This is a genomic window from Sphingomonas arvum (genome assembly GCF_026013565.1).
Classification (GTDB): domain Bacteria; phylum Pseudomonadota; class Alphaproteobacteria; order Sphingomonadales; family Sphingomonadaceae; genus Sphingomicrobium; species Sphingomicrobium arvum.
The window spans coordinates 216426-442559 of the sequence record NZ_JAPDOB010000002.1; the positions used below are offsets into that span (position 1 = coordinate 216426).

General features: G+C 67.6%; 210 protein-coding genes, 4 tRNA genes and 1 pseudogene (2 of these 215 running past the window's edge). 101 read left to right on the top strand and 114 right to left on the bottom strand.

All coding sequences use genetic code 11. The annotated features are described in order from the left end of the window. From OMW55_RS08590 to OMW55_RS08615, 6 genes are all read left to right on the top strand, one after another. Positions 1-399, top strand: partial view of a hypothetical protein gene (locus OMW55_RS08590; RefSeq protein ID WP_264882421.1) — the 3' end only. 789 nt of this gene lie to the left of the window's left edge; 399 of the gene's 1188 nt are visible here — the last part of the coding sequence; the start codon falls outside the window, past its left edge; the stop codon is at positions 397-399. Positions 400-502: 103 nt separating this feature from the next. Continuing rightward, positions 503-841 (top strand): UrcA family protein, encoded by a 339-nt coding sequence (locus tag OMW55_RS08595; RefSeq protein WP_264882423.1) that lies wholly within the window; start codon positions 503-505, stop codon positions 839-841. Positions 842-887: 46 nt separating this feature from the next. Next, positions 888-1631 carry an alpha/beta fold hydrolase gene (locus OMW55_RS08600; protein WP_264882425.1) on the top strand — a complete coding sequence of 248 codons (744 nt, stop codon included), beginning with the start codon at positions 888-890 and terminating at the stop codon, positions 1629-1631. Between the two features lie 41 nt (positions 1632-1672). After that, entirely contained in the window at positions 1673-2086 is a 414-nt protein-coding gene (locus OMW55_RS08605; protein WP_264882426.1) for a VOC family protein, read from the top strand. After that, positions 2080-2820, top strand: a complete 741-nt coding sequence (gene gloB / locus OMW55_RS08610) for a hydroxyacylglutathione hydrolase (RefSeq protein ID WP_407822131.1) — start codon at positions 2080-2082, stop codon at positions 2818-2820. The genes OMW55_RS08605 and gloB overlap by 7 nt, the downstream gene beginning before the upstream one ends. A 60-nt stretch (positions 2821-2880) precedes the next feature. Beyond that, the gene (locus OMW55_RS08615) at positions 2881-3306 is read left to right on the top strand and encodes a hypothetical protein (protein WP_264882427.1); all 426 of its coding nucleotides are present in this window, start codon (positions 2881-2883) and stop codon (positions 3304-3306) included. Here OMW55_RS08615 and OMW55_RS08620 read toward each other — a convergent pair. Next, positions 3303-5078, bottom strand: coding sequence for an AMP-dependent synthetase/ligase (locus tag OMW55_RS08620; RefSeq protein WP_264882428.1), 1776 nt, complete (start codon positions 5076-5078; stop codon positions 3303-3305). The two genes, OMW55_RS08615 and OMW55_RS08620, sit on opposite strands and share 4 nt — an antisense overlap. Before the next feature lie 131 nt (positions 5079-5209). Here OMW55_RS08620 and OMW55_RS08625 point away from each other — a divergent pair, with 131 nt between their 5' ends. Further along, complete coding sequence (locus tag OMW55_RS08625; protein ID WP_264882430.1) at positions 5210-6943, top strand: gamma-glutamyltransferase family protein; 1734 nt, start codon at positions 5210-5212, stop codon at positions 6941-6943. On the opposite strand, the gene OMW55_RS08630 is transcribed toward OMW55_RS08625, so the two are convergent. Then, on the bottom strand, positions 6933-7967 hold the full coding sequence (locus OMW55_RS08630; protein ID WP_264882431.1) for a quinone-dependent dihydroorotate dehydrogenase: 1035 nt from the start codon (positions 7965-7967) through the stop codon (positions 6933-6935). The genes OMW55_RS08625 and OMW55_RS08630 overlap by 11 nt on opposite strands. Before the next feature lie 72 nt (positions 7968-8039). On the opposite strand from OMW55_RS08630, the gene OMW55_RS08635 reads away from it, so the two are divergent. From OMW55_RS08635 to OMW55_RS08670, 8 genes are read left to right on the top strand one after another with little or no spacing between them, the layout of a single operon-like run. Continuing rightward, positions 8040-8465: an RrF2 family transcriptional regulator gene (locus tag OMW55_RS08635; protein WP_264882432.1), complete on the top strand. Its 426-nt coding sequence runs from the start codon at positions 8040-8042 to the stop codon at positions 8463-8465. Further along, positions 8462-9943: a Fe-S cluster assembly protein SufB gene (gene sufB, locus OMW55_RS08640; RefSeq protein WP_264882434.1), complete on the top strand. Its 1482-nt coding sequence runs from the start codon at positions 8462-8464 to the stop codon at positions 9941-9943. Before OMW55_RS08635 ends, sufB begins: the two co-directional genes overlap by 4 nt. Beyond that, a complete protein-coding gene (gene sufC / locus OMW55_RS08645) occupies positions 9943-10683 on the top strand; it encodes a Fe-S cluster assembly ATPase SufC (RefSeq protein ID WP_264882435.1) in 741 nt (246 codons plus the stop codon). Before sufB ends, sufC begins: the two co-directional genes overlap by 1 nt. Continuing rightward, positions 10680-11429: a SufD family Fe-S cluster assembly protein gene (locus OMW55_RS08650; protein ID WP_264882436.1), complete on the top strand. Its 750-nt coding sequence runs from the start codon at positions 10680-10682 to the stop codon at positions 11427-11429. Before sufC ends, OMW55_RS08650 begins: the two co-directional genes overlap by 4 nt. Then, on the top strand, positions 11426-12616 hold the full coding sequence (locus OMW55_RS08655) for an aminotransferase class V-fold PLP-dependent enzyme (RefSeq protein WP_264882437.1): 1191 nt from the start codon (positions 11426-11428) through the stop codon (positions 12614-12616). The genes OMW55_RS08650 and OMW55_RS08655 overlap by 4 nt, the downstream gene beginning before the upstream one ends. Continuing rightward, positions 12613-13083: an SUF system Fe-S cluster assembly protein gene (locus OMW55_RS08660; RefSeq protein WP_264882438.1), complete on the top strand. Its 471-nt coding sequence runs from the start codon at positions 12613-12615 to the stop codon at positions 13081-13083. Before OMW55_RS08655 ends, OMW55_RS08660 begins: the two co-directional genes overlap by 4 nt. Further along, positions 13083-13445, top strand: coding sequence for a HesB/IscA family protein (locus OMW55_RS08665; RefSeq protein WP_264882440.1), 363 nt, complete (start codon positions 13083-13085; stop codon positions 13443-13445). Before OMW55_RS08660 ends, OMW55_RS08665 begins: the two co-directional genes overlap by 1 nt. Positions 13446-13495: 50 nt before the next feature. Continuing rightward, on the top strand, positions 13496-13744 hold the full coding sequence (locus tag OMW55_RS08670) for a hypothetical protein (RefSeq protein ID WP_264882441.1): 249 nt from the start codon (positions 13496-13498) through the stop codon (positions 13742-13744). Here the strand turns inward: OMW55_RS08670 and OMW55_RS08675 are convergent. The 3 genes from OMW55_RS08675 to OMW55_RS08685 are packed head-to-tail and all read right to left on the bottom strand — an operon-like array spanning position 13741 to position 15263. Beyond that, a complete protein-coding gene (locus tag OMW55_RS08675) occupies positions 13741-14640 on the bottom strand; it encodes an alpha/beta fold hydrolase (protein ID WP_264882442.1) in 900 nt (299 codons plus the stop codon). The genes OMW55_RS08670 and OMW55_RS08675 overlap by 4 nt on opposite strands. Positions 14641-14643: 3 nt before the next feature. Beyond that, positions 14644-14844, bottom strand: coding sequence for a helix-turn-helix transcriptional regulator (locus tag OMW55_RS08680; protein WP_264882443.1), 201 nt, complete (start codon positions 14842-14844; stop codon positions 14644-14646). Further along, positions 14841-15263, bottom strand: coding sequence for a hypothetical protein (locus OMW55_RS08685; protein ID WP_264882444.1), 423 nt, complete (start codon positions 15261-15263; stop codon positions 14841-14843). Before OMW55_RS08685 ends, OMW55_RS08680 begins: the two co-directional genes overlap by 4 nt. Positions 15264-15386: 123 nt before the next feature. Between OMW55_RS08685 and thrS the strand changes: the two genes are divergently transcribed. From thrS to OMW55_RS08705, 4 genes are all read left to right on the top strand, one after another. Beyond that, positions 15387-17408, top strand: a complete 2022-nt coding sequence (thrS, locus tag OMW55_RS08690) for a threonine--tRNA ligase (RefSeq protein WP_264882446.1) — start codon at positions 15387-15389, stop codon at positions 17406-17408. Then, positions 17389-17730: a GCN5-related N-acetyltransferase gene (locus OMW55_RS08695; RefSeq protein ID WP_264882448.1), complete on the top strand. Its 342-nt coding sequence runs from the start codon at positions 17389-17391 to the stop codon at positions 17728-17730. Before thrS ends, OMW55_RS08695 begins: the two co-directional genes overlap by 20 nt. A gap of 98 nt (positions 17731-17828) precedes the next feature. Beyond that, on the top strand, positions 17829-18371 hold the full coding sequence (infC, locus tag OMW55_RS08700) for a translation initiation factor IF-3 (RefSeq protein WP_264883968.1): 543 nt from the start codon (positions 17829-17831) through the stop codon (positions 18369-18371). A gap of 199 nt (positions 18372-18570) precedes the next feature. After that, positions 18571-21507: a TonB-dependent receptor gene (locus tag OMW55_RS08705; RefSeq protein WP_264882449.1), complete on the top strand. Its 2937-nt coding sequence runs from the start codon at positions 18571-18573 to the stop codon at positions 21505-21507. Positions 21508-21572: 65 nt separating this feature from the next. On the opposite strand, the gene OMW55_RS08710 is transcribed toward OMW55_RS08705, so the two are convergent. Continuing rightward, complete coding sequence (locus OMW55_RS08710) at positions 21573-24203, bottom strand: [protein-PII] uridylyltransferase (protein ID WP_264882451.1); 2631 nt, start codon at positions 24201-24203, stop codon at positions 21573-21575. Continuing rightward, positions 24190-26790, bottom strand: coding sequence for a DNA mismatch repair protein MutS (gene mutS / locus OMW55_RS08715; protein WP_264882452.1), 2601 nt, complete (start codon positions 26788-26790; stop codon positions 24190-24192). The genes OMW55_RS08710 and mutS overlap by 14 nt, the downstream gene beginning before the upstream one ends. 41 nt (positions 26791-26831) lie before the next feature. On the opposite strand from mutS, the gene OMW55_RS08720 reads away from it, so the two are divergent. Beyond that, the gene (locus tag OMW55_RS08720) at positions 26832-29102 is read left to right on the top strand and encodes an NADP-dependent malic enzyme (protein WP_264882454.1); all 2271 of its coding nucleotides are present in this window, start codon (positions 26832-26834) and stop codon (positions 29100-29102) included. On the opposite strand, the gene OMW55_RS08725 is transcribed toward OMW55_RS08720, so the two are convergent. Further along, positions 29099-31192: a RelA/SpoT family protein gene (locus OMW55_RS08725; RefSeq protein ID WP_264883969.1), complete on the bottom strand. Its 2094-nt coding sequence runs from the start codon at positions 31190-31192 to the stop codon at positions 29099-29101. The genes OMW55_RS08720 and OMW55_RS08725 overlap by 4 nt on opposite strands. A gap of 166 nt (positions 31193-31358) precedes the next feature. Between OMW55_RS08725 and OMW55_RS08730 the strand changes: the two genes are divergently transcribed. Further along, entirely contained in the window at positions 31359-31859 is a 501-nt protein-coding gene (locus OMW55_RS08730; protein WP_264882456.1) for a winged helix-turn-helix transcriptional regulator, read from the top strand. Positions 31860-31873: 14 nt separating this feature from the next. Here the strand turns inward: OMW55_RS08730 and rpoZ are convergent, their stop codons facing one another. Continuing rightward, positions 31874-32215, bottom strand: a complete 342-nt coding sequence (gene rpoZ / locus OMW55_RS08735) for a DNA-directed RNA polymerase subunit omega (protein ID WP_264882457.1) — start codon at positions 32213-32215, stop codon at positions 31874-31876. A 158-nt stretch (positions 32216-32373) separates the two neighbouring features. Here rpoZ and OMW55_RS08740 point away from each other — a divergent pair, with 158 nt between their 5' ends. Next, on the top strand, positions 32374-33546 hold the full coding sequence (locus OMW55_RS08740) for a phospholipase D-like domain-containing protein (protein ID WP_264882459.1): 1173 nt from the start codon (positions 32374-32376) through the stop codon (positions 33544-33546). On the opposite strand, the gene OMW55_RS08745 is transcribed toward OMW55_RS08740, so the two are convergent. Then, complete coding sequence (locus OMW55_RS08745) at positions 33543-34178, bottom strand: class I SAM-dependent methyltransferase (protein WP_407822132.1); 636 nt, start codon at positions 34176-34178, stop codon at positions 33543-33545. The genes OMW55_RS08740 and OMW55_RS08745 overlap by 4 nt on opposite strands. Before the next feature lie 116 nt (positions 34179-34294). Between OMW55_RS08745 and OMW55_RS08750 the strand changes: the two genes are divergently transcribed. Continuing rightward, entirely contained in the window at positions 34295-35587 is a 1293-nt protein-coding gene (locus OMW55_RS08750) for an MFS transporter (RefSeq protein ID WP_264882461.1), read from the top strand. Here OMW55_RS08750 and OMW55_RS08755 read toward each other — a convergent pair. The 3 genes from OMW55_RS08755 to OMW55_RS08765 all read right to left on the bottom strand — a co-directional run bounded on the left by OMW55_RS08755 (position 35584) and on the right by OMW55_RS08765 (position 39456). Continuing rightward, a complete protein-coding gene (locus OMW55_RS08755; RefSeq protein WP_264882462.1) occupies positions 35584-37887 on the bottom strand; it encodes a CDC48 family AAA ATPase in 2304 nt (767 codons plus the stop codon). The genes OMW55_RS08750 and OMW55_RS08755 overlap by 4 nt on opposite strands. 224 nt (positions 37888-38111) lie before the next feature. Then, a complete protein-coding gene (locus tag OMW55_RS08760; protein WP_264882463.1) occupies positions 38112-38867 on the bottom strand; it encodes an SDR family NAD(P)-dependent oxidoreductase in 756 nt (251 codons plus the stop codon). 130 nt (positions 38868-38997) lie between these two features. Beyond that, the gene (locus OMW55_RS08765) at positions 38998-39456 is read right to left on the bottom strand and encodes a peptidylprolyl isomerase (protein ID WP_264882465.1); all 459 of its coding nucleotides are present in this window, start codon (positions 39454-39456) and stop codon (positions 38998-39000) included. A 113-nt stretch (positions 39457-39569) separates the two neighbouring features. Between OMW55_RS08765 and mgtE the strand changes: the two genes are divergently transcribed. Together mgtE and OMW55_RS08775 are read left to right on the top strand one after the other, a co-directional pair. Further along, complete coding sequence (mgtE, locus tag OMW55_RS08770; RefSeq protein ID WP_407822133.1) at positions 39570-41015, top strand: magnesium transporter; 1446 nt, start codon at positions 39570-39572, stop codon at positions 41013-41015. A 56-nt stretch (positions 41016-41071) separates the two neighbouring features. Continuing rightward, positions 41072-41461: a DUF1489 domain-containing protein gene (locus OMW55_RS08775; RefSeq protein WP_264882466.1), complete on the top strand. Its 390-nt coding sequence runs from the start codon at positions 41072-41074 to the stop codon at positions 41459-41461. Here the strand turns inward: OMW55_RS08775 and OMW55_RS08780 are convergent. The 4 genes from OMW55_RS08780 to dinB all read right to left on the bottom strand — a co-directional run bounded on the left by OMW55_RS08780 (position 41458) and on the right by dinB (position 44874). Beyond that, on the bottom strand, positions 41458-42159 hold the full coding sequence (locus OMW55_RS08780) for a DUF2807 domain-containing protein (RefSeq protein WP_264882467.1): 702 nt from the start codon (positions 42157-42159) through the stop codon (positions 41458-41460). The two genes, OMW55_RS08775 and OMW55_RS08780, sit on opposite strands and share 4 nt — an antisense overlap. 35 nt (positions 42160-42194) lie before the next feature. After that, a complete protein-coding gene (locus tag OMW55_RS08785) occupies positions 42195-42920 on the bottom strand; it encodes a head GIN domain-containing protein (RefSeq protein ID WP_264882468.1) in 726 nt (241 codons plus the stop codon). 160 nt (positions 42921-43080) lie between these two features. Beyond that, positions 43081-43635 carry a CarD family transcriptional regulator gene (locus OMW55_RS08790; protein WP_264882470.1) on the bottom strand — a complete coding sequence of 185 codons (555 nt, stop codon included), beginning with the start codon at positions 43633-43635 and terminating at the stop codon, positions 43081-43083. A 159-nt stretch (positions 43636-43794) separates the two neighbouring features. Beyond that, positions 43795-44874 (bottom strand): DNA polymerase IV, encoded by a 1080-nt coding sequence (gene dinB, locus OMW55_RS08795; RefSeq protein ID WP_264882472.1) that lies wholly within the window; start codon positions 44872-44874, stop codon positions 43795-43797. 116 nt (positions 44875-44990) lie between these two features. Between dinB and sucC the strand changes: the two genes are divergently transcribed. From sucC to OMW55_RS08815, 4 genes are all read left to right on the top strand, one after another. Beyond that, entirely contained in the window at positions 44991-46190 is a 1200-nt protein-coding gene (sucC, locus tag OMW55_RS08800) for an ADP-forming succinate--CoA ligase subunit beta (RefSeq protein ID WP_264882474.1), read from the top strand. A gap of 51 nt (positions 46191-46241) precedes the next feature. After that, a complete protein-coding gene (locus OMW55_RS08805) occupies positions 46242-46991 on the top strand; it encodes an electron transfer flavoprotein subunit beta/FixA family protein (RefSeq protein ID WP_264882475.1) in 750 nt (249 codons plus the stop codon). Next, complete coding sequence (locus OMW55_RS08810) at positions 46988-47920, top strand: electron transfer flavoprotein subunit alpha/FixB family protein (RefSeq protein WP_264882476.1); 933 nt, start codon at positions 46988-46990, stop codon at positions 47918-47920. The genes OMW55_RS08805 and OMW55_RS08810 overlap by 4 nt, the downstream gene beginning before the upstream one ends. An 87-nt stretch (positions 47921-48007) precedes the next feature. Then, positions 48008-48904 carry an energy transducer TonB gene (locus OMW55_RS08815; protein WP_264882477.1) on the top strand — a complete coding sequence of 299 codons (897 nt, stop codon included), beginning with the start codon at positions 48008-48010 and terminating at the stop codon, positions 48902-48904. 157 nt (positions 48905-49061) lie between these two features. On the opposite strand, the gene OMW55_RS08820 is transcribed toward OMW55_RS08815, so the two are convergent. From OMW55_RS08820 to OMW55_RS08840, 5 genes are read right to left on the bottom strand one after another with little or no spacing between them, the layout of a single operon-like run. Then, positions 49062-50036, bottom strand: a complete 975-nt coding sequence (locus OMW55_RS08820) for a histone deacetylase family protein (protein WP_264882478.1) — start codon at positions 50034-50036, stop codon at positions 49062-49064. Then, entirely contained in the window at positions 50036-51313 is a 1278-nt protein-coding gene (locus OMW55_RS08825) for a hypothetical protein (RefSeq protein ID WP_264882480.1), read from the bottom strand. Before OMW55_RS08825 ends, OMW55_RS08820 begins: the two co-directional genes overlap by 1 nt. Further along, the gene (nhaA, locus tag OMW55_RS08830; RefSeq protein ID WP_264882481.1) at positions 51298-52500 is read right to left on the bottom strand and encodes a Na+/H+ antiporter NhaA; all 1203 of its coding nucleotides are present in this window, start codon (positions 52498-52500) and stop codon (positions 51298-51300) included. Before nhaA ends, OMW55_RS08825 begins: the two co-directional genes overlap by 16 nt. 47 nt (positions 52501-52547) lie before the next feature. After that, positions 52548-52988, bottom strand: coding sequence for an OsmC family protein (locus OMW55_RS08835; RefSeq protein ID WP_264883972.1), 441 nt, complete (start codon positions 52986-52988; stop codon positions 52548-52550). A gap of 60 nt (positions 52989-53048) precedes the next feature. Beyond that, positions 53049-55886, bottom strand: a complete 2838-nt coding sequence (locus OMW55_RS08840; protein WP_264882482.1) for a M16 family metallopeptidase — start codon at positions 55884-55886, stop codon at positions 53049-53051. A 131-nt stretch (positions 55887-56017) separates the two neighbouring features. On the opposite strand from OMW55_RS08840, the gene OMW55_RS08845 reads away from it, so the two are divergent. Genes OMW55_RS08845 through OMW55_RS08865 form a run of 5 tightly spaced genes read left to right on the top strand, consistent with a single transcriptional unit; the run spans position 56018 to position 60976 of the window. After that, positions 56018-57037 carry a phosphoesterase gene (locus OMW55_RS08845; RefSeq protein ID WP_264882483.1) on the top strand — a complete coding sequence of 340 codons (1020 nt, stop codon included), beginning with the start codon at positions 56018-56020 and terminating at the stop codon, positions 57035-57037. Further along, positions 57034-58212, top strand: coding sequence for a UV DNA damage repair endonuclease UvsE (gene uvsE / locus OMW55_RS08850; RefSeq protein ID WP_264882485.1), 1179 nt, complete (start codon positions 57034-57036; stop codon positions 58210-58212). Before OMW55_RS08845 ends, uvsE begins: the two co-directional genes overlap by 4 nt. A gap of 51 nt (positions 58213-58263) precedes the next feature. Further along, positions 58264-59157, top strand: coding sequence for an SMP-30/gluconolactonase/LRE family protein (locus tag OMW55_RS08855; protein WP_264882486.1), 894 nt, complete (start codon positions 58264-58266; stop codon positions 59155-59157). Positions 59158-59211: 54 nt separating this feature from the next. After that, entirely contained in the window at positions 59212-60354 is a 1143-nt protein-coding gene (locus OMW55_RS08860) for a sensor histidine kinase (protein ID WP_319950665.1), read from the top strand. After that, positions 60347-60976 (top strand): response regulator transcription factor, encoded by a 630-nt coding sequence (locus tag OMW55_RS08865; RefSeq protein WP_264882487.1) that lies wholly within the window; start codon positions 60347-60349, stop codon positions 60974-60976. Before OMW55_RS08860 ends, OMW55_RS08865 begins: the two co-directional genes overlap by 8 nt. A gap of 4 nt (positions 60977-60980) precedes the next feature. On the opposite strand, the gene OMW55_RS08870 is transcribed toward OMW55_RS08865, so the two are convergent. After that, a complete protein-coding gene (locus tag OMW55_RS08870) occupies positions 60981-61343 on the bottom strand; it encodes a hypothetical protein (protein WP_264882488.1) in 363 nt (120 codons plus the stop codon). A gap of 45 nt (positions 61344-61388) precedes the next feature. Next, positions 61389-62039, bottom strand: a complete 651-nt coding sequence (locus tag OMW55_RS08875; RefSeq protein WP_264882489.1) for an NnrU family protein — start codon at positions 62037-62039, stop codon at positions 61389-61391. Between the two features lie 132 nt (positions 62040-62171). Here OMW55_RS08875 and OMW55_RS08880 point away from each other — a divergent pair, with 132 nt between their 5' ends. Together OMW55_RS08880 and OMW55_RS08885 are read left to right on the top strand one after the other, a co-directional pair. Beyond that, positions 62172-62579, top strand: a complete 408-nt coding sequence (locus OMW55_RS08880) for a DUF2147 domain-containing protein (RefSeq protein ID WP_264882491.1) — start codon at positions 62172-62174, stop codon at positions 62577-62579. 25 nt (positions 62580-62604) lie between these two features. After that, positions 62605-63900 (top strand): OmpP1/FadL family transporter, encoded by a 1296-nt coding sequence (locus OMW55_RS08885; RefSeq protein WP_264882493.1) that lies wholly within the window; start codon positions 62605-62607, stop codon positions 63898-63900. Positions 63901-63946: 46 nt separating this feature from the next. Here OMW55_RS08885 and OMW55_RS08890 read toward each other — a convergent pair whose 3' ends face one another. The 5 genes from OMW55_RS08890 to OMW55_RS08910 are packed head-to-tail and all read right to left on the bottom strand — an operon-like array spanning position 63947 to position 76168. Next, the gene (locus OMW55_RS08890; protein WP_264882495.1) at positions 63947-65980 is read right to left on the bottom strand and encodes a hybrid sensor histidine kinase/response regulator; all 2034 of its coding nucleotides are present in this window, start codon (positions 65978-65980) and stop codon (positions 63947-63949) included. Then, complete coding sequence (locus OMW55_RS08895; RefSeq protein WP_264882496.1) at positions 65977-66441, bottom strand: response regulator; 465 nt, start codon at positions 66439-66441, stop codon at positions 65977-65979. The genes OMW55_RS08890 and OMW55_RS08895 overlap by 4 nt, the downstream gene beginning before the upstream one ends. A gap of 4 nt (positions 66442-66445) precedes the next feature. Beyond that, the gene (locus OMW55_RS08900) at positions 66446-68716 is read right to left on the bottom strand and encodes an ATP-binding protein (RefSeq protein ID WP_264882498.1); all 2271 of its coding nucleotides are present in this window, start codon (positions 68714-68716) and stop codon (positions 66446-66448) included. 28 nt (positions 68717-68744) lie between these two features. After that, entirely contained in the window at positions 68745-70793 is a 2049-nt protein-coding gene (locus OMW55_RS08905) for a response regulator (protein WP_264882500.1), read from the bottom strand. Positions 70794-70795: 2 nt separating this feature from the next. Continuing rightward, entirely contained in the window at positions 70796-76168 is a 5373-nt protein-coding gene (locus OMW55_RS08910; RefSeq protein ID WP_264882501.1) for a HAMP domain-containing protein, read from the bottom strand. Between the two features lie 171 nt (positions 76169-76339). On the opposite strand from OMW55_RS08910, the gene OMW55_RS08915 reads away from it, so the two are divergent. The 4 genes from OMW55_RS08915 to OMW55_RS08930 are packed head-to-tail and all read left to right on the top strand — an operon-like array spanning position 76340 to position 77687. Further along, entirely contained in the window at positions 76340-76708 is a 369-nt protein-coding gene (locus tag OMW55_RS08915; protein WP_264882503.1) for a hypothetical protein, read from the top strand. Positions 76709-76710: 2 nt separating this feature from the next. After that, positions 76711-76986 (top strand): DUF5985 family protein, encoded by a 276-nt coding sequence (locus tag OMW55_RS08920; protein ID WP_264882504.1) that lies wholly within the window; start codon positions 76711-76713, stop codon positions 76984-76986. Further along, positions 76983-77249, top strand: coding sequence for a DUF5985 family protein (locus OMW55_RS08925; protein ID WP_264882505.1), 267 nt, complete (start codon positions 76983-76985; stop codon positions 77247-77249). The genes OMW55_RS08920 and OMW55_RS08925 overlap by 4 nt, the downstream gene beginning before the upstream one ends. Before the next feature lie 12 nt (positions 77250-77261). Further along, positions 77262-77687, top strand: coding sequence for a potassium channel family protein (locus OMW55_RS08930; protein WP_264882507.1), 426 nt, complete (start codon positions 77262-77264; stop codon positions 77685-77687). 7 nt (positions 77688-77694) lie between these two features. Here the strand turns inward: OMW55_RS08930 and OMW55_RS08935 are convergent. From OMW55_RS08935 to OMW55_RS08975, 9 genes are all read right to left on the bottom strand, one after another. Continuing rightward, positions 77695-77770, bottom strand: a tRNA-Phe gene (locus OMW55_RS08935). A 43-nt stretch (positions 77771-77813) separates the two neighbouring features. Then, a complete protein-coding gene (locus OMW55_RS08940; protein ID WP_264882509.1) occupies positions 77814-77990 on the bottom strand; it encodes a DNA gyrase inhibitor YacG in 177 nt (58 codons plus the stop codon). Beyond that, entirely contained in the window at positions 77974-78915 is a 942-nt protein-coding gene (locus OMW55_RS08945) for a ribonuclease (protein ID WP_264882510.1), read from the bottom strand. The genes OMW55_RS08940 and OMW55_RS08945 overlap by 17 nt, the downstream gene beginning before the upstream one ends. Beyond that, on the bottom strand, positions 78908-79480 hold the full coding sequence (locus OMW55_RS08950; RefSeq protein WP_264882511.1) for a Maf family protein: 573 nt from the start codon (positions 79478-79480) through the stop codon (positions 78908-78910). The genes OMW55_RS08945 and OMW55_RS08950 overlap by 8 nt, the downstream gene beginning before the upstream one ends. 9 nt (positions 79481-79489) lie before the next feature. Continuing rightward, the gene (gene infA, locus OMW55_RS08955) at positions 79490-79741 is read right to left on the bottom strand and encodes a translation initiation factor IF-1 (RefSeq protein WP_114227326.1); all 252 of its coding nucleotides are present in this window, start codon (positions 79739-79741) and stop codon (positions 79490-79492) included. 605 nt (positions 79742-80346) lie between these two features. After that, positions 80347-82518, bottom strand: coding sequence for a sodium-translocating pyrophosphatase (locus tag OMW55_RS08960; RefSeq protein ID WP_264882514.1), 2172 nt, complete (start codon positions 82516-82518; stop codon positions 80347-80349). Between the two features lie 160 nt (positions 82519-82678). Beyond that, positions 82679-83614, bottom strand: a complete 936-nt coding sequence (gene thiL / locus OMW55_RS08965) for a thiamine-phosphate kinase (protein ID WP_264882516.1) — start codon at positions 83612-83614, stop codon at positions 82679-82681. A gap of 87 nt (positions 83615-83701) precedes the next feature. Beyond that, positions 83702-84154: a transcription antitermination factor NusB gene (gene nusB, locus OMW55_RS08970; protein ID WP_264882518.1), complete on the bottom strand. Its 453-nt coding sequence runs from the start codon at positions 84152-84154 to the stop codon at positions 83702-83704. A gap of 11 nt (positions 84155-84165) precedes the next feature. Further along, positions 84166-85077 (bottom strand): alpha/beta fold hydrolase, encoded by a 912-nt coding sequence (locus OMW55_RS08975; RefSeq protein ID WP_264882519.1) that lies wholly within the window; start codon positions 85075-85077, stop codon positions 84166-84168. A 677-nt stretch (positions 85078-85754) separates the two neighbouring features. On the opposite strand from OMW55_RS08975, the gene OMW55_RS08980 reads away from it, so the two are divergent. Beyond that, on the top strand, positions 85755-86021 hold the full coding sequence (locus OMW55_RS08980) for a hypothetical protein (RefSeq protein ID WP_264882521.1): 267 nt from the start codon (positions 85755-85757) through the stop codon (positions 86019-86021). 41 nt (positions 86022-86062) lie between these two features. On the opposite strand, the gene OMW55_RS08985 is transcribed toward OMW55_RS08980, so the two are convergent. Both OMW55_RS08985 and OMW55_RS08990 read right to left on the bottom strand, forming a co-directional pair. After that, the gene (locus tag OMW55_RS08985; protein WP_264882523.1) at positions 86063-86962 is read right to left on the bottom strand and encodes a pirin family protein; all 900 of its coding nucleotides are present in this window, start codon (positions 86960-86962) and stop codon (positions 86063-86065) included. A gap of 13 nt (positions 86963-86975) precedes the next feature. Beyond that, on the bottom strand, positions 86976-87266 hold the full coding sequence (locus OMW55_RS08990) for a BolA family protein (RefSeq protein ID WP_264882524.1): 291 nt from the start codon (positions 87264-87266) through the stop codon (positions 86976-86978). 38 nt (positions 87267-87304) lie between these two features. Between OMW55_RS08990 and OMW55_RS08995 the strand changes: the two genes are divergently transcribed. Continuing rightward, the gene (locus tag OMW55_RS08995) at positions 87305-87883 is read left to right on the top strand and encodes a J domain-containing protein (RefSeq protein WP_264882525.1); all 579 of its coding nucleotides are present in this window, start codon (positions 87305-87307) and stop codon (positions 87881-87883) included. On the opposite strand, the gene OMW55_RS09000 is transcribed toward OMW55_RS08995, so the two are convergent. Genes OMW55_RS09000 through OMW55_RS09030 form a run of 7 tightly spaced genes read right to left on the bottom strand, consistent with a single transcriptional unit; the run spans position 87880 to position 92009 of the window. Next, complete coding sequence (locus OMW55_RS09000; RefSeq protein ID WP_264882527.1) at positions 87880-88524, bottom strand: glutathione S-transferase family protein; 645 nt, start codon at positions 88522-88524, stop codon at positions 87880-87882. The two genes, OMW55_RS08995 and OMW55_RS09000, sit on opposite strands and share 4 nt — an antisense overlap. Next, positions 88521-89243 carry a dihydrofolate reductase family protein gene (locus tag OMW55_RS09005; protein ID WP_264882529.1) on the bottom strand — a complete coding sequence of 241 codons (723 nt, stop codon included), beginning with the start codon at positions 89241-89243 and terminating at the stop codon, positions 88521-88523. Before OMW55_RS09005 ends, OMW55_RS09000 begins: the two co-directional genes overlap by 4 nt. Beyond that, a complete protein-coding gene (locus tag OMW55_RS09010) occupies positions 89236-89733 on the bottom strand; it encodes a VOC family protein (RefSeq protein ID WP_264882531.1) in 498 nt (165 codons plus the stop codon). Before OMW55_RS09010 ends, OMW55_RS09005 begins: the two co-directional genes overlap by 8 nt. Beyond that, positions 89730-90536, bottom strand: coding sequence for a VOC family protein (locus tag OMW55_RS09015; RefSeq protein ID WP_264882533.1), 807 nt, complete (start codon positions 90534-90536; stop codon positions 89730-89732). The genes OMW55_RS09010 and OMW55_RS09015 overlap by 4 nt, the downstream gene beginning before the upstream one ends. Continuing rightward, complete coding sequence (locus OMW55_RS09020; protein ID WP_264882535.1) at positions 90529-90891, bottom strand: DUF1428 domain-containing protein; 363 nt, start codon at positions 90889-90891, stop codon at positions 90529-90531. The genes OMW55_RS09015 and OMW55_RS09020 overlap by 8 nt, the downstream gene beginning before the upstream one ends. Then, positions 90888-91562: a glutathione S-transferase family protein gene (locus OMW55_RS09025; RefSeq protein ID WP_264882538.1), complete on the bottom strand. Its 675-nt coding sequence runs from the start codon at positions 91560-91562 to the stop codon at positions 90888-90890. Before OMW55_RS09025 ends, OMW55_RS09020 begins: the two co-directional genes overlap by 4 nt. A 3-nt stretch (positions 91563-91565) precedes the next feature. Continuing rightward, entirely contained in the window at positions 91566-92009 is a 444-nt protein-coding gene (locus OMW55_RS09030) for a VOC family protein (RefSeq protein ID WP_264882539.1), read from the bottom strand. Positions 92010-92079: 70 nt separating this feature from the next. Between OMW55_RS09030 and OMW55_RS09035 the strand changes: the two genes are divergently transcribed. The 4 genes from OMW55_RS09035 to OMW55_RS09050 all read left to right on the top strand — a co-directional run bounded on the left by OMW55_RS09035 (position 92080) and on the right by OMW55_RS09050 (position 96739). Next, entirely contained in the window at positions 92080-92766 is a 687-nt protein-coding gene (locus tag OMW55_RS09035; protein WP_264882540.1) for a winged helix-turn-helix transcriptional regulator, read from the top strand. A gap of 31 nt (positions 92767-92797) precedes the next feature. Next, a complete protein-coding gene (cobS, locus tag OMW55_RS09040; protein WP_264882542.1) occupies positions 92798-93802 on the top strand; it encodes a cobaltochelatase subunit CobS in 1005 nt (334 codons plus the stop codon). Next, entirely contained in the window at positions 93802-95619 is a 1818-nt protein-coding gene (gene cobT / locus OMW55_RS09045) for a cobaltochelatase subunit CobT (RefSeq protein ID WP_264882543.1), read from the top strand. Before cobS ends, cobT begins: the two co-directional genes overlap by 1 nt. 160 nt (positions 95620-95779) lie before the next feature. Further along, positions 95780-96739 (top strand): esterase-like activity of phytase family protein, encoded by a 960-nt coding sequence (locus OMW55_RS09050; RefSeq protein WP_264882544.1) that lies wholly within the window; start codon positions 95780-95782, stop codon positions 96737-96739. On the opposite strand, the gene rpmB is transcribed toward OMW55_RS09050, so the two are convergent. Further along, positions 96736-97023 carry a 50S ribosomal protein L28 gene (gene rpmB / locus OMW55_RS09055; RefSeq protein ID WP_264882546.1) on the bottom strand — a complete coding sequence of 96 codons (288 nt, stop codon included), beginning with the start codon at positions 97021-97023 and terminating at the stop codon, positions 96736-96738. The two genes, OMW55_RS09050 and rpmB, sit on opposite strands and share 4 nt — an antisense overlap. A 155-nt stretch (positions 97024-97178) precedes the next feature. On the opposite strand from rpmB, the gene OMW55_RS09060 reads away from it, so the two are divergent. From OMW55_RS09060 to OMW55_RS09070, 3 genes are read left to right on the top strand one after another with little or no spacing between them, the layout of a single operon-like run. Further along, on the top strand, positions 97179-97532 hold the full coding sequence (locus tag OMW55_RS09060) for a hypothetical protein (protein ID WP_264882548.1): 354 nt from the start codon (positions 97179-97181) through the stop codon (positions 97530-97532). A 31-nt stretch (positions 97533-97563) separates the two neighbouring features. Beyond that, on the top strand, positions 97564-98016 hold the full coding sequence (locus tag OMW55_RS09065; RefSeq protein WP_264882550.1) for a nucleoside deaminase: 453 nt from the start codon (positions 97564-97566) through the stop codon (positions 98014-98016). 43 nt (positions 98017-98059) lie between these two features. Continuing rightward, positions 98060-99388 carry a hemolysin family protein gene (locus tag OMW55_RS09070; protein ID WP_264882551.1) on the top strand — a complete coding sequence of 443 codons (1329 nt, stop codon included), beginning with the start codon at positions 98060-98062 and terminating at the stop codon, positions 99386-99388. On the opposite strand, the gene OMW55_RS09075 is transcribed toward OMW55_RS09070, so the two are convergent. From OMW55_RS09075 to purD, 3 genes are all read right to left on the bottom strand, one after another. Next, positions 99385-99960: a hypothetical protein gene (locus OMW55_RS09075; RefSeq protein ID WP_264882553.1), complete on the bottom strand. Its 576-nt coding sequence runs from the start codon at positions 99958-99960 to the stop codon at positions 99385-99387. The genes OMW55_RS09070 and OMW55_RS09075 overlap by 4 nt on opposite strands. A gap of 108 nt (positions 99961-100068) precedes the next feature. Beyond that, on the bottom strand, positions 100069-100410 hold the full coding sequence (locus tag OMW55_RS09080) for a hypothetical protein (protein ID WP_264882556.1): 342 nt from the start codon (positions 100408-100410) through the stop codon (positions 100069-100071). After that, the gene (gene purD / locus OMW55_RS09085) at positions 100407-101669 is read right to left on the bottom strand and encodes a phosphoribosylamine--glycine ligase (RefSeq protein ID WP_264883973.1); all 1263 of its coding nucleotides are present in this window, start codon (positions 101667-101669) and stop codon (positions 100407-100409) included. The genes OMW55_RS09080 and purD overlap by 4 nt, the downstream gene beginning before the upstream one ends. On the opposite strand from purD, the gene xseA reads away from it, so the two are divergent. The 3 genes from xseA to OMW55_RS09100 all read left to right on the top strand — a co-directional run bounded on the left by xseA (position 101668) and on the right by OMW55_RS09100 (position 106495). Further along, entirely contained in the window at positions 101668-103053 is a 1386-nt protein-coding gene (gene xseA / locus OMW55_RS09090) for an exodeoxyribonuclease VII large subunit (protein ID WP_407822151.1), read from the top strand. The two genes, purD and xseA, sit on opposite strands and share 2 nt — an antisense overlap. A 7-nt stretch (positions 103054-103060) precedes the next feature. Continuing rightward, the gene (locus tag OMW55_RS09095; protein WP_264882560.1) at positions 103061-103273 is read left to right on the top strand and encodes a DUF2093 domain-containing protein; all 213 of its coding nucleotides are present in this window, start codon (positions 103061-103063) and stop codon (positions 103271-103273) included. 180 nt (positions 103274-103453) lie between these two features. Further along, positions 103454-106495, top strand: coding sequence for a TonB-dependent receptor domain-containing protein (locus OMW55_RS09100; protein WP_264882562.1), 3042 nt, complete (start codon positions 103454-103456; stop codon positions 106493-106495). A gap of 103 nt (positions 106496-106598) precedes the next feature. On the opposite strand, the gene OMW55_RS09105 is transcribed toward OMW55_RS09100, so the two are convergent. Beyond that, positions 106599-107609 (bottom strand): hypothetical protein, encoded by a 1011-nt coding sequence (locus OMW55_RS09105; protein ID WP_264882563.1) that lies wholly within the window; start codon positions 107607-107609, stop codon positions 106599-106601. Between the two features lie 81 nt (positions 107610-107690). On the opposite strand from OMW55_RS09105, the gene OMW55_RS09110 reads away from it, so the two are divergent. Continuing rightward, entirely contained in the window at positions 107691-108968 is a 1278-nt protein-coding gene (locus tag OMW55_RS09110; RefSeq protein WP_264882564.1) for an aspartyl/asparaginyl beta-hydroxylase domain-containing protein, read from the top strand. Here OMW55_RS09110 and OMW55_RS09115 read toward each other — a convergent pair. Continuing rightward, a complete protein-coding gene (locus OMW55_RS09115) occupies positions 108965-110413 on the bottom strand; it encodes a tetratricopeptide repeat-containing sulfotransferase family protein (RefSeq protein WP_264882566.1) in 1449 nt (482 codons plus the stop codon). The genes OMW55_RS09110 and OMW55_RS09115 overlap by 4 nt on opposite strands. Positions 110414-110489: 76 nt before the next feature. Here OMW55_RS09115 and OMW55_RS09120 point away from each other — a divergent pair, with 76 nt between their 5' ends. Continuing rightward, positions 110490-110744, top strand: coding sequence for a hypothetical protein (locus OMW55_RS09120; RefSeq protein WP_264882568.1), 255 nt, complete (start codon positions 110490-110492; stop codon positions 110742-110744). 2 nt (positions 110745-110746) lie between these two features. Here the strand turns inward: OMW55_RS09120 and clpB are convergent, their stop codons facing one another. Continuing rightward, the gene (gene clpB / locus OMW55_RS09125; protein ID WP_264882570.1) at positions 110747-113350 is read right to left on the bottom strand and encodes an ATP-dependent chaperone ClpB; all 2604 of its coding nucleotides are present in this window, start codon (positions 113348-113350) and stop codon (positions 110747-110749) included. A 265-nt stretch (positions 113351-113615) separates the two neighbouring features. Here clpB and OMW55_RS09130 point away from each other — a divergent pair, with 265 nt between their 5' ends. Then, positions 113616-116732, top strand: coding sequence for a TonB-dependent receptor domain-containing protein (locus OMW55_RS09130; RefSeq protein WP_264882571.1), 3117 nt, complete (start codon positions 113616-113618; stop codon positions 116730-116732). 98 nt (positions 116733-116830) lie between these two features. Here the strand turns inward: OMW55_RS09130 and OMW55_RS09135 are convergent, their stop codons facing one another. Next, entirely contained in the window at positions 116831-117562 is a 732-nt protein-coding gene (locus tag OMW55_RS09135) for a hypothetical protein (RefSeq protein ID WP_264882573.1), read from the bottom strand. A 62-nt stretch (positions 117563-117624) separates the two neighbouring features. On the opposite strand from OMW55_RS09135, the gene OMW55_RS09140 reads away from it, so the two are divergent. The 3 genes from OMW55_RS09140 to OMW55_RS09150 all read left to right on the top strand — a co-directional run bounded on the left by OMW55_RS09140 (position 117625) and on the right by OMW55_RS09150 (position 119668). After that, on the top strand, positions 117625-117942 hold the full coding sequence (locus OMW55_RS09140; RefSeq protein ID WP_264882574.1) for a polyhydroxyalkanoic acid system family protein: 318 nt from the start codon (positions 117625-117627) through the stop codon (positions 117940-117942). 56 nt (positions 117943-117998) lie between these two features. After that, entirely contained in the window at positions 117999-119312 is a 1314-nt protein-coding gene (locus OMW55_RS09145) for an FAD-dependent oxidoreductase (RefSeq protein WP_264882576.1), read from the top strand. 95 nt (positions 119313-119407) lie between these two features. Beyond that, positions 119408-119668: a hypothetical protein gene (locus OMW55_RS09150; protein ID WP_264882578.1), complete on the top strand. Its 261-nt coding sequence runs from the start codon at positions 119408-119410 to the stop codon at positions 119666-119668. A 53-nt stretch (positions 119669-119721) separates the two neighbouring features. On the opposite strand, the gene OMW55_RS09155 is transcribed toward OMW55_RS09150, so the two are convergent. Next, positions 119722-119798: transfer RNA gene (locus tag OMW55_RS09155), tRNA-Pro, on the bottom strand. A 126-nt stretch (positions 119799-119924) separates the two neighbouring features. On the opposite strand from OMW55_RS09155, the gene OMW55_RS09160 reads away from it, so the two are divergent. Further along, positions 119925-120443 (top strand): hypothetical protein, encoded by a 519-nt coding sequence (locus tag OMW55_RS09160; RefSeq protein WP_264882580.1) that lies wholly within the window; start codon positions 119925-119927, stop codon positions 120441-120443. Here OMW55_RS09160 and OMW55_RS09165 read toward each other — a convergent pair. The 5 genes from OMW55_RS09165 to OMW55_RS09185 all read right to left on the bottom strand — a co-directional run bounded on the left by OMW55_RS09165 (position 120440) and on the right by OMW55_RS09185 (position 125853). Then, positions 120440-121225 (bottom strand): class II aldolase/adducin family protein, encoded by a 786-nt coding sequence (locus tag OMW55_RS09165; protein ID WP_407822152.1) that lies wholly within the window; start codon positions 121223-121225, stop codon positions 120440-120442. The genes OMW55_RS09160 and OMW55_RS09165 overlap by 4 nt on opposite strands. Before the next feature lie 29 nt (positions 121226-121254). After that, a complete protein-coding gene (maiA, locus tag OMW55_RS09170; RefSeq protein ID WP_264882581.1) occupies positions 121255-121893 on the bottom strand; it encodes a maleylacetoacetate isomerase in 639 nt (212 codons plus the stop codon). 143 nt (positions 121894-122036) lie between these two features. Further along, the gene (locus tag OMW55_RS09175; RefSeq protein WP_264882582.1) at positions 122037-122435 is read right to left on the bottom strand and encodes an acyl-CoA thioesterase; all 399 of its coding nucleotides are present in this window, start codon (positions 122433-122435) and stop codon (positions 122037-122039) included. Further along, positions 122432-123796, bottom strand: coding sequence for a hypothetical protein (locus OMW55_RS09180; protein ID WP_264882584.1), 1365 nt, complete (start codon positions 123794-123796; stop codon positions 122432-122434). Before OMW55_RS09180 ends, OMW55_RS09175 begins: the two co-directional genes overlap by 4 nt. After that, positions 123793-125853 carry a S9 family peptidase gene (locus OMW55_RS09185; protein ID WP_264882586.1) on the bottom strand — a complete coding sequence of 687 codons (2061 nt, stop codon included), beginning with the start codon at positions 125851-125853 and terminating at the stop codon, positions 123793-123795. Before OMW55_RS09185 ends, OMW55_RS09180 begins: the two co-directional genes overlap by 4 nt. A 46-nt stretch (positions 125854-125899) precedes the next feature. Here OMW55_RS09185 and OMW55_RS09190 point away from each other — a divergent pair, with 46 nt between their 5' ends. Next, positions 125900-127711, top strand: coding sequence for an aminopeptidase P family protein (locus tag OMW55_RS09190; protein WP_264882588.1), 1812 nt, complete (start codon positions 125900-125902; stop codon positions 127709-127711). Positions 127712-127727: 16 nt separating this feature from the next. Here the strand turns inward: OMW55_RS09190 and OMW55_RS09195 are convergent, their stop codons facing one another. Then, a complete protein-coding gene (locus OMW55_RS09195; protein ID WP_264882590.1) occupies positions 127728-127874 on the bottom strand; it encodes a hypothetical protein in 147 nt (48 codons plus the stop codon). Positions 127875-127933: 59 nt separating this feature from the next. Between OMW55_RS09195 and OMW55_RS09200 the strand changes: the two genes are divergently transcribed. The 4 genes from OMW55_RS09200 to pepN all read left to right on the top strand — a co-directional run bounded on the left by OMW55_RS09200 (position 127934) and on the right by pepN (position 132697). After that, a tRNA-Thr gene (locus tag OMW55_RS09200) sits at positions 127934-128008 on the top strand. 123 nt (positions 128009-128131) lie between these two features. Continuing rightward, the gene (locus tag OMW55_RS09205) at positions 128132-129136 is read left to right on the top strand and encodes a threonine aldolase family protein (protein WP_264882592.1); all 1005 of its coding nucleotides are present in this window, start codon (positions 128132-128134) and stop codon (positions 129134-129136) included. After that, a complete protein-coding gene (locus OMW55_RS09210) occupies positions 129133-130062 on the top strand; it encodes a DMT family transporter (protein WP_264882594.1) in 930 nt (309 codons plus the stop codon). The genes OMW55_RS09205 and OMW55_RS09210 overlap by 4 nt, the downstream gene beginning before the upstream one ends. 46 nt (positions 130063-130108) lie before the next feature. After that, positions 130109-132697 (top strand): aminopeptidase N, encoded by a 2589-nt coding sequence (gene pepN / locus OMW55_RS09215; RefSeq protein ID WP_264882596.1) that lies wholly within the window; start codon positions 130109-130111, stop codon positions 132695-132697. Here pepN and OMW55_RS09220 read toward each other — a convergent pair whose 3' ends face one another. Genes OMW55_RS09220 through OMW55_RS09235 form a run of 4 tightly spaced genes read right to left on the bottom strand, consistent with a single transcriptional unit; the run spans position 132698 to position 136148 of the window. Further along, positions 132698-133279: an ABC-type transport auxiliary lipoprotein family protein gene (locus OMW55_RS09220; protein WP_264882597.1), complete on the bottom strand. Its 582-nt coding sequence runs from the start codon at positions 133277-133279 to the stop codon at positions 132698-132700. It abuts the gene before it with no gap. Then, positions 133279-134232, bottom strand: coding sequence for an MlaD family protein (locus OMW55_RS09225; RefSeq protein ID WP_264882598.1), 954 nt, complete (start codon positions 134230-134232; stop codon positions 133279-133281). Before OMW55_RS09225 ends, OMW55_RS09220 begins: the two co-directional genes overlap by 1 nt. A 21-nt stretch (positions 134233-134253) precedes the next feature. Next, positions 134254-135057: an ABC transporter ATP-binding protein gene (locus OMW55_RS09230; RefSeq protein WP_264882600.1), complete on the bottom strand. Its 804-nt coding sequence runs from the start codon at positions 135055-135057 to the stop codon at positions 134254-134256. Further along, positions 135057-136148 (bottom strand): ABC transporter permease, encoded by a 1092-nt coding sequence (locus OMW55_RS09235; protein WP_264882602.1) that lies wholly within the window; start codon positions 136146-136148, stop codon positions 135057-135059. The genes OMW55_RS09230 and OMW55_RS09235 overlap by 1 nt, the downstream gene beginning before the upstream one ends. 92 nt (positions 136149-136240) lie before the next feature. On the opposite strand from OMW55_RS09235, the gene OMW55_RS09240 reads away from it, so the two are divergent. The 4 genes from OMW55_RS09240 (at position 136241) to OMW55_RS09255 (ending at position 140143) form a co-directional block, all read left to right on the top strand. After that, positions 136241-137359, top strand: coding sequence for a CDP-alcohol phosphatidyltransferase family protein (locus OMW55_RS09240; RefSeq protein WP_264882604.1), 1119 nt, complete (start codon positions 136241-136243; stop codon positions 137357-137359). Next, on the top strand, positions 137359-138126 hold the full coding sequence (locus OMW55_RS09245; RefSeq protein ID WP_264882606.1) for a nucleotidyltransferase family protein: 768 nt from the start codon (positions 137359-137361) through the stop codon (positions 138124-138126). The genes OMW55_RS09240 and OMW55_RS09245 overlap by 1 nt, the downstream gene beginning before the upstream one ends. Beyond that, a complete protein-coding gene (locus OMW55_RS09250) occupies positions 138123-138794 on the top strand; it encodes an HAD family hydrolase (RefSeq protein WP_264882607.1) in 672 nt (223 codons plus the stop codon). The genes OMW55_RS09245 and OMW55_RS09250 overlap by 4 nt, the downstream gene beginning before the upstream one ends. Before the next feature lie 95 nt (positions 138795-138889). Next, positions 138890-140143: a cation:proton antiporter gene (locus tag OMW55_RS09255; protein WP_264882608.1), complete on the top strand. Its 1254-nt coding sequence runs from the start codon at positions 138890-138892 to the stop codon at positions 140141-140143. A gap of 8 nt (positions 140144-140151) precedes the next feature. On the opposite strand, the gene OMW55_RS09260 is transcribed toward OMW55_RS09255, so the two are convergent. After that, positions 140152-141459: a cystathionine gamma-synthase family protein gene (locus tag OMW55_RS09260; protein ID WP_264882610.1), complete on the bottom strand. Its 1308-nt coding sequence runs from the start codon at positions 141457-141459 to the stop codon at positions 140152-140154. A 45-nt stretch (positions 141460-141504) separates the two neighbouring features. On the opposite strand from OMW55_RS09260, the gene OMW55_RS09265 reads away from it, so the two are divergent. Further along, complete coding sequence (locus tag OMW55_RS09265; protein ID WP_264882612.1) at positions 141505-141828, top strand: DUF305 domain-containing protein; 324 nt, start codon at positions 141505-141507, stop codon at positions 141826-141828. Positions 141829-141900: 72 nt separating this feature from the next. On the opposite strand, the gene OMW55_RS09270 is transcribed toward OMW55_RS09265, so the two are convergent. Continuing rightward, positions 141901-142365: an Lrp/AsnC family transcriptional regulator gene (locus OMW55_RS09270; RefSeq protein WP_264882614.1), complete on the bottom strand. Its 465-nt coding sequence runs from the start codon at positions 142363-142365 to the stop codon at positions 141901-141903. 103 nt (positions 142366-142468) lie between these two features. Between OMW55_RS09270 and OMW55_RS09275 the strand changes: the two genes are divergently transcribed. Further along, positions 142469-143842 carry a S41 family peptidase gene (locus OMW55_RS09275; protein WP_264882616.1) on the top strand — a complete coding sequence of 458 codons (1374 nt, stop codon included), beginning with the start codon at positions 142469-142471 and terminating at the stop codon, positions 143840-143842. Positions 143843-143847: 5 nt separating this feature from the next. Here OMW55_RS09275 and OMW55_RS09280 read toward each other — a convergent pair whose 3' ends face one another. Together OMW55_RS09280 and OMW55_RS09285 are read right to left on the bottom strand one after the other, a co-directional pair. After that, positions 143848-144813, bottom strand: coding sequence for a polysaccharide deacetylase family protein (locus OMW55_RS09280; protein ID WP_264882617.1), 966 nt, complete (start codon positions 144811-144813; stop codon positions 143848-143850). Then, positions 144810-146396, bottom strand: coding sequence for a lysine--tRNA ligase (locus tag OMW55_RS09285; protein ID WP_264882618.1), 1587 nt, complete (start codon positions 146394-146396; stop codon positions 144810-144812). The genes OMW55_RS09280 and OMW55_RS09285 overlap by 4 nt, the downstream gene beginning before the upstream one ends. Positions 146397-146553: 157 nt before the next feature. Here OMW55_RS09285 and OMW55_RS09290 point away from each other — a divergent pair, with 157 nt between their 5' ends. Further along, entirely contained in the window at positions 146554-147114 is a 561-nt protein-coding gene (locus OMW55_RS09290) for a cupin domain-containing protein (protein WP_264882620.1), read from the top strand. A 48-nt stretch (positions 147115-147162) separates the two neighbouring features. Beyond that, on the top strand, positions 147163-149883 hold the full coding sequence (locus OMW55_RS09295) for an ATP-dependent DNA helicase (protein ID WP_264882622.1): 2721 nt from the start codon (positions 147163-147165) through the stop codon (positions 149881-149883). Here the strand turns inward: OMW55_RS09295 and OMW55_RS09300 are convergent. The 7 genes from OMW55_RS09300 to OMW55_RS09330 form a co-directional block, all read right to left on the bottom strand. Further along, entirely contained in the window at positions 149818-150174 is a 357-nt protein-coding gene (locus tag OMW55_RS09300; protein WP_264882624.1) for a MerR family transcriptional regulator, read from the bottom strand. The genes OMW55_RS09295 and OMW55_RS09300 overlap by 66 nt on opposite strands. A 14-nt stretch (positions 150175-150188) precedes the next feature. After that, positions 150189-150527, bottom strand: coding sequence for an integration host factor subunit alpha (locus tag OMW55_RS09305; RefSeq protein ID WP_264882626.1), 339 nt, complete (start codon positions 150525-150527; stop codon positions 150189-150191). Between the two features lie 100 nt (positions 150528-150627). Further along, the gene (locus OMW55_RS09310) at positions 150628-151590 is read right to left on the bottom strand and encodes a beta-ketoacyl-ACP synthase III (protein ID WP_264882627.1); all 963 of its coding nucleotides are present in this window, start codon (positions 151588-151590) and stop codon (positions 150628-150630) included. Continuing rightward, a complete protein-coding gene (plsX, locus tag OMW55_RS09315) occupies positions 151587-152636 on the bottom strand; it encodes a phosphate acyltransferase PlsX (protein WP_264882628.1) in 1050 nt (349 codons plus the stop codon). The genes OMW55_RS09310 and plsX overlap by 4 nt, the downstream gene beginning before the upstream one ends. 44 nt (positions 152637-152680) lie before the next feature. Continuing rightward, complete coding sequence (gene rpmF, locus OMW55_RS09320; protein WP_264882630.1) at positions 152681-152860, bottom strand: 50S ribosomal protein L32; 180 nt, start codon at positions 152858-152860, stop codon at positions 152681-152683. Between the two features lie 131 nt (positions 152861-152991). Next, positions 152992-153675: an MBL fold metallo-hydrolase gene (locus OMW55_RS09325; RefSeq protein WP_264882632.1), complete on the bottom strand. Its 684-nt coding sequence runs from the start codon at positions 153673-153675 to the stop codon at positions 152992-152994. Positions 153676-153684: 9 nt separating this feature from the next. Further along, on the bottom strand, positions 153685-154944 hold the full coding sequence (locus OMW55_RS09330; protein WP_264882634.1) for a dipeptidase: 1260 nt from the start codon (positions 154942-154944) through the stop codon (positions 153685-153687). A gap of 45 nt (positions 154945-154989) precedes the next feature. Between OMW55_RS09330 and OMW55_RS09335 the strand changes: the two genes are divergently transcribed. Further along, positions 154990-156708 (top strand): chorismate-binding protein, encoded by a 1719-nt coding sequence (locus tag OMW55_RS09335; RefSeq protein ID WP_264882637.1) that lies wholly within the window; start codon positions 154990-154992, stop codon positions 156706-156708. Here the strand turns inward: OMW55_RS09335 and pdeM are convergent. From pdeM to OMW55_RS09360, 5 genes are read right to left on the bottom strand one after another with little or no spacing between them, the layout of a single operon-like run. Next, the gene (pdeM, locus tag OMW55_RS09340; RefSeq protein ID WP_264882638.1) at positions 156705-157367 is read right to left on the bottom strand and encodes a ligase-associated DNA damage response endonuclease PdeM; all 663 of its coding nucleotides are present in this window, start codon (positions 157365-157367) and stop codon (positions 156705-156707) included. The genes OMW55_RS09335 and pdeM overlap by 4 nt on opposite strands. A gap of 28 nt (positions 157368-157395) precedes the next feature. Next, positions 157396-157851, bottom strand: a complete 456-nt coding sequence (locus OMW55_RS09345) for a hypothetical protein (protein ID WP_264882639.1) — start codon at positions 157849-157851, stop codon at positions 157396-157398. An 8-nt stretch (positions 157852-157859) separates the two neighbouring features. Then, positions 157860-158141: a hypothetical protein gene (locus tag OMW55_RS09350; protein WP_264882641.1), complete on the bottom strand. Its 282-nt coding sequence runs from the start codon at positions 158139-158141 to the stop codon at positions 157860-157862. Positions 158142-158182: 41 nt separating this feature from the next. After that, entirely contained in the window at positions 158183-160600 is a 2418-nt protein-coding gene (locus OMW55_RS09355) for a ligase-associated DNA damage response DEXH box helicase (RefSeq protein ID WP_264883975.1), read from the bottom strand. Beyond that, a complete protein-coding gene (locus tag OMW55_RS09360; RefSeq protein WP_264882643.1) occupies positions 160600-160800 on the bottom strand; it encodes an LPXTG cell wall anchor domain-containing protein in 201 nt (66 codons plus the stop codon). Before OMW55_RS09360 ends, OMW55_RS09355 begins: the two co-directional genes overlap by 1 nt. A gap of 67 nt (positions 160801-160867) precedes the next feature. Between OMW55_RS09360 and OMW55_RS09365 the strand changes: the two genes are divergently transcribed. Further along, positions 160868-161869, top strand: coding sequence for a ligase-associated DNA damage response exonuclease (locus tag OMW55_RS09365; protein ID WP_264882645.1), 1002 nt, complete (start codon positions 160868-160870; stop codon positions 161867-161869). 73 nt (positions 161870-161942) lie between these two features. Continuing rightward, positions 161943-162155 (top strand): hypothetical protein, encoded by a 213-nt coding sequence (locus tag OMW55_RS09370; protein ID WP_264882646.1) that lies wholly within the window; start codon positions 161943-161945, stop codon positions 162153-162155. Here OMW55_RS09370 and OMW55_RS09375 read toward each other — a convergent pair. Both OMW55_RS09375 and uvrB read right to left on the bottom strand, forming a co-directional pair. Next, positions 162131-162802, bottom strand: coding sequence for an alpha/beta hydrolase (locus OMW55_RS09375; protein ID WP_264882648.1), 672 nt, complete (start codon positions 162800-162802; stop codon positions 162131-162133). The two genes, OMW55_RS09370 and OMW55_RS09375, sit on opposite strands and share 25 nt — an antisense overlap. 75 nt (positions 162803-162877) lie before the next feature. Then, entirely contained in the window at positions 162878-165079 is a 2202-nt protein-coding gene (uvrB, locus tag OMW55_RS09380) for an excinuclease ABC subunit UvrB (protein ID WP_264882649.1), read from the bottom strand. Positions 165080-165161: 82 nt separating this feature from the next. Here uvrB and OMW55_RS09385 point away from each other — a divergent pair, with 82 nt between their 5' ends. From OMW55_RS09385 to OMW55_RS09395, 3 genes are all read left to right on the top strand, one after another. After that, complete coding sequence (locus OMW55_RS09385; protein WP_264882651.1) at positions 165162-166352, top strand: acyltransferase family protein; 1191 nt, start codon at positions 165162-165164, stop codon at positions 166350-166352. 155 nt (positions 166353-166507) lie between these two features. Further along, on the top strand, positions 166508-166798 hold the full coding sequence (locus tag OMW55_RS09390; protein WP_264882653.1) for an HNH endonuclease: 291 nt from the start codon (positions 166508-166510) through the stop codon (positions 166796-166798). A 49-nt stretch (positions 166799-166847) separates the two neighbouring features. Then, the gene (locus tag OMW55_RS09395; RefSeq protein ID WP_264882655.1) at positions 166848-167357 is read left to right on the top strand and encodes a DUF3617 domain-containing protein; all 510 of its coding nucleotides are present in this window, start codon (positions 166848-166850) and stop codon (positions 167355-167357) included. A gap of 49 nt (positions 167358-167406) precedes the next feature. Here the strand turns inward: OMW55_RS09395 and OMW55_RS09400 are convergent, their stop codons facing one another. The 6 genes from OMW55_RS09400 to OMW55_RS09425 form a co-directional block, all read right to left on the bottom strand. Continuing rightward, a complete protein-coding gene (locus OMW55_RS09400) occupies positions 167407-167898 on the bottom strand; it encodes an SgcJ/EcaC family oxidoreductase (protein ID WP_264882656.1) in 492 nt (163 codons plus the stop codon). A gap of 99 nt (positions 167899-167997) precedes the next feature. Then, positions 167998-169008: a TerC family protein gene (locus tag OMW55_RS09405; RefSeq protein WP_264882658.1), complete on the bottom strand. Its 1011-nt coding sequence runs from the start codon at positions 169006-169008 to the stop codon at positions 167998-168000. Positions 169009-169035: 27 nt separating this feature from the next. Continuing rightward, positions 169036-169209 (bottom strand): YdcH family protein, encoded by a 174-nt coding sequence (locus tag OMW55_RS09410; protein ID WP_264882659.1) that lies wholly within the window; start codon positions 169207-169209, stop codon positions 169036-169038. A 289-nt stretch (positions 169210-169498) separates the two neighbouring features. Continuing rightward, entirely contained in the window at positions 169499-171436 is a 1938-nt protein-coding gene (locus OMW55_RS09415) for a PAS domain-containing sensor histidine kinase (RefSeq protein ID WP_264882660.1), read from the bottom strand. 360 nt (positions 171437-171796) lie between these two features. Then, positions 171797-174643 (bottom strand): M16 family metallopeptidase, encoded by a 2847-nt coding sequence (locus tag OMW55_RS09420; RefSeq protein ID WP_264882661.1) that lies wholly within the window; start codon positions 174641-174643, stop codon positions 171797-171799. 134 nt (positions 174644-174777) lie between these two features. Then, positions 174778-175587: a CsgG/HfaB family protein gene (locus OMW55_RS09425; protein ID WP_407822134.1), complete on the bottom strand. Its 810-nt coding sequence runs from the start codon at positions 175585-175587 to the stop codon at positions 174778-174780. Between the two features lie 115 nt (positions 175588-175702). Between OMW55_RS09425 and lepA the strand changes: the two genes are divergently transcribed. Continuing rightward, positions 175703-177523 (top strand): translation elongation factor 4, encoded by a 1821-nt coding sequence (lepA, locus tag OMW55_RS09430; RefSeq protein ID WP_264882664.1) that lies wholly within the window; start codon positions 175703-175705, stop codon positions 177521-177523. Positions 177524-177668: 145 nt separating this feature from the next. Here the strand turns inward: lepA and OMW55_RS09435 are convergent, their stop codons facing one another. Together OMW55_RS09435 and OMW55_RS09440 are read right to left on the bottom strand one after the other, a co-directional pair. Then, complete coding sequence (locus OMW55_RS09435; RefSeq protein WP_264882665.1) at positions 177669-177995, bottom strand: UrcA family protein; 327 nt, start codon at positions 177993-177995, stop codon at positions 177669-177671. Positions 177996-178154: 159 nt separating this feature from the next. Then, positions 178155-180668: a TonB-dependent receptor gene (locus OMW55_RS09440; RefSeq protein WP_264882666.1), complete on the bottom strand. Its 2514-nt coding sequence runs from the start codon at positions 180666-180668 to the stop codon at positions 178155-178157. Between the two features lie 215 nt (positions 180669-180883). Here OMW55_RS09440 and OMW55_RS09445 point away from each other — a divergent pair, with 215 nt between their 5' ends. Next, on the top strand, positions 180884-181603 hold the full coding sequence (locus OMW55_RS09445) for a winged helix-turn-helix domain-containing protein (protein ID WP_264882668.1): 720 nt from the start codon (positions 180884-180886) through the stop codon (positions 181601-181603). Positions 181604-181629: 26 nt separating this feature from the next. Here the strand turns inward: OMW55_RS09445 and OMW55_RS09450 are convergent, their stop codons facing one another. Beyond that, entirely contained in the window at positions 181630-181947 is a 318-nt protein-coding gene (locus OMW55_RS09450) for a hypothetical protein (protein WP_264882670.1), read from the bottom strand. 57 nt (positions 181948-182004) lie between these two features. Continuing rightward, positions 182005-184341, bottom strand: coding sequence for a PAS domain-containing protein (locus tag OMW55_RS09455; protein ID WP_264882672.1), 2337 nt, complete (start codon positions 184339-184341; stop codon positions 182005-182007). Between the two features lie 116 nt (positions 184342-184457). Here OMW55_RS09455 and OMW55_RS09460 point away from each other — a divergent pair, with 116 nt between their 5' ends. Continuing rightward, positions 184458-187109, top strand: a complete 2652-nt coding sequence (locus OMW55_RS09460; protein WP_264882674.1) for a M1 family metallopeptidase — start codon at positions 184458-184460, stop codon at positions 187107-187109. An 18-nt stretch (positions 187110-187127) separates the two neighbouring features. Here OMW55_RS09460 and OMW55_RS09465 read toward each other — a convergent pair whose 3' ends face one another. From OMW55_RS09465 to OMW55_RS09475, 3 genes are all read right to left on the bottom strand, one after another. Further along, the gene (locus tag OMW55_RS09465; protein ID WP_264882676.1) at positions 187128-188264 is read right to left on the bottom strand and encodes a hypothetical protein; all 1137 of its coding nucleotides are present in this window, start codon (positions 188262-188264) and stop codon (positions 187128-187130) included. 75 nt (positions 188265-188339) lie between these two features. Further along, the gene (locus tag OMW55_RS09470; protein ID WP_264882677.1) at positions 188340-190676 is read right to left on the bottom strand and encodes a putative bifunctional diguanylate cyclase/phosphodiesterase; all 2337 of its coding nucleotides are present in this window, start codon (positions 190674-190676) and stop codon (positions 188340-188342) included. Positions 190677-190733: 57 nt separating this feature from the next. Further along, complete coding sequence (locus tag OMW55_RS09475) at positions 190734-192641, bottom strand: M1 family metallopeptidase (RefSeq protein WP_264882679.1); 1908 nt, start codon at positions 192639-192641, stop codon at positions 190734-190736. A 327-nt stretch (positions 192642-192968) separates the two neighbouring features. Between OMW55_RS09475 and OMW55_RS09480 the strand changes: the two genes are divergently transcribed. The 5 genes from OMW55_RS09480 (at position 192969) to OMW55_RS09500 (ending at position 196696) form a co-directional block, all read left to right on the top strand. Further along, positions 192969-194006 (top strand): sensor histidine kinase, encoded by a 1038-nt coding sequence (locus OMW55_RS09480; protein ID WP_264883976.1) that lies wholly within the window; start codon positions 192969-192971, stop codon positions 194004-194006. Between the two features lie 18 nt (positions 194007-194024). Continuing rightward, complete coding sequence (locus OMW55_RS09485) at positions 194025-194831, top strand: LytR/AlgR family response regulator transcription factor (RefSeq protein WP_264882681.1); 807 nt, start codon at positions 194025-194027, stop codon at positions 194829-194831. A 95-nt stretch (positions 194832-194926) separates the two neighbouring features. Next, on the top strand, positions 194927-196207 hold the full coding sequence (locus OMW55_RS09490) for a CHASE4 domain-containing protein (RefSeq protein ID WP_264882683.1): 1281 nt from the start codon (positions 194927-194929) through the stop codon (positions 196205-196207). Beyond that, positions 196207-196392 (top strand): hypothetical protein, encoded by a 186-nt coding sequence (locus OMW55_RS09495; protein WP_264882684.1) that lies wholly within the window; start codon positions 196207-196209, stop codon positions 196390-196392. The genes OMW55_RS09490 and OMW55_RS09495 overlap by 1 nt, the downstream gene beginning before the upstream one ends. Positions 196393-196486: 94 nt before the next feature. Then, a complete protein-coding gene (locus OMW55_RS09500) occupies positions 196487-196696 on the top strand; it encodes a hypothetical protein (protein ID WP_264882686.1) in 210 nt (69 codons plus the stop codon). Here OMW55_RS09500 and OMW55_RS09505 read toward each other — a convergent pair. Beyond that, on the bottom strand, positions 196693-197910 hold the full coding sequence (locus OMW55_RS09505; protein ID WP_264882687.1) for an ABC transporter permease: 1218 nt from the start codon (positions 197908-197910) through the stop codon (positions 196693-196695). The genes OMW55_RS09500 and OMW55_RS09505 overlap by 4 nt on opposite strands. Continuing rightward, on the bottom strand, positions 197907-198857 hold the full coding sequence (locus tag OMW55_RS09510) for an ABC transporter ATP-binding protein (protein WP_264882690.1): 951 nt from the start codon (positions 198855-198857) through the stop codon (positions 197907-197909). The genes OMW55_RS09505 and OMW55_RS09510 overlap by 4 nt, the downstream gene beginning before the upstream one ends. A gap of 46 nt (positions 198858-198903) precedes the next feature. Between OMW55_RS09510 and queG the strand changes: the two genes are divergently transcribed. Further along, entirely contained in the window at positions 198904-200016 is a 1113-nt protein-coding gene (queG, locus tag OMW55_RS09515; RefSeq protein WP_264882692.1) for a tRNA epoxyqueuosine(34) reductase QueG, read from the top strand. On the opposite strand, the gene OMW55_RS09520 is transcribed toward queG, so the two are convergent. Next, on the bottom strand, positions 199938-200297 hold the full coding sequence (locus OMW55_RS09520) for a hypothetical protein (protein WP_264882694.1): 360 nt from the start codon (positions 200295-200297) through the stop codon (positions 199938-199940). The two genes, queG and OMW55_RS09520, sit on opposite strands and share 79 nt — an antisense overlap. Positions 200298-200380: 83 nt before the next feature. Between OMW55_RS09520 and OMW55_RS09525 the strand changes: the two genes are divergently transcribed. After that, on the top strand, positions 200381-201376 hold the full coding sequence (locus tag OMW55_RS09525; RefSeq protein ID WP_264882696.1) for an adenosine kinase: 996 nt from the start codon (positions 200381-200383) through the stop codon (positions 201374-201376). A 3-nt stretch (positions 201377-201379) separates the two neighbouring features. Here OMW55_RS09525 and OMW55_RS09530 read toward each other — a convergent pair whose 3' ends face one another. The 3 genes from OMW55_RS09530 to OMW55_RS09540 form a co-directional block, all read right to left on the bottom strand. Beyond that, positions 201380-201721: a hypothetical protein gene (locus OMW55_RS09530; protein ID WP_264882698.1), complete on the bottom strand. Its 342-nt coding sequence runs from the start codon at positions 201719-201721 to the stop codon at positions 201380-201382. A gap of 123 nt (positions 201722-201844) precedes the next feature. Then, positions 201845-203446 (bottom strand): amino acid permease, encoded by a 1602-nt coding sequence (locus OMW55_RS09535; RefSeq protein WP_264882700.1) that lies wholly within the window; start codon positions 203444-203446, stop codon positions 201845-201847. A 61-nt stretch (positions 203447-203507) separates the two neighbouring features. Then, the gene (locus tag OMW55_RS09540) at positions 203508-203885 is read right to left on the bottom strand and encodes an HIT domain-containing protein (RefSeq protein ID WP_264882701.1); all 378 of its coding nucleotides are present in this window, start codon (positions 203883-203885) and stop codon (positions 203508-203510) included. Between the two features lie 52 nt (positions 203886-203937). Between OMW55_RS09540 and OMW55_RS09545 the strand changes: the two genes are divergently transcribed. Continuing rightward, positions 203938-204423: an SspB family protein gene (locus OMW55_RS09545; RefSeq protein ID WP_264882702.1), complete on the top strand. Its 486-nt coding sequence runs from the start codon at positions 203938-203940 to the stop codon at positions 204421-204423. 105 nt (positions 204424-204528) lie between these two features. Continuing rightward, entirely contained in the window at positions 204529-205923 is a 1395-nt protein-coding gene (gene fumC, locus OMW55_RS09550) for a class II fumarate hydratase (protein ID WP_264882704.1), read from the top strand. A gap of 9 nt (positions 205924-205932) precedes the next feature. Here fumC and OMW55_RS09555 read toward each other — a convergent pair whose 3' ends face one another. Genes OMW55_RS09555 through dmeF form a run of 3 tightly spaced genes read right to left on the bottom strand, consistent with a single transcriptional unit; the run spans position 205933 to position 207921 of the window. After that, entirely contained in the window at positions 205933-206445 is a 513-nt protein-coding gene (locus tag OMW55_RS09555; protein ID WP_264882705.1) for an acyloxyacyl hydrolase, read from the bottom strand. 25 nt (positions 206446-206470) lie between these two features. Then, positions 206471-207025, bottom strand: a complete 555-nt coding sequence (locus OMW55_RS09560) for a DUF2585 domain-containing protein (protein ID WP_264882707.1) — start codon at positions 207023-207025, stop codon at positions 206471-206473. Beyond that, positions 207022-207921 (bottom strand): CDF family Co(II)/Ni(II) efflux transporter DmeF, encoded by a 900-nt coding sequence (gene dmeF, locus OMW55_RS09565; RefSeq protein ID WP_264882709.1) that lies wholly within the window; start codon positions 207919-207921, stop codon positions 207022-207024. Before dmeF ends, OMW55_RS09560 begins: the two co-directional genes overlap by 4 nt. Before the next feature lie 68 nt (positions 207922-207989). Between dmeF and OMW55_RS09570 the strand changes: the two genes are divergently transcribed. Continuing rightward, positions 207990-208967 (top strand): magnesium transporter CorA family protein, encoded by a 978-nt coding sequence (locus OMW55_RS09570; RefSeq protein ID WP_264882710.1) that lies wholly within the window; start codon positions 207990-207992, stop codon positions 208965-208967. 48 nt (positions 208968-209015) lie between these two features. Here the strand turns inward: OMW55_RS09570 and OMW55_RS09575 are convergent, their stop codons facing one another. Continuing rightward, complete coding sequence (locus OMW55_RS09575) at positions 209016-209213, bottom strand: hypothetical protein (RefSeq protein WP_264882711.1); 198 nt, start codon at positions 209211-209213, stop codon at positions 209016-209018. Between the two features lie 134 nt (positions 209214-209347). On the opposite strand from OMW55_RS09575, the gene OMW55_RS09580 reads away from it, so the two are divergent. The 3 genes from OMW55_RS09580 to OMW55_RS09590 all read left to right on the top strand — a co-directional run bounded on the left by OMW55_RS09580 (position 209348) and on the right by OMW55_RS09590 (position 212818). Continuing rightward, positions 209348-209797, top strand: a complete 450-nt coding sequence (locus OMW55_RS09580) for a low affinity iron permease family protein (protein ID WP_264882713.1) — start codon at positions 209348-209350, stop codon at positions 209795-209797. A 76-nt stretch (positions 209798-209873) separates the two neighbouring features. Continuing rightward, positions 209874-212552: an aconitate hydratase AcnA gene (acnA, locus tag OMW55_RS09585; protein ID WP_264882715.1), complete on the top strand. Its 2679-nt coding sequence runs from the start codon at positions 209874-209876 to the stop codon at positions 212550-212552. After that, positions 212549-212818 (top strand): CBU_0592 family membrane protein, encoded by a 270-nt coding sequence (locus OMW55_RS09590; RefSeq protein ID WP_264882716.1) that lies wholly within the window; start codon positions 212549-212551, stop codon positions 212816-212818. Before acnA ends, OMW55_RS09590 begins: the two co-directional genes overlap by 4 nt. On the opposite strand, the gene ygfZ is transcribed toward OMW55_RS09590, so the two are convergent. After that, the gene (gene ygfZ, locus OMW55_RS09595) at positions 212815-213552 is read right to left on the bottom strand and encodes a CAF17-like 4Fe-4S cluster assembly/insertion protein YgfZ (protein WP_264882717.1); all 738 of its coding nucleotides are present in this window, start codon (positions 213550-213552) and stop codon (positions 212815-212817) included. The genes OMW55_RS09590 and ygfZ overlap by 4 nt on opposite strands. A 22-nt stretch (positions 213553-213574) precedes the next feature. Here ygfZ and pyrC point away from each other — a divergent pair, with 22 nt between their 5' ends. Further along, a complete protein-coding gene (pyrC, locus tag OMW55_RS09600; protein ID WP_264882718.1) occupies positions 213575-214606 on the top strand; it encodes a dihydroorotase in 1032 nt (343 codons plus the stop codon). Here pyrC and OMW55_RS09605 read toward each other — a convergent pair. Beyond that, positions 214603-215364 (bottom strand): Crp/Fnr family transcriptional regulator, encoded by a 762-nt coding sequence (locus OMW55_RS09605; protein ID WP_264882719.1) that lies wholly within the window; start codon positions 215362-215364, stop codon positions 214603-214605. The genes pyrC and OMW55_RS09605 overlap by 4 nt on opposite strands. A gap of 273 nt (positions 215365-215637) precedes the next feature. On the opposite strand from OMW55_RS09605, the gene OMW55_RS09610 reads away from it, so the two are divergent. Together OMW55_RS09610 and OMW55_RS13970 are read left to right on the top strand one after the other, a co-directional pair. Beyond that, positions 215638-215730 (top strand) — tRNA-Ser (locus tag OMW55_RS09610). 178 nt (positions 215731-215908) lie between these two features. Next, positions 215909-216235: pseudogene (locus OMW55_RS13970) on the top strand (Arm DNA-binding domain-containing protein); the annotation flags it as partial. Positions 216236-216294: 59 nt separating this feature from the next. Here the strand turns inward: OMW55_RS13970 and OMW55_RS09615 are convergent. The 5 genes from OMW55_RS09615 to OMW55_RS09635 form a co-directional block, all read right to left on the bottom strand. Beyond that, on the bottom strand, positions 216295-218403 hold the full coding sequence (locus tag OMW55_RS09615) for an alkaline phosphatase D family protein (protein WP_264882720.1): 2109 nt from the start codon (positions 218401-218403) through the stop codon (positions 216295-216297). Positions 218404-218862: 459 nt separating this feature from the next. Next, positions 218863-219942, bottom strand: coding sequence for a helix-turn-helix transcriptional regulator (locus OMW55_RS09620; RefSeq protein ID WP_264882722.1), 1080 nt, complete (start codon positions 219940-219942; stop codon positions 218863-218865). 396 nt (positions 219943-220338) lie between these two features. Next, entirely contained in the window at positions 220339-220596 is a 258-nt protein-coding gene (locus OMW55_RS09625) for a hypothetical protein (protein WP_264882724.1), read from the bottom strand. A gap of 210 nt (positions 220597-220806) precedes the next feature. After that, positions 220807-222735: a M48 family metalloprotease gene (locus tag OMW55_RS09630; protein WP_264882726.1), complete on the bottom strand. Its 1929-nt coding sequence runs from the start codon at positions 222733-222735 to the stop codon at positions 220807-220809. Positions 222736-222761: 26 nt separating this feature from the next. After that, positions 222762-223319 carry a LemA family protein gene (locus tag OMW55_RS09635; RefSeq protein ID WP_264883977.1) on the bottom strand — a complete coding sequence of 186 codons (558 nt, stop codon included), beginning with the start codon at positions 223317-223319 and terminating at the stop codon, positions 222762-222764. A 145-nt stretch (positions 223320-223464) separates the two neighbouring features. Between OMW55_RS09635 and OMW55_RS09640 the strand changes: the two genes are divergently transcribed. From OMW55_RS09640 to OMW55_RS09655, 4 genes are all read left to right on the top strand, one after another. Beyond that, positions 223465-224136, top strand: a complete 672-nt coding sequence (locus tag OMW55_RS09640) for a PspA/IM30 family protein (RefSeq protein WP_264882729.1) — start codon at positions 223465-223467, stop codon at positions 224134-224136. Continuing rightward, on the top strand, positions 224133-224732 hold the full coding sequence (locus tag OMW55_RS09645; protein WP_264882731.1) for a hypothetical protein: 600 nt from the start codon (positions 224133-224135) through the stop codon (positions 224730-224732). Before OMW55_RS09640 ends, OMW55_RS09645 begins: the two co-directional genes overlap by 4 nt. 47 nt (positions 224733-224779) lie before the next feature. Continuing rightward, positions 224780-225016, top strand: coding sequence for a hypothetical protein (locus OMW55_RS09650; RefSeq protein WP_264882733.1), 237 nt, complete (start codon positions 224780-224782; stop codon positions 225014-225016). Positions 225017-225216: 200 nt separating this feature from the next. Then, a protein-coding gene (locus OMW55_RS09655; RefSeq protein ID WP_264882735.1) for a S41 family peptidase crosses the window boundary here: on the top strand, positions 225217-226134 show its 5' portion. Its footprint extends 135 nt past the window's final position; only the first 918 of its 1053 coding nucleotides appear in the window; it begins with the start codon at positions 225217-225219; its stop codon lies beyond the right edge, outside the window.

The window sequence follows — 226134 nt, forward strand, 5'->3', positions numbered from 1 at the left end:
CCGGTCCGTTTCATGGCCGAGCGCCGTCAGCGCGTTGGCGGGCCGGAGGGCGGGCGCAACGCCTTTGCGCTGCTGGCCGAGGGTGGCGTGTATGGTCGTGCGCTGCCGCTCGGCTTCAAGCTCGACGGCTACGGCCAGAGCGGCATCGTCTCGCTGCGGCAGCGTGACTGGTTCGTCGACGGCGCGGTGACCGCCAGCCGGCCGTTGCTCGGGCGCTACTCGGTCGGGCTGGGTGCCTGGGGCGGGGCGCAGCGCGGCCTCGCCAGGCTCGATGTCGGGCCGCGCGTATCGATGCGGCTGCTGCCCGGCATCAAGGCCCATGTCGACTACCGCTGGCAGGCGCTGGGCAAGGCACGGCCGGGCAGCGGTTATGCGCTGACGGTGGCGGGAGACTTCTAGGCTGCTCTGCAAATCTGCAGAACGGCGCCGCAACATCGTTGCTCCCGCACGCCCGGCATGAGGTTCATATAGCTGCCCTGCTCGCAAGACAGGGAGACCCGCCATGACCATCCGTTCCGCTTTCGCCGCCGCCACCGTCAGCCTCGCTGGAGCCGCCGCCGCACTGGCGATCGCGCTGCCCGCGCCGGCCCATGCTGCCATGCCCGGCGCCGTGGAGATCGCCGCCGTGTCGACGGCCGACATCGACCTGGCGTCCCCCCATGGTCAGGCCATGCTGAAGAGCCGGCTGCAGCGCGCCGCCGCCGAGGTGTGCGGTGAGGCTTCTTCGGTCGATCCGGCCGGACGTCGCTGGATCAAGAACTGCCGCGCCGAGACCTTTGGCAAAGCATGGAACCGGGCGCAGGCCCGCCTCGCCACCCCCGAGCGGCTGGTGTCGCGCTGAGCGCAAAGGTTGCTGCGGACGGCGGCCGGGCCTAACCGCCATCGGCATGACCGAGCCCGACTTCCTCCACCTGGCGGACGGCCGTCGTCTCGCCACCCGGGTGCGCGAGGGCTCCGGCCGCGCCACCCTGCTGTTCCTGCCCGGCTATGCGTCGGACATGGCGGGCGCCAAGGCCCTCGCGCTTGATGGGTGGGCGGCCGAATGCGGTCTCGGGCTAGTCCGCTTCGACTATGGCGGCACGGGCGCCAGCCCCGGCCGCTTTGAGGACGGCACGCTCGACGGCTGGCTCGCGGACGCGCTGGCCGTCGCCGACCGGCTTACCGACGGGCCGTTGATCCCGGTCGGCTCGTCGATGGGCGGGTGGCTGGCGCTGCTGCTGGCATTGCGCCGGCCCAATCGGGTGCGCGGCCTGCTCGGCATCGCCGCCGCGCCTGACTTCACTGACTGGGGCTATGGCGACGCCGATCGGCGTACGCTGGTCGAGACGGGCCGGCTGGAGCGGCCCAACCCCTATGGCGGGGAGGCGGAGCTGACGACGCGCGGCTTCTGGGAGTCGGGGCAGCGCCTACTGCTCGGCACGGACATCCCGCTGCACTGCCCGGTGCGGCTCGTGCACGGCGATGCGGACGGCGAGGTTCCGCTCGAAGTGGCGCTCCGAACCAAGGACGCGCTGGCCTCGGCCGACGTGCAACTGTGGGTGGTAAAGGGTGGCGGGCACCGGCTGTCGAGCCCGCACGAGATCCGCACGATCCTGCGCGCCGCCGCCGACCTGATCGAGCTTGCCGGCTAGCCGGCCTTGTTGGCGGGCGCTGCAGCGCCCAAGTGACGGCAATGCGCTATCTCCATACCATGATCCGGGTGACCGACCCGGACGCCACCGTCCGCTTCTTCAACCTGCTGGGGCTCGAGGAGCGCCGGCGGATGGACAACCAGGCGGGCCGGTTCACCCTGATCTTCCTTGGCGTGCCCGGCGACCAGGGCGAGGTCGAACTGACGCACAATTGGGACCCGGAGAGCTATGGCGGCGGGCGCAATTTCGGCCATCTCGCCTATGAGGTCGACGACGTCTACGCCACCTGCCAACGGCTGATGGACGCTGGTGTGACCATCAACCGCCCACCGCGCGACGGCCGCATGGCGTTCGTCCGCACGCCGGACAACATCTCGATCGAGCTGCTGCAGAAGGGCGCGAGCAAGCCGCCGGCCGAACCGTGGTCGTCGATGCCGAACACCGGCGAATGGTGATGGCAGCGGCGCCGGAGATCGTCGCCGTCCCGGCCTTCAGCGACAATTACATCTGGCTGCTGCACGATTCCGCGACCGGCCACACGGCGGTGGTCGATCCGGGTGACGGTGCGGCCGCGCTGGCCGCGGCGGAGGCACGCGGCTGGCGCATCAGCCAGGTGCTGATCACCCACTGGCACCCCGACCATACGGGCGGCATTGCGGCGGTTGTCGCTGCGACCGGCGCTCCAGTGTGGGGACCGGAGGCGGAGCGGGACAAGTTCGCCGGCCTGGATCACGGGCTCTCGGACGGCGACCGGGTCGAGGTCGGGCCATGGACCGCCGAGGTCTGGCACGTGCCCGGCCATACGCTGGGCCACATCGCCTTTATCCTGCCGGACGCCGGCTTGGCGTTCACCGGCGACACGCTGTTCGCGGGCGGCTGCGGGCGGCTGTTCGAGGGCAGCCCCGAGCAGATGTTCACCTCGCTCGAGCGACTGGCCTCACTTCCCGACGAGACCGTGGTCCATCCGGCGCACGAGTATACGCTGTCCAACTACCGCTTTGCCGCCCATGCTTTTCCTGGCGACGCAGCCATCGCGGGCCGCCTGGCCGAGGTGCAGCGGCTGCGTGCGGCAGGAGCGATGACCCTACCGACCACGATCGCCGTGGAGCGCGCCACCAACCCGTTCCTGCGCGCCCCCGATGCGGCGGAGTTTGCCTCGTTGCGGCAGGGTAAGGACAGCTTCCGTTAAGCGGGGAGCAAGCATGAGGGATCGGCGTTGAGTCAGTTCGACTCGCCTGAGAGGTCCGCCATGCGCAGCTTCGTCGCCCTTGCCCTTACCGCCTCTACCCTTTCCGGCTGCGCCTACAACGCTGCGCCGCAGCCCCGTTCGCCACTCGCCGCGCAGGAACTCGACCGTTATCTCGCCGGGCGCGTCGCCGGTCGGCCGCAGGCCTGCCTGCCGAGCTACCGTTCGCAGGACATGATCGTGGTCGACGAGAACACCGTGTTGTTCCGCGATGGCGCCAACCGGTACTGGCGGACGGAGATGGTCGGCGGCTGCAACGGCCTAGGCACGCCCGGCCGGGCGCTGGTCACCAAATCGTTCGGGACCGCGCAGCTGTGTCGCGGTGACATCGCCCAGGTGATTGACACTGCGGCCGGCGGCTTCTTCGTCGGTGGCTGCAGCTTCGGTGACTTCGTGCCCTACACGGGCCCGGGCATCCGCCGGCGCTAGGAAGCCTTACCGCCGTACAGCGCGTCCAGCCGCTCGCCATAGCTGGCGCGGATGACGTGGCGGCGGATCTTCATGGACGGGGTCAGCATCTCGTTCTCCACGGCGAACGGCTCGTCCGCGACGATGAAGCGGCGCACCTTCTCGATCACGCTCAAGTCCGCGTTGACCCGGTCGACCGCCTTCTGCAGTGCGGCCTTGAGCCCGGCCTCGTCGCCCTTGTACTGGGCGATGATCTCGGGCTCCGGCACCAGCAGCCCGACGAGGTGCGGGCGGCGGTCGCCCGTGACCATCGCCTGCGCAATCTCCGGCTGCAGCGTCAGCATGCCCTCGACCCGCTGGGGCGAGACGTTGTCGCCCTTGTCGTTGATGATCAGGTCCTTCTTGCGGTCAGTGATCACGATCCGGCCGTGATCGTCGAAGTGGCCGATGTCGCCGGTATGCAGCCACCCATCCTGCAGGACTCGCGCCGTTTCCTCCGCGTTATTCCAATAGCCGTGCATCACCAGTTCGCCCCGGACCAGGATCTCGCCATCGTCCGCGATCCGCACCTCCGTGTTGAGCAGCGGCGGCCCAACCGTATCCATGCGGACGCCGGCCTTAGGCCGGTTGCAGCTGATCACCGGCGCCGCTTCGGTCTGGCCATACCCCTGCAGCAGCGTCAGCCCGAGCGAGTGAAAGAAGATGCCGACTTCTGGATTGAGCGGCGCACCGCCCGAGACCATCGCCTTGATCCGGCCGCCGAACCGGGCCGCCACCTTGCGCTTCAGGGTGGCCTTCAGGAACCACTCCATCGGCAGGTCGGCAACTGACAGCTTGCCCCGGTCGTACCGCTCCTGCCCGATTTCCAGCGCACGGCGGAGCAGCAGCTGCGAGAAGCTGCCGCTCTTCTCCACGGTCTTCAGCAGCCGCTGGCGCAGCATCTCGAATAGGCGCGGCACGACCACCATGATGGTCGGGCGCACTTCCTCGATGTTGGCGGCGAGCTTCTCCAGGCTCTCCGCATAATAGATCTGCGCGCCGAGGCTGATCGGGAAGAATTGGCCGCCGCTATGCTCATAGGCGTGGCTGGCGGGGAGGAAGGACAGGAACACCTCCTCGTCCCAGCCGAAGTCGTTTGCGATGACGTCCACGCACGCCGCGCAATTGTGCAGGATGGCGCCATGGTGCTGGCGAACGCCGCGCGGCGCGCCGCCCGTTCCGCTGGTATAGATAAGGCAGGCGAGGTCATCGCGACCGACCCGCGACATCCGCTCGCGCACGGCGTCAAGGTCGCCGCCGTCCGCCACCAGTTCGCTCCATTGATGGACCCGCGCCTCTACGGCCTGGCCAGTGCGGAGGTCCTCCATGCCGATGATGTCGTTGCAGTCGGACGAGAACAGGACGGCCGGGATCAGCGCCTTGGCCAGCTTCTGGGTGGAGACGATCACCGCCCGCGCGCCGCTGTTGCCCAGCACGTGGGTATGATCGCGCGTCGTATTGGTCGTGTACGTCGGAACCGTGACGCAGCCAGCGGCCATGATCGCCAGGTCGGCGATCAGCCATTCGGGCCGGTTCTCGGCGACCAGCATGACCCGGTCGCCCGGCTTCAGCCCGAGCTTAAGCAGGCTGGCCGACAGCGCCGCCACCTGCCGCGCCGCCTCACTGTAGCTGATCGAAGTCCACGTGCCGCCGCGCTTGGCCCACAGGAACGGAGCGTCACCGCGTTCGGCGACGCGGGCGAGGAACATGGCGACCAGATTGGGAAAGGTCTCGAGCTGCGTACGCTTGGCCATCCGGCTGTCCGGCCCCCCGGCTGATGGAAACGAAGGGGCCGCTTTAGGCTTGTTACGGAGATGATGCCAGCGGCGCGGGCGTGGACAGCCGGTCCGGCCGTTCGTAAGCGCAGGGCCATCCGGGAGACACCATGCGCCTGACCTACCTGCCGTTGACCTTCACCTTGCTGCTTGGCGGCTGCGCCACCGTCCCAGCATCGGTCCCAAGGGCGCCCGCGCAGGTCACCGTCACGCAGCCGGGCTTCGTCATCGCCGCCAATCCGCTCGCCGCGGAAGCCGGCATGGCAGTGCTGCGTCGCGGCGGCACGGCCGCTGACGCGGCGGTAGCGGTGCAGGCGATGCTTGGCTTGGTCGAGCCGCAGTCAAGCGGCCTCGGCGGCGGTGCCTTCCTCCATTATTACGACGGCACGACGCGCAAGCTGACGCTGTACGATGGCCGCGAAGTGGCGCCGGCGCAGGCCACGGCGACCATGTTCCTGGGTCTGGACGGCAAGCCGCTCGAGTACCAGCGGGCGATCCAGTCCGGGCGCTCGACCGGCGTGCCCGGCGCGGTGCGAATGCTGGAACTCGTGCAGCGTGAGCATGGAGCCCTGCCGTGGAACAGCTTGTTCGGCGATGCCGAGCGAACGGCGGCGGCCGGCTTCCGCGTCAGCCCACGGCTTGCGCGGCTGATCGCCGCTTATGCGCCGCAGATGCCGTCGGGCGACGTGCAGCGCTACTTCGCCAAGGCTGGCGGCGGCTATCTGGGCCCCGGCGACTTCCTGCGTAACCCGGCCTATGCCGCCTTCGTCGGGAAGCTGGCGGCACAGGGCTCGCGGGCCCTGCTGGAAGGCGAAACAGCGGCGCGGATCGTTGAACGGACCCGCAAGGACGCGCTGCCCGGACATCTCACCATGGCCGATCTTGCCGCGTACCGGCCGATCAAGCGCGAGAGCCTGTGCGCGCCGTGGCGCACCTACGTTGTCTGCACGCCGCCGCCGCCGGCCAGCGGCGTCGGGCTGCTTGAGTTGCTGAAGCTGACGGAGCGGACGGACATCGCCGCGCGCGGCCCCAACGATCCGCAGGCCTGGTACCTGTTCGCGGAGGCGAGCCGGATCATGTACGCCGACCGCGACCGCTATGTCGGTGACCCGGCGTTCGCGGACGTGCCGGTCGCCGGCCTGCTCGCGCCCGACTATATCGCCCGGCGCGCGCAGCTGATTGGCGCGACCGCCGGCCCGCCGCCGGTACCCGGCGTCCCAGCCGGATCGGTAACCCCCGCGCCCGATCGCACGCGCGAGCCGGCGGGAACCTCGCACTTCATCGTCGGCGATGCGAACGGCAACGTGGTGTCGATCACCACCACCGTGGAAAGCATTTTCGGCTCCGGACGGATGGTTGACGGCTTCTTCCTCAACAATCAGCTGACCGACTTCAGCTTCTCCCCCGTCGATCCGCAGGGCCGTCCGGCGGCCAACGCCGTCGCCCCGGGCAAGCGCCCGCGCTCGTCCATGGTGCCGACCATCCTGCTGACACCGGACGGGCGCTTCGCCGGGGCGATTGGCTCGGCCGGCGGCAACGCCATCCTGGCCTATGTCGCCAAATCGCTGATCGCCGCCGTCGACTGGAACCTGCCCATGCAGCAGGCCTTGGCCCAGCCGAACCTGGTCGCGCGCGGTGCCGCCTTCCAGGGCGAAGTGACCAAGTTCGCCCCCTCCGTGCTGGCCGGGCTCCGGGCGCGCGGGATCGACCTCCAGCCCGGGCAGGGCGAGGACAGCGGCGTTCATGGCGTGCTGATCCGGAATGGCCGGGTCGATGGCGGCTTCGACCCGCGCCGCGAAGGCGTGGTGCTGGTCGATCCGTCCGGCGCGCGCCCTAGGCGCTAGCCCCGACCGCCTCCGCGATGCTGGCGTATGAGCTTTGCTCCAGCAGCCGCTCGAGCCCACGCGCGATCCGCCGCGCGATGCCCGGCCCTTCGTAGACCATCGCCGAGTAGAGCTGGACCAGGCTCGCGCCGGCCCGGATCCGCTCCCACGCATCCTCGGCCGAGCCGATGCCGCCGGCACCGATCAACGGCAGCGCGCCACCGGTCTCGCTGCGGAACCGGCGCAGGGCGTCGAGCGCCAGCGCCTTGAGCGGCGCTCCGGACAGGCCGCCAGTCTCGTGCCCATAGCGGGAGCGGAGCGGTGGGCGGCTCACTGTGGTGTTGCTGACGATCAGGCCGTCGATGCCGTGCTCTATCGCCGCCCGCACGATCTGCCGCGGCTCGCTTTCGCCGAGGTCGGGCGCAAGCTTCAGGAACACTGGCGGGCCGTCCGCCGTGCGGGCCTCGCGTACCGCGCTCAGCAGAGCCCGCAGCTCGCCCTCGTCCTGCAGCTGGCGCAGCCCCGGCGTGTTAGGCGAACTGATGTTGATCGTCAGATAGTCGGCGACAGGAGCCATCCGCCGCACGCCCTCGGCATAGTCGGCGATCCGGTCCGCGCTGTGCTTGTTGGCGCCGAGGTTCACGCCGACGATCCCGGCGCCGCGGCCACGCCGCGCGAGCCGCGCCAGCGCCTCATCTTGGCCGTGGCTATTGAAGCCGAAGCGGTTGATCACCGCCCGGTCCTCGGCGAGGCGGAACAGCCGGGGCCTTGGATTGCCCGGCTGCGGCTTCGGCGTGATCGTCCCCACCTCGACGAAGCCGAAACCCAGCCCCAGCATCGCCGCCGTCACCTCGGCATGCTTGTCGAACCCAGCGGCCAAGCCGACGGGCGAGGGAAAACTCAGGCCCGCCACCTCCGTCCGCAGCGTTGGTGACAGGCGTGGCGTCTTGCGCGGAGCCACGTTCAGCGCCGCGATGGTCAGCCCATGCGCCCGCTCCGGGTCGAGCCGGAACACGAGCGGGCGGAGGAGCGGGAAAAGAGCCATCGCCCCCAGCGCCTATCCGGTTGTCAACCGAGGGCCAAGCACCTAAATCAGACCGGAAAGCTCCACATTGCCATGCGCCTGACCCATCTCGCCGATTACGCGGTCGTGATCATGACCGCCGCCGCCCGTGCTCCCGCGGGTGGGCGCCTCAGCGCGTCGGTGCTGGCGGGCGAGACCGGGGTGCCGTTGCCGACCGCGCAGAAGCTAATGGGCAAGCTCGGCTCGGCCGGGCTGCTGGGGAGCGTGCGCGGCGCGGGCGGCGGCTTCACCCTGGCCCGGCCGGCGGATGCGATCAGCCTGGCCGACATCATCGAGGCGGTGGAAGGCCCCATCGCCATGACCCAGTGCAGCGGCTCGGACGAGGCGAGCGACTGCGCGCTCGACGCCCGCTGCCGGGTCAAGCCGCACATGAGCGTCGTCAGCCGGGCCGTACGCGGCGCGCTGGCCGGCGTCACCCTCGAACAACTGGCGCGTGAGCGCGTCCTGGAACCCGCATGACCGACGACGTCACCTTCAAGAACCGCGAAGCGCACGAGGCGGCAGAAAAGCTCGCCACCTACGAGTGGGGCTTCACCAGCGACATCGAGTCCGAGCGCGCCCCCAAGGGGCTGAACGAAGACACGGTGCGCTACATCTCGGCCAAGAAGGGCGAGCCCGAGTGGCTGCTCGAATGGCGGCTGAAAGCCTATCGCGCCTGGCTCACGATGGAGGAGGTCGACTGGGCCAAGCTCGACATCCCGGCGATCGACTATCAGGACGCCTATTACTACGCCGAGCCCAAGCAGAAGCCGACCATCGCGTCGCTTGATGAGCTCGATCCGGAGATCCGCCGCACTTACGAGAAACTCGGCATCCCGATCGAGGAGCAGAAGGTGCTTGCCGGCGTCGAAGGCGCGCGCAAGGTCGCGGTGGACGCCGTGTTCGACAGCGTGTCCGTCGCCACCACCTTCCGCGAGGAGCTCAACAAGGCCGGCGTCATCTTCCGGTCGATCAGCGAGGCGGTGAAGGAATTCCCGGACCTCGTCCGCAAGTACCTTGGCAGCGTCGTGCCGCAGCGCGACAACTACTTCGCCTGCTTGAACTCGGCGGTCTTTTCCGACGGCACCTTCGTCTACATTCCGGAGGGCGTACGCTGCCCGATGGAGTTGTCGACCTACTTCCGCATCAATGCGGAGAACACCGGCCAGTTCGAGCGCACGCTGATCGTCGCCGACAAGGGCAGCTACGTGTCCTACCTTGAAGGCTGCACCGCGCCGATGCGCGACGAGAACCAGCTCCACGCCGCGGTGGTCGAGATTTTCGCCCACGAGGATGCGGAGGTGAAGTACTCCACCGTCCAGAACTGGTATCCGGGCAACGCCGAGGGCGTGGGCGGCATCTACAACTTCGTCACCAAGCGGGCGATGTGCTCGGGCGCGCGCTCCAAGGTCAGCTGGACCCAGGTCGAGACCGGCAGCGCGATCACCTGGAAGTATCCCAGCTGCATCCTCAAGGGCGATGGGTCCGTCGGCGAGTTCTACTCGGTCGCGGTGACCAACAACCGCCAGCAGGCCGACACCGGCACCAAAATGGTGCACATCGGCGCCAACACCCGCTCGACCATCGTGTCCAAGGGCATCAGCGCCGGCCGCAGCGACAACACCTATCGGGGCCTCGTGAAGGTGCTTCCCGGCGCGGAGAACGTCCGCAACTTCACGCAATGCGATAGCCTGCTCTTGGGCGACCAGTGTGGCGCCCACACCGTGCCCTACATCGAGGTCAAGAACCCGACCGCGACCATAGAGCATGAGGCGACCACGTCCAAGATCAGCGAGGACCAGCTGTTCTACGCCATGTCGCGGGGACTCGACCAGGAAGCGGCGGTCGCCCTGATCGTCAACGGCTTCGCCCGCGAGGTGCTGAAGCAGCTGCCGATGGAGTTCGCGGTAGAGGCACAGAAGCTGCTGGGTATCAGTCTGGAAGGAAGTGTCGGCTAGTGCTTGAGATCAACAACCTCCACGCGACTGTCGCGGGCAAGCCGATCCTGAACGGCCTTAGCCTCACCGTTCCCGCCGGCGAGGTGCATGCGATTATGGGGCCGAACGGCGCGGGTAAGTCGACGCTGTCCTACGTGCTTGGGGGGCGACCCGGCTATGAGGTGACCGGCGGCACCGTGACCTTCATCGGCGAGGACCTGCTCGCACAAGAGCCGCACGAGCGCGCCGCCGCGGGCCTGTTCCTCGGCTTCCAGTATCCTGTCGAGATCCCTGGCGTGTCATCGATGCAGTTCATCCGCGAGAGCCTGAACGCGCAGCGCCGCGCGCGTGGCCAAGCCGATCTCTCCGGCGCAGAGTTCATCCGCCTCGCCCGCGCCGAAGCGGCCGAGCTCGGCATGGACGTCGACATGCTCAAGCGCCCGGTCAACGTCGGCTTCTCGGGCGGTGAGAAGAAGCGGGCCGAGATGGTCCAGATGGGCATCATGCGTCCGCGCTTCGCCGTGCTGGACGAAACCGACAGCGGCCTCGACATCGACGCGCTCCGCGTGGTGGGCGCCGAGATCAACCGCATCATGCGCGGCCCCGACCGCGCGGCGCTGCTGATCACCCATTATCAGCGCCTGCTCGATTATGTGCAGCCGGACCGCGTGCACGTCCTCGCCGCCGGCCGTATCGTCCGCAGCGGCGGCCCCGAACTCGCGCTGGAGCTGGAGCGCGAGGGCTACGCGGAGGTCGCATGACCGCGCTCGCTCTCCCGACCCGCAAGGACGAGGCGTACCGCTACGCTGACCTCGACGCGCTCGGGCGCGTGTGGGCCGACCTGGCGCAAGCGCGCGAGATCGTCGTGCCCGCGGGCGAGGCGCACAGCCATGTGCTGCTGGCCGCGAACGAGGCCGTGGAAGTTCACCGCGCCCGCCTGGTGATCCAGCCCGGCGCCAGCCTCGACCTGTTCGCGCTGAACGGCGCCGCCGAATATGGCCGCATCGAGATGGACGTGGAGGTGCGCGAGGGCGCGCGCTTCACCCTCAACGCCGCCAACATCGCCGGCGGGAAGGCGACGCAGGAGATCGTTACTCACGTCCGCCACACCGAGCCGAACGGCACCTCAAACCAGACGGTGCGCAGTGTGCTCGGCGGCACCGCCACCGGCTCCTACCTCGGCAAGGTGGCGGTCGCCCGCCAGGCGCAGAAGGTCGACGGTGAGCAGTCGGTCAAGGCGATGCTGCTCGACCGCGGTGCGACGGCGAACTGCAAGCCTGAGCTGGAGATCTACGCCGACGACGTGAAATGCGCTCACGGCGCGACCGTCGGCGAGCTCGATCCGACCCAGCTGTTCTACGCCATGTCGCGCGGCCTGCCGCCGGCCGAGGCCAAGGCGCTGCTGCTGGAAGGATTCGTGCTGCAGCTGTGGGACGATGCGCCTGAGGATCGCCGCGATGAGCTGGTCGAAGCCAGCCGCGCGCTGCTGCGGAGGGTGGCGGCATGAACGTCCAGGCACCGATCCGCACCGCTCTCGACGTTCGCGACCAGTTTCCCGCGATCGCCGGCTGGCACTATCTCGACTCCGCGGTGTCGGCGCAAAAGCCGCAGCCGGTGATCGACGCGATCACCCGCGCCTATGCGCAGGACTACGCGTCGGTGCACCGCGGCGTCTACCAGCGCTCCGCCGACATGACGCTGGCGTACGAAGCTGCTCGGGCCCGGGCCGGCGCGTTTATCGGCGGCGCGGCGGAGGAAGTGGTCTTCACCCGCGGCGCGACCGAAGCGATCAACCTCGTCGCCCAAGTGCTGCCGAAGGAAGGGCGCGACCGCGTCCTGCTGTCCGCTCTGGAGCATCACAGCAACATCGTGCCGTGGCAGCTCGCCGGCTACACGGTCGACGTCGTGCCGCTGACGGGCGATGGCCGCATCGACCTGGACGCCGCCGAGCGGATGATCTCCGACCAGCACCGGATCGTCAGCTTTGCGCACGTGTCCAACGTGCTCGGCTCCATCCTCGACGCGAGCCGCGCGGCCAGGGTCGCCCACTCGAAAGGCGCGCTGCTGCTGCTCGACGGCTGTCAGGCCGCGCCGCGCCTGCCGGTGGCCGTCGCCGCAATCGGTGCCGATTTCTACGCCTACTCCGGTCATAAGCTCTACGGCCCGACCGGCATCGGCGTGCTGTGGGGCCGCAGCGAGCTGCTTGACGTCATGCCGCCGTGGCAGGGCGGCGGCGCGATGATCGACCAGGTAAGCTTTGAGCGCACCACCTTCATGCCTCCGCCGCAACGGTTCGAGGCCGGCACCCCGCACATTGTCGGCGGGATCGGCCTCGCCGCCGCCATCGACTGGGTCGAGGGGATCGGGGTCGAGCGGTTGCATACGCATGAGGCTGCGCTCGTTGCAGAAACCCGGACGCGGCTGCGCGAGCTCGGCTTTGTCACCCTGTACGGCCCGGAGGAGTCCGCCGGCATCGTCAGCTTCAGCGTGGATGGCGTCCACCCGCATGATGTCGGCACGATCCTGGACGACGCGGGCGTGGCGATCCGCGCGGGCCACCACTGCGCGCAGCCGCTGATGGAGCTGCTCGGCGTGCCGGCCACCTGCCGCGCGAGTTTCGCGGCCCATTCCGACAGCAGCGACATCGACGCCCTCGTCGAGGGCTTGAAGAAAGTGAAGCGGATCTTCGGATGAACGAGGAACGGAAAATCGAAGTGGACGAAGTGGACGCCGTGCCAAAGCCGCCGCGCGCCCGCGTGGAGGTCGAAACCCCGTCCAAAACCTTCGAGCGCAAGCGCGACTATCTCGCGGGCTTTTTAGCCGAGAAGCCAGCGGAGCCCGCCGCGCATGGTGCCGGTGGCGACGTGCAGGCGGCGATCGTCGAGACGCTCAAGACCATCTACGACCCGGAGATCCCGGTCGACATCTACGAACTCGGGTTGATCTACGACGTCGCGGTCAGCGAGGATGGCGACGCGGTGGTCACCATGACGCTGACCACGCCGCACTGCCCGGTGGCGGAGTCGATGCCAGGCGAAGTCGAGCTGCGCGTCCTGTCGGTGCCGGGCGTCCGCGACGCGGAGGTCAAGCTCGTCTGGGATCCGCCCTGGGACCCGTCCAAGATGAGCGACGAGGCCCGGCTCGAACTGGGAATGCTGTGATGGCCGACACCACGACGACCCGCCGCCCACGCCCCGCCGCGATCACCCTTACTCCGGCGGCCGAACAGCGGATCGCCGACCTGATGGCCCGCGCTCCTGACGGTGCAATCGGCGTCAAGCTGTCCACGCCCAAGCGCGGCTGCTCGGGCCTCGCTTATTCGGTCGACTTCGTCACGCAAGAGAACAAGTTCGACGAGAAGATCGAAACATCGGGCGGCACCTTCTACGTCGATGGCGCATCGGTGCTCTACCTGATCGGCTCGGTCATGGACTGGCGCGAGGACGATTTCACCGCCGGCTTCGTGTTCGAGAATCCGAACGCCAAGGGTGCGTGCGGCTGCGGCGAAAGCTTCATGGTCTAGCGGCTCGCGGGCAAGGCGGGCTTCTGTTATCCTGCGCGCGAGGGAGAAACGTGATGATTCTTCTCGCGTTGGCCGTCGCCGCAGCACCGCTGCAGGCCAATCCGGGCCTGCGTGCCCGGAATGGCCTGCTGCTGACCGGATGTCCTCCGGTACTCGCCAAGTCCCAAAGCCAGCGTGCCGAGCTGCACAAGCTTACCGACCTTCCGCCCGCGGATACCTATGCCGCCATGCTGCGGGTCGGTGGGAATTGTCCGGCGCTGCCGTTGCTCCGCTCCCGGTTCGGCGGCGGCCGGCGCTAACGCAGGAAGGCGCTCACCTGCTCGGCGAATTGCCGTGGCTGGTCCTGCATGATGAAGTGCGCGCTTCCCGGAATGCCGACCAGCTTCACCCCGACCTTGCCCGCATAGCTGGCGGTATAGAGCTTGCCATAGTCACCGTCCCGCGGCCCCGCATGGAGCACGGTCAGCGGCACCTGGATCCGTCCGACCTCTCCGCGCATGTCGGTTACCATGTCGTCAAACATGGCCTGGGCGACCACCCGCGGGTCCGACACCCGCCCGCCGTACCCGACTAGGCAGGCGCCCAGCGCGCTGTTGGTCATCGTCGCCTCACCCGAAGGCACCGGCTCCGCCCCGGGGCAGTCCGGCTTGAGGGTGAAGTCCGGCGTCGTCTGACCGGGCCGGGCAAGCATCATCGCCCGCATCGCCCCGGCCCGAGGCGTAACCGCGGCGACGTCGGCCGCGCCGAACAGCGGTCCGATGAACGCCAGGCTGTCCACAACCATGATCCGGCTGGCAACCCCAGGGTGACCGGTGCCAAGCATTAGCGCTGCTAAGCCGCCCATGGAGTGGCCGATGACAGCCGGCTGCTTCAGGCGATTGGCCCGGATGTAGGTGGCGAGATCGTCGACGAACGGCCGCAGCACCGGTCCGCTGGCATTGGCCCCGGCCGGCTCGCCGAAGCCCTTCAGCTGTACCATGTGCACGCGATAACGCCCGCGAAGGTCGGCGGCGGTGGCGGCCCACACATCCCGCGTGCTGGACAGGCCCGGGATCAGGATGACGTCGGGTCCATGACCTTCCACCACCACGCTGAAGCGCGTGGGCAGGTGCACCGGCGCGGCGGCCAGGGCGGGCGCGGAGATGGGGAGGGCCACCGGCGTTATCAGCAGGGCGGCAAGGCTTAGTCGCAACATGGTTCAGTCCTTCTGGTCGGGTGAGAAAATCTGCTCGATCGGCAGCGCGAACACCGCCGCGATCCGGAATGCGAGGGGCAGCGATGGGTCGTACTTGCCCGTCTCGACCGCGTTGACGCTCTGGCGTGACACCTCCAGGCGTTCGGCCAAGTCCTGCTGGCTCCAGTTCCGCTCGGCGCGGAGCACCTTCAGGCGGTTGTTCATGCGCAGTCGGCCGAGGTGCCGGTGGTCAGCTTGTTGTAGAGCGCGCCGACGCCCAGGCCCATGAACCAGAAGAAGGCCGCGCCGAACCCGCCGGTGCCGGATGGCACGAGGTCGAAGTTCTGCAGGAACTCCCATACCGTCATCACCGTCAGGCAGAAGCCGGTGGCGATCAGCGCCTGGCGGACGAACAGCATGCGAATGAACTCGTCGGGCTCCTCCACCAACAGGCGCATCACGGCCCAGAACACCCCGATGATGGGAAGCGCGGGCGCGATCGCAAGCGGCCAGGCGAGCAGCCCGATGTCGGCGCCGCTCCGGAAAGTGCGAACGGCAACTATCAGCAGCAGCAGATAAGCCGCCATCAGCACCGCCAGTCGCTTTAGATAGCGGCGCATCGCAGGGCTCTTGTACTTGGACATGTAAAGGTGGCTCCTCATGATGTGAAGTTACCTTTACACGACGGGCGACAAGCGTGTCAAGTATCCTTGTCTTTGTTGTCGGGGGTGCAAAAAGCGCCGCTCGCCCGCTACATGCGGGGCATCATGTCCAAGATGTTCCGAATCTCGCTTCCCGACGGATCCGTCCGGGAAATGCCCGAAGGCTCGACGCCCGCCGATGTCGCGGCGGCGATTGGGCCGGGCCTCGCCAAGGCGGCAATCGCCGCGCGCGTCGATGGCGAGCTGCGCGACATCACACGCCCGTTCGAGGGCGACGCACAGCTGGCGCTGGTCACGGCCAAGGACGAGAAGGACGCGCTGGAGCTGGTCCGGCACGACTTCGCCCACGTCCTCGCCGAGGCGGTGCAGAACCTTTACCCCGGCACGCAGATCACCTTCGGCCCGGCGACGGACGACGGCTTTTACTACGACTTCGCGCCCACTGCCGAGCGCGGGGCCTTCACCGAGGAGGACCTGCCCGCGATTGAGGAGGAAATGCGCCGCGTCATTGCTCGCGACGAGCCGCTGATCCGCGAGGTGTGGCAACGCGAGGACGTGCGCGATCACTTCCAGCGCACCGGCGAGGCGTTCAAGGCCGAGTGGGTGATGGAACTCCCCCCTGGCGAGACGATCACCATGTACCGCTCCGGCCGTGGCGAGAGCGCCTGGCTAGACCTGTGCCGCGGTCCGCACCTCGCCTCCACCGGCAAGCTCGATCCCCAAGCGTTCAAGCTGACGCGGGTGTCGGGCGCGTACTGGCGCGGCGACCCCAAGAACCCGATGCTGAGCCGCATCTACGGGACGGCCTGGCTCAACAAGAAGCAGCTCTCCGAACACCTCACGCGCCTGGAGGAGGCCGGCAAGCGCGACCACCGCAAGCTCGGCCGGGAGATGGACCTGTTCCACCTCCAGGAGGAAGCGCACGGCTCCATCTTCTGGCACCCGCAGGGCTACCTCGTCTGGCGCCAGCTGGAGAGCTACATGCGCCGCGCGATCGACGCAGCCGGCTACCAGGAGGTCAAGACCCCGCAGATCATGGACGCGCGCCAGTGGGAGCAGAGCGGCCACTGGGGCAAGTATCGCGAGAACATGTTCGTCATCCCCGATGAGGTGCCGAACACGGAAGACGAGGGCCCGGTCATCACCGGCGACGCCGACTGGATGGCGCTTAAGCCGATGAACTGTCCTGCGCACGTGCTGATTTTCCGCCAGGGCATCAAGAGCTACCGCGACCTGCCGCTGCGGCTGTACGAGAACGGCTGCTGCCACCGCAACGAGCCGCACGGCGCGCTGCACGGGCTGATGCGGGTGCGCCAGTTCACTCAGGACGACGCCCACATCTTCTGCCGCGAGGACCAGATCGTCGATGAGGTCCGCGCCTTTTGCGAGCTGGCCGATCGCATCTATCGCGACTTCGGCTTCACCTACTCGATCAAGCTGGCGCTGCGGCCGGACAAGCGGTTCGGCAGCGACGAGGATTGGGACAAGGCCGAGAACGAGCTGCGCGACGCGGTCGTCAAGGCGGGGCTGGCGACACCCGAATATGGCTGGGAAGAGCTGCCGGGCGAGGGCGCCTTCTACGCGCCCAAGCTCGAATGGCACCTGACCGACGCCATTGGCCGTACCTGGCAGGTCGGCACGATCCAGTCCGACCGCGTGCTGCCCGAGCGGCTCGACGCGTCCTACGTCGGCGAGGATGGCGAGCGGCACCGGCCCGTCATGCTGCATCGTGCCATCTTCGGCTCCTACGAGCGGTTCATCGGTATCCTGATCGAGCATTATGCCGGCAAGTTCCCGCTGTGGCTGGCGCCGACGCAGGTGGTGGTGGCGACCATCGTCTCCGACGCGGACGGCTATGCGGCCGATGTCGCGGCGCGGCTGCGGGCAGCAGGCCTCAGGGTCGAAACCGACACGCGCAACGAGAAGATCAACTACAAAGTGCGCGAGCACAGCCTGGCCAAGGTTCCGTTGCTGCTGGTCGTCGGCAAGCGCGAAGCGGAGGAGGGCACGGTCGCGCTCCGTCGGCTCGGCTCGGAGGAACGCCAATTGGTTATGAGCCTGGACGAGGCGCTCGCCGCGATCGCGGCCGAGGCGGTCGCACCGGACCTTGCCGCCAAGCCGGACTGAGCTGGAGGGCCGATGGCTGCGCCTCGTCCGCGAGGAACTGCCGACGGTCGCTTCGGATCGCGGGTGGCCGATCCGCAACGACCATTGCTTCGCGCGGGTGCTGCTCGACAATGCCTGCGGAGGCTGCTGGTACGATCACGTGGCCGGCCGCCCCGCTTATCGCCATGCGTCCGACGAATTGCTCGGGCGAGCCCTCGCGCTTGGCGGGCAGGTGCTTGCGAACCACGTCGATCTGACCGAATTGAATCGCCGCTCACTTGCGTGGCGGGGCAAGCTGGCCAGCCTGAGCGGCTTGCAAACCGACGCGGCCCCGCCACATTGAGCCGCAAATTGGCGGCGGCACGCGGCTGCCCCCTTCCATTCGGCGCGCGAACGCCTTAGCTCGCGGCGCTAGAACCAACCGCATCAGGAGATTGCGCTATACCCCCGCCCTTCCGTCGCCCTCAGGCGCCGCCGCAGTTCACCGGCCCTCGCTTCAATGAGTTCATCCAGTCGCCCAAGGTCCGGGTGATCGATGAGAATGGCGAGAATCTGGGCGTGATGTATACGCGCGAAGCTTACGAACAGGCCGTCAGCGTCGGCCTCGACCTGGTCGAGATCAGCCCCAACGCCGATCCGCCCGTCGCCAAGTTCCTCGACATCGGCCGCTTCAAGTATGAAGCGCAGAAAAAGGCCAACGAGGCCCGCAAGAAGCAGAAGACGCAGGAGATCAAGGAGATCAAGATGCGTCCCAACATCGACGACCACGACTACGACACCAAGATGAAGAAGGTGGTCGAGTTCCTGGAGGAAGGCGACAAGGTCAAGGTGACCATGCGTTTCCGTGGTCGCGAAATGGCTCACGGCCAGCTCGGCATGGCGGTGCTGCAGCGGGTCGCCGAGGCGACCGGTGAGATCGCCAAGGTCGAGGCCCATCCGCGCATGGAAGGCCGCCAGATGCTGATGGTGCTTGCGCCCAAGTAACCATCTGCCGTTACTGACATTGCCGTAAGGTGACGCTGCGCCGCAGCAAGAGAATAGCTCTTTTGCTGCGGCGCATCATGTTGCAGGCGCGCTACAGGTGAGACCGATTGCTGGTTGCAACGGTTCCCCTCGCTTCCTTCACGTTCACGCCTGCTTTAGCTCTCTCCGGCGACTATTACGTTTCCGGAGGGGTTTTCACATGCGCAAGTCCATTTGGCTGCTGTCGGCAGGCCTGTTCGCCCTGTCTACGCCAGCCTTCGCCCAGCAGACCGACACCGACCAGGGCGGGACTCAGCCGACCGACGGCGCCACGACCGAGGCCGGCGCCGTTGCGCAGTCGGACCCGACGCCGGAAACCCAGGCCCAGAACCAGAACGTTGGTGACATCGTTGTCACCGCGACCCGCCGCAACGAGGCCCTGTCCGACGTTCCGCTGGCCGTCAGCGCGGTCACCGCGACGCAGCTGGAGAATACGGGCGCGACCGACATCCGCCAGCTGAACCAGGTTTCGCCCTCGCTGCTCGTGTCCTCGACGTCGTCCGAAGCGGGCGCGGCCGTGGCCCGCATCCGCGGCATCGGCACCGTTGGCGACAACCCCGGCCTGGAAAGCTCGGTCGGCGTGTTCATCGACGGCGTCTATCGCTCGCGTACCGGTACCGGTCTCACCGAACTCGGCCCGATCGACCGGATCGAGGTGCTGCGCGGGCCGCAGGGCACCCTGTTCGGCCGCAACACCTCGGCCGGCCTCATCTCCGTCATCACCGCCCGTCCGAGCTTCACGCCGAGCGCTTATGGCGAAATCACGGTCGGCAACTACGACTATCGCCGCCTTGAACTGGGCGCGACCGCGGGCCTGACCGAGTCGATTGCCGCCCGCCTCGACGGCGTCTACCTGAAGCGCGATGGCCTGCTCGACGACGTAGTTTCCGGCCGCAGCATCAACAACCGCGATCGCTGGCTGCTGCGCGGCCAGTTGCTGTTCAAGCCGAACGACGACTTCTCGTTGCGGCTCATCGGCGACTATTCCAAGCGCAACGAGGAATGCTGCGGCGCCGTCTTCCTGCCGGCCAGCGACACGGTGGGGACGCCCAACGGCGCGCAGACGCAGCCGTCGACCATTGCCGCCATCGAGCGCGGCTTGGGCGGCATCATCCTCGACGATCCCTATGATCGCGACGTGGCCATCACCCCGGGCCGCAGCTACCGCCAGGACGTGAAGGACGGCGGCCTGTCGGCCGAGGCCGTGTGGGATTTCGGCGGCGCGGAGCTCACCTCCATCACCGCCTACCGCTACAACAACTACATCCGCGGCCAGGACGCGGACTTCAACAGCCTCGACATCCTGTATCGCGACGATGACGGCGGCTCGTACAACCGCTTCAAGACGTTCAGCCAGGAGCTCCGTTTTCAGGGCACCACCCTGGGCGGCCGGCTCGACTGGCTGGTCGGCGGCTATTACGCGAACGAGAAGCTGCGGGTTCGTGACAATCTGGCGTACGGCGCGGACTACAGCCGCTACGCCAACTGCCTCGTTGCGCTGAACTTCGCGCAAGGGCTGCAGGCCAGCGCCATCCCGCAGGTGGCGGCGCTTGGCGGCACCCTGGTCAGCCCGACGTCGGCGACCTGCGTCAACCCGGTGACCGCGCCGACCGTGCGGACCTTCTTCACCGGCGCCACGCAGACCGTGTTCGACGCCTTCGCCCGCACCGGCGTGTTCGCAGCGCCGGTGTTCGGCAACAGCGGTTTCAGCAACGTCGCCACGGCGTTCGGCGCGCCCGGCCGCAACTTTACCGGTGTCGCGATCGACGACATCTACAACCAGGAAAGCAACAACCTTGCGCTGTTCACCCACAACATCTTCACCATCGCCGATGGGCTGAAGCTGACCGTGGGCGCCCGCTACACGCGGGAGAAGAAGACTCTGGACATGTCGCTGCGCGACACCCAGCCGCTCGCCGCGAACCTGTGCACCCTCTACTCGACGGCGCCCGGCCTCGGTTCGCTGCAGCAGGTGCCTTGCGTGATCCCGAGCCTGCCGGGCGGCGCGATCGACCAGAAGGACAGCCGGACGGAAAGCAAGCTGTCGGGCACCGCGGTGCTGAGCTACAAGCCGACCGACCAGATCCTGACCTACGCCAGCTACTCGCGCGGCTACAAGGCGGGCGGCTACAACCTCGACCGGTCGGCGCTGTCGCGCTACGTCGCGCTGAACAGCTCGGCCGTCCCGGTCGCCGGCGCCGTCTGCCCGACGACCGGCGCGGTGCCTGCCGGCTGCGTCGCGGCCGGCGGCCTGGCCAGCATTGGTCAGCTGGAGTTCAAGCCGGAGATCAACAACGCGTTCGAGCTGGGCGCCAAGTACAATGGCAACGGGATCGACTTCAATGTCGCCCTGTTCCGCCAGCTGTTCCGCGACTTCCAGCTGAATACGTTCAACGGCGTCAACTTCTTCGTCGAGAACATCAACAGCTGCGGCGACGACCTGGGCGGCCTCGACCAGGACAACGTGCAGCAGGTTGGCGGCGTGCCGACCTCCACGGGCGCCTGCACCGGCAAGGTCAAGTCGGGCGTGAAGAGCCGCGGCATCGAGTTCGAACTGTTCAGCCGGCCGATCGCCAACGTGAACTTCAACTTCGGTGCCACGGTGGCTGACACCAAGTACCGCAACAATCTGGTCGGCGCCGATGGCCGGGCGCTGTCGACCGCGCTGTTCCAGCTGCCGGGCCGCCGCCTGTCCAACAGTGCGCTGTGGACGGTCAGCTCGTCCATCGCCTGGACCCCGCCGATCGGCACCAGCGGCCTGCGCGGTCTCATCTACCTCGATGCCCGTCACCAGTCGGCGTTCAACACCGGTTCCGACCTCGATCTCGAGAAGATGGAGAACGGCTACACCCAGGTGAACGGCCGCATTGGCCTGCGCGGCCCGAACGGCATGTGGGCGGTCGAGCTGTGGGCGCAGAACCTGTTCCAGGAGGACTACAAGCAGGTGGCGTTCGACGGCACCCTGCAGGGCAGCTGCACGGTCCGCGGTGCGCAGCAGGGCTTCTGCTCGCCGCTGCCGAACCGGGCGACCCAGCTGTTCGGCGCCTTCCTGGCCGAGCCGCGGACCTTTGGTCTGACGCTGCGCGGCAAGATCTAAGGGCCAGCCGACCCGATGATGAGAGGGGCCTTGCGGTACGCCGCGGGCCCTTTTCTATTCGGACGTCAGGCGGCGGCGGCGCTGGCCGGCATCAGCGCCGCCTTCATCAGCGCGCCGCGCAGGTCCTCGATCTCGGCCGGACTGAGCTTCCGGCCGTCCGCCCGGGTCAGGTAAAACACGTCCACCGCCCGTTCGCCATAAGTGGCGATGTGCGCCGAATGGATCATCAGGCCCTGCTCGGTGATCGCGTGCGCCAGTCCTGCCACTAGCCCGGGCCGGTCGGTCGCATTCACCTCCACCACGGTGGTTCGGCGCGAAGCCCGCTCGGCCAGCGTGACCGAAGGCGCGATGCTGAAGGCGGTACTGCGGCCCGGGGCGGCCGCGGGCGCCGGCGGCCGCTCGGCCTTCAGCGCCGCCTCCACCGCCTGCACCAGCCGCTGGCGCCGCCGCCGGTCGCCGTACGGTCTCCCCCGCGCGTCCTGCACCAGCAGGTTGTCGAGCGCCATGCCGTCCCGCGTCGTGTGGATGCGGGCGGTGGCGATGCTCGCCCCCGCAGCGGCCAATCCGGCCGCGATCCGGTAGAACAGGCCGGGCCGGTCGGGCGCGAATACCGTGACCCGGGTGGCGCCGTCCTCCTGGTCTTCGGCTGTGACCGACGGCTGGGACTCGCCGATCCGCGCGCCGGCCGCCGCGATCTGGCGGGCGTTGGCGAGCACGGCCTCGGCCGGCTCGGCCAACCAGTAGCTGTCGGGCAGGCGCCGCGCATGCGCCCGCGCGGCCGCCGCGCTCCAGCCAAGCGCCTCCGCCAGCTCTCGCTGCCGCGCCTTCACCTCCTCGGCCCGCCCCTGCTGCTTGTGGCCCAGCCGAAGTCGCTCCTCCGCGGCTTCGTACAGCAAGCGGATGAGCCGCCGCTTCCACTCGGTCCAGATGCCCGGTCCCACCGCGCGGATGTCGACCACGGTCAGGACCAGCAGCAGGCGCAGCCGCTCGGGACTTTGCACAATGGCCACAAAGTCGTCGACGGTCTTCGGGTCGGCCAGGTCGCGCTTGAAGGCCGTGTGGCTGAACAGCAGGTGGTGGCGCACCAGCCATGCCACAGTCTCGGTCTCCGCCGGATCGAGGCCCAGCCGCGGACAAAGCCGCCGCGCGATCTCCGCGCCGAGCACGCTGTGATCACCCTTGCGCCCCTTGGCGATGTCGTGAAGCAGCACCGCGACGTACAGCACCCGGCGCGAACCAATCTGCCGGAACAGGGCCGTGGCGAGCGGATGGTCGTCGGCCAGCTCGCCCCGCTCGATCTGGCCCAGCAGGCCGATCGCCCGGATGGTATGCTCGTCGACGGTGAAGTGGTGGTACATGTCGAATTGCATCTGCGCGACCACCCGGCCGAAGTCGGGCACGAACCGGCCGAACACCCCGGCCTCGTTCATCCATCGCAAGACCACTTCGGGCCGCTGCGGGCTGGTCAGCACGGCCATGAACAGAGCATTGGCGCCCGCTTCCTCACGCACCCGGTCGACCAGCCTCGCATCGCGGGCGGCGACCCGCATGGCGTTGGGATGGATCTCCATGCCTTCGCGCGCAGCGAGGGTGAACAACTCCATTAGGCGGACCGGTTTCTCCCCGAGGAAATCATCGCGGGGGATCGACAGGCGTCCCCGATCGGTGACGAAGCCGTTCAACCGACGCGGCCGCCGGAGGAAGGTCGGCAGGGCGAAGCGCAATCCCTTGGCCCCCAACTGCTCGTCCAGCTGGGCCAGGAAAACACCGGTGAGGTCGCCGACGATCTTCACTTGGAGGAAGTAGAACTGCATGAAGCGCTCGACCGCGCTCTTGCCCGGCCGGTCAGCGTAACGCATCGCCGCGGCGAGCTCCCGCTGCAGGTCGAAGCTCAGCCGCTCCTCGGCCCGTCCGCTCAGCAGGTGCAGGTGGCAGCGGACCGACCAGAAGAAGCGCTCGGCGCGGTCGAACCGCCCGTACTCCGCCCTGGTCAGCAACCCGGCGCCGACCAGTTCGGCCGGCTTGCGGACGCCGTGGATGTACTTGCCAATCCAGTAGAGCGCGTGAAGGTCGCGCAGCGCGCCCTTGCCGTTCTTGACGTTGGGCTCCACCACATAGCGGCTGTCGCCCATCTTCACGTGCCGCTCGTCGCGCTCGGCCAACTTGGCAGCGACGAACTCGGCCGCGCTGCCAGCGACGACATCGCGCGTAAACCGCTCTTGCGCCTCGTCGAACAGGGCGTGGTCGCCGCCGACGAAGCGCGCCTCCAGCATGGCGGTGCGCACCGTCATGTCGCTCCTTGCGAGCGCGATCAGCTCCGGCACCGTGCGGACCGCCTGGCCGACCTTCAGCTTGCAATCCCATAGCTGGTAGAGCGTCGCCTCGATCACCTGCTCGCACCAGGGCGCGCGCGGGTGGGGCGTCACAAACATCAGGTCGACGTCGCTGAACGCCGCCATCTCGCCCCGTCCGTAACCGCCCAGCGCCACCAGCGAGACGCGCTCGGCGGTCGTCGGATTGCCGATCGGAAAGCGCCGCTTCGCCTCCTCGAAGGCAGCCAGCACCAGCCGGTCGGTAAGGGCCGCATAGCTGCTGGCATGCTTCCTGCCCGCGCCCGGCTCGGCGGCGAGGTCGGCTGCGATCGCCGCCCGGCCATCGGCCAGCATCAGCTCCAGCGCCGGCTCAGGTCCGCCCATCGGCCAGCGCCTTGAGGCGGTAGAGCGCGTCGAGCGCCTCGCGCGGGGTCAGCGCATCGGGATTGAGCGTATCAAGCGCCTCCACCAGCGGGTCGCCGGCAGGCTCCGGCTCGCCGAGCGCCGCGGCGAACAGCGGCAGGTCGTCCAGGCCTGCGGCGATACCCCCGGTGGCGTCGCGCCCCGCTTCCAGTTTGGCCAGCACCGACTTCGCGCGGGCGACCACCGCGGGCGGCAGGCCGGCGAGCCGCGCGACCGCGATACCGTAGCTGCGGTCAGCCGGCCCGTCGGCCAGTTCGTGCAGCAGGACCAGGTCGCCCTTCCACTCGCGCGCGCGGACGTGGTGCAGCGACAGGGCGTCCAGCCGGTCGGCCAGTCGGGTCAACTCGTGATAATGGGTGGCGAACAGGGTCCGGGCGCCGACGGTATCGTGCATCGCCTCGACCACCGCCCAGGCGATCGCCAGCCCGTCGTAGGTGGAGGTGCCGCGCCCGATCTCGTCCAGGATCACCAGGCTGTTGCGGGTCGCCTGGGCCAGGATTGCGGCGGTCTCCACCATCTCGACCATGAAGGTCGAGCGCCCCCGGGCGAGGTTGTCGGACGCACCCACGCGGCTGAACAGCCGGTCCACCAGGCCGACCTTGGCCCTGCCAGCGGGCACGAAGCTGCCGGCCTGGGCCAGCAGCGCGATCAGCGCCACCTGGCGCAGGAAGGTCGACTTGCCGCCCATATTGGGCCCGGTGATCAGCCACAGCCGGTCGTGCGGCCCCAGCGCGCAATCGTTGGCGATGAACCGCTCGCCGGCCTTGCCCAGCGCCGCCTCGACCACCGGGTGGCGGCCGCCCTCGATCTCCAGGCAGGGGTGGTCGGTGACCTGCGGCCGGCACCAGCCCCCTTCCGCAGCTCGCTCCGCCAAGGCTGCCGCAACGTCGATCCGGGCGATCGCCTCGGCGGTCTCGGCGATGCGCGGCCCGTGCGCAACCGCCAGTGCGGTCAGTTCCTCGAGGTGCGCCTGCTCGGCCGCGAGTGCGTGGGCGCCGGCCTCGACCACCTTGCTCGCCTCCGCATGGAGGTCGGGCGAGTTGAAGCGGACCACGCCGGCCAGGGTTTGGCGATGCGTGAAGCCGCTGTCGGGGCTGAGCAGCCGGTCGGCGTGCCGGGCCGACACTTCGACATGGTAGCCGAGCACCGCATTGTGCCGGATCTTGAGCGCCGCCACCCCGGTCGCCTCGCGATACCGGGCTTCGAGCGCCGCGATCGCGCGGCGACCGTCGGAACTGGCTGCGCGAAGGGTGTCCAGCTCGGGATCGAACCCCTCGGCGATGTAGCCACCCTTGGCGCCGTCGAGCGGCGGCGCTTCGACCAGTGCCGCGGTCAGCCGTTCGACTACGGCATCGTGCCCACCCAGCCGGGGCAGCAGGCGATCCAGCAGGGGCGGGCGGCCGTCCTCGGCGCCAAGCTCCGTCTGCAACGCCGTCGCCGCCCGCAGCCCGTCGCGCAGCTGGGCAAGATCCCGCGGGCTGCCCCGCGCCGCCGCCAGCCGCCCCAGTGCACGGCCGATGTCCGGCATCGCCTTCAGCGCTTCCCGTACCCTGCGGCGCAGCAACGCGCCCTCGTGCAGCCAGCCGACCAGGGTCAGCCGGGCCTCGATGGCCCCGCGTTCGAGCAGCGGCGCCGACAGGTCGCCGCCGAGCAGTCGCCGGCCGGCGGCGGTGACGCAGCGGTCGACCTCGGCTAGCAGCGATCCCGCCACCTGCCCGTCCGTCGTGCGGCAGATCTCCAGGCTGGTCCGGGTCGCCGCATCGATCGCCATGTGCTGCAGCCGGGCGATCCGGCGCGGTGCGGCGAGGAAGGCGGTGCTGCTCCGCTGCGTGGCGTCCAGGTAGGCCAGCAGCCCACCGGCCGCTGCCAGCTCCGCCCGCGTGAGGTCGCCGAAGCCGTCGAGGCTGGCCACGGCAAAGCGCGCCTTCAAGGCTTGCTCCCCGCCGGCGCTTTCGAACCCGCCCTTGCCTGGCGTGCACTTGAGGCCCGGTACCTGACCGTCGGCGATGGTCTCCGCGGGGGACAGCCGCGCGAGCTCGGCGGCCAGCTCACCCGGTCCACAGGCGATTAGCTCGAACCGACCGGTGGAGATGTCGGCCGCGGCGATGCCCCACTCCTCCCCGGCGCGCCCGATGGCTGCCAGCCAATTGGCCGAGCCGCTGTCGAGCAGCGTTTCCTCCGTCAGCGTGCCCGGCGTCACCAGCCGCACGATCGCCCGCTCGACCAGCGCCTTGGACCCACGCAGCCGGCGCGCCTCGGCCGGGCTTTCCGTCTGCTCGGCGATGGCGACGCGGTGCCCCGCCTTGATCAGCCGGGCGAGATAACTGTCGGCCGAGTGCACCGGCACGCCGCACATCGGCACCGGCTCACCCGCATCGGCGCCACGCTTGGTCAGTGCGATGTCGAGGCAGGCGGCGGCCGCCTTGGCGTCGTCGAAGAACAATTCAAAGAAATCGCCCATGCGATAAAACAGCATGGCGTCACCGGCCTCCGCCTTGAGGCGGTGGTATTGCTGCATCATCGGGGTGGCGGCGTCAGCTCGGGCCATGAGGGGTGACGTTAAAGGGCGGCGGGTGTAACCGCCACCCCATGTCCGACAGCAACGTGAAGTTCTCCGAGGCCGAGGCGCTGCATTTCCACTCGCGTGGCCGGCCGGGAAAGATCGAGATCATCGCCTCCAAGCCGATGGCGACGCAGCGCGACCTCAGCCTGGCCTACTCGCCCGGTGTCGCCGTCCCGGTCCGGGCCATCGCCGAGGACCCGGCGACGGCCTACGACTATACGGCCAAGGGCAACCTCGTGGCCGTCATCTCCAATGGCACCGCCATCCTGGGCCTCGGCAACCTCGGCGCGCTGGCGTCCAAGCCGGTGATGGAAGGCAAGGCGGTACTGTTCAAGCGCTTCGCCGACGTCGACGCCATCGACCTCGAACTCGACACGGAGGACCCCCAGAAGTTCATCGACGCGGTAGCGCTGATGGGCCCGAGCTTCGGCGGCATCAACCTCGAGGACATCGCCGCACCCGACTGCTTCGTCATCGAGCAGACCCTGCGCGAGCGGATGAACATTCCCGTCTTCCACGACGACCAGCATGGTACGGCGATCATCACGGCTGCCGGCCTCATCAACGCCTGCCTGCTTACCGGGCGCGAGCTCGGCTCCGTCAAGGTGGTGGTGAACGGCGCCGGCGCGGCCGCCATCGCCTGCACCGAGCTCATCAAGGCAATGGGCGTGCGCGGCGACAACGTCATCATGTGCGATCGCTCGGGCGTCATCCACAAGGGCCGCGACGACCTCGACCAATGGAAGAGCGCGCATGCCGTCGACACCGACCGGCGCACGTTGGAGGATGCCCTGGCCGGCGCCGACGTGTTCCTTGGCCTGTCCGCCGCCGGCGCGCTCAAGCCGGAGTGGGTTACCCACATGGCCAGCAAGCCGATCATCTTCGCCATGGCCAACCCCGACCCGGAAATCACCCCTCCCGAGGCCAAGGCGGCGCGGCCCGACGCGATCGTCGCGACGGGCCGTTCGGATTATCCCAACCAGGTCAACAACGTGCTTGGGTTCCCCTTCATCTTCCGCGGCGCGCTCGACGTGCGCGCGCGGGCGATCAACGACGAGATGAAGATCGCCGCCGCCCAGGCGCTCGCCGAACTCGCCCGCGAGCCGGTACCCGACGAGGTCTCCGCCGCTTATGGCGGCCAGTCGCGGCGGTTCGGTGCCGACTACATCATCCCCGCGCCGTTCGATCCGCGCCTGCTGGAGGTGGTGCCCGCCGCCGTGGCCGAGGCGGCGATGCGCTCGGGTGTTGCCCAGCGGCCGATCGAGAACATGGCCGCCTACCGCCAGCACCTGCGCGCCCGGCTGAACCCGACCGTGTCCGTGCTGAGCCTCGCCTACGAGGCGGCCAAGGCAAATCCCAAGCGGGTGCTGTTCGCGGAAGGCGAGGAGAAGAACGTCCTGCGCGCCGCCATCGCCTTCAAGGAAGGCGGGCTCGGCACGCCGGTGCTGGTCGGTCGCGACGAGGTGTACGACAACTTGAAGGAGCTCGGGATCGACGATCCGTCGGGCTACATCGTGCTCAACAGCCGCAACTCGCCGCTGGTCGGGCGCGCGGTCGACCACCTCTACGCCCGCCTCCAGCGCAAGGGCTATCTCCGCCGCGAGATCGAGCGGATGGTCAACCAGGATCGCAACACCTTCGCCGCCGCCATGCTGGAGCTGGGCGAGGCGGACGCGATGATCACCGGCACCACCCGCCCGTTCAGCCAGAGCCTGCGTCAGGTGCAGCGGGTGATCGGCGACGACGGTCAGGCGCCTTTCGGGATCAGCGTCATCGTCGGCCAGAACCAGACGGTGCTGATCGCCGACACGGCCGTGACCGAGCGCCCGACGGCCGAGGAACTGGCCAACATCGCCGTCCGCACCGCCGCCTTCGCCCGCCGCATGGGGCAGGAGCCGCGCGTCGCCTTTGCCAGCTACACCACCTTCGGCAATCCCGCCGGCGCCTTCGTCGGCAATCTGCGCGAGGCGGTATCCCTGCTCGATGCTCGCACGGTAGATTTCGAGTATGAAGGCGAGATGAGCCCTGAGCTGGCGCTCAGCCACGACATGCAGCGGCGCTTCTACCCGTTCAGCCGCCTGTCCGGCCCGGCCAACATCCTCATCATGCCCGGCCTCCAGTCGGCCAGCCTCAGCGCCAAGCTGCTGCGCGCGCTGGGCGGCGAAAGCGTGCTCGGGCCGTACCTGGTCGGCATGCGGCTACCGGTGCAGATCGCGCCCATGACCGCCACGGCCACCGACCTCGTCACCCTGGCGGTGCTGGCGGCAGGCGGCGTCGAGGGCCCGCGACGGCGCTAGAGCCGCTCAGCGCTTGATACCTGTTCCGCCGCGCGCAGCGCGGCCAGGATCGCGTGCAGGTGCGCGAGGTCATGCACCTCCACGTCCAGGTCGAACGTGTGGAAGCTGCCGTCGCGATGGACCTGCTGCAGGTTGACGATGTTGGCATCCTTGCCCCCCAGGATCCCCGCCATTGCGCCGAGCGCCCCGGCCTGGTCGCGCAGGATGATCCGCAGCCGCGCCGGCGCGCCGTCCGAGCCATCGCCCCAGGCCAGGTCCATCCAGTCCGCGTCGATGCCGGTCGCCAGTGTCTCACAGCCAATGGCGTGGACCTCGATCTCCTCGTCCTCCCGGCGCAAGCCGACGATCCGGTCGCCCGGGATAGGGTGGCAGCAGGGCGCCAGGTGAAAGGCGACGCCCGGGGTCAGGCCCCTGATCGAGATGGCGCGGCGCTGGGCCGAGCGGCGCGGGGTCGCGACGTCGCCGCCCGTCGACCCGGGCATCAGCGCCTCCATCAGGGCTTCGTCGCCGACCCGCTTGCGCGCGATGGCGATCATCAGCGCGTCCTCGTCCTCCAGCTTCAGCTTCTTGAGCCCCCGTCCGAGCGCTTCCTTGGGTAGCGGCATCGGCAGCCGGGCGACGATCTCGTCGTAGATCTTGCGGCCGAGATCGACCGTCTCGTCCCGCTCCTTGTGGCGCACGAACCGGCGCACGGCCGAGCGCGCCTTGCCGGTCGCGACGAAGCGCAGCCAGCTCGGTTGCGGCTGCTGCGCCTCCGACGTCAGGATCTCGACCTGGTCACCATTCTCCAGCAGCGTTCGCAAGGGGATCACGCGGCCGTTGACCTTGGCTCCGACCGTGCGGTCACCCAGCCGGGTGTGCACGGCGTAGGCGAAGTCGACCGGAGTTGCGCCCTTGGGCAGCTGGATCAGCTCGCCCTTGGGGGTGAAGGCGAAGATCCGGTCCTGGTACATCGCCATCCGGGTATGCTCGAGCAGCTCCTCGGGGCTGTCGGCATGGTCCAGGATCTCGACGAGGTCGTCGATCCACGGCACCTTCAGGTCCGCCGCCGGCTTGCCTTCCTTGTAGGCCCAGTGCGCAGCCAGGCCCTTCTCGGCCTGCAGGTGCATCTCGCGGGTGCGGATCTGGATCTCGATCCGCATCTTGCTGTCGTGAATGACGGAGGTGTGCAGCGACCGGTAACCGTTGCGCTTGGGCGTCGAGATGAAGTCCTTGAACCGCCCAGGAACCATCGGCCAGCGGCGGTGGATCAGCCCCAGCGACTTATAGCAATCCTCCGGATTCGCGACGATCACGCGGAAAGCCATGACATCGGACAGTTGCTCGAAGCTGATGTGTCGCTCGGCCATCTTCTTCCAAATGCTGAACGGATGCTTCTCGCGCCCGGTGACCTCCGCTTCCAGGCCATTGTCGGCCAGGTGCAGCTTGAGACCGAGCCCAATCCGGCCGACGATGTCGCCGCCCTCGGCATGAAGCTGCGCCAGCCGCCGGGTGATCGAGGCGTAGGCGTCCGGCTCCAGCTCGCGGAAGGCCAACGTCTGCATCTCGTTCATGATCTCGTACATGCCGATCCGCTCGGCGAGCGGGGCATAGATATCCATCGTCTCGCGGGCGATGCGGCGGCGCTTCTCCTCCGACTTGATGTGGTGGAGGGTGCGCATGTTGTGCAGCCGGTCGGCGAGCTTCACCAGCAGCACGCGGATGTCGTCGGACAGCGCCAGCAGGAACTTGCGCAGGTTCTCCGCGGCGCGCTCGTTCTCCGATTGCGCCTCGATCTTGGAAAGCTTGGTGACGCCGTCGACCAGCCGCGCGACGTTGGCTCCGAACAATCGCTCCACCTCGTCCGGTGTGGCGACCGTGTCCTCGATCGTGTCGTGCAGGATGCCCGTGACGATGGTCTCGTCGTCGAGCTTTAGGTCGGTGAGGATACCGGCCACCTCAATCGGGTGACTGAAGTACGGGTCACCCGACGCCCGGGTCTGCGAGCCATGCGCCTTCATGGAGAAGACGTAGGCGCGGTTGATCAGCCCCTCATCCGCATCGGGGTCGTAGGCCCGAACCCGCTCGACCAGCTCATATTGACGAAGCACGCCGACCATGTGGCCCCGCACGCCGCGCTGTTGCAAGTGCGAACTGCTCTGGGCGTGCTGCAAGGCCGACCCCACGCTCACCTTTGGCCCTGTTCAGCACCGCGCATATGTGCTTCAATTTGCTTGCCGATTGATAGGAGGCAGCTTGGCCAGGGACAGCAAGCAAGTGGAGGCGTTCAAGGCTGCGGCCCGCAGATGCCCGCTGCCGAGCGCCATCGATCTCGTCGGGGAGCGCTGGGCGTTCCTGATCCTGCGCGGCGCCCTGAACGGGCTCCAGCACTTCGAGGAGTTTCAGGCCTGCCTCGGCATTGCCCGCAACGTTTTGTCGGACCGGTTGGCGAAGCTGGTCACCGGCGGCGTGCTGCGCCGCGCGGCCGACCCCATCGATCGCCGACGGGTGGTCTATTCGCTGACCCGCAAGGGCGAGGCGCTGCTGCCGGTGGTGCTGGCGCTGCGGCAATGGGGGCTCGACTGGGGGCATGGCGGCAACGACCGAATCGTCGCCGATGTCCGCGACGGGCAGCCGATCGGCCGAATCGGGATCCGCGCGCATGACGGGCGCGAGCTCACCCTTGATGAACTGATGTGGGTGGATGCCGACGGCAACGAGTATCGGCGGCCCGAGCCGCTCTTGCCGGTCAGCGAAGCGGTCAACGACGCCGCCTGAGCGGCGCCGGCACTTTATTCGTAGTCGCCACCGCTCGGGGTCGGGCGCGGCGGGGCAGCGGCGGTCAGGCGCAGAGCCTCGGCCGACTCGCTCAGCGATGCCAGCTCGTCCGTCTCGTCCTCTTCGTCCATCCGGACGCGCTGCAGGCTCGAGACCACGGCCTCGTGCAGGTCGCGCGGACGGACCGTCTCTTCTGCGATCTCGCGCAAGGCCACGACCGGGTTCTTGTCGCGATCACGATCGATCGTCAGGTCGGCGCCGCCCGAGATCTGTCGCGCCCGCTGGGCAGCAACCAGGACCAGGTCGAACCGGTTCGGAACCTTGTCGACGCAATCTTCGACGGTGACGCGCGCCATGACCGGCAGCCTCTTTGTTGCAAGCAAAGCTTGGGATGGAAGAGCGGCGACCTAGGCAGTGAACACCTTCAAGTCAAGGTTGCGGGCTCCAAATCCGTTTCAGGTGCGTTACGCCCGCGATGCTTGCCACCCTCTTCCGAACTGTCCAACAGCCGGCCATGGACGAGGACGTTCCAGCGCCGCCAACCGCTCCCCGGATCGCCGCCACCGTGGCCGGCACCCGGCTGGAATTGCTGGACAGGGGGACGGAGCGGCTGAGCGCCCTTTTGGAGCTGATTGACTCGGCAACAAGCAGCATCCGGCTGCTGTTCTACATGATGAACCCGGATGCGGCCGGCGAAGCGGTCGCCGATGCCTTGGTCCGGGCCGCCCGGCGCGGCGTCGCGGTGCGGCTGCTGCTCGACGGCTTCGGCTCGTCGGTGACGCCCGCCTTCTTCCAGCCGCTCGCCGACGCTGGCGGCAGCTTTATCCTGTTCCATCCGCACATCGGCCGCCGCTACCTGCTGCGCAATCACCAGAAGATGGTCGTGGTCGACGAGACCCGGGCGCTGATCGGCGGCGCGAACATCGACACGCATTACCTCAGCGATCGCGGCGACGGGCACTGGCGCGACCTGTGGCTGCTGCTGGACGGCGCGGCAGTGAAGGCGGCGGCCAGGTATTTTGACGCCATCTACCGCTGGAGCGCCATCCCCAATGGCAAGATCCGCAGCCTGCGCCGGATCATCCAGCGCCATTCCCAGCGCAAGGGCGCATTGCAGTGGCGTTTCTCCGGACCGATGCGGCGCCGCAACCCGTGGCCGACCCAGATCGCGAAGGAGATCATCACCGGCAGCCGCTTCGACCTGATCGCCGCCTACTTCTCGCCGCCGTTCGCCATGCTGCGGCGGATCGCCCGCATGGGCCGGCGAGGCCAGGTGCGGATCGTCACCGCCGCCCGCTCCGACAATGACGCAACCATCGCCGCCGCGCGGCACACCTATGCCAAGCTGCTCCGCAACGGCGTGGAGATGTACGAATATCAGCCGGCCAAGCTGCACACCAAGCTGGCGATCGTCGACGACGTGGTCCACATCGGCTCGTCGAACTTCGACTTCCGCAGCCTGTACCTCAACCTGGAGGTGATGCTGCGCATCGACGACGCCGGCTTCGCGGCGCAGATGCGCGGCTATTTCGAGCGGGAATTGGCCGACAGCCTGCGGATCACGCCGGAGGTCCACAAGGCACGTGCGGGGCTGTTGCGACGGCTCAAGTGGACGATCAGCCACTGGCTGGTGACCGGCGTCGACTACACGGTGACCCGCCGCCTGAACTTCGGCGCGGAGGCTTAGCTCCGCGGCTCGCGGTAAGCCCAGAACAGGGTCGCGGGCGGCACGTTGATCCACTCGAACCCGCGCTCGATCCGCTCGAACACGGGGGCGATGAAGTCGCGGACCTTGGGGCTGAACTGGTAGACCAGGAAGGCGCCGCCCGGCCGGATCACGCGCGAGGTGGCGGCGCCGATCGCATCGCCCACGCCCGGCGGCAGGGTGGAGAAGGGCAGGCCCGACAGCACGTAGTCGGCATGGGGAAAGCCGCGGTCGGCCAGAATCTTCTCCACGTCCGCGGCCGAGCCCGTCACTGGAAGCAGTCGCTCGTCGTCGATTGCACCCTTTAAATAGTCGGTGAAATCCGGATTGGTGTCGATGGTGATCAGCGTGGCGTCCGCGCTCAGCCGCTCCAGGATCGGCCGGGTGAACGTGCCGACGCCCGGGCCATATTCGACGAATACCTTGGCGTTGGCCCAGTCGACCGGCGCCAGCATCTTGTCGATCAATTTCTGGCTCGACGGGATGATCGACCCGACCATCACCGGATTCTTGATGAAGCCACGCAGGAATTGCAGCCGCGGATTGGCGGCGCGGGCCCGGCGGCGCGCATGGCGACGCTGTTCCTTGAGCGCTCGGGCGGACGTGGCGTGCATGGATACTCCGGATCGGACGGACGGGAAGTGCGACCGTCAAGCAAATGCCGCGCGGATACGCAAGTTCCCCCAGCTTTTCCTTGCGACGGCAGGCACGCGGGGTACAGCCATAGCCGATGGATGCTCCCCGGACCACCCGCAGGGTCGCCGGCTCGGCCCTGACCACGCCGCATTTCCTGCTGCTGTTCTCGGCCATGCTAGTGGCGGCCGCAGGAAATACGGCGCTCCAGTCGGTGATGCCGGCGATCGGCCGCGCGGTCGGGATCGCCGACTTCTGGGTAGCAATCGCCTACACGTGGAGCGCGGTGCTGTGGGTCGGGCTGGCGCCCTATTGGGCGGAGAAGAGCGACCATCACGGGCGCAAGGCGCTGACGATGCTGGGCCTAACAGGCTTCGTGGTCTCAATGACGCTGTGCGGGCTGGTGCTGGTGGGTGGGCTCAAAGGCTGGATGTCGGCGCCGCTCACCTTCGGGCTGTTTGCCGTGTTTCGCGCCATCTACGGCGGCCTGGGCTGTGCCACCCCCAGCGCCACGCAGGCCTATCTCGCGTCTAAGACCCGTCGCTCCGCCCGGACGGGTGCGCTGTCGGCCCTGTCAAGCAGCTTTGGGCTTGGCACCATCGTCGGCCCAGCGCTGGCGCCGTTGTTCGTGCTCCCCTTCGTCGGCTTGCCGGGGCCGTTGTTCGCCTTCGCGCTGATTGGGGTGGGAGTGCTGTTAGCGGTGCTGAAATGGCTGCCTGACGACCTCAAGGGCGAGCGCGAGGGTCGGGGTGCGGCCATGAGCTATCCAAGCATCGCATCCATGATCACCGGGGCCAGCGTGCGCGCGGCGACCACGCCCACGCGGCAGAAGCGGCTTTCCTGGCGCGACGGGCGCATCCGGCCTTGGATCGTCGCCGGAGTCACGGCCGGGCACGCGCAGGCCGCCAGCCTGACCTGCATTGGGTTCTTCATCATCGATACGCTGCACCTCACCTCGAACGGCGCGGAGGGGCCGATATCCATCGTGATGATGGCCGGGGCAGCGGGAACGCTGGCGGCGCAATGGGGGATCATCCCCCGGCTCAACCTTGCGCCTCGCTCGCTACTGCTGTGGGGCTCGCTGATCGCCGCAGTTGGCCTCACCATCACCATGCTGGCCGGAGCACTATACGGACTGGTGCTCGGCTTCGCGGTGACCTCCATCGGGTTTGGTTTCACCCGGCCGGGCTTCACCTCGGGCGCGAGCCTGGCCGTGCCGCTCGCCGAGCAGGGCGGGGTGGCGGGGGTGATCACCTCCGCCAACGGCATCAGCTACATCCTCGCGCCTGGCGTCGGCATGGCGCTGTACGGCCTCGACCCGCACCTGCCGTTTGCCGTCTGCACCGCTATCGTGCTGGCGCTGGCGGTACTTGCCCGGCGCATGCCCTAGCCCTGCTTCTCCGCCGAGCGCGGGCGCAGCATGCCGGGGCTGACGAAGCCGATCCCGCCCCCGTCCGGCCGCACCGCGTCCGACTTCAGCGTGTCCTGGATGCGCTCATATTCCTGCAGCATCTCCGGCGTGACCGACGCGCGCGTGTCGAGCAGCGCAGCTTCAAAGTCGGCCATGCCGACCTGGGCCGAGTCGAGACCACGGCGCAGCGCCGTCAGGCCTGCGCGCCGGGTGAGGTCCTCCAGGTCGGCGCCGGTGAACCGCTCGGTGCGCCGGGCCAGCGCCTCCAGGTCGACGTCGGGTCCGAGCGGCATGCCGGAGGTGTGGATCGCCAAGATCCGCCGCCGCCCGGCCGTATCCGGCGGCCCGACATAGACCAGTTCGTCGAGGCGCCCGGGCCGAAGCAAGGCAGGGTCAATCAGGTTCGGGCGGTTGGTGGCGCCGATCAGGACGACCCCCTGCAGTTCCTCCAGCCCGTCCATCTCGGCCAGGATGGTATTGACCACCCGCTCAGTCACCTGCGGTTCGCCCAGACCTCCACCGCGCGCGGGTACCAGGCTGTCGAGCTCGTCGATAAAGATCACCGTCGGGGCGACTTGGCGGGCGCGGGCGAACAGGCGGGCGATTTGCTGCTCGCTTTCGCCATACCATTTGGAGAGGAGGTCCGAGCTCTTGATGGCGATGAAGTTCGCCTGGCTTTCGCGCGCCGTCGCCTTGGCCAGCAGCGTCTTGCCGGTGCCGGGCGGACCATAAAGCAGGAAGCCCTTGGCCGGCCGGATACCGAGCCGCTTGAACGCCTCGGGGTGCTTCAACGGCAGCTCAACGCCTTCCTTGAGCCGAGCCGCGGACTGGTCGAGGCCGCCGACATCTTCCCAGCCGATGTTGGGCACCTGCACCATCACTTCGCGCATGGCCGACGGCTGCACCCGCTTCAGCGCGCCTTCGAAGTCGTTGCCGGTCACCGCCAGCCGATCCAGCACCTCCGTCGGGATGGTCGCTTCGTCCAGGTTCAGTTCCGGCATGATCCGCCGCACCGCCTCCAGCGCCGCTTCGCGGACCAGCGCCGCCAGGTCAGCGCCGACGAAGCCGTAGGTGCGCCGGGCCAGCTCATCCAGATCGGCGCCGCCGTCCAGCGGCATGCCGCGGGTGTGGATGCCCAGGATCTCGCGCCGGCCGCGCTCGTCGGGCACGCCGACCACGATCTCGCGGTCGAACCGGCCCGGCCGGCGCAGCGCTTCGTCGATCGCTTCCGGGCGGTTGGTCGCCGCGATCACGACCAGGTTCTGGCGCGGCTCCAGTCCGTCCATCAACGTCAGCAGCTGCGCGACCAGCCGCTTCTCGGCCTCGCCGGTCACCTGGCCGCGCTTTGGCGCGATCGAGTCGATCTCGTCGATGAAGATGATCGACGGAGCGGCCTGGGCTGCCTCCTCGAACAGCTCACGCAGCTTCTTTTCCGACTCGCCGTAAGCGGAGCCCATCACCTCTGGCCCGGCGATGTGGAAGAATTGCGCGTCGCTCTCGTTGGCGACGGCGCGCGCCAGACGGGTCTTGCCGGTACCCGGCGGGCCGTGGAGCAGCACGCCCTTAGGCGGATCAACGCCGAGGCGCTGGAACAGCTCGGGGTGACGCAGCGGCAGCTCGACCATTTCGCGCAGCGCGTCGATCGTGTCCTTGAGGCCGCCCAGGTCATCGTAGGTCACATCGGCGCGGCGCTCGCCATGCTGCTCGGTGAACTCGGGCAGCAACTCGACCACCGTGTCGCGGTCGATGTGGACAATCCCGCGCGGGGCGGTGCTGACCACCGTCAGCCGGATCTCTTGCAACGCGAAGGCCGGCGCGTTGAGCATCGCCCGGACATGCTCGGGCATGTCGGCATTGACACGCTGGTGACCGGTGGTGGCGACCGTGTCGCCGGCGGTCAGCGGCCGGGTCGCGAAGCTGCGCTGCAGCGCATCGGTCGATCCGGCGAGGCGGATGTTGTTCTGCGCCGGGGCGAACACCACGCGGGTGGCGGGCCGGCTGGTCGCCTTGCGCACTTCCACGAAATCGCCCGAACCGACGCCCGCATTGGCCCGCTGGAGGCCGTCGAGGCGGATGATGTCGAGGCCTTCGTCGTCGCCGTAAGGGCGGATGGCGCGCGCCGGAGTGGAGCGCTTGCCGACGATCTCCACCACATCGCCGTCGGCCAGGCCCTGCTCGTCCATGAACTTCTTGGGCAAGCGGGCAATGCCACGACCGCTGTCGGCGGGGGGCAGGTTGGCCACCTGCAAGCGGCGGACTTCGGTCTCTACATCAGCCATTCAAAACTCCTTGCGCCGCCCAACGGAGGGCGGCGGCATGGGTTCAATCTGGGTCCGGCGTGGCTGGAGAAAAGGCGGCTGCCTAAGAAAAAGCCACCACTGTCCACTTCGTCCACTTCGCTCCGGGAACGGCGCCAGGCACTCGATCAGCGATGACGAGGGCGGCGAGCGGACCATGGCGCCGCGACTGTACGGAACGAACGGCGCGTAGGACAGCGAAGCCGTCAGTGGACCAGCTTGGCGACCTTGCGCAGGACGGCGCGGGGCAGGAAGCGATGGCCCTGCGCGCCGACCTTGTTGACCGTGCCCGGGATGACCACGGGCTTGTTGGCGGACACCCCGGCGAGGCCCGCCGCGACGACCGGTGCGCTGGCCATGGCCAACTTCTCGATCCGGCTGCCTTGGCCATAGGCGGCGACGTCAAAGAACTCGGTCGCGGTCGGTCCGGGGCACAAGGCGGTGACATGGACGCCGGTGCCCGCCAGCTCCTCGTGCAATGCTTCGGTGAAGCTCAGCACATAGGCCTTGGTGGCGTAGTACACGGCGGCGCCGGGCCCCGGCTGGAAGGCGGCGGTGGAGGCCACGTTGAGGATGCCGCCGCGGCGCCGCTCGATCATGCCGGGCAGGGCAAGGCGGGTGAGCTCCGTCAAGACGCCGCAGTTGAGATCGATCATCTGCCGCAGCCGGGTGGCGGGCAGGTCGGCCACTTTGCCGCCCGCGCCGAACCCGGCGTTGTTGACCAGCAGGTCGACATGCTCGCCGTTCGCCGCGACGTCGGCCAGCAGGCGCTCGGCCGCGCCTGCTTCGGAGAGGTCGAGCGCCACGGCGCGGGCGCTGCCGAGCTCGGCGGCGAGCGCGTCCAGTCGCTCCTTGCGCCGGGCGACCAGCACCAGCCGGGCGCCCTCGGCGCTGAGCTGGCGGGCGAAGTCGACGCCGAGGCCGGCCGACGCGCCGGTGATCAGGGCAACGGGTGCGGTCATGAGTGCCTCCTGCAAGTATCTCGCTCGTCCTGAGCGGAGCACGGGAGGTTCGTAGTCGAAGGGCGTTCGTGTGGCGATACGCCCTTCGACTACGCTGCGCTCCGCTCAGGACGAGCGGAGAACGTGTGGCTTAGGCCACCGTCGCCTTTTCGATCTTGCCCGGCTGGCGCGGCGGCTCGCCCACGGGGAGGGCGTCGACATGCTCCATGCCGCTCTCGACCTGGCCCCAGACGGTGTACTGCTTGTCGAGGAAGCGGGCGTCGTCGAAACAGATGAAGAACTGGCTGTTGGCCGTGTTCGGCTGGTTGGTCCGGGCCATGGAGCAGGTGCCGCGCACGTGCGGCTCGGCGTTGAACTCGGCCTTGAGGTCCGGGAGCTTGGAGCCGCCCGAGCCGGTGCCCGTCGGATCGCCGCCCTGCGCCATGAAGCCGGGGATTACGCGGTGGAACACCACGCCGTCGTAGAAGCCCTCGCTGGCCAGACTGGTGATCCGCTCCACGTGGCCGGGCGCGAGGTCCGGACGCAGGCGGATGACGACGTCGCCGCCGCTGGACAGGGTAAGGGTCAGGGTCTGCGGCGTGTCGGCCATGTCGCTAGTGCTCCGATCGGGAAAGGAAGCCGGCCATGTAGGACCGGGTGCCGCCTTGCGCCAGAGCGGGCGCAGCCATAGGAGGGCCGCATCCGTCGGGAAGGGGTTAAGGCATGAGCGAAAGCGAGAAGTTCGCCACCGCCGCGCCTGTGCTCGAAGAATCGGCCGTGCTGCCGCCTGCCGCAGAGCCCGATAGCGCCATCATGGACGCGGAGGACCGGCTTCGGCCGCAGTTCGTCGCGGAAGTGCTCGACGCGGTCCACGAAGGCGACGTCGACACCGCCCGTACCCTCGTCGCGCCGCTCCACCCGGCGGACGTCGCCGACCTGATTGAGCTCGCCCGCGCCGACGAGCGCGACGGGCTGGTCGCCGCGCTGGCCGAGCTGGTCGACGCGGACGTGATCGCGGAGATGAACGAGCACGTCCGCGAGCTGCTGGTCGAGCAGATGGCCCCGGAGCGGGTGGCCGAGATCGCCGGCGAGCTCGAGACGGACGACGCCGTCGCGATCATCGAAGACCTGGAGGAGGACGAGCAGCGCGCCGTGCTCCGGGCGATGGAGCCGGACGACCGGGCCGCCATCGAGGAAGCGCTGACCTACGGCGAGGAGACCGCCGGCCGCCTGATGCAGCGCGACCTGATCGCGGTGCCGGAACATTGGACCGTCGGCCAGGTGATCGACTACCTTCGTTCCGACGAGGAACTGTCTAACGACTTCTGGGAAGTGTTCGTCGTCTCGCCCAACCACCATCCGGTCGGAACCTGCAAGCTTTCAACGATCCTGCGCTCGCCCCGGCGCGTGCGGGTCAGCGACATCATGGCGCACGAGCAGACGCTGATCCCGGTCGACATGGACCAGGAAGACGTGGCGCTCCGCTTCCAGAAATATGCGCTGGTGTCGGCGGCCGTGGTCGACGGCAGCGGGCGGCTGGTCGGGATGATCACGGTGGACGACGTCGTGCACATCATCCAGGCCGAGGCGAGCGAGGACGTGCTGCTGCTGTCGGGCGCGGGCGAGGGCGACATCAACGAACCGGTGCGCGACAGCTACAAGGCGCGGGTCCGCTGGCTGATGGCCAATCTACTGACCGCGCTGGTTGCGTCGACCATCATCCGGGTGTTTGAAGCCTCAATCGAGCGGCTTGCGATATTGGCGGCGCTGATGCCGATCGTCGCGGGCGTCGGCGGGAACGCGGGCACGCAGACGCTGGCGGTGACCGTGCGTGCGCTGGCCACCAACCAGCTGACCGGTTCCAACCGCTGGCGGGCGGTCGGGCGCGAAATGCGGGTGGCGCTGCTCAACGGCATCACCATCGCAGCGCTCGTCGGGGTGGCGGTGACATTGATCCTGCACAGCCCGCAACTCGGCGCGGTGATCGCCGCCGCCATGCTGTTCAACATCGTCATCGCGGGCTTCGCCGGCGTGCTGGTGCCGGTGACCCTGGAACGGCTGAAGGCCGACCCGGCGGTCGCGAGCAGCATCTTCGTCACCATGGTGACCGATTCGATGGGCTTCCTGATCTTCCTCGGGCTTGCCACGGCGTCGGGCCTGACGGGCTAAGCTCTTGTAATTGCCGTGCCAATTGCGGCACGGGACGACGCGTGCCGAATCTTCACATGACCAAGGTCGCCGTGGGCTGCCGCGACCTGCCGGGGCTGGAACGCCGCATTGCCGGGCGCGTCGACGGAGGCGAAGTGCGGGTGGTCACCCGGATGAAGCCCAAGCGCATGGCCGAGCTGGTCGGCGGCTCCCTTTACTGGATCGTCCAGCACCGGCTGATCGCCTGCCAGACCATCCTGCGGTTCGAAGACCGTCCAGACGGCCGGCTGGACATCGTCTGCGCCGAGCAGCTGAGCCACGTCCCCCCGGCGCCCAAGCGGGCGCACCAGGGCTGGCGCTACCTGGAGGGGGCGGACGCGCCGCAACCGGGAGCGAACGACGACACTGGGCTTAGCCTGCTGCCCCCGCCGCTCTATGGCCGATTGGCCGCGCTCGCGCTGGTCTAGCGGCAGCCGTCGACGGTGGCGGTGCCGACGACCTTGAGCTGACAGGACGGATTGCCGTTCAGCTGCACGGCTGCGAGTCCGGCCGCATCGACCTTGGCCGTGCCGGAGACGCTCGCCTTCACCACTGCCGGGCCCTCGGCCCCGATCACCGCGTCACGAACCGGAAGGCCGGTCGCATCGAGGCTGCCGGGACCGCGCACGACGGCGGTCAGCGCCAGCGCCTTGCCTTCGACCCGGACCGAGGCGCTGCCGGCCAGACCGATCCGCAGCCGGTCAACCTGCACATCGGCGATGCCGGCGACGCCGCTGCCCTGGATGTTCAGTCCGAACTCCAGCCCGCGCACCCGGTCGATGTCGAGCGAGCCGGCCCCATTCACGACCGCACTGGCGACCACGGCGGTGCCCGCCTCGATCCGCACGGGTCCTGCGGGAGCGCCCGGATAGCCGCCCCAGCCGCCCGGATCGGCGCTGACGACCAGGGTCGTGCCTTCGACCCGTAACTTGACCCGGTCGAGCGCGGCGGCGTCACCGGTGGCGCGGGCGAACGGGCCGCGGTTGGTCTGGATGGCGACCGCATAAGGACCCTCGACACGGACCCGGCTGAAGCTCGTCACCGTGTAGCTGCGGGTGGCGGCGCCAGCCGGCGTAGCGGCGGCAAGTGCGAGCAGGATGGCGGAGACGAGGGCGCGGTTCATCATGGCCGCACCCTCGCACCGGCATGGTTAACATGCTCTCAAGAGCAGCGCACGTCGCCCGACCCGGCCTTGCTGACATTGCACTTGGCGCCGCCAGTCACTTCCACGTCGCCCGAACCGGCGATGTCGACGTCGGCCGAAGCGGAGGCATGGGCCTTGATGTTGCCCGACCCGGCGATTTCCGCCTTCAGTCGCTCGACCTGCAGCCCGCCAGCGTCGATGTCACCGCTGCCGGCGATCTCGTAGCGGGCCTCGCCGGCCCGCCCGGCCGCCGTCGCTGCACCCGAGCCGGCGATCTCCAGGCCAAGCTTTCCAACCTGCAATTGGCCGATGCCGAGGTTGCCCGAGCCGGCGACGGAGCCGGTGAACTCGCCCGTCTGGACCCGGTCGACCTTGATGTCGCCGGATCCCGCCACTGCCGCGCCGGTCAGCATCGGCACGGTCACCTGGAATGCGGCCTTGCCGCCGCGCCAGTTGAAGCCGCGGCCGAACCAGCGGCCGTCCTTCTTGGGATGAATGTGCAGTGTCCCGTCCTTGACCTCGACGACCGTTTGCTCAAGCAAGTTCTGCGCGCCGCGGGCCTGGGCCGACGGCTGGCCGCCGGTCGCCACCGTGACGTCGTACGGACCAGCTACCTCCAGCTTGTCGAACCCGCTTACGGCGAACTGCCGCTGTACGGTGGGTCCGCCGTCCTGCGCCTGGCCCACGCTGCATCCGCCCAGCGCCAGCATCGCGCCAGCGGCCACCATCGTCCCTCGCAGCATCACAACTTCTCCCTACTGTGTTGTAGAGATAATACACAGCGGGGGCGCTCGGGCAAGTCGTCGGCCAACGTTCGTCGACCGGGACGGGCTGTCGGCAGAACGAAAAAGGGCGCCTCCCGCGGGAAGCGCCCTTTGTCGTCGGTCGAACTGATGCCTTGCCCTAGTCGGCGTCCGCGTCGGCCTCGACCACGTCCTTGCTCTTGTGATGGATCACCGCCGCCTTGTTCAGGATGTCGAGGATCTTGGCGAGCGCACCCTTCTCGTCGGTCTGCTCCATCGCGCCCAGCTCGCGCGCCAGGCGCGACGAGGCTGCCTCGAAGATCTGCCGCTCCGAATAGCTCTGCTCGGGTGCGTCGTCGGGGCGGAACAGATCGCGGGTCACTTCGGCAATCGACGTCAGGTCGCCCGAGTTGATCTTCGCCTCATATTCCTGGGCGCGGCGCGACCACATGGTGCGCTTGACCTTAGGCTTGCCCTTCAGGGTTTCGAGCGCCGCCTGCATGGTCTTGTCGCTGGACAGCTTACGCATGCCCACCGAGTCGGCCTTGTTGACCGGCACGCGCAGAGTCATTTTTTCCTTTTCGAAGCGGAGCACGTAGAGATCAAGCCGAGTGCCGGCGATCTCCGTGCTCTGCAGCTCCACAACGCGGCCAACACCATGCTTGGGGTACACGACATAATCGCCAACGTCGAAGCTAAGCGCCTTCGCTGCCATTCTTCACCTTTCTAAGTGCGAGAAAGAGGCGGCCCGTCACCGGTGCCCCCAAGTCAACCGGCGGTTGCGGCTTCTTTCTCTCAGGACAGAACTGCTTATTGCGGCAAGGCCGCCCAACGCTGGAGCGGCCTGTCGGTTCAGTCTTTAACACAAACTAATCTAAATCGCCAGTCCAAGTTGTAACGGAAGTGCCTCGTCCCGTTCACAAAGACCCGACAGCCCCAGCCCCAGCAGACGAACTCCCCTGGGCACCGGCAGCAAACGTTCCAGGAGGTGGTGCCCGGCGGCGGAAAACCGCCGAAGGTCGGCGATTGGCTCCGGCGAGCTGCAGGCCCGGCTGATCAGCTGAAAGTCGGCGTATCTGACCTTAAGGGTGACCGTCCGGCCCGCCACCGAGTGGCGCTCGATCCGCTGCCAGGCGAGCCCGGCCACGCGGTCCAGCTCGGCATGCAGCGCCGCTGGGTCCGAGAGGTCCGAATCGAACGTCCGCTCCGCGCTGACCGACTTAGCCTGCCGCTCGGATCGGACCGGTCGCTCGTCGATCCCGCGGCAGATGCGGTGGTACCATTCGCCCGAACTGCCGAACCGGCCGGTCAGTTCTTCGAGGCTAAGCTGCTGTAGATCGGCGCCCGTGTGGATGCCGAGCGCGTTCAGCCGCTCGGCGGTCTTGGGCCCGATCCCGTGGAAGCGGCCGACCGGCAGCGACGCGATGTAGCGCGCCGCTTCGTGCGGGCGGATGACGCACAGCCCGTCCGGCTTGTTCTGGTCGGACGCCAGCTTGGCGACGAACTTGCAACAGGACACGCCGGCGGAGGCGGTGAGCTGGGTTTCGGCGCGGATGCGGCGGCGGATGTCCTCGGCGATGGCTTTGGCCGAGCCGAGGCCCAGCCGATCCTCGGTCACGTCGAGATAGGCTTCGTCCAAACTCAGTGGCTCGATCAGGTCGGTATAGTCGGCGAAGATGGCGCGAATCTGCCCGCTGACGTCCCGGTAGGCGTCGAAGCGCGGCTTCACGAATACGAGATCCGGGCAGCGCCGCCGGGCGGTCACGGAGGGCAGGGCGGAGCGGACGCCGAACTTGCGCGCCTCGTAGCTGGCGGCGGCGACCACGCCGCGGTGTCCGCCGCCGACCGCGACCGGCTTGCCCCTTAGCTCTGGATTGTCGCGCTGCTCCACGCTGGCGAAGAAGGCATCCATGTCGACATGGATGATCTTGCGCGTCGGACTCGGGCTGTTCACGCCCCGTTCCTAGCGGCGGCAGCCCGCTTTCGCCAAGACTTTCGGCCGCCTTTGCACCCGGCGCGCCTTGCCGCTAAAGCGCCGGCCAAACTCCCGATCCGCTCAGGAAACTCCCGATGAACATCCACGAATACCAGGCCAAGGAATTGCTCGCGAAGTACGGCGTGCCGGTGCCCGCCGGACACGCCGCGATGAGCGTCGAAGAAGCAGTCGAAGCGGCGAAGCAGCTGCCCGGGCCGCTGTGGGTGGTCAAGGCGCAGATTCATGCGGGCGGCCGCGGCAAGGGCAAGTTCAAGGAGCTGGGCCCCGACGCCAAGGGCGGCGTGCGGCTGGCCAAGAGCGTCGATGAGGTGCGCGAGCACGCGGCCGAGATGCTGGGCAAGACACTGGTCACGGTGCAGACGGGCGACGCCGGCAAGGAAGTGCAGCGGCTGTACATCACGGACGGCGTGGACATTGCCAAGGAGTTCTACCTCGCGCTGCTGGTCGACCGCGAAACCGGCCGGGTCGCGGTGGTCGCCTCCACGGAAGGTGGCATGGACATCGAGACGGTCGCGCACGACACGCCTGACCGGATCCACACGATCACCATCGACCCGGCGACCGGGCTGATGCCGCATCACGGCCGCGCCGTCGCGGCGGCGCTGGGCCTGACCGGTGACCTCGCAAAGCAGGCCGCCAAGGTGCTTGCCGGCCTATACGCCGCTTTCCAGGGCACGGACGCCTCGCAGATCGAGATCAACCCCCTCGCGATCACCGAAGACAACAAGCTGATGGTGCTGGACGCCAAGGTCGGCTTCGATTCCAACTCGATGTTCCGCCACAAGGACCTGGCCGAGCTGCGCGACCTCACCGAAGAGGATCCGCAGGAAATCGAGGCCAGCAAGTACGACCTCGCCTACATCAAGCTCGACGGCGACATTGGCTGCATGGTGAACGGCGCGGGCCTCGCCATGGCGACCATGGACATCATCAAACTGAACGGCGCGGAGCCAGCCAACTTCCTCGACGTCGGCGGCGGCGCGAACAAGGAGAAGGTCACGGCGGCGTTCAAGATCATCCTCGCCGACCCATCGGTGAAGGGCATCCTGGTCAACATCTTCGGCGGTATCATGAAGTGCGACATCATCGCGGACGGCATCGTCGCCGCCGCGCGCGAGGTCGACCTCAAGGTTCCGCTGGTGGTCCGACTGGAAGGCACCAATGTCCAGCAGGGCAAAGACATTCTGGCCAACAGCGGCCTGCCGATCGTCGCCGCCAACGACCTGGGCGATGCCGCCGCCAAGATCGTCGCCGAGGTCAAGAAGGCCGCCTAGAGGGACCCCAGACCGGGCTCCCGCGTTCGCGGGGGCACAACGGAGAAGCACATGAAGGTACTCGTCGCCGTCAAGCGCGTGATTGATTACAACGTGAAGCCGCGGGTGAAGATGGACGGCACCGGCGTCGATCTCGCCAACGTCAAGATGAGCATGAACCCCTTCGACGAGATCGCCGTCGAGGAAGCCATCCGCCTCAAGGAAAAAGGCGGCGCGACCGAGGTAGTCGTGGTCTCCATCGGCCCGGCCAAGGCGCAGGAAACGCTGCGCACCGCGCTGGCGATGGGCGCCGACCGCGCCATTCTGGTCACCAGCGAGACGGACGTCGAGCCGCTGGCAGTGGCCAAGATCCTGGCCAAGATCGCCGAAGAGGAGCAGCCGCAGCTGGTGCTCGTCGGCAAGCAGGCGATCGACGACGATTCGAGCCAGGTCGGGCAGATGCTCGGCGCGCTGACCGGCTATCCGCAGGGCACATTCGCTTCCAAGGTCGACGTGGCCGGCGACAGCGTAAACGTGACCCGCGAAGTGGACGGCGGGCTGGAGACGGTGGCGCTGAGGCTGCCGGCGATCGTCACCACCGACCTGCGGTTGAACGAGCCACGCTACGCCTCGCTGCCCAACATCATGAAGGCCAAGTCGAAGCCGCTCGCGACCAAGTCGCCGGCCGATTACGGCGTGGACATCGCGCCGCGGCTGGAGACGCTGAAGGTCGCCGAGCCGTCCAAGCGATCGGCCGGCGTGAAGGTCGGCTCGGTCGACGAGCTGGTGGCGAAACTGAAGTCGATTGGAGCAGTGGCATGACGATCCTGGTTCTCGGCGAACAGCATGGCGGCAAGGTCAAGGACTCGACCCTCGCCACGCTCGGCGCGGCGGCGCAGATCGGCGGCGACGTCCACCTGCTGCTGATCGGCTCGGAGGCGAGCGGCGCGGCAGACGACGCGAAGAGCATCGCGGGCGTGTCCAGGGTGCTGGTCGCGGCCGACGCGGCGCTCGACCATGAGCTGGCGGAAGCGGCGGCGCCGTTGATTGCGCGGCTCGGCGCCGACTACGACCATCTCCTGTTCAGCTCCACGACCACCGGCCGCAACATCGCGCCGCGGGTCGCCGCGCTGCTCGACCTGGCGCAGGTCAGCGACATCATCGCGGTGGAAGGTCCCGACACGTTCCAGCGGCCGATCTACGCCGGCAACGCCATCGCCACCGTCCGCTCGACGGACGCCAAGAAGGTCATCACCGTCCGCGGCACCGCCTTCACCAAGGCGGAACGGGGCGCCGGCTCGGCCGAGGTGCAGAGCGTCGATGCGGGCGTCAATAACGACAAGTCTAGCTTCGTCTCGATGGACGCCAGCGAGAGCGAGCGGCCCGAGCTGACGAGCGCCAAGATCATCGTCTCGGGTGGCCGCGCGCTCGGCTCCGGCGACGCCTTTCACCAGTATATCGAACCGCTCGCCGACAAGCTCGGCGCGGCGGTCGGCGCCAGCCGCGCGGCGGTCGATGCGGGCTACGTGCCGAACGACTATCAGGTCGGCCAGACCGGCAAGATCGTCGCCCCGGAGCTGTACGTCGCCATCGGCATCTCCGGCGCGATCCAGCACCTGGCCGGCATGAAGGACAGCAAAGTCATCGTCGCCATCAACAAGGACGAGGAAGCACCGATCTTCCAGGTGGCGGACGTCGGCCTCGTGGGCGACCTGTTCAAGATCCTGCCGGAGCTGACCGAGAAGCTGTAGGTCTTCCCTGCTGGGTAGACGGTCAGCATCTGCCGACTTAGCCTCTGCGCGCCGGATTGACTTGGTGACGGGGGCTGGTGCGTGAGAATGATGGTGGCGGCGTTCTCGCTGCTTGGCTCGACCGTTTCTGCGGCGCCGAAGGAATCGATCCGGCTCGCGCCCCTCAGCCCGTGGAACCTCCACTACGGCGATAATAGCTGCCGGTTGGGCCGGCTGTTCGGATCGGCTGCCAAGCCGACCTCATTGGTGCTTGAGCGGATTTCACCGGGCGGCTCGATGAGCCTGCTGGTCTTCGGCGGCGACCTGAAGGCTCGTGAAGGAGAGGCAGGTGGGTCCGTTCAACTGCTGCCGGTCCCAGGCCGCGAGTTCGATACGGGCGGAGTGACTCAGACCGCCGAGACGGAAGAGCCGGCCATCCTGTGGCCGCACATCGAATTGCTCGCACCGCACCGGAAATCTCGTCAGGAGTTACGGGAGGAATACCAGCAGGCAGAGCACGAGCAGCCGAAGGCTGCTGCAATCCGGGCAGAGGAGGACGCTAACGCAAAGCTGATTACGAGCTTTGCGATTCGCGAGCCGAGCGGACGAACCCTCATTCTGGAGACCGGTTCTCTGGGTCGTGCCAACGCCCTGATGCGGGACTGCGCGCGGCAACAGCTACTTGCTTGGGGTATCGATCCGGCAGTGCAGGAGAAGATCGTAAAGCCGGCCCGCACGAAGAACCTGCCTGGGCTGTTCAGTTCGAGCGACTATCCCCCAGGCGCCGCTGCCCGTGGCGAGCAATCGATTGTCGAAGCACGGCTCAATATCGACGCGGAAGGTCGCGTGAGAAAATGTACCAGCCTGACCTATTTCAAGGCGCCTGAATTCGCGGAGGTTGTCTGCCGGCGGTTGAGCAAAGCACGTTATACTCCTGCAGAGCTGGCCGACGGAACGAAGGTCCCGACCTACGACCTCGCAACGATCAAGTTCCTCAGGCCCTGAGACCAGAGCCGCCAGGTCAAGCGGGGCCTATCCTTGCTTCATCTTAAGGCAGGCGGAACTCTGGCGTGTCCACCTCCGCCAGCGCATCCGCAATGACCGGTAGCGGCACGTCCTCGGCATGGGTGACGCCGCCGCGCAGTTGGAAATGGTCCATGCCTCAGAAGCCGCCCAGGAAAGTGGCCACGTTATCGCCGAGCGCGTGGACGGCATAACCGCCTTCCATGACGATCAGCGTCGGCAGCCCGATTGCGGCGATGCGACGGGCGAGGCGGGCGTAGTCGGGTGTATCCAGCGCGAAGTGGCTGATCGGGTCTCCGACATAGGTGTCGGCCCCGAAGCTGATGACCAGCAGTTCGGGCGAGCCCTCCGCCAGCCAGCCGAGCGCGCGGACGAGTGCGGCGTCGTAGGCGTCGAAAGCGGTGCCGCGCGGCAGGGGTAGGTTGAGGAAGTTTCCGCCGCTCTCGTCCGCATGCCCCCAGTAGAACGGATAATCAGTTGCAGGATCCGCGTGGAGCGAGGCGAAGCGGATGCCCTCACGGCCGGCCAGCATGTCCTGCGTGCCGTTGCCATGGTGATAGTCGATGTCGAGCACGGCCACGCGCTTGCCCGCTGCAACCGCACAGATGGCGGCATTGTTGAGGTAGCTGTAGCCGCCGCAATAGTCCGCCCCAGCATGATGACCGGGCGGGCGGCAGAAGGCGAAGGCATGGTCTCCGCCGCGCACGGCCCCGAGCGCGGCGAGTGCGGTCTGCGCACCCCAGTAGGCTGCTTCCCAGCTCGCCGGACCGATCGGGGTAGTGGTGTCATACGCGTAGCGGCCGAGCTCCGCGTCGATCCGGCCGAGGCGGAGCGGCCGGCGCCCGACCACGGGAAAGGCATAGGGCAGTGCCTCGCCTGTGCGGCCCGCCGCTAGCCAGTCGCGGTGCGCACGCTGGAGAAAGTCGAGGTAGCCTGTATCGTGCACCGCCAAGAGTGGCGCCATGCCATGATCGGCCGGCGCCTCGGTGCGGCCGATCGCGGCAAGGATGCTGTCGACCCGCCCATCGTGCTCGGCTGCGGGGTGTAGCGCTCCGTTGAAGAACTCGACGGCCGGCGCGTGGGCACGCTGCCGTTCGTCCCAGAAGCAGCGCATCAGCGGACCCTGAGGTCAGAGGGCAGGGTCGGCTCCGACAGCAGCTGTTCCATTCGTTGCCAGCGGGCTGCGTTTCCGTCCTCGCGCTCGACATCTGCGGCGATCATGTCGCGGCCCAGACCGTAATTGATGACGTAGCTGCGGTATTGCTTGGTGAACGAGATCGACTGGCGGGCGCGGGCCCCGCTCACCAGCTGATACTTCCGGGTGAGGCGGATCGCCTCGTCGTCGCCGATGTCGCCATCCAGCAGCATCTGCGCCAGGGTAATGCGCGCGCCGGCAAGCTCGCGCATGGCGTCCAGCAGGGCGTCGTAGCGAGCGGCGTCAGCGGTGCTCAAACCAGCCTGCGGATAGAGCACTGCGGTCTCGTAGCGGAGCTTGCGGGCGGCCGGAAAGGCGAGGTCGATGCCGTAGTTGGCCGAGCCCTCCGCGATCAGCGACTGCGGTGAGAACAGCGGATAGACGCTGAACTCGGTCCAGCCGCGGCCACGGACGAGCTTCTCCTCGAGCAGGGTGTTGAGGACGTGGTGGCCGGGATAGCCCTCGTGGCAGCCGAGGTCGATCGCTCGGCTGATGCGGATCGGCAGGTCGGTGTTGACCTCAATGCGGCTGTGATAGCCGCCCTGGTAGTAATTGTAGCCCGACCAGCTCTTGCCGGTCACGAAGCTGAGATCGAACCGCTCGGTCGGTGGTAGGGCGATATGCTCGATGGTCGCTTGGCGGCAGCCGGCGATGGCGCTGTCGAACACGGCCTTGAGCCGGTCCGCAGGGATAACAAAGCGATCCTGAAAAGCGTCCACGCGGGTGGCGAGGTCGCCAAGGCCGGGAACCAACCGCTCGATGCGGGCGAGGACAGGGTCGTAGGCGGATAGCGGCTTAAGCTGCGGAGTGACGCCGAACAGGCCGCGGGCCTCGTCGACGAAGCGCAGCTTCTCGCCCCGCAGCATGCGCAGGCGGGTCTGGGCGGCGGTAAGCTGGGCGAGCAGGAAGGCGGCGCGGCGCGGTTCCTCCGCGCGGTGGCCATAGACCCGCGCTTCAAGCGCGTCGGCCTGGCCGGACAGATCGGTCAGGGACGAGCGGGCGGCCAGCGCCTTGGCCTCGGCCCGGAGCTCCCCGGGGCCATAATAGGCATCGATGTAGCCGTCCTCCTTCTCGCCAATCGCGAGCTGGAGCCGGACATAGTCGCGCGCGGCGCGGTCAAGATGGTCGGGCGAGGTGGGGGTCACGCAGCTGGCGAGCAGGAGCGCGATCAGGGCGGTGATCAGCGATCGCGGCATACGGTTGGGTCCTCGTCTGCGTCCTCCCCAAACACCTCTTCGGCCTCCTCTCGCTCGAGGTCGGTTTCACTGATCGGTCGGGTGAGTACCAGCACGGTGTAGCCGATCAGCCCGGCGAGCAGCGAGCCCGCAAGCGTGCCGATCTTGGCCTCGTCGACCAGGATCTGATCTGCGAACGCCAGCTCGCCAATGAACAGGCTCATGGTGAAGCCGATCCCGCACAGCAGCGCTGCGCCATAGATGTGCAGCCACCTGAGGTGCTCCGGCTTGCGCGCGAGGCCGCTGACATGGGCCAGCCAGACGGCGCCGAACACGCCGATCTGCTTGCCGAGAAACAGGCCGAGCGCGATGCCTATGGGAAGCGGCATGACGAGCTCGGACAGGCTGGTGATGGTCACGCCGGCACTCGTGAAGCCGAACAGGGGCACGATCCCGAACATGACCCAGGGATGGATGCGGTGTTCCAGCAGCTTCAGCGGCGAGCGCGGCTCGCCCTTGCCGAGCGGAATGGCCAGGGCGGCAAGGACACCGGCGATGGTGGCGTGAATGCCGGACTGGAACACCGCGAACCACAGCAGCGGAAAGGCTAGGAGGTAGGGCCACAGCCGGCGCACGCCGAACATGTTGAGCGCCGCCATGCCGGCCAGAATCACGGCGCTTGCCGCCAGGGCGGTGACGTTGAGGTCGGCGGTATAGAACAGGGCGATGATGGCGACCGCGCCGATGTCGTCGATGATCGCGATGGTGACCAGCAGCACCTTGATCGAGGCGGGAGCACGCCGCCCGATCAAGGCCAGCACGCCAAGAGCGAAGGCGATATCCGTAGCCGCGGGAATGGCCCAGCCGCTGCGCAGGACGGGGTCGAAGCCGGTAGCAACCTTGTAGACCAAGGCCGGCACCGCCATGCCGGCCGCTGCCGCGATCATCGGCAGGCGGCGGGCTTCCGGACTGGCCAGCTGGCCGTCGTACCATTCCCGCTTAACCTCCAGCCCGACCAGCAGGAAGAACACGGCCATCAGCGCATCTGCTACCCAGTAGTGAACCGTCAGGGGGCCCAGCGGGGCGTGCAGCAGATCGTGGTAGAAGTGAGCAAAGGGCGAGTTGGCGACAAGCAGCGCGGCGGCTGCCGCCGCCATCAGCAGCAGGCCGGCGTTTCGTTCTCCGGACGAGGCGTTGGCGGCGGACATGGCGCCGCCATGCCGACCAGCTTCAACTCACGCAAGCGAAGGTGAAATCAGGCGTCGGCGCCCGCGCCGATCTCCACCTCCAGGTTCATCTCGGCGTCAAGCAGCTTGGAGACCGGGCAGTTCTTCTTGGCTTCCTCGGCGAGCGAGCGGAGCTTCGCCTCGTCGATGCCGGGCACGCTGGCGCGCAGGGTAAGGTCGGAACGACTGATCTTGAAGCCAGCGCCGTCCTGATCGAGCTTGACCCTGGCCTCCGTCTCCAGCGTGCCGTCCTCGACGCCGGCGCCGGCCAGGGCGAAGCTCAGCGCCATGGTAAAGCAGCCGGCGTGAGCGGCCGCGATCAGTTCCTCGGGGTTGGTGCCGGGCCCGTCCTCGAACCGGCTGTTGAAGCCGTAGCGCTGGTCCTGCAGCACGCCGGACTGGGTGGAGATCCAGCCCTTGCCGGTCTTGCCGGTGCCTTCGTAGCGCGCGCGGGCGGTGCGGGTGACCATCATCTTCTCTCCCTCGGGGTTCGAGGAGACAACACGGTCACCCGCGCCCGGTTGCGCCATTTACCGCAACGAGGGGCTGTCCAGCTTGAGGTCGGCGAGCGGGATCACGGTGACGTCGCCGAAGCGCTTGCGCAGGTCGTCGGTGAACAGCTTGGCATCGCCGACGATCACGGTGGTGGCGCCCTGGTCGGTGAGTAGGCCGCGCGCTGCCTCGCTGGCCTGGGCCGGAGTGATCGCGCGGACGCTGCTCATGAAGCGACCGATCTCGGACGGGTCGACGCCGGACTGCACGTAGGTCGCGACGATCCCGCCGAGGCCTTCCACTGTCTCCAGCTGCCGGCCGAATCCGCCCGCGATGTTGGCCTGGCGAGTGCCCATTTCCGCAGCCGGGATCGGCTCGGTCCCGAGCCGGCGCATTTCGGCGAGGATCAGGCCGAGCACCTCGGCGGCGGACTGGTTCTTGGTCTGCACCGCGGCGGTGATGTCGCCGGTCTGGCGCGCCGCGCTGAGACCGCTGGACGCGCCATAGGACAGGCCGCGCTTGATCCGGATCTCCCGATTGAGGCGCGAGCTGTAGCCCCCGCCGAGCACGGCATTGGCGACCAGGGTCGAATAGTAGCGCGGGTCGGAGCGGGCGATGGTCTCGCGGGTGACGGCAACGGCGGCCTGGGCCGAGCCGGGCATGTCGACCACTACGATCTTGCCACGCAGGGGAGCGGTGCCGGTCAGGCTGGGCGTAACCGGCGGCGGCGTCGGGCCGCCGGCAACCTGCCACTCGCGGAACGCAGTCTCAGCCAGCTGCCGCGCGCGGTTGGGCGTGATGTCGCCCGCCAGCACCAGAACGCTGCGGTCAGGCCGCAGCGCGCTGCTGGCGGCCGCGACCACGGCGGTGCGATCAATGACCTTCAACGATTCCGGTGTCCCGGTGGCGGGACTGCCGTACGGATGCGTTCCGAACAGCGCGCGGTCGGCGGCGAGCCGCGATAATGGGCCGGGGCTCTGCAGCGCGACGGTAGTCTCGTCGATCGCCTGGCCGCGGGCGCGTTCCAGTTCCTCGGCCGAGAAGGTGCTGTTGACGGCGGCGTCGGCCATGATCGCCAGCGCCGCGGACAGCTGCGGCGTCGGCACGGTCACGTCCAGCGTCATGCCCTCGGTGCCGGCGGCGGAGCCGAGCTGGCCGCCCAAGGCCTCGACCGCGGCGGCGATCTGGGTCGCGCTGCGGGTCTTGGTGCCTTTGGTCAGCAGGGTGGCGGCAAGGTTGTGCAGGCCGGCCTGGTTCGCGGGATCGGACGCGGCGCCCTCGGTGGAGAGCAGGGTGGCGCTGACCAGCGGCAGGTTAGAGCGCGGCACGGTGATTACCGTCAGGCCGTTGGCAAGCCGGGCGGTGACCGGCTGCGGCACGGCGACGTCCACCGGAGCGGCCGGCGCAGGCGGCTGCACCCGCTCGGCCGCGCTCGCCTCCTGCACCAATTTGATGCCCTTGGGGGCGGCCAGCGGAGTGGTGACGACCGTCGGCGCAAGCGCGATCTTGTCGCCGCCACTGACCGTCGTGCCCTTCGGCGCGGGCAGGTAGCGGATGGTCACGGCACGGTTAGCGTCCAGGTATTTGGCGGCGACGCGCTGCACGTCGGCGGCGCTGACCCGGGCGATGGCGGCGAGCCGTTCGTCGGCGGCGCGGGGATCGTTGTCGATCAGCACGCCGCGAGCCAGGGCCACCGCCTTGCCGTCGACCGTCTCGCGCTCCTTCAGGGCCGCGGTGGTGAGCTCGTTGCGGGCCTCGGTCAGCTCGGCGGCCGTGACCGGTTCGCGGGCCAGCCGGGCCAGCTCACGGCGGAGGACGGCTTCGACCTCCGCCACCGTCTTGCCGCCGGCCAGGATGGCGTAGGGCGCGAACAGGCCGGTGGACTGCTTCTCCTCGGCATAGATGTCGGCATCGGTGGCGAGCCGGGTGCGGATCAGCGCCTCGTCCAGGCGGCTGCTGTCGCCGCTGGCGAGAATGGTCTGGAGCACCTCTAGCGGCGCGCTGTCGGGCGAGCGGGAAGGTGGCACGAGGAAGCTCATCACCACGGCGGGCAACGGGGTGTTCGGCTCGGTCACGGTGTAGGTGCGCGCGGCCGTGCGGGCCGGCTCGGCGGCCGTCACGCGCGGGATGCGGGTGGCGGGGCGCTTGATCGGCGCAAAATAGCTGTCGACCCAGCCGTTCAGCTGCGCCGGATCGAAGTTGCCGCTGACCACCAGCACGGCATTGTCAGGCCGGTAGTAAGTGGCGTGGAACGCGCGCACGTCGTCGATGGTGGCGGCGTCCAGCTCCTCGATGCTGCCGATGCCCGGGCGGGCGTAAGGATGGCGCTGATAGCTGACCATGGGGACATAGTGGCTGAACAGCCGGCCATAGGGGCGGGCGAGGCCGGTGCGCAGTTCCTCCTTCACTACGTCGCGTTCGGGCAGGAAGTTGGCGTTGTCGACGACCAGGCTGCCCATCCGCTCGGCCTCGGCCCACAGCAGCCGCTGCAGGTGATTGGCGGGGACGGTCTCATAGTAGTTGGTGAAGTCGTCCCAGGTGCTGGCGTTGTTGAAGCCGCCGACGTCCTCGGTCAGCCGGTCGACCGTCTCGGCCGGCATATTGCGGGTCGCCTTGAACATCAGGTGCTCGAACAGGTGGGCGAAGCCGGAACGGCCGCGCGGATCGTCCTTGGAGCCGACGTCGTACCAGACCTGCACCGACACGTTCGGGCTGCTCGTGTCGCGCATGGCGTAGACCTTGAGCCCATTAGGCAGGGTGCGCTCGGTATAGGCGAGCGGCGGGATGGCGCTGGTCGCGGCGGGCTGGGCGAGGGTCGCGGACAGCGGGGTGGCGGCGAGCAGGGCGGCAAGAAGCAGGCGGGTCGGACGGGGCACTGGCAACTCCGGGTTGAGCGTTGTCGGGAGTGGTGCGGAGGGCAGGGCAGGACGTCAAGCGCGCGTTCGACGGGCGGACGAGTTGCGGTCCGCGACGGACCCGAAGCGGCAACGGCTCGTTGACTTGGCTTATGGCTCCCGACCCCCAGAGTATCGGCCGCGAGTTTTCGCAGTGGCTTGGGCAGACCAGCGGTGCCCCGCTGATCCTGGGCCACTTCGATGCGGATGGGCTGGCGGCGCTGGCGATACTCAAGCGCAGCCTGCCGGGTGCCGACATGCGGCTGGTCGGCAAGGGCGAGAACCCGTGGGACCCCGACGTGCAGGCAGAGCTGGTCGAACGGGCGCCGGCGGCGCTGATCGCTACTGACCTGGGCGTACGCGAGGGCGACATCGTGGCGGGCGTGCCGACCTGCCTGATCGACCATCATGTGCCGACCGGCACGCCGGGCGCCGCGACGGTGATCAGCGGCAACGGGCTGGAACCGGAGCCGACGTCGGCCCTGCTAGCCTGGTGGGCGGCCGGGGCGGACGACAAGCTGCTGTGGTTGGCGGCAATCGGCCTGATCGGCGACATGGCCGAGGACAAAGGCTTCACCGAGATGGCGGAGGCGCAAGGGCGCTATGGCAAGACCGCGCTGAGAAATGCGGTTAGCCTGATCAACGCGCCGCGGCGCACGGCGAGCGCGGACGCGACGCCAGCGCTGGAATTGCTGCTCAAGTGCGACAGTCCCAAGGAGCTGCTGTCCGGCGAGCATCCGGAGACGGCCGAACTGGTCGCCGCCAAGGAAGAGGTGAAGGCGGAGATGGACGTCGCCAAGCGGGTCGCGCCCAAGGTGCGCGGCGACGTGGCGCTGATCCCGCTCGACAGCGCGTGCCAGATCCACCCGCTGATTGCCCAGCAATGGCGGGTCCGGCTCAAGGACAAGGTCGTGATCGCGGCCAACAAGGCTTATCGACCCGGCTGGGTGCACTTCGCCGCACGGACCGGGGCTGAGCACGACCTGATCCGCTTCTTTGCCGAGCGCCGGCCGGAGGGTGCGGGCAGCGAATATGGCAGCGGCCACAAGGCGGCGAGCGGGGGCGCGCTGCGCATCCCCGAATGGAACCGCTTCGTCGCCGAACTGGGTTTCCCCGAGGAGCAGATCGCATGAATGCCGACCCGAACCGCCCCCTTCGCCTGGGCTTTCCCGTCAAGGTGATGGGCGTGCCGGGGCTGAAATCCGGCGACACTCGGCGATGGCAGAAAAACCCGCACCTCAAGTGCAGCCTGGAGCTGCTCGACCAGGTGCTCGATTATCTCAAGAAGGTCGAGATCAACATGTACCGGCTGAGTTCGGACATCGCGCCTTACGCGACTCACCCGGACATGCCGCAGTTCCACAACATGGTGGCGGAAAGCGACGCGGAGCTGGCGGCGTTCGGGCGCAAGGCGCGCGACCTGGACATCCGCCTGAGCTTTCACCCGTCGCAATATGTGCTGCTCAACAGCCCCGATCCGGAGCTGACGAGCAAGTCGATCTGGGACCTGTCGAGTCAGGCCGAGATGCTGGACCGCATGGGCTGCGGGCCCGAGGCGGTGCTGGTGACGCATGTCGGCGGAGTCTACGACGACCGCGAGGCGGCGCGGGCGCGCTGGATCGACGGGTGGAACCAGTGCCCGGAGCATGTCCAGCGCCGGCTGGTGCTGGAGAATGACGACATCCGCTTCTCCGCCGCCGACGTGCTGTGGATCCAGCAGCGGACGGGCGTGCGCTGCGTGTTCGACTACCAGCACTTCTGGTGCCTGAACCCGGAGCGGCTGGATATGCGCGAGACGCTGGAGAAGTTCCTGGCGACCTGGGGCGACAGCGCCCGGCCCAAGCTTCATTTCTCCTCGCCGCGGACGGAGATGCGGGAGGTGAAGCGCAAGATCACCGCCAAGCAGCGCGACGCGGCCAAGGCCGGCAAGGCAAGCAAGGCGAAAGGTCTGACCAAGGCGCCGATCAAGGCGACGGCGCGGATCAAGACGGTGCTGCTTCCGCCGATCTGGACCGGGCACAGCGATTTTACCAATCCGTTCGAGTTCGCGACCTTCATGCGCATGGCCGAGGGCCTGGAGTTCGACGTAATGATGGAGGGCAAGTCCAAGGACGTGTCGATCATTAAGCTGAGGCCTGACCTGCTGCGGTTCGCGCCCGACGTGGCGGCGCGGTTCGGGATCACGGCGGCCGACGCAGAGGAATTGGCGGCCGAGGAGCGGGCGCTTGAGCAGGGGGTTGCGGCCGAGGACGAGGCGGACGTCGACGAGGGTGCGCCTATTCCGGAGCTTGAGGAGGCTGCGGCATAAGGCGAGAGGTTCAGGCTTGACGCGGCGCACCGCTCGGCCGAGCCTTCGGAGATGACAAAGACCACCCTCACGCTGCTGGACGGCCTCTATTTTGGTGAGGGACCGCGCTGGCACGAGGGCCGACTGTGGTTCAGCGACTTTCACGCCCACCGCGTCTGCTCGGTCTCGCTGACCGGTGACCTGCGAGTCGAGCTGGAGCTGGACGACCAGCCGTCGGGTTTGGGCTGGATGCCGGACGGTTCGTTGCTGGTGGTGTCGATGCGCAAGCGGCAGCTGCTGCGGCGCGGTGCCGACGGGCAGGTCCGGCTCCATGCCGACCTGTCAGGTGTCCACGCCATGCTGAGCAACGACATGGTCGTGGATGGCCATGGGCGGGCCTATGTCGGCAATTTCGGGTTCGACCTCCATGGCGAGATCCGCCGTCGGGGCGACATGGCGGTGTTCGCCGATCATCCGACGGCCGCGATCGCGCTGGTTCAGCCGAACGGGACGGTCGAGGTCGCGGCCGACGGGCTGCACTTCCCCAACGGCAGCGTGATCACGCCCGATGGGCGAACCCTTATCGTCGGCGAGACCATGGCCGGACTGCTCACCGCGTTCGACATTGGCGCGGACGGGCGGCTTTCCAATCGGCGGGTGTGGGCGCAGACGGTAACGGACCTGGAGCGGCCGCGCATTCCGGACGGCATCTGCCTGGATGCGGCCGGCGCGGTGTGGATCGCCAATCCGACCGCGCCGGAGTGCGTGCGCGTCGGCGACGGAGGCGCGGTTCTGGACGTGGTTGAGTTCAGCCAGAATTGCTTCGCGTGCATGCTTGGCGGCGAGGACGGCCGGACGCTGTTCGCGATGACCGCGCCGACCTCCGACTTCGAGCGCGCGGGAGCGGCGCCGAATGGCCGGATCGAGTTGGCCGAGGTCAGCAACCCACATGCTGGAAGGCCCTGAGCGCAAAGGGAAAAGCTTGCCATTTTGCCCGTTCGAGCCAACCTTGCCGATGCCATGACCGACCAGCCGCCACCACGCACCTGGAGCGAGGGTGAAACCCACCTCCGCTCCATCCTCGCAACCGTGCCCGACGCGATGGTCGTGATCGACGAGCGTGGCCGGATCATGTCGTTCAGCGCGGCTGCCGAGAAGATGTTCGGCTTCACGGAGGCCGAGGTGATGGGCGAGAACGTCAGCCTGCTCATGCCCTCGCCCGATCGTGAGCGGCACGACCAGTATATGGGCAATTACCTCGGCACGGGTCGGCGGAAGATCATCGGCATCGGCCGGGTGCTGACCGCGCGGCACCGTGATGGTTATACCTTCCCGATCGAGCTGTCGGTAGGCGAAGCGCGGGTCGGGGACCAGCGTATCTTCACCGGATTCATCCGCGATTTGACGGAGCGCCAGCATGCCGAGACGCGGCTGCAGGACCTGCAGTCGGAGCTGGCGCACGTGGGCCGGGTCAGCGAGGTGGGCACGCTCGCCTCGGCGCTGGCCCACGAATTGAACCAGCCGCTCACCGCGATAGCCAACTACTGCGAAGGCGCGCGCGACCTGCTGCAAGGCGAGCCTGACGCCGACACGCTGGCGATGGCTCGCGAGGCGCTGGACGAGGCGGCGCAGCAATCGGTCCGCGCCGGGCAGATCGTTCGCCGGCTGCGCGACTTCATCACCTATGGGCAGACGGAACGGAAGGTCGAGCTGCTGCCCCGGCTGATCGCGGAGGCCAATGCCCTCGGGCTGGTCGGATCGCGCGAATATGGCGTCGAAGTGGACGTGGAACTGGAGGCGGGCGCTGACCGGGTGCTGGTCGACCGCATCCAGATCCAGCAGGTACTTCTGAACCTCATCCGCAACGCCATCGATGCCATGATCGACCGGCCAGTACGGCAGCTGACCATCGCCGCCGCGCCTGACCTTGGAGGCTTCATCCGGGTCAGCGTGGCCGACACCGGCAAGGGCATAGGGCCGGAAATGGCGGCGCAGCTGTTCCAGCCTTTCGTCACCTCCAAGGAGCACGGGATGGGTATCGGCCTGTCGATCTGCCGCACGATCATCGAGGCGCACGGCGGGCGCATCTGGTTCGAGCCTACCCCGTCGGGCGGCACCACCTTTCTGTTCACCATCCCCGATGCTGGAGCCCTGCATGAATGACGCCGCGCTTGTTCACCTGGTCGACGACGACGAGGCGATCCGACGGTCCGCGTCCTTCATGCTCAAGACCTCCGGCTTTCGCGTGCTGTCGTATGAATCCGGAGTCGATCTGCTCAAAACCGTGCGGGCCTTGGAACCGGGCACCATCCTGCTCGACATCCGCATGCCGCAGATGGACGGGCTGGAGGTCCAGCGCGCGTTGCAGGAGCAGGGCTGCAAGCTGCCGGTGGTGATCATGACGGGGCACGGCGACGTGACGGTAGCGGTGCAGGCGATGAAGGCCGGCGCAGTCGACTTCATCGAGAAGCCGTTCGACAAGCAGACGCTGCTCGGTTCACTGGAGGCCGCGAACGAGCGGCTCAGCAACAGCCGGGCGCAGTCGAGCCGCTTGGGCGATGCGCAGGTGCGGTTGAACGCGCTGACGCCGCGCGAGCGCGACGTGCTGCTCGGGCTGGTCAAGGGCCTGCCCAACAAGACCATCGCCTACGATCTCGGAATCAGTCCGCGGACGGTGGAGATCCACCGGGCGAACCTGATGGACAAGCTGGAGGTGCGGTCGCTGAGCGAAGCGCTGCGGATCGCCTTCGCCGCCGGGCTGGGCGACGAAGAGGCAGCCGCCTGAGCGCTTAGCGTGCGGCGCGCAACTCCGCGACGCGGAAGGGCAGCAAGCGGCCGCCGCGTTCGAGTATGGTCAGGATCGTGCCCTCGTTGAACGGCCGCGCGTCAAACTCGGAGAACGCCTCGCCGGCGGCACCCTGGCGGGCGATGAAGGCGAGCTTACCGTCGCGGCGGACGGCGTGACCGCTGAGGTCGGGCTCGCTCGGCCACAGGCGGCGGACGGTTGCCTGCTCGGGCGTACGGTCCAGCGTGGCGACGTCGATCGCGCCCTCGGCGGTTAGCGGTAGCCGCAGCAGGTAGGCGCGGCTGGCCGAGCCGTTGGGAAACTCGCGCGTCTGTCCAAGCTCAAGTCGGATGGACTTCCAGTTCATGGTTGACGCTCTGCCCCTTGGCGTCCTCGCCGGGAATACGGACTATTACGGAAACAGCAGCGCGCCCGGATTGGGGCCGATCAGGACCGGGTGCATGGCGAGCAGGAGCGCGTAGAGCGCAGTGCCGCCGCCGAAGGTCGCCAGCAGCTGGCGGGCGGTCCAACGACGGCCGGTCGGCAACAGCCGGGCGTAGCCGGGACCGAGCTGACGGTGCTTGCGGCGGTCAAGCAGCGCCATGCCGCCAAGCGAGAAGAGCAGGAATACGCCGAATAGGATCAGCGCGGCCAGATGACCATTGGCGATGAGGTGCACGCCGGCCCAAGCGGCAAAGCCCCATAGCACGGGATGGCGCACAAGGCCGACCAATCCGGGTCGCGCAGGGTCGAACTGAGCGGTGTTAAGCGTGACGCTGAACGGATTGGCGGTCGTCAGCCCACCGGTGAGCAGCCAGCAGGCGGGCAGCATGACGGCGAGCGCCACGTGCCAGCTCCACAGTCCCGATGACCACAAAGGGATTATCGGCGCACGAACGGCGGCGCTGATCAGCCAGACCAGGAGCACGATTGACAGCAGACCGTAGCCGATGAGGTAGTTGGCGTGCCCGAACCGATCGACCAGCCGCTGGCGGACTCTGGGGCGCGCGGGGATGCTGTGAGAAGCCAAGAAGACCAACAGGGCGAGCAGGAGTTCGGTCATCGGCTGGCGTCGCGGCGCGGCCTATCGTTTGCGGGAACGGACGTGTCGCGCCGCAGTTGACTGCCCGTCACCCGATTGCAAGAGGCGAGACCCACGAAGCTTGCCCTCAGCTTCATCAACACAGGACCGCACATGCTTTCTTATCTCCTGGCGCTCGCCCTCGCCGCGGGGCAGACGCCGTCGAACGGCGCGCTCGGGCTTTGGAAGACCGAGACCAAGAACGGAGTGGTCGAGATCACCCGTTGCGGCGCGTCGATCTGCGGCCGGCTGGTGACGTCCGACCACATCCGTACCAACCCGGCTCTCAAGGACGTCAACAACAGCAATCCGGCGCTCCGCAATCGTCAGCTCAAGGGCCTGCTGATCCTTAGCGGCTTCTCGGCCGACGGCGCGACGTGGAACGGCGGGAAAATCTACAATGCCGACGATGGCAAGACCTACAGCGCCCGCCTGACCCCCGCGGGCAACAACCAGCTCAAGGTGCGCGGCTGCGTCTTCGTGCCGCTGTGCAAGACCCAGACCTGGACCCGCATCCGTTAGTCTCCTTACCGAAAGATTGTTTCCCATGTTGAAGCGTACTTCCGCGGTCCTGACCGCGAGTCTCGCGGTGTCTTTCGGCGCCGCTACCCCCGCCTTCGCCCAGGCCTTCTACCTCCAGGAGCAGTCAGTGCGTGGCGCCGGCCGCGTGTTCTCGGGAGAGGTGGCCGACACCGGTTCGCAGTCGCTGTGGTGGAACCCGGCCGCGATCGGCGGGGCGACCGATGGAAGCGCCGCGCTCGGCGCGTCCGGGATCATCCCGCATGGCAAGGTGGTGAACACCGGCACCGTGATCGTCCGTCCGGGCCAGGCCCCGGCGCCGGTCACCGGCGAGGACGCCAAGAACCCGATCACCAAGGGCCTGCTGCCGTCGGGGTCGATCGCCTATCCGCTGACCGACCGGGTGTCGGTCGGCCTGGCGGTGACCTCGCCGTTCAGCTTCACCACCGACTATGACGCGAACAGCTGGACCCGCTACAGCGCAGACAAGACGGCGCTCAGGACCATCGACATCCAGCCGTCGATCGGCGTGGCCGCAACCGACTGGCTGCGGGTCGGCGTGGCGCTCAACGTCGAGAACAGCAAGGCGACGCTGAGCAACGCGCTGCCCAACCTGTCGCCGCTGCTGCCGGACGGCAGCCAGAAGTTGAAGGGCAGCGGGTGGGACCTGGGCTGGAGCGCCGGCCTGCAGCTGCACAATGCGGTCGGATCGCTGGGCATCGCCTACAAGTCGTCGATCCGCCACAAGCTGAAAGGCGATCTGGAGGTGGCCGGGCTGCTGGGCCCGCTGGCGACTTCGAACCTCACCCTCAACGACGTCACAGCAACGTTCCGCACGCCGAACCAGGTGATCGTCGGCGGCCGGTTCAAGGCGACCGACCAGCTGACGCTGAACGCGCAATATGTGCACTTCGGTTGGAGTAAGTTCGACGCCATCCGGCTGGGCGCCCCGGTCAACCAGGCGTTGCCGGAGAACTACCGCAACAGCTGGAGCCTGGCGGGCGGCCTGGATTATGCCGTGTCGCCGGACCTCACGCTGCGTGCGGGCGTGCAGCGGGCGACCACCCCGACCCGCAACGGCGAGCGCGACGCCAGGGTGCCGGACAGCAACCGCTGGAACGTCGGCGTGGGCGGCTCGCTGAACGTCACCCCGGCCTTCACGATCGACGCTGCCGCCAACTATGTCGATTTCGCCAACGCGGCGATTGAGCGGCCAACGGCGGCGTTCGTGGGCACCCCGGCGCAGACCGTGATCCTGACCTCCGGCGAGCTGCGCAACGCGCGGGCGCTGGTGCTTTCGCTAGGCGGGGCCGTGCGCTTCTGAGCCGATAATCCGGTCCGTCCCGCCACTCACGGCGCGACGGACCGGATCACTCGACCGCCCGAAGGGCCGGGCGCGATCCGGCGGCGGGAGTCATGAGCTCGGCAATGCGGGCCGCGACCTCGGCCTGGCGGAATGGCTTGGTCAACAACGGCAGCGATGCCATTTCGTCACCAGCGAGGTTGGCGTAGCCGGTGGCGAGAAGCATGGGCAGTTGCGGCCGCTCACGCCGGATCTCCGCCGCCAGTTCCGTGCCCGTCATCCCGGGCATCAGATAATCGGTGATCACCAAGTCGGGCTCCGTGCCCGTGCGGAGCAGCTCCAGCGCCTGGCTGCCCGATCCAGCCTCGACCACCTGGTGGCCAAGGTCATGCAGGATCTCGGCGGTACCGAGGCGGACCAGTTCCTCGTCGTCGACCAGCAGGACGCACAGCGGCCGGGTGCGCGGGGTTGACGGGGTCGGACTCCCGGCTAGCCCGTCGGCCCGGGTCGAGGCCGCGGGCAACCAGATCTCGGCGCGGGTGCCCTGGCCGGGCTCGCTGTGCAGCAGCAGGGCGCCGCCGGACTGAGCGGCGAGGCCATGCACCATGGACAAGCCGAGGCCGGTGCCCTTGCCGATGCCCTTGGTTGAGTAGAAGGGCTCGATCGCGCGGGCGAGCGTGGCGGCGTCCATGCCCGTGCCGGTGTCGGAGACCTCCAATTTGACGTAGGAGCCATGGCGCAGCGCCGCGGGGTGGCCCGGCCCGACATGCTGCTCGCTGATCGCGATGGTCAGCGTGCCGCCGCCCGGCATGGCGTCCCGGGCGTTGACCGCCAGGTTCAGCAACGCAAGTTCGAGTTGGCCGGGATCGACGCGGGCGGCGACGATGTCGGGCTCGGCCCGGCACTCGATCGCCACCCGCGGACCGATCGAGCGGCGGATGAGGTCGCTCATGCCCTCGACCAGCATGGCCGTGTCGACGGCCCGCGGCTCGAGCACCTGCCGGCGGGCAAAGGCGAGCAGGCGCTGAACCAGCGTCTTGGCCCGATCAGCCGCCTGCAGCGCGCTGCTCAGCAGGCGCTGGCTGCGGTCGTCGCCCTCATGGCGGCGGCGCAGCAGGTCGAGGTTGCCGACGATGGGCGTGAGCAGGTTGTTGAAATCGTGAGCAACGCCCCCGGTCAGCTGACCGATGGTCTCCATCTTCTGGAGTTCACTGATCTGCGCGTGGGTCGCCTCCCGCTGGGCAATCGCCTCGACTACCCGCGACTCCAGCGTCTCGGCCAGGCGGCGTAGCTTCTCCTCGGCGGCCTGCTGCTCGGATACGTCGGTGTTGGTGCCAAGCCAGCGGACGATCTTGCCGGCCTCGTTACGGATCGGCTCGGCGCGCGTGAGGAACAGTCGGAATTCTCCGTCTGCACGGCGCAGCGGAAAGGTCATCTCGAACGGCTCACCGGTGGCAACGGACTGGGCCCAGCGCTCCTGCACCTGCAGGCGATGGCCTGGATCATGCACTCCGTCCAAGCCCCTAGCGGTCAGTTCTTCCAGGGACAAACCCGTGAACTCGCGCCAGCGCTGGTTAAACCAGGTGATCTGGCCGCCCGCGTCCGCGAGCCAGCACAGCTGCGGCATGGCATGCACCAGCGTTTCGAAGTTCGCCTCGCTATCGCGGAGCGCGGCCTGCGCACGGCGACGTTCCGATCGCTCGGCCGCTTCGGCAAGAGCGCGCTGAACCACGACCGGGAGCCGGTCGAGCCGCTGTTTCACGACGTAGTCGGTGGCGCCGCGCCGCATCGCCTCAACCGCAACGTCCTCGCCAAGGGTGCCCGAGACGAAGATGAACGGCACCAGCGGTGCTGCGCTGCGAGCGATCTCCAGCGCCGCCTCGCCATCGAAGGTGGGCAAGGCATGATCCGCCAGGATCAGGTCGTAGGCCTTGTCATGCAGCGCTGTGCTGAACCCGTCCGCGGTCCATACCCGGTCGATCTCGCATGGGCTTTCCAGCATGCCGAGGAACTCGCGCACGAGCTCCGCATCAAGGTCGCTGTCCTCCAAGTGGAGCACGCGCACGGTGCGGATTTCCGCAATCGGAGTAAGAATGTTCAAGCCGCTCGTTCGCTGCCAAGAGCCGCGTGCGGCGGCGGCTCGTTCAGGACGGCCCAGAACATGCCGAGGTCCTGGATTGCCTCGAAGAACTGCTCAAAACCGACCGGTTTCACGACAAAGGCGTTCACCCCCAGCTGGTAGCTGCGGACCAAGTCGCGCTCTTCCCGCGATGAAGTCAGCATGACAACGGGTGTGTGCCGCAGGCGGGGATCGTTCTTGATCTGCTCCAGCACCTCCAGGCCGTCGACCTTCGGCAGCTTGAGATCGAGCAGGACCACCGCCGGTTCGCTGGTGCTGCGGTCCTTGAACCGCCCACGGGCATGCAGGTAGTCGAGCGCCTCGGCGCCGTCGCGGGCGACGATCACCGCGTTCGCAAGCTGGCAGCGCTCGAGCGCGGCAATGGTGAGCTCGACGTCCTTGGGACTGTCTTCGACGAGCAGGATGGGCTTCAGGTCGGCCATTGATTCACTCCGTTCCACTGGGCAGGACGAAGCTGATCGTCGCGCCAACGTCCACCTGACCTTCTGCCCAGACCCGACCACCATGACGTTCGACGATGCGCCGCACGTTGGCGAGGCCAATACCCGTGCCTTCGAACTCCTCGACCCGGTGCAGTCGCTGAAAGACGCCGAATAGCTTGGACACGTAGGCGCCGTCAAAGCCGACGCCATTGTCCCGCACGAAATAGCTGTTCTCACCCTGGCCGGGCTCGCACCCGATCTCGATCACCGCCGCGTTACGGTCGCGCGTGAACTTAATGGCGTTGGAGATGAGGTTTTGCAGAACCAGGCGGATCATCGTCAGGTCGCCGCGCGCCGGAGCAAGTTCGCCGAGCTTCCATTCGATAGTTCGCGCGCCGATCTCCATGTCCAGCTTGCGGATGACCTCCGCCGTCAGTGCGTTCATGTCGACGGAGACCGGCAACATGCTGGCCCGCCCCATCTGTGAATAACTGAGCAGGTTGTCGACCAGGGTGCCGGCGGAGATGGCCGACTCGATGATCGTGTCGACATAACGGTGGCCCCGCTCGGTCAGCGTCGGACCTTCGTTGTTCTTCAAGAGCTGCGAATAACCGACGATGTGGCGGAACGGCGCGCGTAGATCGTGGCTGACCGAGTAGCTGAACGCCTCCAGCTCCTTGTTGATCGCGACCAGCCGCTCGGACAGTCCGGCCATCTCCTCCGCGCGGCGCAGCACGATGTCGACGATGGCGGTGCGCAGTTCGGTCGCGGCCTCGACTTCGGTCTCGTGCCAGGGAGCGGAGCGAAGGCTGACGGTTTCTTTCCATACCTCGAACGACGTGCGCGGATGCAGCTTAAGGCCGTCCGGCTCCACCTCGGCCCGCTTGCGCGGGTCGCCGCCCCAGCTCACCGTTCGGATCACCTCGGGCCGGAACCAGATGACGTAGCTGTCGTGGACCTGCGAGATGGCGATCGCCAGCAATCCGCTGGCATGATCCTTGAGCGCCTCGGCGCCCGGCATTGCAGCGGCCAGGTTGTCGGTCGTGAACACGTCGTCGTCATGGCGCTGCTCGGCAAGCCAGGAGATGATGCGGTCGACGGCCGCCGGCTCGGGGGTGTCGCCGATCAGGGCGGAGGTGCCACCGAACACCACGGCCGCGCCGGCCGCGTTGGTCAGGGCGAGCAGGTCCTCGCCATGTTTGATCAGGCCATCGAGGAAATGGTCCTCGGCCGCCATGTGGCCGAGCAGGCGGGCGCTGATGGTGCGGCGGGCGTGGCGCTGTTCTGCAATGCTGGCATGTTCCTTGGCGGCCAGCTGCAGCGAGAGAATCTGCCCGATGAAGTCACAGGCGGTGCGCACATGGTAGGGCACGCGGTGCGGCGCGGCGTTGTGGCACGAGATAAGCCCCCAGAGCCGACCGTCGCGCAACAGCGAGATCGACATGGAAGCATGGGTGCCCATGTTGCGCATATATTGCAGGTGCACGGGCGAGACGCTGCGCAGGACGGACAGGCTGAGGTTCACGGGCGCCCGGGAGGATGGGTCCAGCGCCGGCTCGATCGCGACTGGCACATAGTTGGCGTCGGCGATGAGGCGCAGGCGATTAAGCCGGTACAGCTCGCGGGCCTGGGCCGGAATGTCGGAGGCCGGGAATCGAAGGTCGAGGTAGGACGGCAGGGCTTCGTTGCGGTCCTCGGCGATCACCGTGCCGTTCCAATCCTCATCGAAGCGGTAGACGAGCGCTCGGTCGAGGCCCGTAATCCTCCGCACCTCCCGCGCGGCCATGTCGGCGAGCTGCTGCACGGACGACACCGCCTGCAGGCTGTCCAGAAACTCGCGGACATGCGGGTAGAGATCCTCGAACGAGCCGGGCTCGTCGGCAACCGTTTCCTCGAACTCAAGGATGATGCGCTCGGCCGAGCGGTGCGCAATGGCGTGGTAGGAGCGCCAGCCGCCATCGTGCGCGAAGCGGACGGTGCCGAGATGCGTCACCCCCGGCGCGAGGGTGGCGGCCTCGACCTGCTCGACGGCCGCGAACACGCTCGGCGGCAGCACGTCGGCCAGGGTGGCGCCGACCACGGAACCGGCGGAGCGCAGGATCGCGTCCGTACCGTTGGCGGCCTGGAGGATGCGCAGGGTTCCCGGCTCCAGCACCAGCAGTGCGCCATAGGGCTGGATGTTGCCCGGGATGTGGATCGGTTCGCGGTCGCAGGTGGTCAGGTCCAGCGAACCGCCGTTGCCGCTGGGCGCGCTGTCGAGAGCAGTCTGGGTCAAGGTTCCAATTCCATGAGGTCCGGCCGACTCATTTCGCGGCGGGGCGGCAGCTGCGCACGGTGCGGGCAAGGGCCGAGGCGAGGTCGGGTAGGGTAAACGGCTTGCTGAGGATGGCCACGTTGGCCGGGCGCTCGCCAATCTCGTCGGCATCGGCATAACCGGTGATGAGCAGCGCTGGCAGGTCCGGGCGCCGCTCGCGGGCTGCGCCGACGATGTCGGTCCCGCTCAGGTGCGGCATCGCATAGTCGCTGAGCAGCAGATCGATGTCGTCGCCATCCTCCTTCAGCAGCTCGAGGGCATCTGCTCCCGACGGCGCTTCGATGACTTGGTGGCCGAGTTCCCGCAGCACGGCGGCGGTGGTCACACGCACCTCGGGGTGGTCGTCAACCAGCAGGATGGTGAGCGGCGGCACATCGGGCGCCTCGATGGCCTGGGCGTCGGGCTCCGCGCGCTGCTCGCCGGCCGTGGCTTCCGGCAGCCAGATGGTGGCGCGGGTGCCCTCACCAGGCGTGCTGTCCAGCTGCAGCGTGCCGCCCGACTGCCGGGCGAAGCCATAGACCATGCTGAGGCCAAGGCCGGTGCCCTTGCCGACGGGTTTGGTGGTGAAGAAGGGCTCCAGCACCTTTTCCATGATCTCGGGCGGAATGCCGGAGCCCTGGTCGGCGACCTCCAAGGCGGCATAGCGGCCGGGCGCGAGTTCCAGCCTGTTGCCGCTTTCCACCAGCCGGCTGCTCGCCGTGGTGGTGATGGTGCCGCCATCGGGCATGGAGTCGCGGGCGTTGATTATGAGGTTCATCAGCGCCAGTTCCAGCTGCGACCGATCGGCGAACGCGCGCCATTCGTAGTCGGGCAGCTGCCATTGCAGCTCCACCAGCCCGCCGAGGGTGTGGCTGAGCAGGTCGTGGACCCCCTTGTGCAACGCGGCCAGGTCCACCGGCGCGGGCTGCAGCTGCTGGCGGCGCGCGAAGGCCAGCAGGCGACCGACCAACTCGGTGCCCTGGTCGGCCGCGCGTCGGGTCATGCCGAGGATCTTGCGATGTTCGTCCGCCAGGTCGGCGCGGCGTTCGATCAGCCCGATGCCGCCCAGCACGGCCGCGAGCAGGTTGTTGAAGTCGTGCGCTATGCCGCCAGTCAGCTTGCCGATCGCGTCCATCTTTTGTGCGTGGACCAGCTGGCTTTCCAGCGTGCGGCGCTCCGTCACGTCGGTCAGGGTGCCGGCATATTCCACCGGGCCGCCGGCAGCGTCCTTCAGCAACACGGCCTGATCGTGAAAGTGCTTGTAGCTGCCGTCGGCGCAGCGCCAGCGGTATTCGACCGATAGCTTTCCGGTACTCGCCCGCTCGTCGAGCGCGCGCAGGACGCGGTCGCGATCCTCTTCGTGCAGGCGGGACGCCCACAGGGTCGGATTTTCCATCACGTGGGCGAACGCGTAGCCCGTAATCCCTTCGAAATCGCCGCTGACGAACGTGGGGCAGCGGGGGTCGCAGGCCAGCGGCTCAAGGTAGAGCAAGATGGGCAACGATTGGATGATCGCCGCCTGCCGCTGCTCGGCCCGGCGCAGTTCCTGCTCGGCGCGGAGCAATTCGGCGTTGGCGCGCAGGTTCGCGTCCAGCAAAGCCTGCTCGTGCCGGGCCTTGCGTTCGATCTCGCGGGTCTTGGCGAACAGGTCCGCGAACACTGCCACCTTGGACCGCAGCACGACTGGATCGACCGGCTTGAACACATAGTCGACCGCGCCCATCGAATAGCCGCGGATCAGGTGCTCCGTCTCCTTGTTGACGGCCGACAGGAATACGATCGGAATGCGCTTGGTCTGCTCACGGCTGCGGATGATCCCCGCCGTTTCGTAGCCGTCCATGCCCGGCATATAGACGTCGAGCAGGATGACGGCGAAGTCACCCTTGAGCAGCTGCCGCAGAGCTTCCTCGCCGGAGCGGGCGACGACGACCTCGCCAATGTCCTCCAGCACCGTCTCGATGGCGAGGAGGTTGCGCTCGTCATCGTCGACCACGAGCACCCGCGCGCGCTCGGCGGCACCGTCGCGATCGGACGGGATCAGTGGGGTGGACAGGTTCACGATTACTCCGCCGCCTCGACCATGGCCGGGCCGTTCGCGGCGTCACGGCCGCGGGCGACCCAGACGCGCAACAGGGCAAGCAGCAGGTCGATGTCGACCGGCTTGGCAATATAGTCGGACGCACCCGCATCCAGGCATTTCTGCCGGTCGCCTTTCATCGCCTTGGCGGTCACCGCGATCAGCGGCACGTCCTTGAGCTGCGGCCGGGAACGGATCTGCTGCATGGTTTCATAGCCGTCCATCTCCGGCATCATGATGTCGATCAGCGCCGCATCGATGCCGTCCGTGCGCTCAAGGATGGCGATGCCCTCCTTGCCCCGCTCAGCGTGCAGCACCTCGACGCCATAGCTTTCGAGTACGCTGGTGAGTGAGAAGATGTTGCGGATGTCGTCGTCGACGATGAGCATCTTGGCGCCGGCCAGTTCCGGCACCTCGCGCACCGGCGCAGGCGCGGCGCGCGGCGCGGCCAACCGCTTGCGCGATCCTTTGCGCGCCTGGCCGAGGAGGTCGCGAAAGACTTTGGCCAGTTCGCCTTGGTCCGCCGGCTTCTCCGTCACGCCGAACGCGCCCATTGACAGCACCGACTCCCGCCGATCCGCGCCGGAGATGACGTGGATGGGAACGTCGCAGGTGTCCGGATCGTGCTTCAGGAGATCGAGCAGCACGAACCCGTCGATGTCGCTGAGGCCAAGGTCGAGGGTGATCGCATGCGGCTTCAGTTTGCGGGCCAGCGCCAGGGTGCCGGCACCGGCGGTCGAGACCACGCCCTTGAGGCCGTTCTCCCGTGCGAGGTCGAGCAGGATGGCGGCAAAGGTCGGGTCGTCCTCGACGATCAGCACGAACGGGTCGCTGCCGAGCTCGTCCCGGTCGTCCTGCACCTCGAACGCGTTGGGCAAGGCGGTGGGCACGTTGGCGCCGCTGTTCTCGTAGCGGGCGCTGCTCGCCCCGACGGGCGCTGTGTCGGCGTGCGCCGCTTCCAGCGGCACGAACAGGGTGAAGGTGGAGCCTTCGCCGGGCGTCGAGCGAACTTGCAATTCGCCGCCGAGCAGGCGGGCGATCTCGCGGCTGATGGACAGGCCGAGGCCGGTACCGCCGTACTTGCGGCTGGTGGTGCCGTCGGCCTGCTGGAAGGCTTCAAAGATCAGCTTCTGCTTGTCCAACGGGATGCCGATACCGGTGTCCGTAACCGCGATCGCAATCGCCCGGTCGCCGTCGCGCAGGACCGGGTGGTTGGGGCTCCAGCCGCCGGTCGCGCAGCTGACGTCGAGCGTGACGCCACCCCGCGCCGTGAACTTGAATGCATTGGACAGCAGGTTGAGCACGATCTGCTGCAGCCGCTTCTCGTCGGTCCGGATCGCGTCGGGCAGCTTGCCATCGAAGTTGACGTTGAAGTCAAGGTTCTTGTCTGCGGCAAGCTGGCGGAACGTGCGCTCCATGTGCTGCTTGAGGCTGACCATCGGCATCTCGCCGACTTCGATGCTGACGGTGCCGGACTCGATCTTTGACAGGTCGAGAATGTCGTTGATGAGGCTGAGCAGGTCGGACCCGGCCGAGTTGATGGTCCGGGCGAACTCAACCTGCTTGTCGTTGAGGTTACCCTGCTGGTTGTCGGCCAGCAGCTTGGACAGGATCAGCAGCGAGTTGAGCGGCGTGCGCAACTCGTGGCTCATGTTGGCAAGGAACTCCGATTTGTACTTGGAGGTCAGCGCCAGCTGCTCGGCCTTTTCCTCGATCGCGCGGCGGGCCATGTCGATCTCGATATTCTTGGCCTCGACCTGCTTCTTCTCGTTCTCGAGCAGCTGCGCCTTTTCCTGCAGCTCCTCGTTGGTGGCGTGCAGCTCTTCCTGCTTGGTGGTGAGCTCGGTCTGGCGGGCCTGCAGCTCCTGCGTCAGCAGCTGCGACTGCTTCAACAGGCCTTCGGTGCGCATGGTGGCGGCGATCGTGTTCAAGACGATGCCGACCGATTCCATCAGCTGGTCGAGGAAGGTCTGGTGGGTTTCGTTGAAGTCGTTGAACGAGGCGAGCTCGATCACCGCCTTGACGTCGTCCTCGAACAGCGCGGGCAGAATGTTGACGTTGGCGGGCGCGGAGTGGCCGAGGCCTGAGCCAATGCGGATGAAGTCGGCCGGCGCGTTCTTGAGCAGGATCGGGCGCTTGTCCGCCGCGGCCTGGCCGACGAGGCCCTCGCGCAGGCTGAACTCGCGGCGCAGCTTGTCGGGGCTGTCGGCGCCGTAACTGGCGACCAGCTCCAGCTTGGTCTCGTCCTCCTCACGCTTGGTGACGTAGAACACGCCATATTGCGCGTTCACCAGCGGCGCCAACTCCGACATGATGAGGTTGGACACGGTGGCGAGGTCACGCTCGCCCTGCAGCATGCGGCTGAACCGGGCGAGGTTGGTCTTGAGCCAATCCTGCTCCGCATTCTTCAAGGTCTGTTCCTTGAGGTTGCGGATCATTTCGTTGATGTTGTCCTTGAGCGCGGCCATTTCGCCGGACGCCTCCACCGCGATGGAGCGCGACAGGTCGCCCTTCGTCACGGCGGTCGCCACGTCAGCAATCGAGCGGACCTGGTTGGTCAGGTTGGCGGCGAGCTGGTTCACGTTGTCGGTCAGGTCGCGCCACAGGCCGGCCGCGCCCGGCACTCGGGCCTGGCCGCCCAGCCGGCCCTCGATGCCGACCTCGCGCGCCATGTTGGTCACCTGGTCGGCGAACGTCGCCAGCGTGTCGATCATGAAGTTGATCGTCTCCGCCAGCGCCGCGATCTCGCCTTTGGCGTCCACCGTCAGCTTGCGCTTCAGGTTGCCCTGGGCGACCGCGGTCACGACCTCGGCGATGCCGCGCACCTGGTTGGTGAGGTTGGTGGCCATGAGGTTCACGTTGTCCGTGAGGTCCTTCCAGGTACCGCCCACGCCCGGCACCTGCGCCTGGCCGCCGAGCTTGCCCTCCGTGCCGACCTCGCGCGCCACGCGGGTCACTTCGGAGGCGAAGCCGTTGAGCTGATCGACCATGGTGTTGATGGTGTTCTTGAGGGCGAGGATTTCGCCCTTCACGTCCACCGTGATCTTCTTGGAAAGGTCGCCCTTGGCCACCGCGGTGGTCACGTCCGCGATGTTGCGGACCTGGCCGGTGAGGTTGGCGGCCATCAGGTTCACGTTGTCGGTGAGGTCGGCCCAGGTCCCCGCGACGCCCGGCACCTGCGCCTGGCCGCCGAGCTTGCCTTCGGTGCCGACCTCGCGCGCCACGCGGGTCACCTCGCCGGCGAAGGAATTGAGCTGATCCACCATGGTGTTGATGGTGCTTTTGAGCTCAAGGATCTCGCCCTTCACGTCGACGGTGATCTTCTTGGACAGGTCGCCGAGCGCCACCGCGGTGGTCACCTCCGCGATGTTGCGCACCTGACCCGTTAGGTTCGCCGCCATGGCGTTCACGTTGTCGGTCAGGTCCTTCCACGTGCCGCCGACGCCGGGCACTTGCGCCTGGCCGCCGAGCTTGCCCTCCGTGCCGACCTCGCGCGCCACGCGGGTCACCTCCGAGGCGAAGCCGTTGAGCTGGTCCACCATCACGTTGATGGTGTTCTTGAGCTCCAGGATCTCGCCCTTCACGTCCACCGTGATCTTCTTCGACAAGTCGCCACGGGCCACGGCGGTGGTCACCTCGGCGATGTTGCGGACCTGACCGGTCAGGTTGCCTGCCATCAGGTTCACGCTTTCGGTCAGGTCGGCCCAGGTGCCGGCGACGCCTTCCACCTGCGCCTGGCCGCCAAGCTTGCCTTCCGAGCCCACTTCGCGCGCCACGCGGGTCACCTCGGATGCGAAGCTGTTGAGCTGGTCCACCATGGTGTTGATGGTGTTCTTAAGCTCGAGGATTTCGCCCTTCACGTCGACGGTGATCTTCTTGGACAAATCGCCCTTGGCCACTGCGGTCGTCACCTCGGCGATGTTGCGAACCTGACCGGTCAGGTTGCCGGCCATCAGGTTCACGCTGTCCGTGAGGTCGGCCCAGGTGCCGCCGACGCCGGGCACCTGCGCCTGGCCACCCAGTTTGCCCTCCGAGCCCACTTCGCGCGCCACGCGGGTCACCTCGGACGCGAAAGAATTCAGCTGGTCCACCATGGTGTTGATGGTGTTCTTGAGCTCGAGGATCTCGCCGCGCACGTCGACGGTGATCTTCTTGGACAAGTCCCCGCGGGCTACCGCGGTGGTCACTTCCGCGATGTTGCGGACCTGACCGGTAAGGTTCGCCGCCATGGAGTTCACGTTGTTGGTCAGGTCGGCCCAGGTACCGGCGACACCCGGCACCTGCGCCTGCCCGCCAAGCTTGCCCTCCGTGCCAACTTCGCGGGCCACGCGAGTCACTTCGGAAGCGAAGCCGTTAAGCTGATCCACCATGGTGTTGATGGTGTTCTTCAGCTCCAGAATCTCGCCGCGCACGTCCACGGTGATTTTCTTGGAAAGATCGCCCTTCGCCACCGCGGTGGTCACTTCGGCGATGTTGCGGACCTGTCCCGTGAGGTTGTCGGCCATCAGGTTGACGTTATCGGTGAGGTCCTTCCAGGTGCCGGCGACGCCTTCCACCCGGGCCTGGCCGCCAAGCTTGCCCTCGGTGCCGACCTCACGCGCCACGCGAGTCACCTCCGAGGCGAAGCCGTTGAGCTGATCCACCATCACGTTGATGGTGTTCTTGAGCTCCAGGATCTCGCCCTTCACCTCCACGGTGATTTTCTTCGACAGGTCGCCGCGGGCAACGGCGGTGGTCACCTCGGCGATGTTGCGGACTTGGCCCGTCAGGTTAGTGGCCATGGCGTTCACGTTGTCGGTGAGGTCCTTCCAGGTACCGGCGACGCCCTTCACGTTTGCCTGGCCGCCCAGCTTGCCCTCGGTGCCGACCTCGCGCGCCACGCGGGTCACCTCGGCCGAGAAGGAACCGAGCTGCTCGACCATGGTGTTCACGACCTTGCCGATACGCAGGAACTCGCCCCGTAGCGGGCGGCCATCGATCTCGACGGTCATGGTCTGGGACAGGTCGCCCTTGGCCACGGCGCCGATCACGCGCGACACTTCCGCGGTCGGCTGCACCATGTCCTCGATCAGTTCGTTGACCGAGCGGATGGCTGTGTCCCACCCGCCCCGGGCGTTCTTCACCTGCCCGCGCTGGCTGATCTTGCCTTCCTTGCCGACGACCTGGGACAGGCGCTCGAATTCCTGCGCCATGTCCTCGTTCAAGGAGACGACTTCGTTGAACAGCGACGCGATTTCGGCGTCGATGCCTTCGGCGTCCTCCGGCATTCGAACGGTGAAATCGCCGCGGCGAAGCGCACGAAGAGCGGTGACGAGCTGGCGGCGATCAAAGGATCCGCGCGAGGCCTGAACGTTCAATTATCTCTCCGTGTTCGCTTCTCCCCCCGCCCGGTTGAGGCAGCCCCCCGGCTGCCGAGCTGTCTTGAATGAAAGGGCTTTCCTTTACACGCGGTGAAAATCAAGTCCTCTGTCGTCTGCTCGACCAACGGGGTTGTGCCGTTTCGACTCAGGCTGCTAGCCGGACGGGCGATGATACGCCCCGAGGAGATCACCAGTTTTGTCTCTGGCAGCTTCCGTTCGGTATGGGCGCTGGAGCTGCTGCTGCTGCTGAAGCGCCAGCCAGGGCAGCATGCCGTTACGGAGCTTGTAGGCATGCTGCGCGCGAGCGACCTGGTTGTCCGACAAGCGCTCCACGACCTGATCGCGGCGGGGCTGGTGGCGGTGGACGAGGCGGGGCGGGCCAACTTCGCGCCGGCGTCTGCCGACCTCGCGGCGCTCGCCGACGGCGCGCAGGAGCTGTACGCGCGCCGGCCGGACGCCGTCCGCCGGCTGATCGTGTCTGGCCAGGCGCGCGGCCTGACCGCATTCGCCGATGCCTTCCGGTTGAGAAAGGACTGACCATGCAGCCGATCTTCGCCGCCGCCGTCTACCTGCTTTGCTTTGGTACCAGCAGCGCCTGTGCCGTCCTGCTTGCCCGAGGCTATGCGCGCAGCGGGGCGCGGCTGCTGCTATGGAGCGCGATCTGCTTCGCTTTTCTCGGCCTTAACAATTTGCTGCTGGTGGTGGACCTGCTGGTGTGGCCGCAGCTGGACCTACGCTCGTGGCGGCTGGTGCTGTCACTGGTCGGCATGGGAGTGCTGCTGTTTGGATTCATCTGGGACCAGGAAGAGGCATGACCCTGTACGATTTCCTGTCGGGCATGCTGGTCGCGGCCTTCCTGGTCGCCGCGTTGTTCTTTCTGCGCTTCTGGCGACGGACCGGCGACCCTTTGTTCCGCTCCTTCGCTGCCGCCTTCCTGCTGCTGGGCGTCGGGCAAACCCTGCTGGCGCTCTGTGGACTGCCGATCGAGGAGCGGAGCTGGATCTACCTCATCAGGCTGACAGCGTTTCTGCTGATCCTGGCCGCCGTCTTCCGTAAGAACCGGTCGGCCGTGGGCTAGGACAGCAGCCGCGTGTTGCGTGAACTGATCGTCTCCACGGTGATGGTGGTGCTGACCGTGCTGGTGCACGGCGGCGGGTTGGTAGTGCTCGGCCGCCTGCTCGGGCTGGAGAAGCGGCGGGAGAATGCCGAGCATCTGCATCCGGCCTCGATGCGAAGCCTGGGGATGGTGCTGTTCACGGTGCTGGCGCTGATCGGCCTGCATGGGATCGAGATCTGGCTGTACGGCCTGTTGTACCTCGCCGTCGGCGCCATCCACGATTTGCGCGAGGCGGTCTATTTCTCGACCATCACCTATGGTGCGATCGGCTACAGCGACGCCGTCATGGCCGAGCGATGGCGGCTGGTGTCAGCGATCGAAGGGATCAACGGCATCCTGATGATAGGCTGGTCGACGGCGCTGCTGATCAGGGTAGTTGGTCTGCTGCGGCGGGTCTGAAGCGAGGTGGTGCCCAGGGACGGGATCGAACCGCCGACACTGCGATTTTCAGTCGCATGCTCTACCAACTGAGCTACCTGGGCCCACGGGCGCGATGAAGGACCACCGCGCGAGGCGAGCGGCTCCCTAGCCGTGCCCCCCGTCGCTGTCCAGCCCGGGATCGGCCGGCGGACCGGGAATGCGATAACCCTCGCCAAGCCATTGCAGCAGGTCGCGGTCCTTGCACCCGCGGCTGCAGAACGGGGCATGGTCGGGCGCGACCGGGCGGTCGCACAGCGGGCAGGTCTTAGCTGGGCTCGGCATGGCCAGCGGAGATGGCAAGCCGCGGGTCGGACCGCAAGGCGACGGCACCGCCGACCTGACGAGCAAGCTGATCGGTCCAGTCGGGCTGTCGTTCCAGGGCGGCGATTACGGCCGGATGGGCGGCGAGCGTGAGGGCGCCGACGTGGGTACAGGCACGGCGCAGCAGGGCGCGAGCCTCGGCTGCGGCGCGATCGCCGGCGTATATCTCGGGAAGCGAGGCGTGGCGGCGTGGACGGACGATCTGGACAAAGCCGAAGCCGTTCACTGCCGTGCGCTCGAACGGCACGCCGGCGAGAACGGCGTCGATTGCAGCCGCAGCCGCAGCCCGAGGAGCCTTGCCGTGGGTGGTGGGCAGGTCGATGCCGATCGAGCCGCCGACGCCAAAGCGGCGGATGGAGTGGGCAGCAGCCCTGGCGCCGGCCACGGCGAGCTCGTCGGGCGGGAGCGTGCCGTCTACGTCCAGCAGACACATCGCGGGGGTGAGTGACAGACGGAGCTGGCCGCCGCGGAAGTCGATCAGGCCGGTGGCGGCTTCGTCGAGCAGGTCGGACCAGCCCGCACGGTCGAGCTCGCCGATTGTGGCGGATCGGGGGGAAGGATGCGGGGTGGGCGTTTCTGCGGCCGGGCGGGCGAGCGGGCGTTTCCACGGCTCGGTGCCAGGGATGGCCTCACGCACGATCTCCAGGCGAAGGAGGGCGCCCTCGGCCACGCCGGCGGGGCGATGGGGGAGGAGCAGTTCGGTGCTGTCCGGGGCCACCGCTAACGCGTTGCGGCCGTTCGTGCCGACGGAAACCAGACGGGCGTCCACGATCGTCCCTGCGGGCAGGATGCCGTCCAGCAGAATGCGAGCCTCGATGATCTGGTCGGCTTCGAGCAGCGCGAAGCGGGTTTCCCCGATACCGCGCTCCACGACCCAGTCAGGCAAGGGGATAGCCCGCGGCCTTGAGCAGGTGCCGGGTCTCGGCCAGCGGCAAGCCGACCACGTTGGAATAGCTGCCGCCGATGTGGCGGACGTAGACCTCGCCATAGCCCTGCAGGGCGTAGCCCCCGGCCTTGCCGCGCCATTCGCCATGGCCGGCATAGTAGTCGATCTCCTCCGGAGAGAGCCGCTTCATGGCGATGGTGGTCTCGACCACCCGGGTGCGCAGCTTCTGTCCCGGCGCGGCCAGGGCGACGCCCGTCATCACGCGGTGGCGGCGCCCGCTTAGGAGCGCCATGCAGGTACGCAGCGTGGCTTCGTCCTCGACCTTGGGGAGAATTCGGCGGCCGACCGCGACCACGGTGTCGGCGGCGAGGACCAGCGCCTCGGGCTCGCGCTCCGCCACCGCCGCCGCCTTCTCGCTGGCGAGGCGCAGGGCATGGTCTCGCGGAAGCTCGCCGCCGGGCACGCTCTCGTCGATGTCGGCGGGCAGCACGGCGTCGGGCGTGACGCCGATCCGGGCGAGCAAGTCCAGGCGGCGCGGGCTCGCCGAGGCGAGGATCAGCCGCATGGGGCTGCCTTAGCCGTTGTAGCCGGGCGGTCCTGCGCGGCCGGGCATGAAGCGGTAGGTGATGCGACCCTTGGTCAGGTCGTAGGGCGTCAGTTCCACCAGCACTTCGTCGCCGGTGAGGACGCGGATGCGGTTCTTGCGCATCTTGCCGGCGGTGTGGCCGAGGATCTCATGGCCGTTCTCGAGCTCGACGCGGAACATGGCATTGGGCAGCAGTTCCACCACGCGTCCGCGCATTTCGAGAAGTTCTTCCTTGGCCATGCAATTCCTTGTGCTCAAGCGGATTGAAGTCGCGGCCCCTTAGCGGGAGGGCGACGAAAAGGGAAGGCGGGCGGCAGCTTGCTACTAGCTTCGGCGGTTCCGAAGAGAACGAAGGCATCACCACCGTGATGCGCTTCGGGTCACCCTTGGGACGTTTCGCACGCCCCATGTGGCCTCTGGTTCAACATTTTGAAAGAGCCCGAGTACGCAAGATCGCCAGAGGAGAGCAGGCGAAATCCTGTTGCTCAAGGCGTTCGGTGAATGTCCGCTCTGGGTGGATAGCGGACGTTAGCGTCGTTGCAAACGCAGGTGCCGAAAGCCCCAGAACAATAGCACCGCGCCGAATCCGCAGGCGACCCGTCCTGCCCACATCTCATCCACTTTGTGCATGCCGCCCCATAGCCAATCGCCAATCACAAGACCGAAGGTAAAGACGAGCATGAAGACTGCAAACGAACGGACATTCATTAAGTCAGGATAGCAATCAGTCGAATGTCCGCAATGGGTCGGAAGCGGACATCGAGCGCGGCCGTCCCTTCACCAACGAAGCAGGGGCGGCAGGACCGGCCTGCCGCCCCTCTTTCGTCTGACCAGTTGTTCGAGGATCAGCCGGCGCCGTGGCCCGCCAGCGCGGCGAGCAGCAACAGGGCGACGATGTTGGTGATCTTGATCATCGGATTGACGGCGGGCCCCGCGGTGTCCTTGTAGGGATCGCCGACCGTGTCGCCGGTCACCGCCGCTTTGTGGGCTTCCGAGCCCTTGCCGCCGTGGTTGCCGTCCTCGATGTACTTCTTGGCATTGTCCCAGGCGCCGCCGCCGGAGGTCATCGAGATGGCGACGAACAGGCCCGACACGATCACGCCCAGCAACAGGGCGCCCAGGGCCGCGAAGCCCTGCTCACGCCCGGCCACCGCGGCGATCACGAAGTAGACGACGATCGGCGTCAGCACCGGCAGCAGCGACGGCACGATCATCTCCTTGATCGCCGCACGGGTGACCAGGTCGACGGTGCGGGCGTAGTTGGGACGGCTGGTGCCAGCCATGATGCCCTTGTCGTTGGCGAACTGGTCGCGGACGTCGATCACCACGTTGCCGGCCGCCCGCCCGACGGCGGTCATGCCCATCGCCCCGAACAGGTAGGGCAGCAGGGCACCAAGCAGCAGGCCGACCACGACATACGGGTTGGACAGGCTGAAATCGACCGCGTTGCCGCCGCCGATGCCGAGCTCGGTCGAGAACTCGCGCAAGTCGGTGGTGTAGGCGCCGAACAGCACCAGCGCCGCCAGCGCGGCCGAGCCGATGGCATAGCCCTTGGTCACCGCCTTGGTGGTGTTGCCAACCGCGTCGAGGGCATCGGTGCGATGGCGCACCTCGTCCTCCATGCCGCTCATTTCCGCGATGCCGCCGGCATTGTCGGTGACCGGGCCATAGGCATCGAGGGCGACGACCATGCCCGCCAGCGCCAGCATGGCGGTGGCGGCGAAGGCGATTCCGATCAGGCCGGCAAGCAGGTAGGAAGCGATGATCGCGACGCAGATCACGATCGTCGGCAGGGCGGTCGATTCAAGGCTGATCGCCAAGCCCTGAATGACGTTGGTGCCGTGGCCGGTTTCCGATGCCTTGGCGATCGACTTCACGGGGCGGTACTTGGTTCCGGTGTAATATTCGGTGATCCAGACCAGCAAGGCGGTGACGCCCAGGCCAATCATCATGCACCAGAACAGGTCCCAGCCAGTGAAGCCGCCGGTCTGGGCCGCCACGGCCGAGCCGGCATCGAGGTCGGTTCCCGCCGCCTCCGCACCGCCGATCTGCTGGTTGAGATCGCCGAGCGTCAGGCGGGTGGCGATGAACAGCGCCGGGATCGACAGCAGCGCCGTGGTCCAGAACCCCTTGTAGAGCGCGCCCATGATCGATTGGCCGCGGCCGAGCCGCACCATGTAGGTGCCGATGATCGAAGTGATGATGCACACGCCACCCACGATCAGCGGCAGGCTCATCAGCGCCAGGATGTCACCCGCCGCATTACCGATCAGCAGCGCGGTCAGCACCATGGTGGCGCCCACGGTCACGACATAGGTCTCGAACAGGTCGGCCGCCATGCCGGCGCAGTCGCCGACGTTGTCGCCAACGTTGTCGGCGATCACGGCCGGGTTGCGGGGATCGTCTTCCGGGATGCCGGCCTCCACCTTGCCGACCAGGTCGGCGCCGACGTCGGCCGCCTTGGTGAAGATGCCGCCGCCAAGACGCGCGAAGATGGAGATGAGCGAGGCGCCGAACGCGAGGGCGACCAGCGCATCGACCACGGCGCGGTCGTTAGGCGCATGGCCGCGGACGGCGACCATTACGTAAAAGAAGCCGGAAATGGCGAGCAGCGCCAGGCCGGCCACCAGCATGCCGGTGATGGCGCCAGAGCGGAAGGCCGTGGTGAGGCCGCCCTGCAGCGAAGTGCGGGCCGCCTCCGCCGTGCGGACGTTGGCCTTGACCGAGATGTTCATGCCGATGAAGCCGGCGACACCCGACAGGATGGCGCCAACGATGAAGCCAATGGCGGGGGTGAGGCCGAGGAAGAGACCGACCAGCACGGCGACGACCACGCCGACGATCGCGATGGTGGTGTACTGACGGGCGAGGTAGGCGCGGGCGCCTTCCTGGATGGCCCCGGCGATGTCGACCATTCGCTGGTTACCGGCCGGCTGAGCCAGGACCTGACGGCTGGTCAGCAGTCCGTAGAGCACGGCGATCACCCCGCAGGCGATCGCGATCAAGGTCACGGTCATGGGTTGTTTGCTTCCCCTGTTACGAAGGGGCGGCAGGACACCGCCCGCGTAGACGGGGCGAAGTTGTAACGACGAAACGGGGGCTGTCTAGGCCGCCAGCAGAAGCGCGGTGAGGCCGCCGCAGGCGAGGCCGGCCAGGGCGATGGCGAGGCGGCGCCAGTCAGGAAGTGCGATGTTCATGGCCCAGGCGCTCCGGCAGCGGAACGGCGCCCCCGCTGTCGTGCAGCGCAAGGCCGCTGCCCGGCGCGAGGGTGCCGATGCGGGTGAGCCTGGCGTCGGCCGGTAAAGATAGGGTGAACGGGTCGAGGCCGGCCGGCAGCGCGGCGAGCAGGGCATAGTCGTCGCCGCCAGTCGCGGCGAACAGCCGGGCGGCGCGCCCGGCGCCGCGCTCGGCGACGAAAGCGCTGGAAAGGGGCAGGGCGTCGAGGTCCAGGTCAGCTCCGCACCCGCTCGCGCCCGCTAGCCGAGCGCAGTCGAGCAGCAGCCCATCCGACACGTCCATCATGGCCGAGGCGCCCGTCGCCAGGGCACGGCCCGCCGCGAGCAAAGGCACCGGGCGCCGATAAGTGTCCACCAGCACACCGGTGCTGCGCGGGTCGGCGCCGAGGAGTTGCAAGCCGGCGGCGCTGTCGCCGATGGTGCCGGCGAGCCACAAGGCGTCCCCGGGTTGGCCACCGGACCGGGCCGGAACGCGGCCATCCGAACGGCCGACCACGGTAAGGCCGAGCACTCGTGGAGCGCCCGCCGGCAGGGCGATCGTGTCGCCGCCGATCAACGGCAGGCCGTAGCTTTCGCACGCGGCAGCGAGGCCGTCGAGGAAGGCTTGCTCCCACTCGCCGTCTCCTCGGAGCGTCAGGGACAGCAGCGCGGCGGCAGGCACGGCCCCCTTGGCGGCGATGTCGGACAGGTTCACCGCCGCCAGCTTCCAGCCGACGGAGGCGGGGGGGTCGTCGGGGAGGTAGTGAACCCCTTCGGCGATCGTGTCGTGGGTCAAAACAAGGTCGCCGAGCACCGCGGCATCGTCCAGCAACCCGCGTGCGGCCGGGTCAGTGGCGATACTGCGGAGTTGCTGGAGGAGGTCGAACTCGGTCGTCATGAACCGACCTTACCGTCATTGCGAACGAAGCGAAGCAATCCGGTGTTATTCAATGCACTGCATCGCCGCGTTGCCTGCGGCTCGACGCTACTTCCGCGCGTCCTTGGCGATGGTGTCGAGGAGCCCGTTCACGAACGACACTTCCTTCTTGTCGTAGAAAGCGTGGGCGACGTCGAGATATTCGCTGATGACGCTGCCGACCGGCACGTCGGCGCGAGCGAGCAGTTCGAACGTGCCCGCCCGCAGGATGGCGCGCATCGGGCGATCAAGGCGCTCCAGCTTCCAGCCCTCGGCAAGATTGGCGGAGATCAGGCGCTCGATCTCGTCCCGGCGGGCCTCGGCCCCGCGCACCACGTCGTCGAAGAAGTCGACCTCGGCATCGACCAGTTCGTTGTCGTCGATGGTCTCGCCCAGCCGGTGCTGGTGGTATTCGTGGAGCAGCTGAGGGACCGGCTTGGGCTCCATCTCCAGCTGGTAGAGGGCCTGGACGGCAGCGAGCCGCGCGGCGGAGCGCGAGCGGGAACGGGCGAGAGCGGTCATGAGGCGCGGGCCTATGCCCGTTTGGCCAGCTCAAGGAAAGGCTTGAGGGCGGCGGCAACGGCCTGCGGGTTCTCCCAGGGGACGAAATGACCGGCGTCGGGGACACGGACGATGGTGAGGTCGTCCACCAGCGTGTCGAGGCCGTCCAGCTGTATTGGAAGCAGCGCCTTGTCGTTCATGCCCCAGACGACGAGGGTCGGGACCTTCACTTTCGGGAAGGCCTTGAGCAGGAAGTCGGGCAACGGCACGGTTACGGACGGCGGCGGGACGATCACGGCGGCCGCCCGGTACCAGTTGAGCATGGCGGTAAACACGCCCGGCTGGGTCCAGTCGGCCAGGTACTGCGCCTTCTCCTCCGGCGAGATCAGCCCGCGCTCGACATAGTCGCCGAAGCCCTTGGCGAAGAACGTGTCCCAGCCCATCGCCTCCACCGCCTGCTCAAACCCGGGGGTGCGGAAAGCGGTGATGTACTGGCTGGCGGCGCGCTGGTCGGCGTCTTCGATCAGGCTTTTCTGGAAGATGACGGGGTGCGGCGCGTTGACGATGGCGAGGCGAGTGAGCCGGGGATCACCGCGCAGGGCGGCCGCCCAGGCCACTGCGCCGCCCCAGTCGTGACCGACCAGGGTAAAATCGTCCAGGCCAAGCCGGTCGACCAGCGCGAACAGGTCGGCGACGATCTTGTCGGTACTATACTCGTCCTTGTCCTGCGGCGCGTCTGATGCTGCGAACCCGCGCTGGTCGGGCATGATCAGGCGGTAGTGGTCCTCCAGCAGCGGCACGAGCCCGCGCCAGGTGCGGTGGGATTCGGGAAAGCCGTGGAGGAAGAGGATTGCGGGACCGTCCTCCGGGCCCGCGAGGGCAGTGTTGAGGGTGACGCCGGTGGGCAGCGGGATCTTCTCGAAGCGCACGTCAGCCTCCGTCATTGCGAGCGAACGTGGAACAATCCAGTTCCTGTCGCCGCCGTCAAGAAGACTAGCCTTGCGGGCCACGCGCACTCGGGCGCAGCGCCGACATAAGCCGCTTGCCGCTCGCAACGGTGATGTCCGCTTTCGACCCATTGCGGACATTAGGAGACGAGCGCATCGGTCTTAGAATGCGAAGCCTGCACGTCGGAATGATCCTCTGTGCGATTGCCCTCGTCATGCCAGCCGATGCGGCACACGGCACTTCCACCGTCTGCTCAAATCCGAAGCGTGCGGGGGTAAGGGAGACTGCGACACTGCTGCTTCCTTGGTCGAAGGTTGAGGAGTTGTCCCGTATGCTGAAGGCCTCCTCCGCCAAGACGCTAGGTATGTCCTTCAGTCGTGTGAACTCGGGCTACGAGGGGAAGCCGACGACTAAGAAGACAATCATTCTTCAGAGTCCCAAGGTGAGCGTAGCAATCGCAATTACTGCCCGGAGCGGCAGCGCCGCATCCCAAGTCACAGTCGAGCGGACATGTATCAACGATGCGCTTGAGCCATGGCTGCCGTTCTGGAAGCGATTTCGTACAGTCCTGGGTAGTCGGGGTTACACGCTTAAGCTGTAAGCTCGGCCTCAGCCATTATGCCCGATTTTCCACCCATTGCGGACATGAGGCTGTCGGATATGCTGCGGGCCTATGGACGCCAGAGAAGCCTACGAGACCATCCTGAGTGCATTACATGCCGACCCCCGCAAGCGGATCGTCAGCAGCCTATTCGAAGAGGCGAACTTCGGATACTTCCTCATCGGCTTTGAAGACGAGGGTCGAGCTAAGTCGATACTGCACGACAGGGGTGAACTCGTTCTCTGCGGCGACCTACACGGCAGTCAAGATTGCACGACGGCCCTTGCTTCTCTCGCGACGGCTGACCAGCCAACAGCCATTCGTGCGCTCAACTTCTAACGTCCGATTTCCACCCGAAAAAGACATTGGCGCTGGATCGTTCAGGGATAGCTGACCGTCAGCGGGATCTCGGGCAGCGGGATCGACTCGCCCTTGTCGTCGGGCGGCAAGGTGAACTCGCCGGCTTTCCAGGCGCGTTTGGCTTCGTTGATGCGCTCGCGGCTGGAGGAGACGAAGTTCCACCAGACGAGGCGCTCGCCGTCCATCGGCGCGCCGCCGCACAGCATCAGGCGGGCGCCGCTCATCGAGCGGAGCACCGGCGTGTGGCCGGGGGCGAGGAGGACGAGGTGCTGCGGCATGAGAGCGTGGCCATCGATGCTGGCCTCGCCGTCGAGCAGGTAGACGGCGCGCTCGTCCGCTTCGCGTTCGAGCTGGAGGCTGGCGCCCGGCTCGAGGTGGATCGCGGCGTAGATGGTGGGGCTGTGCTGCGTCACGGGTGAGCGGGCGCCATAGGCTTCGCCCATGATGAGGTTGAGGCGAACGCCATCGCCTTCGATCCACGGCAGGCGATCGGCGGCGACATGCTCGAAGCCGGCGTCCTGCTCCTCGCTGGCGCGAGGCAGGGCGAGCCAAGTTTGAATGCCGTCGAGCGTCGGCCCGGCGTTGCGCTGGTCGGCAGGGGAGCGTTCGGAGTGGGCGATGCCGCGGCCGGCGGTCATCAGGTTGACCGCGCCCGGCTCGATCCGCTGCACGGTGCCGAGGCTGTCGCGGTGATCGATCGCGCCGTCGAACAGGTAGGTCACGGTGGCGAGGTTGATATGCGGGTGGGGGCGAACGTCGATGCCCTCGCCGACGCCGAGGCGGGCCGGTCCCATCTGGTCGAAGAAGATGAAGGGTCCGACCATGGTCCGCTGCTTGTGCGGCAGGGTGCGGTGGACCTTGAAGCCGCCCAGGTCATGGGTGACGGGGGCGAGGTCGAGCAGGATCGGGGGACCTTCCATCCCCCACGCTATATCAGGCTGCTTCGCCGGGAGCGACCGCGCGGATGGCGAGGGCATGAACACGCGATTCCATCAACTCGCCCAAGGCTTTGTAGACCAGCCGCTGGCGCGCGACCCTGTTTAGGCCAGCGAAGGCGGTGGCCTCGATGAGAAGGCTGAAGTGCGACTCGCCATCGGGATTGTAGCCGCCATGCCCACGATGCTTTTCGCTATCGTCGGATAGTTGGAAGCGGCTGGGCTGCAGTGCCTCCTGCAGGCGGCGAGTCATTTCCCGTGCGACCGGGCCGATGGAAGGGGCGTTCATGCGACCTATATAAGTAGCTTCGTCTTCGAGAGGCAGGTGTGGCGTCCCGTAATCCCAAATTCCATGGCCGCGTCGAAGGAGCGGCGGCGCATTGCGCGGTGCCTGGTTGCCCGAACCCCGGTGAATTCCGTGCTCCGCTGACCCGGCCGACCTTCGACGGTCCGGGCGAATATCTATGGTTGTGCCTGGACCATGTCCGCGAGCACAACGCCCGCTACAATTTCTTCGCCGGCATGAGCACGGAGGAGATCGAGGCCGCGCAGGCGCCGATGGCGGGCTGGGAACGCAGCGCCCGTACCTTCGCCCATGTCGGCGGGGCCGATCCGGCGCCGGCGTGGAGCGATTTCAAGGACCCGCTGGATGCGATCGCCGCCCGGTTCGCAGCGCGACCGGCCGGCGCACCGGCGCGGTCGCGCTTTACGGGCGAGGAGACGCGAGCGCTGTCGGTGCTGGGGCTGGGCGAGGATGCCGAGCTGCACGGGGTACGGCAGCGTTATTCTGAGCTGGTCCGGCGTTACCATCCCGACCGCAACGGCGGCGACCGGCGGCATGAGGGCAAGCTCAGGAACGTGATCGACGCCTGGCAGACGCTGAAGAAGGCGGCGGCGTTCGCTTAATCGCGGTCGGGCGCGCCGAGGGGAAAGTAGTGGCGGAACGGCCGCGCTTGCTCGACCGCTCGGCTGACCGCCGGGTGGGCCAGCAGGCGCTGGCGGTAGCTCAGCAGGCGCGGGCGCTGCTCGCCGATGCGCTCGACCCAGTCGGCGTAGAACAGCGCGGGGGCAGCGGCGCAGTCCGCCATGGTGAACGTGTCGCCAACGGCCCAGCCGTCTTCGGGCAGGTTCTGCTCGAGCCAGTCGTAGGCTTGGCGCAGCTTGGTCCTGGCCTGCTGGTCGCCATACGGATCACGCTGGTCATCCGGCCGAAGCACGTTGCCGACCGGAACCGTGGCCTTGTCCATCACCCGCTGGTCGAACACCCGGTCGAGGAAGCGCACGCGCAGGCCCGCATCGCCGTCGGGGATCCAGCGATTAGGCCCGGGGTGGTGGCGTTGCAGATACTCGATGATGATAGAGCTTTCGGCGACGACCTGGCCGTCGTCGACCAGCAGCGGGAACTGGCCGAACGGGCTTAGCTCGGTGAACTCGGTGCCATGTTGCTCGACCGAGCGGAACTCGAAGGGAGTGCCGTCGGCCCACAGCGGGATCAGCGCCTTCCACGTGTAGCTGCTGAACGGGTGGCCGTAGAGTTGAAGAGTCACCAGCGGCCCTCGGCCATGGCCTGCTGGCGCGCAGCCTCGCGCTCGCTCGTGCTCTGCGGGCCGGCCCAGCCCTGCTCGACGGCGCCGCCCGGTGCGTAGGTGGCGATCACCGCGCCCGACCGGGTGACCTGGTGATGGGTCATGCGCAGCGCCTTGGCCGGCAAGCCATCGCCGAAGAGCCGCTTGCCGCTGCCGAGCACAACCGGGAAAGTCATCAACGTCAGCTCGTCGAGTAGTCCGGCCGCGAGGAGACCAGGGTAGATGGTGCTGCTCCCCTGGATCAGCAGGTCGGGGCCGCTGCCTTCCTTGACGGCCCTGAGCTCGTCCAGGCTGCCGAGCCGGTGGCTGTTGGACCAGCCGAGCTCCGGCTGGCCGCGGGTCAGGACGTATTTGTTCGCCCGGGTGAAGTCCTCGCCCATCCGGATCGCCGCGGCCTCGCCGTCGTCCTTGCCGGTGAGATCGAAGACCTCGCCGATGCCGGTGGTCTGCCCGCCGACATAGGGCCAGTAAGCCGCGAAGATGTCGTAGGTGCGGCGGCCGAGCAGGAGGTCGTAGTCCTGGCCGAAGAAGCGGTCGATTGCCGCGCCGACGTCCTCGTCGAAGAACTGCGGAAGCCAGCCGCCGTGGGCGAAGCCGCCGGTCGGGTCCTCGGTTGGGCCGCCCGGAGCCTGCATCACGCCGTCGAGGCTGACAAAGGCGCTTCCACGGATCCTACGCATTCACTTGTTCTCCCCTTCGGGCGACTTCAATCGCGGCATGATCAATCTTCTGCATGGTCATCATGGCGCTGAACACGCGCTTGGCGACGGCCGGATCGGGGTCGCTGTTGCCTTCCAACAGAACGCGCGGCGTGATCTGCCAGGCGAAGCCCCAGCGGTCGGTGCACCAGCCGCAGTCGCTGGCCTGGCCGCCATTCCCCGTGATGGCGTTCCAGTAGCGATCGGTCTCTTCCTGGGTCTCGGTCACGACCATGAAGCTGGTGGCCATGGTCGGCTTGAACTCGGGGCCGCCGTTGAGGCCGACGAAGGGTCGGCCGAGAACGGTGAAGGTGACGATCAGCTCGTCGCCCTGCGTTCCGCCAGGATAGTCGCCGGGCGCGTGCATCGCCTCATTGACGTGGCTGTCGGGGAAGGTGGCGGAGTAGAACTCGGCGGCCTTGCGCGCTTCGCCGTGGTCAAACCACAGGCAGGTGGTCAGCTTCTCGCTCATTGTTGCACTCCGCGACGAGGGCCAACGAGGCCGAAGGTGGCGCCCTGGGGATCGACGGCGTTCAAAGAATACTCGCCGCCGGGAACCTGCTGTGGGCCGTGCAGGATCTGCCCGCCGCCTGCGGTAACCGCCGCGAGCGCGCGGTCGATATCGTCAACGCCGATGTAGAAGGTCCAGCCGCCCACCGGCACGTGCGGCATCTTGGCCATGATCGCGCCGATGCCGGTCTGTCCATGCTGAATAAAGCGGTAGGCGCCGAGCTCGCCCATCGGCATCTCGCCCTCCTGCGTCCAGCCGAAGTGGCGGGTATAGAAGCGGACGGCCCCGTCGGGATCACTGCTGGCCAGCTCGTTCCAGCGGACGTGCTGGGGCTGGTCAACCGAGAAGACGTCACTGGTCGCGTCGGGTTGGTCGGCGGGCGGAGTCGGGCGCATCACGTAGAAAGGTGCGCCCTGCGGATCAGTGATCATTGCCATACGGCCGACGCCCGGCACTTCCCACGGCGGCATCATCACGCTGCCGCCGTCAGCCTGCACCGCGGCGACGGTGGCGTCGACGTCGTCGACTGCAAGGTAGCCGAGCCACACGGGGCGGGCACCGTGGCTGCGCATGGCCTCGTCGATCGCCATCACTCCGCCGGCGTTGCCGCCGTCCGAGCGGCGGATCATGCGATAGTCCATGCCGGGCATGCCGGACTGCGGCTCGATGTCCCAGCCGACCACGGCGTCGTAGAAACGCTTGGCGCCCGTCACGTCGCCGGTCAGCAGCTCGTACCAGACGAAGCTTCCTTGTCCGTCAGCCATTGCCCTTCTCCAGCACGACCACCGGCTCGAACCCGCCGAAGATCATCCGCTTGCCGTCGAACGGGTATGGCATCGCGGCGATGTCGGGATCTGCCATCATCGCGGCAAACGCCTTGTCGCGGGTGGCCTTGTCGGGCCATTCGATCCACGAGAAGCACGCGGTTTCACCGTCCTGGCGGTCGACGGCGCGGTAGAAGTCGGTCTGCTTGCCTTCCGGCACATCCTCGGGCCAGCATTCGACGATGCGCAAGGCGCCTTCGTCCATCAGTAGCTGGTCCGCCTTGCGGGCATGCTCGATGAAGGCCTCCTTGTCGGAGAGCTTCACCGGTATCACGAAGCCGTCGACGTAGGTCATGCCGCTTCTCCCTTTGGCTTGTCGGCGTAGAGCGCCAGCTGGTCAGCCAGCGCACGTTGGAAGGCCGGCCGCGCGAGGCCGCGGGCGCGATAGGCGGCGAGCGCCGGATGGTTCGCCACCGGGCCGCCCTCGTCGCCCATGATGCGCAGGATGCTGACCATCATGAGGTCGCCGATCGTGAAGCGGTCACCTTCGAGCCACTCGGCCGACCCCAGCCACTCGGCGACGCGGCCGAGCCGCTTGGCGAGCTCCTCCTTCGCGCTGGGCCTCCTGAGCTTCGCCCATTCCTCGCCGGGGTAGAAGGCGTCGAGACCGGCGTAGGCCATCACGAACGGCTCCACGCTGCTCAGCGCGGCATAGGTCCACTGGACGGCGCGGGCGCGGGCAACCGGTTCGCGTGGCAGCAGGCGTTCGTCCCTCTCGCCGATGTGCTGGACGATGGCGCCGCTTTCGAACAACTGCAGCTCGCCCTCGCGGTAGGCGGGCACCTGACAGAAGGGCTGCTCGCGCTCATAGCCCGATGGGATCGGGCCGACGGTGCGGACGCCATAGTCGAGCCCGGCTTCCTCCAGCGCCCAACGGACGCGCAGATCGCGGACCTGGCCGCGGGCGAACGGCGGAACCCAGCCGAAGGTGGTGAGCTCGATTGGTGCCTCACTGACCAGCGCCACGGGTCAGGCCGCCGCTTGCTCGGTCGGGTGTGCGCCCTTCTCGGCAAAGTTGGGGTCCATCCACATCGGCGCCCATTGGTGGCCGTCGGGGTCCTCGAAGTCGCGGCCGTACATCGGTCCACCCTTGGTCTGGTCTTCCTGACTGGCGTCCACCTTGCCGCCCGCCGCCTTGGCCGCGTCAGTTATCCGGTCGACAGCTTCCGGGCTTTCGCAGGAGATGCACAGCAGCACCTGACTGGTGCCGTGCGGCGGCGCGATCGGGCGGGTGGTGAAGGTCGAATAGAAAGCGTGCGTCAGCAGCATGACCGCGATCGTGTCGCTGAGCTGCATCATGGCCGCATTCTCGTTCGAGAACTTCGGCTCGTTGCGGAAGCCGATTGCCTCATAGAACGCCTTGGATCGGGGCAGGTCCGTCACCGGCAGGTTCACGAAGATCATCTGCGCCATCGTCTTAAGCTCCTCCACTTGGCGACTCGGGATGCTTGAAACATGACGTGGGCCGTCATATTTAGCAACTGTGCCGTTAGAAAAGATAACCAAACCGCGACGAAGCGAGCTGAGGCGCGGCTATGACGATGCCTGCGGCACTGCGCACGCGCTGGAGCTGATCGGCGAGCGTTGGGCGTTGCTGGTGCTGCGCGAGCTGATGCTCGGGGCGCGGCGGTTTTCCGACTTGCGGGCCGACCTTCCGGGGATCAGCGCGAATGTGCTGACGCAGCGCCTGGAGGAGCTGGAGGAGCGCGGGCTGATCCGCCGGAAGCGCCTGCCGCCGCCGGCCGCGCGCGATGTCTATGAGGCGACCGAGTGGGGGCTGGAGGCGGAGGCGCTGGTGCAGGCGCTCGGCCGTTGGGCGGCGCGCTCGCCCCGGCATGACCCGACCCTGCCGCTGTCGGCGGTGTCCATCCTGCTGAGCTTCCGGACGATGATCGACCGGCCGGCGGCGGCGGGCTTCAGCGGGCGGATCGGCTTCCGCTTCGGGCAGGAGAGTTTCACGGCGGCGGTGGAGAAGGGGGGCATCGAGGTGGCGCGCGGGCCGGTGGACGGGTGTGCCGCGGTGATCACCACTCAGCCAACCCTGCTTGCGGGCGTCGTCTATGGCGGCGTGCCGTTCGAAACCTTGAACGTGGAGGGAGACGAGGCGCTTGCTCGGCGTTTCGTGAGCCTGTTCACCCTGCCGCCCAAAGTCCAGCTTCCGGACAGTTGAGACAGGGGCGGCGGCCAGCTAAGGCGCCTGCATGGCCGACATCTCCAACGAGACCCAGATCCCCACCGGCGAGACGCTGATGAGCACGCCCGACAAGGTCGCGAAGGTGCGCGACCTGTTCGGCGTGGACAGCGACATGGAAGTGCCGGCCTTTTCGGAGGCCGACGAGCGGGTGCCGGACCTGGACCCCGCCTACGTGTTCGATCCGGACACGACGCTGGCCATATGCGCGGGCTTCGCGCGCAACCGCCGCGTCATGGTTCAAGGTTATCACGGCACCGGCAAGTCGACGCACATCGAACAGGTCGCGGCGCGGCTCAAGTGGCCGTGCATCCGGATCAACCTGGACGCGCACATCAGCCGCATCGACCTGATCGGCCGCGACGCCATCGTGCTGCGCGACGGCCAGCAGGTCACCGAGTTCCGCGAAGGCCTGCTGCCATGGGCGCTGCAGCACCCGGTCGCTCTGGTGTTCGACGAATATGACGCCGGCCGGCCGGACGTGATGTTCGTGATTCAGCGCGTGCTGGAGGTCGAGGGCAAGTTGACCCTGCTCGACCAGAACCGGGTGATCCGGCCCAACCCGTTCTTTCGGATGTTCGCCACCACCAACACCATCGGGCTGGGGGACACCACCGGGCTATACCATGGCACGCAGGCGATCAACCAGGGCCAGATGGACCGCTGGAATATCGTTACGACGCTCAACTACCTGCCGGCGCAGGTCGAGGCGCAGATCGTGCTCGCCAAGTCGGGTGAATATGACAAGGCGGACGGGCGCCAGACGGTGGAGCGGATGATCAAGGTGGCCGACCTGTCGCGCCAGGCCTTCATCAACGGCGATATCTCGACGGTGATGAGCCCGCGTACGGTGATCAGCTGGGCGCAGAACGCGCTGATCTTCGGCGACGTGGGCTTCGCCTTCCGGGTGAGTTTCCTCAACAAGTGCGACGAGGCGGAGCGGCCGCTGATCGCCGAGATGTACCAGCGGGTGTTCGGCAAGGACCTGCCGGAAAGCGTTGCGGCGAAGGCCTGATGGCCGAGACCAGCCCGCTCGATCGCTTTCGCCAGGTGCTGGCGGGCACCGCGCGGGCGATTGCCCGCAATCCCGAGGTGGAGGTCGCCTTCGCGTCCGAGAGCGGGGCGACCGGTGGCAAGCTGGCGCGGGTGGTCTCGCCCGGGCCGGGGCTTAGCCCCCGGCTGGTGGCGGAAGCGCGCGGCGGGGCGGATGCGGTCGCGCTGCGGCTGCGCCATCATGACGGCAAGCTGCATGACGGCCAGGCGCCGGCCGACCCGGAAGCACGCGCTGTGTTCGACGCGCTGGAAGGTGCGCGGATCGAGGCGCTGGGCGCGCGAACCATGCCGGGCGTGCGCGACAATCTGGCGGCGCTAACCGAGGGGCGGGTGCGCGGCGATGCGATCACCCGCGCGCGCAGTGCGGAGGAAGTGCCGCTCGCCACTGCGCTTGGCCTGCTTGCCCGCGAGCGGCTGACCGGCGCGCCGCCGCCAGACGCTGCTACCGTTGGGCTGGACCTGGTGCGTGGCTGGATCGAGGAGCGCGCCGGCGGCGACCTCGACACGCTGGCACTGGCGCTGGACGACCAGGCCGCTTTTGCCGCGCTGGCCCGCAAGCTGCTCGAGGATTTAGATCTCGCGCCGGCCGAGGAGCCCTCGGAGGAGCAGCCGGACGAGGGGGGCGACGAGGAGGAAGGCGAGGACGCCGGCGACGAGGACAGCGCCGACCAGGACAGCGACCAGAGCCCGTCCGCCGGCGAAATGGAGCAGCGCGCCGAGCAGGAGGAGCAGGAAAGCGAGGACGAGGACGTCTCGGCCGAGGACATGGACGACAGCGAGTCCATGCCGGGCGAGGAAGGGGACGAGAGCAGCGTTCCGCGGCCGAACCGCCGCCAGTCCGAGCCCGAGCTGGCCGGCGACTATCGGGCGTTCACGACCCGGTTCGACGAAGTGGTCGAAGCTGACGACCTGTGCGACGAGGAAGAGCTCAATCGGTTGCGGGCCTATCTCGACCAGCAGATGGGCTCGCTTTCGAGCGTGGTTACGCGGCTCGCCAACCGGTTGCAGCGGCGGCTGATGGCGCAGCAGGCGCGCAGCTGGGATTTCGACCAGGAAGAAGGACTGCTCGACGCCGCGCGGCTGGCGCGGGTGGTGGTCTCGCCTGCGCATTCATTGAGCTACAAGGTCGAGCGGGAGACCGAGTTCAAGGACACGGTTGTGACCCTGTTGATCGACAACAGCGGGTCCATGCGCGGGCGGCCGATCAGCATCGCGGCGATCAGCGCCGATATCCTCGCCCGAACGCTCGAGCGGTGCGGCGTCGCGACCGAGGTGCTGGGCTTCACCACCCGCGCGTGGAAGGGCGGGCAGAGCCGCGAGGCGTGGCTCGGCGAGGGCCGGCCGCCGAACGCTGGCCGGCTGAACGACTTGCGCCATATCGTCTACAAACGGGCGGACGAGCCCTACCGCCATGCGCGGCGCAACCTCGGGCTGATGATGCGCGAAGGGCTCCTTAAGGAAAATATCGACGGCGAGGCGCTGCTATGGGCCCATAGCCGGCTGATCGCCCGGCCGGAGGAGCGGCGCATCCTGATGGTGATCAGCGACGGCGCCCCAGTGGACGACTCAACCGCAAGCGCCAATGGCGGCGCCTACCTTGAGAAGCATCTGCGACAGGTGATCGGCTACATCGAGAACCGCTCGCCGGTGGAATTGGCGGCGATCGGAATCGGCCACGACGTGACTCGCTATTACCGGCGCGCGGTGACCATCATGGATGCCGAGCAACTCGGCGGGGCATTGGTGGAGCAGCTGGCCGGGCTGTTCGACCAGTCTTGAGCATGGCAACGAAGGAAGGACCCGGCACGATACGCGACCAGTGCCGGGTCCGCCCTCGACAAGCGACGCGAGGGAACTCGTACTCCGCCGTGGCCGGCGGCGTGACGGGACAACAGGGGAAGAAATCCCGTCCGCTGAATGACTTATGCTCATAACGCGGTTGAACGAGCCTGAACGTGGCGTCAAGCGAACGTTCAGCCTGCTGGCTCGCTTGTGCTTGATCTGCCTGTGCTTTCTCGTTCTTGCGCGGGACGTCCGCGAACAGGCGCCGGATCGCGTGCCGGAGGCGGCGCGGCTGGCCGGCATCCGCTTTCAGCCGCTGGCGCTGACGGGCGGCAGTGGGGGCGAGGTCCGGCTGGTGGGTGCATGGAAGGTGAGTGCGGACGACCCGCGCCTCGCCGGGCTGTCCGCGCTCGCGGTGCAACCGGGAGGCCTGCTCGCGCTGGCTGATTCGGGCTGGCTGGTCGACTTGCCGCGGCCAGGCGCCGGAGCAGTGGCGCGGTTCCGCGATCTGCCAGCCGGGCCAGGTCCAGGGACGTTCAAGAAGAACCGTGACAGCGAGGCGCTGGCAGCGACCGGGGACGGCTGGTGGGTGACGTTCGAATACCGCCACAGCCTATGGCGTTTCACTCCGGACTGGGGGTCGGGACGCCAGCTCGCTTCGCTGCGCCGCTTTCATTGGCCGGTGAACATGGGCGTGGAGGCAATCGTCCGCACGGCTGACGGGCGTTGGCTGCTGCTGCCCGAGAATGGTCGCTATGTACTGGAGGCGACCGGAACCGGGCTGCGCCGTCGGACGATCACCGGTGCGACGGGCGGGATCGCCGACGCTACCCGGCTGCCCGACGGGCGGGTAGTAGTGGCAGTGCGGGAGATTGGGTGGGGAATCGCCAACCGCCTCGCCTGGCTGGAGGCTGCGGGCGCCGACTTCCGCCTCCGTCCGTTCGCTCGCCTGCCGCTGGGCTGGCTGGACAATGTCGAGGGGCTCGCGGCCGAGCCGTTACCCGGCGGCCGCACGCGCCTGTGGGCCATCACCGACAATGACGGCTGGCGGCGGACCTTGCTACTGGAGCTGGAAGTATCGGCGCCGCGAGGGCGCCGCAACCCGGCTGGCGCTTAGGCCGCCGCCGGCGCCTTCTTCAGCTCGCGCTTCAGCTTGCGGGCGGTCGGCCCCAGCTTGTCTTCGCTGGTCTTCAGCAGCCAGTTGTCCAGACCGCCGACATGTTCGACCGAACGCAGGCCATGGGTCGAGACGCGAAGCTTCACGCTCTTGCCCAGCGAATCACTGATCAGCGTGACGTTCTGCAGGTTGGGCAGGAAGGTCCGCTTGGTCTTGTTGTTGGCGTGGGAAACATTGTTGCCCACCTGCCGGCCCTTGCCGGTCAGCTCGCAAACGCGCGACATGATAGCTATCCCAAATTGAAGCGGGCGCCCCACAGAGGACGCCGGATCAGCGGGGGCCGATACATGGGCGGGTCACTAACGTCAACCGCGCAACCGCTGGCGGGCGGGAACGTTGAGGGGGCGACATGAACCCTAATCGAAGGACCTGACCGGCCATGCGCGGCATCCTCCTCATTCTGATCCTTGTCGTCGTGCTGGCAATCGGCGCCTTCGCGACCGGTCTTCTTAATCTCAACCCAGTGCAGGAAGCGCGCGCGCCGACGGTGGCGGCAGAGGACGGCAAGCTCAAGGTCAAGGGCGGCCAGGCACCCAAGGTGCAGGTGGAAGCCGGCAAGATCGCGATCGGCACTGGCCAGGCAACCGTGGCCGTGCCGCGGCTGGAGGTGCGTCCGGCGGGCGGCGCGCAGCAGCAGACGCAGCAGCAGCAGCAAACTCAGCAGCAGCAGCCGGGGGCGCAGCCCGCGCCGGCGCAGGACGGGGTGACGACCTCCGACGCCACTGAGCGATGACGTTGCGCGCTTTGACGCGCTAGAGGGGAGGATGGCCTTTCCGCTGCCCCCGCCCATGCGCCGCGCGCTGGACCTTGCCGCCGAAGCCGCTGCCGCCGGCGAAGTGCCGGTCGGGGCGGTGGTGACGCGCGCGGAGGAGCTGGTGGCGGAGGCGCGCAATGCGATGCGTGAGAGCCTGGACCCGACCGCCCATGCTGAGATCGTCGCCATTCGCCGGGCGGCCGAAATGCTGGGGACCTCGCGGCTCGACGGCTGCACCCTATGGGTGAGCTTGGAGCCGTGCGCCATGTGCGCGGCGGCAATCGGGCTGGCGCGGCTCGACGCGCTGCGATTCGCGGCCGAGGACCCGAAGGGCGGCGGCGTGGTGCATGGAGCGCGAATCTTCGGTCAGGCCACCTGCCACCACCGGCCGGACGTGCTGGGCGGAATCGGCGAGGCGGAAGCGGCCGAGCAGCTGCGGGCCTTTTTCAGGGAACGGCGCTGACCTTGGCAGGACGGCTCGCCCGCGGCTATGGAGCGGCGCTTCGATGAGCGACCACCTGCTCCCGTTCCCCTGGCTCGACCTGGTCCTGATCCTCGCGCTGATCGCCCTCAACGGCGTGTTGTCGATGAGCGAGCTGGCGATCGTCTCCGCGCGTGAGGCGCGATTGAAGGGCCTGGCCAAGGCAGGCAGCGGCGGAGCACGCACAGCCCTGCAGTTGGCGGCCGACCCGGGGCGGTTTCTGTCGACCGTACAGATCGGGATTACGCTCGTCGGGATCCTGACTGGCGCTTATTCCGGGGCCAGTCTGGGCGAGCCGGTGGCGCAACGGCTGGCTATCGCTGGTCTTGACGCTGACATCGCGCACAAGCTCGGCTTTGGGCTGGTGATCGCCGTCACCACCTTTCTGTCCCTGATCATCGGCGAACTGGTGCCCAAGCAGTTCGCGCTGCGCAGCTCTGAAGCGATCGCGGTTGTGGTGGCAAGGCCGATGCTGTGGCTGAGCAAGGGGACTGCACCGTTCGTGTGGCTGCTCGACAAGAGCAGCGCCGGCATCTTTGCGGCGCTCGGCCTGAAGCGGGAGGCTGAGAACCATGTCACCGCCGAGGAACTGCACCTGGTGGTGGCCGAGGCGCAAAGCGCCGGCGTGCTTGAAGAGAGCGAGCGGGCGATCATCAGCGGCATCGTGCGGCTGGCCGACCGGCCAGTGCGCGAAGTCATGACGCCACGCACAGAGATCGACTGGCTTGATCTCGGCTGCTCGCCCGAGCAGCTGCGCGCCGCGCTCCGTGAAACCCCGCACAGCCGCATCCCGGTAGCAGAAGGGTCCGTCGAGAACATCGTCGGAGTGCTTCAGACCCGTGATCTGCTCGACGCGGTGATGGACGGGCGCGAGCTCGATTTGCGGGAGCTGTCCCGCAAGGCGCCCGTCATTCCGGACGTGATGGATGCGATGGATGCGCTGAACGTCCTGCGCTCGGCCGAGGTGCCGCTAGCGCTGGTGCACGACGAATACGGCCACCTGGACGGGATCGTCACGCCTGGCTCGATCCTGGCGGCGCTGGCCGGCGCATTCCGCAGCGACGTGGAGGACGAGGACCCGCCGCTCGTCGAGCGTGAGGACGGCAGCTGGCTGGTGTCCGGCGCGGCCAATGCCGACCTGCTTGAAGATCGGCTGGGCATGAACATGCCGGGCGAGCGCGACTATACCACCGTGGCCGGCTTCGCCTTGTCCATCCTCAAGCGCCTGCCCGTGACGGGCGAGCATTTCTCCCACGACGGTTGGCGGTTCGAGATTGTCGACATGGACGGGCGCAAGATCGACAAATTGCTCGTCGTGCGGACAAAGCGCCGCCGCGACGAGGAAACCGCCTAGAGCTTGCCGAAGGCCGCTTCGTAGCCGGCTTGGTCGCCGCGGGCGAGATAGCCTGCCTGCTCGACGATTCGGTCGCGGGTGAGGCGGCCCTTGAAGGCGCCGAGCTCAGCGTCCAGCCGCTCGACCTCGTCAGACGAGAGTGCGGCGATCTGCTCGTAGCGAAGCAGGCCCCGGCTGTTGAGCAGGGCGGCGAGCTTGGGGCCGACACCCTTCATCCGCTGGAGGTCGTCGGGCACTCCCTGGCTGCCGGGCAGGTTGGAATGGACCTTGGTGCCGAGCACTTCGCCGAGCACGTCACTGGTCGCCGCCGCCACTTCATCGACCACGCCTTCGCCTTCGCCGCCGCCATCGGAGTCGGACCGGGCCGGCGGCTTACGGTGCTGGTCGAGGGTGGGGGCGGGCTGCCCAGCTGAGCTGTGGGCCGAGGATTGCATCATGTGCGCGCGGACCGGCCCTTCGTCCTTCGTCAGGGTGACCTTCTGCCGCGGGCGGAAGATCAGGATTCCGGTAACCAGCCCGATCGCGACCGCGACCAGGATCATCGGCCAGTAAGCCGACCATAATTCACTCATGCCAACCTCGTGATTGATAACGGATGTGCTGATAGGTGAGCCAGGCGATGCCGAGGCCGGCGGCATAGCCGGCCAGCCCGAGCAGAGCCGCTTCGACGAACAAGGGGATCATTGGTTCACCGCTTGAGGGTAGGGCCGCACCGAAGACTCCACTGGCAGGCTGGCCGGATCCCACTTCACCGCGGCGACCCCAGGCAGCTCGCCGAGCACGCGGACCAGCTCGGAGCGCTGGAAGTCGTCCGCCGGACCGGACAGGATCAGGGTACGACTCAGCGGCCGGTCGGCTAGGTGGGCCTGCACCTGGGTCATCTCGTTGATGTCGAGCACGCGGCGGGCCTGGTGTTCGATGTCGCTCTCGAGCGTTGCCGCGCCGCCCAGCACGCCGTGGTACAGTTCGGCCACGCCCAGGGTGAAGGCGGCGCCGATCAGCAGCAGTTGCCGGCTCGTCATGCTTGCTCCCGCGCGAGTTCACGCCAGCCGATGTCGCGGCGGCAGAAGCCGTCGGCATAGTCGATCGCGTCCACCGCGCGATAAGCCCGGGCGCGGGCCTGGGCGAGCGTGTCACCAAGGGCGGTCACCGCCAGTACCCGCCCGCCGGCCGCGAGCAGCGCGCCCGAACCATGACGTGCGGTGCCGGCCTGGAACACGGTAACGCCCTCGACCCGCTCGGCCGCCTCGATGCCGTCGATGAGGCCGCCCTTGCGCGGCGTGCCGGGATATCCCTCGGCCGCGACAACGACCGTCATGCTAACTGCGGGCTTCAGGCGGGGCGGGTCGATGTCGGCCAGGCGGCCGGTCGCAACGGCGTGGAGCAGCGCCGCGACGTCGCCGTCCAGCCGCGGCATGATCGCCTCGCACTCGGGATCGCCGAAGCGCGCGTTGTACTCGATGAGCTTGGGGCCTTCCTCGGTCAGCATCAGCCCGGCATAGAGCACGCCGCTGAACGGGGTTCCACGAGCCGCCATGGCGCGGGCAGTCGGGCCGACGATCGCGTCCATGGCACACTGCTCGAGCTCGGGCGTCAGCACGGGGGCCGGCGAGTAAGCGCCCATGCCGCCGGTGTTGGGGCCGGTATCCGCCTCGCCCACACGTTTGTGGTCCTGGGCAGAGGCGAGCGGAACGGCAAGTTCGCCGTCGACCAGCGCGAACAGGCTGGCCTCCTCGCCCTCGAGGAACTCTTCGATCACCAGCGGACCGTCGCCGGCCGCGCGGATGGCCGCCTCGGCCTCGGCCCGGGTGGCGGCTACCGTTACGCCCTTGCCAGCGGCGAGGCCGTCGGCCTTGATCACTACCGGCAGGCCGAAGCGATGCAGTGCTGCCAAGGCTTCGTCCACGCGCTCGGTCCGGACGTAAGCGGCGGTGGGGATACCCTCCGCCGCGCAGAGGTCCTTGGTAAAGCCCTTGCTGCCCTCCAACTCCGCGGCAGCTGCAGTAGGCCCGAACACGGGGATGCCGGCCGCCCGGCAGGCATCGGCGACTCCGGCGACCAGTGGCGCTTCCGGCCCGACCACGACCAGGCCGATGTGCTCCTGCTGGGCGAGAGCAACCACGGCCTGCGGACTCGTGGGATCGATCGATACGCATTCGGCCCAGCGGGCGATGCCAGGATTGCCGGGCGCCGCGAGCAGCTTGCCGCAGGAGGGCGATTGCCGCATGGCCCAAGCCAGCGCATCCTCGCGCCCCCCTGATCCCAGCAGCAGAATGTCGATGGAACCCGCCACGTCCGGCCTCCTAGCCCAGCCTTCCCCCGGCGACAATTCGCCACCGCTCACCGTTGGCGAACTCGCCGGCGCGGTGAAGCGGGCGGTCGAGACCGGCTTCGGCCGGGTCCGGGTGCGCGGCGAGATCAGCGGCTGGAAGCGCCACAGCTCGGGCCATTGCTATTTCACGCTGAAGGACGACAGCGCCTGCATCGATGCGGTGGTCTGGCGCACCTCCGCGGTGGGCCTCGCGTTCCGCCCGGAGGACGGCGCGGAGGTGATCGCCACCGGCAAGATGACTACCTACCCCGGCCGGTCCAAATACCAGATCGTGGTCGACCGGATGGAGCTGGCCGGCGAAGGTGCGCTGATGGCGCTGCTCGACAAGCGCCGCCGGGTGCTCGCCGCCGAAGGGCTGTTCGATGCGAGTCGCAAACGCCGGCTGCCGTTCCTGCCCCGGGTGATCGGGGTGGTGACCAGCCCAACCGGCGCGGTGATCCGCGACATTCTGCACCGATTGGAGGACCGCTGCCCCACCCACGTAGTAGTGTGGCCGGTCCCAGTGCAGGGCGAGGGCGCGGCGGGCAAGATCGCGGCGGCGATCCGCGGCTTTGCCGAGCTCAGCCCCCGCCCAGAGCTGCTGATCGTCGCCCGCGGTGGCGGCTCGATCGAGGATCTGTGGGCGTTCAACGAGGAGGAAGTGGTGCGCGCCGCCGCCGCCTCCCCCATCCCCCTGATCAGCGCGGTCGGGCATGAGACGGACACCACGCTGATCGATCATGCCGCCGATCTGCGCGCGCCTACGCCGACGGCCGCAGCCGAGCTGGCCGTGCCGGTTCGGGCGGAACTCGCTGCCCAGCTGGACGAGCTGATGGCTCGCAAGCGCCGGTGCCTCGCCAAGCGAGCCGACGACGCCCGCGAGCGCTTGGCGCTGACATCGTGTCGCTGGCCCGAGCCGGCGGCGCTGCTTGGGCCGCGGCGGCAACGGCTGGATGAGGTGGGCGACCGCCTGCCGCGGGCGCTGGGCGCCAGGACGCACAAGGCGGAGGCGGCAATGAACCTGGTCACCCCGCGCCTGCGTCGGGAGCTACTTGAGCTGAAGCTCGAACGCTTGGGCGAGCGGCTGACGGCGGCCTGGAAGATGGCGCAGCTGGTCCACCCCGATCGCCCGCTGTCGCGCGGCTTCGCCCGCGTGACGGACCGGGCTGGCCGCACGCTGATTCATGCGGAGCAAGCGCGCGCCGCCGGTGAGCTCACGCTCAACTATGGCGACGGCCGCGTCGACGTTACGGTGGCGGGCGCACCTGGCCCGGCGTCCCGGCCGCGGCTTGAGCGCAAGGCCCGCACTTCCTATGTCGCTCCACAGCCCGGACTGTTCGACGGCGAGGATTGATCACCAGATGTTGATGCAAGGCGGCGGGCGTGAGGCCCGCGTCCACTTTCTTGCCGGCACGTTCCGGGTCTTGTCCGACGGCGACCATGTGCGGTGTGCCGTTACCGGGCGCCCGATCTCGCTGGACACTCTGCGCTACTGGAGCGTCGCGCGGCAGGAAGCCTATGTCGACGCCGAGGCCAGCCTGGCGGCTGAGGAGCGGTCCAGGACCAAGCGCTGAACAAGGTGTTCGGCAGGTGGGTACCACCTGTGCCCCCGTTGCAACAGAGGTGACGAAACGGCGGGGTGAGGCCCGTGCCCATTGTCGCTGGGGTTTCGCCGCTACTAAAAGCAGCCTGCTTTACGCCGGGGGGCGGGGCAGACGTTGTTGTCTGGGGCCCCTCCGCCGAAGGGGGTAACCATGACCATGACGTTCAAGAACAGGTTGCTGGCGACGTCGCTGCTGGTGGGCGCGGGCGTGCTCGGCACTCCGGCCCAGGCGCAGAACCTGCCGCCCGCGCCGCCGACGACCAGCCAGAATGATGACAGCGCGGCGCAGAACCCGCCTGCCGTCACTACTCAGGCGGACCCGCAGATCCAGGCAGACCAGGCCGAGGGCACGTCGACCAACGAGATCGTCGTCACCGGTACCCTGATCCGCAACCCCAACCTGACCAGCGCGTCGCCGGTCAGCGTGGTGAACGAGAGCGAGATCACGCTCCGCACCCCGAACAACGCGGAAGAACTGATCCGCCGCATCCCGGGCGTCAGCGCCGGCATCGGCACCCAGGTCAACAATGGCTCGAACGGCACCTCGTCGGTCGACCTTCGCGGCCTCGGCACTCAGCGCAACCTGGTGCTCCTCGACGGCAACCGCATCGTCCCGACGCTGGCCAACGGCGCGGTCGACCTCAACCTCATCCCGATTGCCCTGCTCAGCCGCGTGGACGTGCTGACCGGCGGTGCGTCGACCACCTACGGCGCCGACGCTGTGTCGGGCGTAGTCAACTTCATCACCCGCCGCGACTTCTCCGGCGTCGACGTTCGCGCCAGCTACAAGCTGACGGAAGAAGGCGACGGCCAGGCCTACCGCACCGACGTCACCTTCGGCGGCAATTTCGACGACAACCGCGGCAACGCGGTGCTGAGCTTCGGCTACACCAATGCCAAGCCCGTCTACCAGATTCGTCCGTTTGCGCTGTTCGGCGTGAACAGCAACACGGGTGCGGCGTCCGGTTCGTCCTTCACCTCGGTTCCGACCACCATCTCCTTCCCCGGTGTCGTCGGCGTGGTCGGCCCGCAGGATCTGCAGTTCAACACCGGTGCGACCGCGCTGGTGCCGCAGTACCAGGGCTTCAACTTCAACCCGTACAACATCTTCCAGACTCCGCTGGAGCGGAAGAGCGCCTACGGTTCGGCCAACTACGAAGTCGCCGACGGCATCGAGCTCTATGCCCGCGGCCTGTTCGCGAGCAGCTTCGTCCAGTCGGTGATCGCCCCGTCGGGCGTGTTCGGCAACGCGCTGGTGGTGAACGCCAACAACCCGTACCTGACCCCGGCCGTCCGCGACCAGATCTGCGCCGCCAACGGCATCGCACTGGGCACCGCCTGCACCAGCCGCACCGGCAACACGGTCACGACCGGCCTGCCGCTGCCTGGCGTGTATCGCCGCCTGGTCGAGCTCGGGCCGCGCCTCGGCAGCTACCAGAACAACGTCTATGACGCCCGCGTCGGCGCGCGCTTCGACGTAACCGCCAGCACCAACCTCGACATCAATGCTGCCTACGGCCGCGCCGAGCAGACGCTGACCAACTCCGGTTATGTGCTCAACTCGCGCGTCCAGCAGGCGCTGATCGCGACCAGTCCGACCGCCTGCACGGTGACCACCGGCGGGTGCGTGCCCTTGAACCTGTTCGGCACGGCCGGTTCGATCACGCCCGACCAGGTGGCCTTCATCCAGGGTTCGTCGAGCGTCCGCATCAACAACCAGCTGACGCAGGTCCGCGCGATCTACTCGGGCGATTTCGGCATGACCGCGCCGTGGGCCACCCAGCCGATCAGCTTCGCGCTGGGCGGAGAGTATCGTCGGTACGACTACGAGCGCATTCCTGACGCCCGGGCGCAGGATCCGTCCGAGCTGGGCGGCGCCGGCGGTGCGGTGCTGCCGTTCAGCGGCGGCTACAACGTCAAGGAAGGCTTCGCCGAGCTGATCGCGCCGATCGTTGCCGACCGGCCGTTCTTCGACGTGCTGCAGCTGGAGACCGGCGTTCGCTATTCGTCGTACAGCATCAACACGACGGGTTCGAACCCCACGTTCGACGCCTGGACGTACAAGGGCGCTCTCACCTGGCAGCCGACGCCGGGCCTGCGCTTCCGCGGCAACTACCAGCGGGCAGTTCGTGCGCCGAACATCGCCGAGCTGTTCTCGCCCAGCAGCGTGCAGCTGACCAACCTGGCCGTCGATCCGTGCGCCGGTGCGGCTCCGCTGACCAACGCCAATCTGGCCGCGGTCTGCCTGGCGCAAGGCGCGCCGGCCGGCTCAATCGGCGCTATCCAACAGCCGTCGGCGGGTCAGGCGAACGCTCTGTTCCAGTACAGCTCGCTGCTGAAGCCGGAAAAGGCTGACACCTACACGGTGGGTGTGGTGATCACGCCCAAGACCTACATTTCGGGTCTCACCGCGTCGGTCGATTACTACAACATCAAGATCAACGACGCGATCACCTTCGCCACCCCGGGCGACGCCATCTCGGCGTGCTTCGGCGGCCTGTCGGCGACCTCCGCAACTAGCCCGGCCTGCACGATCATCCGCCGCAACCCGGCGAACGGTCGTTTGTCCGGTCCGAGCGCGACTACGCAGGGCCTGTTCCTGCCGGAAACCAACCTCGGTCGGCTGGCCACGGACGGCGTGGACTTCACGCTCAACTACGTCCGTGACCTCGGCATCTTCGGGTTCAACTACAACCTGTCGGGCAACTGGACCCGTAACCTGAAGTTCCGTGCGTCGCCGAACTCGGTCAACCGCGAGTGCGTCGGCTACTACAGCGCCAACTGCGGCCCGTCGCTCGGACAGATCCAGCCGGAGCTGAGTTGGCAGCAGCGCACCACTTTCTCCTACGGTCCGGCGAGCCTGTCGCTTCTGTGGCGTCACCTCTCGAGCGTGAAGTATGAGCCGGGTCTGCCGCCACTGTTCAACGGAACGGTCACCGGCTCCGGCGCGCTGGTTGGCGAAAGCTTCAACTTCAATCGCATCTCAGCCTACAACTACTTCGACCTGAATGCGCAGTTCGACGTGCTGAAGAACTTCCAGTTGACGCTGGGTGTGCAGAATCTGCTCGACAAGGATCCGCCGATCGTCGGCGGCCAGGCGGGCACCACCACCGCGAACAGCGGCAACACCTTCCCGTCGACCTACGATCCACTCGGCCGTGCCTACAGCGCGGCGGTCCGGGTCAAGTTCTAAGCGATCATCTTACCGTATGACGGAGGGCGGTCCCGCAAGGGGCCGCCCTTTGTCATTGTTGCGCGAAGCAACGCGCCAGGGCTCCGGCGAGCACTTGCGGCGGTCAGCCGAGCAGAGGTTGCGGAAGGCTCATCGCGATACCTGCGCCCTGCGCAACCGCCAGCGCCCACGCATGCACCTTGTCGATCTCGTCGCCGTGCAACTGCTCGGCACTCCGCTGCCCGGCGGCACGGTCGCCAGCCGAAAACGCCTCGCCGGACTTGGCATTGCGGCTGAACACATCCGCGATCACCGCTGCGCGGCCGGTTTCATCGTCGGCAACTCCGAACAGAGCGTCGAGACGCTCTAGCGCGGCATCGGGCTCCGCCAGCAGGAGCTCGCTGTCCAACGTACGGACACGGCTAGGCCTACTGGCGGCGATCCGGGCGAACAGGGCGTGCTGCGCCAGCCAGCCGAGCGCCGCCACCTGGAGGTCGCTCTGCAGGAAGTAGTCGCCGGCCGCGATGCCAGGCACCGCCAAGCCTTCCTTGAGCTGCTTGGCGGCGAGGTCACGCACCCACAGGCGGCCCCATAGGCCCTTGCTGGCGATGGACCCCAGATAGACCCGCAAGGGAGCGTAGAGCAGCAGCGCGGCACCCTCGGGCCGAGCGGCGATCATCGCCGGGGCAAGCCCGTTGGCCACGTTCGACGGCTTGATCACGCATGCTTCGCCGGTCGCAAACGGCCGCGCCAGCATAGCAAGCGCGTCGTTCATCACCTCACCGATCCGCGCGGGTGGCGCCCCCTGAAGGCGCCAGCCGGTAAGGTCGTTCAGGATCACCGGTTCCTTTAGGCTGAACGACTGCCCGGGCCGGTCACAAGCGTTTGCGAGCAGCGTCGAGCAGCAATAAGCCGAGTGGAAGATGAAGTTAGCGCGGGTGCCGCCCGTCGCCAGCCCACGCGCCGCGGCGCGAGGGACGGGCCGTTCGTCGCCCGGCCCAAGGACCTCGTCGGTCAGGAAGGCCGCCTTGCGCCGCTCCTCTCTGGTTACCAGCCTCCAGTGCACCGCGTCGGTGCTGGGCGCATAGCGATGGGCCAGCCACTCGGGGCCGAGATCGGGAAGGGCGCCGCTCATGAGGGCCGTGTTGCGGCAAGGCGCCGGTCCGATCAAGCGAACCGCTTGCCTGCGGTCGCCGGTTGGTGTTCATCCAGGCGCATGGCGACGCTTTCCCCCGACCTTGAGCGGCTGCTGGCTGAGGCTCGCGGAGCCCGCGCCCGCGGGCAGGCCGACGAGGAGCGGCGCGTCCTGGAGCGCGCCGTCGCCGCCTTTCCAGACCATCCCCAGGCGCAGAACACCCGCGGCCTGCGCGCGCTTGCCGACGGCGACCTGCCGCTGGCGGTGAGCAGCTTCGCGCGAGCGGCGGCGCTCGATCCCGGCGAGCCGGCGCTGTGCCTCAATCTGGCCGCCGCGCACCGCCAGGCCGGAGACCAAGATGGCGAAGCCGCGGCGCTAAGGGCGGCCCTCGACATTGATCGCCGGCACTTCCTTGCGCAGCTGCGACTTGCCGAACTGCGCCAGCGGCAGGGATCGTTGTCTGAGGCCGCACAGCACTGGGCGGCGGTGGTGCAGCTGGCCGGGGGAATGGACGAGCGCCCGCCATTGGTCGCCGACGGGCTAGCCCGGGGCCAACGCTTCCTCGACGAGCACAATGCTGCGTTCGCCAGGGAGTTGGAGTGCGAACTGTCGGGTGACCCGACGGATGCGCTGACGGAGCGGCGCTTCGGGGCGTGTGTCGACGTGATGCTCCGCGGCCGGCGGGTGTACCGTAACGAATGCCATGGCCTCTACTACCCGTTCTTGCCGGCGGACGAGTATTTCGACCGTGATCTGTTTCCCTGGTTCGAGGGCCTGGAAGCGCGCACCCCAGCGATCCGCGGCGAGGCCCTGGCGCTACTGGCGAACGGTTCGGATGCGATCCGGCCTTATGTCCGGCAGGACAAGGGCACGCCGCAGAACAAGTGGTCGGCGCTCGACCATTCGCATGACTGGAGCGCCTGCTTCCTGTGGGAATATGGCATACGCAACGATCCGGTCTGCGCACTGTGCCCGGAGACAGCCGCCGCGCTGGAGGCGGTGCCGCGCAGCCATGTGCCGGGGAAGGCGCCTTCAGCCTTCTTCTCCATCCTCCAGCCGGGCGCGCACATCCCGCCGCACACGGGCGTCACCAATACGCGCGCGATCATCCACCTGCCACTGGTGGTGCCGGACGGCTGCACCTTCCGGGTCGGCGGCGAAACGCGCCCGTGGGTGGAGGGTCACGCCTTCGCCTTTGACGACACGATCGAGCATGAAGCTTGGAACCGGAGCGACCAGGTCCGCATCCTGCTGATCTTAGACGTTTGGAACCCGCACCTGAGCGAGGCCGAGCAGGAGCGGCTGATCAAGCTCTTTGCGGTCGCGGACCGTGGGCTGGTCGCCCCGCGCGCGGGCTAGCCGACAGCAATTCCATTCCGTTCCAGGTAGGCGCGCACCGGCTCAAGCTGAGCGGCATAATGCTGCCAGCGTCCCGACGAGCGCTGGTGCAGCGGCTGCCGGACCTGCAGCGCGCTGGCGGTGCGCACCGGCCCCCCGTTTCGCTCCGGCGTGACGCAGGCCTGATCGAACGGAAGGTCGAGGAACGTCAGCGCGGCCCTCAGCGTCGTTTCCGGTTCGGTGACCAGCGCATCGTAGGACAAGTCGTGAAGGTCGTCGCCAAACAGCGCGCGCCAATGTTCCATCAGGCGCCGATACTGAACGAGGTAGTGAGCGCTGTCCTGAAAGCGGTGGCCGTAGCTCACGCCTTCGCCGAAGCGGAGAAAAGCGATCGACAGCAGGTTGTCCAGCGGCTTGCGGACCGTGTGGATGATCCTGGCGGACGGGAACAACGACTTGATCAGGCCAAGGTGGAGGACGTTGTCGCAACGCTTGTCAATGATCCGGCCAAAGGTGCCGCTTTCGGCCGCATATTGCGCGCGGAGCTGTTCGACCTGGCGCGGTAGCAAGCCGGCGCTCGCCTGCGGGTAGGGCTGGAGACCAGCGGCGATAGCGGGGATCGCGTCCAGTTCGCCCGCCGAGGTCAGCGCCGGATGGCGAGCCAGCATCTGCTCGGCAAGGGTTGAACCCGAGCGGAACATGCCGACGATGAACACGGGGGAGACCTCGTCTGCGGCCGGGTCCGGTGGGCGAGCGGGGAAGGCAGCAATAATGCTGTCGACCAGCCGCTCGAGAGCGTGCGGATCATAGCGCTGCGGCGACAGGCTGAGCGCCAGGAGATTGGCCGCCTCCAGCGCTTGAAAGGCCTCGCCATAGTCCGCAGCCGCATCGAGGGCAGCGGCAATGGCGAACAGCAGCTCGGTTCGGTCTTCCACCGTTGCCGCCAGGTCGAGCTGACCCTTCAGCTGACCAGCGACGGCGTCGGGGTGACCTCCCTGCAGTTCCAGCATCGCCAGTCTCGCGCGAGCCCTGCCGTTGCCCGGCTCCACCTGCAGCAGCGCCTGGTACGCCTCCTGCGCTTCTTCGAACCGGCCGGCGTCCTCGGCCAAGTTGCCGAGCCCGAGCAAGGCAGGAACAAAGCCGGGTCGCCCCTCCAGCGCAGTTCGCAGCTCGGCTTCAGCGTCAATGGGGCGGAACAGCTGGTCGGACAGGATGGCGGCGCGGTTGACACGCACCTCCTCCGGCCGGTCGATACCGGTGTCGAGGGCCCGCCCGTACGCAGCGAGGGCGGGCTCGAAGCGGCGACGGGCGCGCTCGATCCAGCCTAGGTTGAACCAGGCGTCGGCTCGTTCGGGCGCCAGCCTCAGCGCCTCCGTATAGAGCGAGGCGGCGTCGTCCAGCCGGCCGCTGCCAAGCGCCTGCTCGGCGCTCCGGAACAGCGCTTCCGCCTTGTCTTTACCAGCCATGCAGGAGTGGTAGGATCCCCCCGCCGCGATGAAAAGGCTCGCTTCGGTCGGGCCGCTCACGCCGGGGAGACCGCTGATGACCTTGCTTTATGCCATGTTGCTGTCTGCAGCTCCCGCGCCGGCAACGGTTCAGCCGACCGCTGCCGACGCAGACCAGCGGATCAAGTGCCGCAAGATCCCGGTCACCGGCTCGCTGGCCGGTTATACCAAGGAGTGCCACACCGTGGCCGAATGGCGGAAGCTCGACAACGCCGGTTCCGACACTGCGCGGGAAATGCAGGACAAGGGGCTGATCAACAGTTGCGGGGCGACCGAACCGGGCCGCTGCTGAGATCAAGCGGCCACGGCGGCCGGCTCCTCGACCGGGGTCAGGCGCAGCGCGCCCTCGCCCTCCTCCACCCGCACGGTCTGACCGTCGCGCACCTCGCCTTTCAGAATGAGGTCGGCGAGGGGGTCCTGCAGGTGGCGCTGCACCGCGCGCTTGAGCGGGCGGGCGCCGTAGACCGGATCATAGCCGACCCGGCCGAGCCAGGCGCGGGCGCCGTCGGTCAGCTCCAGCCTGATCTTCCTATCCTTCAGCAAATCGCCAAGGCGCTTGATCTGGATGTCGACGATCGGCCCCATGTGGCCGGCGCTGAGACGATGGAACAGGATGATCTCGTCCAGGCGGTTCAGGAACTCTGGCCGGAAATGGGCACGGACGACGTCCATCACCTGCGGCTCGACCTTCTCGGCCGGCTCGTCCTCGCCGAGATTCGCAAGGTACTGACTGCCGAGGTTGGAAGTCAGGATGATGAGGGTGTTGGTGAAATCGACCGTGCGGCCCTGTCCATCGGTCAGCCGCCCGTCGTCGAGCACCTGGAGAAGCACGTTGAACACGTCGCCGTGCGCCTTTTCGACCTCGTCGAACAGCACGACCTGGTAAGGCCGACGCCGCACCGCTTCGGTCAGCACGCCACCTTCCTCATAGCCGACATAGCCGGGAGGGGCGCCGATCAGGCGGGCGACCGAATGCTTCTCCATGAACTCACTCATGTCGATCCGGACCATCGCGGCCGAGTCGTCGAACAGGAACTCGGCTAGTGCCTTGGTCAGCTCCGTTTTGCCGACGCCCGTTGGCCCCAGGAAGAGGAATGAGCCCAGCGGCCGGTTGGGGTCCTGCAGGCCGGCCCGGGCACGCCGGACGGCGGTGGACACGGCGCGGACCGCATCCTCCTGGCCGATCACTCGACGGCCGAGTTCGGCCTCCATGCCAAGCAGCTTCTCGCGCTCGCCCTCCATCATCCGTTCGACCGGGATGCCGGTCCAGCGGCTGACCACCGCGGCGATGTCCTGGTCCGTCACTTCCTCGCGCAGCATCGCGTGCTGGGTGGCGGTGCGCGCCTCTTCCAGCTGCTTCTCCAAATTCGGGATTCGCCCGTAGGCCAGCTCGCCGGCCTTCGCGAGGTCGCCGGTGCGCTGCGCCTGCTCCAGCTCGATGCGCGCGGTATCCAGCTGCTCCTGGACCTTGGACGATGCGGCGATCTTCTCCTTTTCCGCCTGCCAGCGCTGAGTCAGCTCGGCCGACTGCTGCTCCAGGTTGGCGAGTTCACCCTCCAGGTTGGTCAGCCGGTCGCGCGATGCCGCGTCCTTCTCGCGCTTCAGCGCCTCGCGCTCGATCTTGAGCTGCATGATCCGCCGATCGAGGTTCTCGATCTCCTCCGGCTTGCTCTCCACCTCCATGCGGAGGCGACTGGCGGCCTCGTCCATCAGGTCGATGGCCTTATCCGGCAGGAAGCGATCGGAAATGTAACGGTTGCTGAGCGTCGCCGCAGCCACGATCGCCGGATCGGTGATCGTGATGCCGTGGTGGAGCTCGTACTTCTCCTTGAGGCCGCGCAGGATGGAGATGGTATCTTCCACCGTCGGCTCACCCACCACTACCGGCTGGAAGCGCCGCTCCAGCGCCGGGTCCTTTTCGACGTGCTTGCGGTACTCGTCCAGCGTGGTCGCGCCGATGCAGTGAAGCTCGCCGCGCGCCAGCGCCGGTTTCAGCAGGTTCGACGCGTCCATCGCGCCCTCGCTCTTTCCGGCGCCGACCAGCGTATGCATCTCGTCAATAAACAGGACGATCTCGCCCGCTGCGGCCTTGACCTCGTCGAGCACGCCCTTGAGCCGCTCCTCAAATTCGCCGCGATACTTCGCGCCGGCGATCAGGGCGCCCATGTCCAGGCTGAGCAGCCGCCGGTCCTTAAGGCCGTCCGGCACGTCACCATTGGCCATGCGGATGGCGAGGCCCTCGACGATGGCGGTCTTGCCAACGCCCGGCTCGCCGATCAGCACCGGATTGTTCTTGGTCCGGCGGGCGAGCACCTGAATCGTGCGGCGGATCTCCTCGTCGCGGCCGATCACCGGGTCGAGCTTGCCCTCGCGCGCGGCGGCCGTGAGGTCGCGCGCGAACTTCTTGAGCGCGTCGAGTCGGTCTTCGGCCCCCTGCGTGTCGGCGGTGCGGCCGCCCTGCAGCTTGTCGATCGCCGCATTAAGCGCTTGCGGCTGCACGCCGGCCCGGACCAGCGCGTTGGCCACGTCCGTGCCCTTGGCCAGCGCCATGGCCAAGAGGATCCGCTGCACGGTGACGAAGCTGTCGCCGGCTTTCCTGGCGACCTGCTCAGCCTGGTCCAGCAGCCGCATGGTGTCGCCGTCCAGCCCCGGCGCGCTGGTCGCCCCAGACCCGGTGACCGCCGGGATCTTGGCGATCAGGGCGTCCGACTCGCGCTGGGCGGCCTTGGCGTCACCGCCCGCGGCACCGATCAGCCCCGCCGCCATGCCCTGATCGTCGTCCAGCAGCGCCTTGAGCAGGTGCGCCGGTGCGATCCGCTGGTGATGTTCCCGCACCGCGATGGTCTGCGCCGCTTGCACGAAGCCCTTGGCGCGATCGGTCAGCTTCTCGAAATCCATGGAGCCTTGTTCCCCTCTAGTGCCTCAAAGCTAGTGTTGCTGTTGCGCAACACAAGAGGGGAGGAGCATCAAACCAGATTCTGTTCGTTCCTGCTGCGGCGCAGCATGTGGCCGGCAGGTCACAATGCCTTCGCAAACGACTCTGGCGGTCAGCTCGAAGCTTTACAGTTCGGTGATCTCGAACACAGAACGCGCCGCAATCGTGGGGTGGAAGCCCCCGATCTACTTCGCGGCGCCGCGATTGGCGTCGGTTCGGGAGATACTAATGCAGAAGTCCTACCTCCGTTCGACGACGGCCTTGCAGGTCGTGTCGGTTCTGGGTCTTGGCTTAATTGCCAGCCCGGCTCTGGCCCAGGATGCCACCAACACCCCGGGCGCGCAGGCATCGACGCCGCAGACCCAGGCCGAGGACGAGGCCCAGGCCGACGCTCCGGTGCCGAACACGAACACGGACAACGGTCAGGGCGAAGAGATCGTCGTCACCGGTACCCTGTTCCGCGGGACCACGTCGAAGACCGTGTCGCCGATCACCGTCGTGACCGCCGAGACCATCGAGAAGCGCGGCCAGAACACGGTTCAGGACGCGATCCAGCAGCTGTCGTCGAACAACGGCCCGGCGCTGACCAACTCCTTCAGCGCCAACGGCGCGTTCGCGGCCGGCGCTTCGGCCGTGTCGCTGCGCGGCCTGTCGACCAACTCCACGCTGGTCCTGTTCGACGGCCAGCGCGCGGCCTACTACCCGCTCGCCGACGACGGTTCGCGTAACTTCGTCGACCTCAACACCATTCCGGACGACATCGTCGACCGCGTCGAAGTGCTGCGTGACGGCGCCTCGTCGACCTACGGCGCCGACGCGATCGCGGGCGTGGTGAACATCATCACCAAGCGCCAGTTCACGGGCGTCCAGGCCCGCGCCGAAGCCGGCATTACCGAGGATGGCGTTGGCGCCAACCGCCGCTTCTCGCTGACCGCGGGTACCGGCGACCTCGCCAAGAACGGCATCAACGCCTACTTCAGCGGCTTCTACTTCAAGACCAACGCCGTTCGTAACCGCGACCTGCCGTATCCGTTCAACACGGACGACCAGAGCCAGCTGTGCAACGACGTTGCGTGCGGCCCGAACGACATTGTCAATGGTCGTGATCCCGGAACCGGCTTGATCAACGGCGATGGTGCCTTCCTGATCGGCTACGATCCCTATGTGCGCCCCTACAATGCGACCAACACCACGGCGGCGGGCCGCTATCAGCTGCTGAACCCGGCAGCTGGGTGCCAGTATGGTCCGGGCTTCCAGGCCACTGCGGCGGACCTCGCGGCCAGCGTAAACGTGCCGACCACGATCTGCACCGTGGACCGGACCAATGTGTTCGGCGTGGTGACGCCGAACATCCGACGCTTCGGTGGAACGGGCCGCGTCACTGCTCGACTCGGGGATGACACTGAAGGCTACTTCATGGTCAACTTCCAGCAGAGCAACGTCGACTACACGGGCTTCCCGCCGACGGTGCGTGGCACCGCCAATGCGGGCATCCTGTTCCGGCCGTTCTCGACCTCCACGGGTCCGGCTGCGAACCTTGCTCCGGGTTCGTTCGTGCTCAGCCTTCCGGTCTATACCTGCCCGGCTGGCGTTGCTGATCCGAGCGGCCTGAACACCGGCTGCACCGTCAACTCGCCGGGCGCTGTCCTGAACCCGAACAACCCGTTCGCGGCGCAGAATCAGGTCGCTCGCTTCATCGGTACTCCGTTCAGCGATCCGACGTTCAACGCCACTCGCAGCCGCGTCTATCGTGCTGCCGCCGGCGTGACGACGTCGTTCGCGGGCTTCGACGTTCGCGCCGACCTGACCGCGATGCACAACGACCTGCGTCGTCAGCAGAACGGCTACGTCTACATCAACAACTTCCTGACCGCGATCGCGAACGGGTCGTTGAACTTGGTGAACCCCGGGCTGAACAGCCAGACCGTGCTGGACTATGTCCGTCCGGACAACGTCACCGACGCGTCGTCTGACCTGTATGCCGCCCAGGTGTCGTTCGGACGGTCGCTGTTCGACCTTCCGGGCGGTCCGCTGCAGGTCGGCTTCGGCGGGCAGATCCGCTATGAGGCGGTGGACGCTCCGTCGGCCAACGCCGACTACAACGGCCCGACGCAGCGCTACTTCACGCTGAATGCCTTCGGCACCGAAGGTCACCGCACCGTGAAGTCCGTGTTCGGCGAGATCAACGCGCCGGTGCTGGACGTGCTCGAGATCAACGCGTCGGGCCGCTACGACAGCTACTCGTCGGGCCAGAGCGCGTTCTCGCCGAAGATCGGTGCGAAGTTCGAGCCGATCGACGCCATCGCGTTCCGCGCGACCTGGTCGAAGGGTTTCCGCATCCCGTCCTTCGGTGAGGCCAACGCCCTGCCGACGACCGGGTTCGTGACCACCAACCAGGCGAACTTCACCAACTCGTTCCTGGCGCAGTACGGCTGCTCCCTGGCGACCTACAGCAGCTGCCCGACCTACATCCGTACCAACAGCTACGGTCAGACCACCCTGGCCTCGCCGAACCTGGACCCGGAGAAGTCGCGCAGCATCACGCTGGGTGCGATCTTCAACCCGGTGCGGAACTTCACCTTCACGGTGGATTACTTCGACATCAAGAAGACCGGTGCGATCACGCAGCCGTCGAACGCTCCGGCGCTCGCCGCTTACTACTCCTGCACCGCGGCGCAGTTCAACGGTGGCACCTGCGCCATCCCGGCTGGCTACAACGTGATTGCCGGTTCGCCTGACCCGAACAACCCGACCGCCCTCCCGGTGATTGGTTTCGTCGAGTCGGCGCTGGTGAACGCGAATACCATCCGCTCGCGCGGTCTGGACTTCGCGGCGTTGGCCCGCTTCAGCTTCCGCGGCATCAAGCTGACCTCGTCGCTTGAAGCCAGCCGGATCCTGGAGCTCAGCACGACCTTCCCGGACGGCACGTCCGAGCGTTACGAAGGCACGCTGGGCAACTTCAACCTGACCGCCGGGTCGGGTACTCCGAAGTGGCATGGCAGCTGGCAGAACACGATCGACTGGGGCAAAGTGTCGCTGACTGGCACCCTGAACTACTTCGGTGGTTACAACCTGTCGGCTGAGGATCAGGGCGGTGAGCGTGGCGATTGCAGCCTCGGCGTCGACTACCTGCCGTGCAACGTGGGCGCCTACACGACCCTCGACCTGGTTGCTCAGGTCCGGGCGAATGACCGGGTGACCTTCTATGCCAACGTCCTGAACGCGCTGGACAACCTGCCGGACGTCGATCCGGCGACCTACGGCGCGCACCTGTACAACCCGGTGCAGGGCGGCACGGGCATCCTGGGTCGTCAGTACCGCGCTGGTGTCCGCCTGAACTTCTAGTTCGAGCGGTTCAGCTGAACAAAGAAGGGGCGGTGCCAGCTGGCGCCGCCCCTTTCTTTTGCCCCGCCGGCGCGCTCGCCTCCGTGGGTCGCGATTGCTTAACGGTGCGGTGGTTGGGCTGCCGGAACCTGAGGGGCTGCTCGCGCGCCGGTCAGGACGGCAGGGGCGGGTGTCACCGGATCGACCCCACAGGCGAGGGTTCCGGCATCGTTGCGGCCCCACGTGCGATACTTCCAACTGTCCACGTGAAAGCGCAGCTTGGTGTAGAAGCCCAGCCCGACGCTGTAGCGCGGGCCCGACAGCGCATGGGCCGCGCACAGCCGGGTCACCAACGCAGTCCGCTCGATAGGCTGCAGTGGCACCAGGTCGATCGCCGACATGGACTGGTGCACGCTTTCCGCCGCGCCGCCGGCGCACTGGTTGAGGATGGGGTTGCGGTACACGGACACGGGCTCCACCGGACCGACCGCGGGCACCACATAGTCGCGGACGTAGCGGAGGGTGCGGACGACATTCGGCCACTCGTCGGCGGGCGGCACTTCGAACGGGTCGGCGCCGCACTTCGCCCAATCGCTGGCGGTCCGCAGCAGCTGCCACGTCGGCACGACCAGCGCCACCTGATTGCTGAACAGATAGCGATGAAAGCTTGCGACCAGCCCGGCGCGCCACGGCCGCGCCGCGAGCCAGCGCCGGTACCCGGGTTCATCCTGGCCCATGATCACGTAATCGCCGGTCGGATTCCACACCGGCGGCGCGACGCTGAATGGCGGTGGTGCGGCAAGGGCGGCGGCAGGCTGCGCAAGTGCGAGCAGCAGAAAGGACGCGGACATGGGCTGAGCGTAGCCGGGCGGAGCCGCTTGAAAAGTGGAAAGCTCGGGGGCACGTCGCTTTCATGACCCAGCCCATCCATGTCGACCTGCCGCACAACCTTGGCCGCGAAGAAGCGCAACGCCGCATTGCCGCCAACATCCACAAGCTCCAGGGCTACATCCCCGGTGGAGCGGAGGTGACCAGCGCATGGTCCGGCTCTCGCCTCGATATGACCGTAGGTGCCATGGGCCAAAGCGTCGACGCGAAGATCGACGTCGAGGAGAAGCACGTCCGCTGCCGCATCGAACTGCCCGGGATGCTCGGCCTGTTCGCCAAGCCGATCGAAGCGGCGCTCAAAGCCAAGGGCTCCGACCTACTGCTGGAGGACCGGACGAAGTAGCTGGACCGCGGCCCGCGAGGGGCTAGACTGTCGGGCGAACAGGGGAGGCAGTCGCCATGCGCCACTTCGCCGTGATCGGTTCCGGCCCGGCGGGCTTCTACACGGCCGAAGCGCTGCTCAAGGCCTATGGACACGGGTGCCGCATCGACCTGATCGACCGGTTGCCGGTCCCGTATGGCCTGATCCGCTTCGGCGTCGCGCCCGATCACCAGTCCATCAAGGCTGTATCGAAGCGCTACGAGAAGGTCGCGCTGGAGCCGAATTGCCGATTCCTGGGCAACGTTCACTTAGGGGCCGATGTCTCGGTTGAGGAATTGCTGCACTATTTCGACGCGGTGGTGCTCGCCACCGGCGCTCCGCACGACCGGCTGCTCGGCATCCCGGGGGACGAGCTCCCCGGCGTGATTGGTTCGGCGGCGTTCGTCGGCTGGTACAACGGGCATCCGGACTTCGCCGACTTGGCCCCGCCGCTGGACGGCGAGGATGCGGTGGTCATCGGCAATGGCAACGTCGCACTGGACGTCGCCCGCATCCTGTCGAAGACCACCGAGGAGTTCGCCGGTTCCGACATCGTTGGTCATGCCCTGCAGGCGCTAGGCGAGAGTGCGGTGCGGACGATCACCCTTCTCGGCCGCCGCGGGCCGCACCAGATCGCGATGACTCCCAAGGAGTTGGGTGAGCTGGGTCATCTTGCCGAAGCCTCGCCAGTAGTGGACGCGAGCGACCTTCCGCCCGCCGCAACCGATGCCGCGCTGGACCCTGGCCAGCGCAAGTCGGTGCAGCACCTGCGTGACTTCGCGGGAGCTGCGCCGGAGCTTGCCAAACCGAAGCGCATCATCTTCGACTTCTTCGCCCGGCCGCTGGCGATCGAAGGCGATGGTCGGGCAGAGCGAGTGATCGTGGAGCGCACGGCGCTGCAGCCCGATGGCTCGGCACGGGGCACAGGCGAGACCTACGTCGTGCCGGCGCGACTGGTGGTGAGCTGCATCGGCTATGCGACGCCTGCCATCCCTGGCGTGCCCTATGACGAGCGGTTGGGCCGGTTTCTGAATAATAACGGACGGATCGCCGAGCGACTGTACGCGGTTGGCTGGGCACGGCGCGGTCCGACAGGGACGATCGGAACCAACCGACCGGATGGCTACGAAGTGGCAGAGCAGATTGCGGCAGCGTTCCCTGTCGAGGGCGATGCGTCAGGACGAGAAGGCGGTGAGGGTCTCGACCGCCTGCTGCATTCGCGCGGCGCTGATCCGGTGCCGTTCGCGGACTGGCAGCGGATCGAGGCGGCCGAGATCGCGGCGGCCCGCGCTGGGGCGCCGCGCGAGAAGCTGGTGCGGATCGAGGAGTTGCTGCGCGCCCGCCAGACCTAGGCAATCTGGCCTACTCGCCAATCCGTCCGAGACCTCCCATGGTGTTCGCGCCGACCCGTTTCCCGTGGCGTTTCCAGCAAACTGAGGAGACAAACATGGCGACTAGCACACCCAAGCTCGCGGCCTGCCTGGTTCTTCTGGCCAGTCCTGCCGCCGCCGGCGAGATCACCGGCAACGGCGAATACACGCCGGTCCACAGCTATCGGGCAAGCTCCATCTGCTCATTTTCGGGGCTGAACGACGAATGGGTGATGGGAGACACGACAGTCTCACAGGTCCAGTCGTACGGCGCGCTGGTGCGGGCGTTCGGCGGCCGTCCACCAATCCCCGGGCCAGGCATCGCCTGCCGGGGCTGATCACCGATCAGCCCCTCACCGGGTCGGCACCCGTTCACGCAAGCAGGAGAAAGTGGTCGGGGAGAGAGGATTCGAACCTCCGGCCCCTGCCTCCCGAAGACAGTGCTCTACCAGGCTGAGCTACTCCCCGACCGGAACCCGCGGTAACGCGGGAGCCAAGGCGGGGGCGTCTTAGGCGGGGGCGTAGCGGGATGCAACCCGCTTGGCGCCCATGAGCTTCAGCATTTCTTGACGGGTGCGGCGCAAGGTTGCCGGCATGAACGCGCCAGTCACCGCCATCCAGAAGCCCCCGTTCGACGATTATACAGCGATGATGGCCCATGCCGAGCAGTGGAGGGGAGAGTGCATCCAGCACTTCGCCGAGCTCGAGCAGATCATCGAAACGCTGCTCATCGGCCTGAAGGGAACAGGCAAGGGTGCACGGAAGATCAAGACCGGTGAGCCGGTCGGGTCTGCCTTCGGACAACTGCGCGAGCTGACCGGCGAGAAGGGCTTGTTTGGAGCGAAGGCAGGGGCCTTGTCGGCCAGCCTCGGGAAGCTTGCGCCCGACTTTGAATGGCGAGCGCATCTTACCCATGGCATGCTGAAGGTCTGGGAAGGGCGCGGCGCAAAGTGGCTGCTTACTTTTGCCCACCGTCCGGTTGGCGGCGAGACGATCAGGATGCATGCGCAGACCTGGGCCGAAGCCTGCGACATGCGCGACCGGCTGGCCAAAGCCGTGCAGGTCGTGCGGGCGCAAGCTGGCTCGTTGCGGGCGGCTGAAACCCTAGCCTAGCTCGCGAACTCCGGGTCGAGGCGGTACGCCTTGCGGAGCAGGGCCGGCCAGGCGAGGAGCTTGGCGGCCATCTTCAGGCCAACGGCGCCTTGCTGCGCCGCCACTTCGGGCGTGCCCTGGGGCGGGTTGTTGACCTTGTCGCCAGCTGACAGGGCGTAGATCTGCGCCTCGCAGGCGCGCTCCAGAAAGTACATGCGGATGAACGCTTCGCCGACGGTCTCGCCGACCGTCAGCGTGCCGTGGTTGCGCAGCAGCATGGCCGAGCGGGTGCCGAGGTCGGCGACGATCCGCTCCCGTTCCTCCAGGTCGGTGGCGACGCCTTCGTAGTCGTGGAAGGCGAGGTCGCCGCCGACCAGCATCGCGGTCTGGGTGAGCGGCAGCAGGCCTTCTTCATGGGCGGCAACGGCCTGGCCGTGCGGCGTGTGGAGGTGGATCACCGCATGGGCGTCGTCGCGGGCCATGTGGACGGCTGAGTGGATGGTGAAGCCGGCCGGGTTAGTGATAAAGGGCGTCGGCTCGACCGGATTGCCGTGAAGGTCGACCTTGATCAGCGAACTGGCGGTCACTTCCTCGAACATCAGGTTGTAGGGGTTGAGCAGGAAGTGGTGCTCGGGCCCCGGCACGCGGACGCTCATGTGGGTGAAGATGAGATCGTCCCAGCCGTAGTGCGCAACCAGTCGATAGGCGGCGGCGAGGTCGATACGAAGCTGCCATTCCTCGTCGCTGACCTTGCCCTTCATGCTGGGGATGTCGACCGATTGCAGGGCGGTCACCTGGTCCATGCCGCTGTTGATGGTGTCGACGCGGTTCATCACTGGCTCTCCTGTCGGTCGGGGTGGGCGGCGGCGAAGGCGGGCAGCTGGGTCAGCGCCGCATCCACGCGGGTGAGGGTCGGGAAGGCATCCAGCGGGGTGTCGAGCCGGCGGGCGTTGTAGAGCTGCGGCACGAGGCAGATGTCGGCCATGCTGAGCGTGTCGCCGTAGAGGTACTTGCCGGCTTGTAGGGCGGCGAGGCCCTCGAGCGCCGCCAGGCCCTCGCTGCACCAATGGCGATACCAGTCGTCGATCGCGTCCTGCGGCTGGCCGAGCTGGTTCTTGAGGTAGCGCAGCACGCGCAAGTTGTTGAGCGGGTGGATGTCGCAGGCGACCGTCAGCGCCAGCGCCAGCACATGGGCGCGGCCGGCCGGGTCGTGGGGCACGAACGGCGGCTCGGGCACCTGCGAGTCAAGATAGTCGAAGATCGCGAGGCTTTGCGTCAGGCGCTCGCCATTCATCTCAAGCATGGGGACGAAGCCCTGCGGGTTCAGCCGGCGGTAATCGGCGCTCTTCTGCTCGTCCGTGCGCAGGTCGATCGCGTGACTCTCGTAGGAGATGCCTTTGAGGTTGAGTGCGATCCGGACCCGGTAGCTGGCCGAGGAGCGGAAATAATCGTGGAGGACGGCCCGGGTCATGCTGCCTCGTCCGTCAGCGAAAACGTACCACTGTCCACTTCGTCCACTTCGCCGTGTGGACGACCGAATGGGTGGCGATCGGCGGGCGGTCGAGTCATGGAGCGCACCTTATCGCAGGGGTGGGCGGTAGGACAGCACCGCGGTCAGGCCATGAACGGTGCCACCACCTCGACCGGCACTCGGATCGGCCGGCCGGCCGCCTTGTCGATGATCGCCCACACGGTGCGGGCGCGGACGCAGACCTTGCCGTCGGCGTTGGTGAACTCCATCAGCCGGTCGAACTTGGCGCCCTGCGGCGCGTCGCCGACCCAAGTCGTGCCGGTCACCTGGTCGCCTGCAAACGCGGGTCGGAGATAGTCGATCTCGTGCCGGACAATGACCCAGATATAGGCCTCGGCGTGCGCCGGGTCGGCCAGGCTGTACCAATGCGCCAGGGCGACCTGCTGGATCCACTGCACCCAGACGGCATTGTTGACGTGGCCGAGCTCGTCGATGTGCTCGGGCAGGGCGGTCAGGGTCAGGCTGAAGGTCGGACGGGTCACAGCAGCTCCGGGGTGCGGTCGGGACGAAGGCGGAAGCGGATGTTGGCGGCGGTCAGCAGCGCGGTCCAGCCGGTCGGGTCGGGTTGCGGGCGCTCGATCAGCGGGCGGGCGAGGCGGGCAAGGCCGCGGCCCGGGGCAGCGCGGTCGATCAACAGCAGCCATTCGTCCGCGCTGATCTTGTTGTCCGGATTGACGGCGATCATTCGGCCGACGAAGGCGCCGAAATCGCCACCGGCCGCGCGTTCGGCCGCCAGCGACAGGACGGCGCCGCAATCGTACCAGGCCTGCGTGGCGCCCCGTTCGCCGGCACCCGCCAGGGCGCCGCGCCGAGTGGCGGCAAGGCAGCCGTCGAGCGAGCGCTGGAGCGCAGCGCGAGCATCGAACTCGGGTTCCTCGGCGGCGAGGGTGCGGATGGCCAGCAGGTCGGCGCCACCTTCCATGATCCAGCTGTCGGCCGTGCGGTCGTATTCAAGCGCCTGGCCGAGCCAGAAGTGGGCGCTTTCGTGCGCAATGAAGCGATGCGCGGCCGAGCGGACCTGGCGGTCGGAGGTGAGCACCTGGCGGCCGGACATGCGCATCAGCACCAGCCCCTTCAGCACTCCGCCGTTGAGGCTGATGCCCGGGCGCTCGGCGCCGGCCCAGCTGGCCAGCACGGTGGGCCTGAGCCCGTCGGCGGCCCCAAGCTGGCGGCGGTAACGGGCGAGCACCCGGGGAGTGAAGGTGCGGATGTCGGCGGCGAGCCAGGCGGGTAGCCCCGCGTCCACGACCGTGGTCATGCCGTCCTGCTCGATCGCGGCTGGAACATCGAACAGGCCGTAGGTGCCGGCGCTGTCCCCAGCCTGATAGCCGGTCACGTCACCGGCGAGGCGCAGGGAACCGGACGGGCTGGCGAAGCGGACCCGGGTGCCGCTGTCGCCGACGGCCGTGTCGGCCAGGTCGACGGGTAGGCGGTCGAGGCCGCTTGGGCTGCTCACCGAGAAGAGTGCGAAATGGCCGTCGAACAGCGCAATGCCGCGCGCGCCGAGGCGGAGCGCCGGGACATAATCGCTGACGAGGTCACCGGTGAACGGCGTCACCCGCACCCGCACGGTGCGGGGCACTGGTCCGCCGGCGGTACCGACCAGCGCGTCGTAGCGGCCGCGGTGCACCAATTGCACGCCGGGCGTCAGCACCGTCCAGCTAGCCGGCCGCCACGGCTGTCCCCCGACCCGGGCTGGCGCTGAGCGGAAGAAGCCCCAGGCCGGGGCCGAGCGCGGAAGCTTGAACTCGGCCACGAAGGTTTCGCCGGTGCGGCTGACCCGCACGTCGACCGGCGGGCCGGCGAGCGTGGCGGCCAGGGCTGCGGCGAGCGCCAGGCTCAAGCGGCGGCGTCCAGCTGGGTCAGCACGAAGGCATATTCCTCCGCCACTTCGCGCAAGCTGTCCCAGCGGCCCGACTTGCCGCCATGGCCCGCGCCCATGTTGGTCTTAAGCATGAGCAGGTTGGCGTCCGTCTTGCTCGCGCGGAGTTTCGCGGCCCACTTGGCCGGCTCCCAATAGGTCACGCGCGGGTCGTTCAGCCCGGCGGTGATCAGCATCGGGGGGTAGCACTGCGCCGTGACGTTATCGTACGGGCTGTAGCTGCGCAGGAGGTGAAAGGCGTCCGGGTCGGTGATCGGATTGCCCCACTCCGGCCACTCGCCGGGGGTGAGCGGCAGCGTGTCGTCGAGCATGGTGCTCACCACGTCCACGAACGGCACGTCGGCGATCACTGCACCCCACAGCTCGGGGTCGGTGTTGGCGACCACGCCCATCAGCTCGCCGCCCGCCGAGCCGCCCTGGATGGCGATGCGGCCGGGGCGAGAGAAGCCTTCGGCGACCAGCCCCTTCGCGACGTCGACGAAATCGATGAAGGTGTTGGTGCGCTTGGTCAGCTTGCCATCGAGAAACCACTGGTAGCCAAGGTCGTCACCGCCCCGGATGTGGGCGATGGCGTAGGCGAAGCCGCGGTCGAGCAGGCTTAGCCGCGCGGTCGAGAAGCTGGGCGGGATGGCGTGGCCGTAGGCACCGTAGGCATAGATGAACAGCGGCTGCGAGCCATCCTTCCTGTAGCCGCGCTTGTAGACCACGCTGGCGGGGACCAGCGTCCCGTCGCGCGCCGGCAGCATCAGCCGCTCGGTGGCGTACTGGCTGGCGTCGTAGCCGGACGGAATCTCCTGCACCTTGCGGGTGATGAGTTCGCGGGTGCGCGGGTCATAGTCGTAGACGGTCCCGGGCGTTACCATCGACGTGTAGCCGATGCGGTAGGTGTCCGGCGCATATTCCGGATTGCTGCCGAAACTGGCGGTGTAGCTCGCCTCCGCAAAGGGAATGCGTTCTTCCGCGCCGCTGGCGTAGTCGCGCAGGGTGAGCTGGTCGAGGCCGTCGACCCTGGTGGTAAGCGCCAGATGGTCGCGGAAGGCGGCAAGGCCGCGCAGGTAGGTGCGGTCGGAGCCGGGGATGACTTCCTCCCACTCGCCCGGGGCGGCGGGGTCCGCGCTGGCGACGCGAAAGTTGACGTGGGTGTCGTTGGTGAGGATCCAGAGCCGGCCATGGGCAGCGTCGGCCTGGTACTCGCGACCTGTCCGCCGGGGCGAGATCAGGGTCGGCGGGGCGGTTGGATCGTCGGCGGGGACGAAGCGCACCTCGCTGGTGGTATTGTCGCCGGTGGCGATGAAGATCAGGCTGCGGTCGTGGCTGCGGCTGACGCCAACGGAGAAGCCGAGGTCGTCCTTCTCCTCATAGAGGGTGACGGTCTCCTCCCGCGGCGCGCCGACCCGGTGGTAGCGGGCGCGGTAGCTGCGCCAGTTGTCGTTGACCTCCGTGAAGACGATGCCGCTGCTGTCGGCGGTCCAGACGGGGGAGCCGATGCCAACCTCGGTGACGGTCTCCAGGTCCTTGCCCGAGGCGAGGTCGCGGATGCGGAGCTTGAAGCGTTCGGATCCGTCGTCGTCGACCAGGGTGGCGGCGAGCTTGCCGTCCGGGCTGATGGAAAACGCGCCGAGGCGGAAGTATTGCTTGCCCTCTGCCTCCGCGACTTCGTCGAAGATCAGCTGGTCGTCGCCACCGGTCGCGAGCTTGCGATGCCATTGCCGGTATTGTGCCCCGGGCTGGAACGCCCACCAGGTGAGCCAGTCTCCGTCCTTGACGGGCACGGAGCTGTCGTCTTCCTTCTGGCGGCCCTTGAGTTCCTGGAACAGGGTTTCGATGAGGTTCTCGTGCGGCGCCTTCCACGCCTCGAAGTAGGCATTTTCGGCGTTCAGATAGGCAAGGACGTCCGGGTCCTCGACCTTGGGGTAGCCGGGGTCGCGCAACCAGTGCCACGGGTCCTCGACGGTGACGCCGTGGCGTTCGTAGCTGTAGGGGCGCTGGGGGGCTTGCGGCGGCGGGGACAAGGTCATGGCCACCCTTTGCCAACGAAGGCGCGCGCGGGCTAGAGACTTGGCCATGTCCAGTCATGCCGATCGCCTCGCCGCCCTCCGCCGCCAGCTTGCCGAGCAGAGCCTCGACGGGTTCGTCGTCCCGCTGACCGACGAGCACATGAGCGAATATGTCGGCAGCTACGCCCAGCGGCTGGCGTGGCTGACCGGGTTCGAGGGCTCGGCCGGGTCGGCGGTGGTACTGCCGGAGGAAGCGGCCATCTTCACCGACGGACGCTACACGCTTCAAGTGCGCAGCCAGGTCGACGGTGAGCACTGGAGCTACCAGTCGGTGCCGGAGACCAGCATCGCCGGGTGGCTGAAGGAGCATGCGCCGGAAGGTGGGCGGATCGGCTATGATCCGTGGCTGCATCGGCGCGACTGGGTGACGCAGGCGACCGAGGCGCTGAAGGCGCGCGGCGCCACGCTGGTGGCGGTGCGCGACAATCCGATCGACCGGGTGTGGGCCGACCGGCCGGAGGCGAGCAAGGCCACCCTTGTGGTGCAGCCGGAGCGGCTGGCTGGGCGCAGCAGCGCCGCCAAGCGGCAGGAGATCGCGGACTGGCTGACAGGGCAGGGCGCGGACGCAGCGGTGCTGGCGGCGCTGGATTCGATCGCATGGACGTTCAACGTGCGGGGCACGGACGTTAGCCATACGCCGGTCGCGCTGGCCTATGCGCTGGTTCACGCGGATGGGACGGCCGACCTGTTCGTTGCGGGCGAGAAGGTCACGCCGGAGCTGACGCAGCACCTGGGCAACGGGGTGCGGCTGCATGAGCGGGCGGCATTCGAAGGTGCGCTTGCGGAGCTCGGCGGCAAGACGGTCGCGGTGGATGCGGAGCGGTCGGTGGCGGCGATCTTCGAGGCGCTCGAAGCGGCTGGCGCGAAAGTGGTGCCGGTGCGCGATCCGACCGTGCTGCCGCGGGCGATCAAGAATGAGGCGGAGCTGGCGGGGCATCGCACGGCTCAGGCGCGCGACGCGGTGGCGATGACCCGCTTCCTCAAGTGGGTCGAGGAGCAGGCGCCGGGCGGCGAGCTGGACGAGCTCACGGCGTCGGACAAGCTGGAGGCGCTGCGGCGGGAATATCCGGAGCTCAAGGACCTGAGCTTCGACAGCATCTCGGGCGCGGGTCCGAACGGCGCGATCGTTCACTATCGCTCGAGCGAGAAGACCAACCGCAAGCTTGAAAGCGGGTCGCTCTACCTGATCGACTCGGGCGGACAGTATGAGGACGGCACCACTGACATCACCCGGACGGTCGCGGTGGGCGAGCCGACCGCCGAGATGCGCGACCGGTTCACGCGGGTGCTGCAGGGGCATATCGCCATCGCCACCGCCGTGTTTCCCAAGGGCACACGCGGTGGGCAACTGGACAGTTTCGCGCGGCGGCCGCTGTGGGAGGCAGGGCTGGATTATGCCCATGGCACCGGCCACGGCGTCGGCAGCTTCCTGTCGGTGCACGAGGGTCCGCAGCGCATCTCGCCGCCGGGCGGGGCGTTCGCCGGCGCTGACGAGCCGCTGCAGGCGGGCATGATCCTGTCGAACGAGCCCGGCTACTACAAGGCGGGCGAGTACGGTATCCGGATCGAGAACCTGGTGCTGGTCGTCGACCGGCAGATCGCGGGCGCGGAAAAGGAGATGCTCGGGTTCGAGACGCTGACCTTCTCGCCCATCGACCGGCGGCTGATCGTTCAAGAGATGCTGTCGGCGGCGGAGCTGCAGTGGCTCGACGCTTATCATGCCGAAGTGCTGGCGAAAGTCGGACCGGGGCTTGGGGCCGAGGAACGCGCCTGGCTGGAAGCGCAGTGCCGGCCGTTGGGAGACGAGCGAAATGCCTAGAAAGCGCTTGGTGCCGCTACTCGCCCTGACGGTGATCTTCCTCGGGGTCGCGGTTGTGTTCGGGATTTTCCGCTAGGCGGGTAGCGCGGGCCTGTGCCTTGCGCCGGCGCAGGTTCTCGCGAAGTTGCGCGGCGAGGCGCTCGGCTTTGTCCTCCTTGCTCATTCTCTTTCCTTGACATGGGGCGAGCGCCACGGCCATAGGCCCGCCCGTCCTTCAGACATGCTGCCGTAGCTCAGTGGTAGAGCGCATCCTTGGTAAGGCTGAGGTCGTGAGTTCAATCCTCACCGGCAGCACCACCATCGCCGATCAGCGACCCTCCGGGGGAGGGTCGCAGGCGATGGTCCGCCGGATGGCGGTTTCGGCAAGCGCAAGTTGAAGAACTGACTGGACCCGGGCTTTCGCCCGGGTACATGCGCGCCATGCGTTTCTTTTCCGACAATGCCGCGCCCGCCCACCCTGCCGTGCTCGACGCGTTGGCCGCTGCCAACAGCCTCGACACCGCGTATGACGGCGATGCCTGGACCCAGCGGCTCGATGCCGCCTTCTCCGACCTGTTCGAAACGCCGGTCAGCGCGCTCTGGGTGACCACCGGCACCGCCGCCAATTGCCTGGCGTTGGCGGCGATGGTCCCACCGTATGGCGGCGTGCTGTGTCACCGCGAGGCGCACATCAATGTCGATGAGGCTGGCGCGCCCGAGTTCTTCACGGCGGGCGCCAAGCTGCTGCTGGTCGACGGCCCGGGCGCCAAGCTGACCGTCGACGCGGTCGAGAAGGCGCGCAGCCGCATCCGGGCCGACGTGCACCAGGTGCAGCCGCACGCTCTGTCGATCACCAATGCCAGCGAATATGGCCTGACCTACTCGCCGGACGAGACGGCGGCTCTCGGCGAGTGGGCCCGGAGCCATAAGCTGCGCTTTCACCTCGACGGGGCGCGTTTCGCCAATGCTGTCGTGTCGACCGGCGCCAGCCCGGCCGACCTCACCTGGCGGGCGGGGGTCGAGGCGCTGAGCTTCGGCTGCGTGAAGAATGGCGGGCTGTCGGCCGAGGCGCTGGTCCTGTTCGACCGCGACCTGGCCGACACGGCCCGGCGGCTGCGCAAGCGTTCCGGGCACTTGCTCAGCAAGGGGCGGTACCTCGCCGCCCAGCTGCTGGCGATGATCGACGGAGACGTCTGGCTGGCCAACGCCCGCAACGCCAACGAGGCGGCGCGGCGGCTGGCGAGCGCCGCCGGGGCTGAGCGGCTGGTCCACCCGGTGGAGGCCAACGAAGTGTTCATCCGCCTGTCCGCCGACGAGGCCGCGCGGCTGCGCGGGCAAGGCTTCGACTTCTACGACTGGGGTGTCGGCGAGGCGCGGCTGGTGACCAGCTGGGACCAGGACCTGGCCGCGGTCGACCGGCTGGCCGACGCCATCCGCGGCCTGTGAAGGACGTCGACGGACGGCCGGTTGGCGGCGTCCTCCTTCCGTTCACGATCTTCACCCTGATCTGGGGCTCGACCTGGATCGTCATTCGGGACCAGCTCGGAGCGGTGCCGCCGCAGTGGTCGGTGACCTACCGTTTCATCATCGCCGCCGCCGCCATGTTCGCGATCGCGGTGGCCAAGAAGAGCCCGCTGCGGCTCCAACGGCGTGATTGGTGGGTGGTCGCGGCGATCGGCACCTTCCAGTTCTGCGTCAACTTCAACTCGGTCTATGTCGCGGAGCACTTCATCACCTCCGGGCTGGTGGCAACGGTGTTTGCCCTGCTGCTGATCCCCAATAGCCTGTTCGCCTGGGCTTTGCTCGGCCAACGGCCGGGCGGGCGGTTCATGGCATGTTCGGGGATCGCCATCGCCGGCATCGGCCTGCTGTTCTGGCAGGAACTGCAGCGCGACCAGGCCAACAGCATCGCAGTGATCGCCGGTATCGGGTGGACCCTGCTGGGCGTGGTCGGCGCGTCGATCAGCAACGTGCTGCAGGCGACCGAGCGGGCGCGGCACATCCCGATCCTGACCCTGCTCGCCTGGGCGATGCTGGTGGGGGCGGTCACGGACGGGCTGGTGGCGATCGCGGTGGCCGGAGCGCCGGTGCTCGACCCGCGACCGAGCTATTGGGCGGGCCTGGCCTACCTGGCGGTGCTGGCGTCGGCCCTGTGCTTCACCCTCTACTTCCCGGTGGTGCGCAAGATCGGGCCGGGCCGGGCCGCGTACAGCAGCGCGCTGGTGCCGATCGTCGCCATGGCCCTGTCCACCATCTTTGAAGGGTACCGCTGGACCTTGCTGTCGGCCGCCGGCGCGGCGCTGGCGATCGGCGGCATCGTGCTGGCGCTGCTCAGCCGACGGCCGGCGGTCCCGGCGCCGTCCTCGGACTAAGCGCAAGGGCTAGCGCCGGGCTGGCCGCAGACCTAAGTCGGGCGCCATGCTCGATATCCGCACCGCGCCCGTCCAGCCCGCCGCCATCCACCGCGCCGACTACCGGCCGCCCGACTGGCTGGTTCCAGCCATCGCGCTGGAGTTCGACCTCGACCCGGCGCGGACGGTGGTGCGCGCGCGGCTGGAGGTCGCGCGTAACGGAGAGCACGACCGGGCGCTGCGGCTGGATGGCGAGGAGCTGGAGCTTCTGAGTCTCGCCGTGGACGGGCAGGCAGTCGATCCGCAGTTTGAGGACGGGCAGCTAGTCGTTCCGCTGACCGGTGCCTCGGCGGTGGTCGAGACGGAGGTGGCGATCCGCCCGCAAGTCAATACCAAGCTGATGGGGCTCTATGCATCGGGCGGGCTGCTCTGCACGCAATGCGAATCCCAGGGCTTTCGCCGGATCACCTGGTTCCCCGATCGCCCGGACGTGCTGAGCCGCTACCGGGTGCGGATGAGCGCGGACCGCCAGCGCTTTCCGGTGCTGCTGTCGAACGGCAACCCTGTCGACGGAGGGGAGGGGCCGGACGGCACGCACTGGGCGCAGTGGGAGGACCCGTTTCCCAAGCCCTGTTACCTGTTCGCACTGGTCGCGGGCGAGCTGTCGGTCAACCGCGACAGCTTCACCACTGCCAGCGGGCGCGAGGTGGAGCTCGGCATCTGGGTACGCGAGGATGATCTGGCCAAGACCGGCCACGCGATGCGGGCGCTAAAGGACTCCATGGCCTGGGATGAGCGGACCTATGGCCGCGAATATGACCTAGACCGCTTCAACATCGTGGCGGTGAGCGACTTCAACTTCGGCGCGATGGAGAACAAGGGCCTCAACATCTTCAACACGCGCTACGTGCTGGCCGACCGCGAGACCGCCAGCGACGCCGACTTCGACGCGGTGGCGGCGGTGGTGGCGCACGAATATTTCCACAACTGGTCGGGCAATCGGGTGACCTGCCGCGACTGGTTCCAGCTCTCGCTGAAGGAAGGCCTGACCGTGTTCCGCGACCAGAGCTTCAGCGAGGACATGGGTAGCCAGGCGGTCGAGCGGATCGATCAGGTGCGGACGTTGCGCGCGGCGCAGTTCCCCGAAGACGCCGGCCCGCTGGCGCATCCGATCCGACCGGATAGCTACATCGAGATCACCAATTTCTACACCGCGACCGTGTACAACAAGGGCGCGGAGGTGATCCGCATGTTGCGCACGATCCTCGGCCCCGACGATTACCGGCGGGGCACCGACCTCTATTTCGAGCGGTACGACGGGCAGGCGGTGACCTGCGAGGATTTCGTGCAGGCGTTGGAGGATGCCAGCGGGCACGACCTGACGCAGTTCCGCCGCTGGTACTCGCAGGCGGGCACGCCGACGATCAGGGCCCGGCTGGTTCAGGAAGACGGCGCCGCGGTCCTGCACCTCACCCAGTCGACCCCGCCTACTCCGGGGCAGGCCGATAAATTGCCAATGGTGGTGCCGCTACGCACCGCGCTGATCGGGCGGGAGAGCGGACGCGAGGTGGCGGGCGAGCAGGTCGTATTGCTGACGGAGGCCGAGCAGACTGTGCGGTTCGAAGGCGTGACCGAGCCCGCGCTGCTGTCGATCAATCGCGATTTCTCCGCGCCGGTGATCATGCAGGTGGAGCGGGCAGCCGGCGAACTGGAGGCGCTGGCGATTTCGGACACAGACAGCTTTGCACGATACGAAGCGATCCAGGAGCTTGCCTTGCGCGAGTTGCTGAAGGGTATTGGGGGCGGCGAGGTGCAGGCGGACCCGGTGATCGCGGCGCTGCGCAGCACGCTCCTCAGCAACGCGCTCGATCCGGCATTTAAGGCCGACGCGCTGATCCTCCCAAGCGAGACGATGCTGGCCGAGCGACTGGACCAGTCGGACCCGTCCGTCGTGCACCGCGTCCGCGACGACCTTCGTGCGGCGATTGGCACCGCGCTTCGGTCCGAGTTGGAGGATGCCTATGCGGCGTCCTCACGGGCCGATCCGGAGAGCTTGACCGGCGAGGACAAAGGCCTGCGGCGGCTGCGGGCGGCGACGCTGGGCTATCTGGCGGCGGCGGATCCGGAGCGGGCGCGGGCACTGGCGGCGGCGCAGTTCGATGCTGCCCGGACCATGACGGAGCGGCAGTCGGCGCTCGGCATGCTGGCCATGGTCGGCGGGTCCGAGGCAGAGGCGGCGCTCGGCGCGTTCTACGAGCGATTCAAGGGCGACCCGCTGGTCATCGACAAGTGGTTCGGGGTGCAGGCGTCGGTCGCGGCCGAGGACACGATCGAGCGGGTCGAAGCGTTGGCGGCGCATCCGGATTTCACCTTGGCCAACCCGAACCGGCTGCGCGCCCTGGCGGGCAGTTTCGCCGCGACGCCCTTTGCCTTCCACCGCGCTGACGGGCGCGGCTACGAGTGGCTGGCGGACGTCATCTTGAAAGCCGACGCGATCAACCCGCAGACGGCGGCGCGATTCGTTCCGCCGCTCGGGCGGTGGCGCAAGGTCGAGCCCGGCCGCGCGGCGCTGATGCGGAGCGCGCTCGAGCGGATCCTGGCGGCGCCGGGGCTGAGCAAGGACGTCTTCGAGCAGGCGAGCAAGTCGCTCGGCTGATCAGCTTCCGATCCAGCTCGCAACCTGGCTCGCGACCGCGTTGGCAGCCTGGTTGAGGGCCGGGCCGACCGTGGCGGCGGTGCCGTCGGCGGGGGCGGTGGCTTCAAACCGGCGGGCCTGGACCTGGGTGCCGCCCTGCGTCGACAGGGTCGCGTCGTAGGTGACGATCACCTGCCCCAACGCAGTGTCGTAGCCGAAGCGTTCGAGCGTGCCGGTGACCAGCACGCCGGAATCGAGCGTCGTCTGCCCCTGGTCGAGCACCACCCGGTTGGTGGTGCGCTTCACCGTTTCGGCCAGCAGGTGCTGGAACAGCCGGTCAGGCGTGTCCACGTACTGCAGGCCCTTGATGTAGGTGACCTGCCCCGGCGCCTCGAGCACCGGCACGCGGACCTGGCGCAGTTCCTTGCCGACCAGGGGGTCGAGGATGGTCACGGCCTGGCCGGGCGTCGCGGTGCGCTGGATGGCCACGGGCGCGGCCTGCGGAGTGAGGGTCAGCAGCGTGGGCGGCGGTTTGGCGCCGCCGAAGCAGGCGGTGAGTGCCAGCGCGGCAGCAGCAGGCAGGACGAGGCGAACGGCGCGCATCAGCGGGACCTTCCGGGATTGTGGTCGGGCAGCTTGGGCGCGCCCAGCACGCCGGTGACGCCGCCCTGGTCGAGCCGCTGGGTCACGCCCTGCAGGCTGGTGGTGAGTTGACGCAAGTCGCGGACCAATCGGTTGACCTCCGGGAGCGTCGACTTGGTCAGGTTCTGGACGCCGGGCCGCGCATCGCCGACCAGCGCGTCGATGTTCGCGGTGGTCTGCTGGATGGAGGCGATGGAGCGGCGCAGGTCCTCGGCGGCGGGGCGGCCCTGCTCGTTGATAAGCCGATTAGTGTCCGCGGTAAGCTTGGAAACGTTGTTCGCGGCCACCGCCGCGTTACGGGCGGCGAGCCGCGCTTCCGTCAGCGTGTCCGCCATTTCCGGTGCGCGCTGGGCGAGTACGCGCGTCGTGCTGTCGACATTCTCCAGGATGTCCGAGATCGCGTTCTGGTTCTTGTCACTGAGCAGTTCCGTCAGCCGCTCGGTCAGCCGCTGGATTCTGTCCAGCAGTTCCGGCGCCGAGTTGAGCAGCGCGCCCAGGCCGCCCGAGGAGCTCGGCACCACCGGGCAGCCCTGCGGCCCGGCCTGGGTCAGCGGCCGCGCGCCCTTCACTGCGCCGTCCAGCTGGATCTCGCTGACGCCGGTGAAGCCTACGCCCTTGATCTGCGCGGTCGTGCCCTGGAGCACGGGCGTATTCTCTTCGACCTCGATCCGCACCCACACGAACTCCGGCCGGTTGGGGAGCAGCGAAATGCGGGTGATCTGGCCGACGGGCACGCCCGAGAAGCTCACGTTGGAGCCGCGGTTCAGGCCGCCGACGCCTTGGCTGAAGTAAATGTCGAAGCAGCGTCGCTTTTCGGTGTTCACTCCGGTGATCCAGACGGTGAACAGCAGCAGGCCGGCCAGCAGCGCGAGTACGACGCTGCCCACCAGGACATGGTTGGACCGTGTTTCCATGGCCTTAAACGTCTTCCCCCGTCACGCCGCTGCCGCAGCGCGTCCGCGCGGCCCGTTGAAATATTCCTGAATCCAAGGATGGTCCAACTTCAACAACTGTTCAATCGTGTCCACCGCGATGACCTTCTGGTCGGCCAGCACCGCCACCCGGTCGCAGATGGCGTAAAGGCTGTCGAGGTCGTGCGTGATGAGGAAGACGGTAAGGTCCAGCCGCTCGCGCAGATTACGGATCAGTTCGTCGAACGCCTGGGCGCCAATCGGGTCGAGCCCGGCGGTCGGCTCGTCTAGGAACAGCAATTCCGGGTCGAGCGCCAAGGCGCGGGCCAGGCCGGCGCGCTTGCGCATGCCGCCTGAAAGCTGGCTCGGATATTTCTCGCCGGTGTCCGGCGGCAGACCGGACATGGCGATCTTGTAGCTGGCGATCTCGTCCAGCAGCGGCGGCTTGATGAACGGGAAATACTCCCGGATCGGAACCTCCACATTCTCGGCCACGGTCAGGGTCGAGAACAGGGCGCCGTTCTGAAACAGGATGCCCCAGCGGCGGCGGATGTTCTTGGCCTCGGCCTCGTCGCGGCCGATCATGTTCTCGCCCAGCACCTCGACCTCGCCCGCCTGCGGCGTCTGCAGGCCGATGATGGACCGCATCAGCACCGACTTGCCGGTGCCCGAACCCCCAACCACGCCGATGATCTCGCCCCGGCGCACGTCTAGGTCGAGACCGTCATGGACCAGCTGGTCGCCGAACCCGTTTCGGAGGCCGCGGATGCGAATGATCGGCTCCTCGCCCTCCGGCAGGGTCGGGCTCCAGCTCGGCCGGTTCGCCATCAGATCCAACCGATCGAACTGAAGAAGATCGCGAAAATCGCGTCCAGCACGATCACCAGGAAAATTGACTGCACCACCGCGGCAGTGGTCTTGAGACCGACCTGCTCCGCATCATTGGCAACCAGCATGCCCTGGAAGCAGCCGGCCAGCGCAATGATGAAGCCGAACACCGGTGCCTTGATCAGGCCGACCCACAGGTCCGTCGCCGGCACCACATCGGCGATGAGCCGGACATAGGTCAGTGGCGGGATGTCGAGCCCGGCCCAGCAGAACAGGCCGCCGCCGACGATGCTGGCCAACATAGCCCAGAAACATAGCAAAGGCATCATGGCGATGGCGGCGATGAGGCGGGGAATGACCAGCGCTTCGATCGGCGACACACCGATGGTGCGCATCGCATCCACCTCCTCCGTGATCTTCATCGTCCCGATCTGCGCCGCGAAGGCGGAGCCGGAACGGCCCGCGACCATGATGGCGGTCATCAGCGGTCCCAGCTCGCGTACCGTGATGCGGCCGATCAGGTTGACGGTATAAACCTCTGCGCCGAACTGCTGCAGCTGAACCGCGCCCTGCTGGCCGATGACGACGCCGATAAGGAAGCTCATCAGCCCAATGATGCCGAGCGCGCGGACGCCGACCACGTCGAAGCGCTGGATGACGGCATTGAGGCGGAAGCGGCGCGGGCGGCGGATAAGCCCGGCGAAACCGATCAGCGTGGCGCCGAAGAAAGCCACCAGGCCCTTGAGGGTGCGACCGCTCTCGATGGTCCAGGCGCCGAGCTCGGCGACTGCGCCGCCTTCCTTTTCGGGCACGGTGCGCGCCGGATGATCGGCCTCCGCGACCTGTTCGAGAAGGTCGTTGAAGTCCTGCGACCCGCCGGTGACCCGCGCGCCGCGGTCGCGCACCGCGCGGTGGACCAGGTAGGCGCCAACCGTGTCCATCCGCTCGACCCGGCTGAGATCGATGGTCAGTGGATCGGGGAAAGCGTCGAGCTCGCGGCTGACCGAGCCGGCCCGCCCGATGGTCAACGCCCCGCGCGGCGCGAACACCTGCTGGTCTGAACTGTCGGGGGTCTGGGCAAGCGAGGCCATCGGGCGGTGATGTGCGTGAATTGCCGCCCGGATACAAGGCGTGTGGCGGCTTGCCCTTTTCTTGCCCCGCTTCGCGGCCTAGCAGGACGGTCATGCTGACCCCTGCCGCCAGCCCCGCGCCGCCCGTGTTCCGCACCGTCGGGGAGACCGACGCCCGGCTGTTCGGGCAGCCGGCCAGAGTGCGGGCCGAGCGGCTGGCCGCGAACGCCGGCCTGGCGGTCGGCGGGGAGGGCGCGTCCGTGGTGCTGGGCAACCTCTGCTTCGCGTGGGACCCGGCCTGGCTCAAGGAGCTCGCGAAGCGGCCCGGCGCGGCGCTGGTCAAGGACCGCACGCCGGTGCTGGCGCATGTCGATCCTGGCGAGGCGGCGGCAGTCGCCGCGGCCATGGCGGACGGAGCGCCACTTCCGGCGAGCCTGGAGCTGCTGGACGCCGACACCGCGAGCTTGAGCTATTTCGAACTGCGCAAGCGGGAGCGGCCGTTCGTCCTGCCGCTGGCGCGCGGCAATGAGTTGGCCGTGGAGCGCGCTTTCTACGACGCCGCCTACAAGGGCGTGACGGACCTGTTGACGCTCTACCTATGGCGGCGGCCGGCGTTCTGGCTGACGCGCTGGGCGGCGATCGCGGGCCTCACTCCGAACTTCATCACGCTGGTCGGCTTTGTTTTCTGCGCGGCGGCATTTTGGTTGTTCTGGGAGGGGCACTATTGGGCCGGATTCGCCACCGGCTTCGTGTTCATGGTGCTGGACACCGTCGACGGGAAGCTGGCGCGCTGCACCGGCCAATCGTCACCGTGGGGCAATGTGTTCGACCATGGCGTGGATCTGATCCACCCGCCGTTCTGGTGGTGGGCGTGGGTGCACGGGCTGGGCAGCGCGGGACACCAGCTGGAGGAAGTCTACAAGGGCTCGCTGCTGGCGATCATCGTGGGTACCTATGTGCTCGGCCGCGCGATTGAGGGCTGGTTCAAGCATCGCTTCGGCATGCACATCCACGTCTGGCGTCCGGTCGACAGCCGCTTCCGGCTGGTCACCGCCCGGCGCAATCCGAACATGGTGATCCTGTTTGCGCTGCTGCTGGTCGGACGGCCGGACCTCGGGATCGAACTGGTGGCGCTGTGGTCGGTGGTGAGCCTGATCTTTCACGCCGTCCGATTGGCCCAGGCCGAGGCGCTCGCGGACCGCGGCGGCAAGATCGTCAGCTGGCTGGACTGATGGGGCCGTACACGGCCGTGCTGCTCGCCGGGTCCCGGCCGGGCGGCGATCCGCTGAGCCGTTCGCTCGGCGTCGATTTCAAACCGCTGCTGCCGGTTGCGGGCGAGCCGATGGTGCTGCGGCCGTTGCGCGCACTCCTGGCGGCGGCGTCGGTCGGCGAGGTGCTGGTGCTGACGCAGGAGACGGAGCGGCTGGCGGCCGTTCTCCCTAGTGATGCGCGTGTGCGGATCGAACGGTCTGGCGCGACCCTTGCTGCCACGTTGACCGGCCTCCTCGCGGCCCCGGCGACCCGGTTTCCGCTGCTGGTGACCACCGCGGACCATGCCCTGCTGACCCCGGCGATGGTGGAGGAGTTCGTCGTCGGCGCTGCCGGGTCCGACCTCGCGATCGGCGTCGTCAGCCGCACCGCCATGCTGCGGCGCTTTCCGGATGCGCAGCGCACCTGGCTGCGCTTCGGGCGCGAGCGCTACAGCGGGGCCAACCTGTTTGCGCTGAACACGCCGGCGGCCGCCGCCGGGGTCGAGCGCTGGCGCAGCATCGAGCAGGACCGCAAGAAGGGCTGGCGCGTGCTGCTGCAGATGGGATGGCCGCTGTTCCTTGGCGCGGTGCTGCGGGTTCGCGACATCCACGGCACCGCCGCCGCCTTTGGCCGCAGGCTGGGCCTTGGCCTAAGCGCGGTGGTGATGGGCGACCCGCTGGCGGCGATCGATGTCGACAAGCCGGCCGACCACGAATTGGTCACCGCCATTCTCGAAGGCCGGGCATGACCGACCTCGCCATCTACGACATGGATCGCACCGTGACGCGCCGGGCCACCTACACGCCATTCCTGCTGCATTGCGCGGTTCGGCGGGCGCCCTGGCGGCTGCTGTTCCTGCCTCTCGTGGCCGGGTCCATGCTGGCCTATGTCGTCAAGCTGATCGACCGGGCGCGGCTGAAGGAGATCAACCACCGCCTGCTGATTGGGCACTGGATCCACCCCCGCGACCTCCGGCCATTGGTGGATAGCTTCGCGGACAAGCAGGTGGCGACCAACATCCGTCCCGGCGCCCGCGCCGCCATCGCCCGCGACCATGCCGAGGGGCGGCGGGTAGTCATGGCGACCGCCAGCTACCGCCTGTACGCCGCCGCCATCGCCGATCGGCTGGGCTTCGACGACGTGATCGGCACGGGGTCCGTAATCGGTCTCGACCAGCGGATCCGGGCCCGCATCGACGGTGAGAATTGCTACGGCAACGCCAAGCTGCGGATGGTCGCCGACTGGGTCGGGAAGTCAGGCCTGACCGGACGCCACGGCCATGTCCGTTTCTACTCCGACCATGCTAGCGATGCGCCTGTGTTCGAGTGGTCGGACGAGCCTGTGGCCGTGAACCCGCATGACCGGCTGAGGAAGCTGGCAGCGGAGCGGGGCTGGCGGATCGAGGACTGGGGCTGAACCGCGGCTCGGGAAGCGATCCGCAACCGATCGGGGGCCCACGCTTTAGGTCTCCTGTCGCCGGCTGACTTGGGCCGCGCCCCTCAGGTGAACCGATGTTCGAACTGTCGCCCTACCATCTGCTGCTGGTCGCATTCGGCGGCGTGGTCATCCTGGCTTACTGGCTGCCCCGCTTCGTGTCGGGCCGGGAACCGGCGGCGTCGGCCCTGCTGATTGGCCTGGGTTACGCCGCATTCGGCTGGATTCCGGGCATGCCGGACCTGATCGATCCCATCGCTTTGCCGAAGCCATGGGAGATCGTCAGCGAATTGTGCGTGGTCGCCGGATTGTTCGGCGTCGGCCTGCGCATCGACCGCTTATTGGCGCGCAAGCTGTGGACGCCAACGGTGCGGCTGCTGGCCATCGCCATGCCATTGTGCATCCTCGCGGTGGCGGTGCTCGGCATGACGATCGCCGGCATGACGATGGCTGGAGCGTTGCTGCTCGCCGCGGTGCTGGCACCGACGGATCCGGTCTTAGCCGGCGACGTCCAGGTCGGCGCGCCGACCGAAGGCGGCGAGCATCCCGTTCGCTTCTCGCTGACGACGGAAGCCGGCCTCAACGACGGTCTGGCTTTTCCGTTTGTGTACCTGGCGCTGGCCATTGCAGCGAGCGGGGTTACCGCAGGCGTGCTCACCGAATGGCTGTGGCTCGATGTCGGCTACCGCATTGCCGTTGGTGCCCTCTCGGGTGCGGCGCTCGGCTGGCTGATCGGCAAGCTGCTCTTCGCCTGGCCGGGCAAAAACCCGCTTGCGGACACGGAGTCGGGGGTTATCGCGCTCGCTGGCGTGATGGCCGTCTATGGCCTGACGGAATTGGTGGAGGGCTACGGCTTCATCGCGGCCTTTGTTTCCGGCCTGATCCTGCGGCGACAGGAATCCGGGCATAAGTTCCATACGCAGCTGCACGACTTCACTCAGGCCATCGAACATGCGCTGACGTCGGTGCTGCTGATCGCGCTGGGCGCCGCGCTGCCCGCCTTGCTGCCCAACCTGACGATGGCGGGTGCGGCGATCGGGGCGGCGCTGCTGTTCCTCATTCGGCCATCGTTCGGCTGGCTAGCGCTGATCGGAACCTTGAAACGGGGCCGCGAGCGCGCCGTGGTCGCCTTCTACGGCGTGCGCGGGATCGGGTCGGTCTACTATCTCGCCTACGCAGGCTCCCACGCCGAGCTGGTCAACGAGGCCGAGCTATGGGCGGTGGTCGCCTTCACCATTCTGCTATCGACCGTCGTCCACGGCTTCACCGCCGGCCTGGCGGTGGAGCGTGTGACGGAGAATGAGGAAGAGCTGGCCGAGGCGGCGGGCTGAGGGCCCGCTTATACCGCCCGTAGCGCGTTCTCGAAGTCGGCGATCAGGTCCTCGGCATTCTCCACGCCGATGCTGATCCGCACCAGATTGTCGGTGATGCCGAGTGCCTGCTTGCGCTCGTCGGGAACTGACAGGTGGGTCATGGCCGCCGGCGCGCTGGCCAGGGTCTCGGTCCCGCCGAGGCTGACCGCCAGGTGCGCGATCTGCAGGTTGTCGAGAAAGGCGAAGGCCTCCTTCTCGCCGCCCTTCAAGTAGAGCGAGAAAGTCGAGCCCGCGCCGGTGCAGTGGCGGCGGTAAATGTCGGCCTGGCGGCTGCCGTCCTCGAGGAAACCGAGGTAGCCGACGCTCTCCACCTTGGCGTGACTGCGCAGATATTCGCACACCTTGGCGGCATTCTCGCCCGCCCGGCTCATGCGGAGTTCGAGCGTCTCCAGGCTGCGGAGCAGCATCCAGGCGGTGTTCGGGTCGCAGATGGTGCCGATCGTGTTGCGCATCATGCGCACGGGGTCGAGCACGGCCTTTGACCCGACCAGCCCGCCCGCGACTAGGTCGCTGTGCCCGCCGGCGTACTTGGTCAGGCTGTAGACCGACACGTCGGCGCCCTGCGCCAGCGGCTTGGCCCACAGGGGCCCAAGGAAGGTGTTGTCGATTGCGATCGGCGGTCGCTCGTCGCCGGAGAAAGCCGCGTCGCGGGCGGCGCGCACCGCTTCAACGTCGACCAGGGCGTTGGTGGGGTTGGCCGGGCTTTCGAGATAGATCATGGCCACCCGGCCCTTGGCCTTGGCGGCGGCGATCACCGCGTCGATCTCCTCGCGGGTGGAGCCCGAGGGGAAGTCGAGCCAGGTCACGCCGAACTTGCCCAGGATCTTGGCGATCAGCGTTTCGGTGGCCGCGTAGAGCGGGCCCGAATGGACCACCACGTCGCCGGGCTTGACGAAGGTCAGCAGCAGGGTGGCGATGGCCGACATGCCGCTGGAAAAGGCCAGCGCGTCCTCCGCATCCTCCCACAGCGCCAGCCGGTCCTCGAGGATCTCCTGGTTGGGGCCGTTGAAGCGCGAGTAGATGAGCCCTTCCGCGCCGCCTGGCCGCTTGCCGGTGACGCCTTCGAAGAAGCGCTTACCGGCCGCCGCGTTCTCGAACACGAAGGTGGAGGTCAGGAAGATCGGCGGCTTCAGGGAGCCTTCGGAGAGCGTCGGATCGAAGCCGTAGCCCATCATCAGGGTGGCGGCGTCCAGCTTGTGGTTGCCGATATGGGTGGGCGAAGGCTTTGGCGCGCGCTTGGCGGGCACGCCGCTCATCTCGGATTCGTCGGTCATGCGCGCTCCCTAGCCCCATGCGGCCCAAGTTGATAGGCACGGGCAATGAGACGCCTACCGCTTCTGCCGCTGATCGCCGCCTTGTCGGCCTGCGGCTCCAACGTGCCGCCGACGCCCGAGCAGCAGCCGGGCGGCATGAGCCATCCGCCAACTGCCATGACCGGCGACCAGGATCGCGACTTCGCGACCATGATGATCACTCACCACCAAGGCGCGATCGACATGGCGCGGCAAGAACTCAGCCGCGGGCGCGATCCGGAGATGCGGGCGCTGGCAGCCAAGGTGATCGCCGACCAGCAACGCGAGATCACCCAGATGCAGGGCTGGTTGGAGCGACGCGGCGGCGCAGCCGGGTTGCCCGCGCAGTAACCCCAATGCATTCGGCAATTGGCGCGGAGGCCGAAGCGCGGACCATGCCGCACTTCTCCCCCGCAGGGAATGCTAGCTAGCGAGCCGCACGAACGGCGCGAACTTGAGCTCGCGCTTGACGAAGAAGCTTTCGTAGCGGCGCACCGTGGCGTCGGCGGCGAGCAGGGTTTCCGCCCGCTCGACGAACTCGTCCATGCCGGCACAGTCCAGCATCAGCAGCACGTCGTGGCTGCCACTGATCTCATAGGCCCACTGCACTTCCTCCGCGCTCCGTAGTCGCGCGAGCAGCGCATCCTTGGCGAGCCGATTGGCATGCTCGCCCAATTGCAGCAGCACCACCGCCCGAAGGCGGCGTTCGATCAAGCGCGTCGACAACAGGGCGATGGTCCGCTCGATCCACCCTTCCGCGCGCAGCCGACGCAAGCGCCGCGCGATGGCCGAAGGCGAAAGGGCGACGCGCGCCGCCAACTGGTCGGCCGTTCGGCCATCGTCACGCTGCACTTCGTCAAGGAGGGTGCGATCGAATTCGTCGAGCATGGGCTGGTTCGTGCCAGAATTTGGCGGACGCTGCATCATCATTGCGCGCTGCGATCAGGCGAATGCCGTATCCTGCCGGCCACATCAGAGGGGTCTTCACGTTATGCGTCGTTCAACGGTCGGTCTTCAGCTGCTGTGCGCCTGCGCGGCTATCTCCAGCTTCGGCCCGGGCAGCAGGGCGCTTGCCCAAGCGGCGCCCGCCGCGGAGACGATAACGGCCGGATCTGGCGGCACGCTGGCGAAAGGCGTCGCCGCGGATGTGGTGCGCGATGTGATCGCCGCCGTGCGCAGGAACTATGTCCATCCGGAGCGGGTCGCGGCGATCACCGCAAGGCTGCAGGCCGGACTCGCGTCGGGACGCTATGCGAGCACCAGCGCGCACGAACTCGTCGACCGGATGAGCGTCGACCTCAAGGAATCAAGCGGTAACGACGGCCACATGTATATCTATTTCAACCCCGCCGAGGCCGCGGCTCGGGCCAAGGCATCGCCGAAGGACGGCGACCCGGAGGAGAATGCCGCTTTCTTCCGCGAACAGATGCGGGTCGCCAATCATGGCATCAGCGAACTGAAGATCCTGCCGGGCAATGTCCGCTACATGAACATTAGCCAGTGGCTGTGGGACCCGCAGTCCAGCCCGCGCGCCTATGACGATGCGATCCGGTTCCTCAAGGACGGCGACGCAATCATCATCGACATCAGCCGGAACGGGGGCGGCTCGGCCGAAGCGGTGGAGTATCTGGTCAGCCATTTCGTGGAGCCGGGTCGCAAGCTGATGACCTTCCGCGATGGCCCCAGCAACGTCGAGGAGGCCTTCAGCCAGAAGGTCGGCGACCACCTCGACGGCAAGCCCCTGTTTGTGCTGACCAGCTCGCGCAGTGCGTCGGCCTCTGAGGAGTTCGCTTCCCACGTCCGCAACTTCAAGCTGGGCACGCTGGTCGGCAAGACTACCGGCGGCGCGGGCAATCCGAACTCCTTGTTCCCCGTCGCGCACGGGTTCGTCGCCAGCATCTCGACCGGGCTCGCCATCCACCCGGTGACCGGCAAGGGCTGGGAGGGCGTCGGCGTTGCTCCGCACCGAGAGGTGGAGCCGGCCCGCGCGCTCGACGTCGCGCACGCGGAGGCGCTCAAGATGCGGCTGGCGAGCGCCAAGCCGTCGGAGCGACCACAGCTGGAATGGCTGATCGCCGCCCTGTCCGACGGCACGACGGCGGCGACCGCCGGCGCGGCCGAGCTGCACTCCTTCGCCGGCCTGTATACCGGCGACCGCCGGGTCAGCGAACGTGCCGGCCGCCTTTACTGGCAGAGGGGCGATGGCGCGGAAGTGGAATTGGTGCCCCTGGGCGGCACCCGCTTCGCGGTCGGCGATCGCTTCGGTTCGCGGGTCGAGTTCGGGACCTGTGGCGAACTGACGGTCACCCGTCCTGGCTCGGCGCCCGAAAAGCTGTCCCGCCAGTCGCAGCTAAGCAGCCGCTGAGCCGATCAGGTCGGCGTGGGCTCCGCGCCGACTACCGCATCCAGCGCCGGCTGTTCGTAGTCGCCGTCCTCCGCCGGGTAGCGCAGCCGTTCTTCGAACCGGCCGCTCTCCTTCGCGAGCTGCCAGACAATGCTCTGGCCGGCCGGGACGATGTCCGGCCGAGCGCGGAACACCGGGTCGCCAAAGGCGAGCGCGGCATCGACCAGCTGCCAACCGGCCTGGCGGAACGCCTGCAGCGCATCCCCGAGGAACAGCGCGGCTGCGAGGTTATGGTGCACAAGCAGGGTGTGGCTCATCGAACGGCCGAGAACCTCTCGTGCCATCCGATCATAGTACGCCGCCCGATCGAGCACGTGCGCGATGTAGAACCGCCGCCAAGGCGCAAGGTCGGCGGCAGGATCGCGCTTCAGCCTCTTCGTAAGTCTTGCGGCGATGTACCAGTCGGACGTGTCGATGCTGACGTGACCGTTGCGCAGCCCGCGAGCGCCGAGCGCCGCCCGGGCCGCGTCTCGTCCTTCGCGCGTGCGTCCTTCCGCGAGATAGGGGAAGCGGAAGAGCGGCACGCTGGTCGGCAAGCCGCTGACGAGGGGCAGGGCGCGGTCAAGGTCCGCCGCGAAGCTGGCCGGGTCCTTGCCGCTGTAGAACGCATGGGCGTAGCTGTGGCAGCCGACCTGATGGCCGCGCTCAACCCAGCGCGCCAGCCGCTTGCCGCCGGCTGGATCAGCGACCGACTTGGCTTTCGGAAACCCGCAGGCGCGCACCCGGTGATGATCGAGCGCGGCGAGCACGGCCGCCTCCCGCTGATCTGCCGAGAGCAGAGGCCCGTCGACGATGTCGAAGTCGTCAATGGTGACTGCCAAGCTGCGGCGCGAATTTCCATTTGCCCTGCCGCGTAGACCGGCGCACCCGGCCACGCTTGTCGCTCCCAACGCCCCGAGCAATGTGCGCCGGGTCCAGAGCGGCTTCGTCATGCCGCGGCCAGCGCCTCGGCGATCAGGCGGCGGCTGTTGGCGATGCCATAGAGTGCAATGAAGCTACCCATTCGAGGGCCTTGAGCGGAACCGAGCAGGGTCTCGTACAGCGCCTGGAACCAATGACGCAGGCTCTCGAACGGGAAGCGCTTGCCGATCTCGAACACCTCGTTCTGGATCGCCTCGGCGGTGGCGTCCTCAGGCAGCTCGGCGAGGTGAACGTCGAGTTCCTTCAGGGCCTCGATCTCATGGCCCTGCGGTGCACGGCGTTGAAGGTCGGGGACGACGAAGTCACGGGCGTAGTTGACGGCGAGGCCGATCAGCTCGTCCAGCTCCTGGTGGGTCTCGGGCGCGGTCTCCGGGGCATAACGGCGCACGAACCGCCACGCCGTCTCCTTGTCCTGCACCCCCGGCAGACTGGTGAGGTTGAGCAGCAGCCCGAAGGTCAGCGGCAGCGAATAGGGCTCCGGCACCGCTCCGTTGTGGATGTGGTGCGCCGGATTGCCGAGCCGCTGTTCCACCGGCTGCTCGGGCCACTTTTCGCGGAACTGCCAATATTCGTCCACCGCGCGCGGGATCAGGCCGAGGTGCAGGCTCTTGGCCTTCTTCGGCTCGCGGAACAGGTAGAACTCCAGGCTGCGCTCGCTGCCGTACTTCAGCCAGTCGTCAAGGCCGAGGCCGTTGCCCTTGGACTTGCTGATCTTCTCGCCGCGCTCGTCCAGGAACATCTCGTAATTGAAGCCCTCCGGGGGCCGGCCGCCCAGGACTCGCGCGATCTTGCCCGACTGGATGGTGGAGTCGATCAGGTCCTTGCCCGCCATTTCATAGTCGACGCCGAGCGCGACCCAGCGCATCGCCCAGTCCACCTTCCACTGCAGCTTGGCCATGCCGCCCAGCGCGGACTGCGTGACCTCGCGGCCGTCCTCGTCGGTGAAGGTGATGGTGCCGGTGCCTGCGTCCACCACCCGCACGGGCACCTGCAGCACCTTGCCCGTGGTCGGCGACAACGGCAGCACCGGCGAATAGGTTTGCCGTCGCTCTTCGCGCAGGGTCGGCAGCATAACGGCCATGATATCGTCATAGCGCCGCAGCACCTCGCGCAGGGTGGCGTCGAACCGGCCGGAGCGGTAGCAGTCGGATGCGCTCAGGAACTCGTAGTCAAAGCCGAACCGGTCGAGGAAGCGCCGCAGCATCGCGTTGTTGTGGTGCGCGAAGCTTTCGTACTGACCGAATGGATCGGGCACGGCGGTTAGCGGCCGGCCGAGATGCTGACTGAGCATCGCGGCGTTGGGCACATTGTCCGGCACCTTGCGCAGCCCGTCCATGTCGTCGCTGAACGCAATGAGCTTGGTCGGCACGGTGCCGCCGGTCAGCGTCTCGTACGCCCGTCGCACCCAGGTTGTGCGCAGCACTTCGGTGAAGGTGCCGATGTGCGGCAGTCCCGACGGCCCGTAGCCGGTCTCGAAGACAATCGGCTCGCCACCGGGCTTGCCCTCCGGCCAGCGCTTCAGCAGCTTGCGGGCCTCCTCGAATACCCAGGTCTTGGAGGTGGCGGCGGCAGTGCGAAGCGCATCGTCGGTCATGGCGGCGCGAATGCTTGCTCGCACCTCCGAAGGCAAGGGGCGTGGCTCCGAACCCTTGCCGCGCATGCCTGGCCGGGGTTAGCCTGCCGTCCGACATGGCGCCGGGAGGCCAGACGTGATCGGAGCCCGACTCGCAATCCTCGCTTCAGCTGCGTGCATGGGGCCTGCGCAGGCGCAAGGCGACGCGACAAAGCCGACGGGATATTACATCCATACTCTGGCGGAACGCGTCGTTGATCACTTACCTGCCGGGCCGCTGTACTGGCGGGTCGAAACACTGCCGGCGAGCCGTGCCACTAGCTTGGCCGCTACCAATCGCTACGCACTCGCCGCGAACGTTGCAGGCAGGCACTGGCTGTTCACCCTCGGGCCGCGCGGCAAGGCTACGGCCGGTGCGCGCAAGTTCGCTGAGATCGGCCCAATCCCGACGGTCACGGCAGCGCGCTTCCTGTTACGGATCAACCATGCTGGCGGCCCACCGGGATCGAGGACTCCGGTGCACACCCATCCTGGGGCGGAAGCAATCTATGTGCTGAAGGGACGCATCAGCCAGCGCACACCAACCGGGAAGAACCAGGCCAGCGCCGGGCAGACGCTCAATGCGCACGCCCCGGGGATGGTGATGCAGCTCGAAAGCAGTGGACCGGCGGACCTGGAGCAGCTGGTCATGTTCGTGGTCGATGCGGACCGTCCGTTCTCGCCGGCCGCAAGCTTCTAGCACATTCGCGCCGTTGCTAATCTGTTCCAGTCGCCCCATGTCGGCCTAGTGACGCTCCCGCTACCTGCCCTTCACGCGACCCACGCCGGAATCTGGCTCGCCGGACCCGATGGCGTGCGCGAGGCAAGCCGGGGCGAGGCGATCGGGCGAGCGGCGGAAACGCCGCACATCCTGCTGAACGCGCCGCTGGTCGGGCAGCGGCTCGGCTATGGCGAGGTCAGCGGACTGGACCTGCTTGAGCTGTTCGCGTTCATATACCCGGCGCGCTTTGCCGTGCCGACAGTAGCGGGCATGGCGCGGGCGGTCGGGCTGGAGCCACCGCATGACGATGCGAGCGGCGCCGCGCTGCTGCCGCGCATCGCCGAGGCCTTGCTGGCCACGCTGACTGACCCGCAATGGTCCGCGCGGGAAGGCGCATGGACGGTGAACGCGACCCTGCACCGGCTGGGCTGGCCGTGGGCGGCGCTCGTCGGACAGCGGCTGCCCCGGCCGGAACGGGCCGAGCGGATGCTGTTTTCCCGGCTGCCACAATGGGAGGAGAGCGCCGACCGGCCGCCGCCGCGCACCCTCAACATCCCGCCAGCCGCAGCGGTGGATCGGCTGGAAGAACTCACGGGTGCTAACGCCGAGCAGCGGGACGGCCAGCGCGCCTTCGCCGCCGCCGCCACCCACGTCTTCGGGCCCCGCGAGCGAAAGGACGCGCCCAACCTGCTGCTGGCCGAGGCGGGAACGGGCATCGGCAAGACGCTCGGCTACCTCGCGCCCGCATCGCTGTGGGCAAGCCAGGCGGGCGGGGCAGTGTGGGTGTCGACCTACACCAAGGCGCTGCAGCGGCAGCTTGATGCGGAAGCCAAGCGGCTGTTCCCCGACCCGAGCGAGCGGCGGAGCAAGGTGGTCGTCCGCAAGGGCCGCGAGAATTATCTGTGCTTGCTCAACCTGGAAGATGCGCTGCAGGGCGCCTTTTCCGGCCGTGCGGCGGTGCTGGCCCAGCTGGTCGGGCGCTGGGCCGCCTACAGCCGCGACGGCGACATGGTTGGCGGCGACCTGCCCGGCTGGCTGCCGAGCCTCTTCCGGCGCGCCGGCGCCACCGCGCTGACCGACCGGCGGGGCGAGTGCGTTTACGCCGGCTGTCCGCACTATCGTCGCTGCTTCATTGAGCGGGCCGAGCGAGCGAGCCGCGACGCCGACCTAGTGATAGCTAACCATGCGCTGGTGATGGTGGCCGCAGCGCGGGGCCGGCTGGCGCGTCCGCCCGAACGGATCCTGTTCGACGAGGGCCATCACCTGTTCGACGCCGCGGACTCGACCTTCGCGGTGGCGCTGACGGGGCAGGAGGCGATCGAGCTCCGGCGCTGGATCGTCGGGCCGGAGAAGAGCTCGCGCGGCCGGCGGCGGGGCCTCGCGGCGCGGCTGATGGACGTCTGTTCCTATGACGAACCCGGTGCGGAGGCGCTCGACGCGGCGGTCGAGGCAGCTCGGCTGCTGCCCAGCGACGGTTGGCTTGGGCGGGTCGTCGAGGGCGCGCCGTTCGGGCCACTGGAAGCCTTGCTGAGCCAGGTGCGCGGGACGGTGCTGGCGCGGGCTCGGGCGCAGGACGCCGGCTACGGGCTGGAAACCGAACTGGCCGAGCCGGATGGCGATCTGGTCGAGGCCGCGGCGACGGCGCTGGAAGCGCTGGAAGCGCTGCAGCGGCCGCTAGCGGCGCTCGGCCGCCGCCTGGAGGCGGTGCTGGAGGATGCGCCGGACTGGCTCGATTCGGCAGCACGGGCGCGGGTCGAAGGCGCGATCGCCGGACTTACCTGGCGCGGGCAGGCGCTGACTGCCTGGATGCAGTTGCTGGCCCGGATCGGTGGCCCGGCCGATCCGGACTTCGTTGACTGGCTGGCGCTCGACCGAGTGGAGGGCCGCGAGTTCGACATCGGCCTGCACCGGCGCTGGCTCGACCCGACGCGGCCGCTCGCCCAGGCCGTTTTGGGCCCGGCACAGGGCGTGCTAGTCACCTCCGCCACCCTGCGCGGCGGCGGCGGCGACTGGGCCGCGGCCGAAGCGCGGACCGGAGCGCTGCACTTACCGGCCGAGCCGAAGCGGTTCGAGGCGCGAAGTCCGTTCGACTATGCCACCCAGTCCGAGGTGCTGATCGTCACCGACGTCAAGCAAGGTGATTTGCCCGCGCTGGCCGGCGCCTATGCGCGGCTGATCGAAGCATCGGGCGGCGGGACGCTTGGCCTGTTCACCGCCATTCAGCGGCTGAAGGCGGTGCATGCCCGGATTGCCGATCGGCTTGCCCGGGTCGGCCTGCCGCTGCTCGCCCAGCATGTCGATCCGATCGACACCGGTACGCTGGTGGACATTTTCCGCGACGATCCGCGGGCCAGCCTGCTCGGCACGGACGCCCTGCGCGACGGGGTGGACGTGCCGGGCGAGTCGCTGCGCCTGGTGGTGATGGAGCGTATTCCATGGCCGCGGCCGACGGTGCTGCACGCCGCGCGGCGGCTGGCGGGCGGCGGCTCGGCCTATGACGACCGGGTGATCAAGGCCAAGCTGGCGCAGGCCTTCGGCCGGCTGATCCGGCGCGAGGGCGACCGCGGCACTTTCGTGATCCTGTCGGCGGCTTGCCCGTCGCGGCTGCTGACCGCCTTTCCGCCCGGCGTCGCGGTGCGGCGGGTCGGGCTGGCGGAGGCGATCGCGCGGGTGGCCGAGCGCTCAGTCGTCGAGGGCGCGCTTCAGCCGCTCGCGAATGCGGCGGAGGTCGGCGCCGGAGACGTCTGAAGTCGGCTCCTCCAGCAACGGTGTCTCGGCCTGACCGACGCCGTCCAGCCGTCCCTCGCGAAGCAGCTTTTGCACGCCGCGCACGGTGTAGCCGTCCTTGGCCAGCAGCTGGTGGATGCGTCGGGCCAGCGCCACGTCGGCCGGCCGATAATAACGGCGATTGCCCGCGCGCTGGAGCGGTTTCAGCGGGAACTTGGTTTCCCAATAGCGCAGGATGTGCTGGGCGACGCCCAGTTCGTCCGACAGTTCGCCGATCGTCCGGAACGCGCCATCTGCCTTCAGTCCGGCCATGGCGCCCCCATCTCTCAGTCGTCGCGCGCGATTCGGTCGCGCATCAGCTGGCTGGCGCGGAAGGTCATCACCCGCCGGGGCGCAATGGGGACCTCGACGCCGGTCTTGGGATTGCGCCCGACCCGCTCGCCCTTGTCGCGCAAGATGAAGCTGCCGAAGCCGGAAATCTTGACGTTCTCGCCCTGCGACAGCGCCGCACACATATGGTGCAGCAGGCGTTCGACCATGCTGGCCGACTCGGCGCGGCTGAGGCCCAGCTCGCGATGGACGACGTCGCTCAGGTCAGCGCGCGTCAGCGTGCTGCCGTGCATTTCCTTGGTTGGCCCGCCACGGGCAACACCGGCATCTGCCATCGCGACTACTCCGCCCCCCTTGCCGTAAATCGAGTTCGTTACGCTACCTGAAACGATCTACGTCGGCAATTCACACAAACAGCACATTTAAGCTGAAAAATCAAAAGCGGACGGCGGCAGCGCCCCACGTAAAGCCACCACCCATCGCTTCCAGCACGACACAATCCCCAGGCTTGATTCGCCCGTCCTGCACCGCGACATCCAGCGCCAGCGGAACGGACGCCGCCGACGTGTTGGCGTGACGGTCGACCGTCAGTACGACCCGTTCCGGGCTGAGGCCAAGCTTGCGCGCCGTAGCGTCGATGATCCGGGCATTAGCCTGGTGCGGCACGACCCAGTCCACGTCGGCGACGGTGAGCCCGGCGGCCGTCAGCACCTCGCCGAGCACGTCGGCCAGGTTGACCACGGCGTGACGGAACACCTCGCGGCCTTTCATGCGCAGCTTGCCGACGGTACCGGTGGTGGAAGGTCCGCCGTCGACATAAAGCATTTCGTTGTGGCGACCGTCGGCGTGCAGCCGGGTCGCGAGGATACCCCGCTCGCCGCCATCCTGTGCCTCGAGCACCACCGCTCCGGCGCCATCGCCGAACAGGACGCAGGTCGTGCGATCCTCCCAGTCGAGGATACGGCTGAACGTCTCCGCCCCGATCACCAGCGCGCGATTGGCGTTGCCGGCGCGGACCATCGCGTCTGCAACGGACAGGGCGTAAAGAAAGCCGGTGCAGACCGCATGGACGTCGAACGCGATGGCATCGCCAATGCCGAGCAGCGCCTGGACCTTGGTTGCGGACGACGGAAACGTCTGGTCGGGCGTGGCGGTGGCCAGCACGATGAGGTCGATGTCGCTGGCCTGCAGGCCAGCGTGAGACAGCGCCTTGCGGCAGGCGTCAGTGGCGAGCGTCGCCGTGGTCTCGCCTTCGCCGGCGATGTAGCGCGCACGGATGCCGGTGCGCTCGACGATCCACTCGTCGGTCGTGTCGACCTGGGCGGCGAGCTCCGCATTATCGACCCGCCGCTTGGGCAGGGCCGAACCGACCCCTTTGATAACCGCACGCCGGGTCACTTGGCGGCCTCGCTGCCGTTGAAGGCATGAGCGCGAAAGTTGTCGAGGTCCTCTCCAACTTGCCGCGCGAGGTCGTTGCGGACCATGCGGGCGGCGACGTTGATCGCGTTGCAGATGCCCTTGGGCGTAGCGCCGCCGTGGCTCTTCACCACCAGGCCGTTCAAACCGAGGAAGACGGCGCCATTGTGGTTGTTCGGGTCGAGATGAACCTTGAGCATGTGCAGCGCCGGCTTGCTGAGCGCGAACCCGGCTTTCGATCGCAGCGACGAAGTGAAAGCGCGGCGCAGCAGGTCGGTGACGAAGCGGGCGGTGCCCTCCGCCGTCTTCAAGGCGATGTTGCCGGAGAAACCGTCGGTCACCACCACGTCCACCTTACCGCGCGATAGCTGGTCGCCTTCGGTGAAGCCATCGAACTGCAGCGGGAGGTAGCTGGCTTCGCGCAGCATGGCGGCCGCTTCCTTCAGCTCGTCGGTGCCCTTCAGCTCCTCGGTGCCGATGTTGAGCAACTTCACCCGCGGCTTCTTCAGCCCCAGGACGGTCCGGGCATAAGCCGCGCCCATCACGGCGAACTGGACCAGGTTCTGAGCGTCGCACTCGGTATTGGCGCCGAGGTCCAGCATCACGCAGTCGTGCTCGCCAAGCGTCGGCAGCAAGGCGGTGAGGGCCGGCCGGTCGATCCCAGGCATGGTGCGCAGCGCCAGCTTGGCGATGGCCATCAGCGCGCCGGTGTTGCCGGCCGACAGCGCGGCGTCGGCACGGCCGTCCTTCACGGCGGCGATCGCCATGCCCATGGAGGTAGTGCGCGCCCGGCGCAGCGCCTGGCTGGGCTTCTCGTCGCCCTTGATGGCGTCGGGAGCATGGAGCAGCTCGACCGAGCCGGCGGGAAAGACGTGCTTGTCCAGCTCGGCGCCGACCAGCGCCTCGTCGCCGATGACCAGGAACCGTAGCGACGGGTCGGCCTTCAGCGCGCGCGCCATGCCGCCCAGCATCGCTGCCGGACCAGAGTCGCCGCCCATGCCGTCAATGGCGATTCGCGGCGCGGCCAACTGCTCTCTCCTGTCCGAAGCGCGGGTCACGGGACCCACTTGGCTTAGGCTTCGGTCGAGACGATCTCGCGGCCGTTATAGTGGCCGCAGGCGTTGCACAGGTTGTGCGGCAGCTTCAGCTCACCGCAGTTCGGGCACTCCTGGAAGGAGGCCGGCGACAGCGCATGGTGGCTGCGGCGCATGTTGCGCTTCGAGGGCGAGGTTTTTCTCTTGGGAACGGCCATGCGGCACCTGTCTACGTTTGCAAAAAAGAATGCGACGAACATCGCCGGTTCCGGCGGGTAGAACCCGCGGCGGCGAACGGTCGTCGCGAACAGTGGGCGCCTATAGCGGAAAGTCCCGGCGAAGCAAGCCGCTAGGGTTGATGCGCGGCACCGGCCAGCACCCGGTCGCCGACAAAGGGGTTCGATGCCCGCTCCCGAGCAAAAGTCGAGGGCGGGCCGTGGCCGGGCAGGAACACCGTTTCGCCACCCATCGGCCACAGCTCGCGCACGATGGCGTCGAGGAGGTCCTGGTGGTTGCTCATCGGAAAATCGGTGCGGCCGATCGAGCCAGCAAACAGCACGTCGCCGACGATGGCAAGGCTCGACGGCGCATGGTGGAAGACCACATGTCCCGGAGTGTGGCCGGGGCAATGATGGACTGACAGCTCCAATTCGCCGACGGTGACGGTATCGCCCTGGACCAGCCAGCGGTTCGGCTCGAACGTCCTCGCCTCAATCCCGTAGTTGCGCCCGTCCTCTTCCAGCCGGGCGATCCAGAAGCGGTCCTGCTCCTCTGGACCCTCGATCGGCACGCTCAACTCCTCGGCCAGCATCCCGGCCTGCCCGCAATGGTCGATGTGGCCGTGGGTCAGCAAGATCTTCTCGACCGTGACGCCCGTCTGCGCGATTGCGGCACGTAACTTCGGCAGGTCGCCGCCAGGGTCGACCAGCGCCGCCTTCATGGTGGCAGTGCACCATAGCAGGGTGCAGTTCTGCTGCAGGGGCGTGACCGGGATGATCGCGGCCTTGAGCGGCGGCTCGGGGGAGTGGGACATTGGGCCGCTCTAGGGACGGCTTGCCGCACCCTCAAGCGTGGCCATCGACGGCGGCTGGTCCCGCATCGCCCGGGCGGTCGCCTCGGCGCCGCGCAGCGCCCGCAGCACGTTGCCGCCGGCTAGCTTGGCAAGATCGCGATCGCTCCAGCCGCGGCGGATCAGCTCGGCAAACAGCTGCGGATAGGCATCGACGCCGGTCATGCCGTCTGGCCCATAGGGGATGCCGTCGAGGTCGGCGCCGATCCCGACATGATCGTGGCCGGCGACGCGAGCGACATGGTCGATGTGGTCGGCGAGGGTCGCTACGGTGGTCGCCGGGCGCGGGTGGGTCGCTTCCCACGCCTTCACCCCGGCCTCCACCACGGCCTGGTTGCCCTTGTTCAGCGCCTTCAACCGCGCCTGGACCGCCAGTCCCTCGGCCTGCCATTCGAGCACCTGTTGGTTGATGAAAGGCGGCACCCAGTTGACCATCATCACGCCGCCGTTCGCCGGCAACAGGCGAAGCACGTCGTCCGGCACGTTGCGCGGATGGCTGTTCAGCGCCCGAGCGGAGGAGTGGGAGAAGATAACAGGCGCCCTGGAGGCGGCGATCGCCTGGCGCATCACGTCCGCCGACACGTGGCTGAGGTCGATGAGCATGCCGAGGCGATTCATCTCGCCGACGACCTGCAGCCCGAACGGCGACAGGCCATGCCACTTCGGCTCGTCGGTCGCGCTGTCGGCCCATTCGGTGGTCTGATTGTGAGTCAGTGTCATGTAGCGCGCACCCGCGTCGTAGAAGAGGCGCAGCGCCGCCAGGCTGCCACCGATCTGGCGTCCGCCCTCGATGCCGATCAGCGAGGCGACCTTGCCTTGGCGGTGGATGCGAACCACGTCGTCGGCGGTGGACGCCGGCGCGAGGTCGTTGGGGTAGCCGCGGATCAGCCGGTGGACGGTGTCGATCTGCTCCACCGTCTGCCGAATTGCCTCGTCGCCCTTGATCTCGCCGTCGATGTAGACCGACCAGAATTGCCCGCCGACCCGACCAGCGCGGAGCCGCGCCATGTCGGTCATTAGCGGATGGGCGCGAGCTGCGGTGCCGCTGGCCAAGCCTGACACGTCCAGCTTGTAGTTCTCGCGCAATTGCTCGGGCAGGTCGTTATGCCCGTCGATCAGCGGGGTAGCGCGGAGCACGCGATCGATGCGGCGAGCGACGGCCGGGTCGATCGGCCCAGCTGTGGCGGCAGGGGTGAGCAGGGCAGCGGCGGTGAGGGCGAGGATGAAGCGCATGCCGCAACCTTTACGGGCGGCAAACGAGCGGTCAAACGCCGCCGCGTGACCGAGCCCTTCCTGCTGTTCGACGATGCCCGGCCCGGTGGCACCCTGGCGCGCCTGTACCAGGGGCCGCGGCGGATCATTGCCGCCCGGCAGATGGACGAGGTGCAGCCCTGCCTCGCCGAGTTGCAGGCGGCAGTGCGCGGCGGAGCGCATGCGGCGGGGTTCCTGGCGTACGAGGCTGGATATGCGCTTGACCCAACGCTGGCGGCGGCAGCGCGCCAGGGTGACGGGCCGCTGCTGTGGTTCGGGCTCTTCGATGGGTTCGAGCAGGGCTCGGGATTGGCTTGGTTGCCCGACCCGGACGGCGCGTTCGCGGCTCCGCCCACGCCCCGCCTTGCGCCCGGCGATTATCTCGCCGCGGCGGCGCGGGTGCGCGAGCATCTGTTCGCCGGCGACTTCTACCAGGCTAATCTCACCTTCGGTTGCGACGTCGCGGTCGCCGGCGACCCCTTCGCTCTCTACGCCCGGCTGCGCTCGGCCAGCCGCGCCGGATGGGGGGGAGTCGTGCGGCATGGTGGCGGCTGGCTGTTGTCGCTCAGCCCCGAGCAGTTCTTCACCCTGCGCTCGGGGCTGATCGAAGCCCGCCCGATGAAGGGCACGGCGCCGCTGTCCGCCCCGCCGGAAGCACTGAGCGAGGACGAGAAGAGCCGGGCCGAGAACTTGATGATCGTCGACCTGCTGCGCAACGACCTGGCGCGGGTCGCGGAGCCGGGCAGCGTCGCAGTGCCGGAGCTGTTCGCGGTCGAGACCTATCCGACGCTGCGCCAGATGGTCAGCCGGGTGACCGCACGACTTCGGCCCGGCCTCGATGCGGTGGACGTGCTGCGCACCATCTTCCCCTGCGGCTCCGTCACTGGTGCGCCCAAGATCGCGGCCATGCTGGCCCTGCGCGAGCTCGAGCCGGAGCCGCGCGGCGCCTACACCGGCGCCATGGGTTGGATCGAACCCGGCGGCGACGCGGCGTTCAACGTGCTCATCCGGACGCTGGCCATCGAGGACGATCGCACGATCGCGCGGCTCGGGCTCGGCTCGGGGCTTGTGGTCGACTCGCGGGCAGGCGATGAGTGGGCCGAGTGCCTCGCCAAGGGAGCTTTCGTGATCGCCGCCCAGCCCGGGATCGACCTCATCGAGACCATGCGGTTCGACCCGCACGAGGGCATCGTCGAGCTTGACCGGCACCTCCGCCGGCTGGGCGAGGCTGCAGGCGCACTGAGCTTCCAGTTCGACCGGCACGCTGCCCGCAACGAGCTGCAGGCCGCGACCTTTCGGCGGACCACCGCCGGGATCGTCCGGCTGCTCTTGGCGCCGACCGGCGTCATGGCGGTCGAGGTGCGGCGCCTCGAGCCCGCCGCTGATCTGCCAGTGCGGGTCAGCCTTTGCTCGTTACCGGTAGCGCCGAGCGATTTCCGGCTGCGGTTCAAGACCACCGACCGAGGCTTCTACGACCGTGCGCGGGCCGAAGGCGGCGCGTTCGAGACGCTGTTCGTGGATGGCGACGGCTGCCTGACCGAAGGCACGTTCAGCAACATCTTCGTCGAGCGCGGCGACAAGTTGCTTACTCCGCCGCTCGGCCGCGGGCTGCTGCCGGGCGTGCTGCGCGCGAAGTTGATCGACGAGGGCCGGGCGGAGGAGATGGACCTCCGGCCGGAAGACCTCGGCGATGGATTCTACGTCGGCAACATGGTGCGCGGACTGCTGCCGGCGCGGCTCGCCTAGGCTGCCAGCGGAAAGCGCAGCAGGCGGTCGGCGACGGGCACCAGCGCGGCGGCGCGATCGCCGACCATTTTCATGATCTGCGGGTGGTGCGCGTCCAGCCCGCCCGTCAGCGCGCCGAACGCCGGCAGGATCAGCTTGGTCGGGCTCGCCACGAAACAGCGCCGGGCAACATTCTTGCCGCGCACCTGCAGCCGCAGCTTGGGGTGCCAGTGGCCGGACAGCTCGGGGCGCAGGTCATCGGGCTGCGCTTCGTGCCGCAAGACCAGGCCGTGCACCTCCGCTTCCTCGACCAGCCGACCGCCGCAATGGTCGGCGAAGCCCGGGTCGTGGTTGCCGAGGATCCACACCCAGTCGAGCCGCGCGGTCAGCGCCAGCAGCAGCGCTCGGGCTGCTTCGGGCAGGCGGTCGCAGCCGAACTTGTCGTGGAAACTGTCGCCCAGGCAGTAGAGCCGCTCCGCGCCCGTGCGCTCGACCAGCTCGGTCAACGCCGTCAGCGTCGCCTGACTATCGTAGGGCGGCAGGAACTGGCCGCGCTTGGCGAACCAGCTTGCTTTCTCAAGGTGCAGGTCGGCGACCAGCAGCGCGCGTTCGGCTGCCCACCACAGGGCGCCCTGGGGCTCGGCAAGGAAGTCGAGACCGGCGAACGAAAGCGGAACCATTGGCCTGGCCCTTGGCGCGAAACGCGAGCTATTCCAAGTGGCTGACGCAATGTTCCCGCAGACTGCGCGCATCGTGCAACGCATTGTGCGGCACCGCGCTGTTCCGCGCGGTCGAAAAGCCGGGCAGGCGGATCAGGCGGAAGCTCAAGGCGGGCACCGGCACGATTTCGGCAGGCGCAGGGGTCAGCAGTCGGCAGAACAGCGCGATGTCGTCCGGCCAGTCGGCCCAGACCTCGACCTCGCGCAGCCCAGCCAGCCAGCTCGAAAGCAAGTTGGCCGCCGCCGTCCGGCCCATCGGCTCGTGCTTGTGCGCCTCAGGCACGGTCCACAGGTACGGCGCCACGTGGCGCTCGACCCAGTCCGTGAACGGGCGCTGGTGTTCCAGCACGAGGTACAGTTCCTCGCCGCCGTCCTCCGGCACCAGCGCCAAGCTGATCAGCTCGCCGCCGAACCCGTCATACTCGCAGTCGAGGAAGTAGCGCATGGCCCCGCTTAACGCGGGTATGCCGCCGTGCAATCGTCCGTCGGCAGCGGGCGCCCCTTGCGGCAGCGTTCGGCCGCCGCCCGGGCTTCACGCCCGCGCCGCTCCTCTTCCTTGCGCAGCTCGCGCCCGCGCTTCTCGTCAGCCTCGGACTGGCTGGTGGTGACCGCGTCGACCCCGGCGGACACCGCCTTCACCGGCAGGGTGACCACATCCACGGCGGTGCTCGCGATGGTGCCGACGACGCAGCCGGTGAGGGCGGGGGCGAGGAGGAGAACTGGCAGGAAGCGCATGGGCTTCTGCTCGACTGCGGCACCTTTCGCTCCGCTGAACATCAGTCCTCGCGCATCGCTTCGGCAGCCAGCGCTTCCGCCTCGATCAGCAGCGCCTCGTCGGCCTCGCCGCCAGCCGGCAGCGCCTCGCGGCCGACGATCACCATCAGCGGCACCGCCATCGGCGTCACCCGCGTGGCCGGCACATGCACCATCTCGCCCGCCGCCCGTTCGACCAGCCGCGCCAGCCGCCCAAGCTCCGTCATGCGCGCCCGGGCATCCTCCCACGCCGCCTTCATCAGCAGGTGGTCGGGCTCATACTTCCTGAGCACGTCGTAGATGAGGTCGGTCGAAAAGCTGACCTGCTTGCCGGTCTTGCGCTGGCCCGGATGCTGCCGATCGACCAGCCCGCCAATCACCGCAACCTCGCGGAACGCCCGCTTCAGCAGCATCGACTGCTCGACCCACTCGACGAACTCGCCCTCTAGGATGTCGGGCGACAGCAAAGGAGCAGGGTCGTCGATTGGCTCCAGCCCGTAGACGGCGATGGCGTAGTCGTTGGCGACGAAGCCCAATGGCTTCAGCCCCGCCTTCTCCATCCGCTTGGTGATCAGCATGCCGAGCGACTGGTGCGCGTTCCACCCTTCGAAGCTGTACATCACCATGTAGTGGCGTTTTTCGAACGGAAAGGTCTCGACCAGCAGCTCGTCGGGCTCGGGCAGGCGCGAGCGGCGCTGCTGCATCTCCAGCCACTCGCGGACGTCGTCGGGAAAGCGGTGCCACTCGGCCGGGGTCGCCAGGAAGGCCCGGACGCGGTCCGCCAAGTGCGTGGTCATACTCATCCGCTGCCCACCGTACGTGACCAGCCGCGCCTCCTTTGCCGACGCACGAACGATGATGTCGCTGTCCTTGAAGCGCTCCACCTCCAAGCTCAGGCCGGCGAAGAAGATGTGGTCGCCGACCGTCAGCGTGCTGGCATAGCCCTCCTCGACCCGGCCGAGCATGCGGCCATTCTTGAAGCGCACGTCCAGCATCGGATTGTCGACGATGATGCCCGCATTCATCCGGTGCTGGCGGGCGACATCCGGCTTAGTGATGCGCCAGTGGCCGGGCGAGTCCTCCACCAGCCGGCGGAACTTGTCATAGGCCTTCAGCGCATAGCCGCCGGTGGCGATATACTGGAGCACGCGGTCGTATACGTCGTCCTGCAGCCCGGCGTAGGGCGCGGCGGAGCGGATCTCGGCCAGTAGCTCGCCCTGCTTGAACGGTGCGGCGCACGCGCAAGCCAAGATGTGCTGGGCGAGCGTATCCAGCGTGCCGGGGCGGAAGACCTCGGGATCCAGCTCCCGCGCATCGATCGCGTCCAGCGCAGCCCGCGCCTCCAGATATTCGAAGCGGTTGCCCGGGACGATCGTGCCCTGGCTGGGCTCGTCCAGCCGGTGGTTGGCGCGGCCGATCCGCTGCAGCAGCCGGCTCGATCCCTTTGGCGCGCCCATCTGGATGACCAACTCAACGTCGCCCCAGTCGATGCCGAGGTCCAGCGACGAGGTGCAGACCAGCGCCCGCAGCCGCCCGTCGGCCATCGCCGCCTCCACCTTGCGCCGCGCCTCGAGCGCGAGGCTGCCGTGATGGACCCCGATCGGCAGCGACTGGTCGTTAGTCTTCCACAGGTCCTGGAAAATCAGCTCGGCTAGGCTGCGGGTATTGCAGAACACCAGGGTCGTCTTGTGCCGCTCGATCAGCTCCATCACCTGCTTGGCGGCATAGCGGCCCGAGTGGCCCGACCAAGGCACTCGCCCGTCCGGCACCAGGATCGACAGGTCCGGCTCCGCGCCCGGATCGCCGATGACCAGGTCAACCAATTCCTCGTTGGCGTCCGGCGCGAGCCAGCCGCGATAAGCGTCGGGGTCGCTGACCGTCGCCGACAGGCCGACCCGCCGCATGGTCGGCGCGATGCGCTGCAGCCGGGCCAAGCTCAGCGCCAGCAGGTCGCCGCGCTTGTCGCGGGCGAAGGCGTGGATCTCGTCAATGACCACGGTCTGCAGGTTGGCGAACAGCAGGAAACTGTCGGGATAACTCAGCAGCAGGCTCAGGCTCTCGGGCGTCGTGAGCAGGATGTGCGGCGGCCGCGCCCGCTGCCGCGCCTTGCGGTCGGACGGGGTGTCGCCGCTGCGAGTCTCGACTCGGATCGGCAGTCCCATCTCGCCGATCGGCCCAAGCAGATTGCGCTGGACGTCGACGCCCAAGGCCTTGAGCGGCGAGATGTACAGCGTGTGCAGCCCGTCGAAGCCGGGCTCCTCGGCGAGATCGCACAGGCTCGGCAGGAAGCCGGCCAGCGTCTTGCCTGCGCCGGTCGCGGCCACCAGCAGCGCGTGCCGCCCGGCCCGCGCCCGTGTGAGCATGTCGAGCTGGTGCCGCCGCGGTGCCCAACCCTTGGCCGCGAACCAGTCCGCGACGACGGCGGGAAGGTCAGCGCCGATCAGAGGCCGCTGCCGGGATCCCGCTCGTGGATCCGCTGCTCTTCCTCATAGACCTTGCGCGCGCCGGCGTTGCTGGTCGGATCGTTCATCTCCTGCTCGCGCGGTTTCTTCTTCAGGCTGAAGTAGAGCAGCAGCGCGCCGAGGATCATGGCGCCGATGAAGATCAGGTTCCAGTAGTTGATGTCGTTGCCGTCGGACATGGCGGAAGCTCCTCGCGAGGACGTTACGGGGCGGAACCGTCCGCCATTCCCTTCCGTATAAGCCCGCATGCCCCGCCTGGGTTCCTGGATCGAGCCTCATCCCGAAGGCATCTACGTGCCTCCCGCCGACGCGTGGGTCGATCCGTCGCAGCCAAAGGCACGCGCGCTGGTCACCCACGGCCATGCCGACCACGCCCGCGGCGGCCACGCCCAGGTGTGGGCCACGCCGGAAACGCTCAGCATCATGGGCGTGCGCTACGGCGACCAGAACGGCTGCCCGGTCGACTATGGCCAGAGCGTCACGGTCGGCGAGGTGGAGGTCAGCTTTGTGCCCGCCGGCCATGTGCTCGGCTCGGCGCAGATCATCCTCGACTACGCCGGCGAGCGGGTGGTGGTGTCCGGCGACTACAAGCGCCGCGAGGACCCGACCTGCGAGCCGTTCCTGCCGGTGAAGTGCGACATCTTCGTCACTGAGGCGACGTTCGGGCTGCCGGTGTTCCACCATCCTGATGTCGGCGGCGAGATCGACCGGCTGCTCGCGCGACTAGCTGACAATCCGGACCGCTGCGTGCTGGTCGGCGCCTACGCGCTGGGCAAGGCGCAGCGGGTGATCACCGAGGCCCGGCGGCGCGGGCACCACCAGCCGATCTACGTCCATGGTGCGCTGGAGCGGCTCAACACGCTCTATCAGGATTGGGGCGTGGACCTGGGCGAGCTGCGCCCGGCGACCGGCGCCAAGAAGGCGGAGATGGAGGGGCATATCGTCATGTGCCCGCCCGGCGCGCTCAACGACCGCTGGTCGCGGCGCCTGCCGGATCCAATCACCGCCATGGCGTCCGGCTGGATGCGCATCCGCCAGCGCGCGCGGCAGAAGAATGTCGAACTGCCGCTGATCGTCTCCGACCACGCCGACTGGGACGAGCTCACCGCCACCATCCTGGAGATCAAGCCCAAAGAGGTGTGGATCACGCACGGCCGCGAGGATGCGCTGATGCACTGGTGCATGCTCCAGCAGATCAAGGCGCGGGAGCTGAACCTCGTCGGATACGAGGACGACGAGGACGAGTAGCGCCCCAGCCGCGCCAGTCCGTGCCGCCGCTCGCGCTGCCGCTTCGTTCTACCTATCCCCAAGGAGAGCAACCATGAGCGGCAGCAAGCACGACAAGGGCGAAAGCCCGTTCACCGACGATCTCGAGCGCAACCCCAGCATCGGCCAGTCCGGCGGCTCCTTCGCCACCGGCGAGGACCCGACGACCCTGGAAGGTGACAACACCAGCGAGGGCGATGTGGAAAACGACGCGGACCCACGGACCGGCGCGGTCAACGAGGATCAGCTCGGGCGCACCAACGCCTGAGAGCCCGCCACCGTGGTCTCGATCCAGCGCAGGAGGTCGCCGTCGAGCGACTCCCGGCACTGGTCGAGGCCATGGAGGCATTCGGGGTACAAGATCAGCTGCTTGGGCTGGTCAGCGATGGCATAGAGCTGGCGCGAGCAGCGGTCGGGCAGCACCTCGTCCTCCTCGCCGTGGACGAACAGCACGGGTCGCGGGGCGAGGCCGTTCAGGTCCTCGACACCAGCCGACTGGCTGCTCAGGGCGGCGACACCGATCACCTGCTCGGCCGCGATCTTGGCCGCATTTAGCACCACCGCGCCGCCGAAGCTGTGCCCGACCAGCACCACGCGGGTGCGCTCCTGGCCAGCTAGCCAGGCGACACCAACCAGCACGTCCAGCATGCATTCGATCAGGTCGCCGGGCTTGCGATAGGCCATTTCCAGGCTGGCGATGTCGCGCTCGAGCAACTGGTTGGCCAGGCGCGGATAGAGGCCGCCGGCCGGGCCGCCGAGCCCGCCGCCGGAGCCAAACACCCAGATGACTGCGGCGTCACCGTCGCCGGCCTCGTACCAGCGGGCGCGGATCGGGCCCTTGTCCGTCTGCAGGAACAGGTCGTCGGCCTCGCCCGACGCAAGTTCCTCGACGCCCATCAATGTAATACTACTCATCACCCTCCAACGGGTGAGAGCCGCGAGGGTTCGGCCCGCTTGCGCGTTTCCGTCAGGCTGTGCCCACCGGGCGGCCTACCGCCGCGCCCGCTTGCCGGCGCGGACCTGCTGCTGCTTGCCGAAGCGGGTCTTGCGGGTACCCGGCTTGCCCTCCGTTGAGTGACCCACGCGGGGGGCGGCGCTTTGCGGATGGGGGATGCCGAGATCGTCCTCCTCCAGGCGGCGGATCTCGTCGCGCAGCCGGCCGGCCTCCTCGAACTCCAGATCGGCCGCCGCCTTGCGCATTCGGCTCTCTAGATCCGAGATGTACGCCCGGAGGTTGTGACCGACCAGGTGCGGCCGCTCGTCATCGCCGGTGTCCACCACCACGCCATCGCGGGTGGTCACGTGGGCGATGATGTCGCTGATGTTGCGCTTGACGCTTTCCGGCGTGATCCCGTGCTCGGCGTTATACGCCATCTGCCGCTCGCGCCGCCGCCCGGTTTCCGCCAGCGCCCGCTCCATCGATCCGGTAACGCTGTCGGCGTAGAGGATCACCCGGCCTTCGACGTTGCGCGCGGCGCGCCCGATGGTCTGGATCAGCGACGTTTCGGAGCGCAGGAAGCCTTCCTTGTCTGCGTCCAAGATCGCGACCAGTCCACATTCGGGGATGTCGAGGCCTTCGCGCAGCAGGTTGATGCCGACCAGCACATCGTAGACGCCGAGCCGGAGATCGCGGATCAGCTCGATGCGCTCCAGCGTCTCGACGTCCGAGTGCATGTAGCGGACCTTGAGACCGGCCTCATGCAGATATTCGGTCAGGTCCTCGGCCATCCGCTTGGTCAGGGTGGTGACCAGCGTGCGATAGCCTTTTCGGGCCGTGATCTTGGCCTCGTTGATCAGGTCGTCGACCTGGTCCTCGATCGGCTTGATCTCGACGGGCGGGTCGATCAGCCCGGTCGGGCGGATTACCTGCTCGCTGAACACGCCGCCGGTCTCGTTCAGCTCCCACGGGCCCGGCGTGGCCGATACGAACGTGGTCTGCGGGCGCATCGCGTCCCATTCGTTGAACCGCAGCGGACGGTTGTCGATGCAGCTCGGCAGGCGGAACCCGTGCTCCGCGAGCGTGATCTTCCGCCGGTGGTCGCCGCGCGCCATGGCGCCGATCTGCGGCACCGTCTGGTGGCTCTCGTCCACGAACAGCAGCGCGTTGTCGGGCAGGTACTCAAAGAGGGTCGGCGGCGGGTCTCCGGGCAGGCGGCCGGTCAGGAAGCGGGAATAGTTCTCGATGCCCGCGCAGCTCCCGGTGGCGGCGATCATCTCCAGGTCGAAGTTGGTCCGCTGCTCCAGCCGCTGCGCTTCCAGAAAGCGATTTTCCGCGTTCAGCTCCTTCAGCCGCTCTTCCAGCTCGTGCCGGATCGCGCCCATCGCCTGCTTCAGCGTCGGCCCGGGCGTGACATAGTGCGAATTGGCGTACACCTTGACGCTCGCCAGGCTGGCGATCTTCTTGCCGGTCAGCGGATCGAACTCGACGATGTCCTCGATCTCGTCGCCGAAGAAGCTAACTCGCCAGGCGGTGTCCTCATAGTGCGACGGGAAGATCTCCAGGCTGTCGCCGCGCACCCGGAAATTGCCGCGGGCGAAGGCCTGGTCGTTGCGCTTGTACTGCAGCGCGACCAGCTTGCGGATGATCTCCCGCTGGTCCTCCTGCGCACCCTTCTTCATGGTGAAGACCATCGCCGAATAGGTCTCGACCGAGCCGATGCCGTACAGGCAGCTGACCGAGGCGACGATGATCACGTCGTCGCGCTCCAGCAGCGACCGGGTCGCCGAGTGGCGCATCCGGTCGATCGCCTCGTTCACCGAGCTTTCCTTCTCGATGTAGGTGTCCGTGCGCGGCACATAGGCTTCCGGCTGGTAGTAATCGTAGTAGCTGACGAAATACTCGACGGCATTGTCGGGGAAGAAGCTCTTGAACTCGCCGTAGAGCTGCGCGGCGAGGATCTTGTTGGGCGCCAGGATCAGCGCCGGGCGCTGCGTTTCCTGGATGATCTGCGCCATGGTGAAGGTCTTGCCCGAGCCGGTAACCCCCAGCAGCACCTGGTTCTTCTCACCCTCATCGCGGATGCCGGACACGAGCTCGCGGATCGCAGTCGGCTGGTCGCCGGCTGGCTGGTAGTCGCTCTTGAGCAGAAATTGCTTGCCGCCCTCCGCCTTCTCCGGCCGCTGCGGACGATGGGGAACGAACTCCTCGCTCGTTTCCGGCTCGGCAAGGGAAGTGCGAATTTGGATGTTCATGGACATGAATATGGGTGCGGCGACGGCGGGCCGCAATCGAACGGCGCTGGCGCGGTGGGCGACGCGCCCCTAGGCTCCGCGCGTGCCAGCGCCGATCGCAACCAGCAGGGCGGACCAGGAGCGCCGACACGGCCTGGACTCGCTGCGCTTCCTGGCGATCCTGGCGGTCCTGTTCGACCACTTCGTCCAGCTGCCCGCAGTCCAACCAGGGTACGTCAGCACCCGCTTCTTCCTGTTGCTGAGTGGCTTTCTGATCACCCGCACGCTGCTGCGCTACGAAGGCCCCGAGCCGGGACGCAACCGCCACCTGCTTCGCAGCTTCTACGGCCGGCGCGCGCTCCGGATCTGGCCGCTCTACTACCTCATTCTATTGGGCGTGCTGGCCGCGGGTCTGCTACCGCTGCGGCAATTCGTGGTGCATGCGGCCTTCCTCACGAACATTGTGCAGGCATGGACGAACAACTGGGACCTGCCCTGGTACCTGACCCATGTCTGGACCCTGTGCGTCCAAGAGCAATTTTACCTGCTGTGGCCCGCCGTCATGCTGCCGCTCGGTCAACGGTCGCGCCAGTGGTTCCTTGTCGCACTGATTGGCGCGGCCGTGCTGTTCCGTCTACTCCTGTGGCAGCTCGGGATGTCCGATCAGGTGGCGTTCTACACGGCGCCCTTCGCCTCGGCCGACGCGCTCGCCGCGGGATCGCTGCTCGCCATCGTGCATGGTGCCGCAGCCGCACGGTTGGACCGGCCGGCGGCCACGATCGTGGCCCTGTTCGGCGGTTGCCTGCTGCTCCATTTCGTCGGTCGAGCGGCGGCCTCCACCGTGCTCCTGCCGACGCTGTGGCTGGCTCCGCTGGGCTTTCTTACCCTGGCTGTATTCGATGGCAGGCTGGGCTCCGCCGGCGCGTGGCTTGAATGGCCGCCGCTGGCGTTCCTGGGGCGGATCAGCCTGGGCATCTACCTTCTGCACCTGCCGCTCTGGCTGCTGTTCTTCAAGCTGGCCCCGGACTGGCTGCAGCGGCTGGTGCCGGCGCCATCCTGGGCAGCCTTCCTGCTGCTCGCGCCGGCTACGATCGCCACCGCGGCCGTTTCCTGGTGGCTGTTCGAACAGCCGCTGCAGCGCTTTCGGCGGTACCTGCCTTATCCGGCGCGGGCCGTCGGTCCAGGGTCAGGGCCGGCCCAGGCTCAGCGTGAAGGCACCCGTGACGTTCTTCGACCGGCTGTTGGCGAAGATCAGGTACCGGCCAGCGCCGGCAACGGTCACCACCAGCCGTAAGTCGCTGCTGTCGGCTTCGTTCCCCACCAGCTAGCTGTCGGACTGCTTGGACTCGATCGTCACCACGCCCGCACCGCTGCAAAGATCAAACCGGACTATTCACCGCTGACGGCTTGCAAACTGCTGTCCGGTGAACACCTTGGTTCATTGACGCCATGCCGCCGATTGCTGCCGATCCACCATCCTGTTGGCTGTGCCGCCGCCCGCTCGGCCGACGCGTCGAGTACCACCACCCCGTGCCCAAGAGCCGCGGCGGGCGCGAAACGCGGCCGGTGCACCCGATCTGCCATCGCACGGTGCACGCCACCTTCACCAACAAGCAGCTGGCGGCGCTGGGCGACGATACGACGGCGCTCGGCGCGCATCCGGACTTCGGCCGCTTTCTCGCATGGATCGCATCCAAGCATCCCGACTTTCACGCGCCGACCCGCCGTCACCGGGACTGATTGCGTCCGCCGCGCCGCGCGGTAAGCTGCCGCTTACCAAGGGGAGGACATGAACATGCGGGTGGTAGTGTGTGCAGGGGCGGCCCTGCTGCTGGCGGCGTGCGGCTCGGACGAGCCGGCGCAGAACACGGCGGCGGCCGCTCCGGCCAAGTTGGCGGCGGGCCAATATGAGGTGCAGATGACCGTCACCAGCTTCCGCTCGACTGACGGCAAGACACCTTTGGTCAAGGCCAAGCAGGGTGACGTGATCACCGGTTCCGGCTGCGTCGGCGCCGACGGCACGCCCGCACCCGAACTGTTCGCCGCCAAAGGCGACGTCTGCACGGTGCAGAACCCCTACATCCGCAACGGCCGCATGAACCTGACACTGGACTGCACCCGCAAAGGCGCGCCGGGCCGGATCATGGAGGAGGTCAACGGAAGCTTCACCGCCGATGGCCTGACGGGCACCGCCAGCACCACCAGCTTCATCGACGGCCCAGGCGACTACGAGCTCAAGGCCGACGTCAAAGGCCGGCGCGTCGGCGAGTGCACTGCGGCAGCGCCGAAGGCTGCCTAACGAGCGTCGCCGCCGGCCGGAGGTTTCCGGCAGGCGGCGACACCTCAATTTACCGCGCGGCGGTCTTGGTCTCGGCTTCCGGCATCAGCGAGCTGTGCAGGTGATCGATGCGCCACTGGCCGCCGTCCAGGCGATAGATGAAGGAGTAGCGTCCGCGCACCTGACTGGTGGCGTGGGTGGAGGGGTCCGTCAGCGTCCACGTCCAGGTGCCAACGCGCTCGGCCGAGTGGCAGTCGCTGCGTACGATGGTGGTGTCCACGTGCACGGACGGGGCCTTTGCGAGGAAGTGGACGAAATACTCGCGGATGGTCGCCGGCGTGGTGCGCGGCGTGTTGGACAGGGTTGGAAGCAGCACCGCGTCGGCTGCGAACAAGGCCGTGACCGCATCCGGGTTGCGGGTGGCGAGCGCGGCTATGAAGCGGCCCAGCTGCCCCTCCACCTCGGCCGTCGAAGGCTGCGCACACTGGATAGCGGGCGACCTTGCCAGCGCCGGGCTGGCGGCGGAGGTCAGGGCGGCAAAGGCGAAAACGGCATGTCTCATCGGCGATCCCTTTCGTGAACGAACGACGGGACGCGCCGCGGCTCCTCGGGCCGGCGCCTCCCCCCTCCAGCCATTGTAGAAGGAAGAGGCGCCGCCCGGTCAGGACAACGGCCGTTCGGGCACTACCGGCCAGCCCGGCTCTTCCTCGCCGCGGGTCTTCCACAGCGAGTAGAGCACGCCGCCCGCGATCAGGCCGAAGGTAACGCCCAGGCTTAGCACCGGTGGGAACTTACCGCCGGCGAGCAGGAAGTCGGACACGAAGATCTTCGCGCCGATGAACACCAGCACCAGCGCCAACGCATACTTCAGGTAGTGGAAGCGGTGCACCATGGCCGAGAGCGCGAAGTAGAGCGCGCGCAGGCCCAGGATCGCCATGATGTTTGACGTATAGACCACGAACGTGTCGGTTGTGATGGCGAAGATCGCCGGCACCGAATCCACCGCAAACACCAGGTCGGCCAGGTTCACCACCACCAGCGCCAGGAACAGCGGGGTCGCTGCCCACACCAGCCGCGCGCTCTTCGCGTCCGGTACCCTCACGAAGAAATGCTGGTCGTGCAGATCGGGCGTCACCCGCAGGTGCCGGCTGATCCAGCGCACGGCCGGGTTGCCCTGGATGTCCATCGGCTTGTCGCCGGCGAACAACATCTTGATGCCGGTGACCACCAGGAACGCGGCAAAGATGTACAGCACCCAGTGCCATTGCTGCACCACCGCCGCGCCGAACCCGATCATCAGCCCGCGCAACAGGATCACGGCGATGATGCCCCACAGCAGGGCGCGGTACTGGTACATGCGGGGGATAGCGAAGGTGGTGAAGATAAGTCCGATCACGAACACGTTGTCGATCGACAGGGCCTTTTCGATAAAGAAGCCGGTGTAATATTTGATTCCCAGGTCGGCGCCGCGCGCGGCCCACACCCAGGCGCCGAACGCCAGCGCGATACCGATGTAGAAGGCGCTGAGCTTCAGGCTCTCGCCGATGCCCATTTCGCGATCTTCCTTGTGAAGGATGCCGAGGTCGAAGGCGGTCAGCGCAACCACAAGCGCGATGAAAGCCAGCCAGAACCAGGCGGGCGTGCCGAGCCAGTCGGCGAACAGGAACTCCATGGGTCAGGTCCTCTCGTGACGCGGGCGTCAGGCGGGAGCGTGCTTGCGCGCGAGCCGGTGCATGAGGTCCTTGACCCTGAGTTTCAGCTTCTTGAGCCGGGTTAGCCGGACGTCGTCGGGCCGGCGCCGACGCTGCTCCTCGCGCAGGGCGTGGTCGATCCGGCTGTGCGCCTCGATTAGGCGGTACATTCTGGGGTGCACGGGTAAGAACTCCTCTTCCAAGCAAATGCTGGCAATCGGAGAACCGGTGGGAGTGGGGGCGCGCAAATCGCCGGGCCATGCACATCGGTTCGTCCGATGCGGTCCGACATCACGCGCTTCGCTTCAGAAGCTGGGCGCGCCAGAGGGGCCCGGTCCGCCCCCTTTGAATAGGACCGGATTGCTCCGGGTTCAAGCGCCCACGGTCGCATACGGCCACATGCCCGTGTCGGGCCGCCCCCTGGCCGGCTGCGGAGGAGCAGGACTTCCGGTGCGCGCTGCGGCCGTTGGTTTAAGGCAGCGGTGCCTCGATCCGGCAGCGCACCCCATCCGGCGCATAGTCAAGGTTGACTGTTCCGCCGAGGTCCGCCGCCAGCGCGCGGTTGATCAACCGCGTGCCGAAGCCGCTGCGCGTCGGCGGAGCCACCAGTGGTCCGCCCGCCTCGGTCCACTCCAGCATCAGCCGGCCGTCCTCGGTCGCCCAGCGCACGGCGATCGTGCCCTCCGGCACGCTCAACGAGCCATATTTCGACGCGTTGGTCGCCAGTTCGTGCATGGTCAGCGTGAGGCTGACCGCGGTCTGCGGCGGTACCCGCGCCGGCGGCCCCTTGATGGTGCAGCGCGCATCGGAGCAGAAGGGCCGGAGCGCCCCTTCGACCACGTCGCCGATCGATGCCGCTTCCCAGTTCTCACGCGTCAGCAGGTTGTGCGCCGCCGCGAGCGCCTGCAGCCGCCCTTCGAATGCCCGGATCGACTGCTCGGGAGGGCTGCCCGCGCGGAAGGTCTGGTGGGTCAGGCTTTGCACGATGGCCAGCGTGTTCTTCACCCGGTGGTTGAGTTCGCCGACCAGCAGCCGCTGGTGGTTCTCCCACTTCTTGCGCTCCGTGTTGTCGCGGGCGACGAGGTGGACGCCTACCGGCTGGCCGTCGCCGTCATAGGTCAGTCCGCTGTTGATCTCGACGCTCAGTGGCTCGCCCGACCGGCCGCGCACCAGCACCTCGTACCGGGTGGTGCCGCCCTCCTGCAGCTTGCGCCGCAGCATGCTGTCGCTGATGCTTTGGGAGTCAGCCAGCACGAAGTCGGAGGTTTTGCGGCCGATGAGATCGGACACCTCCAGCCCCAGCGCCGCTGCGGCCGCCGGGTTGGCGCTGGTGATGGTGCGGTCCAGCGTGGATGTGACGATCAGGTCGCTGGTCTGTTCGAAGATGCGGCGGAAGCGTTCCTCCGTTGCGCTGGCCAGCGCCTCCGCCCCGGCCCGCGCCACTTCGGCCCAGATCCGCTCGGCCACGTCCGACAGCAGCATGGAGTCCGAGCGCGACCAGGCCCGCGGTTCCTTGGCATGGACGTACAGCACGCCGACCATCCGCCCGTCCTTGACCAGGGAGGTGGTCAGCGCCGAGCGGACGTCGATCGCGGCAAAGGCGGCGCGCACGTCCGGACCGTCCATGCGCGGGTCGGCCTCTGTGTCCTCCACCACCAGCGGCTCGCCGCTGCGCAGCCCCACCCACACCGGCTTGCCGAAGGCGGCGAGGTCATGCGTGCCGTCGCGCGGCGATACCCCGTTCACCCAGGTCTCGGCCGTGGTGAACCAGCGTTCGGTCTCGTCCACCTCGCCATAGCCGACCCGGTTGGCGCCGAGCCGTTCGCCCAGCATGCGCTGCGCGGTGCGGATGATAGCGCGCGGATCGGCCAAGCCGCGCAGCGCGTCGCTGAGCCGCAGAAGAAAATCCTGCCGCTGTTCCAGCTGGACCCGGTCGGTGACCTCAAGGCCTTCGTTGAGGATGCCCAGCACCTTGCCGTCCGCGCCCATGATCGGCGTGAAGCTGTAGTTCCACCAGGTCTCGCGCTGACGGCCCTGGCGCTCCATCATGAGCAGCTGGTTAAGGGCGGAAAACCCAACGCCGCTGGCCATCACCCGATGAAGCTGCGGCCCGACCACGTCCCAGATTTCGGGCCACACCTCCGCACCCGGCTTACCCAGCGCCCACGGGTGGCGCTCGGCCGGGATCGGCGCCCAAGCGTCGTTGTAGAGCAGCTTCAGCCGAGGCCCCCAGTAGATGGCCATCGGCACGCTGGATTGGAGGCAGATGGAGAGCGCGACCTGCAACTCCACCGGCCAGCCGGCGGGCGGACCGAGCACGGTCGCAGACCAGTCGTGAGCCCGCATCCGCGCACCCATCTCGCCGTCGCCCTGAAGGAAGTACGGCGCCTCGCCGACCGGTTCTGCCACGCTTACTCTGCTCCGCGGCCCCTCCGAGCCCGGGGCAGGTCATCATGCTGTTGACGGAACGACTTACCGGAGGCACGGCTGAATACAAGGTGGGCAGAGGACCACCGCGCGCAGCAACGCCGAGGCGAAGCGATTGCCGAGCAACCGGACGAGCTGTCATGCCGCCATCGTCTTCCGCGCGAGCCCTGCCCAGTTTTGGACCTCAGCAGACCCGCTTGGAAATCCGTCACGAGAGCTAGCCCGGTGAGGTCAGTCCTGTCCGCCTCGCCGCCTTGCGGCTTGCCCGCAGGCCGCCAGCTTCCCCGGCTTTGAAGCCAAGGGGCCGGGCGCTGCTCGCCCGGGCCCTTGCCCTCGCCCGCTTCAGCGCGGTTGCGCGACCTCGACTGGGAAGCCGAGCTTGTCGAGTTGCGGGCGGACCTTGGCGGCGTCGCCGACGACGACCCAGACGAACGCATTCGGATCGATCGCGCCCTTCAAGGAAGCGTCCAGGCCGCTGGTGGTAAGGCCGCGGTACTTGGCGGGCAGGGTCTCGTAGTAGTTGTCCGGGCGGCCGTAGAGCGAGTTGCTGATCAGGGCCCCCAGCACCGCCTGGCTGGTCTCGAACCGGCCGGGGAGGGCGTCGACGTTGTTGCTGACGAGGCGGGTGAGTTCCTCGCCCGTGACGCCCTTGGTGGTGAGCAGGTCCTTCAGCTGCTGGTTGAGCGCGGCGATCGACTCGCCGGTGCGGTCGGCCTGCACCGGCGCGTTGATGAAGTAGGGCGCGGCGTTCTGGTTCAGCTGAAAGTTGGAGCGGACGCCGTAGGACCAGCCGCGGGTCTCACGCAGATCGGTGTTGATGCGCGACAGGAAGTTGCCGCCGAACACCTCGCTGGCGCTCGACACCGACACGATGTCGCCGCGCGGATCGACCGGGGTAAGCTGGCCCCCGAGGATCACAGACTGGGGCGAACCCGGCCGGTCGACCAGCACGATGCGCGGCGCCGCAGGACGGACCGGCAGGGCGGCGAACTGCTTGGTGCCCTTGGGCACCGCGGGCGCCCGCCAGCTGCCGAACCGCTGTTCGAGCTGCGGGACGAGGTCGCGCAGCGGCAGGTTGGAAACGACGAACACCTCCATATTGTCCGGCCGCAGCCAGCGCTGCTGGAAGGCGACCAGGTCGTCGCGGGTCAGCGCCTTGACCGCGTTCGGATCGCCCGCGCCGACCGCCGCATAAGGGTGGTTGGCGCCGTACAACAAGCCGGGAAGGATGCGGCTGGCGATCTGATTGGGATCCTTCTGCGCCTGGGCAATGCCGGTCAGGGCCTGCGTGCGGACCCGCTCCACCTCCGCCGGGGCGAAGGTCGGCTGCTCGATCACCGTCTCCAAGAGGTCGAGGGAGGGCGCCAGATTGGCGCTGAGAGCGGACAGGTAGACGGTGCTGCGGTCCGGGGACTCGCCGACCGAGATCTCGGCCCCGAGTTCCTCCTTACGTTCGGCGATTTGCTGCGAGGTGAGGCCACCGGCGCCCTCATCGAGCAGGCTCAAGGTCATGCCCTGGAGGCCGCGGCGGTTAGCGGGATCGGCCGCGCTGCCGGCGTCGAACGAGAGTGCCATTTGCGTGATCGGCACGGCGGTGCGCTGGGCGTAGGTGATGCGGACACCGTTGGTGAGCTGCGCCCTTTCCACGGTCGGGAAGTCGAGGCTGGCGAGCTGTCCCACCTTCGGAACCTCGCGCTTAGTCGAGGGCGGGGGCGTGCCGGCCTTTTCAGCCGTTCCTGCTGGGCGGACCGCAGCCTCCTGGTAAGGCGGGCGCTCACCGGGCTCGAGCCGGATCTTGAGCGGCGGGCGGGTCAGCCAGCGCGCGAACGAGGTGTGGACCTTAGCCGGAGTGACGGAGGCGAGCTCGTTGAGCTCCTGCTTGTAGAAGTTGCTGTTGCCGGCATAGACCTGCCCCTCGGCCAGTGCGACCGCCTTGCCGCCAAAGCCGCCGACCTGCTCCAGCCCGCGGATCTCGCTGGCGACAGCCTGGGTCGCAGCCCGGCGCAGCTCCTCGGAGGTCGGGCCGGTGCGGATGAAGTCGGCCATCAGCTCATCGAGGCGCTTTTCGACCACGGCCGGGTCGACGCCCGGCTTGACCGTCGCCTGGACGGAGAACAAGCCGACCCGCTGGAACGTCTGGTTACCGGCGGAAACGGCAACGGCCAGCTTCTCGTTGCGGACCAGCGCGTTGTCGAGGCGCGAGGACGCGAGGCCGCCCAGTACCGAGCCGCCGAGGTCGAGGATGGTGGACTGCTTGTCGAGCAGGCCCGGCACAGGCCAGAAGCGCATGATCTGGGTGGCGGCGACGCGATCCTTCATGACGATGGTCGGGCGCGCCGCTGCGACGGGCACGGCGGCCTTCGCAGGAACGTTCACCGGACCGCGCTTGATCGACCCGAAATACTTCTCGACCAGCGGGCGCGCTTCGGTGGCGCTGATGTCACCGGCGAGCACGAGCACGGCGTTGTTGGGACCGTAATTGTCGCGGAACCAAGCCTGCACGTCGGCGAGGCTTGCGGCGTCGAGGTCGGCCATCGAGCCGATGGTGCTGTGGTGATACGGGTGGCCGGCCGGGAAGAGGTTGCCGAGCACTTCGTAGAAGACCAGGCCGCCGGGGCGGTTGTCGCCCTGCCGCTTCTCATTCTGGACGACGCCGCGCTGGTTATCGAGCTTCTCCTGCGTCAGCGCGCCGAGCAGGTAGCCCATGCGGTCGCTCTCCATGAACAGCACCTTGTCCAGCGCTCCGCGTGGCGCCGTCTGGAAGTAATTGGTGCGGTCGAAGCTGGTGGTGCCGTTGTAGTCGGTGGCGCCGACCTGCTGGAGATAGGTGAAGAAGTCGCCGGGCAAATTCTCCGAGCCGTTGAACATCAAATGCTCGAACAGGTGGGCGTAGCCGGTCTTGCCGCGGGGCTCGTCCTTGGAGCCGACATTGTACCAGGTGCTGACCGCGACCACGGGCGCCTTGCGGTCCTCGTGGACGACGACGGTCAGGCCGTTGGCGAGCTTGAACACGGTATTCGGGATGGAAACCTGGCGCACCAGCGAGGCGAGCGGGGCCGGGCGGACGTCCGTTGCGGCGGGCGCGGCGCCGGTCTGGGCGCTGGCGGTCTGGGTGGCGAACGACGGAACGGCGGCGGCAAGCGCGGACGCGCCCGCGAGCAGAAGGGCGAGTCGGGGCAGGGACGTCATGTGGATGGAAGCTCCAGGGCAGGTCAGTTGGCCCCGGATGCTAGGTCGACTGCGCCCGGGCGCAACTGCTTTCGATCAACTGGCAACGGGTTTCGACGGGCGGCGGCACGGTTGCCGCCGCCCGTCAGCGTTCGTTAGCGAGCGACCGGCGCCGCGGCCGAGGCATTGGCCGGCAATCCGCCCAACTGGCCGACCAGCTTCTTGTAGGCGTCGAGATAGGCGAGCACGATGATCTGCCCGATCTCGGTGTTCTGGTAGCCGGTGCCGCCAACGGCGCCGAATCCGCCCCACCAGCCGGCGCCGACGCCGCCAGCGAAGCTCAAGTCGCGCTTGCGGAAATAGCCGTCCACGGCGACTTCCTCGGTGGTGCGGGCGTTCACCACCGACAAGGTGACGTTGGCCTCCCCCTTCTTGACGTTGATGCCGCCGGCCATGCCGCCGATCACCCGGCCGGCGCCGCCGAACAGGCCGCCGATCGCGCCGCCGAGCCCCGCGCCGACCCCGCCACCGCCGGAGTTGGCGTTGGTCGAGACGATGTTCGGCTCCAGGAAGTAGTCGGCGGCCTTGACCTGGCCCTTCCCAAGATTGCTGCCGCGCTGGAGTTCGCCCTGGTCGGCCATGGCGCGCTCCATCGCCCGGCTCTGCATGGAGCGGCCGCGATTGACGAGCGTGAAGCAGCCCGACTGCTGCACGAACACGCGGATGATGGCCTCTGGGCTGCCGAGGTTCAGTTCACGCCACCACTGGTTCTCCGGCTCGACGATGGCGAGCACGCCGATCGGGCGGGCGCAGTGCGGAATCTCGGCCATGCCCTGCTGCTGGTCGCGGCGGCCGGACGACGGCGCGGTCTGGCGCTGAGCGAAGGCGGGCGAAGAAAGAAGAACGGCGGCAGCGGCGGCCGCAAAGGTCAGCTTACGCAAGTTGATAACCCCCTGATGGTGCATGACGACGCGGCTCCTCCCCTCCCAGGGACCGCATGGGTCGTTCCATAGCAGAAATGGTCGCGGAAAACAGCCGTGCATGACAGGATAGCGGCGACCTGCTAGCGGGCGCGGCCACATGACCGACCTTTCCCGCATCCGCAATTTCTCGATTATCGCTCATATCGACCACGGCAAGTCCACCCTTGCCGACCGCCTGATCCTGCGCTGCGGCGGGCTTAGCGAGCGAGAGATGACGCACGGGCAGGTGCTCGACAATATGGAGATCGAGCAGGAGCGCGGGATCACCATCAAGGCGCAGACCGTGCGGCTGCAGTATGCCGCGCGGGATGGCGAAACCTATACGCTGAACCTGATGGACACGCCGGGGCACGTCGACTTCGCCTATGAAGTCAGCCGCAGCCTCGCCGCCTGCGAGGGCGCGTTGCTGGTCGTCGACGCGGCGCAGGGCGTTGAGGCGCAGACGCTGGCCAACGTCTACCAGTCGATCGAGCACGACCATGAGATCGTGCCGGTGATCAACAAGATCGACCTGCCGGCCGCCGAGCCGGAGAAAGTGAAGGCCGAGATCGAGGAAGTGATCGGCCTGGACGCCAGCCAGGCGGTGCTGGCCAGCGCCAAGGCCGGCATCGGCATCGACGAGGTGCTGGAGGCGATCGTCACCCGCATTCCGCCGCCTAAGGGCGATGCGGATGCGCCGCTCAAAGCGATGCTGGTCGACTCATGGTACGACCCCTATCTCGGCGTCGTGATCTTGGTCCGGGTCATCGATGGCACGCTCAGGAAGGGCGCGCAGGTCAAGTTCATGGCCGCGGGGACCCAGCACCTGATCGACCGGGTCGGCTGCTTCCGCCCCAAGATCGAGCAACTGGGGGAGCTCGGCCCGGGCGAGATCGGCTTCATCACGGCGCAGATCAAGGAAGTCGCGCAAACCCGCGTCGGCGACACGATCACGGACGCGAGGCGGCCCGCCGCCGAGGCGCTACCCGGCTTCAAGGAAGTCCAGCCGGTGGTCTTCTGCGGCCTGTTTCCGACGGACGCCGCCGACTTCGAGAAGCTTCGTGAGAGCCTCGGCAAGCTGCGCCTCAACGACGCCAGCTTTTCGTTCGAGACAGAGTCCTCGGCTGCGCTCGGCTTCGGCTTTCGCTGTGGCTTCCTCGGCCTGCTGCACCTGGAGATCATCCAGGAGCGGCTGATGCGCGAGTATGATCTCGACCTCATCACCACCGCGCCGAGCGTCGTCTATACGATGCACCTCAGCCATTCGAAGAACGAGGACGCGCAGACCATCGAGCTGCACAACCCGGCCGACATGCCCGATCCCAACCGGATCGAGAGTATCGAGGAGCCGTGGATCGAGGCGACCATCTATGTCCCCGACGAGTATCTCGGGCCGATCCTCAAGCTGTGCCAGGACCGCCGCGGCATCCAGAAGAACCTCACGTACGTCGGCGGCCGCGCGCAGCTGACCTACGAGCTGCCGCTCAACGAGGTGGTGTTCGACTTCTACGATCGGTTGAAGAGCATGTCGAAGGGCTACGCCAGCTTCGACTATCACCAGATCGGCACCCGCGAGGGCGACCTCGTCAAGATGAGCATCCTGGTCAACGAGGAGCCGGTCGACGCGCTCAGCATGATTGTCCACCGCGGGACCGCCGAAGCGCGCGGCCGCGGGATGGTGGAGCGCCTGAAGGAGCTCATCCCCAGGCACCTGTTCAAGATCCCGATCCAGGCCGCGATCGGCGGCAAGGTGATCGCCCGCGAGACGATCAGCGCCATGCGCAAGGACGTCACTGCCAAGTGCTACGGCGGCGACGCGACCCGCAAGCGCAAGCTGCTCGAGAAGCAGAAGAAGGGCAAAGCCAAGATGCGCGAGTACGGGTCGGTGTCGATCCCGCAGGAAGCGTTCATCGCCGCGCTGAGGATGGGGGAGGAATAAGCGCCCGAGCCTAAGGGAGCGCTTGCGCAGCAAGCGGGAGCTTGGGGGACAGGAGCGCGAACTCCGGCGGGCGTGCGCGCAAGTCGCATGGCGGCGAGCGCAACACGACCGACGTCACGGATTTACTCCGTGACGCGTTACAGCCTCAGCGCGAAGCCAGCCTTGCCGTGAGCTGACCAACGCGGGGCTGAACATCGGTCCAGGCCTGCTTGGCGCACGCCATTGGACCTTGCGGGTCGGTCACGGAGAAGTGCGAAGGATCGCACAGGTCGGCGATGGCCAGCCCGATCCGGTGGTGAAGGACCTGCCGGTCGGCGGCGCTGGTTAGCTGCAGATCGCCGTAGGGCACCAGCCGCTGATTTCCGGCGAGCGGCCGGCCGCCTTCGACCACTAGGAGACTCGCGGGCTGCGCCACGGCGGTTCCCGCAAGCGAGGCGGCCAGGGCGGCGGCGGCCAGAGTGATGCTGCGCATGCGACGAATTCCCGTTCGTTGTCGCGGAATAGCAATCATAGTGTCACAGGACTGTCAAACAGCCTGGAACTTGAAAGCCGCGCGAGGGCGATCGTTCCGACGAAAACGGCGCCCGTCCGGGGACAGGCGCCGTTCTCGCGTCGGCAGTATGGCGGACTCTTACATCTTGATCGCGACTTCCGCGCCGAAGGTGCGCGGGGCGTTGAAGTTGCCGTAGTCGCCCAGCACGCCCGACACGCTGCCGGTGATCGGGTTGGGCAGGCTGTTGGTCGGGTCGCGGCGGTAGACGTGGGTCTCATTGAGCAGGTTGCGCGACCATAGCGAGAAGGTCAGCTGCTGGCCGGTGCCAACCTCGACATCGGCCAGCGCGATGCGGCCGTTGACGATGAACGAGCTGTCGTTCTTGGTCGCGAACTCGGCGAAGGTCTGGGTCGCCTGGTTGTAGTTGCCGTCGAGGTGGAAGCGCAGCTTGCCGCGGGCCACCGCGATCGGCAGCTCATAGTCGATCGCGCCGTTGACCACGTTGCGCGGGGTGAAGGGAATGAACACCGGCACCAGCGGACTGCCGGGGCGGAACGGATCGGCGGCGTCCGGCACGTGGGTGTAGGTGTAGGCGTAGGAGGCCGACAGCTGCAGCTGATCGGTGACCCGGGCGATTGCGTCCACCTCGACGCCGTTGATCTTGGTGGTGCCCGGAGCGTTGATCGTCTCGACCGAGTTGATGTTGCTGGTGCCGTTGTTGACGATGGTCGAGAAGTCGACCTGCGTGCCCTTGCGGCGCATCATGTAGGCGGCGAGGTTGAGGCGGACGCGGCGGTCGAACAGCTCGGTCTTGGCGCCGATCTCGTAGCTCTTCACGTCCTCGGGGCCGAACTGATTGTAGGTCACCGAGCGCGAGCTGGCGCCGCCCGAGCGGTAGCCGGTGGCGTATTTGGCGTAGAGGTGCACGTCGCGGCTGGCGTCGAAGGCCACCACCGCGAGCGGATTGAAGCGATGCGTCTTCTGCTCGAAGCTGCAGATCGGGGCGGTGGGCACGTTGATCGGGCAGCGCGACGGTGCATTGGCACGCAGGTACAGTTCGCCGGTTTTGTCGTCCGCCGTGTACCGGCCGCCAAGGGTGAAGTGGAAGGCGTCGGCCTGCGGCGGAGTCCAGGTGACCTGGCCATAGGCGGCCTTGCTCTTGGAACGGGCGCGGCTGCCGCGGTCGATGCTGCGGCATTGACGCTCCCAGCCGAAGCCGTTCGAGCCGGTGCAGGAGTCGACAATGGTGTAGCCAGTGCCAGTCGCGTTCCAGCGCGCGCTGTTCGGCGTGGCGGCTTCCTCGAACGCTTTCTCCCGGAAGTAGTAGAGACCGAACACATAATCGAGTTGGTCGGCGAGGCGGCCCACGGCCTGGAACTCCTGGCTCCACTGGCTCTGTTCGAGGTAGGACAGCGAGTAGCGGCTGAACAGGCCGTTGGGCGTGAACAGGGGCGGGCGATGCGCGCCGCCGCTGTTGTCCCACTGGTCGACGCTGACCTCGCGATATCCGGTGATTGAGCGCAACTCGAGTTCCGGAAGCACGTTCCAGCGGAGCGTCAGCGCGCCGCCCTGGGTCTTGTCGACGCTGGCCTGCTGCACGACGCCGAGATCGGCGGTCCGCATCCGGTCGTCGCCTTCGATCACCACGATCGGCGGCACAGGTCGGACCGAGCCGGACGGCAGGGCGCCGGTCAGCGGGCCGACCGGATAGCCGTTCGGATTAAAGTTCAGCAGCTGTGAGTAGAAGGGCGTGTTCTGGTCCTTACCCCAGTCGCCAGACAGGTCGGCGGTGAAGGTGCTGGACGGGCGAAAGCGGATCTTGCCCTGCAGCCCCTTGCGGTTGAAGTAGTTCCAGCCTTTCTGGCCCTCCAGCGGGTTCTTGGTGGTCGCGTCCTGGTGGTCCAGGGCGCCATCTACCTTGAAACTGAACGGACCCACGGAGCCCAAGTCCACGTGGGCGTTGGCGTTGTAGCTGCCGTAGTTGCCGACGCCGGCGCTGGCGCGCAGGCCGAAGCGGCCGGTCGGCGCCTTGGTGATGATGCTGACTGCGCCACCCTCGGTGTTGCGGCCGAACAGGGTGCCCTGCGGCCCTTTCAGCACCTCGATCCGCTCAACGTCGAGCAGCGCGGCGCCGAGGCCTTGTTGGCGGCCGAGGTAGACGCCGTCGACGTAGACGCCGACGCCCTGCTCACGGGCGGGCTGATTGGCGTCTAGGGGCACGATGCCGCGGATGCCTATGGTCAGCGCCGACTGGCGTGCCTCGAAGGTGGCGACGCGCAGGCCCGGGACGGAGCCGTCGGCGAGATCGGCGAGGCTCTGCACATGGCGGTCGTCAAGCGCCTGCGAGTTGACCACTGCAATAGCGATTGGCGTGCGCTGGAGGTTGGTCTCGCGCTTGGTGGCGGTGACCACGATGTCCTGCAGCTGGCCGGCAGTGGCCTGCGTGCCGTTGTCACGCTGGGTCTGGTCGGACAGCGCCGCGTCGCCGGGCGAGGTGGCCGGCTGGCCGGTGCTGGTCGACTCGGTGCTTTCCGGCGTGGTCGGACCCGCCTGCGCCAGCGCGGGCGCCGCGACGCCCGTCAGCAGCAGCGTGAGCATGGTACGGCGAATGGCGGTCGGAGCTGCGGCCCCGGCCCGAAAGGTGATCAGCATCGTATCCTGTCCTTACCCCCCACCACGTCCGGTGGTCAGCCGAAGCAATAGGAGCGGATCGCGACAGGAATGTTGCAGTATGAGTGAAGCACGGAGACTCAAGGCAATTGGCCGCTTTCACAGAAGAGTAACAATACAATCACCCAAACACTGTCACGATAGTTACATCATGCGGTAGCGGCAGTGACTTGCTTCCTTGCTTCTTGCGTCGGCTGATGAAGCAATACCAATCATTGGGCGCCGGCCCCTTGTTCGAGCGGCCGACCCGTTTCCTGCTCTGTTCGGACCAGGCGGCGGCGAGCGCCGTGCCATTCACCGATCCCAATGTGCGCTGGAGCGGCTGCACCGGCGCCGCGGCATGCCTCTCGGCGATCGAGGGCAGGCAGGCGGATGCGGTCGTGATCGCGGTGGAAGGGGAGCAGGCGTGGGCGGTGCAGTTGCTCACCGCCGCTCAATCGCTGGCCCGGCACGGCCGGGTCCGCCTGTTCGCATGGGCGCCGGCCGGCGCTACGGAGCCCAAGGCCCTGTACCAGGCGGGAGCGGCCGAACTGCTGGAAGGCGCTCCGGTGCCGGCCGACCAGGTGCTGCGAGTCTGGGCGCGGCTGGAACCCCACCGGCGTGCGACCGTCGCATCGGCGCACCTCTTGCGCCACGGCGACCTGACCCTGGACCCGGAGCGATTCCGTGCCACAAGGGGCAATCGGAGCATCCGGCTCAGTACCTTCCAGGTCGAGCTGCTCGCCGCGCTAATGCACCGCCCGCACCACGTGTTCAGCCGCGACGAGCTGGCCGAATCGATCTGGGCCGGACGGGCGCTGAACATGGCCAACATGCGCACCTGTTTTCGCCGTCTGCGTCATGCGCTGAACGGGCCAGGCGAACGCGAACTGATCCGCAACATCCGCGATCGCGGCTATGTGCTCGATCCGGGGTGAGCCGCTCGTTGCGAAGGTGGCGAGAGCTAGCGGGCGGGCGGGGCCGTCACGGCGCGGACGGCGCTGACTGCCGTGGCCAGGCCGCCGTCACGGGCCTGCAGGTAGGCTTTCGCCGCGCTATATTCGCTCACGGTGACGCGCCCGTCCTGGTTGGTATCGGCAACGTCCTTGAAGAATAGCAGCGCGGGCTGGGCTTCGAAGCTGGTCAACCAGCCGTCGCCGTTAAGGTCGAAACGGGTGACGGCCCAGGCCTTGAGCTCGGGGTCGCGCTCGAACAGGTCGGCGGCTGCGGGGTTGAGGTTCGGCGGTGCGGCAGCAAGGGCGAACAGGGCAAAGGCGAGCATGGCCGGGGGTCTCCTGCTCGCTTCAACTCACAAGTTGGGCAGTTGGACGCACCGGGCTCAAGCGGAGAGGCGGAGGGCGGCGCGCACAGCATCGTCGAGCGCTTCGGCGCGGAACGGCTTGGGCAGCAGCGGGGCGCCTGGCGCGGCCTTCTGTATCGCCTCGGTCTCGCTGTAGCCGGAGACAAACAGGATCGGCTGTGATGGGCGCTGACGGCGGATCTCGCGTGCGACGTCGGCGCCAGTGAGGCCGGGCATGATGAAGTCGAGGATCACAAGGTCGGCGCCGCTCTTGCCGTAGGCGCTGAGGCCGTCCTCGCCATCGCGTGCTTCGGTCACCCGGTAGCCGAGATCCTCCAGCGTCGCCGCGACGAAGCCGCGAACGTCGGGGTCGTCGTCGATCACCAGCACCGAGGCGTCCACCGGCGGCGGGCCACGGCGGGCGGGCGAGCGCTCCTCGTCCGCCGCAGCCACGCCAACAGCCGCACGCGGGAAGTAGAGCTTGACCGTGGTACCATCGCCAGGCGCGCTGGTGATGCGGGCGGTACCGCCCGACTGGCGGGCGACGCCGTAGACCATCGAAAGACCGAGGCCCGTGCCCTTTCCAACTTCCTTGGTGGTGAAGAAGGGGTCGAAGGCGCGCTCGATCACATCTGGCATCATGCCAGTGCCAGTGTCGGCGATGCTCAGCTCGATATAGTCACCGTCGTCCAGTTCGGGATCGTCCCCGGCGACGGTGAGCCGGGCGGTGCGAATACTCAGCACGCCGCCATCGGGCATGGCATCGCGCGCATTGATGGCGAGGTTCAATACGGCCAGTTCGAGCTGGGTCGGGTCGGCCAGCACCGGCATCATTTCCCGATCGAGGTCGAATTCCTTGCTGATGCCGGGGCCAAGCACGTTGCGCAGCAGCGGGCGCATGTTCTCGATCAGCGGCGCCACAACGGTTGGCCGGACCTCGAGGCGCTGGACGCGGCTGAAGGCGAGCAGCTGGGCAGTGAGGCGGGCGCCGCGTTCGGCAGCCTCCAGCGCATTTTGGGCATAGCGCTGGAGCTTGGGGTCGCTCTCGCGCTTGGCGATGAGGTCGAGGCCGCCGACCACCACGGTCAGCAGGTTGTTGAAGTCGTGCGCGATGCCACCCGTAAGCTGGCCGAGCGCTTCCATCTTCTGGCTCTGGCGGAGCTGTTCCTGGGCGCCGCGCAGCTCACTTACATCACGCGCCTCCCCGACCAGGTAGATGATCTCGCCGAACGGCCCGAGCACTGGCTTCATGGACGCGAGATGCGTGACCGGGCGGCCCGAGACGCGGACGTGCAGCTCGCTTTCGGCGGTGGCGCCGGCGGCTGCGCGCTCGACCATCCGGCGGATCTCGGCCGCGACCGGCGGATGATCGCAGATGGGCGGCACGTCCCAGGCAAACCGACCGGCTAGCTCGCTGTCCCCGACCCCAAGTAACTCGCGCGCTGTCTGATTGAGTTCGACGACCCGGCCCTCGGGCGTCAACAAGCCAATCAGTTCCAGCGCGCTGTCGAACACCGCCCGGAACCGGGCCTCGCTGGCGCTAAGTTCCGCCGTCCGTTCGGCAACGAGGGCCTTAAGCTGCTCCTCGCTTTGCTTGGCCAGGGTGATGTCGAAGGCAGCGCCAATAAAGCCGATCAACTCGCCGTCAGGTCCGAAGCGGGGACGCGAGACGCTGCGCAGCCAGCGCCATACGCCGTCGTGGCGCCGGTAGCGCGCTTCCAGGGTGAAGGGCTGCAGGCTGGCCTCGCCGGCGATGCTTGCCGCCACCACCCGCTCCCAATCGTCGGGGTGGATGAAGTCGCGCCACTCGTGCGCCTGAAACGTCTCCCGGGTCAGCCCCGCGAAGTCGAGGTAAGCTTCATTGACGAATTCGCGCCTTCGGTCGAGCCGGGTGACCCACATCATCACCGGTGCGGAATCGGCAATACGGCGGAACCGCGCCTCCGACTCGCGCAGCGCGCGTTCGGCCACCCGCTGTTCGGTGACGTCCTGGACGATGACGATGATGCCGCGGACGGAGCCATCCGGCGCAGCTTGGGGAATGTACTCGGTCTGCAGCGCCAGGGGGCCGCGGGTCGTGTGCTGGAACTCGGCTGCGAACCACTGGCGCTCACCGCGGAAGGCTGCCTCCAGCATCGGCTTGCGGGCGGCATAGCCGTCTTCCCCGATCACCTCCCGCATGGTCCGGCCCAGAATCTCACCGCGCGGCCGCTCGAAGAACTCGGCAAATGTCCGATTGCAGAAGCGGTAGCGCTGATCGCGGTCAAGGAAGACCAGCAGCATGGGCAGGGCATCGGCAATGCCCAGCACCTGCCCGAAGTCAAAGCCGGAGCCGCTGTCTGTGGCCCGGTGTTCTGGAACCCCCCTGGTCGCCATGCCGCCAAGCTAACCCAGACCGGCAGGCGTGGAAACCTGCCCAATGGACGGAAGGCTTGGCGGAAGCACCGAACGCGGCCAAAGGGGACGAAGATACCCCTCGGAGCAAGTCCCTTATGCGCCTGCGCCCACTGCTTCTCTCAACCGTCCTGCTGACCCTGCCCCTTGCCGCCGCCCAGGCGCAGCGCGCCGACACGGTTGACACCAGCCTGCCGACCCAACTGCCGCGCAGCGCCCGGCCGGACGCCTATCGGCTGACCATCACGCCCGACGCTGCCAAGCTTCGGTTCGACGGACGGGCGGACATCGACCTGACGGTGCTGCAGCCGACCCGGACGCTGACGCTGAACGCCGCTGACCTGACGATCGGGCGGGCGAGCATCGCCCGCGGCAAGATGGCCGCGATGCCGGCGACCGTGTCGCTGGACGAGGCGGCGCAGACCGCGACCTTCACCTTTGCCCGTCCGCTGACACCCGGCCGCTACACGCTGGGCATCGATTATGCCGGCAAGATCAACACGCAGGCCAACGGCCTGTTCGCGCTCGACTACACCAACAACGAAGGCAAGCCGGCGCGGGCGCTGTTCACCCAGTTCGAGGCGGCCGACGCGCGGCGCATGTTCCCGGGCTGGGACGAGCCCGACTACAAGGCAACTTTCGACCTGACCGCGCGGGTGCCGGCGCGCGACTTGGCAGTCGGCAACATGCCGATCGCGTCCACCCGCGCGCTGCCGGGCGGGCTCAAGGAAGTGCGGTTCGGGCGGACGCCGCCAATGTCGAGCTACCTGCTGTTCCTGTCGACGGGCGACCTGGAGCGGATCGCGATGAAGGCGGGCAACAAGGAGGTCGGCGTCGTCACCTCACGCGGGAATGCGTCCAAGGCCCGTTTCGCGCTGGAGTCCGAAGCGCAAATCCTGCCCTATTACGAGCAGTATTTCGATTATCCGTTCGCCCTGCCCAAGCTCGATAACGTGGCCGGGCCCGGCCAATCGCAGTTCTTCGGCGCAATGGAGAATTGGGGCGCGATCTTCACCTTCGAGCGAATTCTGCTGGAAGACCCGGCGATCACTACCCCCGCCGAGCGACAGGCGATCTTCTCCGTCGAAGCCCACGAAATGGCGCACCAGTGGTTCGGCGACCTGGTCACCATGGGTTGGTGGGACGACCTATGGCTAAACGAAGGCTTCGCCAGCTGGATGGAGAACCGCACCACTGCGCACTTCCATCCCGATTGGGGTGCGGACGTGGACGCGGTGCAGTCGCGGGAAGCCGCGATCGGGCTAGACAGCTTCCGCAGCACGCACCCGGTGATCCAGCAGGTGCGCACGGTGGAGCAGGCCAACCAGGCGTTCGATACCATTACCTACCAGAAGGGCGAGTCGGTCATCTCCATGCTGGAGGGCTTTGCCGGGTCGGACACCTGGCGCGAGGGCCTACGCCGGTACATGAAGACGCACGCGTTCCAGAATACCCGCACCGACGACCTGTGGGCGGCGGTTGAGGGCGCCGGCGCCAAGGGCCTGACGGCGATCGCGCGGCAGTTCACCACCCAGCCGGGCGTGCCGCTGATCCGCGTGGCGAACGTGCGCTGCGAAGGCGGCCGCACCACCCTGGACCTGCAGCAGAGCCAATTTGCCAGCGACCGGCGCGAGGAAGTGGCTGCGCGGCCGCTGAGCTGGAGCGTGCCGGTGCGGGCCAGCGTCAATGGCGGGCCAGTGACCCAGGTCATAACGGCCGGTCCGACCACCCGTATGACGGTGCCGGGCTGCGGCCCGCTGCTGCTGAACGCGGGACAGACCGGCTATTACCGCACCATGTATGACCCGGCGAGCGCGGCGGCGCTGCTGGGTGGCTTCGTCCGCCTGTCGCCGGCCGACCAATATGGCGAGCTGTCCAACGCCAACAGTCTATCGGGCACCGGCTACCAGCCGATGGCCCGCGCGTTGGACCTGCTGGCGGCCGTGCCGCAAGACGCGCACGGCAAGGTAGTCGGCTGGTCGGCGGCGCGCTGGAGCGGGTTGTACGATACGCTGGGCGGCAATGCCGCCGCGCAGGCCAAGATCGCAACCGAGATGCAGCGGCGGTTCGGCACCCGACTGGCGCAGATCGGCCTGACGCCGCGCAGCGGTGAGCCGGTGCTGGACACGACTCTGCGGCCGGTGCTGATCAGCACCTTGGGGTCAGTTGGCGACCGGACGGTGGTGGCGGAAGCAAACCGCCTGTTCGCGGCTTGGCAGTCGAACCCGCAAGCGATCCCGGGCTCGCTTAAGTCGACCTGGCTGGGCGTGGTCGCCCGCAACGCCGACCAGGCCCGCTGGAACCAGCTGCATTCCGTGGCGCAGCGGACCCGCGGGTCGGTCGAGCGGACCACATACTACGAGCTGCTCGGCGACACGGCTAACGAGGCACTGGCGCGGCGGACGCTGGAACTGGCGCTGACCGACGAGCCCGGCAAGACGGTCAGCGCGGGCATGATCAGCGCGGTTGCCGGCGAGCATCCGGAGCTGGCGCTGGATTTCGTCCTGGCGCACCTGGCGCAGGTCAACGCGCTGGTCGACATCTCCGGTCGGTCGCGCTTCCTGTCCGACCTCGCCTCGGGCAGCGACGATCCGGCGACCATCGGCAAGCTCGAAGCCTATGCCAAGGCGAACCTGGGCAAGGACGATCGGCGCCCCATCGACCGGGCAATCGACCGTATCCGCACCCGCCTGGCGCAGCAGGGACGGGTGAAGAGCGAGACGGCGGCCTGGCTGGCCCGGCGGTCCTGACAGCTCGATTTCCGGCGCTCACCTAAAGGGTAGGCGCGGCCCCCGCCGGGCCGCGCCTACCGATCCCTCGTCATTGCGAGGACGCGCGGGCGGGCGGTGCGTTGGGGTCGATCTTCGGCTTGGGTCCAGGCACGCCGACTCGACGGTGCCGCGGCAGACCCACCGTCCCCACAACTCCGCGCAATTATATGTAAGGTTCGTGCGGTTGGGATATTTGGCGGTGTACTGGGCCAGGAATTTTCGCTCGGCCTCGTCCCGGCTGGCGCCGCTGCTGCCCATCACCGGGATCGACTGGTAGTTTGATTTGCGCTCCGCCAGCTCGGACGGGCTCACGGAAGTGGCGGGCGGCGTGCCCGTGTTGGCGGCGGCGCTCTCGACGGGTCGAGCCGGCACGCCAGCGGCAATGTCCAGGCACGCTTCCTTGTCGCCCGCCAGGCACTTGTCGTAGCGCTGCTGGGCCGCCTGGAACTGACGTTGTTGCTGCTCGGCGGCGGCCATTTCACGAGCGTGCTGCTGCAGCGCAGCTTCCGCGTGGGCGCGTTGCCGTTCCTGGCGCTGCGCGTTTTCGGCATTGACCCGCTCGAACTCGGCCTGCGCGCGCGCGCGCTCGTTCGTCAGCCGCTCATAGTCCGCGACCTTGCGCTGATAATCGGCTTCGCGGGCCGCGCGGGCATCGGCCGCGGCCTGGGCAGCGCTGCTCGGCGCGCCGTCAGCCTTACCAGCGTCGCGATCGCCGGTTTCATCGCGGGTGCTGCCGTACTGCGGACGCCAGCCGGACTCGTCGATTATCCGCTTGGAATGGTTCGGGTCGGGCTTCCGGTACTCGGCGTTGCGCCAATTTGCGTCCTCAAGGGTGGGTTCAACGATGCAGCCGCCGACCAGCTCGTCATTCGAGGCCCCGGACTTCTTGCGCACATATTCGCGCCAGCCATGATCGCTGCCGTCCCGCTCCTTCTCGACCGTGGTCGGATATATTCCCGCGACGTACGTGTCGGGCGTGCCATGCACCCAAAGATAGCAGGTCAGCCAGCGCGGATCGCTTGGCTGCTCCTGGGTCGGAGTGCCGGCCGACAGGTAGACCTGGGCCGAGGCCGGCGCAGTTGCGGCGACCAGCAAGGCAAGCGCGGCCGTGCCGGTCATCAGGCGGGTATTCAAGATGGTCCTCCCCCGAGTTCCGTTTCACGCTGAACTACCGCCCCGACACGCGGAACAAGGCCTCTGCTCCCGCTGTCAGCCGGCGAGCTTCTTGGCGCCGAGGCCGAGCACCATCTGGTTGGCGCGGTCGTAGCTCAGCGGCTTGCCAAACAGGTAGCCCTGGATGGTGTCGCAGCCGAGGTCGCGCATGCGTTCGAAATCCTCGGCGGTTTCCACGCCCTCGGCGGTGATCGACATGCGAAAGCTCTTGGCGAGCTGGACGATGGACTGAATGATGGCGACATTGCCGGCCTTGTTGCCCGCCTCGCGAACGAAGCTGCCATCGATCTTCAGCTTGTGGAACACGGCCTTGTTCAGATAGCCGATCGATGAGTAGCCGGTGCCGAAATCGTCGAGGGCGATGCCGACGCCGAGCGCGCGGAGCCGGCCGAGGACGGCAAGGGTACGCGCGTCGTCTTCGAGGAACACACCTTCGGTGACCTCGAGTTCCAGCCGGTTGCCGGGCAGCTTGTGGCGGGCCAGCGCCTGGGCGACCGCATTGGGCAGCGACGGCAGGATCAGCTGCTTGGGGCTGATGTTCACCGCCACCGTGATCGGCTCCGGCCAGGACGCGGCGGCCTTGCACGCTTCCTCGATCACGAATTCGCCAAGCGGGCCCATCAGGCCGCATTCCTCGGCGATCGGGATAAAGGCGGTCGGCGGCACGAAGCCGCGCTGCGGGTGATTCCAGCGGATCAGCGCCTCGAACCCGACCAGCTTCTGCGTACGGGCGCTGACCAGCGGCTGGAAGGCGAGGTGGAACTGGCGGGTGGTGAGCGCCTGGCGGATGTCGGCTTCCAGGCGGACGCGGTCGTCCTGCTCGGACTGCAGCTCATGGCTGAAGTAGCGGGCAACCCCGCGGCCGGCGTCCTTGGCCTGGTAGAGCGCAAGGTCGGCCTTGAGGATCAGGTCGTCGACGGTGGCGCCATCGATCGGGCCGAAGGCGCAACCGACAGAGACACCGATCCGGATCTCGATGCCGTCAATGGTGTAGGGCTCGGCGATGGCGGCGATGATGCGGTCGGCGAGCTGCTCCACCTTTCTGCGGCTCTGCGCATCGGGAACCACAATGGCGAACTCGTCGCCGCCCATGCGGCCAACCGTGCCGTCGGGCCCGGCTTGGGTGCACAGGCGCTTGGCGACGGCCTGCAGCACCGCGTCCCCTTTGGGGTGGCCGAAGGTGTCGTTGACCGGCTTGAACCCGTCGAGGTCGAGGAACATGATGGCGCAGGGCACATTGCTGCTGGTCGCGACGCGTAGTGCCTCGCCGAGCAGCTGGCGGACGCGGGCGCGGTTCGGCAGGCCTGAAAGCACGTCCATGTTGGCGAGCGTCGTCAGCCGCTCCTGGGTGTGGCGGATGTCCGTGATGTCAGAGCCCACGCCGCGGAAGCCTTCAAACCGGCCGGCCGTGTCGATGATCGGATCGCCCGCGATGCTGATCCAGCGCATGCCGTGCGGGGTCTTGAGCTCCATCTCCAGGTTCTGGAACGGGCGCTTGTCGAGCAGCACTCGGCCCAATTCGGCATGGCCGCCGAGCAGAGCGGGCAGCGACTGGCCGAGCAGCTGCCCGGAGGGCCTGCCGAGTAACGCGCTCATCCGGCTGGAGATATAGGACACGCGGTTGTCGCCGTCGATCTGCCAGAGCCAACCTACGCCGCGCTGCTCATATTCCTGGAGCAGCAGCGACGCGCTTTCGCTCTTGGAACCATATTCCGCATTGGCCTTCAGCTGCCGAAAAGCCCAGCGGGCGACGGTTAGGACGCCGACGATGGAGACCCCCAGCGTGAAGGCGATAGACAACATGTGCTGAAAGGGGATGGTGGCGCGGCCGAAGAACAGGGCGGCGCACAGGCCGAAGGTGAAGGAGCACATCCACGCGGAGGCGCAGGCCGGAACAACAACCAGGCCCAGCCCGGCGACACCGACGCCGGCGATGATGGAAGCAGCGATCACCTGCGCTGCGGGGTCGAGCACGGGAAACAGGTAGAGCGGCAGGCTGAGCCACAGGGCGGCGCGGACCAGCACATCGCCGGCGAGCTGCCACACCGGGACCGCCTTGCCCGAGCGGCCGACGCAGGTCACCGCCTGCTGCTGTGCCCAGCGCATGGCCACGATGTTGGCGGTGCCGACCACCAGGCTCCACGGCAGCAGCAGGCCGGTGCCGGGCGAACTCCACAGGGCGGCGGTGAGAAGCAGGGCGGCAGCGAGGTTGGCGAGTGCGAAGAAGGGGGCGAGCTGGCCGCGGGACAGCAGCTGGATGTCCTTGAGCGGCGACGCCAAGCCGTCGGTTTCGGCGGTGGTGGCCGCCACGGATTCGCCGTCCGGCAGCCGGGCGGCGATCATGCGCTTGTATCGATCAGGTGCCTCGTACACGTGGCCTCGCTTACTCCCGGGTTGAGCGGGAGTTAGCGCGAATGGGTTGAGGTCGAGTTAAAGCTTCAGCGCGTCAAGGTCGCGGGTGACCAGCGGATGGTAGAGCGGCCGCGCCTGGCGGTAGATCCGGACGGCCAGCGGTCTGCCCCAAGTCGGATCGGCGGCCAGCGCCTTGTACAGCGGGCGGACGAACTTGCCGCGGCCTTGGCCGAGGAGGAAGCGCTCCAACGTGGGAACGGCCGGCTGGTAGCGGTTGGCCACGGCGAGATCGAGCCAGGCGAACTGAAGCTCGCTGTTGCCCGTGGTGGAAAGGCCTAGCGCTCGGTCGAGCGCGGCGAGTTGCGCGGTGGGCTGCTTGCGAGGCAGGCGCTGGAGGAAGCGCAGCCGCTCGTCGGTGGTCCACTGGCCCCAAGCGGCGGCGGGCGGGCCGGAGCGGGGAAAACCGGCGACGGCCGCGTCCACCGCAGCGAATGCCTGAGGGTCAGGGGGAACGGCGTTGGCCGGGATGCCGGGCTGATAAACCCAGCGATCCAATTGGAGCTGTCGCTCGAGCGCCTGGTCGCCGCGGATCAGCTGGCGGCGCAGGTCGGTGAGGAACATGGCGGACGTGACCGGCTGAAAGGCGTGGCGGGTGAACCAGCCGCGCATGAAGACGTCGAACCGCTCGCGGCCGACCGCCGCTTCAATCGTACGCAGGAAGGCCGCGCCTTTCTCATAGGCGATGTCGGTCAGGCCCTCGTCCGGGTGGCGGCCCGTAAGATCGAGGTGAAGGCGGGTGTCGGCGCTGGTTGGGCCGCCGGCCTCCGCAACCGCCTTACCCATGGCGTCGATGCCGAGCGCCACCTGCTGGCGGGCAACCTTCGGCCCATACAGCGCCTCGACAATCCGGCGCTCGGCGTACGTGGTGGTGCCTTCGTTGAGCCAGAAGTCGGCCCAGGCCGCATTGGTGGCCAGGTTACCGGACCAGCTGTGCGCCAGTTCGTGCGCGATCAGGCTGACAAGGCTCTTGTCGCCGGCGATGAAGGTGGGCGTCAGGAAGGTGAGCGTCGGGTTTTCCATGCCGCCATAAGGAAAAGAGGGCGGCAGGACGATCATGTCGTAGCGGCCCCAGGCATAGGGGCCGAACAGCCGCTCGGCCGCGTCCACCATCTGCTCGGTGTCCGTCAGCTCGCGCGCTGCAGCGGGTAGAGTGACCGGCTCGGCCCAAACGCCGGTGCGCGCCCCGAGCTGCTGGAAGCGGATGTCGCCGACCGCGATGGCGATCAGGTACGGCGCGACCGGGTGGTCCATGCGGAAATAGAAGGTGCGGGTGCCGGTCGGCAGCGCCGCCTGGAGGGAGGAGCCGGCGACGCCCTCGGCCGGGGCGCTCATCACGGCGGTGAGCGGGGCGGGAACCCGGATGCGGGCCGACCAGGTCTGGCGGATGCCCGGCGAGTCCTGGGTCGGAACCCAGCTGCGGTTCTCGATCGACTCGCCCTGGCTGAACAGGAAGGGCTGGCGCTTGCCGGCGGTCTGGGCGGGGCTGAGCCACTGGAGGGCCGAGGCGTCCGGGCGCGACCGGTAGTCGATGCGGACCTGCCTGGTGTCCGGGCGAAGCGCGATGATGAAGGGGGTGCCAAGGTCCTTGTCCGCCCGGCCGAAGCGGAAGGCGAGCTTGCGGCCCGCGCCGTCGGCCACGGAATGGACCTCATAGCCCTTACGGTCGAGCACCAGTTCGCGCGCGTTCGAGCGGCGGACGAGGTCGAGGGTGGCGGTGCCGCCGACGGTGCGGCGGGTGAAGTCGATCGCAAGGTCGAGCGCGACATTGCTGACGCGGGCCTCGCGCGGGCGGGCAAAGCTGTGCGGATCCGCGGCGTCGTCAGTCAGAAGCACGGGCGCGATCTGTTGACCGGGCGCCGGCTGCGCGGCGGCGGGTGCGGCATTGAGGGTGAGGACGCTGGCGGCGAGGAGCAGGGAACGGATCATGGTGGGTCCTTGTGGCGGGTGCGCCGTAACCGGCGGTGAACGGGGGCGCAAAGCGGGGCGAGAACGGGATTGCTTGTCCTTCGGTGCCTTCCGCACCGCTTCGCTCGCAATGACGACGCAGCCCCGCTATATCGGGCGCATGCGGCTCCCCCCACAGGCGACTCCATGGCGACCGACAGCGCGGCGCTGACAGCCGAGCGGCCGTTGGTCCGGCGGCGCGGCAACGCCGACCGGCAGCCGCAGGCGCTGCGGCCGCGTAGCGGGCCGATCGCCAAGACGGTCGGGCTGGACGTGCCCTTCTTCGCCGACAAGAACCGGGCCTTCTGGATGCTTCAGTCGGCCGGTTGGACCGGTTATTTCATCCTGCGATCGCTGTCCGGCGTGGCCAACGCCATGCCGATCATGTTCGTGGTCCATACCCTGCTGCTGACCGCGACGGGTTACTCGCTGACCCTGCTGATGGGATCGCTGTTCCGGCGGCTGATCACCATGCGGGCGATCTACACGGTGATCCTGAGCGTCGCCACGGTGGTGCTCGCGGCGACCGCTTTCTCGGTGATTGAGACCTGGAGCCATGCGACCTTCGTCAAGCCGGGCGCGCGGCCGTTCGGGGTTGAGAGCTTTGGCGCCATCCTGCTCAATTTCGCGCTGCTGGCGGCCTGGTCGGCGCTTTACTACGGGATCAACTATTACCTGCTGCTCGAAGAGGAGATCGACCAGCGGGCCAAGCTGGAGAACCAGGCTTCGAGCGCGCAATTGGCGATGCTGCGCTATCAGTTGAACCCGCACTTCCTGTTTAACACGCTTAATTCCATCTCCACCCTGGTGCTGCTGAAGCAGACCGAACGGGCCAATGCGATGCTGGCGCGGCTGTCGTCCTTTCTGCGCTACACGCTGGCCAACGAGCCGACCGCGCAGGTGACGCTGGCGCAGGAAGTGGAAACGCTGAAGCTTTATCTCGAGATCGAGAAAATGCGGTTCGAGGACAGGCTGCGTCCGCACTTCCGGATCGATGCGGCGACTATCGGCGCGCGCTTGCCCTCGCTGCTGCTGCAGCCGGTGATCGAAAACGCCATCAAATATGCGGTGACCCCGAGCGAAACTGGGGCCGACATCTGGATCCAGGCTTCGCGCGAGGGCAACCGGGTGCGGATCGAAGTGGCCGACAATGGCAGCCAGGCGCACGAGGCGCTGGTCGCCACCCAGTCGACCGGCGTCGGCCTGGCGAATACCAGGGACCGTCTGGCGCAAGCCTATGGTGATGCCCACGGCTTCACGACACGGACCAACGAACATGGGGGATTTAGCGTCATCGTCGACATCCCGCTCGACGCCGCGCCGGGGGCCGCGGCATCGGGTGCCTGAGAACAACCAAGGAGTCCCATGAGCATCAGAACCATTCTCGTCGACGACGAGCCGCTGGCGACCCAGGGCCTGCGCCTGCGCCTGGAAGCCCATGACGATGTCGAGGTCATCGCCACCGCCAACAACGGCCGCGAGGCGATCCGCGCTATCAAGACCCACAAGCCGGACCTGGTGTTCCTCGACATACAGATGCCGGGGTTCGACGGCTTCTCCGTGATCCAGGGCCTCATGGAGGTGGAGCCGCCCTTGTTCGTGTTCGTGACCGCCTTTGGCGACCATGCGCTGCGCGCGTTCGAGGCGCAGGCGGTCGACTACCTGATGAAGCCGGTCGAGGAAGACCGGCTGGCCGCGACCATGGAGCGGGTGCGCCAGCGCCTAAGCGAGAAGCGCGGTGCGCAGGAGGCCGAGCGGCTGAAGGAGGCACTGGTCGAGCATGCGCCCGAAGCCGCCGAAGAACTGGCCGAAGGCGGCCCGGCCGAGCCGCATGCCGCCAATCGGTTTGAGAAGATGATCAACATCAAGGATCAGGGTCAGATCTTCCGGGTCGATGTAGACACGATCGAGCGGATCGACGCAGCCGGCGACTACATGTGCATCCAGACCGGCGATAACACGCTGATCCTGCGCGAGACGATGAAGGACCTGGAGAAAAGGCTTGACCCGCGCCGCTTCCAGCGAGTGCACCGGTCGACCATCGTCAACCTGGACCTGGTCCGGCAGGTCAAGCCGCACACCAACGGCGAATGCTTCCTGGTGCTGGATTCGGGCGCACAGGTTAAGGTGTCGCGATCCTACCGGGACGTGGTGGCGCGCTTCGTCCACTAGGGGCGGCAAGCTCCGCGCCGATTGTTCCCGCCGTCCGGTCCATAACGGACCGGTCGGTCACGTGGCATTTGCCGTCGACCGGCAGTGTTGCGCCCATGTTGGCGATCCCGGACCAGAGCGCGGCGGCGGCACCGCCGCCGCGGGCGCATGTCAGTTTCCGCAAGCACTTCCTGCTGCCGCTCGTGGCGCTGGTCGGAACGCTGGCGATCATCCTTGGCAGCAGCCTGTACTGGTTCACAGCGCAGCAGGATGAGATGCAGCTGGCGGCCGAATGTGAGCTGATCCAGTCCGCGCTGAATTCCCGCCAGGCGAGCCTGCGCCGTAATCTTGGCGACTATGCCGTCTGGAACGAGGCCTACAAGCGGCTGGCCCTCGACTTCGACCGAGAGTGGGCAATCGAGAATATCGCGCCGTACCTCAGCAAGGTACAGCACTACGATTACGCCTTTGTGGTCGACGGGCAGGGGCAGACGCTGATCGGTAGCCGAGGCAACTCGCAGGTCACCGTGCCGGCGGAGGCAGTGCTGGGACGGCCGTTCACGCTGGCTCTCCGCCAGCTGCGCGCGGGCGTTGCCGGCAGCGACCGGCGGGTCAGCGGGCTGACCAAGGCGGACGGGCGGCCGACTCTGTTCGGCGCGGCCGCGATCGTTCCCAGCGACGATGTGCTGCGGCGGCCCGTCGCCGACCGGTATCTGGTCGTGGCCAGGGTATTGGACGCACCGACCCTGGCCGAAGTGGGCGAGGAGTTCGGTATCGAGGCCTTGCACCACGACGAGCAGGAGGTCGAGCGGGCGCAGATGGACGTGACCGACGCGTCCGGGCGGCGGCTGGGCGTGCTGGGGTGGGAAGCGGACGAGCCGGGCACTGAACTGCGGGGCAAGCTGCTGCCGTGGCTGTTGCTGATGTTGGTTCTGATGACCGGGGTGGCCGGGACGGTGCTGCGCCATGGGCGCAAGGCGCTGGTCGACATCACCGCCGAGCGCGACCGGGCGGAGCGGGAGCGGGCGACAGCCGAGGCCGCGCTCGAGGACCTCGCCTCGGCCCGACGCAAGATCGTAGAGGACAGCGCCGAATTCCGCTCCACGTTGCAGCGCACGGTGAAGGCGGTCGAGCACAAGCACGACAAGCTGCTGGAGAAGACGCTGGAGCAGCGCCGGGGCGAGTTGGTTGAGCTGGCGCAGACCTACCAGCGGGTGCTTGGCCTGGTCTACGACACGCTGAACGAGGCGGCCGAGGCGCTGAGCGACGTGGCGCGGGTGCCGTGCGGCGAAGCCAGCGGCAATCAGCTGTTGCTGTCCGCCGGAGATCTGCAGGAGCAGGCGCGCTACCTGGAAGAGGAGAGCCGGCGCTTCCTGGCGCGGCTGCAGGCGGCCTGATGAAGCTCACATTTCTTGCCTTGCCGTTGGTGCTGCTCCCGGCACTGGCGGGCGCAACGCCGGGTCTGGAGATTGAGCTGGCGATGGTCAGCGACTGCCGCGACCGCGGCGATCCTCCCTCGGACGCAGGCGCGGCCGTGCAGGGCAGCTTCTCGGCCCGAGGTCCGCGCGGCAGCTACGGGTAGCCGTGAAGGTCTCGGGTAGTGAACGGAAGCTGCGACCTCGAACTGCAGGCGGGGCTGGGCGGGTGCCGAAAGTGGGCGGCCGGTCGATCGACGGGTGCCGGTTGGCCGAAGTCGGGTCGCCCTGTGCGGGCCGGCAGGGATCGAGCCCGGCGCGTTCGGCGGCGGCAAGCGCGACTGGTCGACCCGCGTCGACTACGATCTGGGCGGCGCTGCGCTGAACCTCAGCAGGGTAGGAAGCGCCCGGGCCCGGGCCGGGCAGTTGGGCCGCAACGGCCTGGTGCTGAGCGTCTCCCGCGGCTGCTAGGCGGTGCGCGGCCGACCGAGACCGAACCAGCGGCGGCGCGGGCCGCTCTTGAGCACCGAGCGGCGGAACACGCCCGCGGCGACCCGCAGGATCAGGGTCAGCCACAGCACCTGCCAAGCGATGGCGAGCAGGTGCGGCCACCACCGTCCGTCCTCCGCCGCACGGGCCAGCATGGCGTACGGCGAGGACAGCGGGAAGATGGCCGCGGCAAGGCCGGCCGGGCTGTTCGGGTTGGCGGCGGCCGTGGAGGAAAGCGCGAACACCAGCAGCTGCGACATGGTGATCGGCATGGACAGGGTTTGCACTTCGCGCACGGTCGAGGCCTGGGCGCCGATGCCGAGGAACACGCCGCCGATCAGCAGGTAGCCGAAGCAGAAGTAGGCCAGCGCCATCAGCAGGAAGCCGGGCCAGCCGAGCGCCGGGGCGGGCAGGCCAGCGAGGCTGCCGTTGCTGATGAGCAGCAGCGCGCCGACTGCGCAGCTGCCCCACACCAGGATGCCGAGCAGGCTGACGCACAGCATGGCGAACAGCTTGCCGATGAAAATGGCGTCGACCGGTGCAGCGGCGGCGAGGACCTCAATCGCCTTGTTCGACTTCTCCTCGATTAGCTGGCTCAAGAGCATGCCGGCGAGCAGCAGCGTAAGCAGGAATAACAGGGCCTGCCCGGCATGGGCGGTGAGCGCGCGGGCGGAGGCGATGTTGCCCGACGACTTGCTGATTGTCTTGATCGTTAGCGGCTGCGCACGCTGAGTGGGACCCGCGCGGGCGTCCGCGATAATCAGGCGCAACTGATGTGCCACCGTTCCGTCGTCGCTCAGCGAGCCAACCAGGTGCGGCTGGGCAAGCCCGCCGGTCAGGACACCGTCGACCGGCGGCGGGGGCGGAGGTGGCGGCGGCACACCGGGGCCGGTCCACCTGGTAGCTGGAGCACGATCGGAGACCAGCTTGACGGTACTTTCCTTGGGAAAGCTTTCGGCGAGCCGATCGCGCGCTTCCTTCAGCCGCTGGTAGTCGGCAGCCGAGGCGACCACCATGATCGTCGGCTGCTCGACCGTGGCGGCGACATTGGCTCCGATGCTGCCGAACAGGCCGCCGAACAGGATGGGGAACAGCGGGCCCAGGAGGAAGAACAGAAAGGTGCGTGAAGCAACGGTCGCCGTGAAGTCGCGGCGGCCAATGACTAGGGCAGCTTCGAGCGTTCGGGGCAGGGTCATTCGGGTGCTCCGCCGAGGGTCATATCGCGGGCCGCGGCCTCGCCGGCGATCGCGACGAACGCATCGTGCAGGCCCGGCCGTTCGATCGACAGGGTCTCGATGCCCGCGCCGCCGTCAATCAGCGCTTTCAGCAGGGGCTCCGGCCCGCCTTCGGGCAGCTCGAATGTCCAGCGCTTCCCCAGCCGCCGGGCGCTCGCCGGGAGGGCCGACTGCCACGGACCGGAGTCGGCGCGGGTGGTCAGCTGCACGATCGGGCGAAGCCGCCCACGGGCCTCATCCACCGCGCCCTCGAAGGCGACCTTGCCGCCGGCAATGATGGCGATCCGCTCGCACAGCCGTTCGGCATGGGCGATCACGTGCGTGGAGAAGATGATGGTCGCGCCCGCCTCCGCCCGCTCCCGGATTTGCGCCTCCAGTTTCTCCTGGTTGATCGCGTCGAGACCGGAAAAAGGCTCGTCGAGGACGATCAGCCTGGGGTCGTGGACCAGGGTGCCGAGCAGCTGCACCGTCTGCGCCATTCCCTTGGACAGGGTGCGGATCGGGCGCTTGATCCAATCGGAGAGGCCGCGGTCGGTCAGCATCTGCTCAGCCCGGCGGCGGCCCTCCTTCAGCGGCAGTCCGCGCAGCGCACCCATGAAAGCGATCGCCTCGCGTGCAGTCATCGCCGGGTAAAGGCCGCGTTCCTCGGGCAGGTAGCCGACCTCGCGCGCGGCATCGAGCGGCGCCGAGCGGCCGAGCAGGGTGCGCCGGCCGGACGAGGGATCGATGATGCCCAGCAGCATGCGGATGGTGGTGGTCTTGCCAGCGCCATTGGGGCCGAGAATGCCGTAGATGCAGCCGGCGGGGACCTGCAGCGACACGCCATCGACGGCGCGCTTGTCGCCGAATTCCTTGACGAGGTCTTCGGCGAAGACCGCCGCATCGCTACCCTGAACTTGCTGAAGCACTGTTCCTGTCTCGCCAGAGGAGGGCCTGGGGGAGTAGTGGGGGCAAGTGTTTGACCCGGCAAGCCTTAAGGAAGCGATACGAGCGGAGGCCGAGCGGCTGGGGTTTGTCGCATGCGGGTTTGCTCGCGCGGACGCGGTGCCGGAAGCGGGTGCGGCGCTGAAGGAATGGGTGGCGGCCGGGCGCCACGGGACCATGGGCTGGATGGAGGAACGGGTAGACCAGCGCGCTCATCCGCAGGCGCTGTGGCCCGAGGCGAAGAGCGTGATCGCACTCGCGATGAGCTATGCGCCGGCGGAGGACCCGCGGGCGCTGGCGGCCGAGCCGGACGTCGCGCAGATCAGCGTTTATGCGCAGGGTGGCGACTATCACAAGACGGTGAAGAAGGCGCTCAAGGGCCTGGCGCGGTTCATCGTCGACGCAGTGCCAAGCGAGCTCAAGGTGTTCGTCGACACGGCGCCGGTGATGGAGAAGCCGCTAAGCGCCGCGGCCGGAATCGGCTGGCAGGGCAAGCATACCAACCTTCTCAGCCGAGAGGCTGGCAACTGGGTGTTCCTGGGAGTGATCTTCACCTCGCTGGAGCTCGCCCCGGACCCGCCCTCCCCGGTCCATTGCGGCAGCTGCACGCGGTGCCTTGATGCGTGTCCGACCGCGGCATTCGATGGGCCGGGGCGGATCGATGCGCGTCGGTGCATCAGCTACCTGACCATCGAGCACTCGGGGCCGATCCCGCTCGAGTTCCGGGAGCTGATGGGCAATCGCATCTATGGCTGCGACGATTGTTTGGCGGCGTGCCCCTGGAACCGCTTCGCGGCCCAGGCGCAAGCCAACAAGGCATTCCTGCCACGCGCCGAGCTCGCGGCGCCAAAGCTGGGCGACCTGCTGACGCTGGATGATGTGGCTTTTCGCGAGCTGTTCGCCGGATCGCCGATCAAGCGGATCGGCGTGAAGCGGTTCCTCCGCAATTGCCTGATTGCGGCGGGAAACAGTGGAGAGCCCGCACTGCTGCCGCGGGTCGAGGCGCTGCTTCGTGACGAGGACGCGGTGGTAGCGGAGTCTGCCGCGTGGGCGGCCGCCCGCCTTCAGCCAGCAGCGTCGATCGCGGCGATGCAGCCGGTACGGTCGGCGGGGTCGCCGGTCGGGCGACGGGAGTCGACGTAGGTCACCCGCATGACGTTGGTGCCCGGTGCCGGGTAGAGGAAAGTGTCGAGGACGCAGGAGGGGCTCGACCACTGCAGCTTCAAGCCGGGACCTTCGCGAACCTGGAACGCGGGTGCGCCGAAGCGGGCGCCCAGTTCGTCCACGGTGAAGCCGATGAGGTCGCCGCGCTGCACGGGTTCCGGCTGCGGTCGGGAGACGGGCACGGGCGTCGCGGGCTGTGGCGGGGTGACGCCGCAAGCCGCGAGGGTCAGGGCGGCGGCAGTGGGCAGCAGGAGGCGCATAGAGGGCTGTTTGCGGGCACGCGGCTGGACTGGCAAGCGGTCCCTCGCTACCCGCCCGCCTTTCTTCACAGCCAGGACCAGCCATGACCCAGCCCCGCTTCGACGTGCTTTGTGTCGGTAACGCCATTGTCGACGTGATCGCCGATGCCTCCGACGAGTTCCTGGCTAGCCAAGGGCTGACCAAGGGCTCCATGCGGCTGATCGACGAGGGCGAGGCCGAGCGGTTGTACGGGGTGATGGGACCGGGCCGCGAACTGTCGGGCGGGTCGGCCGGCAACACCGCGGCCGGGCTGGCGGCGCTGGGCTGCAAGGTGGGTTTCATGGGGCAGGTGGCGGACGATCAGCTGGGGTCCATCTACCGCCACGACGTGCAGAGCCTGGGCGTCGAGTTCCTGGTGCCGCCACGGAGCGGTATCGGAGCGACTGCGCGCTCGCTGATCCTGGTGACGCCCGACGCTCAGCGGACCATGAACACGTTCCTGGGCGCGGCGCAGCTGCTGGACGCAAGCGTGATCGATCATTCGGCGGTGGCGGATGCGGGTATCCTCTACCTCGAGGGATACCTGTGGGATCCAGAAGCGCCGCGGGCAGCGATGGAGGCTGCGATCGCCGACGCCAAGGCGGCCGGGCGGCGGGTGGCGTTCACCCTGTCGGACACGTTCGTGGTCGACCGGCACGGGCCGGACTTCCTGCGGCTAGCGGCCAAGGGCAAGATCGACATCCTGTTCGCCAACGCCGCCGAGCTGGCCGCGGTGACCGGCGAAGCTGAGTTCGAGGCAGGTATCTCCAAGTTGGCGCCGAGCGTGCCTCTGCTAGTGGTGACGCATGGCGACCAGGGCGCCGTCGCGGTGCGCGGCGAAGAGCGCGCGCGGGTCGCGGCCGAACCGATCGGGAGCCTCGTCGACACCACCGGCGCTGGTGACCTGTTCGCGGCCGGTTTCCTCGCGGGCCAGGCGCGCGACCTCGGGCTGGAGCAGTGCCTGAAGCTCGGCGCCATCGCCGCGGCCGAGGTGATCCAGCATTATGGCGCACGGCCCGAGGCGGACCTCAAGGCACTGGCGGGCGACCTGCTGGCCTGAGCGTCAGCAGCGCCAGCCGCCGCCCGACCACCATACCCGCTGGCAACCCTCGTTGTGGCTCATCCAGCGCGGGAAGCTGCGGTCCGGGCGGTCGTGCCACCAATCGTTGTAGCTGTCGGGCGCAAAGCTGCGGTTGTTGAAGTAGGCCCAGCCCTCCGGGGCGCCGTAGCTGTAGAGCAGCACCCCGTCGCGGCGGGGGCCGCGATGGTCGCCTGGACTCGTGGTGAAACCGGAGCCGACCTGCACCCGAACTCCTCCTGGGGTGCCGGAAAACGGTTGCGCTTGCGCGGCCGTCGAGATGGCCAGCGCGGCCAGCAGGGCGGGGGTCAGCAGTGGTGAGGACATGGTTCGTCGCTCCTGTCTGTCCCCGGCGCCGCAAGGATGCCTTTCGGCCCGGCCCAATGCAAGAAGGGCGGCACCGTCGCCGGCACCGCCCTTCCCAAGTTCAGATGTTCAGTCCTGACCCGGTCAGGGGCGCTCGCCCGGAGTGCCCGGCGCCGGAGCGCCCGGCAGCGACGCCACGCCAACGTTGGGCGGGGCGTCCGGATCGAGCTCCGGCACGTCGAAGATCCCGCGGCCGACGTGGCTGCGGCTGCGCGAGTAGCCGAAGTAGACCAGCAGGCCGATGGCGCCCCACACGATCAGCACCAGCTGGGCGATCGGCGGCAGGTTGAGGTACAGCCCGACGCAGCCCGCAATGGCCAGCGGCGCGATCACGAACACGGCCGGAGTGCGGAACGGGCGGCGCCGGTTCGGGTCCTTGCGGCGCAGCACCAGCACCGCGAGCGCCACCATGGCGAAGGCGAACAGGGTACCCGAGTTCGAATAGTCCGCCAGCTTGCCGACTGGCAGGAAGGCAGCCGCGAGCGTGACCACGATGCCAGTGAAGGCAGTAACCACGTGCGGCGTCTTGAACTTCGGGTGGACCGCGGCGAGCCGCTCCGGCAGCAGGCCGTCACGCGCCATGACGAAGAAGATGCGGGTCTGGCCGAACATCATCATCAGCACGACGGACGGCAGGGCGATGAACGCCGCGACGCCCATCAGGTCGCCAAGCCGCTCATAGCCGATCGAGCGCAGGACGTGCGCCAGCGCTTCCTTGGAGCATACCAGCGGCTCGAGTGCCCCGCCTGAAGTGATCGCGTTGCACTGGGCGGTCAGTTCGGCGGAGCCCGGCGCCAGCACCGCGCCGGCCGCGCTGCGCACGGGGTCGGCCCCGATCGCGCCGATCGCGCCCGCGGCCACCAGCAGGTAGAACAGGGTGCAGAACAGCAGGGAGCCGATCAGGCCGATCGGCACGTTACGCTGCGGATTGACGGTTTCCTCCGCGGCAGTGGAAACCGCGTCGAAGCCGACATAGGCGAAAAAGATCGAGGCCGCCGCGCCAACCACGCCGTAGGTGCCCCAGCCGTTGGGAATGAACGGCGTGAAGTGGGCGCCGTTCAGCACCGGCAAGGTCAGAACCACGAACACGCCGAGCGCGAACACCTTCACCAGCACCAGCGCCGAGGTGAAGCGGGCGCTTTCCTTGGTGCCGAGGATGAGGAGGCCGGTGACCAGCAGCGCGATCACCACGGCCGGCAGGTTGATGATGCCGCCGCCGTCCGGTCCGGAGGCGAGCGCCAGGGGAAAGTCGATGCCCCAGCTGCGCAGCAGGCCCACAAAGTAGCCGGACCAGCCCACCGCCACCGCGGACGCGCCCACCGCATATTCAAGGATCAGCGCCCAGCCGACCATCCAGGCGAGGAGCTCGCCCATCACCGCATAAGTATAGGTGTAGGCCGAGCCGGACACCGGCACCATAGAGGCGAGCTCCGAGTAGCAGAGCGCGGCCACCGCGCAGACGAAGCCCGCGATGACAAAGCTGATCATCATCGCTGGGCCGGCCTTTTGCGCGGCTTCGGAGGTGAGCACGAAGATACCGGTACCGATCACGGCCCCGATGCCCAGCATGGTCAGCTGGAATGCGCCGAGCGAGCGGTGCAGGCCCTTCTTCTCGGCCGTGGCGAGGATTGCATCGAGCGGCTTGACCCGTCCGAAGATCCCCTCCTGTGGTGCTACAGTTGCCATGAAACTCCCCTAAACTCCTGTGGCGGCGGAGCGTAGCGGCAAACGCCGGAGGAGCAAGCTCCTAGCGCGAGAGCATCGGGCCGAGCGGCTGCCCGCCGAAAATGTGAACGTGGAGATGCGGCACTTCCTGGCCGGCCCGCTTGCCCACGTTGCTGAGCACCCGGTAACCCTGGGTGGACGCCTCGACCAATCGCGCCGCTTCACCGACCGCTCGGGTCAGGGCGGCCATCTCCGCGTCGGAAGCGCGAGCGGAGAAATCATCCCAGCTGACGTACGGCCCTTTGGGCAGGGCCAGCAGGTGCACGGGGGCGAGCGGATTGACGTCGTGGATCACGACGGCATGCTGGTTTTCGTAGACTTTCCTGGCGGGTAGCTCGCCGCGCAAGATCTTCGCGAACACGTTCGTTTCGTCGTACGGCTGCGTGTGGTCGATCGGCATTAGCCTATTTCCCCGGTTGACCCTGATTGCCGCCCCGCTACCACGGACGGCCATGGCCGACGAGACGCCCGAGAGCCTGATTCCCTACGACGAGATCGTGCAGGAAGCGCTGCGCGACGTGGTCGGCCGCGTGTTGAGCGCGGTGGAGGCAGGCGGATCGCTGCCCGGCGGGCACCACTTCTACATCACGTTCAAGACTCGCATGACAGGGGTCGAGATCCCCAAGCACCTGTCCCAGCGGTTTCCGGACGAGATGACCATTGTCATCCAGCACCGATACTGGGACCTCAAGGTGGCGGCGGACCATTTCACGGTGGGCCTAAGCTTCGGTGGTGTGCCGGCGACCCTGCGCGTGCCGTTCGCGGCGGTGACCGACTTCGTGGATCCGGCGGTGGACTTCAGCCTGAAGTTCCAGGCGAACGGGGCCGACGGCGCGCCGCACGAGGAGCATGACCAGCCGGAGAATGACGCGCCGGTGGTCAAGACGGCGGACGACGGATCCAACGTCGTCAGCGTGGATTTCACGCGCAAGAAGTGACTTCTTTGCTGCCTCGGGCTTGACCCACGGTCTGCCTTCCTTTTGACGCGCCTCCAACGAACAAAGCGGACCTCGGCTAAACACCGGGGTGACGAAAGGATGATCATGGCCAGCCAGACCCGTACCGAAACCGACAGCTTCGGCCCGATCGAGGTGCCCGCGGATTGCTACTGGGGCGCGCAGACGGAGCGGAGCCTCGGCAACTTCCCGTTCGGGGAGCGGGAGCGGATGCCGATCGGGCTGGTACGGGCGCAGGCGATCGTCAAGCAGGCCGCGGCGCGGGTGAACCGGCGCCATGGGCTCGACCCCAGGCTGGCCGACGCCATGGAAGCCGCGGCCGCGGCGATCGTCCGGGGCGAGCATGACGACCAGTTTCCGCTGTCGATCTTCCAGACCGGTAGCGGCACCCAGACCAACATGAACGTCAACGAGGTGATCGCCGGCCTTGCCAACGAGGCGCTGGCCGGCACCCGCGGGGGCAAGAGCCCGGTCCATCCCAACGACCACGTTAACAAGTCGCAGAGCTCCAACGACAGCTTCCCGACCGCGCTGCACGTGTCCGCGGTGCTCGCGACCGAGCAGCAGTTGCTGCCGGCGCTCGATCGACTGACCGGGGCGCTGGAGGAGAAGGCGCGGGCGTGGGACGGCATCGTCAAGATCGGCCGCACCCATACGCAGGACGCGACCCCGCTGACGCTGGGTCAGGAGTTCAGCGGTTACGCGGCGCAGCTGCATTCCTGCCGAGCGCGGATCGAGGGCGCGATGAACGGCAACCTCCGCAAGCTGGCGATCGGAGGCACGGCCGTTGGTACCGGTCTCAACGCGCCGGAGGGCTGGGCCGACGACATGGTCGCGGCAATCAGCGACATCGCGGGCACGCGGTTTGAGCCCGCCCCTAACAAGTTCGCCGAGATGGGCGCGCGCGACGCCCTGGTCTTCTTCCATGGTGCGCTGGCGACGCTGGCGGTGGCGTTGACCAAGATCGGCAACGACATTCGCTTTCTTGGTTCCGGTCCCCGCTCTGGTCTCGGCGAGCTAAGCCTGCCCGAGAATGAGCCGGGCAGCTCCATCATGCCGGGCAAGGTCAACCCGACGCAGGTGGAATCGCTGACGATGGTCGCCGCGCAGGTGATCGGGAACGGCCAGGCGGTGACGGTTGGTGGCCTCCAGGGTCACTTCGAGCTGAACGTCTTCATGCCGCTGATCGGCGCCAACGTGCTGCGCTCGATCTCGCTACTGTCCGTCGGGATGGTCAGCTTCGCCGAACGCTGCGTCGACGGCATGCAGGCGAACGAGGAGCACATCCGCGACCTCGTTGCGCGCAGCCTGATGCTGGTGACGGCGCTGGCGCCCGAGATCGGCTACGACAATGCCGCGACCATCGCCAAGCACGCGCACAAGAAGGGCCTGACGCTGAAGGAAGCGGGAGTCGAGTTGGGCCTGGTGGACGAGGCGACCTTCGACCGGGTGGTCAAGCCGGAGCTGATGCTGGGGCGGTAAGCCCCAACGTCACAGGCGCCAGTTCAGCCGGACGCCGATGTTATCGATGCCGGGGTTCTGCTTGCCGAACAGCTGGGCGTGGCTGAGGTGCACCCAGCTCGCCTCGACGCCGAGGCGGTCGGTAGCCTGCAGGCCAATTGCGAGCTCGGGCTCGAACAGGACCCGGCTGCCGAACTCGATCTTGCCGTTGCCGGGCACTTCATAGTTGCGGGCCGAGCCGTTGTGGATGGCGACGCCAACGCCGGGCCGGACGTAGAGCCGGTCGCCAAACCGGTAGCTGAGGCCAGCCGCGGCGTAGCTGGTGTCGCCCTTGGTGTTGAGCGCGCCGAAGACGTACGGCTGCAGCCGCGTGCGGCCGACCCCGCCAAAGCGATAGCCGAGCGACAGGTCAACGCCGCTTTCCTCGCTGCTGCTCAGCGACAAGGGCGTGTTGACGGCCTGGCGGTGGACGCCGGCGAATACCTCCCCGGCGTCGGCGGGCGTGGCGGCAAGGAAGGCGAGCGGGACAAGCGCAAGGTTCATGACCCTGGGAACGCTCCAATCGTGATTAGGCACCCGCCTGCCAATGGCGGATGGCGTTGTTGGGGGCGAGCAGCATCCAGACGTTGAGCGTCAGGTTATCGCGGATGATCGCCAGGGGGATCAGCTCCAGGATCACGACCAGCATGATGGTGGCCCACAATGGGAGGCGCTTCGCGAGCCAGAAGCCGAGACCCATCATCAGGACATCGCTGACCGAATTAAGGATGGAATCGCCACGGTAGCCCAGCGCGATCGTCGCCACCCGGTAGCGGTTGATGATCACGGGCGAGTTCTCGACCAGCTCCCACGCGCTCTCGACCAGGGTGGCGTACAGGAGGCGGCGTTCGACCGGCACCTTCTTCAGCAGCAGTGCGCCGGCGGCGTAGAACAGGATGCCGTGGATGACGTGGCTGAAGCTATACCAGTCCAGTAGCATCTGGCTCTGCTGCGGGCCGACATCGCCCCACAGCTCGATCCGATGGCAGGTGCAGATGGGCGGGCGGCCCATCAGCCACAGGATGGCCGCAGCGGCGAGCAGGACCAGGAAGCTGGCGGCAAGCGCCCGGTGCGTCTTGCTCACCCGACCTCGACGGTGACATGGGCGAAGCGGGGATCGGGGCCGATCCGGCGGCGAACTTCGCCTGGGGTGACGGGGCCGGCGACCGCGACGATCGCGGCGTAGCGGCCGGGGCCAACCTGCCAGATGTGGAAGTCGTGGATGGCCGCGTCGCCCGGTGCTTCAATCCGCTGGCGGACGCCGTCGCAGAGCGCCTGGTCAGGCACGCGGTCGAGCAGCACGGCGGCCGTGTCGCGGATCAGGCCGCGGCTCCATACCAAAATCACCAGCGCACCGACGAGGCCCACCGCGGGATCGAGCCAGCGCACCCCGAGCCACCAGCCAGCCGCCAGCGCGAGGATGGCGAGCACGCTGGTCAGCGCGTCGGACAGGACGTGGAGGTAGGCCGAGCGCAAATTGTGGTCGTGATGGTGGTGATCATGGCCGTGGTCATGGTCATGGTCATGGTGACCCTGGTCGTGTCCGTGGCCGAGCAGCGCCGCGCTGGCGAGGTTCACCGCGAGGCCGATCACCGCCACGACTAGCGCTTCGCCGAACTGGACGTCCTGCGGTGCGCGCAGGCGACCGATGCTCTCCCAGGCGATGCCCAGTGCCACCGCCGCCAGCCCCAACGCCGAGGCAAAGCCGGCGAGGCTGCCGAGCTTGCCGGTGCCGAAACTGTAGCGCGGGTCGGTCGACCACCGCCGCGCTAGCCAGTAGGCCCAGGCAGCGATTCCGAGCGCCAGCGTATGGGTTGCCATGTGCCACCCGTCCGCCACCAGCGCCATGGAGCCGGTGACCGTGCCGAGACTGATTTCGGCCACCATCATGATGGCCGACAGCAGGACCACCCAGCGGGTGCGCCGCTCGTTGCGCTCGTGCGACGCGCCGAGGAAGTCGTGATGATGGGCCTGGGCCATGTGGGCGGAGGGGCTAGCGGGCTGGGCAGGGCTTGCCAAGCGGCGGCCGGCGTCGGACACAGCCGCCGATGCTGCGCACCTACGGCCCAAGCTGCGACGGAAGCCTGCTTGACGCTGGGCACGGGCCGATCTCGCCCACCGCCACCTGGATCGACCTCGAGGAACCCACGCGGGAGGAGGACAAACTGGTCGAGCAACTGCTCGGTCTGGCGGTACCGACCCGCGATGACCTAGCGGAGATTGAGCCCTCGAGCCGCCTGTATGAGCGCGACGGGGCGCTTTACATGACGCTGAGTACATTGCGCGGCGTAGAGGAAGGCCAGCCGACCGCCGAGCCGATTGGCTTCGTGCTGGCCGGGAATCGGCTGGTCACCATCCGTTACGCCAGTCCGAAGCCGGTGCGCGCCTTTGCCGCCCATGTCCGGCGCGAGCCGGAGCGGGCGCGCGACGCACTAAGCGTGTTGGTCGGGCTGGTAGACGCGATCGTGGACCGGCTTGCGGACGAGCTGGAGGCGGCCGGCGCCGAGATGGACACGATTTCCAGCAACATTTTCGCCAAGAGCGCGGATGAGCGGCGCATCCCCGCCCAGCAGCTGACGGCCATGCTGACGCGGATCGGGCGGGCGCAGTCGCTATTGGCGCGGATCCGGGAGACGACGCTCAGCACCGTCCGGTTCCTCAGCTTCCTGATGGGGTCGGCCCGGCTGCACGAGACCGACTGCACGGGCTCACGCAATCACCTGGGCAGCCTGCAGACGGACGCCGCCGCGCTGCTAGATCATGCGGGTTACCTCAGCGACAACATGACGTTCCTGCTGGACGCGTCGCTGGGCCTGATCAGCGTGGAGCAGAATGCGGCGATGAAGCTGTTCAGCTGGGCAGCGCTGGTGTTCCTGCCGCCGACCCTCATTGCCGGCATCTTCGGCATGAACTTCCACCACATGCCGGAACTGGATGAGCCATGGGGTTATCCGATGGCGCTGGCGCTGATGTTCCTGAGTGCGGTGCTGCCGCTATGGTATCTTAAGCGGCGGGGATGGATCTAGGCTTGTGGCAGGTCTCTTCGATCGGAGCTTGCAGCCGGCTTCTCCAGGTTAGGCTCGCAGCAGCCAGGCGCCCTTGTGCTGGCTGGCGATCACCGGATCGACGCCCGCGCCAACCGGCTCGGCGGCGCAGCGGCGGGCGAGAGATACCTGCGAAAAACGGGACACCGGCACTCCGTCTCCGCCACGAACAGCCTCGGCCCGAACCAAAGCAGCCATGCGGCGGCGGTAATCCTGAGCGCTGATCATCGACGGGTCCCCACTGGAAAGTTCTTTCCCAACGTTAACAATGCCTTTGGCGTGGCTTTGTTCCGCCTCGTGCAACGGTTTGAGCAACGGCTCGTTTGAGCGGCGTAATGGCGAACGGGAAGAAAAGCCGGCTCGTGACCATTGGGGACGCGATCTCCGACTGGACATCCAAGCTGTTTGCCCACCCTTACATGCAGGTGGGCGTGATCGTCTTCTGCGTCCTGTGGTTCGCGTTCGGCTGGCACGCCGACACGCTCACTGCTGCCCTGTCGGTGGTCGCCATCACCCTGACCCAGATGGTGCTGAACGGGCAGTATGAGCGCGAAGGCGAGGCGCACCGGCGCGACATCGCGATGCACGCCAAGCTCGATGAGTTGATCAAGGCGACCAAGCGCGCGCGAGACGAGATGGTCGGGATCGAGGAGCTGGAGGAAGAGCAGATCGCCGAGCTGAAGGAAGAGGCCAAGGAGGCGATCGACGCACAGGGCGATCGGGCCGGCGATCCCCAGGAGCGCGAAACCGCCAAGGCAGCGGTGGAACAAGCCGCCGCCAAGCGGCGCAGCCGGGTGAAATCCAGGGCTTGAGCCCCTATGTTTGCGGGGGTCCGGCAGGCTTGCTAAGGGCCGCGCCAACTCACCCGACACACAGGATTGCGTCTCCATGATCCCTACCGGCCAGGATAGCTTGTCCACTCGCACGACCCTGGAGGCGGGCGGCAAGCGCTATGCTTATTACAGCCTGGCCAAGGCGGCGGAGCAGCTAGGCGACGTGAGCCGCCTGCCGTTTTCCATGAAGGTGCTGCTGGAGAACCTTCTGCGCTTCGAGGATGGGACCACCGTCACTCGCGACGACCTGCAGGCGATGGCCGACTGGCTGAAGGAGCGGAAGATCGCGCGGGAGATCCAGTATCGCCCGGCGCGCGTGCTGATGCAGGATTTCACGGGCGTTCCGGCGGTGGTCGACCTCGCCGCCATGCGCGACGCGATGAAGAACCTCGGCGGCGATCCGCAGAAGATCAATCCGCTGGTTCCGGTGCACCTGGTGATTGATCACTCGGTGATGGTGGACGAGTTCGGCACGCCGAAGTCCTTGGACCAGAATGTGGACCTCGAATACGCTCGCAACCGCGAGCGCTACGAGTTCCTGAAGTGGGGCAGCCAGGCGTTCGACAACTTCCAGGTGGTGCCGCCGGGAACCGGCATCTGCCACCAGGTGAACCTCGAATACATCTCGCAGACGGTGTGGAGCTCGGCCGACCAGACCGGAGAGGAAGTGGCCTATCCCGACACGCTGGTCGGGACCGATAGCCACACCACCATGGTCAACGGCCTGGGCGTGCTCGGGTGGGGCGTCGGCGGGATCGAGGCCGAGGCGGCGATGCTCGGCCAGCCGGTGTCGATGCTGATCCCCGAAGTGGTCGGCTTCCGCCTGACGGGCAGCCTCAAGGAAGGCATCACCGCCACCGATCTGGTGCTGACGGTTACCCAGATGCTGCGTGCCAAGGGCGTGGTCGGGCGCTTTGTCGAGTTCTTCGGCCCTGGCCTGGACGCGATGACGCTGGCCGACCGGGCCACCATCGCCAACATGGCACCGGAATATGGCGCGACCTGCGGCTTCTTTCCGGTCGATCACCGCACGATCGAGTACATGCGCCTGTCCGGCCGCGACGAGGATCGCATCCAGCTGGTCGAGGCCTATGCCAGGGCCCAGGGCATGTGGCGCGACGCCGACACGCCCGACCCGCTGTTCACCGATACGCTGGAGCTGGACCTGTCATCGGTCGAGCCGAGCCTCGCGGGTCCCAAGCGGCCGCAGGACCGGGTGCTGCTGAGCGATGTCGACGATCAGTTCAATGCCGAGCTGGAGGGCACCTACAAGAAGGGTCAGGACCCGCGCGTGCCGGTCGATGGCGAGCAGTTCGACGTCGGCAACGGCGACGTGGTGATCGCGGCCATCACCAGCTGCACCAACACCTCGAACCCCAGCGTGCTGATCGCGGCCGGCCTGGTCGCCCGCAAGGCGCGCGAGTTCGGGCTCGACCGCAAGCCGTGGGTTAAGACCAGCCTCGCGCCGGGCAGCCAGGTGGTCACCGACTACCTCGACCGGGCGGGCCTCAGCGAGGACCTCAACGCCATCGGTTTCGACCTCGTCGGCTATGGCTGCACCACCTGCATCGGCAATTCAGGTCCCTTGGCCGAGCCGATTAGCCAGGCCATCAACGACAAGGATCTGGTGGCCGTGTCGGTATTGTCCGGCAACCGCAACTTCGAAGGTCGCGTGTCGCCCGACTGTCGGGCCAATTATCTCGCAAGCCCGCCGCTGGTCGTCGCCTATGCCTTGGCCGGCACGGTGCGCAGCGACATCACCCGCGAGCCGATCGGCACCGCCCGCAACGGGCAGCCGGTTTATCTCAAGGACATCTGGCCGACGAACGACGAGATCCGCGCCCTTATTGATGCGCACGTCCACTCGGACCTGTTCCGCGCGCGCTACGCCGACGTCTACAAGGGCGACGAGCGGTGGCGTGGGATCGAGGTGACCGGCAGCGACACGTACAGCTGGCCGGCCGGGTCCACCTACATCGCGAACCCGCCCTACTTCGAAGGCATGAGCATGACGCCCAAGCCGATCGAGGATATCGACGGCGCCAGCACGCTGGCGGTGTTCGGCGACAGCATCACCACGGACCACATCTCGCCGGCCGGCTCGATCAAGGCCGACAGCCCCGCCGGCAAGTGGCTGCAGGAGCGGCAGGTCCCGCGGGCTGAGTTCAACAGCTATGGCGCCCGGCGGGGCAACCACGACGTGATGATGCGCGGGACGTTCGCCAACATCCGCATCCGCAACAAGATGCTGACGGGCGTCGAAGGCGGTTTCACGCGGCATATCCCCTCAGGCGAGCAGCTGCCGATCTACGACGCGGCGATGCGCTACAAGGCGGAAGGGACGCCGCTGGTGATCCTGGCCGGCAAGGAATATGGCACCGGTTCTTCCCGCGACTGGGCGGCGAAGGGCACCTTCCTGCTTGGGGTGCGGGCGGTGATCGCCGAGAGCTTCGAGCGCATCCACCGGTCCAACCTGGTCGGCATGGGCGTGCTCCCGCTGCAGTTCAGGGATGGCGAAACGGCGGCCAGCCTCGGGCTGGACGGCACCGAGACCTTCTCGATCGCCGGCGTTGCCGAAATCAAGCCGCGCCAGGACGTCGAAGTGACTGTGACCGAGCATGACGGGTCCACCCGGACCATCACCGCGCGGTGCCGGATCGATACCTACAACGAGCTGGAATATTTCCACGCCGGCGGCATCCTGCCCTACGTGCTGCGTAAGCTGGCGGCGTGACCGAGAAGCTTTTGGTGGACGTGGCAGGGTGGCTCGCCGCCCTGCTGATCCTCGGTGGCTATGCGCTGCTGACGGCGGGCAAGGTCAATGCGAAAAGTCCGCTCTACCAGGGCATGAACGTGGTCGGCGCGGTCGGCTTCGTCATCAACTCGGGCTATTTCAGGGCTTGGCCGTCGGCAGCGCTGAACGTGATCTGGGCCGGGATCGGGATCGTCGCGCTGGTGAAGATCGCCAGCGCTCGGCGCCGGGCTCCGGCAGCGGGCTAGGCGTTCGCCGCCGCATCCACTCCCGAACGCAGCCAATCGGGCAGGGCAAGTTCGCTGAGGTCCTCTATCCGGCGATGCTCCACGGCTAGGCCGAGGTCGGGATAGAAGGCCTTGGTCCGGGGCCCGGGCTCACCAGCCGGAATCACGACCAGGCGGCGATTGACCTTGCTGCGCCAGTTCATTCGCGCGGTATTTTCCTGCCCGACGTAGCAGCCCTTCGTGAAGCTCACGCCATTGAGCTCGGCCGCATTGCATTCGAGCCAAAGCAGGTCGCCGAGCTCCGCACGCCCTTCGCAGACGCCCAATCGGAGGCGATGTTCGCGCCAGCCTGCGGCGGGTTCCCCAGCGGGTGCCAGCCACCGGTGCCCGAGTGCGGGCAGGCGAGGATCACGGATTCCCTCGGCGACTTCCGCCGACCAGTGCACGGCAAGCCTTTCGTCCCGCTCAATCTGGATCGCGCGCCGAAGGCGATAGAGCGCGAGCCGCTTCAGCAAGTCGTCCGCTGCCGTCGCCTCGCAGTCGAGCAGGAGGTCATCGCCGCCCTGTCCTGAGCCGGTCGAAGGGTCAGCCCACACCAGGAAGTCGAACAGGCACTTGCCCTGTGGAGTCAGCAGGCCCGCCCACACCGGTAACGGGCCAGCGACGTCGTTGGTGACTAGCCCCTGTAGGAACCCGCGCGCGTCCTCGCCGGACAGGCGGAGCAGGGCGCGGTCGCTGAGGGTGGTCGCGGGCATGGGCCCAAGCTAGGAAGCCGGTGTGGAAACGCAAAGCCTTACCATCCGCCGGCCCGACGATTGGCACCTTCACCTGCGCGACGGCGACATGCTGGCGGCGGTGGCGCCGTACAGCGCGCGGCAGTTCGCGCGGGCGATCATCATGCCCAACCTGGTGCCGCCGGTGACCACCGTCGCGGCGGCATCGGCCTATCGCGAGCGCATCAGGGCAGCGGCGGGTCCTGGCTTCGAGCCGCTGATGACCTGCTACCTGACAGACGAAGCGAGCCCGGGCGAGCTGGAGCGCGGCCATGCCGAAGGCGTGTGGGTCGCGGCCAAGCTCTATCCGGCGGGCGCCACCACCAACAGCGCGTCCGGGGTCACTGACATCCGCAACATCGCGCCGGCGCTGGAGCGCATGCAGCGCATCGGCATGCCGCTGCTGGTGCATGGCGAGGTGACCGATCCGGCCATCGACATCTTTGACCGCGAGGCCGTGTTCATCGACCGGGTGCTGACTGGCGTCCTGCGGGACTTTCCCGCGCTCAAGGTCGTGTTCGAGCATATCACTACGGCCGACGCGGCGCAGTTCGTCGCCGGCGGACCGAAGCGGCTGGCGGCGACGATCACGCCACAGCACCTCCACCTCAGCCGCAACGCGATCTTCGCCGGGGGGCTGCGTCCGCACGCCTACTGCCTGCCCGTGCTGAAACGGGAGCGGCACCGGCTCGCCGTACGCGCGGCCGCCGTGTCAGGCAGTCCCAAGTTCTTCCTCGGCACGGACAGCGCGCCGCACCTGCGCGCGGCCAAGGAGTCCGGCTGCGGCTGCGCGGGCATCTTCAATGCGCCACATGCGCTGGAAAGCTATCTGTCGGTGTTCGAAGAGGAAGGCGCGCTGGAGAGGTTCGAGGCGTTCGTGTCCTCGAATGGCGCGCTCTTCTATGGCCTGCCACTCAACGAGGGCACGATCAGGCTTGAACGGGCGGCGGTGACGGTGCCGGAGCAGCTGCCGGCTGCCGGTTCAACGCTGGTGCCGTTCCATGCCGGCGAGACGCTGGGGTGGCGGCTGGCCTAATCGGTCGAGGGGGTCGTCCGGCCGCGGCCGTCGGGGCCGAGGATGGCGCCGAAGTGCCCCTCGACGCGGGCGTAGCATTCGCAAGCCGCAGCCTCGAGGCCATCCCGGTCGACCACCTGGATGGCGCCGCGACGGTTGGCGATCAGGCCCTGCTCCCCGAGCACTCGGGCCACGGCATTCACCGTGGTGCGCTGCACCCCGAGCAGGCTGGCCAGACTCTCCTGCGTCAGCGCCAAACGGTCGCCGCCGACCCGGTCCTGGGCGTGGAGCAGCCAGCGAGCGGCCCGTGCCTCGATCGGGTGGAAGCTGTTGCAGGCGACCGATTGCATGACCTGGGCGAGCAGCGCGTCGCCGTAGCGGCAGAACAGCTCCTGCAAGTGGGGGCTGGCCTGCTTCGCCGACTGCAGCACTGCCATCGGGATGGAAGCGGCGCGGCCGCCGATCTGGACCACGGCGTTGGTGAAGGCCGGGGCGACGCCCGAACTGACCATGCCGCCGACCGCGCCTTCCTTGCCGATGGACGCAACCTCGACCGAGCGGCCGCCGGACAATTCCGTGATCATCGAGACCATCAGGCCGTCGAAAGGGAATAGCGAGCGATCGACCAGCCCGCCCGCCGTCAGCACGCGCTCACCCGGCTCCAACGAAATCACGGTCATGTGCTCGGCGAGCAACTCGCGCTCGGCCGCCGACAAGCTGGCGAGCAGCCGGTTACCGGCGAAGGCGGCGTCCAGCGGAAGGGTTGGCAAGCTGTTCACCGGCAAGTCCATGCACACCCTTCGCGTCCATCAGGCAAGGGAGCCGCATGCGAAAACGCCCCTCCCGCGCGGAGTATTACGTCAACGTTCCGACCCTTCGCAATAGCTTAGATTATAAGGACTTAGCCTGTACGTACTGTCGGCAACACGACATAGTCGCAGTGTCGGGGGACCGACCTGCGAAGCTGAACTGATCCCGTCATGCGCACGACGGTCACACGGGCGGTTGAACCGCTGCGCGCCCTCCGCTAAGCCGCACCGGCCCGAGCATCCGGAGACGTGGGTGAGTGGCTGAAACCAGCGGTTTGCTAAACCGCCGTACGGGGGATTCCCGTACCGAGGGTTCGAATCCCTCCGTCTCCGCCAGCGTTCTGATTGCCACCGCACTCCATTGTCCAATCGCTAGGGCATCGTCCGTCCGGCAGCGTCCATTGGCATACGTCTGCGACCACGAGAAAGTGTGGGGTAGAATGTGGGGTAGGAGCTTCCTTATGGCGCTGGATCCGATGCAGGTCAGCAAGCTCTCAAGGACCCTGGCCGCTTCCATGATGCGAACGGCTTGCTGCTGGACGTGCGGCCTACCGGCTCCCGGAACTGGATCGTTCGCCTGCAATCGGGGCTAGCGACGCACTATGGATTGGGCTCGCTGACTGACGTTACGCTCGCCCAGGCACGCGAGAAGGCACGTGAATACCGCAAGCCCCTTCGTTCCGGCATTGACCCGCTTGAGGCCGAGTGGAGCTTGCGGCCGGTCGTGCCGACGTTGAGGACATCTCCTTTCGGCAGGTCAGCTACGCGGCACTATCCAGACCGCGCCGACCGAGCGTGGTTCGAACTCGCGGGGCAGCTCCCGGCTTTCCAGCTGACATGAAGCTCGGTGGTCCACCCTGCGGCCAAGCGTAGAAACGCCCGCGAGGCCCTGAACAGGCTTCAGGCGAACAGCAGCGCGTCCCGGACGTCCGCGAGCGACGCGCCAGCGAGCCTGATCTCCGCATGGCTGGCGAACTCAAACAGCACGTCCGCGCCGACCTGGCGGGCGTAGGCCATCGCTTCGTCGGCGGTGTCCACCGCCGGGCCAAAGCCGCTCAGCAGCAGCCGGTCGCCCTCGCTGGCATGGAAGTCGGTGACGAGGTCACGACCGCCGTCCGGCGTGAATACGAAACGCTCGCTGCCGGCCGCGCCGGTCAGCACGTCGTTGCCCTTGCCGCCATCGATCAGGTCGTCGCCGTTGCCGCCGGTGAGCTGGTCCGGCGCGCTTCGGCCCGTGATGACCTGGTCGGGGCTGACCCGGAACTGGCTGACGATCACCGGCTGCAGGTCGGCAACGACATTGGGGTCGAAGCCTGGATCGCTCTCGCGATAGCTGGGGACGCCGTAGGTGGTGACGGTCAGTTCGTGCGTGACCGGGTCGATCGCGAACTGGGTCCAGCCGTAGGTGTGGGCGGCGACATAGTCGCCCTGGAGCAGGGTAGCGTCAACCAGCCCATCCGTGCCCGCCAGATTGTAATCGAGGCCGAGCGGGTCATAGCCGAAGGGGCGGATGACGGTGTTGATAAGGTTTTCGAGGTAGTCGTCCTTGTCGTTGGGGATGGCGCTGTCGGTCGGGTCGGGGGCGACGGGCAGGCTGTTGTAGAAGGCGAACTGGCCGTTGCTGACCAGCCCGGCCGCGCGGGCGAGGTCGACCACGGACCGGCCAAACGGGGTGCCGAAGGCGACGGAGCCGGTCGCGATCTCCCAGCTGTCCAGTGCAACCTGCGGGGCGCCGGGGGCGAGCTGGTAAGTCAGGTTGTTGACCACCGTCCCGTGGATGTCGGCGGTGACGAAGACGACATTGTGGAGGTCGTGGTCGTCGATGAACTTGAGCAAGGCGGTGCGCTCGGCGGCATAGCCTTCGTAGCGGTCGGACGCTTCGGCCGGGCCGAGGTTCTGGATCGGTTCGGGCAGCATGACGAACTTCCACAGCACGCCGTGCGCCTCGGCCTTGAGCAGGTCGGCCTCCAGCCGTTCGAGCTGAGGCTCACCAAGCATAGTGCGGGAAGGGTCGAAGCTCTGAGTAAGGAAGCGGCCGACGTCCGCGGGATTGGTGATGTCCGGATTGACCAGTTCCTCGTCGCGGAACGTGCGCGCATCGACCATGAAAATGGCGGCGTCGTCGCCATAATTCTGCGTCCGGTAGAAATCAGGCGCGCCGTCGACACGGTCCTCGCCGGTGCCGGACCAGGTGCGCTGGGCGATCGGCTGGTAATTTTGGAAGGCTTGGGTGCCGTTCCGATAGAATTCGGTCTCGTTGATGAAGTTGGCCGTACCGGCGACGAAGCGCGGATCGCTGCTGGCAGGCGCGCCGCCGGCGAAATCATCGATCACTTCATGATCGTCAATCATCGCAAAGCTGGAGGTGGAGGCGCGCAGGTCGGCGAGGAAGTTCTCGCCGCCGCGCTCCGTCAGCGTCTCAATGTAGCGCACGTGAAACTGTTCGAGGGTCCGCGCTTCGTCGAACGGAAGGGCGCGAGACGACCGGTCGGCGTAGATGGTGTCACCGAGCTGGACGAAGAAGGCGAGGTTGGCGTCGTCGGCGTTGCTGATCGCCGCATAGGGCGTGTTGGCCCCGCGCCAGTCACCGCTGACGCCGAAGGTCAGACCGTGGTAGCCATCTGAATAAGCGGTCGTGAACGTGCCGGTGAGCGTGTCGCCGTCGCCGTCTACCGCGCGATAATAATATCGAACTCCGTCTCGTAGGTGGCCGATCAGCGCATGCGCGGGCTCGCCGGCGTCCACCGCTACGACTGCACGGCGGATGACCGCGTGGAAGTCGGGGTCGAGGGACACTTCAAAGCGCAAGGTGCCGGGTGTCAGCGAGCGCGCCCACAGGACGGCACTGTCGTCGGTGACGTCGCCCGAAGCGACGCCGTTAGGCGCCAGGTCGGATGCATTCTGCTCATGACGCCAGATATCGCTGAGCGCGTGAATGGCTTGGTGGAGCCCATTAACAGTGCGATCAAGGAAGTCGGACAGACCTGCCAAGGCGTGCGGTTTGCTCATAACGGCTCGCTCCTATGATGCTGAAGCTCGTCGTGCCCTGGTCGCGCCTAGCGCTCGACGGGCATCACGAATGTACGGCGTTAGGTTCATCGCCTTCATGATCAGCGTGCTGACTAGCCGACCCGCTGGCGTCATGGACCGGATGACCTGGCGCTCCGCCAGGAGCACGTCGCACTCCCGCCTGATCACCAGCCACTCACGGGAGAGCGGCCCGATGAAACCGAATAGCTTCGGATCAAGGATCGGCTCGAGGGGTATCCGGCTCTGACAAGCAAGCCATCTGTTCAGCGCGGGCCGGAGCTTCCTGGCCCCTCGAATCACAACCGACTCGCTTGACTCCTTGCCGGCGGATTTTGACACCGAGGTACGCGCACTGCTCGCCACAAGACGGACTCCCCAGCTGCTGCTCGAAAGAGAAGCCGATCTAGGGTGGATGCACACCACCCGTTTGGGTGATCTTCAGATCATCCCGTCGCAGGTTAGCTGACGGACAAGGGCGGCCTGTCGATGAACCCCTACTTTGTCGAAGATGGACTTCAGATGCGACTTGGCGGTGTTGAGCGTGATGCAGAGTTCATCCGCCGCCTGCTTAAGATCGTGCTCGCATAGCTGCCGCGCCAAGTGAGCTTCGCTTGGCGTCAAGCCATAAAGCTGGTGCAGTCGTTCCTGGGTTGGTGTGGGCATCACTGCCCGGTCCAACACTGTGAGTACGACGGCAACGCCACCACGACTGCTTGCAAGCGGGGCGAGGGATGCAGCGTACGCTGCTCGCCCGGACGGGCGTGCAATGGCAAGAGACCTCGGTGCTGAGGAACTCCCGTCGGTGCCGACTTGGCCCAGCTTACCCTGGAAGGCTTCCCTGCTTCTCCGGTCAGCAAGAACAAGACGGCCGCATCGCTCATCGAGGCCGTCGCACTCGGCGAGAAGATGGCGAGCTGCGGCATTGAGCAGCAAAATCCTAGCTGTCTTCGAGAGCACAATCGTCGCCCGCCCGGCTTGTTGGAAGCTTCCGAGAGCATGTTCGTTGCGGGTTCTTTCGGCACCGAACTGTCGCCTGAGCGCGTAAGCTCGGGCAAGGTGCGGCAAGAGGCGGTCGAGCGTTGCGGCATCTCGACCGTCGAAGTCACCGGACCCTTTCGGCCTAGTCAACGCGATTGTACTCACTTGCCTGGCCGACCGGTCGAGAACTGCACCCAGCGTGTACCGGTGCCCGTGCGGACGAAGGGCTTCTTCATAAACGCGGCTTCGAACCAGCGCGCGATCGCCGCACATCTGCGCGGTGAGCATAGCCCGCTTGTCGGGCACGCTGAGCATCGGACGGAGAAGCGGATTGGCTTCGAAGGTGGCCAGGGGACCGCTGATTAGCACGGCACAAGCCGGATCTATGCCATGGCTCTCCATGGAACAAGCACCGCCCGTTTCGAAGGTACCAAGGTAAATCGCGGCACCCGTGAAACGAGCGGCAATGATGTCCAGCGCTGTTTGCCAAGCGCGTTCGCTGGTGATCCCGGTGTAGAGAAGGGGAAGCAACTCTTCCATGGCAGTCCCAATCGCGAGGACTCAGGAGAAGAGCTAAGCTCTACTCGGCGAGCGATGCAATTTATTTCGCATTCCAGAGCTTTGTGTCGCGGGCGCGCGCCTGCTCCCGGCAAGTCTAGCTATCCGGGGAGTGCCTCGCACGATTGCCGATGCGCGAACGTTCGGGAATGAAGCAGGCGAATGTCCGCTTCAAATTCACTCCCGACATAAGCTCCTTGGCCGCTTGGCGCCCATCCCGGTCGTTTCGAGCACCCGCACCGCCATCCGTCAACGGACGCTCGTTCAGCTAAGTAGTTATGTCCGCTTCCGACCCGATGCGGATATTTTTCAGTGGTCGGCTTGTTCCCCGGCGTCGCTATCTCGCGTGCGCTGAATCAAATTCAGAAAGACGCCAGATCAGACTGCCGCGCCAGCCAACATGGAACCCGCGCTCTTCGATTCTTTGGTTAGGAATTGAAGGTCCTCGGCGGAGCAGGACCAGCTTCCCTCGACCCTTTGCGCTACGAGAACGTCCTCAGCGAACAATTTGCACATCTTTGCGGGGCAATCCGCAGTCAGCAGCTTGATCGCCAGTTCTCGGACCTCGATGCCATCCACGGCCTCCGTGTTCACCAGCGTGTCACAGTCGAAGATCTCCAGGCGGAAGTAGGTCATGCTGCCCTCCGACTCGCGTTATAGGCTTGTTTACCGCTGGCGTGAACAGGGTGAGTAAACGAGCCCTGCAGCACCTGCGATCGGCGGTAGAGCGTAGTTCGGCTTGGGATTCCCGCCGCAGAGCGCCACGCCCATTTGCCGGAACCGCCTAAACAATCGGGCTTCCTTGGCGCGAATGCCTGTGCGCTTCATATTCAGCGAAAGGTGTGGTCACTTCATCGATTCAATCCGTTGCCAAAGCGCCGGGTCCTTGCGGTACGTGCCTTGTGCGATTCGCATGTCGCACGGAACGGCGCCCGGATATTCCGCCAGCAAGCGCAGGCTGTCGCGATTACTGGCCTTCTGCTCGAAATAGCTCTGGAAGCCCGGCGCCTTGAGCGCCGCTTGGAACTTCGCGATCATGTCTTGGTGGCGCGGCGTCTCGAACATTTGGACCACCGCCGGATGGGCCTCCGCGCCGAGGTAATAAGAGGCATTGTCGGTCATGATCAGGCGTAGCGACATGTAGGAGATCAACGCATCGGCCGAGGTCTTGCCGGGTTCGAGCGGGGTCTCGAAGCCCGCGATCGGCTGGTCCGCATAGCGTTGCATGAAGTCGAGGCTCCATTTGCTCTCGTCGCCGATGAGCGACCGCCGCGGCGAATCCCACGAATGGATGCTGTACGGGAAACAGCGATTGGCTCGGTAGGTTCGCTCCCAGGCTTGCTTCTCATGCTGCTCGGCCGCGACCGGCGACCGGTAGGACGTGCCGACCTGCTTGGCATAACGGCTTGCCAGGGCGTCGATCTCGTCTTGGCTGCACCCTTTGGCCGGGTCCGAAACACCCAGCAGCCCGCCGTACGCCGAAACCTGGCAGCGGACCGCCACCCGGACGCCCTCGGTCATGGTCAGCAAACTGGCGGGGTCGGCCGATCGGCCTGTCGCGACGAACAGCCCGCCCCACAGCGCCAGCGCCCCGCCGGCCGAGGCCCACACGATCATCGCACCGCGCCGGCGCAGGCCGAACATGTTGCGTTCCGGGTCACGGGTCAGGCGAAACAGGCCCCATAGCCCCGGACGCTCAGCCGCCTCGACCTCGGCCATCAGGTCTTCGCCGAGCGCCCGTCCAAACCCTGCGCTCTGCCGCTGCTCGGGCGAGCGGGTATCGCGCCGCAGCGGGGCATAGGCCATGGCCGGTCCCGTGGTCTGCACCAGCGCGGCGATCCGCTGGGCGATGCTGGGGTGGGTCGCGGCCGGCCCCTCGACCGTGCCGGCGATGAGCATCGCATCGTGGCTCTCGGCAAGTCCGGAGATGCGATCGCGGCCGTGCACCTTGCGCAGCGCGGACGCGAGCGCCGCCGGGTTGTGCGTCAGCCGCACGGCCTCCGCATCCGCGATGAATTCGCGCGAGCTGCTGATGGCCGCGCGCGACACATATCCGATCCGGTGCGCCAGGTTCCCTAGGAACCACAGGGCCAGCATCAGTGGCAGCACCGCCGGCAACAGCATGAAGCCGATGACCGTTCGGCCATTCTCCAGCTTGTCATCGTCGATCAACTGCCCGCGCAGCGCCACCAGGTTGCCGAGGAAGGCGTTGGCGGCGGCCATCAGGCGCGTGTCGCGATTGCGGATGTGCATCAGCTCATGCGCCAGCACGCCTTCCAGTTCCTCGTCGTCCAGCCCGTCGAGCAGTCCGCGAGTCACCACCACCACCATGTGGCTGTCGCGCACGCCAACCGCGAAGGCGTTCATGGCGTCGCTCTCGATCACGCCGACGAACGGCGGCTTCAATCCCGCCGCCAGGATAAGCGGTTCGAGCAAACGCACCAGCCGAGGCTCGTCGCAGCCGTCGATGTAGCGAAAGCCGGTGTCGCGGTGCACGGCGCTGACATGCCACCAGTACCGCACCAGGAAGATCACTGCGCCAATGGCGGTCAGCGGCAGGAGGTAACGGCGGCTGTACCCACCGGCCCCGATCACCGGCGCATGACCCGGATCGAACAGCAGCAGCGGCAAGGTGAGCACGGCCCCCGCCATCAGGTGAAAGGCGACGAGGAATCCGGCGAACAGGACCAGCGATCGAAGATGATTGGACCTGACGTGGCCGTATAGTCCGATCGGCGCCGCCATGGCTCGTGCCGGACTGCGCATAAGGTTCATCGAGCTTGCCCCCGCCGCTTGCCGGATCAGAACTGGATCGCGACCGGCTCGTCCATGATCAGCCGTTCAACCCCCAGTTCGTACGGGCGGCGGGTGCTCAACCGGCGATAGCTGGCGATGCGGCTGCCCGGGAATTGCCGAATGGCCGTGTTATATTCCTCAACCGCCAGATTGTAGAACCGCCGAGCGGCGCTGACGCGGTTCTCCACGTCAGTGAGCTGGTTGCTCAGGTCGCGGAAGTGACCGGACGCCTTCAGGTCGGGATAGCTTTCGGCGATGCTGAGCATGGCGTTGATCGACTGACCAAGCTGCTGCTCGGCCTCCAGCTTCATCTGCGGAGACGCGGCTCCCAGCGCCGCGGCGCGGGCCTGCGCGACATTCTCGATCGCGGCCGTCTCATGCTTGGCGAAGCCGCGGACCGTTTCCACCAGCCCGGGGATCAGGCTGTGGCGGTGCTTCAGCTGCACATCGATGTCGGCGAACGCAGTGTCACAGCGCGCATCGAGCGCCATGATCCGGTTGTAACCGGAATAGAGGATCAACAGCGGGACGACCACGATGGCGACAACGACTACCAGAAGCACAGTCAGCAAGCCCGTCATGTCGCTTTCCCCCGTTTCAGCAGCGCCCTTCTGCCGACAACTCATTGCCAATTGACAAACAAGCGCAATTTAACGGCTTATTAGCGGCTCGGGAACAGAAAGTCCGCAGAACCAAAGGGGGCGCGAGATGGCCGAGTCTGTTTTTCTTCGGGTGCGCAGGATCATGTCCGGGCGGATCGAAGACGCGGTTGATCAGATGGAACGCAGCGGCGGGGACGGCGTCATGCGCGAAGCCATTCGTGAAGTGGACCGGGCGATCGATGACGTGCGCAGCCAGCAGCAGGGTGCGATGGCGCGTCGACTGCAGGCCGCCAAGCAGCAGAAGATGGTCGAGGCGAAGATCGCGGAACTCGGCGAAAAGGCGCGCTTCGCGGTGAACGAAGGACGCGACGATCTCGCGGAGGCCGCCCTGGTCCGGCAAGTCGATTTCGAGGCGGAGATCGGCAAGCTCGTCAAAGTCCAGGAATCGACCGGCGAGGAAGAAGCCAAGCTCGAGGACAGCCTCGCTTCCTTGAGATCACGCAAGAGCCAGATGGAAGACGCGCTCCGCGCCTTTGGCGAAGCGCAGGCTGAAGCGGCCATGGGCGGGGACAAGGGCTTCCACGTTCAGCGCCAGGTCGAAGCGAAAGTCGAACGGGCCGAGGCAGCGTTCGACCGCGCCATGGGTGGTGCCGGCGGCGTCAACTTCACCCGCGCCGACGCGGACACTATCAACAAGGTCAGCGAGCTCGACAGCCTGCAGAAGAACGCGTCCGTTCAGCAGCGTCTGGCCGCCCTCAAGGCCAACAAGGTCGCGTGAGCCTGATCCGCAAGCCGGACGCGGCGGAGCGGGCCAGCCCGCTGCGCCGTGCCGCGGAAGCGGGTCTCACCGCCGGGCGCGACCTGCATAGATCCGGACGCACCGCCAGTCAGGCCGCCGGCCGCGGCCTCGGCCGCGTCGGCGCACTGTGGCTGCTGGTGATGTTCACCTTCGGCGCGCTGACCGCCGGCAGCTGGGGCGCAACCCTGCTCGGCCTCGCCATCATGGCGCCCTGCTGGGTCTTCGCCTTGCGCAAGTGGAACAAGCCGCCAAAGCCTGGCGAAAGCGCCCGGTCTTCCGGCATTTCAAAGGAAGACGTCCACTCCACGGTGCATGATCTCGTCGACCTGTACGCACCATGGTGGTTCATCATGCCCAGTCGCCGCAAGTGGGTCGTTCCCCCCGTCGACGACGAGCCGGCCGCCCAATTCGACGCTGACGCCGCGTTCGCCCGGTACCTTGCTGGGAAGGATTCCGCCGACCCGGCCGCGCCGCCTGGGTCGCCACACCCGCGAGGTGGCGCTGGACGAACCTTCGGTCGCCGCTCCGCTCAACTACTATCCGACCGTGAACAGCAGATTACAGGGCATCATTGACGTCACGGCCGTCAGCTGGCCGCCTTCATGATGGCCTGGGCTCCCTCTTGAATTCCGCCCGACAGGTCGCCGCTCTGGAACTTCCGCAGCACGTGCTCATCAAGAATGCGCTGCGATACGGCGAGATCACCTTGTACGATGCAAGCCTATGCACGCCAAAGCGGCTTACAGCGGGTCAGACGTTCGTCGACGAGGGCGGCGATCACGTGCACCTGTACGGAATGAAGCAAGTGCACCTCCTCAACTGGGAGCGGTACAGTTGGTGCAGCCAAGTGTGCCTCTGAGAACTTCGGCTGATGGCCTGCTCCGGGGCGTCCTGCTGAAGCAGCTTCGAAAGAAGATAATCGAACGTATCGAGCGCAACATCCCTGACCGTGCCAAATTTTGGCCGGCCGCGCATCGATAATGCGCACACAAGAAGCGCTCATTGCGGCAGAAGGCGCGAACGATACTTCAACGCTGCGAGGCCTCGATGAGAAAGAGAATGATCTCCCTGCTCGTGCTCACCAGCGCGACGGCTCCGCTCAACGCGCAATCTGCGTGGCACGCGCCAACCGCGCAGCCAGCAACCGAAGCTTTGCTGACGCCGGCTCAACGCACGGAGGTCATCAATGCGCTTGCCGAGCGGCTTGAGACGACTTTCTATTCGCCGGATATCGCCCGCGCCTATGCTGCCGCCTTGCGCACTAAGCTGCAGGCCAAGGGGTATGATGCAATCACATCGCGGGACACGCTGGCACGGACGGTCACGGCCGATCTCCAGGCCATCAACAAGGATGGCCACCTCGGACTCCGCGCTGGCGCACCAGGCACTGCACCCAACGGGCAAAGGCGGGACCAGATCAACGCTATCGCTCGTTCTGATTGGCTTGCTGACGGGGTGGCCTACCTTGAGTTCCGGATCTTCAATGGAGAGGAAGCAGGGCTCGCTCAACTCAAGCAATTCATCGCAGATCATTCGACCGCCAAGACGCTGATCATCGATGTTCGCCGCCATTATGGCGGTGGCACGGATGAAATGGATGTGCTGTTCCCGGCCTTGTACGCGGAGCCCACAACTTTGCTGCAGGGCGACATGCGCGCCGAAGTAGCCGAACGAACGCCAGGTGCGCTCGATTCCACGCCGGACTTCTTGCGCGTTGCGGGACCGGCGGGGGTCGTACGGCATGAGCACCGGGTCGTTCCGCCAGCCGGAGGCGGAGCAATGAGCAAAGCGAAAGTTTACCTGCTCATATCACGCGACACAGTCTCAGCAGGCGAACATATGGCGATGGCCCTGAAGCGCACCGGACGAGCAACCTTGATCGGCCAGACCACGCGCGGCGCCGGCAATTTCGGTCAGCCCTTCAAATTGCCGCACGGCTTCTCCGCCTTCGTTCCGTTTGGCCGGACTTTTGACCCC

Bases quoted from the DNA above. Each gene is read 5' to 3' on its own strand.
- OMW55_RS08595 (WP_264882423.1), top strand. From the start codon at position 503: ATGACCATCCGTTCCGCTTTCGCCGCCGCCACCGTCAGCCTCGCTGGA.
- OMW55_RS08600 (WP_264882425.1), top strand. From the start codon at position 888: ATGACCGAGCCCGACTTCCTCCACCTGGCGGACGGCCGTCGTCTCGCC.
- OMW55_RS08605 (WP_264882426.1), top strand. From the start codon at position 1,673: ATGCGCTATCTCCATACCATGATCCGGGTGACCGACCCGGACGCCACC.
- gloB (WP_407822131.1), top strand. From the start codon at position 2,080: ATGGTGATGGCAGCGGCGCCGGAGATCGTCGCCGTCCCGGCCTTCAGC.
- OMW55_RS08615 (WP_264882427.1), top strand. From the start codon at position 2,881: ATGCGCAGCTTCGTCGCCCTTGCCCTTACCGCCTCTACCCTTTCCGGC.
- OMW55_RS08620 (WP_264882428.1), bottom strand. From the start codon at position 5,078: ATGGCCAAGCGTACGCAGCTCGAGACCTTTCCCAATCTGGTCGCCATG.
- OMW55_RS08625 (WP_264882430.1), top strand. From the start codon at position 5,210: ATGCGCCTGACCTACCTGCCGTTGACCTTCACCTTGCTGCTTGGCGGC.
- OMW55_RS08630 (WP_264882431.1), bottom strand. From the start codon at position 7,967: ATGGCTCTTTTCCCGCTCCTCCGCCCGCTCGTGTTCCGGCTCGACCCG.
- OMW55_RS08635 (WP_264882432.1), top strand. From the start codon at position 8,040: ATGCGCCTGACCCATCTCGCCGATTACGCGGTCGTGATCATGACCGCC.
- sufB (WP_264882434.1), top strand. From the start codon at position 8,462: ATGACCGACGACGTCACCTTCAAGAACCGCGAAGCGCACGAGGCGGCA.
- OMW55_RS08650 (WP_264882436.1), top strand. From the start codon at position 10,680: ATGACCGCGCTCGCTCTCCCGACCCGCAAGGACGAGGCGTACCGCTAC.
- OMW55_RS08655 (WP_264882437.1), top strand. From the start codon at position 11,426: ATGAACGTCCAGGCACCGATCCGCACCGCTCTCGACGTTCGCGACCAG.
- OMW55_RS08660 (WP_264882438.1), top strand. From the start codon at position 12,613: ATGAACGAGGAACGGAAAATCGAAGTGGACGAAGTGGACGCCGTGCCA.
- OMW55_RS08665 (WP_264882440.1), top strand. From the start codon at position 13,083: ATGGCCGACACCACGACGACCCGCCGCCCACGCCCCGCCGCGATCACC.
- OMW55_RS08675 (WP_264882442.1), bottom strand. From the start codon at position 14,640: ATGTTGCGACTAAGCCTTGCCGCCCTGCTGATAACGCCGGTGGCCCTC.
- OMW55_RS08680 (WP_264882443.1), bottom strand. From the start codon at position 14,844: ATGAACAACCGCCTGAAGGTGCTCCGCGCCGAGCGGAACTGGAGCCAG.
- OMW55_RS08685 (WP_264882444.1), bottom strand. From the start codon at position 15,263: ATGTCCAAGTACAAGAGCCCTGCGATGCGCCGCTATCTAAAGCGACTG.
- thrS (WP_264882446.1), top strand. From the start codon at position 15,387: ATGTCCAAGATGTTCCGAATCTCGCTTCCCGACGGATCCGTCCGGGAA.
- OMW55_RS08705 (WP_264882449.1), top strand. From the start codon at position 18,571: ATGCGCAAGTCCATTTGGCTGCTGTCGGCAGGCCTGTTCGCCCTGTCT.
- OMW55_RS08710 (WP_264882451.1), bottom strand. From the start codon at position 24,203: ATGGGCGGACCTGAGCCGGCGCTGGAGCTGATGCTGGCCGATGGCCGG.
- mutS (WP_264882452.1), bottom strand. From the start codon at position 26,790: ATGGCCCGAGCTGACGCCGCCACCCCGATGATGCAGCAATACCACCGC.
- OMW55_RS08720 (WP_264882454.1), top strand. From the start codon at position 26,832: ATGTCCGACAGCAACGTGAAGTTCTCCGAGGCCGAGGCGCTGCATTTC.
- rpoZ (WP_264882457.1), bottom strand. From the start codon at position 32,215: ATGGCGCGCGTCACCGTCGAAGATTGCGTCGACAAGGTTCCGAACCGG.
- OMW55_RS08740 (WP_264882459.1), top strand. From the start codon at position 32,374: ATGGACGAGGACGTTCCAGCGCCGCCAACCGCTCCCCGGATCGCCGCC.
- OMW55_RS08745 (WP_407822132.1), bottom strand. From the start codon at position 34,178: ATGCACGCCACGTCCGCCCGAGCGCTCAAGGAACAGCGTCGCCATGCG.
- OMW55_RS08750 (WP_264882461.1), top strand. From the start codon at position 34,295: ATGGATGCTCCCCGGACCACCCGCAGGGTCGCCGGCTCGGCCCTGACC.
- OMW55_RS08755 (WP_264882462.1), bottom strand. From the start codon at position 37,887: ATGGCTGATGTAGAGACCGAAGTCCGCCGCTTGCAGGTGGCCAACCTG.
- OMW55_RS08760 (WP_264882463.1), bottom strand. From the start codon at position 38,867: ATGACCGCACCCGTTGCCCTGATCACCGGCGCGTCGGCCGGCCTCGGC.
- OMW55_RS08765 (WP_264882465.1), bottom strand. From the start codon at position 39,456: ATGGCCGACACGCCGCAGACCCTGACCCTTACCCTGTCCAGCGGCGGC.
- mgtE (WP_407822133.1), top strand. From the start codon at position 39,570: ATGAGCGAAAGCGAGAAGTTCGCCACCGCCGCGCCTGTGCTCGAAGAA.
- OMW55_RS08775 (WP_264882466.1), top strand. From the start codon at position 41,072: ATGACCAAGGTCGCCGTGGGCTGCCGCGACCTGCCGGGGCTGGAACGC.
- OMW55_RS08780 (WP_264882467.1), bottom strand. From the start codon at position 42,159: ATGATGAACCGCGCCCTCGTCTCCGCCATCCTGCTCGCACTTGCCGCC.
- OMW55_RS08785 (WP_264882468.1), bottom strand. From the start codon at position 42,920: ATGCTGCGAGGGACGATGGTGGCCGCTGGCGCGATGCTGGCGCTGGGC.
- OMW55_RS08790 (WP_264882470.1), bottom strand. From the start codon at position 43,635: ATGGCAGCGAAGGCGCTTAGCTTCGACGTTGGCGATTATGTCGTGTAC.
- sucC (WP_264882474.1), top strand. From the start codon at position 44,991: ATGAACATCCACGAATACCAGGCCAAGGAATTGCTCGCGAAGTACGGC.
- OMW55_RS08805 (WP_264882475.1), top strand. From the start codon at position 46,242: ATGAAGGTACTCGTCGCCGTCAAGCGCGTGATTGATTACAACGTGAAG.
- OMW55_RS08810 (WP_264882476.1), top strand. From the start codon at position 46,988: ATGACGATCCTGGTTCTCGGCGAACAGCATGGCGGCAAGGTCAAGGAC.
- OMW55_RS08815 (WP_264882477.1), top strand. From the start codon at position 48,008: ATGATGGTGGCGGCGTTCTCGCTGCTTGGCTCGACCGTTTCTGCGGCG.
- OMW55_RS08820 (WP_264882478.1), bottom strand. From the start codon at position 50,036: ATGCGCTGCTTCTGGGACGAACGGCAGCGTGCCCACGCGCCGGCCGTC.
- OMW55_RS08825 (WP_264882480.1), bottom strand. From the start codon at position 51,313: ATGCCGCGATCGCTGATCACCGCCCTGATCGCGCTCCTGCTCGCCAGC.
- nhaA (WP_264882481.1), bottom strand. From the start codon at position 52,500: ATGTCCGCCGCCAACGCCTCGTCCGGAGAACGAAACGCCGGCCTGCTG.
- OMW55_RS08835 (WP_264883972.1), bottom strand. From the start codon at position 52,988: ATGGTCACCCGCACCGCCCGCGCGCGCTACGAAGGCACCGGCAAGACC.
- OMW55_RS08845 (WP_264882483.1), top strand. From the start codon at position 56,018: ATGGCTCCCGACCCCCAGAGTATCGGCCGCGAGTTTTCGCAGTGGCTT.
- uvsE (WP_264882485.1), top strand. From the start codon at position 57,034: ATGAATGCCGACCCGAACCGCCCCCTTCGCCTGGGCTTTCCCGTCAAG.
- OMW55_RS08855 (WP_264882486.1), top strand. From the start codon at position 58,264: ATGACAAAGACCACCCTCACGCTGCTGGACGGCCTCTATTTTGGTGAG.
- OMW55_RS08860 (WP_319950665.1), top strand. From the start codon at position 59,212: ATGACCGACCAGCCGCCACCACGCACCTGGAGCGAGGGTGAAACCCAC.
- OMW55_RS08865 (WP_264882487.1), top strand. From the start codon at position 60,347: ATGAATGACGCCGCGCTTGTTCACCTGGTCGACGACGACGAGGCGATC.
- OMW55_RS08870 (WP_264882488.1), bottom strand. From the start codon at position 61,343: ATGAACTGGAAGTCCATCCGACTTGAGCTTGGACAGACGCGCGAGTTT.
- OMW55_RS08875 (WP_264882489.1), bottom strand. From the start codon at position 62,039: ATGACCGAACTCCTGCTCGCCCTGTTGGTCTTCTTGGCTTCTCACAGC.
- OMW55_RS08880 (WP_264882491.1), top strand. From the start codon at position 62,172: ATGCTTTCTTATCTCCTGGCGCTCGCCCTCGCCGCGGGGCAGACGCCG.
- OMW55_RS08885 (WP_264882493.1), top strand. From the start codon at position 62,605: ATGTTGAAGCGTACTTCCGCGGTCCTGACCGCGAGTCTCGCGGTGTCT.
- OMW55_RS08895 (WP_264882496.1), bottom strand. From the start codon at position 66,441: ATGGCCGACCTGAAGCCCATCCTGCTCGTCGAAGACAGTCCCAAGGAC.
- OMW55_RS08915 (WP_264882503.1), top strand. From the start codon at position 76,340: ATGATACGCCCCGAGGAGATCACCAGTTTTGTCTCTGGCAGCTTCCGT.
- OMW55_RS08920 (WP_264882504.1), top strand. From the start codon at position 76,711: ATGCAGCCGATCTTCGCCGCCGCCGTCTACCTGCTTTGCTTTGGTACC.
- OMW55_RS08925 (WP_264882505.1), top strand. From the start codon at position 76,983: ATGACCCTGTACGATTTCCTGTCGGGCATGCTGGTCGCGGCCTTCCTG.
- OMW55_RS08940 (WP_264882509.1), bottom strand. From the start codon at position 77,990: ATGCCGAGCCCAGCTAAGACCTGCCCGCTGTGCGACCGCCCGGTCGCG.
- OMW55_RS08950 (WP_264882511.1), bottom strand. From the start codon at position 79,480: ATGCGGCTGATCCTCGCCTCGGCGAGCCCGCGCCGCCTGGACTTGCTC.
- infA (WP_114227326.1), bottom strand. From the start codon at position 79,741: ATGGCCAAGGAAGAACTTCTCGAAATGCGCGGACGCGTGGTGGAACTG.
- OMW55_RS08960 (WP_264882514.1), bottom strand. From the start codon at position 82,518: ATGACCGTGACCTTGATCGCGATCGCCTGCGGGGTGATCGCCGTGCTC.
- thiL (WP_264882516.1), bottom strand. From the start codon at position 83,614: ATGACGACCGAGTTCGACCTCCTCCAGCAACTCCGCAGTATCGCCACT.
- nusB (WP_264882518.1), bottom strand. From the start codon at position 84,154: ATGACCGCTCTCGCCCGTTCCCGCTCGCGCTCCGCCGCGCGGCTCGCT.
- OMW55_RS08975 (WP_264882519.1), bottom strand. From the start codon at position 85,077: ATGACGGAGGCTGACGTGCGCTTCGAGAAGATCCCGCTGCCCACCGGC.
- OMW55_RS08980 (WP_264882521.1), top strand. From the start codon at position 85,755: ATGGACGCCAGAGAAGCCTACGAGACCATCCTGAGTGCATTACATGCC.
- OMW55_RS08985 (WP_264882523.1), bottom strand. From the start codon at position 86,962: ATGGAAGGTCCCCCGATCCTGCTCGACCTCGCCCCCGTCACCCATGAC.
- OMW55_RS08990 (WP_264882524.1), bottom strand. From the start codon at position 87,266: ATGAACGCCCCTTCCATCGGCCCGGTCGCACGGGAAATGACTCGCCGC.
- OMW55_RS09005 (WP_264882529.1), bottom strand. From the start codon at position 89,243: ATGCGTAGGATCCGTGGAAGCGCCTTTGTCAGCCTCGACGGCGTGATG.
- OMW55_RS09010 (WP_264882531.1), bottom strand. From the start codon at position 89,733: ATGAGCGAGAAGCTGACCACCTGCCTGTGGTTTGACCACGGCGAAGCG.
- OMW55_RS09015 (WP_264882533.1), bottom strand. From the start codon at position 90,536: ATGGCTGACGGACAAGGAAGCTTCGTCTGGTACGAGCTGCTGACCGGC.
- OMW55_RS09020 (WP_264882535.1), bottom strand. From the start codon at position 90,891: ATGACCTACGTCGACGGCTTCGTGATACCGGTGAAGCTCTCCGACAAG.
- OMW55_RS09030 (WP_264882539.1), bottom strand. From the start codon at position 92,009: ATGGCGCAGATGATCTTCGTGAACCTGCCGGTGACGGACCTGCCCCGA.
- cobS (WP_264882542.1), top strand. From the start codon at position 92,798: ATGGCCGACATCTCCAACGAGACCCAGATCCCCACCGGCGAGACGCTG.
- cobT (WP_264882543.1), top strand. From the start codon at position 93,802: ATGGCCGAGACCAGCCCGCTCGATCGCTTTCGCCAGGTGCTGGCGGGC.
- rpmB (WP_264882546.1), bottom strand. From the start codon at position 97,023: ATGTCGCGCGTTTGCGAGCTGACCGGCAAGGGCCGGCAGGTGGGCAAC.
- OMW55_RS09060 (WP_264882548.1), top strand. From the start codon at position 97,179: ATGCGCGGCATCCTCCTCATTCTGATCCTTGTCGTCGTGCTGGCAATC.
- OMW55_RS09065 (WP_264882550.1), top strand. From the start codon at position 97,564: ATGGCCTTTCCGCTGCCCCCGCCCATGCGCCGCGCGCTGGACCTTGCC.
- OMW55_RS09070 (WP_264882551.1), top strand. From the start codon at position 98,060: ATGAGCGACCACCTGCTCCCGTTCCCCTGGCTCGACCTGGTCCTGATC.
- OMW55_RS09075 (WP_264882553.1), bottom strand. From the start codon at position 99,960: ATGAGTGAATTATGGTCGGCTTACTGGCCGATGATCCTGGTCGCGGTC.
- OMW55_RS09080 (WP_264882556.1), bottom strand. From the start codon at position 100,410: ATGACGAGCCGGCAACTGCTGCTGATCGGCGCCGCCTTCACCCTGGGC.
- xseA (WP_407822151.1), top strand. From the start codon at position 101,668: ATGGAACCCGCCACGTCCGGCCTCCTAGCCCAGCCTTCCCCCGGCGAC.
- OMW55_RS09095 (WP_264882560.1), top strand. From the start codon at position 103,061: ATGTTGATGCAAGGCGGCGGGCGTGAGGCCCGCGTCCACTTTCTTGCC.
- OMW55_RS09100 (WP_264882562.1), top strand. From the start codon at position 103,454: ATGACCATGACGTTCAAGAACAGGTTGCTGGCGACGTCGCTGCTGGTG.
- OMW55_RS09105 (WP_264882563.1), bottom strand. From the start codon at position 107,609: ATGAGCGGCGCCCTTCCCGATCTCGGCCCCGAGTGGCTGGCCCATCGC.
- OMW55_RS09110 (WP_264882564.1), top strand. From the start codon at position 107,691: ATGGCGACGCTTTCCCCCGACCTTGAGCGGCTGCTGGCTGAGGCTCGC.
- OMW55_RS09115 (WP_264882566.1), bottom strand. From the start codon at position 110,413: ATGGCTGGTAAAGACAAGGCGGAAGCGCTGTTCCGGAGCGCCGAGCAG.
- OMW55_RS09120 (WP_264882568.1), top strand. From the start codon at position 110,490: ATGACCTTGCTTTATGCCATGTTGCTGTCTGCAGCTCCCGCGCCGGCA.
- clpB (WP_264882570.1), bottom strand. From the start codon at position 113,350: ATGGATTTCGAGAAGCTGACCGATCGCGCCAAGGGCTTCGTGCAAGCG.
- OMW55_RS09130 (WP_264882571.1), top strand. From the start codon at position 113,616: ATGCAGAAGTCCTACCTCCGTTCGACGACGGCCTTGCAGGTCGTGTCG.
- OMW55_RS09135 (WP_264882573.1), bottom strand. From the start codon at position 117,562: ATGTCCGCGTCCTTTCTGCTGCTCGCACTTGCGCAGCCTGCCGCCGCC.
- OMW55_RS09140 (WP_264882574.1), top strand. From the start codon at position 117,625: ATGACCCAGCCCATCCATGTCGACCTGCCGCACAACCTTGGCCGCGAA.
- OMW55_RS09145 (WP_264882576.1), top strand. From the start codon at position 117,999: ATGCGCCACTTCGCCGTGATCGGTTCCGGCCCGGCGGGCTTCTACACG.
- OMW55_RS09150 (WP_264882578.1), top strand. From the start codon at position 119,408: ATGGCGACTAGCACACCCAAGCTCGCGGCCTGCCTGGTTCTTCTGGCC.
- OMW55_RS09160 (WP_264882580.1), top strand. From the start codon at position 119,925: ATGAACGCGCCAGTCACCGCCATCCAGAAGCCCCCGTTCGACGATTAT.
- OMW55_RS09165 (WP_407822152.1), bottom strand. From the start codon at position 121,225: ATGGACCAGGTGACCGCCCTGCAATCGGTCGACATCCCCAGCATGAAG.
- maiA (WP_264882581.1), bottom strand. From the start codon at position 121,893: ATGACCCGGGCCGTCCTCCACGATTATTTCCGCTCCTCGGCCAGCTAC.
- OMW55_RS09185 (WP_264882586.1), bottom strand. From the start codon at position 125,853: ATGACCTTGTCCCCGCCGCCGCAAGCCCCCCAGCGCCCCTACAGCTAC.
- OMW55_RS09190 (WP_264882588.1), top strand. From the start codon at position 125,900: ATGTCCAGTCATGCCGATCGCCTCGCCGCCCTCCGCCGCCAGCTTGCC.
- OMW55_RS09195 (WP_264882590.1), bottom strand. From the start codon at position 127,874: ATGAGCAAGGAGGACAAAGCCGAGCGCCTCGCCGCGCAACTTCGCGAG.
- OMW55_RS09205 (WP_264882592.1), top strand. From the start codon at position 128,132: ATGCGTTTCTTTTCCGACAATGCCGCGCCCGCCCACCCTGCCGTGCTC.
- pepN (WP_264882596.1), top strand. From the start codon at position 130,109: ATGCTCGATATCCGCACCGCGCCCGTCCAGCCCGCCGCCATCCACCGC.
- OMW55_RS09220 (WP_264882597.1), bottom strand. From the start codon at position 133,279: ATGCGCGCCGTTCGCCTCGTCCTGCCTGCTGCTGCCGCGCTGGCACTC.
- OMW55_RS09225 (WP_264882598.1), bottom strand. From the start codon at position 134,232: ATGGAAACACGGTCCAACCATGTCCTGGTGGGCAGCGTCGTACTCGCG.
- OMW55_RS09230 (WP_264882600.1), bottom strand. From the start codon at position 135,057: ATGGCGAACCGGCCGAGCTGGAGCCCGACCCTGCCGGAGGGCGAGGAG.
- OMW55_RS09235 (WP_264882602.1), bottom strand. From the start codon at position 136,148: ATGGCCTCGCTTGCCCAGACCCCCGACAGTTCAGACCAGCAGGTGTTC.
- OMW55_RS09240 (WP_264882604.1), top strand. From the start codon at position 136,241: ATGCTGACCCCTGCCGCCAGCCCCGCGCCGCCCGTGTTCCGCACCGTC.
- OMW55_RS09245 (WP_264882606.1), top strand. From the start codon at position 137,359: ATGGGGCCGTACACGGCCGTGCTGCTCGCCGGGTCCCGGCCGGGCGGC.
- OMW55_RS09250 (WP_264882607.1), top strand. From the start codon at position 138,123: ATGACCGACCTCGCCATCTACGACATGGATCGCACCGTGACGCGCCGG.
- OMW55_RS09255 (WP_264882608.1), top strand. From the start codon at position 138,890: ATGTTCGAACTGTCGCCCTACCATCTGCTGCTGGTCGCATTCGGCGGC.
- OMW55_RS09260 (WP_264882610.1), bottom strand. From the start codon at position 141,459: ATGACCGACGAATCCGAGATGAGCGGCGTGCCCGCCAAGCGCGCGCCA.
- OMW55_RS09265 (WP_264882612.1), top strand. From the start codon at position 141,505: ATGAGACGCCTACCGCTTCTGCCGCTGATCGCCGCCTTGTCGGCCTGC.
- OMW55_RS09270 (WP_264882614.1), bottom strand. From the start codon at position 142,365: ATGCTCGACGAATTCGATCGCACCCTCCTTGACGAAGTGCAGCGTGAC.
- OMW55_RS09275 (WP_264882616.1), top strand. From the start codon at position 142,469: ATGCGTCGTTCAACGGTCGGTCTTCAGCTGCTGTGCGCCTGCGCGGCT.
- OMW55_RS09280 (WP_264882617.1), bottom strand. From the start codon at position 144,813: ATGACGAAGCCGCTCTGGACCCGGCGCACATTGCTCGGGGCGTTGGGA.
- OMW55_RS09285 (WP_264882618.1), bottom strand. From the start codon at position 146,396: ATGACCGACGATGCGCTTCGCACTGCCGCCGCCACCTCCAAGACCTGG.
- OMW55_RS09290 (WP_264882620.1), top strand. From the start codon at position 146,554: ATGGGGCCTGCGCAGGCGCAAGGCGACGCGACAAAGCCGACGGGATAT.
- OMW55_RS09300 (WP_264882624.1), bottom strand. From the start codon at position 150,174: ATGGCCGGACTGAAGGCAGATGGCGCGTTCCGGACGATCGGCGAACTG.
- OMW55_RS09305 (WP_264882626.1), bottom strand. From the start codon at position 150,527: ATGGCAGATGCCGGTGTTGCCCGTGGCGGGCCAACCAAGGAAATGCAC.
- rpmF (WP_264882630.1), bottom strand. From the start codon at position 152,860: ATGGCCGTTCCCAAGAGAAAAACCTCGCCCTCGAAGCGCAACATGCGC.
- OMW55_RS09325 (WP_264882632.1), bottom strand. From the start codon at position 153,675: ATGTCCCACTCCCCCGAGCCGCCGCTCAAGGCCGCGATCATCCCGGTC.
- OMW55_RS09330 (WP_264882634.1), bottom strand. From the start codon at position 154,944: ATGCGCTTCATCCTCGCCCTCACCGCCGCTGCCCTGCTCACCCCTGCC.
- pdeM (WP_264882638.1), bottom strand. From the start codon at position 157,367: ATGGTTCCGCTTTCGTTCGCCGGTCTCGACTTCCTTGCCGAGCCCCAG.
- OMW55_RS09345 (WP_264882639.1), bottom strand. From the start codon at position 157,851: ATGCGCTACTTCCTCGACTGCGAGTATGACGGGTTCGGCGGCGAGCTG.
- OMW55_RS09350 (WP_264882641.1), bottom strand. From the start codon at position 158,141: ATGCGCTTCCTGCCAGTTCTCCTCCTCGCCCCCGCCCTCACCGGCTGC.
- OMW55_RS09360 (WP_264882643.1), bottom strand. From the start codon at position 160,800: ATGTCCGACGGCAACGACATCAACTACTGGAACCTGATCTTCATCGGC.
- OMW55_RS09365 (WP_264882645.1), top strand. From the start codon at position 160,868: ATGCCCCGCCTGGGTTCCTGGATCGAGCCTCATCCCGAAGGCATCTAC.
- OMW55_RS09370 (WP_264882646.1), top strand. From the start codon at position 161,943: ATGAGCGGCAGCAAGCACGACAAGGGCGAAAGCCCGTTCACCGACGAT.
- OMW55_RS09375 (WP_264882648.1), bottom strand. From the start codon at position 162,802: ATGAGTAGTATTACATTGATGGGCGTCGAGGAACTTGCGTCGGGCGAG.
- uvrB (WP_264882649.1), bottom strand. From the start codon at position 165,079: ATGAACATCCAAATTCGCACTTCCCTTGCCGAGCCGGAAACGAGCGAG.
- OMW55_RS09390 (WP_264882653.1), top strand. From the start codon at position 166,508: ATGCCGCCGATTGCTGCCGATCCACCATCCTGTTGGCTGTGCCGCCGC.
- OMW55_RS09395 (WP_264882655.1), top strand. From the start codon at position 166,848: ATGAACATGCGGGTGGTAGTGTGTGCAGGGGCGGCCCTGCTGCTGGCG.
- OMW55_RS09400 (WP_264882656.1), bottom strand. From the start codon at position 167,898: ATGAGACATGCCGTTTTCGCCTTTGCCGCCCTGACCTCCGCCGCCAGC.
- OMW55_RS09405 (WP_264882658.1), bottom strand. From the start codon at position 169,008: ATGGAGTTCCTGTTCGCCGACTGGCTCGGCACGCCCGCCTGGTTCTGG.
- OMW55_RS09420 (WP_264882661.1), bottom strand. From the start codon at position 174,643: ATGACGTCCCTGCCCCGACTCGCCCTTCTGCTCGCGGGCGCGTCCGCG.
- OMW55_RS09425 (WP_407822134.1), bottom strand. From the start codon at position 175,587: ATGCACCATCAGGGGGTTATCAACTTGCGTAAGCTGACCTTTGCGGCC.
- lepA (WP_264882664.1), top strand. From the start codon at position 175,703: ATGACCGACCTTTCCCGCATCCGCAATTTCTCGATTATCGCTCATATC.
- OMW55_RS09435 (WP_264882665.1), bottom strand. From the start codon at position 177,995: ATGCGCAGCATCACTCTGGCCGCCGCCGCCCTGGCCGCCTCGCTTGCG.
- OMW55_RS09440 (WP_264882666.1), bottom strand. From the start codon at position 180,668: ATGCTGATCACCTTTCGGGCCGGGGCCGCAGCTCCGACCGCCATTCGC.
- OMW55_RS09445 (WP_264882668.1), top strand. From the start codon at position 180,884: ATGAAGCAATACCAATCATTGGGCGCCGGCCCCTTGTTCGAGCGGCCG.
- OMW55_RS09450 (WP_264882670.1), bottom strand. From the start codon at position 181,947: ATGCTCGCCTTTGCCCTGTTCGCCCTTGCTGCCGCACCGCCGAACCTC.
- OMW55_RS09455 (WP_264882672.1), bottom strand. From the start codon at position 184,341: ATGGCGACCAGGGGGGTTCCAGAACACCGGGCCACAGACAGCGGCTCC.
- OMW55_RS09460 (WP_264882674.1), top strand. From the start codon at position 184,458: ATGCGCCTGCGCCCACTGCTTCTCTCAACCGTCCTGCTGACCCTGCCC.
- OMW55_RS09475 (WP_264882679.1), bottom strand. From the start codon at position 192,641: ATGATCCGTTCCCTGCTCCTCGCCGCCAGCGTCCTCACCCTCAATGCC.
- OMW55_RS09480 (WP_264883976.1), top strand. From the start codon at position 192,969: ATGCTTCAGTCGGCCGGTTGGACCGGTTATTTCATCCTGCGATCGCTG.
- OMW55_RS09485 (WP_264882681.1), top strand. From the start codon at position 194,025: ATGAGCATCAGAACCATTCTCGTCGACGACGAGCCGCTGGCGACCCAG.
- OMW55_RS09490 (WP_264882683.1), top strand. From the start codon at position 194,927: ATGTTGGCGATCCCGGACCAGAGCGCGGCGGCGGCACCGCCGCCGCGG.
- OMW55_RS09495 (WP_264882684.1), top strand. From the start codon at position 196,207: ATGAAGCTCACATTTCTTGCCTTGCCGTTGGTGCTGCTCCCGGCACTG.
- OMW55_RS09505 (WP_264882687.1), bottom strand. From the start codon at position 197,910: ATGACCCTGCCCCGAACGCTCGAAGCTGCCCTAGTCATTGGCCGCCGC.
- OMW55_RS09520 (WP_264882694.1), bottom strand. From the start codon at position 200,297: ATGCGCCTCCTGCTGCCCACTGCCGCCGCCCTGACCCTCGCGGCTTGC.
- OMW55_RS09525 (WP_264882696.1), top strand. From the start codon at position 200,381: ATGACCCAGCCCCGCTTCGACGTGCTTTGTGTCGGTAACGCCATTGTC.
- OMW55_RS09530 (WP_264882698.1), bottom strand. From the start codon at position 201,721: ATGTCCTCACCACTGCTGACCCCCGCCCTGCTGGCCGCGCTGGCCATC.
- OMW55_RS09535 (WP_264882700.1), bottom strand. From the start codon at position 203,446: ATGGCAACTGTAGCACCACAGGAGGGGATCTTCGGACGGGTCAAGCCG.
- OMW55_RS09540 (WP_264882701.1), bottom strand. From the start codon at position 203,885: ATGCCGATCGACCACACGCAGCCGTACGACGAAACGAACGTGTTCGCG.
- OMW55_RS09545 (WP_264882702.1), top strand. From the start codon at position 203,938: ATGGCCGACGAGACGCCCGAGAGCCTGATTCCCTACGACGAGATCGTG.
- fumC (WP_264882704.1), top strand. From the start codon at position 204,529: ATGGCCAGCCAGACCCGTACCGAAACCGACAGCTTCGGCCCGATCGAG.
- OMW55_RS09555 (WP_264882705.1), bottom strand. From the start codon at position 206,445: ATGAACCTTGCGCTTGTCCCGCTCGCCTTCCTTGCCGCCACGCCCGCC.
- dmeF (WP_264882709.1), bottom strand. From the start codon at position 207,921: ATGGCCCAGGCCCATCATCACGACTTCCTCGGCGCGTCGCACGAGCGC.
- OMW55_RS09570 (WP_264882710.1), top strand. From the start codon at position 207,990: ATGCTGCGCACCTACGGCCCAAGCTGCGACGGAAGCCTGCTTGACGCT.
- OMW55_RS09575 (WP_264882711.1), bottom strand. From the start codon at position 209,213: ATGATCAGCGCTCAGGATTACCGCCGCCGCATGGCTGCTTTGGTTCGG.
- acnA (WP_264882715.1), top strand. From the start codon at position 209,874: ATGATCCCTACCGGCCAGGATAGCTTGTCCACTCGCACGACCCTGGAG.
- ygfZ (WP_264882717.1), bottom strand. From the start codon at position 213,552: ATGCCCGCGACCACCCTCAGCGACCGCGCCCTGCTCCGCCTGTCCGGC.
- OMW55_RS09615 (WP_264882720.1), bottom strand. From the start codon at position 218,403: ATGAGCAAACCGCACGCCTTGGCAGGTCTGTCCGACTTCCTTGATCGC.
- OMW55_RS09620 (WP_264882722.1), bottom strand. From the start codon at position 219,942: ATGGAAGAGTTGCTTCCCCTTCTCTACACCGGGATCACCAGCGAACGC.
- OMW55_RS09625 (WP_264882724.1), bottom strand. From the start codon at position 220,596: ATGACCTACTTCCGCCTGGAGATCTTCGACTGTGACACGCTGGTGAAC.
- OMW55_RS09630 (WP_264882726.1), bottom strand. From the start codon at position 222,735: ATGAACCTTATGCGCAGTCCGGCACGAGCCATGGCGGCGCCGATCGGA.
- OMW55_RS09640 (WP_264882729.1), top strand. From the start codon at position 223,465: ATGGCCGAGTCTGTTTTTCTTCGGGTGCGCAGGATCATGTCCGGGCGG.